The organism is Mesorhizobium sp. 1M-11 (genome assembly GCF_001303895.1).
Classification (GTDB): domain Bacteria; phylum Pseudomonadota; class Alphaproteobacteria; order Rhizobiales; family Rhizobiaceae; genus Mesorhizobium.
The window spans coordinates 1-219,359 of the sequence record NZ_LJSD01000029.1; the positions used below are offsets into that span (position 1 = coordinate 1).

The 219,359-nt window shown below is 62.4% G+C and carries 232 protein-coding genes and 2 tRNA genes (1 of these 234 running past the window's edge); 107 read left to right on the plus strand and 127 right to left on the minus strand.

Going from position 1 to position 219,359, the window contains the following annotated elements; genetic code table 11:
- On the minus strand, positions 1-815 hold an 815-nt coding region (locus AO692_RS11840; protein WP_054310261.1), incomplete at its 3' end, for a fumarylacetoacetate hydrolase family protein.
- 25 nt (positions 816-840) lie between these two features.
- Positions 841-1,572, minus strand: a complete 732-nt coding sequence (locus tag AO692_RS11845) for an SDR family oxidoreductase (RefSeq protein WP_054310488.1) — start codon at positions 1,570-1,572, stop codon at positions 841-843.
- Between the two features lie 426 nt (positions 1,573-1,998).
- On the opposite strand from AO692_RS11845, the gene AO692_RS11850 reads away from it, so the two are divergent.
- On the plus strand, positions 1,999-2,787 hold the full coding sequence (locus AO692_RS11850) for an MBL fold metallo-hydrolase (RefSeq protein ID WP_054310489.1): 789 nt from the start codon (positions 1,999-2,001) through the stop codon (positions 2,785-2,787).
- Positions 2,788-2,875: 88 nt separating this feature from the next.
- On the opposite strand, the gene AO692_RS11855 is transcribed toward AO692_RS11850, so the two are convergent.
- The 6 genes from AO692_RS11855 to AO692_RS11880 all read right to left on the minus strand — a co-directional run bounded on the left by AO692_RS11855 (position 2,876) and on the right by AO692_RS11880 (position 8,697).
- Positions 2,876-3,283 (minus strand): F0F1 ATP synthase subunit epsilon, encoded by a 408-nt coding sequence (locus tag AO692_RS11855; RefSeq protein ID WP_054310262.1) that lies wholly within the window; start codon positions 3,281-3,283, stop codon positions 2,876-2,878.
- A 66-nt stretch (positions 3,284-3,349) separates the two neighbouring features.
- Positions 3,350-4,981: a F0F1 ATP synthase subunit beta gene (atpD, locus tag AO692_RS11860; protein ID WP_054310263.1), complete on the minus strand. Its 1,632-nt coding sequence runs from the start codon at positions 4,979-4,981 to the stop codon at positions 3,350-3,352.
- A 73-nt stretch (positions 4,982-5,054) separates the two neighbouring features.
- Positions 5,055-5,936, minus strand: coding sequence for a F0F1 ATP synthase subunit gamma (locus AO692_RS11865; protein ID WP_054310264.1), 882 nt, complete (start codon positions 5,934-5,936; stop codon positions 5,055-5,057).
- Positions 5,937-5,965: 29 nt separating this feature from the next.
- The gene (gene atpA / locus AO692_RS11870; protein WP_054310265.1) at positions 5,966-7,495 is read right to left on the minus strand and encodes a F0F1 ATP synthase subunit alpha; all 1,530 of its coding nucleotides are present in this window, start codon (positions 7,493-7,495) and stop codon (positions 5,966-5,968) included.
- Positions 7,495-8,055: a F0F1 ATP synthase subunit delta gene (locus AO692_RS11875; protein ID WP_054310266.1), complete on the minus strand. Its 561-nt coding sequence runs from the start codon at positions 8,053-8,055 to the stop codon at positions 7,495-7,497. Before AO692_RS11875 ends, atpA begins: the two co-directional genes overlap by 1 nt.
- Before the next feature lie 246 nt (positions 8,056-8,301).
- Complete coding sequence (locus AO692_RS11880) at positions 8,302-8,697, minus strand: DUF4345 family protein (RefSeq protein ID WP_054310267.1); 396 nt, start codon at positions 8,695-8,697, stop codon at positions 8,302-8,304.
- Between the two features lie 153 nt (positions 8,698-8,850).
- On the opposite strand from AO692_RS11880, the gene AO692_RS11885 reads away from it, so the two are divergent.
- From AO692_RS11885 to AO692_RS11900, 4 genes are all read left to right on the plus strand, one after another.
- Positions 8,851-9,579, plus strand: coding sequence for an NAD(P)-dependent oxidoreductase (locus tag AO692_RS11885; protein WP_054310268.1), 729 nt, complete (start codon positions 8,851-8,853; stop codon positions 9,577-9,579).
- The gene (locus AO692_RS11890; RefSeq protein WP_054310269.1) at positions 9,576-10,118 is read left to right on the plus strand and encodes a cupin domain-containing protein; all 543 of its coding nucleotides are present in this window, start codon (positions 9,576-9,578) and stop codon (positions 10,116-10,118) included. Before AO692_RS11885 ends, AO692_RS11890 begins: the two co-directional genes overlap by 4 nt.
- Positions 10,102-10,608 (plus strand): MarR family transcriptional regulator, encoded by a 507-nt coding sequence (locus AO692_RS11895; protein ID WP_054310270.1) that lies wholly within the window; start codon positions 10,102-10,104, stop codon positions 10,606-10,608. Before AO692_RS11890 ends, AO692_RS11895 begins: the two co-directional genes overlap by 17 nt.
- 87 nt (positions 10,609-10,695) lie before the next feature.
- The gene (locus AO692_RS11900; protein WP_054310271.1) at positions 10,696-11,061 is read left to right on the plus strand and encodes a DoxX family protein; all 366 of its coding nucleotides are present in this window, start codon (positions 10,696-10,698) and stop codon (positions 11,059-11,061) included.
- A 98-nt stretch (positions 11,062-11,159) separates the two neighbouring features.
- Here the strand turns inward: AO692_RS11900 and AO692_RS11905 are convergent, their stop codons facing one another.
- From AO692_RS11905 to AO692_RS11915, 3 genes are read right to left on the minus strand one after another with little or no spacing between them, the layout of a single operon-like run.
- The gene (locus AO692_RS11905) at positions 11,160-11,627 is read right to left on the minus strand and encodes an SRPBCC family protein (protein ID WP_054310272.1); all 468 of its coding nucleotides are present in this window, start codon (positions 11,625-11,627) and stop codon (positions 11,160-11,162) included.
- Between the two features lie 2 nt (positions 11,628-11,629).
- Positions 11,630-11,962, minus strand: coding sequence for a metalloregulator ArsR/SmtB family transcription factor (locus AO692_RS11910; protein ID WP_054310273.1), 333 nt, complete (start codon positions 11,960-11,962; stop codon positions 11,630-11,632).
- Positions 11,963-11,972: 10 nt separating this feature from the next.
- Positions 11,973-12,665: a glutathione S-transferase family protein gene (locus AO692_RS11915; protein WP_054310274.1), complete on the minus strand. Its 693-nt coding sequence runs from the start codon at positions 12,663-12,665 to the stop codon at positions 11,973-11,975.
- Between the two features lie 205 nt (positions 12,666-12,870).
- Here AO692_RS11915 and AO692_RS11920 point away from each other — a divergent pair, with 205 nt between their 5' ends.
- Positions 12,871-13,380, plus strand: a complete 510-nt coding sequence (locus tag AO692_RS11920) for a class I SAM-dependent methyltransferase (RefSeq protein WP_054310275.1) — start codon at positions 12,871-12,873, stop codon at positions 13,378-13,380.
- A gap of 7 nt (positions 13,381-13,387) precedes the next feature.
- On the opposite strand, the gene AO692_RS11925 is transcribed toward AO692_RS11920, so the two are convergent.
- Complete coding sequence (locus AO692_RS11925; RefSeq protein ID WP_054310276.1) at positions 13,388-13,906, minus strand: GNAT family N-acetyltransferase; 519 nt, start codon at positions 13,904-13,906, stop codon at positions 13,388-13,390.
- 9 nt (positions 13,907-13,915) lie between these two features.
- Positions 13,916-16,099, minus strand: a complete 2,184-nt coding sequence (locus AO692_RS11930) for a primosomal protein N' (protein WP_054310277.1) — start codon at positions 16,097-16,099, stop codon at positions 13,916-13,918.
- Between the two features lie 90 nt (positions 16,100-16,189).
- Between AO692_RS11930 and fsa the strand changes: the two genes are divergently transcribed.
- On the plus strand, positions 16,190-16,843 hold the full coding sequence (fsa, locus tag AO692_RS11935) for a fructose-6-phosphate aldolase (RefSeq protein ID WP_054310278.1): 654 nt from the start codon (positions 16,190-16,192) through the stop codon (positions 16,841-16,843).
- Positions 16,844-16,919: 76 nt separating this feature from the next.
- Here the strand turns inward: fsa and AO692_RS11940 are convergent, their stop codons facing one another.
- Positions 16,920-17,357, minus strand: coding sequence for an Lrp/AsnC family transcriptional regulator (locus tag AO692_RS11940; protein WP_054310279.1), 438 nt, complete (start codon positions 17,355-17,357; stop codon positions 16,920-16,922).
- A 131-nt stretch (positions 17,358-17,488) separates the two neighbouring features.
- Here AO692_RS11940 and AO692_RS11945 point away from each other — a divergent pair, with 131 nt between their 5' ends.
- The gene (locus AO692_RS11945) at positions 17,489-18,388 is read left to right on the plus strand and encodes a DMT family transporter (protein WP_054310280.1); all 900 of its coding nucleotides are present in this window, start codon (positions 17,489-17,491) and stop codon (positions 18,386-18,388) included.
- Positions 18,389-18,405: 17 nt separating this feature from the next.
- Here AO692_RS11945 and AO692_RS11950 read toward each other — a convergent pair whose 3' ends face one another.
- The 3 genes from AO692_RS11950 to leuS are packed head-to-tail and all read right to left on the minus strand — an operon-like array spanning position 18,406 to position 22,770.
- On the minus strand, positions 18,406-19,533 hold the full coding sequence (locus tag AO692_RS11950; protein ID WP_054310281.1) for an AAA family ATPase: 1,128 nt from the start codon (positions 19,531-19,533) through the stop codon (positions 18,406-18,408).
- Positions 19,534-19,568: 35 nt separating this feature from the next.
- Complete coding sequence (gene lptE, locus AO692_RS11955) at positions 19,569-20,144, minus strand: LPS assembly lipoprotein LptE (RefSeq protein ID WP_054310282.1); 576 nt, start codon at positions 20,142-20,144, stop codon at positions 19,569-19,571.
- On the minus strand, positions 20,131-22,770 hold the full coding sequence (gene leuS / locus AO692_RS11960; protein WP_054310283.1) for a leucine--tRNA ligase: 2,640 nt from the start codon (positions 22,768-22,770) through the stop codon (positions 20,131-20,133). The genes lptE and leuS overlap by 14 nt, the downstream gene beginning before the upstream one ends.
- Positions 22,771-22,922: 152 nt before the next feature.
- Between leuS and AO692_RS11965 the strand changes: the two genes are divergently transcribed.
- Positions 22,923-23,585 (plus strand): YggS family pyridoxal phosphate-dependent enzyme, encoded by a 663-nt coding sequence (locus AO692_RS11965; RefSeq protein WP_054310284.1) that lies wholly within the window; start codon positions 22,923-22,925, stop codon positions 23,583-23,585.
- A 70-nt stretch (positions 23,586-23,655) separates the two neighbouring features.
- Here AO692_RS11965 and AO692_RS11970 read toward each other — a convergent pair whose 3' ends face one another.
- From AO692_RS11970 to AO692_RS11995, 6 genes are all read right to left on the minus strand, one after another.
- Positions 23,656-24,759 (minus strand): branched-chain amino acid ABC transporter substrate-binding protein, encoded by a 1,104-nt coding sequence (locus tag AO692_RS11970; RefSeq protein WP_054310285.1) that lies wholly within the window; start codon positions 24,757-24,759, stop codon positions 23,656-23,658.
- Positions 24,760-24,896: 137 nt separating this feature from the next.
- Positions 24,897-25,943 (minus strand): L-idonate 5-dehydrogenase, encoded by a 1,047-nt coding sequence (locus AO692_RS11975; RefSeq protein ID WP_054310286.1) that lies wholly within the window; start codon positions 25,941-25,943, stop codon positions 24,897-24,899.
- Positions 25,940-27,346, minus strand: a complete 1,407-nt coding sequence (locus tag AO692_RS11980; protein ID WP_054310287.1) for a TRAP transporter large permease — start codon at positions 27,344-27,346, stop codon at positions 25,940-25,942. The genes AO692_RS11975 and AO692_RS11980 overlap by 4 nt, the downstream gene beginning before the upstream one ends.
- A gap of 3 nt (positions 27,347-27,349) precedes the next feature.
- Positions 27,350-27,922: a TRAP transporter small permease gene (locus AO692_RS11985; RefSeq protein ID WP_054310288.1), complete on the minus strand. Its 573-nt coding sequence runs from the start codon at positions 27,920-27,922 to the stop codon at positions 27,350-27,352.
- Between the two features lie 170 nt (positions 27,923-28,092).
- Positions 28,093-29,067 carry a sialic acid TRAP transporter substrate-binding protein SiaP gene (locus AO692_RS11990; RefSeq protein ID WP_054310289.1) on the minus strand — a complete coding sequence of 325 codons (975 nt, stop codon included), beginning with the start codon at positions 29,065-29,067 and terminating at the stop codon, positions 28,093-28,095.
- Between the two features lie 38 nt (positions 29,068-29,105).
- Positions 29,106-29,843, minus strand: a complete 738-nt coding sequence (locus AO692_RS11995) for a FadR/GntR family transcriptional regulator (protein WP_054310490.1) — start codon at positions 29,841-29,843, stop codon at positions 29,106-29,108.
- Between the two features lie 308 nt (positions 29,844-30,151).
- Between AO692_RS11995 and AO692_RS12000 the strand changes: the two genes are divergently transcribed.
- A complete protein-coding gene (locus AO692_RS12000; RefSeq protein WP_054310290.1) occupies positions 30,152-30,544 on the plus strand; it encodes a hypothetical protein in 393 nt (130 codons plus the stop codon).
- A 16-nt stretch (positions 30,545-30,560) separates the two neighbouring features.
- Here AO692_RS12000 and AO692_RS12005 read toward each other — a convergent pair whose 3' ends face one another.
- A complete protein-coding gene (locus AO692_RS12005) occupies positions 30,561-30,833 on the minus strand; it encodes an aspartate-semialdehyde dehydrogenase (protein ID WP_054310291.1) in 273 nt (90 codons plus the stop codon).
- A 288-nt stretch (positions 30,834-31,121) separates the two neighbouring features.
- Here AO692_RS12005 and acs point away from each other — a divergent pair, with 288 nt between their 5' ends.
- Complete coding sequence (gene acs, locus AO692_RS12010; protein WP_054310292.1) at positions 31,122-33,077, plus strand: acetate--CoA ligase; 1,956 nt, start codon at positions 31,122-31,124, stop codon at positions 33,075-33,077.
- Positions 33,078-33,098: 21 nt separating this feature from the next.
- On the opposite strand, the gene AO692_RS12015 is transcribed toward acs, so the two are convergent.
- Together AO692_RS12015 and AO692_RS12020 are read right to left on the minus strand one after the other, a co-directional pair.
- Positions 33,099-33,353, minus strand: a complete 255-nt coding sequence (locus AO692_RS12015; protein WP_054310293.1) for an amphi-Trp domain-containing protein — start codon at positions 33,351-33,353, stop codon at positions 33,099-33,101.
- Positions 33,354-33,443: 90 nt separating this feature from the next.
- The gene (locus AO692_RS12020; protein ID WP_054310294.1) at positions 33,444-34,310 is read right to left on the minus strand and encodes a LysR substrate-binding domain-containing protein; all 867 of its coding nucleotides are present in this window, start codon (positions 34,308-34,310) and stop codon (positions 33,444-33,446) included.
- 86 nt (positions 34,311-34,396) lie between these two features.
- Between AO692_RS12020 and AO692_RS12025 the strand changes: the two genes are divergently transcribed.
- Entirely contained in the window at positions 34,397-34,972 is a 576-nt protein-coding gene (locus AO692_RS12025) for a DUF4865 family protein (RefSeq protein ID WP_054310295.1), read from the plus strand.
- A gap of 263 nt (positions 34,973-35,235) precedes the next feature.
- On the opposite strand, the gene AO692_RS12030 is transcribed toward AO692_RS12025, so the two are convergent.
- Together AO692_RS12030 and AO692_RS12035 are read right to left on the minus strand one after the other, a co-directional pair.
- Positions 35,236-36,591: a TadE/TadG family type IV pilus assembly protein gene (locus tag AO692_RS12030; protein WP_054310296.1), complete on the minus strand. Its 1,356-nt coding sequence runs from the start codon at positions 36,589-36,591 to the stop codon at positions 35,236-35,238.
- A gap of 200 nt (positions 36,592-36,791) precedes the next feature.
- On the minus strand, positions 36,792-37,013 hold the full coding sequence (locus tag AO692_RS12035; RefSeq protein ID WP_054310491.1) for a DUF1674 domain-containing protein: 222 nt from the start codon (positions 37,011-37,013) through the stop codon (positions 36,792-36,794).
- Between the two features lie 228 nt (positions 37,014-37,241).
- On the opposite strand from AO692_RS12035, the gene htpX reads away from it, so the two are divergent.
- From htpX to AO692_RS12050, 3 genes are all read left to right on the plus strand, one after another.
- Complete coding sequence (gene htpX, locus AO692_RS12040; protein WP_054310492.1) at positions 37,242-38,267, plus strand: zinc metalloprotease HtpX; 1,026 nt, start codon at positions 37,242-37,244, stop codon at positions 38,265-38,267.
- Positions 38,264-39,643: an RsmB/NOP family class I SAM-dependent RNA methyltransferase gene (locus AO692_RS12045; protein WP_244483340.1), complete on the plus strand. Its 1,380-nt coding sequence runs from the start codon at positions 38,264-38,266 to the stop codon at positions 39,641-39,643. Before htpX ends, AO692_RS12045 begins: the two co-directional genes overlap by 4 nt.
- 162 nt (positions 39,644-39,805) lie before the next feature.
- Complete coding sequence (locus tag AO692_RS12050; protein ID WP_054310298.1) at positions 39,806-41,530, plus strand: heparinase II/III family protein; 1,725 nt, start codon at positions 39,806-39,808, stop codon at positions 41,528-41,530.
- A 109-nt stretch (positions 41,531-41,639) separates the two neighbouring features.
- On the opposite strand, the gene AO692_RS12055 is transcribed toward AO692_RS12050, so the two are convergent.
- Entirely contained in the window at positions 41,640-42,263 is a 624-nt protein-coding gene (locus tag AO692_RS12055; protein ID WP_054310299.1) for a DUF2239 family protein, read from the minus strand.
- Positions 42,264-42,287: 24 nt separating this feature from the next.
- On the opposite strand from AO692_RS12055, the gene AO692_RS12060 reads away from it, so the two are divergent.
- Both AO692_RS12060 and purH read left to right on the plus strand, forming a co-directional pair.
- Complete coding sequence (locus tag AO692_RS12060; protein ID WP_152979819.1) at positions 42,288-42,710, plus strand: GIY-YIG nuclease family protein; 423 nt, start codon at positions 42,288-42,290, stop codon at positions 42,708-42,710.
- 103 nt (positions 42,711-42,813) lie between these two features.
- Complete coding sequence (purH, locus tag AO692_RS12065; protein ID WP_054310301.1) at positions 42,814-44,430, plus strand: bifunctional phosphoribosylaminoimidazolecarboxamide formyltransferase/IMP cyclohydrolase; 1,617 nt, start codon at positions 42,814-42,816, stop codon at positions 44,428-44,430.
- Between the two features lie 62 nt (positions 44,431-44,492).
- Here purH and AO692_RS12070 read toward each other — a convergent pair whose 3' ends face one another.
- Positions 44,493-45,869 (minus strand): MFS transporter, encoded by a 1,377-nt coding sequence (locus tag AO692_RS12070; protein WP_054310302.1) that lies wholly within the window; start codon positions 45,867-45,869, stop codon positions 44,493-44,495.
- A gap of 197 nt (positions 45,870-46,066) precedes the next feature.
- Here AO692_RS12070 and AO692_RS12075 point away from each other — a divergent pair, with 197 nt between their 5' ends.
- The gene (locus tag AO692_RS12075) at positions 46,067-46,999 is read left to right on the plus strand and encodes a transglutaminase-like domain-containing protein (protein ID WP_054310303.1); all 933 of its coding nucleotides are present in this window, start codon (positions 46,067-46,069) and stop codon (positions 46,997-46,999) included.
- Between the two features lie 16 nt (positions 47,000-47,015).
- Positions 47,016-47,852 (plus strand): helix-turn-helix domain-containing protein, encoded by an 837-nt coding sequence (locus tag AO692_RS12080; RefSeq protein WP_054310304.1) that lies wholly within the window; start codon positions 47,016-47,018, stop codon positions 47,850-47,852.
- On the opposite strand, the gene AO692_RS12085 is transcribed toward AO692_RS12080, so the two are convergent.
- Positions 47,845-48,750, minus strand: a complete 906-nt coding sequence (locus AO692_RS12085; protein ID WP_244483341.1) for an NAD(P)-dependent oxidoreductase — start codon at positions 48,748-48,750, stop codon at positions 47,845-47,847. The two genes, AO692_RS12080 and AO692_RS12085, sit on opposite strands and share 8 nt — an antisense overlap.
- The gene (locus tag AO692_RS12090) at positions 48,750-49,346 is read right to left on the minus strand and encodes a LysE family translocator (protein WP_054310305.1); all 597 of its coding nucleotides are present in this window, start codon (positions 49,344-49,346) and stop codon (positions 48,750-48,752) included. The genes AO692_RS12085 and AO692_RS12090 overlap by 1 nt, the downstream gene beginning before the upstream one ends.
- 101 nt (positions 49,347-49,447) lie before the next feature.
- Here AO692_RS12090 and AO692_RS12095 point away from each other — a divergent pair, with 101 nt between their 5' ends.
- The gene (locus AO692_RS12095; RefSeq protein ID WP_082407348.1) at positions 49,448-50,317 is read left to right on the plus strand and encodes a LysR family transcriptional regulator; all 870 of its coding nucleotides are present in this window, start codon (positions 49,448-49,450) and stop codon (positions 50,315-50,317) included.
- Positions 50,318-50,338: 21 nt separating this feature from the next.
- On the opposite strand, the gene AO692_RS12100 is transcribed toward AO692_RS12095, so the two are convergent.
- A complete protein-coding gene (locus AO692_RS12100) occupies positions 50,339-55,135 on the minus strand; it encodes an NAD-glutamate dehydrogenase (RefSeq protein ID WP_054310494.1) in 4,797 nt (1,598 codons plus the stop codon).
- A 140-nt stretch (positions 55,136-55,275) separates the two neighbouring features.
- On the opposite strand from AO692_RS12100, the gene AO692_RS12105 reads away from it, so the two are divergent.
- Together AO692_RS12105 and AO692_RS12110 are read left to right on the plus strand one after the other, a co-directional pair.
- The gene (locus AO692_RS12105) at positions 55,276-55,839 is read left to right on the plus strand and encodes a peroxidase-related enzyme (protein ID WP_054310307.1); all 564 of its coding nucleotides are present in this window, start codon (positions 55,276-55,278) and stop codon (positions 55,837-55,839) included.
- Positions 55,840-56,056: 217 nt separating this feature from the next.
- Positions 56,057-57,805, plus strand: a complete 1,749-nt coding sequence (locus AO692_RS12110) for an aromatic amino acid ammonia-lyase (protein ID WP_244483342.1) — start codon at positions 56,057-56,059, stop codon at positions 57,803-57,805.
- 52 nt (positions 57,806-57,857) lie between these two features.
- On the opposite strand, the gene AO692_RS12115 is transcribed toward AO692_RS12110, so the two are convergent.
- On the minus strand, positions 57,858-58,472 hold the full coding sequence (locus tag AO692_RS12115) for a LysE family translocator (protein ID WP_054310309.1): 615 nt from the start codon (positions 58,470-58,472) through the stop codon (positions 57,858-57,860).
- Positions 58,473-58,858: 386 nt separating this feature from the next.
- Between AO692_RS12115 and AO692_RS12120 the strand changes: the two genes are divergently transcribed.
- A complete protein-coding gene (locus AO692_RS12120) occupies positions 58,859-59,500 on the plus strand; it encodes a DUF1062 domain-containing protein (RefSeq protein ID WP_054310310.1) in 642 nt (213 codons plus the stop codon).
- Here the strand turns inward: AO692_RS12120 and AO692_RS32765 are convergent.
- Together AO692_RS32765 and typA are read right to left on the minus strand one after the other, a co-directional pair.
- Entirely contained in the window at positions 59,460-59,867 is a 408-nt protein-coding gene (locus tag AO692_RS32765) for a hypothetical protein (RefSeq protein ID WP_152979820.1), read from the minus strand. The genes AO692_RS12120 and AO692_RS32765 overlap by 41 nt on opposite strands.
- 186 nt (positions 59,868-60,053) lie before the next feature.
- Positions 60,054-61,877: a translational GTPase TypA gene (typA, locus tag AO692_RS12125; protein WP_054310311.1), complete on the minus strand. Its 1,824-nt coding sequence runs from the start codon at positions 61,875-61,877 to the stop codon at positions 60,054-60,056.
- 212 nt (positions 61,878-62,089) lie between these two features.
- On the opposite strand from typA, the gene AO692_RS12130 reads away from it, so the two are divergent.
- A complete protein-coding gene (locus AO692_RS12130; RefSeq protein WP_054310312.1) occupies positions 62,090-62,365 on the plus strand; it encodes a hypothetical protein in 276 nt (91 codons plus the stop codon).
- Between the two features lie 60 nt (positions 62,366-62,425).
- Here the strand turns inward: AO692_RS12130 and AO692_RS12135 are convergent, their stop codons facing one another.
- Together AO692_RS12135 and AO692_RS12140 are read right to left on the minus strand one after the other, a co-directional pair.
- Positions 62,426-64,003, minus strand: a complete 1,578-nt coding sequence (locus AO692_RS12135; RefSeq protein WP_054310313.1) for an alkaline phosphatase — start codon at positions 64,001-64,003, stop codon at positions 62,426-62,428.
- Positions 64,004-64,109: 106 nt separating this feature from the next.
- Entirely contained in the window at positions 64,110-65,393 is a 1,284-nt protein-coding gene (locus AO692_RS12140) for an MFS transporter (protein WP_054310314.1), read from the minus strand.
- Positions 65,394-65,464: 71 nt separating this feature from the next.
- Here AO692_RS12140 and AO692_RS12145 point away from each other — a divergent pair, with 71 nt between their 5' ends.
- Complete coding sequence (locus AO692_RS12145; RefSeq protein WP_054310315.1) at positions 65,465-66,076, plus strand: TetR/AcrR family transcriptional regulator; 612 nt, start codon at positions 65,465-65,467, stop codon at positions 66,074-66,076.
- 41 nt (positions 66,077-66,117) lie between these two features.
- Here AO692_RS12145 and AO692_RS12150 read toward each other — a convergent pair whose 3' ends face one another.
- The 6 genes from AO692_RS12150 to AO692_RS12175 all read right to left on the minus strand — a co-directional run bounded on the left by AO692_RS12150 (position 66,118) and on the right by AO692_RS12175 (position 71,470).
- On the minus strand, positions 66,118-68,163 hold the full coding sequence (locus tag AO692_RS12150; protein WP_054310316.1) for a M3 family metallopeptidase: 2,046 nt from the start codon (positions 68,161-68,163) through the stop codon (positions 66,118-66,120).
- Positions 68,164-68,297: 134 nt separating this feature from the next.
- The gene (locus AO692_RS12155) at positions 68,298-68,630 is read right to left on the minus strand and encodes a nuclear transport factor 2 family protein (RefSeq protein WP_348271456.1); all 333 of its coding nucleotides are present in this window, start codon (positions 68,628-68,630) and stop codon (positions 68,298-68,300) included.
- 145 nt (positions 68,631-68,775) lie between these two features.
- The gene (locus AO692_RS12160; protein WP_054310318.1) at positions 68,776-69,420 is read right to left on the minus strand and encodes a carbonic anhydrase; all 645 of its coding nucleotides are present in this window, start codon (positions 69,418-69,420) and stop codon (positions 68,776-68,778) included.
- A 145-nt stretch (positions 69,421-69,565) separates the two neighbouring features.
- Entirely contained in the window at positions 69,566-70,354 is a 789-nt protein-coding gene (locus tag AO692_RS12165; RefSeq protein WP_054310319.1) for a DUF429 domain-containing protein, read from the minus strand.
- Entirely contained in the window at positions 70,351-71,235 is an 885-nt protein-coding gene (gene pdxY, locus AO692_RS12170) for a pyridoxal kinase PdxY (protein WP_054310320.1), read from the minus strand. Before pdxY ends, AO692_RS12165 begins: the two co-directional genes overlap by 4 nt.
- 7 nt (positions 71,236-71,242) lie before the next feature.
- The gene (locus AO692_RS12175; protein ID WP_054310321.1) at positions 71,243-71,470 is read right to left on the minus strand and encodes a hypothetical protein; all 228 of its coding nucleotides are present in this window, start codon (positions 71,468-71,470) and stop codon (positions 71,243-71,245) included.
- A gap of 167 nt (positions 71,471-71,637) precedes the next feature.
- Here AO692_RS12175 and AO692_RS12180 point away from each other — a divergent pair, with 167 nt between their 5' ends.
- From AO692_RS12180 to ppa, 5 genes are all read left to right on the plus strand, one after another.
- The gene (locus AO692_RS12180) at positions 71,638-72,285 is read left to right on the plus strand and encodes a LemA family protein (RefSeq protein WP_054310322.1); all 648 of its coding nucleotides are present in this window, start codon (positions 71,638-71,640) and stop codon (positions 72,283-72,285) included.
- A gap of 132 nt (positions 72,286-72,417) precedes the next feature.
- Positions 72,418-73,212: a YgcG family protein gene (locus tag AO692_RS12185; RefSeq protein ID WP_082407349.1), complete on the plus strand. Its 795-nt coding sequence runs from the start codon at positions 72,418-72,420 to the stop codon at positions 73,210-73,212.
- Positions 73,213-73,214: 2 nt separating this feature from the next.
- Entirely contained in the window at positions 73,215-73,853 is a 639-nt protein-coding gene (locus AO692_RS12190; protein ID WP_054310323.1) for a TPM domain-containing protein, read from the plus strand.
- Positions 73,854-73,989: 136 nt separating this feature from the next.
- Positions 73,990-74,496, plus strand: a complete 507-nt coding sequence (locus AO692_RS12195; protein ID WP_054310324.1) for a GNAT family N-acetyltransferase — start codon at positions 73,990-73,992, stop codon at positions 74,494-74,496.
- Between the two features lie 285 nt (positions 74,497-74,781).
- Positions 74,782-75,318, plus strand: a complete 537-nt coding sequence (gene ppa, locus AO692_RS12200; protein ID WP_054310325.1) for an inorganic diphosphatase — start codon at positions 74,782-74,784, stop codon at positions 75,316-75,318.
- Positions 75,319-75,369: 51 nt separating this feature from the next.
- On the opposite strand, the gene AO692_RS12205 is transcribed toward ppa, so the two are convergent.
- From AO692_RS12205 to AO692_RS12215, 3 genes are read right to left on the minus strand one after another with little or no spacing between them, the layout of a single operon-like run.
- Positions 75,370-75,960: a hypothetical protein gene (locus AO692_RS12205; protein WP_054310326.1), complete on the minus strand. Its 591-nt coding sequence runs from the start codon at positions 75,958-75,960 to the stop codon at positions 75,370-75,372.
- 54 nt (positions 75,961-76,014) lie between these two features.
- Positions 76,015-76,329 (minus strand): DUF167 family protein, encoded by a 315-nt coding sequence (locus AO692_RS12210; RefSeq protein ID WP_054310327.1) that lies wholly within the window; start codon positions 76,327-76,329, stop codon positions 76,015-76,017.
- Positions 76,330-76,337: 8 nt separating this feature from the next.
- Entirely contained in the window at positions 76,338-76,628 is a 291-nt protein-coding gene (locus AO692_RS12215) for a YggT family protein (RefSeq protein ID WP_054310328.1), read from the minus strand.
- 237 nt (positions 76,629-76,865) lie between these two features.
- On the opposite strand from AO692_RS12215, the gene AO692_RS12220 reads away from it, so the two are divergent.
- A tRNA-Ala gene (locus AO692_RS12220) sits at positions 76,866-76,941 on the plus strand.
- 13 nt (positions 76,942-76,954) lie between these two features.
- On the opposite strand, the gene AO692_RS12225 is transcribed toward AO692_RS12220, so the two are convergent.
- Positions 76,955-79,024 carry a 3-hydroxyacyl-CoA dehydrogenase NAD-binding domain-containing protein gene (locus AO692_RS12225; RefSeq protein ID WP_054310329.1) on the minus strand — a complete coding sequence of 690 codons (2,070 nt, stop codon included), beginning with the start codon at positions 79,022-79,024 and terminating at the stop codon, positions 76,955-76,957.
- Between the two features lie 140 nt (positions 79,025-79,164).
- On the opposite strand from AO692_RS12225, the gene AO692_RS12230 reads away from it, so the two are divergent.
- Both AO692_RS12230 and AO692_RS12235 read left to right on the plus strand, forming a co-directional pair.
- Positions 79,165-79,740 carry a TetR/AcrR family transcriptional regulator gene (locus tag AO692_RS12230; RefSeq protein ID WP_082407336.1) on the plus strand — a complete coding sequence of 192 codons (576 nt, stop codon included), beginning with the start codon at positions 79,165-79,167 and terminating at the stop codon, positions 79,738-79,740.
- A 197-nt stretch (positions 79,741-79,937) separates the two neighbouring features.
- Entirely contained in the window at positions 79,938-81,179 is a 1,242-nt protein-coding gene (locus AO692_RS12235; protein WP_054310331.1) for an MFS transporter, read from the plus strand.
- Between the two features lie 12 nt (positions 81,180-81,191).
- On the opposite strand, the gene AO692_RS12240 is transcribed toward AO692_RS12235, so the two are convergent.
- The 6 genes from AO692_RS12240 to hemC form a co-directional block, all read right to left on the minus strand.
- Positions 81,192-81,905 carry a glutamine amidotransferase gene (locus AO692_RS12240; RefSeq protein WP_054310332.1) on the minus strand — a complete coding sequence of 238 codons (714 nt, stop codon included), beginning with the start codon at positions 81,903-81,905 and terminating at the stop codon, positions 81,192-81,194.
- Between the two features lie 16 nt (positions 81,906-81,921).
- A complete protein-coding gene (locus AO692_RS12245) occupies positions 81,922-82,404 on the minus strand; it encodes a TerB family tellurite resistance protein (protein ID WP_054310333.1) in 483 nt (160 codons plus the stop codon).
- A gap of 45 nt (positions 82,405-82,449) precedes the next feature.
- The gene (locus AO692_RS12250) at positions 82,450-84,000 is read right to left on the minus strand and encodes a heme biosynthesis protein HemY (RefSeq protein WP_054310334.1); all 1,551 of its coding nucleotides are present in this window, start codon (positions 83,998-84,000) and stop codon (positions 82,450-82,452) included.
- A gap of 4 nt (positions 84,001-84,004) precedes the next feature.
- Positions 84,005-85,375, minus strand: a complete 1,371-nt coding sequence (locus AO692_RS12255) for a COG4223 family protein (RefSeq protein ID WP_054310335.1) — start codon at positions 85,373-85,375, stop codon at positions 84,005-84,007.
- Between the two features lie 98 nt (positions 85,376-85,473).
- A complete protein-coding gene (locus tag AO692_RS12260) occupies positions 85,474-86,190 on the minus strand; it encodes a uroporphyrinogen-III synthase (RefSeq protein WP_054310336.1) in 717 nt (238 codons plus the stop codon).
- A gap of 25 nt (positions 86,191-86,215) precedes the next feature.
- A complete protein-coding gene (gene hemC / locus AO692_RS12265; RefSeq protein ID WP_054310337.1) occupies positions 86,216-87,142 on the minus strand; it encodes a hydroxymethylbilane synthase in 927 nt (308 codons plus the stop codon).
- Positions 87,143-87,250: 108 nt separating this feature from the next.
- Between hemC and tsaD the strand changes: the two genes are divergently transcribed.
- Genes tsaD through AO692_RS12290 form a run of 5 tightly spaced genes read left to right on the plus strand, consistent with a single transcriptional unit; the run spans position 87,251 to position 90,747 of the window.
- Positions 87,251-88,336, plus strand: a complete 1,086-nt coding sequence (tsaD, locus tag AO692_RS12270; protein ID WP_200911728.1) for a tRNA (adenosine(37)-N6)-threonylcarbamoyltransferase complex transferase subunit TsaD — start codon at positions 87,251-87,253, stop codon at positions 88,334-88,336.
- Positions 88,333-89,331, plus strand: coding sequence for an NAD(P)H-dependent glycerol-3-phosphate dehydrogenase (locus AO692_RS12275; protein ID WP_054310339.1), 999 nt, complete (start codon positions 88,333-88,335; stop codon positions 89,329-89,331). The genes tsaD and AO692_RS12275 overlap by 4 nt, the downstream gene beginning before the upstream one ends.
- Positions 89,332-89,349: 18 nt before the next feature.
- Positions 89,350-89,646, plus strand: coding sequence for a YciI-like protein (locus AO692_RS12280; protein ID WP_054310340.1), 297 nt, complete (start codon positions 89,350-89,352; stop codon positions 89,644-89,646).
- A 25-nt stretch (positions 89,647-89,671) separates the two neighbouring features.
- Entirely contained in the window at positions 89,672-90,097 is a 426-nt protein-coding gene (locus tag AO692_RS12285) for an EVE domain-containing protein (RefSeq protein WP_054310341.1), read from the plus strand.
- Between the two features lie 50 nt (positions 90,098-90,147).
- The gene (locus AO692_RS12290) at positions 90,148-90,747 is read left to right on the plus strand and encodes a methyltransferase (protein ID WP_054310496.1); all 600 of its coding nucleotides are present in this window, start codon (positions 90,148-90,150) and stop codon (positions 90,745-90,747) included.
- Here the strand turns inward: AO692_RS12290 and AO692_RS12295 are convergent.
- A complete protein-coding gene (locus AO692_RS12295; protein WP_054310342.1) occupies positions 90,744-91,694 on the minus strand; it encodes a LysR substrate-binding domain-containing protein in 951 nt (316 codons plus the stop codon). The two genes, AO692_RS12290 and AO692_RS12295, sit on opposite strands and share 4 nt — an antisense overlap.
- Before the next feature lie 136 nt (positions 91,695-91,830).
- Here AO692_RS12295 and AO692_RS12300 point away from each other — a divergent pair, with 136 nt between their 5' ends.
- Positions 91,831-92,079, plus strand: a complete 249-nt coding sequence (locus tag AO692_RS12300; RefSeq protein ID WP_054310343.1) for a hypothetical protein — start codon at positions 91,831-91,833, stop codon at positions 92,077-92,079.
- Positions 92,080-92,094: 15 nt separating this feature from the next.
- Here AO692_RS12300 and AO692_RS12305 read toward each other — a convergent pair whose 3' ends face one another.
- Positions 92,095-92,679 carry a L,D-transpeptidase gene (locus AO692_RS12305; protein ID WP_082407337.1) on the minus strand — a complete coding sequence of 195 codons (585 nt, stop codon included), beginning with the start codon at positions 92,677-92,679 and terminating at the stop codon, positions 92,095-92,097.
- Positions 92,680-92,786: 107 nt separating this feature from the next.
- Here AO692_RS12305 and AO692_RS12310 point away from each other — a divergent pair, with 107 nt between their 5' ends.
- The 3 genes from AO692_RS12310 (at position 92,787) to AO692_RS12320 (ending at position 94,670) form a co-directional block, all read left to right on the plus strand.
- The gene (locus AO692_RS12310; RefSeq protein WP_054310344.1) at positions 92,787-93,470 is read left to right on the plus strand and encodes a response regulator transcription factor; all 684 of its coding nucleotides are present in this window, start codon (positions 92,787-92,789) and stop codon (positions 93,468-93,470) included.
- A gap of 239 nt (positions 93,471-93,709) precedes the next feature.
- Positions 93,710-94,165: a cyclic nucleotide-binding domain-containing protein gene (locus AO692_RS12315; protein ID WP_054310345.1), complete on the plus strand. Its 456-nt coding sequence runs from the start codon at positions 93,710-93,712 to the stop codon at positions 94,163-94,165.
- 10 nt (positions 94,166-94,175) lie between these two features.
- Entirely contained in the window at positions 94,176-94,670 is a 495-nt protein-coding gene (locus tag AO692_RS12320) for a GNAT family N-acetyltransferase (RefSeq protein ID WP_244483343.1), read from the plus strand.
- Between the two features lie 6 nt (positions 94,671-94,676).
- On the opposite strand, the gene AO692_RS12325 is transcribed toward AO692_RS12320, so the two are convergent.
- From AO692_RS12325 to tesB, 7 genes are all read right to left on the minus strand, one after another.
- Positions 94,677-95,480, minus strand: a complete 804-nt coding sequence (locus AO692_RS12325) for an exodeoxyribonuclease III (RefSeq protein ID WP_054310346.1) — start codon at positions 95,478-95,480, stop codon at positions 94,677-94,679.
- Positions 95,481-95,673: 193 nt separating this feature from the next.
- Complete coding sequence (locus tag AO692_RS12330) at positions 95,674-96,363, minus strand: outer membrane lipoprotein carrier protein LolA (protein WP_054310347.1); 690 nt, start codon at positions 96,361-96,363, stop codon at positions 95,674-95,676.
- A gap of 74 nt (positions 96,364-96,437) precedes the next feature.
- Positions 96,438-99,155: a DNA translocase FtsK gene (locus tag AO692_RS12335; protein WP_054310348.1), complete on the minus strand. Its 2,718-nt coding sequence runs from the start codon at positions 99,153-99,155 to the stop codon at positions 96,438-96,440.
- A 419-nt stretch (positions 99,156-99,574) separates the two neighbouring features.
- Positions 99,575-99,850, minus strand: a complete 276-nt coding sequence (locus AO692_RS12340) for a hypothetical protein (RefSeq protein WP_054310349.1) — start codon at positions 99,848-99,850, stop codon at positions 99,575-99,577.
- A 244-nt stretch (positions 99,851-100,094) separates the two neighbouring features.
- Positions 100,095-101,420 (minus strand): ammonium transporter, encoded by a 1,326-nt coding sequence (locus AO692_RS12345; protein WP_054310350.1) that lies wholly within the window; start codon positions 101,418-101,420, stop codon positions 100,095-100,097.
- A 29-nt stretch (positions 101,421-101,449) separates the two neighbouring features.
- Positions 101,450-101,788: a P-II family nitrogen regulator gene (locus tag AO692_RS12350; RefSeq protein WP_054310351.1), complete on the minus strand. Its 339-nt coding sequence runs from the start codon at positions 101,786-101,788 to the stop codon at positions 101,450-101,452.
- A 220-nt stretch (positions 101,789-102,008) separates the two neighbouring features.
- Positions 102,009-102,884 (minus strand): acyl-CoA thioesterase II, encoded by an 876-nt coding sequence (tesB, locus tag AO692_RS12355; RefSeq protein ID WP_054310352.1) that lies wholly within the window; start codon positions 102,882-102,884, stop codon positions 102,009-102,011.
- Between the two features lie 117 nt (positions 102,885-103,001).
- Here tesB and AO692_RS12360 point away from each other — a divergent pair, with 117 nt between their 5' ends.
- Both AO692_RS12360 and AO692_RS12365 read left to right on the plus strand, forming a co-directional pair.
- Positions 103,002-104,267: a ubiquinone biosynthesis hydroxylase gene (locus tag AO692_RS12360; protein WP_054310353.1), complete on the plus strand. Its 1,266-nt coding sequence runs from the start codon at positions 103,002-103,004 to the stop codon at positions 104,265-104,267.
- A gap of 107 nt (positions 104,268-104,374) precedes the next feature.
- Positions 104,375-104,857, plus strand: coding sequence for a YbaK/EbsC family protein (locus AO692_RS12365; protein ID WP_054310354.1), 483 nt, complete (start codon positions 104,375-104,377; stop codon positions 104,855-104,857).
- Between the two features lie 12 nt (positions 104,858-104,869).
- Here AO692_RS12365 and AO692_RS12370 read toward each other — a convergent pair whose 3' ends face one another.
- Positions 104,870-105,226 carry a YciI family protein gene (locus AO692_RS12370; RefSeq protein ID WP_054310355.1) on the minus strand — a complete coding sequence of 119 codons (357 nt, stop codon included), beginning with the start codon at positions 105,224-105,226 and terminating at the stop codon, positions 104,870-104,872.
- A gap of 184 nt (positions 105,227-105,410) precedes the next feature.
- Between AO692_RS12370 and AO692_RS12375 the strand changes: the two genes are divergently transcribed.
- Positions 105,411-105,836, plus strand: a complete 426-nt coding sequence (locus tag AO692_RS12375) for an OsmC family protein (RefSeq protein WP_054310356.1) — start codon at positions 105,411-105,413, stop codon at positions 105,834-105,836.
- Between the two features lie 100 nt (positions 105,837-105,936).
- On the opposite strand, the gene AO692_RS12380 is transcribed toward AO692_RS12375, so the two are convergent.
- The 9 genes from AO692_RS12380 to AO692_RS12420 form a co-directional block, all read right to left on the minus strand.
- Entirely contained in the window at positions 105,937-107,496 is a 1,560-nt protein-coding gene (locus tag AO692_RS12380; protein WP_054310357.1) for an MFS transporter, read from the minus strand.
- 145 nt (positions 107,497-107,641) lie between these two features.
- Positions 107,642-108,748 (minus strand): NAD(P)-binding domain-containing protein, encoded by a 1,107-nt coding sequence (locus AO692_RS12385; RefSeq protein WP_054310358.1) that lies wholly within the window; start codon positions 108,746-108,748, stop codon positions 107,642-107,644.
- 2 nt (positions 108,749-108,750) lie between these two features.
- Positions 108,751-109,392 carry a DUF480 domain-containing protein gene (locus AO692_RS12390; protein ID WP_054310359.1) on the minus strand — a complete coding sequence of 214 codons (642 nt, stop codon included), beginning with the start codon at positions 109,390-109,392 and terminating at the stop codon, positions 108,751-108,753.
- A gap of 13 nt (positions 109,393-109,405) precedes the next feature.
- The gene (locus AO692_RS12395) at positions 109,406-110,185 is read right to left on the minus strand and encodes a succinate dehydrogenase iron-sulfur subunit (protein ID WP_054310360.1); all 780 of its coding nucleotides are present in this window, start codon (positions 110,183-110,185) and stop codon (positions 109,406-109,408) included.
- Positions 110,185-110,625 carry a DUF3052 family protein gene (locus AO692_RS12400; protein ID WP_054310361.1) on the minus strand — a complete coding sequence of 147 codons (441 nt, stop codon included), beginning with the start codon at positions 110,623-110,625 and terminating at the stop codon, positions 110,185-110,187. Before AO692_RS12400 ends, AO692_RS12395 begins: the two co-directional genes overlap by 1 nt.
- Positions 110,626-110,627: 2 nt before the next feature.
- Positions 110,628-112,466: a succinate dehydrogenase flavoprotein subunit gene (sdhA, locus tag AO692_RS12405; RefSeq protein ID WP_054310362.1), complete on the minus strand. Its 1,839-nt coding sequence runs from the start codon at positions 112,464-112,466 to the stop codon at positions 110,628-110,630.
- Between the two features lie 4 nt (positions 112,467-112,470).
- Complete coding sequence (gene sdhD, locus AO692_RS12410; protein WP_054310363.1) at positions 112,471-112,866, minus strand: succinate dehydrogenase, hydrophobic membrane anchor protein; 396 nt, start codon at positions 112,864-112,866, stop codon at positions 112,471-112,473.
- A gap of 3 nt (positions 112,867-112,869) precedes the next feature.
- Positions 112,870-113,274 (minus strand): succinate dehydrogenase, cytochrome b556 subunit, encoded by a 405-nt coding sequence (sdhC, locus tag AO692_RS12415; RefSeq protein ID WP_054310364.1) that lies wholly within the window; start codon positions 113,272-113,274, stop codon positions 112,870-112,872.
- Positions 113,275-113,509: 235 nt separating this feature from the next.
- A complete protein-coding gene (locus tag AO692_RS12420) occupies positions 113,510-113,962 on the minus strand; it encodes a hypothetical protein (protein ID WP_244483344.1) in 453 nt (150 codons plus the stop codon).
- A 174-nt stretch (positions 113,963-114,136) separates the two neighbouring features.
- On the opposite strand from AO692_RS12420, the gene AO692_RS12425 reads away from it, so the two are divergent.
- Complete coding sequence (locus tag AO692_RS12425; protein WP_054310365.1) at positions 114,137-114,499, plus strand: hypothetical protein; 363 nt, start codon at positions 114,137-114,139, stop codon at positions 114,497-114,499.
- Here the strand turns inward: AO692_RS12425 and AO692_RS12430 are convergent.
- The 3 genes from AO692_RS12430 to AO692_RS12440 all read right to left on the minus strand — a co-directional run bounded on the left by AO692_RS12430 (position 114,483) and on the right by AO692_RS12440 (position 117,492).
- Positions 114,483-115,706 (minus strand): GGDEF domain-containing protein, encoded by a 1,224-nt coding sequence (locus AO692_RS12430; RefSeq protein ID WP_054310366.1) that lies wholly within the window; start codon positions 115,704-115,706, stop codon positions 114,483-114,485. The two genes, AO692_RS12425 and AO692_RS12430, sit on opposite strands and share 17 nt — an antisense overlap.
- 112 nt (positions 115,707-115,818) lie before the next feature.
- Complete coding sequence (locus AO692_RS12435; protein ID WP_161808067.1) at positions 115,819-117,018, minus strand: GGDEF domain-containing protein; 1,200 nt, start codon at positions 117,016-117,018, stop codon at positions 115,819-115,821.
- A 66-nt stretch (positions 117,019-117,084) separates the two neighbouring features.
- Positions 117,085-117,492 carry an ACT domain-containing protein gene (locus AO692_RS12440; RefSeq protein ID WP_054310368.1) on the minus strand — a complete coding sequence of 136 codons (408 nt, stop codon included), beginning with the start codon at positions 117,490-117,492 and terminating at the stop codon, positions 117,085-117,087.
- Positions 117,493-117,625: 133 nt separating this feature from the next.
- Between AO692_RS12440 and AO692_RS12445 the strand changes: the two genes are divergently transcribed.
- From AO692_RS12445 to AO692_RS12455, 3 genes are all read left to right on the plus strand, one after another.
- On the plus strand, positions 117,626-118,054 hold the full coding sequence (locus tag AO692_RS12445; RefSeq protein ID WP_054310369.1) for a DoxX family protein: 429 nt from the start codon (positions 117,626-117,628) through the stop codon (positions 118,052-118,054).
- Positions 118,055-118,227: 173 nt separating this feature from the next.
- Entirely contained in the window at positions 118,228-118,539 is a 312-nt protein-coding gene (locus tag AO692_RS12450) for a YMGG-like glycine zipper-containing protein (RefSeq protein ID WP_152979822.1), read from the plus strand.
- Between the two features lie 137 nt (positions 118,540-118,676).
- A complete protein-coding gene (locus tag AO692_RS12455) occupies positions 118,677-119,582 on the plus strand; it encodes a bestrophin family ion channel (RefSeq protein ID WP_054310370.1) in 906 nt (301 codons plus the stop codon).
- A gap of 30 nt (positions 119,583-119,612) precedes the next feature.
- Here AO692_RS12455 and AO692_RS12460 read toward each other — a convergent pair whose 3' ends face one another.
- Positions 119,613-121,781, minus strand: a complete 2,169-nt coding sequence (locus AO692_RS12460) for an EAL domain-containing protein (RefSeq protein ID WP_161808068.1) — start codon at positions 121,779-121,781, stop codon at positions 119,613-119,615.
- A 91-nt stretch (positions 121,782-121,872) separates the two neighbouring features.
- Between AO692_RS12460 and AO692_RS33140 the strand changes: the two genes are divergently transcribed.
- On the plus strand, positions 121,873-122,088 hold the full coding sequence (locus AO692_RS33140; protein WP_054310372.1) for a hypothetical protein: 216 nt from the start codon (positions 121,873-121,875) through the stop codon (positions 122,086-122,088).
- Positions 122,089-122,359: 271 nt separating this feature from the next.
- On the opposite strand, the gene AO692_RS12470 is transcribed toward AO692_RS33140, so the two are convergent.
- Positions 122,360-123,253 (minus strand): LysR family transcriptional regulator, encoded by an 894-nt coding sequence (locus AO692_RS12470; RefSeq protein ID WP_054310373.1) that lies wholly within the window; start codon positions 123,251-123,253, stop codon positions 122,360-122,362.
- Between the two features lie 100 nt (positions 123,254-123,353).
- Between AO692_RS12470 and AO692_RS12475 the strand changes: the two genes are divergently transcribed.
- Positions 123,354-123,764, plus strand: a complete 411-nt coding sequence (locus AO692_RS12475) for a cupin domain-containing protein (protein ID WP_054310374.1) — start codon at positions 123,354-123,356, stop codon at positions 123,762-123,764.
- Between the two features lie 52 nt (positions 123,765-123,816).
- Here the strand turns inward: AO692_RS12475 and rpsP are convergent, their stop codons facing one another.
- The 5 genes from rpsP to AO692_RS12500 all read right to left on the minus strand — a co-directional run bounded on the left by rpsP (position 123,817) and on the right by AO692_RS12500 (position 128,127).
- Complete coding sequence (gene rpsP / locus AO692_RS12480; protein WP_054310375.1) at positions 123,817-124,218, minus strand: 30S ribosomal protein S16; 402 nt, start codon at positions 124,216-124,218, stop codon at positions 123,817-123,819.
- Positions 124,219-124,266: 48 nt separating this feature from the next.
- On the minus strand, positions 124,267-124,593 hold the full coding sequence (locus tag AO692_RS12485) for a chorismate mutase (protein ID WP_054310376.1): 327 nt from the start codon (positions 124,591-124,593) through the stop codon (positions 124,267-124,269).
- A 7-nt stretch (positions 124,594-124,600) separates the two neighbouring features.
- On the minus strand, positions 124,601-126,196 hold the full coding sequence (gene ffh / locus AO692_RS12490) for a signal recognition particle protein (RefSeq protein WP_054310377.1): 1,596 nt from the start codon (positions 126,194-126,196) through the stop codon (positions 124,601-124,603).
- Positions 126,197-126,462: 266 nt separating this feature from the next.
- Entirely contained in the window at positions 126,463-127,404 is a 942-nt protein-coding gene (locus AO692_RS12495) for a type II CAAX endopeptidase family protein (RefSeq protein ID WP_054310378.1), read from the minus strand.
- A gap of 126 nt (positions 127,405-127,530) precedes the next feature.
- Positions 127,531-128,127, minus strand: a complete 597-nt coding sequence (locus AO692_RS12500; RefSeq protein ID WP_054310379.1) for a DUF1236 domain-containing protein — start codon at positions 128,125-128,127, stop codon at positions 127,531-127,533.
- A gap of 294 nt (positions 128,128-128,421) precedes the next feature.
- On the opposite strand from AO692_RS12500, the gene AO692_RS12505 reads away from it, so the two are divergent.
- Positions 128,422-129,213, plus strand: coding sequence for a lytic transglycosylase domain-containing protein (locus AO692_RS12505; protein WP_054310380.1), 792 nt, complete (start codon positions 128,422-128,424; stop codon positions 129,211-129,213).
- A gap of 57 nt (positions 129,214-129,270) precedes the next feature.
- On the opposite strand, the gene AO692_RS12510 is transcribed toward AO692_RS12505, so the two are convergent.
- The 3 genes from AO692_RS12510 to AO692_RS12520 all read right to left on the minus strand — a co-directional run bounded on the left by AO692_RS12510 (position 129,271) and on the right by AO692_RS12520 (position 131,469).
- Positions 129,271-129,579 carry a hypothetical protein gene (locus tag AO692_RS12510; RefSeq protein ID WP_054310381.1) on the minus strand — a complete coding sequence of 103 codons (309 nt, stop codon included), beginning with the start codon at positions 129,577-129,579 and terminating at the stop codon, positions 129,271-129,273.
- A gap of 136 nt (positions 129,580-129,715) precedes the next feature.
- Positions 129,716-130,243 carry a hypothetical protein gene (locus AO692_RS12515; RefSeq protein ID WP_244483345.1) on the minus strand — a complete coding sequence of 176 codons (528 nt, stop codon included), beginning with the start codon at positions 130,241-130,243 and terminating at the stop codon, positions 129,716-129,718.
- A 2-nt stretch (positions 130,244-130,245) separates the two neighbouring features.
- Positions 130,246-131,469 (minus strand): argininosuccinate synthase, encoded by a 1,224-nt coding sequence (locus AO692_RS12520; protein WP_054310382.1) that lies wholly within the window; start codon positions 131,467-131,469, stop codon positions 130,246-130,248.
- A gap of 159 nt (positions 131,470-131,628) precedes the next feature.
- Here AO692_RS12520 and AO692_RS12525 point away from each other — a divergent pair, with 159 nt between their 5' ends.
- Positions 131,629-132,270, plus strand: coding sequence for a LysE family translocator (locus AO692_RS12525; RefSeq protein ID WP_054310383.1), 642 nt, complete (start codon positions 131,629-131,631; stop codon positions 132,268-132,270).
- On the opposite strand, the gene AO692_RS12530 is transcribed toward AO692_RS12525, so the two are convergent.
- From AO692_RS12530 to AO692_RS12550, 5 genes are all read right to left on the minus strand, one after another.
- Entirely contained in the window at positions 132,242-132,724 is a 483-nt protein-coding gene (locus AO692_RS12530) for a hypothetical protein (protein WP_054310384.1), read from the minus strand. The two genes, AO692_RS12525 and AO692_RS12530, sit on opposite strands and share 29 nt — an antisense overlap.
- A complete protein-coding gene (rlmN, locus tag AO692_RS12535) occupies positions 132,721-133,953 on the minus strand; it encodes a 23S rRNA (adenine(2503)-C(2))-methyltransferase RlmN (protein WP_054310385.1) in 1,233 nt (410 codons plus the stop codon). The genes AO692_RS12530 and rlmN overlap by 4 nt, the downstream gene beginning before the upstream one ends.
- 210 nt (positions 133,954-134,163) lie before the next feature.
- Positions 134,164-134,667 carry an invasion associated locus B family protein gene (locus AO692_RS12540; protein ID WP_054310386.1) on the minus strand — a complete coding sequence of 168 codons (504 nt, stop codon included), beginning with the start codon at positions 134,665-134,667 and terminating at the stop codon, positions 134,164-134,166.
- 266 nt (positions 134,668-134,933) lie between these two features.
- The gene (locus AO692_RS12545) at positions 134,934-135,296 is read right to left on the minus strand and encodes a YkvA family protein (RefSeq protein WP_054310387.1); all 363 of its coding nucleotides are present in this window, start codon (positions 135,294-135,296) and stop codon (positions 134,934-134,936) included.
- An 84-nt stretch (positions 135,297-135,380) separates the two neighbouring features.
- Positions 135,381-135,677 carry a 4a-hydroxytetrahydrobiopterin dehydratase gene (locus AO692_RS12550; RefSeq protein ID WP_054310388.1) on the minus strand — a complete coding sequence of 99 codons (297 nt, stop codon included), beginning with the start codon at positions 135,675-135,677 and terminating at the stop codon, positions 135,381-135,383.
- Positions 135,678-135,829: 152 nt separating this feature from the next.
- On the opposite strand from AO692_RS12550, the gene AO692_RS12555 reads away from it, so the two are divergent.
- Positions 135,830-136,363 (plus strand): low molecular weight protein-tyrosine-phosphatase, encoded by a 534-nt coding sequence (locus tag AO692_RS12555; RefSeq protein ID WP_054310389.1) that lies wholly within the window; start codon positions 135,830-135,832, stop codon positions 136,361-136,363.
- Here AO692_RS12555 and thpR read toward each other — a convergent pair.
- On the minus strand, positions 136,267-136,863 hold the full coding sequence (gene thpR, locus AO692_RS12560) for an RNA 2',3'-cyclic phosphodiesterase (RefSeq protein ID WP_054310390.1): 597 nt from the start codon (positions 136,861-136,863) through the stop codon (positions 136,267-136,269). The two genes, AO692_RS12555 and thpR, sit on opposite strands and share 97 nt — an antisense overlap.
- Positions 136,864-136,980: 117 nt before the next feature.
- Positions 136,981-137,619, minus strand: a complete 639-nt coding sequence (locus AO692_RS12565; RefSeq protein ID WP_054310391.1) for an arylesterase — start codon at positions 137,617-137,619, stop codon at positions 136,981-136,983.
- Positions 137,620-137,680: 61 nt separating this feature from the next.
- Here AO692_RS12565 and AO692_RS12570 point away from each other — a divergent pair, with 61 nt between their 5' ends.
- The 4 genes from AO692_RS12570 to AO692_RS12585 all read left to right on the plus strand — a co-directional run bounded on the left by AO692_RS12570 (position 137,681) and on the right by AO692_RS12585 (position 142,655).
- On the plus strand, positions 137,681-138,379 hold the full coding sequence (locus tag AO692_RS12570; RefSeq protein WP_054310392.1) for an ABC transporter ATP-binding protein: 699 nt from the start codon (positions 137,681-137,683) through the stop codon (positions 138,377-138,379).
- Between the two features lie 11 nt (positions 138,380-138,390).
- Complete coding sequence (locus tag AO692_RS12575; RefSeq protein ID WP_054310393.1) at positions 138,391-140,967, plus strand: ABC transporter permease; 2,577 nt, start codon at positions 138,391-138,393, stop codon at positions 140,965-140,967.
- 231 nt (positions 140,968-141,198) lie between these two features.
- Entirely contained in the window at positions 141,199-141,978 is a 780-nt protein-coding gene (locus AO692_RS12580) for a Bax inhibitor-1/YccA family protein (protein ID WP_054310394.1), read from the plus strand.
- Positions 141,979-142,085: 107 nt separating this feature from the next.
- Positions 142,086-142,655 carry a GNAT family N-acetyltransferase gene (locus AO692_RS12585; protein ID WP_054310395.1) on the plus strand — a complete coding sequence of 190 codons (570 nt, stop codon included), beginning with the start codon at positions 142,086-142,088 and terminating at the stop codon, positions 142,653-142,655.
- 31 nt (positions 142,656-142,686) lie between these two features.
- Here AO692_RS12585 and AO692_RS12590 read toward each other — a convergent pair whose 3' ends face one another.
- On the minus strand, positions 142,687-143,073 hold the full coding sequence (locus AO692_RS12590) for a DUF2794 domain-containing protein (RefSeq protein WP_054310396.1): 387 nt from the start codon (positions 143,071-143,073) through the stop codon (positions 142,687-142,689).
- A 543-nt stretch (positions 143,074-143,616) separates the two neighbouring features.
- Between AO692_RS12590 and AO692_RS12595 the strand changes: the two genes are divergently transcribed.
- Positions 143,617-143,910 carry a helix-turn-helix domain-containing protein gene (locus AO692_RS12595; protein ID WP_244483346.1) on the plus strand — a complete coding sequence of 98 codons (294 nt, stop codon included), beginning with the start codon at positions 143,617-143,619 and terminating at the stop codon, positions 143,908-143,910.
- Between the two features lie 58 nt (positions 143,911-143,968).
- A complete protein-coding gene (locus AO692_RS12600; RefSeq protein WP_200911727.1) occupies positions 143,969-144,787 on the plus strand; it encodes a PhzF family phenazine biosynthesis protein in 819 nt (272 codons plus the stop codon).
- Between the two features lie 28 nt (positions 144,788-144,815).
- Here the strand turns inward: AO692_RS12600 and AO692_RS12605 are convergent, their stop codons facing one another.
- Both AO692_RS12605 and acnA read right to left on the minus strand, forming a co-directional pair.
- Positions 144,816-145,583, minus strand: coding sequence for a thioredoxin family protein (locus AO692_RS12605; RefSeq protein ID WP_054310398.1), 768 nt, complete (start codon positions 145,581-145,583; stop codon positions 144,816-144,818).
- 181 nt (positions 145,584-145,764) lie between these two features.
- On the minus strand, positions 145,765-148,455 hold the full coding sequence (gene acnA, locus AO692_RS12610) for an aconitate hydratase AcnA (protein WP_054310399.1): 2,691 nt from the start codon (positions 148,453-148,455) through the stop codon (positions 145,765-145,767).
- Between the two features lie 389 nt (positions 148,456-148,844).
- Between acnA and ccmA the strand changes: the two genes are divergently transcribed.
- The 5 genes from ccmA (at position 148,845) to AO692_RS12635 (ending at position 152,067) form a co-directional block, all read left to right on the plus strand.
- Positions 148,845-149,453, plus strand: a complete 609-nt coding sequence (ccmA, locus tag AO692_RS12615) for a heme ABC exporter ATP-binding protein CcmA (protein WP_054310502.1) — start codon at positions 148,845-148,847, stop codon at positions 149,451-149,453.
- The gene (gene ccmB / locus AO692_RS12620; RefSeq protein ID WP_054310400.1) at positions 149,453-150,118 is read left to right on the plus strand and encodes a heme exporter protein CcmB; all 666 of its coding nucleotides are present in this window, start codon (positions 149,453-149,455) and stop codon (positions 150,116-150,118) included. The genes ccmA and ccmB overlap by 1 nt, the downstream gene beginning before the upstream one ends.
- 120 nt (positions 150,119-150,238) lie before the next feature.
- Positions 150,239-150,406 (plus strand): heme exporter protein CcmD, encoded by a 168-nt coding sequence (gene ccmD, locus AO692_RS12625; RefSeq protein ID WP_054310401.1) that lies wholly within the window; start codon positions 150,239-150,241, stop codon positions 150,404-150,406.
- 13 nt (positions 150,407-150,419) lie between these two features.
- Positions 150,420-150,998: a DsbE family thiol:disulfide interchange protein gene (locus AO692_RS12630; protein ID WP_054310402.1), complete on the plus strand. Its 579-nt coding sequence runs from the start codon at positions 150,420-150,422 to the stop codon at positions 150,996-150,998.
- Positions 150,999-151,176: 178 nt separating this feature from the next.
- Positions 151,177-152,067 carry a bile acid:sodium symporter family protein gene (locus AO692_RS12635; RefSeq protein WP_054310403.1) on the plus strand — a complete coding sequence of 297 codons (891 nt, stop codon included), beginning with the start codon at positions 151,177-151,179 and terminating at the stop codon, positions 152,065-152,067.
- Positions 152,068-152,165: 98 nt separating this feature from the next.
- Here the strand turns inward: AO692_RS12635 and AO692_RS33390 are convergent, their stop codons facing one another.
- From AO692_RS33390 to AO692_RS32240, 6 genes are all read right to left on the minus strand, one after another.
- Complete coding sequence (locus AO692_RS33390; protein WP_162839663.1) at positions 152,166-152,330, minus strand: hypothetical protein; 165 nt, start codon at positions 152,328-152,330, stop codon at positions 152,166-152,168.
- Between the two features lie 159 nt (positions 152,331-152,489).
- Positions 152,490-153,137 carry a septation protein A gene (locus AO692_RS12640; RefSeq protein ID WP_054310503.1) on the minus strand — a complete coding sequence of 216 codons (648 nt, stop codon included), beginning with the start codon at positions 153,135-153,137 and terminating at the stop codon, positions 152,490-152,492.
- Positions 153,138-153,140: 3 nt separating this feature from the next.
- On the minus strand, positions 153,141-155,120 hold the full coding sequence (gene ftsY, locus AO692_RS12645; protein ID WP_210168297.1) for a signal recognition particle-docking protein FtsY: 1,980 nt from the start codon (positions 155,118-155,120) through the stop codon (positions 153,141-153,143).
- 14 nt (positions 155,121-155,134) lie between these two features.
- Positions 155,135-156,436, minus strand: coding sequence for a tRNA (N(6)-L-threonylcarbamoyladenosine(37)-C(2))-methylthiotransferase MtaB (gene mtaB, locus AO692_RS12650; RefSeq protein WP_054310404.1), 1,302 nt, complete (start codon positions 156,434-156,436; stop codon positions 155,135-155,137).
- A complete protein-coding gene (gene dapF / locus AO692_RS12655) occupies positions 156,436-157,317 on the minus strand; it encodes a diaminopimelate epimerase (protein ID WP_054310405.1) in 882 nt (293 codons plus the stop codon). The genes mtaB and dapF overlap by 1 nt, the downstream gene beginning before the upstream one ends.
- An 83-nt stretch (positions 157,318-157,400) precedes the next feature.
- The gene (locus AO692_RS32240; protein WP_082407340.1) at positions 157,401-157,562 is read right to left on the minus strand and encodes a DUF1328 family protein; all 162 of its coding nucleotides are present in this window, start codon (positions 157,560-157,562) and stop codon (positions 157,401-157,403) included.
- Between the two features lie 261 nt (positions 157,563-157,823).
- Here AO692_RS32240 and AO692_RS12660 point away from each other — a divergent pair, with 261 nt between their 5' ends.
- The gene (locus AO692_RS12660; protein WP_054310406.1) at positions 157,824-158,366 is read left to right on the plus strand and encodes an AprI/Inh family metalloprotease inhibitor; all 543 of its coding nucleotides are present in this window, start codon (positions 157,824-157,826) and stop codon (positions 158,364-158,366) included.
- 45 nt (positions 158,367-158,411) lie between these two features.
- A complete protein-coding gene (gene zapE, locus AO692_RS12665) occupies positions 158,412-159,596 on the plus strand; it encodes a cell division protein ZapE (protein ID WP_054310407.1) in 1,185 nt (394 codons plus the stop codon).
- Here the strand turns inward: zapE and AO692_RS12670 are convergent.
- Entirely contained in the window at positions 159,593-160,021 is a 429-nt protein-coding gene (locus AO692_RS12670; protein WP_054310408.1) for a GNAT family N-acetyltransferase, read from the minus strand. The two genes, zapE and AO692_RS12670, sit on opposite strands and share 4 nt — an antisense overlap.
- Before the next feature lie 219 nt (positions 160,022-160,240).
- Between AO692_RS12670 and mdh the strand changes: the two genes are divergently transcribed.
- The 13 genes from mdh (at position 160,241) to lpdA (ending at position 172,926) form a co-directional block, all read left to right on the plus strand.
- The gene (gene mdh / locus AO692_RS12675; protein ID WP_054310409.1) at positions 160,241-161,209 is read left to right on the plus strand and encodes a malate dehydrogenase; all 969 of its coding nucleotides are present in this window, start codon (positions 160,241-160,243) and stop codon (positions 161,207-161,209) included.
- 15 nt (positions 161,210-161,224) lie between these two features.
- Complete coding sequence (gene sucC, locus AO692_RS12680; protein WP_054310410.1) at positions 161,225-162,418, plus strand: ADP-forming succinate--CoA ligase subunit beta; 1,194 nt, start codon at positions 161,225-161,227, stop codon at positions 162,416-162,418.
- Between the two features lie 4 nt (positions 162,419-162,422).
- The gene (locus AO692_RS12685; protein WP_054310411.1) at positions 162,423-162,794 is read left to right on the plus strand and encodes a cupin domain-containing protein; all 372 of its coding nucleotides are present in this window, start codon (positions 162,423-162,425) and stop codon (positions 162,792-162,794) included.
- Positions 162,795-162,798: 4 nt separating this feature from the next.
- Entirely contained in the window at positions 162,799-163,293 is a 495-nt protein-coding gene (locus AO692_RS12690; protein WP_054310412.1) for a DUF1579 family protein, read from the plus strand.
- An 11-nt stretch (positions 163,294-163,304) separates the two neighbouring features.
- Entirely contained in the window at positions 163,305-164,207 is a 903-nt protein-coding gene (sucD, locus tag AO692_RS12695) for a succinate--CoA ligase subunit alpha (protein ID WP_054310413.1), read from the plus strand.
- 110 nt (positions 164,208-164,317) lie between these two features.
- A complete protein-coding gene (locus AO692_RS12700) occupies positions 164,318-167,305 on the plus strand; it encodes a 2-oxoglutarate dehydrogenase E1 component (protein WP_054310414.1) in 2,988 nt (995 codons plus the stop codon).
- 41 nt (positions 167,306-167,346) lie between these two features.
- On the plus strand, positions 167,347-168,609 hold the full coding sequence (gene odhB, locus AO692_RS12705) for a 2-oxoglutarate dehydrogenase complex dihydrolipoyllysine-residue succinyltransferase (protein WP_054310415.1): 1,263 nt from the start codon (positions 167,347-167,349) through the stop codon (positions 168,607-168,609).
- Positions 168,610-168,741: 132 nt separating this feature from the next.
- Positions 168,742-169,146 (plus strand): MAPEG family protein, encoded by a 405-nt coding sequence (locus AO692_RS12710; protein WP_054310416.1) that lies wholly within the window; start codon positions 168,742-168,744, stop codon positions 169,144-169,146.
- Between the two features lie 27 nt (positions 169,147-169,173).
- The gene (locus AO692_RS12715) at positions 169,174-169,587 is read left to right on the plus strand and encodes an MAPEG family protein (RefSeq protein ID WP_054310417.1); all 414 of its coding nucleotides are present in this window, start codon (positions 169,174-169,176) and stop codon (positions 169,585-169,587) included.
- Between the two features lie 26 nt (positions 169,588-169,613).
- Complete coding sequence (locus AO692_RS12720; protein ID WP_054310418.1) at positions 169,614-170,255, plus strand: LysE family transporter; 642 nt, start codon at positions 169,614-169,616, stop codon at positions 170,253-170,255.
- 5 nt (positions 170,256-170,260) lie between these two features.
- Complete coding sequence (locus AO692_RS12725) at positions 170,261-170,743, plus strand: hypothetical protein (RefSeq protein ID WP_054310419.1); 483 nt, start codon at positions 170,261-170,263, stop codon at positions 170,741-170,743.
- Positions 170,740-171,495, plus strand: coding sequence for an SDR family oxidoreductase (locus AO692_RS12730; RefSeq protein WP_054310420.1), 756 nt, complete (start codon positions 170,740-170,742; stop codon positions 171,493-171,495). The genes AO692_RS12725 and AO692_RS12730 overlap by 4 nt, the downstream gene beginning before the upstream one ends.
- A gap of 24 nt (positions 171,496-171,519) precedes the next feature.
- On the plus strand, positions 171,520-172,926 hold the full coding sequence (lpdA, locus tag AO692_RS12735) for a dihydrolipoyl dehydrogenase (RefSeq protein WP_054310421.1): 1,407 nt from the start codon (positions 171,520-171,522) through the stop codon (positions 172,924-172,926).
- 88 nt (positions 172,927-173,014) lie between these two features.
- Here lpdA and AO692_RS33290 read toward each other — a convergent pair whose 3' ends face one another.
- Positions 173,015-173,302: a hypothetical protein gene (locus AO692_RS33290; RefSeq protein ID WP_054310422.1), complete on the minus strand. Its 288-nt coding sequence runs from the start codon at positions 173,300-173,302 to the stop codon at positions 173,015-173,017.
- A gap of 310 nt (positions 173,303-173,612) precedes the next feature.
- On the opposite strand from AO692_RS33290, the gene AO692_RS12745 reads away from it, so the two are divergent.
- Complete coding sequence (locus tag AO692_RS12745; protein WP_082407341.1) at positions 173,613-174,191, plus strand: DUF2867 domain-containing protein; 579 nt, start codon at positions 173,613-173,615, stop codon at positions 174,189-174,191.
- Here the strand turns inward: AO692_RS12745 and AO692_RS12750 are convergent.
- Positions 174,184-175,251, minus strand: a complete 1,068-nt coding sequence (locus AO692_RS12750) for a TraB/GumN family protein (protein ID WP_054310424.1) — start codon at positions 175,249-175,251, stop codon at positions 174,184-174,186. The genes AO692_RS12745 and AO692_RS12750 overlap by 8 nt on opposite strands.
- Before the next feature lie 81 nt (positions 175,252-175,332).
- The gene (locus AO692_RS12755) at positions 175,333-176,271 is read right to left on the minus strand and encodes a tyrosine recombinase XerC (protein WP_054310425.1); all 939 of its coding nucleotides are present in this window, start codon (positions 176,269-176,271) and stop codon (positions 175,333-175,335) included.
- Between the two features lie 69 nt (positions 176,272-176,340).
- On the opposite strand from AO692_RS12755, the gene rimM reads away from it, so the two are divergent.
- Entirely contained in the window at positions 176,341-176,955 is a 615-nt protein-coding gene (gene rimM / locus AO692_RS12760; protein WP_054310426.1) for a ribosome maturation factor RimM, read from the plus strand.
- The gene (gene trmD / locus AO692_RS12765) at positions 176,952-177,641 is read left to right on the plus strand and encodes a tRNA (guanosine(37)-N1)-methyltransferase TrmD (protein WP_054310427.1); all 690 of its coding nucleotides are present in this window, start codon (positions 176,952-176,954) and stop codon (positions 177,639-177,641) included. Before rimM ends, trmD begins: the two co-directional genes overlap by 4 nt.
- A 3-nt stretch (positions 177,642-177,644) precedes the next feature.
- On the opposite strand, the gene AO692_RS12770 is transcribed toward trmD, so the two are convergent.
- Positions 177,645-178,397: a sulfite exporter TauE/SafE family protein gene (locus tag AO692_RS12770; protein WP_054310428.1), complete on the minus strand. Its 753-nt coding sequence runs from the start codon at positions 178,395-178,397 to the stop codon at positions 177,645-177,647.
- Between the two features lie 164 nt (positions 178,398-178,561).
- On the minus strand, positions 178,562-179,461 hold the full coding sequence (locus AO692_RS12775) for an alpha/beta hydrolase (protein WP_054310429.1): 900 nt from the start codon (positions 179,459-179,461) through the stop codon (positions 178,562-178,564).
- Between the two features lie 287 nt (positions 179,462-179,748).
- On the opposite strand from AO692_RS12775, the gene rplS reads away from it, so the two are divergent.
- The 4 genes from rplS (at position 179,749) to AO692_RS12795 (ending at position 182,346) form a co-directional block, all read left to right on the plus strand.
- Positions 179,749-180,288, plus strand: a complete 540-nt coding sequence (gene rplS, locus AO692_RS12780) for a 50S ribosomal protein L19 (protein WP_054310430.1) — start codon at positions 179,749-179,751, stop codon at positions 180,286-180,288.
- 171 nt (positions 180,289-180,459) lie between these two features.
- Positions 180,460-180,879, plus strand: coding sequence for an organic hydroperoxide resistance protein (locus tag AO692_RS12785; RefSeq protein ID WP_054310431.1), 420 nt, complete (start codon positions 180,460-180,462; stop codon positions 180,877-180,879).
- A complete protein-coding gene (locus AO692_RS12790) occupies positions 180,876-181,388 on the plus strand; it encodes a MarR family transcriptional regulator (RefSeq protein ID WP_054310432.1) in 513 nt (170 codons plus the stop codon). The genes AO692_RS12785 and AO692_RS12790 overlap by 4 nt, the downstream gene beginning before the upstream one ends.
- Positions 181,389-181,548: 160 nt before the next feature.
- Positions 181,549-182,346: a transporter substrate-binding domain-containing protein gene (locus tag AO692_RS12795; protein WP_054310433.1), complete on the plus strand. Its 798-nt coding sequence runs from the start codon at positions 181,549-181,551 to the stop codon at positions 182,344-182,346.
- A 122-nt stretch (positions 182,347-182,468) separates the two neighbouring features.
- Here the strand turns inward: AO692_RS12795 and AO692_RS12800 are convergent, their stop codons facing one another.
- Positions 182,469-182,855, minus strand: a complete 387-nt coding sequence (locus tag AO692_RS12800) for a nuclear transport factor 2 family protein (RefSeq protein WP_054310434.1) — start codon at positions 182,853-182,855, stop codon at positions 182,469-182,471.
- 64 nt (positions 182,856-182,919) lie between these two features.
- Between AO692_RS12800 and AO692_RS12805 the strand changes: the two genes are divergently transcribed.
- From AO692_RS12805 to AO692_RS12815, 3 genes are all read left to right on the plus strand, one after another.
- Positions 182,920-183,282 (plus strand): helix-turn-helix domain-containing protein, encoded by a 363-nt coding sequence (locus AO692_RS12805; protein ID WP_054310435.1) that lies wholly within the window; start codon positions 182,920-182,922, stop codon positions 183,280-183,282.
- Complete coding sequence (locus tag AO692_RS12810; protein ID WP_054310436.1) at positions 183,279-184,097, plus strand: amino acid ABC transporter permease; 819 nt, start codon at positions 183,279-183,281, stop codon at positions 184,095-184,097. The genes AO692_RS12805 and AO692_RS12810 overlap by 4 nt, the downstream gene beginning before the upstream one ends.
- 157 nt (positions 184,098-184,254) lie before the next feature.
- On the plus strand, positions 184,255-184,890 hold the full coding sequence (locus tag AO692_RS12815; RefSeq protein ID WP_054310437.1) for a class I SAM-dependent methyltransferase: 636 nt from the start codon (positions 184,255-184,257) through the stop codon (positions 184,888-184,890).
- A 35-nt stretch (positions 184,891-184,925) separates the two neighbouring features.
- On the opposite strand, the gene AO692_RS12820 is transcribed toward AO692_RS12815, so the two are convergent.
- A complete protein-coding gene (locus AO692_RS12820) occupies positions 184,926-185,546 on the minus strand; it encodes a DUF1287 domain-containing protein (RefSeq protein ID WP_054310438.1) in 621 nt (206 codons plus the stop codon).
- A gap of 366 nt (positions 185,547-185,912) precedes the next feature.
- Here AO692_RS12820 and AO692_RS33295 point away from each other — a divergent pair, with 366 nt between their 5' ends.
- Entirely contained in the window at positions 185,913-186,179 is a 267-nt protein-coding gene (locus tag AO692_RS33295) for a hypothetical protein (protein WP_162531847.1), read from the plus strand.
- Between the two features lie 85 nt (positions 186,180-186,264).
- Complete coding sequence (gene leuC / locus AO692_RS12830) at positions 186,265-187,674, plus strand: 3-isopropylmalate dehydratase large subunit (RefSeq protein ID WP_054310440.1); 1,410 nt, start codon at positions 186,265-186,267, stop codon at positions 187,672-187,674.
- A 286-nt stretch (positions 187,675-187,960) separates the two neighbouring features.
- On the opposite strand, the gene AO692_RS12835 is transcribed toward leuC, so the two are convergent.
- From AO692_RS12835 to AO692_RS12840, 3 genes are all read right to left on the minus strand, one after another.
- Entirely contained in the window at positions 187,961-188,995 is a 1,035-nt protein-coding gene (locus AO692_RS12835) for an aspartate-semialdehyde dehydrogenase (RefSeq protein WP_054310441.1), read from the minus strand.
- Between the two features lie 114 nt (positions 188,996-189,109).
- Complete coding sequence (locus AO692_RS33870) at positions 189,110-189,244, minus strand: hypothetical protein (protein WP_280138609.1); 135 nt, start codon at positions 189,242-189,244, stop codon at positions 189,110-189,112.
- Between the two features lie 96 nt (positions 189,245-189,340).
- Entirely contained in the window at positions 189,341-190,510 is a 1,170-nt protein-coding gene (locus tag AO692_RS12840) for an FAD-binding oxidoreductase (protein WP_054310442.1), read from the minus strand.
- A gap of 178 nt (positions 190,511-190,688) precedes the next feature.
- Between AO692_RS12840 and AO692_RS12845 the strand changes: the two genes are divergently transcribed.
- Positions 190,689-191,564 carry a CoA ester lyase gene (locus tag AO692_RS12845; RefSeq protein ID WP_054310443.1) on the plus strand — a complete coding sequence of 292 codons (876 nt, stop codon included), beginning with the start codon at positions 190,689-190,691 and terminating at the stop codon, positions 191,562-191,564.
- 27 nt (positions 191,565-191,591) lie between these two features.
- A complete protein-coding gene (locus AO692_RS12850; RefSeq protein WP_054310444.1) occupies positions 191,592-191,801 on the plus strand; it encodes a DUF1737 domain-containing protein in 210 nt (69 codons plus the stop codon).
- Between the two features lie 133 nt (positions 191,802-191,934).
- Here AO692_RS12850 and AO692_RS12855 read toward each other — a convergent pair whose 3' ends face one another.
- Positions 191,935-192,357 (minus strand): metallopeptidase family protein, encoded by a 423-nt coding sequence (locus AO692_RS12855; protein WP_054310445.1) that lies wholly within the window; start codon positions 192,355-192,357, stop codon positions 191,935-191,937.
- Positions 192,358-192,539: 182 nt separating this feature from the next.
- On the opposite strand from AO692_RS12855, the gene AO692_RS33675 reads away from it, so the two are divergent.
- From AO692_RS33675 to AO692_RS12870, 3 genes are read left to right on the plus strand one after another with little or no spacing between them, the layout of a single operon-like run.
- Positions 192,540-193,556: a hypothetical protein gene (locus AO692_RS33675; RefSeq protein WP_054310446.1), complete on the plus strand. Its 1,017-nt coding sequence runs from the start codon at positions 192,540-192,542 to the stop codon at positions 193,554-193,556.
- Positions 193,510-194,979 carry a DNA polymerase Y family protein gene (locus AO692_RS12865; protein WP_054310447.1) on the plus strand — a complete coding sequence of 490 codons (1,470 nt, stop codon included), beginning with the start codon at positions 193,510-193,512 and terminating at the stop codon, positions 194,977-194,979. The genes AO692_RS33675 and AO692_RS12865 overlap by 47 nt, the downstream gene beginning before the upstream one ends.
- Positions 194,976-198,338, plus strand: a complete 3,363-nt coding sequence (locus AO692_RS12870) for an error-prone DNA polymerase (RefSeq protein ID WP_054310448.1) — start codon at positions 194,976-194,978, stop codon at positions 198,336-198,338. Before AO692_RS12865 ends, AO692_RS12870 begins: the two co-directional genes overlap by 4 nt.
- A 44-nt stretch (positions 198,339-198,382) precedes the next feature.
- On the opposite strand, the gene AO692_RS12875 is transcribed toward AO692_RS12870, so the two are convergent.
- From AO692_RS12875 to AO692_RS12890, 4 genes are all read right to left on the minus strand, one after another.
- Positions 198,383-198,589: a Trm112 family protein gene (locus tag AO692_RS12875; RefSeq protein WP_054310449.1), complete on the minus strand. Its 207-nt coding sequence runs from the start codon at positions 198,587-198,589 to the stop codon at positions 198,383-198,385.
- A gap of 18 nt (positions 198,590-198,607) precedes the next feature.
- On the minus strand, positions 198,608-199,279 hold the full coding sequence (locus AO692_RS12880; RefSeq protein WP_054310450.1) for an LON peptidase substrate-binding domain-containing protein: 672 nt from the start codon (positions 199,277-199,279) through the stop codon (positions 198,608-198,610).
- An 83-nt stretch (positions 199,280-199,362) separates the two neighbouring features.
- Positions 199,363-200,337, minus strand: coding sequence for a thioredoxin (trxA, locus tag AO692_RS12885; protein WP_054310451.1), 975 nt, complete (start codon positions 200,335-200,337; stop codon positions 199,363-199,365).
- A gap of 76 nt (positions 200,338-200,413) precedes the next feature.
- On the minus strand, positions 200,414-200,911 hold the full coding sequence (locus AO692_RS12890) for a prolyl-tRNA synthetase associated domain-containing protein (RefSeq protein WP_054310452.1): 498 nt from the start codon (positions 200,909-200,911) through the stop codon (positions 200,414-200,416).
- Positions 200,912-201,121: 210 nt separating this feature from the next.
- Between AO692_RS12890 and AO692_RS12895 the strand changes: the two genes are divergently transcribed.
- The 3 genes from AO692_RS12895 to AO692_RS12905 all read left to right on the plus strand — a co-directional run bounded on the left by AO692_RS12895 (position 201,122) and on the right by AO692_RS12905 (position 203,550).
- Positions 201,122-201,196, plus strand: a tRNA-Gly gene (locus AO692_RS12895).
- Between the two features lie 310 nt (positions 201,197-201,506).
- On the plus strand, positions 201,507-202,181 hold the full coding sequence (locus AO692_RS12900) for a response regulator transcription factor (RefSeq protein WP_054310453.1): 675 nt from the start codon (positions 201,507-201,509) through the stop codon (positions 202,179-202,181).
- A 1-nt stretch (position 202,182) separates the two neighbouring features.
- Complete coding sequence (locus AO692_RS12905; RefSeq protein ID WP_054310454.1) at positions 202,183-203,550, plus strand: HAMP domain-containing sensor histidine kinase; 1,368 nt, start codon at positions 202,183-202,185, stop codon at positions 203,548-203,550.
- An 87-nt stretch (positions 203,551-203,637) separates the two neighbouring features.
- Here the strand turns inward: AO692_RS12905 and AO692_RS12910 are convergent, their stop codons facing one another.
- On the minus strand, positions 203,638-203,910 hold the full coding sequence (locus AO692_RS12910; protein WP_054310455.1) for a YMGG-like glycine zipper-containing protein: 273 nt from the start codon (positions 203,908-203,910) through the stop codon (positions 203,638-203,640).
- 317 nt (positions 203,911-204,227) lie between these two features.
- On the opposite strand from AO692_RS12910, the gene AO692_RS12915 reads away from it, so the two are divergent.
- The 3 genes from AO692_RS12915 to AO692_RS12930 all read left to right on the plus strand — a co-directional run bounded on the left by AO692_RS12915 (position 204,228) and on the right by AO692_RS12930 (position 207,461).
- Positions 204,228-204,857 (plus strand): type II CAAX endopeptidase family protein, encoded by a 630-nt coding sequence (locus AO692_RS12915; protein WP_210168298.1) that lies wholly within the window; start codon positions 204,228-204,230, stop codon positions 204,855-204,857.
- Positions 204,858-205,069: 212 nt separating this feature from the next.
- Positions 205,070-206,530 carry a phosphatidylserine/phosphatidylglycerophosphate/cardiolipin synthase family protein gene (locus AO692_RS12925; protein WP_054310458.1) on the plus strand — a complete coding sequence of 487 codons (1,461 nt, stop codon included), beginning with the start codon at positions 205,070-205,072 and terminating at the stop codon, positions 206,528-206,530.
- Positions 206,531-206,687: 157 nt separating this feature from the next.
- Positions 206,688-207,461, plus strand: a complete 774-nt coding sequence (locus AO692_RS12930) for an endonuclease/exonuclease/phosphatase family protein (RefSeq protein WP_244483347.1) — start codon at positions 206,688-206,690, stop codon at positions 207,459-207,461.
- Between the two features lie 95 nt (positions 207,462-207,556).
- Here the strand turns inward: AO692_RS12930 and AO692_RS12935 are convergent, their stop codons facing one another.
- The 4 genes from AO692_RS12935 to AO692_RS12950 all read right to left on the minus strand — a co-directional run bounded on the left by AO692_RS12935 (position 207,557) and on the right by AO692_RS12950 (position 211,790).
- Positions 207,557-208,837: a TRAP transporter large permease gene (locus AO692_RS12935; protein ID WP_054310460.1), complete on the minus strand. Its 1,281-nt coding sequence runs from the start codon at positions 208,835-208,837 to the stop codon at positions 207,557-207,559.
- Entirely contained in the window at positions 208,834-209,361 is a 528-nt protein-coding gene (locus AO692_RS12940) for a TRAP transporter small permease (RefSeq protein WP_054310461.1), read from the minus strand. Before AO692_RS12940 ends, AO692_RS12935 begins: the two co-directional genes overlap by 4 nt.
- Positions 209,362-209,414: 53 nt before the next feature.
- Positions 209,415-210,371: a TRAP transporter substrate-binding protein gene (locus tag AO692_RS12945; protein ID WP_054310462.1), complete on the minus strand. Its 957-nt coding sequence runs from the start codon at positions 210,369-210,371 to the stop codon at positions 209,415-209,417.
- A gap of 99 nt (positions 210,372-210,470) precedes the next feature.
- Positions 210,471-211,790, minus strand: a complete 1,320-nt coding sequence (locus AO692_RS12950) for an aspartate aminotransferase family protein (RefSeq protein WP_054310463.1) — start codon at positions 211,788-211,790, stop codon at positions 210,471-210,473.
- Positions 211,791-211,969: 179 nt separating this feature from the next.
- Between AO692_RS12950 and AO692_RS12955 the strand changes: the two genes are divergently transcribed.
- Positions 211,970-212,650 carry a GntR family transcriptional regulator gene (locus AO692_RS12955; protein WP_054310464.1) on the plus strand — a complete coding sequence of 227 codons (681 nt, stop codon included), beginning with the start codon at positions 211,970-211,972 and terminating at the stop codon, positions 212,648-212,650.
- A 31-nt stretch (positions 212,651-212,681) separates the two neighbouring features.
- On the opposite strand, the gene AO692_RS12960 is transcribed toward AO692_RS12955, so the two are convergent.
- From AO692_RS12960 to AO692_RS12975, 4 genes are read right to left on the minus strand one after another with little or no spacing between them, the layout of a single operon-like run.
- Positions 212,682-213,932 (minus strand): D-amino acid dehydrogenase, encoded by a 1,251-nt coding sequence (locus tag AO692_RS12960; RefSeq protein ID WP_054310465.1) that lies wholly within the window; start codon positions 213,930-213,932, stop codon positions 212,682-212,684.
- A gap of 39 nt (positions 213,933-213,971) precedes the next feature.
- Positions 213,972-214,910: a 4-hydroxy-tetrahydrodipicolinate synthase gene (locus AO692_RS12965; RefSeq protein WP_054310466.1), complete on the minus strand. Its 939-nt coding sequence runs from the start codon at positions 214,908-214,910 to the stop codon at positions 213,972-213,974.
- 33 nt (positions 214,911-214,943) lie between these two features.
- On the minus strand, positions 214,944-216,737 hold the full coding sequence (locus AO692_RS12970; RefSeq protein ID WP_082407343.1) for a thiamine pyrophosphate-binding protein: 1,794 nt from the start codon (positions 216,735-216,737) through the stop codon (positions 214,944-214,946).
- A 42-nt stretch (positions 216,738-216,779) separates the two neighbouring features.
- Positions 216,780-217,511 carry an aspartate/glutamate racemase family protein gene (locus tag AO692_RS12975; protein WP_054310467.1) on the minus strand — a complete coding sequence of 244 codons (732 nt, stop codon included), beginning with the start codon at positions 217,509-217,511 and terminating at the stop codon, positions 216,780-216,782.
- A 321-nt stretch (positions 217,512-217,832) separates the two neighbouring features.
- On the opposite strand from AO692_RS12975, the gene AO692_RS12980 reads away from it, so the two are divergent.
- The 3 genes in view from AO692_RS12980 to AO692_RS12990 are tightly spaced (each overlapping or abutting the next) and all read left to right on the plus strand, a layout consistent with a single transcriptional unit that may run on beyond the window.
- The gene (locus AO692_RS12980) at positions 217,833-218,987 is read left to right on the plus strand and encodes an FAD-binding oxidoreductase (protein WP_054310468.1); all 1,155 of its coding nucleotides are present in this window, start codon (positions 217,833-217,835) and stop codon (positions 218,985-218,987) included.
- A complete protein-coding gene (locus AO692_RS12985) occupies positions 218,984-219,241 on the plus strand; it encodes a 2Fe-2S iron-sulfur cluster-binding protein (protein ID WP_054310469.1) in 258 nt (85 codons plus the stop codon). The genes AO692_RS12980 and AO692_RS12985 overlap by 4 nt, the downstream gene beginning before the upstream one ends.
- Positions 219,234-219,359, plus strand: partial view of an FAD-dependent oxidoreductase gene (locus AO692_RS12990; protein ID WP_054310470.1) — the 5' end (the start) only. Its footprint extends 1,197 nt past the window's final position; the window shows 126 of its 1,323 coding nt (coding positions 1-126); the start codon lies at positions 219,234-219,236; the stop codon falls past the right edge of the window. Before AO692_RS12985 ends, AO692_RS12990 begins: the two co-directional genes overlap by 8 nt.

Consider the following 219,359-nt stretch of genomic DNA (forward strand, 5'->3'; position numbering starts at 1 on the left):
CTGCCGAGCCCTTCGATGCCGAGTTCGACGACATCGCCTGATTTGAGATAGCGCGGCGGCTTCATGCCCATGCCGACGCCGGGCGGCGTGCCGGTGGAGATGATGTCGCCCGGCTGCAGGCTCATGAACTGCGACAGATACGAAACCAGGAAGGCGACGCCGTAGACCATCGTCCTGGTCGAACCGTTCTGCATCGTCTCGCCGTTCACGGTAAGCCACATCTTGAGATCCTGCGGATCCTTGACCTCGTCCTTGGTCACCAGCCACGGGCCGATGGGCCCGAAGGTGTCGCAGCTCTTGCCCTTGGTCCATTGGCCGGAGCGCTCGGTCTGGAACGCACGCTCCGAGACATCGTGGGCGACGCAGTAGCCGGCCACATAATCCAGCGCTTCGGCTTCCGAGACATATTTCGCGGTCTTGCCGATGACGACGCCGAGTTCGACCTCCCAGTCGGTCTTCTGCGAGCCGCGCGGGATCAGGACATCGTCATCCGGGCCGACGATGGCGGATGTCGCCTTCATGAAGACCACCGGTTCCGGCGGCACCTGCAGGCCGGATTCGGCGGCGTGATCGGCATAGTTGAGGCCGATGCAGATGAATTTGCCGGTACCGGCCACGCAGGCACCGAAACGCGGCTTGTCGGTGACCGCCGGCAGCGACTTCGGATCGAGCCTGGCAAGGGTCGCGAGCGACGCCGGGTCCAGTGCCTTGCCGCCGATGTCGGCAACATGGCTGCTCAAATCACGAATAACGCCGTCCGCATCGACGAGGCCAGGCTTCTCGGCGCCGGCGGCGCCATAGCGAACAAGTTTCATGCAGTCCTCCAGTTCATTCCAACAGTTAAAGCGACCAGCCGCCGTCGATGGCGTAGGCTTGTCCGGTGGTGTAGGTGGCGCCAGCCAGATGGACGGCAAGCGCCGCGATCTCTTCGGGTGTTCCGAGCCGTCCCGTGGGTTGACGCGCAAGAAAGGCTGCACGGGCAGTTTCATAGTTGCCCTGCGCACGCATCCGGCCTTCCAGGGACGGGCTCTCGACTGTGCCGGGGCAGATGGCGTTGCAGCGGATGCCCTTGGTGATGAAGTCCGCCGCAACCGACTTAGTCAGTCCGATCACGGCCGCCTTGGTCAACCCATAGGCGAAGCGGTTAGGCACCCCCTTGATGCTGGAGGCTACCGACGACATGTTGATGATCGCACCGTCACCGCGCTCCAGCATGCCCGGCAGCACGGCCTGGATGGTGCGCACCATGGCTTTGACGTTGAGGTCGAAGGCAAAATCGAGATCGCCGTCCTTCATTTCCAGCACCGATCCGGAATGAACGAAGCCGGCACAGTTGAAGAGCACGTCGACGGTGCCGATCTCGGCAAAAGCCTGCTTGACCGCCGCATCGTCAAGCACGTCCAGCTTGCGGACTTTGATGCCTTTGGTCTTGGCCAATTCCGAGAGCAACGGCTCATTGATATCGGTGGCCACGACGCTCGCGCCAGCCTCCGCAAATGCCAGTGCGCTTGCCCGCCCGATGCCTTGCGCCGCCGCAGTGACCACCACGGACTTGCCGTCGAGTGAACCCATCGTTTCGTCTTCCTCCTCCGTGCCGGCGCCTTCCACGCCCGCTGCCTCTGCGCTGGTATCCGGCAGCGGACACCCCGATCCGCAAGAGAACACAGCGGCGAGCTCCGCTGTTCAGTCCGCATCCTTCGCCCTGAGATCGCGCACGGGTCGTGCCGCCGATGGAAACCGTCTCCGGTTGACCGCACCTTAGGGAAAGGCAGTTGCCTTGACCACTGCGTCTCGCCGCCCGTGCGGCAAAAAAGCTTCCCCGAGGCGATCGTGCTGACTGATCTCGCATGCATCTTGAGGATTTACCGGCAACTCACTTCGCTTCTGCCTGTGATGATCCTAAACCTCGCCAATCTCCCTCGCGAAAACGTGATCCCTACCGACGGCGGTCGGCCAGCATACTGGCGACAGGGGCTCTTCGTACCGCTGGAGGAAGGTGTGGCTCGCGCAGTGATCTTTTTTCTGTCGTTCTTTTGCCTGCCGCTGACGGCTCTTGCGCAAGGATGCCTGGCCATAGCCGAGGCTCTGCCAAATGTCGTCTATGCCAGCATTGTGACCGCGCAGACCGGGACAACGGACGGCGATGTCACCATTACCTATGCCGGCCACTCAACCTACCTCATCGAGAGCTCGGCTGGCGTGCGCATCGCCACCGACTACAGCGGCATTTATGGCAATGATCTGCTGCCCGACGTGGTGACCATGAACAAGGCTCATCGCACCCATTTCACCGATACGCCTCCCCCCGGCATCGCTCATGTCCTGCGCGGCTGGAATCCTTTAGGCGGCCCGGCCAGCCATGCCTTGACCATCGATGACGTCTACATTCGCAACGTGCCGACCGATATCCGCAGCTGGGGCGGTGAACTCGAGCGCGACGGCAATTCGATCTTCATCTTCGAGACGGCCGGGCTGTCCATCGGCCATCTCGGCCACCTGCACACGCGTCTGAACGATGCCCAATATGGTGCAGTGGGTCGCCTCGATGTGGTGATGGTTCCAATCGACGGTGGTCTGACGCTGTCTCTGCCGGTTCTCAGCGAGATCATCACGAGACTGCGCTCTTCCATCGTCCTGCCGATGCACCGACATTCCACGCCGATCGACGAATTCACGAACAGGCTACGGGATAAATTCGCAGTCGAGGTCAGGGACGGTCCTTCGCTCGAACTGTCCCAGAAAACTCTACCCAGTCAGCCGACCATCATCGTGCTGGACGGAGTTTGACGATTTTGAGCGGCCGGTCGAAATCTGTCGTGCTCAAATAAAAAAGCGGAGCATTTGCTCCGCTTTTCGATTTGATATGCCTTCGGAACTACGCCGGCAGGATCGCGCCTTCCAGCGTGGTGAGCTGGTGCAGGAACTGCTCTGCCTTCGTGCGGGATGCATCGTCCTTCGCATCGGCGATATCCTCGCGCGCCTCCTGGATGCGGCGGGCGATCTCGGCGCGGTCGATGTCCTCGACGGCGACCGCGGATTCCGCCAACAGCGTGCAGCCCGAAGGCAGGATGTCGGCGAAACCGCCGAACACCACGAAGCGCTGGGTGTTACCGGAAGCCGGCTTCACCGTAACGACACCCGGTTTGATGGTGGTCATCACCGGAGCATGCTCCGCCATGACAGTCATCTCGCCTTCCGCGCCCGGAATGACGACGGACTCGACCTCTTCCGAGACAAGCAGGCGCTCGGGCGAGACCAGTTCGAATTTGAAAGCTTTAGCCATGTCGTCTCACAAACGCTCGGAACGAAGCGCGCGGACGACGTCGTCCGCGCGATTGCTTTTCTGCGATCAAGCCGCTTCCGCTGCCAGACGCTGGGCCTTCTCGACCGCCTCGTCGATGTTGCCGACCATGTAGAAGGCCGCTTCCGGCAGATGATCGTAGTCGCCGTCGCAAAGGCCCTTGAAGCCCTTGATGGTGTCGGCGAGGTCGACCAGCTTGCCCGGCGCACCGGTGAACACTTCCGCGACGAAGAACGGCTGCGACAGGAAGCGCTCGATCTTGCGTGCGCGGGCCACCGTCTGCTTGTCCTCTTCCGACAGTTCGTCCATGCCCAGGATGGCGATGATGTCCTGCAGCGACTTGTAGCGCTGGAGGATCGACTGCACCTGGCGGGCGACCTGGTAGTGTTCGTCACCAACGATCAGCGGATCGAGCATGCGCGAGGTCGAGTCCAGCGGATCGACCGCCGGATAGATGCCCTTTTCCGAGATGGCGCGGTTCAACACCGTCGTCGCATCCAAGTGCGCGAAGGAGGTGGCCGGCGCCGGGTCAGTCAAGTCGTCAGCAGGCACGTAGATGGCCTGCACCGAAGTGATCGAACCCTTGGTCGTGGTGGTGATGCGTTCCTGCAGCGCGCCCATGTCGGTGGCGAGCGTCGGCTGATAACCCACGGCCGAAGGAATGCGGCCGAGCAGCGCCGACACTTCCGAACCCGCCTGGGTGAAGCGGAAGATGTTGTCAACGAAGAACAGCACGTCCTGGCCCTGGTCGCGGAAATATTCGGCAACTGTCAGACCGGTCAGAGCGACGCGGGCGCGGGCTCCCGGCGGCTCATTCATCTGGCCGTACACCAGCGCAGCCTTCGAACCTTCACCGCCGCCCTTCTTGTTGACGCCGGACTCGATGAACTCGTGATAGAGGTCGTTGCCCTCGCGGGTGCGCTCGCCAACACCGGCGAACACCGAGTAACCGCCGTGCGCCTTGGCGACGTTATTGATCAGTTCCTGGATGAGAACGGTCTTGCCGACGCCGGCGCCACCGAACAGGCCGATCTTGCCGCCGCGGGCGTAAGGTGCGAGCAGGTCGAGAACCTTGATGCCGGTGACGAGGATCTGCGCTTCCGTCGACTGATCGACATAGGCCGGGGCCGGCTGGTGGATGGCGCGGATTTCGGCACCCTTGACAGGGCCGGCTTCGTCAACCGGCTCGCCGATGACGTTGATGATACGGCCGAGCATGCCAGGGCCGACCGGGACCGAGATCGGAGCGCCGGTGTCGAAGACCGACTGGCCGCGCACCAGACCCTCGGTGGAGTCCATGGCGATGCAGCGCACAGTGTTTTCGCCGAGATGCTGGGCGACTTCGAGAACCAGGCGGTTGCCGACGTTCTCGGTTTCCAGCGCGTTCAGGATCGCCGGCAGGTGATTGTCGAACTGCACGTCGACAACGGCGCCGATGACCTGGCGGACCTTGCCGGCTGCGCCTGTGGCCTTGACCGCAGCGGTCTTGGCTGGAGCCTTCGCTGCTACAGCCGCCTTGGCTGGAGCTGCCTTGGCTGGGGCCGCGGCCTTAGCCGGAGCCGCTGCCTTGGCGGGAGCAGCCGCCTTCTTTGCCGGAGCGGCCTTCGCCGCCGCCGGCGCCTTGGAAGCAGCCGCGGCCTTGGCCGGTGCTTCCTTCTTCGGGGTCGCTGCTTTCGCCATCGTGTTTACCCTTTTTCGTCCGTTTGGTTACCGCGTGCTCCGTGCGAAGGCCGCCTGCCTTCGCGGTTCACGCTTAGAGCGCCTCGGCGCCCGAAATGATTTCGATCAGTTCCTTGGTGATCTGCGCCTGGCGCTGGCGGTTGTAGGTGATCGACAGTCTGTTGATCATATCGCCGGCATTGCGCGTCGCACTGTCCATCGCGCTCATCTTGGCACCCATCTCGCCAGCTGCGTTTTCAAGCAGCGCGCGGAAGATCTGCACCGCGATGTTGCGCGGGATGAGGTCGGAGAGGATTTCGCCCGGCTCCGGCTCGTATTCGTAGACGGCGGCGCCATTGGCGGCTTCGCCCGATGCTTCGACAGCCGCGGCAGGAATGATCTGCTGCGCGGTCGGGATCTGGCTGATCACCGATTTGAAATTCGAATAGAACAGCGTGCAGACGTCGAACTGGCCGTCGTTGAACAGGCCGATCACCTTCTTGGCGATCGCGTCTGCGTTGACGAAGCTCAGCGTACGCACTTCGCGCAGGTCGACGCGGTCGAGGATCAGCGAGGCATAGTCGCGACGCAGGATGTCGTAACCCTTCTTGCCGACGCAGATGATCTTCACCTGCTTACCGGCAGAGAGGAGCTTGCGGATGTGGTCGCGGGCCAGACGTGCGATCTGCGAGTTGAAACCGCCGCACAGGCCGCGTTCGGCCGTGCAGACGACGAGCAGGTGCACATCATCCTTGCCGGTGCCGGTCATCAGCGCCGGAGCGTCTCCGCCGCCACCGACCGCCTGGGTGATGTTGGCCAGCACCGCGCCCATCCGTTCGGAATAGGGACGCGCCGCTTCCGCAGCCTCCTGGGCACGACGCAGCTTCGCCGCGGCGACCATCTGCATCGCCTTGGTGATCTTCTGCGTCGCCTTGACCGAGGCGATGCGGTTACGAAGGTCTTTTAGTGAAGGCATGCTTCAAACCCGGTCCCGTCTTCCGCCGCTTACGCGAAGGTCTTGGCGAAGTTGTCGATCTCGGCCTTGAGCTTGCCGCGCAGATCGTCGGACAGCGCCTTCTCCTTGCGGATCGCATCGAGAACCGCCTTACCGGCGTTGCGCATATGCGAGAGCAGACCCTGCTCGAACTTGCCGACCTGGTTCAGCGCCAGCTTGTCGAGGTAGCCGTTCACGCCGGCGAAGATCACCGCGACCTGCTCTTCGGTCTTGAGCGGCGAGAACTGCGGCTGCTTCAGGAGCTCGGTCAGGCGCGAACCACGGTTCAGCAGGCGCTGCGTAGCAGCGTCGAGGTCCGAGCCGAACTGCGCGAATGCCGCCATTTCGCGGTACTGCGCGAGCTCACCCTTGATCGAACCGGCGACCTGTTTCATCGCCTTGACCTGTGCCGACGAACCGACGCGCGACACCGACAGACCGACGTTCACGGCCGGGCGGATACCCTGGAAGAACAGGTTGGTTTCCAGGAAGATCTGGCCGTCGGTGATCGAGATCACGTTGGTCGGAATGTAGGCAGACACGTCGTTTGCCTGCGTCTCGATGACCGGCAGCGCGGTCAGCGAACCGTTGCCGTTGTCGTCGTTGAGCTTCGCAGCGCGCTCGAGCAGACGGGAGTGCAGGTAGAACACGTCGCCCGGATAGGCTTCACGGCCCGGCGGGCGGCGCAGCAACAGCGACATCTGACGGTAGGCGACAGCCTGCTTGGACAGATCGTCATAAGAGATCAGCGCATGCTTGCCATTGTCGCGGAAGTATTCGCCCATGGTGCAGCCGGTGAACGGCGCCAGGAACTGCATCGGCGCCGGGTCCGAAGCGGTGGCGGCGATGATGATGGAGTAGTCGAGCGCACCGCGCTCTTCCAGAACCTTCACGAACTGCGCGACGGTCGAACGCTTCTGGCCGACGGCGACGTAGACGCAGAAAAGCTTTTCCGAATCCGGGCCGGTTTCATGCACCGACTTCTGGTTCAGCATGGTGTCCAGGATGATGGCGGTCTTGCCGGTCTGACGGTCGCCGATGACCAGCTCGCGCTGGCCGCGACCAACCGGGATCAGGGCGTCGATAGCCTTGAGGCCGGTCGACATCGGCTCGTGCACCGACTTGCGGGGAATGATGCCGGGGGCCTTCACGTCGACGCGGCGACGCTCGGTGGCCTTGATCGGGCCCTTGCCGTCGATCGGGTTGCCGAGGGCGTCAACGACGCGGCCAAGCAGGCCCGGACCGACCGGAACGTCGACGATGGCGCCGGTGCGCTTGACGGTGTCGCCTTCCTTGATGTCGCGGTCGGCACCGAAGATAACGACGCCGACATTGTCGGCTTCGAGGTTCAGCGCCATGCCGCGGATGCCGCCGGGGAACTCGACCATCTCACCGGCCTGGACATTGTCGAGACCGTAGACGCGGGCGATACCGTCACCCACCGACAGAACCTGACCGACTTCGGAGACTTCAGCCTCCTTGCCGAAATTCTTGATCTGGTCTTTCAGAATTGCGGAAATTTCCGCGGCGCGGATGTCCATCAGCCGACCTCTTTCAGTGCAAGCTTGAGCGAATTGAGTTTGGTTTTGAGCGACGTGTCGATCTGGCGCGAGCCCATCTTCACGATCATGCCGCCGAGCAGCGAAGGATCAACCGTGACGGTGATCGCAACGTCCTTGCCGGCGACGGCCTTCAGAGCGGTCTTCAGTTCGGCTTCCTGGCCCGACGTCAGCGTATGTGCCGACGTCACCTCGGCGGCAGTCTCGCCGCGATGCTCGGCGGCGATACGGCGGAAAGCCTTGATCATGCCGGGCACGGCGAACAGGCGTCGATTGCCGGCCACGACGCGCAGGAAGTTCCTGGCGAGCCCGCCGATCTTGGCCTTGTCGACGATGGCGGAAATGGCGCGAACCTGATCCTCGGTGGTGAACACCGGGCTTTCGATCAGGCGCTTCAGATCGGCGCTGCCGGCGAGCAGAGTTTCGAAGCTGTTGAGGTCGGCTTCGACCTTGGCGACGGATTTCGCCTCGAGCGCCAGCTCGAAAAGCGATGACGCATAGCGCTCTGCGACAGCGGAGATTGGCGAGGACGTTTGGGCCACGGACCGTCTTTTCTCTTGTCTGAGAGGCCGCAGATCCTTGGCGCGAGCAAAAACTCTGGCTAAATCTTTGACCTTACTGCATTTTTTCAAGCCAAGGGACGCGGCTTCCGCTGTCCCCCGGTCGAAAGTCGGTTGCCGTCTAGCACAGGCTTTTCAGGACCGCAATGCGTCCACGGGCACGCTTTCAAGGCACTTTTGTCGCATCCGGCGGCCGAGTTCAATGCTTGGCGGCGGATTCAATGCGATTCAGGCCAAAAAGCCGAAGGCGAAGGCAAGCGGCAATGCAGCCAGCACGAGCTCCACCACAACCGCCCCCCAATTGTAGGGCGTGTTGGCGCCATCGGACATCATGGCAAGGATTCGGCCGAAGGCGGTGAAAAGCCAGGAGAAGCCGAGCGCCATATAGAGCAGCGGCTGTGCCAGCAGAATCGCGCAGAGCCCGACACCGAGATAGAAACCAGCCATGCGGGCTCGCCCCTCGGCAATCGCCTCCGGCTTTTCCGGCTTGGGTTGCAGGCGCAACAGCTTGAAGCAGAGACCCGGCGCGAAAAACAGCGCCAGCCCGAGCAGCAGCGTAATCGCCGCACTCGACCACGCAAGCCACTCGCCCTGGGTGGTCGGCCAAGGAAATGAAAATTCCATTTTCTGCGATCCCCTCGAAACGTGACCGCATTGAAGATCATCGTTTCGGGAAGTCAAGCGCGCGCCCACGCGCCATGGACACACCGTGCCCTCCTGCTTGACTTATTATCAGTACACTGATATCAGAGCACTGATAATAAGAAGGTGGTCGATATGAGTCGAAGGATTCTTCTTGCAGGTGCCACGGGAGCGGTTGGGCGACGCCTCGTACCGATTCTCGTGGAAGCAGGTCATCCGGTGTGGGGGACAACCCGCTCGGCGGCAAAAGCAGCAGAGCTGGAAGCGGCAGGTGCCAATGCCGTGGTCGTCGATGTGTTCGATGCCGAAGCATTGTCGACAGCCGCGCGCGAAATCAGGCCGGAGGTCGTCATCCACCAGTTGACAGATCTGCCGAAGGACCTCGATCCCGCACTGATGGGCGAAGCGATCGCGCGCAACGCACGCATCCGTAACGAAGGCACCCGCAATCTGATCGAGGCGGCAAAGCGGGCCGGCGCCACGCGACTGATCGCGCAGAGCATCGCCTGGGCCTATGCCCCTGGCCCGCTGCCACATGACGAACAGGACCCGCTGGATTCCACCGCAGAAGGCGCCCGCGCCATCAGCGTCAACGGGGTCATTGCACTCGAACGCCAGGTTCTCGAGACGCCGATGGACGCCGTCATCCTGCGCTACGGACAGTTCTATGGTCCGGGTACTGGATTTAACGCAGCGAAACTCGGCGCTTCCGTGCATGTCGATGCGGCCGCCTACGCTGCTTTGCTTGCCGTCGATCGCGGCGCCGGCATCTACAACATCGCGGAGCCGAACGACCAAGTCTCGACCGGAAGAGCCATCGCCGACCTTGGTTGGAACGCCGATTTCAGGAGATCCACGACATGAGCAGTCAAGTCTTCAACGACCAAACTCCACCCGGCCTGTCGAAGTGGCGGTCCGTCATCGCATTGGCGGCCGTTGTGGCGGCAGGCGCAATCTTCGCGGGGCTCTACATGGCGAGGGTGGACCCTCGGCCAGCCACCATGCACATGGCGGAGGGCAGCAAACCTGCTGCTGCTTCAGGCCGGCCTGTTACCGAAATCAAGCCTATTTCCTGCACACCCTTGCCCGACATTCCCGGCAAGGCCGTAACCACGGCAATCGTGAACTTTCCGCCTGACGCCTATACGCCGCGCCATCGCCACCCTGGCAATGTCACCGCCTTTGTGTTGAAGGGCACGTTGAAATCCCAGCTCGCCGGCGAGCCGCCGATGACCTACACCAAAGGCCAAAGCTGGTTCGAACCGACAGGCGCAATCCATCTGTTTGCAGAAAACGCCAGCAAGACCGAGCCGGCATCGTTGCTTGCCATGTTCGTTGCCGACGAGAATTGCGGCCCGTTGACGGTGTTTTTGCCGGACGAACACGATGGCCACGCCAATTGACAGGAGACGCGCCATAACCAGACCGGATCCCAAACAGCCGATACCGCGTGCCGGCGAAGGCAAGCGTGGCGAGGATGGCTATTTCGGGTATCTGCTGCGCCAGGCGGCAGGCGCCTATCGCTATCGCATGGAAGCGACACTTGCCGATCTCGGCATCACCCAGCCGCAATTCGCGGTGATGGCGATGCTGAGTGCCTATCCGGGCCTTTCCAACGCCGACCTGGCGCGCGCTGCGTTGCTGACGCCGCAGACGCTCAGCGTCATCGTGACCAATCTGGAGAAGGCCGGCACGATCGTGAAACGCCGACATGCCACCAACGAGCGCATTCGCCAGCTGGAGCTAAGCGAAAAGGGCAAGGCGCTTTATGCAGAGGCACGCGGACGCGTCCGCGTGCTCGAAGCCGACCTCGCCGCGGGATATTCCGAGGCCGAGCACAAGATCGTCCGCCGCTGGCTGGCTGGCATCACGACCGGCGCTCCGGAAGGCTAACCGGCCGCAGTTTGGCCGTTTCGTTCAAGATTGCGGGGCGATGCAAGGCGCATGGTGTGACAGGTTCACACGATGATGAGGTCTGCCATGTACTCCGTCATTCAACAGCTCGGCTTCCTCCTGCTCGGCGGTGTCTTTGTCTGGGCAGGGCTGGAACATTTTCTGCGCTTCCGCACCATCACCGCACAGCTCGGTGAACAAGGCTTCCCGGCGCCCATTCCGCTGCTTGCCGCCGGCTCCCTGCTTGAGGTCGCAGCCGGCCTGTGCGTGGTCCTCGGCTTTTACAGACCCTATGCCGCGGCTGCCTTGGTCGGCTTCACGATTGCCGCGAGCGCGCTGGCGCTCAATTTCTGGCGCTACTCCGGCCAGCAAAGACAGGGCCTGCGTTCCGCCTTCATCATCAACTTTGCCGTTATCGGCGGCCTCATCCTGGCGATGACCATGGCACAGTAGCGCGAAATCTCGAAACTGATTTTCAGCAGGCCGATACGCGGTCCGAAACGACCCGCATCTGATATACCAGTTGATATATCATCATAAAACCAATGGTTTTAGTGCACACCAGCGATATCCATCTCGATGATATCCGCGAGCACATCCAACCCTTCGCCCGTACCGGCAATACGCAACTGCAATGAGCCGGCATCGCCAAGCCAGGCGATTTGCTCGGTGAAGACCATGCGTGTTCGGGCCGCCACGGCAAAAAGCTCGACGGTCGCCAGCGAGGCTGAGAGCCGTTCACCGGCAAAGCCCATGTCGAAGGCATAGATGATACGCCGTGCCGGCACGATATCGAGATAGCGGGCAAAAAAGGTCTGCTCATGCCCTTCATCGGTGCGCCAGCGCTTGGCCTCGACGCCGCCGACGCGAAAATCGAACTGCTCCTCCAGCACCGTCCAGTCGGGATGACAGGAGGTCCAGCGCTCCTTCAGCGCCGGCTCCGAAAAGAAGCGAAAAGCGTGTTTCGGACTGGCGGCCAGTTCGCGCTCGACGACAAAGGTTTTGTGTTCGACGGTCATGACTATTCCTCTTCGGGCATATCGGCGACCGCCTGGGCGAGGCGATCGAACGCCGCGTCGAGCGCAGTCTCCCGTGCGCTCACCCAATCGTTCACCGGCGAAAATGCATCGCGCCGCATGGCGTAGGTGCGGGTGCGGCCGGCCTTGCGCGAAACCACGATGCCGCCTTCTTCCAGCACCCTCAGATGTTTCACCGCCGATGGCAGGCGCATATTGGCCGGACGCGCCAGTTCTTTCACCGTTGCCGGGCCGCGCGCCAGCTGTTCGATCATGCCGCGCCGGCCGGGATCGGCCAGCGCCAGGAAGATGCGGTCGAGAGGTTGGGCTTGCTGCATGGATGAAACCTCAGACAAAAGCTGCGCCGCTTGCGAACCGCTCCGGCATGGCTTCGCGATAGGGGAACATTGAGAAGAATGGCCGCGCTTCTTCAAGTGTTCTCTTGACCGCTGGCCGAGCCAGCAGGCGTTCGAGAAAGGCGCGGAGATTGTTCTGATCGGCACCGAACGGATGCACGATCGAGGAAAAGAAAAGGCAGGGCGCCGCGGCGCAGTCGGCGATGGTGAAGTCGTCGCCAATAGCCCACTCCCTGCCCGCCAGCTGACCGTCGATCATGGCATAGGCCGTATCCAGCGTTTTGCGGGCCTGGGAGACGCCGATCGGATCGTTGCCACCCTCCGGCCGCAGCCGGTCGGTAACGATCTTCTGCATCGGTTCGCTGATATAGAGATCGAAAAAGCGCTCCCACAAACGAGCATCAAGCCGGGCTTCCGGTTCCTGCGGCAGCATCGGCCGCTGGCCAGGATAGTGGCGCTGCACATATTCGATGATGATGCTGGTTTCCGGCACCACACGGTTGCGGGCCGCATCGTGCAGAACCGGAATCTTGCCCACCGGCCATCGCGCCAGATGGTCCGTCGCCGAACCGGGATCCATGAGGTCGACGGTTTCGGCGCGAAAATCCACGCCGTTCTCATAGAAGGCGATCAGCACCTTGTGACAGAAGGCGGCGAGTGGGTGCAGGTAGAGAGTCAGCGACATCAAGAGCTTTCCGATGGTTTCCGTAAATGGAAACTATTGGCGGCGAGGGCGAATGGCAATCAAAAGTTTCCTCCGAAGGAAACTTTCCCTCGCTCGTCCTGACAACCCTTGCCAGCACTCTGTCGCCATCCTCAAATGCGACCCAAACTTTGAAGTGCCCAAACTCTGAAGTGCCCAACTCTGAAGTGAAAGTGCCGCCAAAGAGATGAATATCCCTGAACGGCTTGCCTGGACGATCGACCGGCTCGGTATCGCGGGTAGCGAGACCATCCTCGAAATCGGTGGAGGGCGCGGCATCGCCGCCGCGCTCGTGCTGTCAAAACTGACAACCGGCAGGCTGGTCGGCATCGACCGCTCCGCCACGGCGATCGCGGCCGCACGCACGCTCAACGCGGTTGATGAGCGCATCGGCAAGCTGCGCCTGGTTCAGACCGCCATCGACAATTTCGATGCCGGCACCGACCGCTTCGACATCGTCTTCGCCATCAATGTGAACCTGTTCTGGATCGACGCCGACGCAGCACTTGCAACCATTCGCGCTTCACTCAAGACAGACGGCAGGCTTGTTTTGACCTATGAGCCGCCATCGGCGGACCAGATCGAATCGATAGTCGCCGAGCTCCGCATCAACCTCGAGGCGGCTGGCTGGCAGGTGACAGCAACCGACAGGGCGGAACATGCTCCGCTTGTGCTGGTATCAGCCCAGTTGCCCTGACAGCCCCTCACAACGGCCTGATCAGCCGATGCAGCACGTGGTTTTTCGAGCCGATGTCTCGCGGTTCGAAAGTTTTCTCCAGCACAAAACCCTCGCGCTCCCAGAATCTGCGTCCCCGCGCATTCTCATCAAGCACGGCAACGAGCATCCGCTCGCAATGCCGCGCTTGAGCCTCGCGGACAAGATGATCCAGGAAACGTCGGCCGACGCCTTGCCCCCGCCTGCCGGGGTCAACGAGTAGCAGCCCGATATATGCGTCAGACGTTTCGGGAAAACCGAATGCCATGTCGGCTATGCCTATGATGCTCGCAGCTCCGTCAAGGCACGCCACCTTGAGAGAACTGACCGGGTCGCAACCCGGAGGACACTCTTCGAAGAAGCCTTGAACGCTCGCCGCATCGGGAAGATGACCGCGCTCCATCAATGCGTAGTCGCCAGCCCGCTCGTAGAATGCCGCTACGGCTCCACTGTGCTGGTTTCGGTTGAGCGGAAGGAAATCGGGGGCGCTGCCGTCGGCTTCACGCATGGAAGAACCTCACAGGAAGCTCTGCGGATCGATATCGACGCTCACCCGCACCGATCCGCGCAGCTTCGGTCCATCCGCCAGCATACCCCGCACGAAGCCCTGCATGTCGGAGCGGCGCTCGCCGTGGATCAACAGGCGGAAACGGTGGCGGCCGCCAAGCAGCGCCAATGGCGCTTCCGCAGGCCCCAGCACGAAAATATCCGATGCCTCTGGCGCCGCACGACGCAAGGCCCGCGCATGCGCTTCCGCTTCCTGGCGCGTCATGGCGCTGACGATGATGCCGGCGAGCCGTCCGAACGGCGGCAGTGCCGCACGCTCGCGCTCGGCGATCTCGCGCTCGTAGAAGGCCGCCGCATCCCCCGATACGATCGCCCGCATGACCGGATGATCCGGCTGGTAGGTCTGCAGCAAACCAAGGCTTTTCTTGCCTGTGCGTCCGGCACGGCCCGTCACCTGCGACAGAAGCTGGAAGGTGCGCTCCGCTGCGCGCGGATCGCCATTGGCAAGACCGAGGTCGGCATCGACGATGCCGACCAGCGTCATGTTGGGGAAATTGTGGCCCTTGGCGACAAGCTGCGTGCCGATGACGATATCGGCCTCACCCTTGGCGATGGCCTCCAACTCCAGCCTGAGTCGCCGTACCCCGCCGACGAGGTCGGACGAAAGCACGATGGTGCGCGCATCCGGGAAAGTGGCGACCACCTCCTCTGCGATGCGCTCCACGCCCGGCCCGCACGCCACCAGGTGATCGAGCGTGCCGCATTCCGGGCAGGCGTCCGGCCGTCTCTCATTGTGGCCGCAATGGTGGCAGACGAGTTGCCCGCGAAAGCGGTGCTCGACCAGCCATGCCGAGCAGACCGGACAGCCGAAACGGTGGCCACAGGATCGACACAGCGTCAGCGGCGCGTAGCCGCGCCGGTTGAGGAACAACAGCGACTGCTCCTCCCTTGCAAGGGTCTTGGTCATCTCCTCGACAAGCAGCGGCGACAGGAAGCTGCCACGCGCTGGCGGCGCACGCCGCATGTCGATCGAGCGCAAGGTAGGCAATGCGGCTTCGGCGAAACGTGCGGGCAGATCGACGCGGGCATAGCGCCCCTGATTGGCATTGACCTGGCTTTCGACAGAGGGGGTGGCCGAAGCGAGCACAATCGGGAAGGAACCGATGTGGCCGCGCACCACCGCCATATCGCGGGCATTGTAGAAGACACGGTCCTCCTGCTTGTAGGCAGGGTCGTGCTCCTCGTCGACGACGATGAGGCCGAGCTCCTTGAATGGCAGGAACAGCGCCGATCGCGCGCCTGCCACCACCCGCACGGTGCCTTCCGCCACCTGCCGCCACACGCGCTCCCGCATCTTCGGTGCGAGGTCGGAATGCCATTCCGCCGGCTTGGCGCCGAAACGCGATTGGAACCGTTCGAGGAAAGCATGGGTGAGCGCGATTTCCGGCAACAGGATCAGCACCTGCTTGCCTCGGTCGAGCGCCGCCGCCACCGCTTCGAAATAAACTTCCGTCTTGCCCGATCCGGTGACGCCATCGAGCAGTGTGACCCCGAAAGCCCCGGCGGAGGCACCGGCACGTAAAATCTCGGCCGCCGCCGCCTGGTCCTGTGTCAATTCGGGCTGCGCATAGGTTGGATCGGGCGCGGCCACGACGGGGCGAGGCGGGATCATCACCGTCTCGAACACACCCTGTGTCTTCAATCCATCAATGACGGTCGAGGAGACGCCCGCCGCGTGCGCCAGACCCGAGCGCGTCCAGGCCAAGCCACCATCGGCGGTTTCCAGCACGCGCGACCTGGCGCCGGTCATCCGGTCGGGGATCATGGCGGTGCGCTGCAGTCCTTCGATCCACGGTTCCGGGTCGAAAGCCTCGGGCGCACGCAGCAGCATGCGCGCGACGAGGCCGGGCGGGGTCAGCGTGTATTGCGCGATCCAGTCGACGAAACGGCGCATGGCGTGATCGATCGGCGGACAATCGAAGACGTGCTCGATGGGTCTCAGCTTCCTGGCCTCGACATGTTCGACTGCACCATCCCACACGACGCCCGCCACCAACCTGGGGCCGAGGGGCACGCGCACGATGGAACCCGGCACCACACGCATGCGTTCCGGCACTGCGTAGGTGTAGGCTCGTTCGGCCGGCATTGGCACCAGAACCGGCGCGGCGTTCTTGAAGGGCGAATCTTCTTTCATGACGCGTGACCTTGCCCCGACTTTGGTCTAGAGCAAAGGGCGACGCCGAGCCCCCGGCAAACAGCCCCGTTCCCTCCCAAGGAGACCACCATGAAATTCTTCGTCGACACCGCTGATGTGAAGGAAATCCAGGAACTCAACGAACTCGGTCTGCTCGACGGAGTCACCACCAATCCGTCGCTGATCCTCAAATCCGGCGGCAAGATCGACGAAGTCACGAAGCAAATCTGCGACATCGTCGAAGGCCCGGTCTCGGCCGAGGTCACCGCCACCGATTTTGATGGCATGATGAAGGAAGCCAAGGCGCTGGCCAAGATCGCCGACAATGTCTGCATCAAGGTGCCCCTCACGCTCGACGGTCTCAAGGCCTGCCGTGCCATCCGCGCCGAAGGCCGCATGGTCAACGTCACGCTCTGCTTCTCAGCCAACCAGGCGCTGCTCGCGGCCAAGGCCGGCGCCACCTTCATCTCGCCCTTCATCGGCCGCCTCGACGACATGGGCTTCGACGGCATGGAAGTGATCGCCGAGATCCGCCAGGTCTATGACAATTACGGCTTCGACACTGAAATCCTCGCCGCTTCGATCCGCACTCCGGATCACGTCAAGCGCGCCGCGCTGATCGGCGCCGACGTCGCCACCATCCCGCCGGCCACGCTCAAGGCGCTGGTCAAGCACCCGCTCACCGACAAGGGCCTCGAGCAGTTCCTCGCCGATTGGGCCAAAACTGGCCAAAAGATCGGCTGATTTTTCGAACTGGTTTCACATTTGATGGAAAGAACCGGTGCCTTCGCAGCGCCGGTTCTTTTTTGTCCGGCACGGTTCAAGCGAATGGCGGCAGCCGGCGCTTCACCGGCTGGGCCTTGACGATGGCGCTGCTGGTCTCGGCCTTGTCGGTGATCTTGTCGAGGATGCGGTCAAGATCGCTGATCGAGCGGATATGCAGCCGCCCGATGAAACAATCGTCGCCGGTGACCTTGTCGCATTCGGTGAATTCGGGGATTTCCTCGACCAGTTTCTGCACCTGGTGCAGCCTGCCCGGCAGCGGCTTGATGCGCACGATCGCCTGCAGCGTATAGCCGAGCGCCGCAGGATCGACATCCACCGTGAACGCACGGATCACGCCGCGCTCCTCCAGCCGCCGCAATCGCTCCGACGTGCTCGGCGACGACAGGTTCACACGAGCCGCCAGCTCCTTCAGCGAGATACGCGCATCGTCGACGAGGATTTCGACGATACGCCGGTCGAGATCGTCCAACATCGTTCATCCTTAGGTTTCAAACATAAGAAACCTTACAAGATTAGGATCGATCCGGCAAACACCTTCCATGATGCATATATTCCGGACTTTTGGGAGCGTACAAACGATCGGAACAAAAGGAAGGTCGCATCATGTCGGACAACGCGCGTGGGACGGTCGAAATGACCGCAGCAATGGTGATCTCGGGAACGATCGGCGTATTTGTCGTATTGTCCGGACAGCCGGTGATGGATGTGGTCTTCTGGCGCTGCGCCTTCGGCGCTGTCACGCTGCTGATCGTCTGCGGCGCGCTCGGCCTGTTCAGGCGAGACGTGATTTCGCGCCAGCAGATCGCTTATGCGATCATCGGGGGCATCGCCATCGTCTCAAACTGGCTGTTGCTCTTCGCCGCCTTCCCGCGAGCCTCGATCTCGATCGCCACGGCCGTCTACAACACCCAGCCCTTCATGCTGGTGGCACTGGGCGCGCTGTTGTTCAGCGAACGCCTGACGCTCGCCAAACTCATGTGGCTGGCGATTGCCTTCGCCGGCATGCTGCTGATCGTGCAGGCCAAGCCGGACGCCGCGCATACCGGGTCGAACTATCTCGTCGGCATCCTGCTGGCGCTCGGCGCGGCGTTCTTCTACGCGATTGCCGCGATAGTCGCCAAGAAGCTCAAAGGCGTGCCGCCGCATCTGATTGCGCTCATCCAGGTCACGGTCGGCATCCTGATGCTGATACCCTTCGCCAACCTGACGAACTTGCCGGCGGACGCTCGCACATGGGCCTTGCTCGCCGCAGTCGGCATCGTCCACACCGGCTTGATGTACATCCTGCTCTATGGCGCGATCCAGAAACTGCCGACCAATCTCGTCGGCGCGCTGTCTTTCATTTATCCGGTCGTCGCCATCATTGCCGACTTCGTGGTCTTCGGGCAGCGCCTGCATCCGCTGCAACTGGTGGGCGCCGCTGCTATCTTGGTCGCCGCGGCCGGCATGACGCTCGGCTGGAGCCTGATCAAGCCACGCAGCAGTCTTCCGGTCACCCGGTAGGTCTTGAATCCGAGCTTTCAGTCCTGCTCCGGCATCTGGCCGGTAAGCCTGAGGCCTTTAATTGTCGTCGCTCCGTCCGGCCGCACCACGGTGAGCGCTCGCGCGCCGGTGCGGTCGGCGATCAGATCCGCCAATTCGCGTGAATGCGTGACCACCCAGAGCTGCGTTCGCTCCGCGGCCTTTGCGATCATGTCGGCCAACGCCGGCAGCATGCGCGGGTGCAGGCTGGCTTCCGGCTCGTTGAGGGCTATCAGCCCCGGCAAGCGATAGGACATCAGCCCTCCCGCCAGCGCCAGGAAGCGTATCTGCCCATCCGAGAGTTCCTGCGGCCGGAACAGCCGCTGCGGAAAATCCGGCAGCCGCAATCCGAATGTGGCGGCCTCGCCCGGCTCCGGCACTTCGAGTTTCGCTCCCAGGGCATCGGCCAGCGCGAGGTCGAGATCGACCGTATCCTGCCTGATATGGGCGAGCGTTGCGAACACGGCGGCAAGATTGCCGCCGTCCTCGTCCAGCAGCGTCGAGGTGATTGCAAGCGACGGCTTCCTGACGGGCGAATCGGCGTCGGTGCGAAAACCGTGATAGAAGCGCCAGCTCGAGACGGCGGCCCGCAGATCCCCCACCTCCGGATAGCGGCCAGAGGCACCGAGCACTGCCAGCGCCGTCTCCGAATTGAGCAGCCCTGCAGGGTGTTCGACACGCCGGCCATCGCCGTCACGGCCATGGGCCGCAGGTCCCTTGCGACTCCTCATCTCCACCGGGCGGCGTCCGGCCTCGACCGTCAGGGCCTCTTCCTTGACGTGGGGTTCGAAGGCAAATCCCGCCGAAGCGGGTGGCGGCAGGCCAATCTCCACCCGATAGGAAAATCGCGCCGCCATCTCATCATCCTCGACATCCGCCTGCAGGACGACACGCGCTGGCTGCCCCAGGCGGCGCGCGCCGGACCATAGCGCCGACTGCATGCCGCCTTCGCCGGCAATGGCGCGGGCCAGGGTCCCCTCGCCTGCTGCCTTGATCAGTTGGAGTGCTCGGTAAAGATTGGATTTTCCGACGCCATTCTCACCAACGAACAGCCCGATCTGGCCGAGTTCGAGCCGGATCGATTTGAGTGATCGGTACCCTTCAGCGACAAGCCCGGTCAGACGCATGGTTTCATTGCCTGTCAGCGCATCGCTGACGCCGGCTACCTGGCGCCGGGTTTGGCAAGATCCTGCGCCAGCGCCAGATGCAGCAGTTCAGCCAGTTCGCGCGCCGCACGATTCTCGGCATCGAGCTGCGCGCGATAAGACGCGAATTCCTGGCCTGGCTTGTCAAAGGACGAGGAGATCGAGCGTTGCCCGTTGGAGACCGCCTTGCCGGTCTTCGCGTCGGTCAGCGTGTAGGCTGCCGTCATGATTACGGTACCTGCAGTCGGCTGGTCCTGGTCCTTGGCAACCTGGATCGTTGCCGTGGAGATCACCGATTCCGTGACATTGAGCGTCAGCGAATAGACGGGCGCGGTCGGACGCTCGCCCCCTCCTGTCAGCGCAAAGATCAGGTTGTTGCGAACCTGCTGGGCATAGCGCGACGACACCGGCTTCACGGCGATCGAAGCAAGCTCCTCACGCGCAGTCGCCGTCGAACCCGTCGAGAGCGGCTGGTTCGAATAGAGTGGCCGCACCTGACATGCCGAAACCAGCGCCATGCCGGCCAATAGGCCAAGAAGCGCAGCGCGGCGCGCGAATGGAGCCGCTGTCTTACGAGTGTCAGGCAACGACATTGACGATCCTCTGGGGCACGACGATCACCTTGCGCGGCGCCTTGCCCTCGAGCGCCTTCTGTACGAAGTCCAGGGCCATGACGGCCTGTTCGACCTGAGCTTGGTCTGCGTCGCGGGCGATTGTCAAATCGCCACGCTTCTTACCGTTGATCTGTATCGGATAGACGACATCGTTGTCGACCACCAGCGCAGGATCGAAGCGCGGCCAGGGCTGATTCGCCACAAACCCCTCGCCGCCCAGTACCGACCAGCACTCTTCGGCCAGATGCGGCATCATCGGCGCGATCATCACGACAAGCGCCTCGATCGCCTCGCGTAACGCGGCGGCACCAGCCTGATCGCCCTTGCCGTCGACAAGCGCAGTTGCCGCTGGCTGGATCGTGTTGAGCAATTCGTAGAGACGGGCGACCGCCTTGTTGAAGGACAGTCGTTCGATGTCTTCACCGACGGCCTTCACCGTCTTGTGAACAGCCTTCGAAATCGCCGCGGCGGCGCCATCGCTTGCAGCCGAAGCCGCAACGCCCGTCAGAGCAGGCGCCGTCTCGGAAACCAGCCGCCAGATGCGCTGCACGAAACGGTGCGCGCCTTCTACACCAGCCTCGGTCCAGATCACGTCGCGCTCCGGCGGCGAATCCGACAGCATGAACCAGCGCGCCGTGTCGGCGCCGTAGCTCGCCAGAATGTCGTCCGGATCGACGACGTTCTTTTTCGACTTCGACATTTTTTCGATCGCGCCGATCTCGACCGGGCTGCCGTCTACAATCAGCGTAGCGCTGCGCTTGCCGTCGACATCCACGATGTTCACGTCCACCGGCTGCACCCAATACGCATTCGCGCCGGTGCCGGCACGATAGGTCTCGTGCACCACCATACCCTGGGTGAACATGCCTTCGAACGGCTCCTTCACCTCATTCAGGTGGCCGGTGACCTGCATGGCACGCGTGAAGAAACGCGAATAGAGCAGGTGCAGGATCGCATGCTCGATACCGCCGATATACTGCCTGACCGGCAGCCAGCCGTTCTTGCCGTCGGCGTACTCAAGCGTGGTCGGCGCCTTGTCGTTCCACGGATCGGTGAAGCGCGCGAAATACCAGGACGAATCGACGAAGGTATCCATCGTGTCGGTGTCACGCCGGGCCGGCTTGCCGCATTGCGGGCACCCGACATGCTTCCAGCTCGGATGATGGTCGAGCGGGTTGCCCGGCTTGTCGAACGTGACGTCGGTCGGCAGTTCGACCGGCAAGTCCTTTGCCGGCACCGGCACGGCGCCGCAGGACTCGCAATGAATGACCGGGATCGGGCAGCCCCAATAGCGTTGGCGCGAGATCAGCCAGTCACGCAGGCGGAACTGCACCTTGCGCTCGGCCTGCGGCCGGTTGCCGATCGTCACACCGGACAATCTGGTCGCCACTTCGTCGAAGGCCTCCCTGAAGCGCATGCCGTCGAGGAAGCGTGAATTGATCATCGCGCCATCGTCGACAAAAGCCTCTTCCGTAATATGGAAGCTCTTGGCATCCCCACCATCCGGCAGCACCACGGGAGTGACCGGCAGGCCGTATTTGTTGGCGAAGTCGAGGTCGCGCTGATCGTGGCCGGGGCAGCCGAAGATCGCGCCCGTGCCGTAATCCATCAGCACGAAATTGGCGACATAGACCGGCAGCGTCCAGTTTTCATCGAACGGATGAACGACGCGCAGGCCGGTATCGAAGCCCTTCTTCTCGGCCGTCTCCAGCGTCGCCGCCGACGTGCCCATATGGCGCACGTCCTCGATGAAGGCAGCCAGTTCGGGATTGTCCGCGGCGACCTTCTTGGCCAGCGGGTGATCCGCGGCGATCGCCATGAAGGAAGCGCCGAAGATCGTGTCCGGGCGCGTCGTGTAGACTTCCAGCTCGCTTTCGCCGGCGGGCGGATTGGCCAGCGCCCAGCGGACCAGCAGGCCTTCGGAGCGGCCGATCCAGTTGGCCTGCATGACGCGGACCTTTTCGGGCCACTTGTCCAGCGTGTCCAGGCTGTCCAGCAGATCCTGGCTCATCGAGGTGATCTTGAAGAACCACTGCGTCAGGTCGCGCTGCTCGACCGGTGCACCGGAGCGCCAGCCACGCCCGTCGATGACCTGTTCGTTGGCCAGCACGGTCATGTCGACCGGATCCCAGTTGACCTTGGCCGATTTGCGTTCGACCAGCCCGGACTTCCAGAAATCCAGGAAGATCTTCTGCTGGTGCTTGTAATAGCTCGGGTCGCAGGTCGCGATCTCACGTGCCCAGTCGAGCGACAGGCCCATGGTCTTCAGCTGGCCCTTCATCGTCTCGATGTTCTTGTAGGTCCAGTCGCGCGGATTGACCTTGTTGTCGCGCGCCGCGTTCTCCGCCGGCAGGCCGAAGGCGTCCCAGCCCATCGGATGCAGCACGTTGTAGCCCATGGCACGGCGCCAGCGCGCAACGACATCGCCCATCGTGTAGTTGCGCACGTGGCCCATGTGGATCCGCCCCGAAGGATAGGGGAACATCTCGAGCACGTAGTATTTCGGCCGTGGATCGTCGTTCTTCGTCTCGAAGAGCTTGGCCTCGTCCCATGCCTTCTGCCACCTGGGCTCTGCTGCGCGGGGATTGTATCGTTCGGTTGCCATGGCCGGTTTTTCACTTACAAAGCATGCGGGAAACCGCCGGTTGATTGGCGGTTCAAGGACATGGTCCGGGTCTTCACCATGCTTTCAGGGACCCGTCAACCATATGGGCAGCAAGGCCCGGCAAAAACAGCAGGATCAGGACAGGTTGGCACATGAGTGACGCGGTTCAGCAACTCGAAACGGTCAAGGCGAGAATCGCAGCCGCCGAGCGCGAAGCGGACCGGACGGCGGGAGCCGTGACCCTGGTTGCCGTTTCCAAGACCTTCGAGGCCGACGCCATCCGTCCGGTGCTTGCCGCCGGCCAGCGCGTCTTCGGCGAAAACCGCGTGCAGGAGGCGCAAGGCAAATGGCCCGCGCTGCGCCAGGAATTTCCCGGCATCGAGCTGCACCTGATCGGTCCGCTGCAGTCCAACAAGGCAAAGGAAGCCGTCGCGCTGTTCGACGTCATCGAAACGGTCGACCGCGAAAAGATCGCGTCGGAACTGGCGAAAGAAATTGCCAGGCAAGGCAAGGCGCCAAAGCTCTATGTTCAGGTGAACACCGGTTCGGAACCCCAGAAGGCGGGCATCGAACCGAAGGATGCCGTGGCCTTCGTCGCGCGCTGCCGCGACGTGCACGATCTCGCCATCGAGGGGCTGATGTGCATCCCGCCGGCGGAGGAGAACCCCGGTCCACACTTCGCGCTGCTGGAAAAACTCGCCCGCGAGGCCGGCGTCGAGAAACTGTCGATGGGCATGTCCGGCGATTACGAACTGGCGGTGGCCTTCGGCGCCAGCTCGGTGCGGGTCGGCTCGGCCATTTTCGGCCACCGATAACGCGCTCCACTCAGGTCAAAAAAAGAAAGGCCGGGAACGTCCCGGCCTTCTTTTCATCAATTCGTGGAACTTACTCAGCGGCGACGATCTTGCCGTCTTCCCACTTGAACAGCGAGAAGCTCGGGCTGGTCAGGTCGCCGGTCTCGCCATAGGTCAGTTTGCCAATGGCGGTCGGGATGGCTTCACCGCCCTTGAGCGCGGTTCCGACAGCCGCCGGATCGTCCTTGCCAGCCTTCTCGATGCCTGCCTTCAGCACCTGGACGGCGGCATAGGCGTTGAGCGTGAAGGCTTCCGCCGGGATGTTCTTGGCCTTCAGCGCCTCGACGGCCTGAGCCGAGTCCGGGTTCTTCAGCGCATCGGTTGCGTTGGTGAACAGCGTGCCGGCAGCAGCCTGGTTGCCGATTGCCCAATACTCGGTGTTGGAGAGGCCTTCGCCGCCGATGATCAGCGCCTTGACGCCTGCGTCGGCGAGCTGACGGGCCAGCAGACCGCCCTCGGGATGATAGCCGCCGAAATAGATCACTTCAGCGCCGTCCGACTTCAGGCGGGTGACTAGAGCCGAAAGGTCCTTCTCGCCTGGGGTCAGCGAGTTGTGGCTGACTTCCTTGACGCCACCGGCATTGATCGCCTTCTTGAAGGAGTCGGCCAGACCCTTGCCGTAAGTGCCCTTGTCGTCGACGATGGCAACCTTCTTGTCTTTCAGGTTCTTCACCACATAGGCAGCCGCCACTTCCGCCTGCTGGTCGTCACGGCCGCAGGTGCGCAGGATGTTGGTGAGGCCACGGTTGGTCAGGTCCGGCGCGGTCGCGGTCGGCGTCACCATCAGCACGCCGTTCTCGGCGAACACGTCCGAGGCCGCCATGGCGACGCCCGAGGTGACCGGACCGACGACGAACTTCACGCCTTCGCCGACCAGCTGGTTGGCGGCGGAAACGCCCTGTTTCGGATCGCCGGCATCGTCGGCGAGCTTCAGAACGACTTTTTCGCCCTTGATGCCACCATCCTTGTTGATGACTTCCACGGCGGCTTCGGCACCATTCTTGACCTGGTCACCATAGGCGGCGACCGGACCGGTCAGCGGTGCGACAAGCCCGATGACGATGTCGGCCCGGGCTGTCGATGCGAAAGCCATCAAGGTGGCAAGGGCAACGCCCGCTAGCATCTTGGTTTTCATAGCACTTCCTCAAAAAAGGTTGATTCGAAGCGTGCAACAAAGGCCGCCTCGACCGAAAGACCAATCGGCCAGCAAGCGGATTCGATTGGTCGTCGCAAGCTCCTACTAAGCCTGTGATAGAGCCGCCGATGCCGTTGTCAATCGCCGGTGAGGATGACCTTGATGCTGCGACCACGGTCGAGCGCGAGACGGAAAGCTTCCGGTGCTTCAGCCAGCGGGCGCGTCGCCGTGATCAGCCGTTGCACATCGACGGCACCGGAGATGATCCGTTCGACCGCCTGGCGGAACTCTTCGCCGAAGCGGAAAGTGCCTCTGACATCGAGTTCCTTGGCCATGATGGCATTGGCCGGCACGGAGATTTCGCCTCCCGGAAGATTTCCGACCAGAACCACCGTCCCGCCGCGCCGCACCGTCCGGATCGCCGATGCCAGCCCGGCGGCGGTGCCCGAAACCTCCAGCCCGACATCGATCGGATCGACAGCCGCGACGTCGGCAAGACCGGCTTGATCCGCACCGATGTCCACCACGCGATCGGCCCCCAATGTTTTGGCAAAGGCCAGGGGCTGGGCCGCGATATCGACCATGGTGATACGGTCGGCGCCGCCAAGACGGGCGGCCAGCATGGAAAGCAGCCCGATTGGCCCGGCTCCGAACAGCGCGACATGCCGGCCCTCGATGTTTCCGGCGCGCGCTACGGCGTGCAATGCAACGGCAAGCGGCTCGGCCAATGCGGCAGCGGCAAAAGGCAGGTTCTCCGGCACCTTCACGCATTGGGCGGGCGTGGCATCGAACAGGGTGGAGAAGCCGCCCTGCATATGTGGGGTCTTCGAAGCCGAGCCCATGAAATAGATGTTCTCACAGAGATTGGGCCTGCCTTCCCGGCAGCGCACACATGTTCCGCACCATCGTGACGGGTTGACGGCAACATGATCGCCGATGGCGAGACCGTCGGCCCTGCCGTTGATCTCGACCACCTCGCCAGCCACCTCGTGACCCAGGACCAGCGGCGACGTTACGATGAAATCGCCGGTGCGAGCATGGCGGAAATAGTGCATGTCCGAACCGCAGATGCCGCCGGCGCGGAGACGGACCCGCACCATCCCCGGCAACAGCGCACCGAGGTCACGCTCGACGACGCGAAGATCCTCGGGACCGAACAGCGTAGCTGCGTATGCCGAACTCACCGGATCAACTCCATCTGCGTCGGCAGCCACAGCGATATCTGGGGAACGAAGGTTATCAGGAGCAGTGCAATGACCAGCGGCACCAGCCAGGGCAGGATCGCCATGGTGGTCCGTTCCACCGACAGTTTGGCGACCCGCGACAGCACGAACAGCACCATGCCGAGCGGCGGATGCAGCAGGCCTATCATCAGGTTGAGCGTCATGATCAGGCCGAAATGCACCGGATCGATCCCGTAGACCACCGCCACGGGCAGAAGGATCGGCACCAGAATGGTGATGGCAGCGATCGTATCGAGGAAGCAGCCGACCACGAGCATCAGTATGTTGACCAGGATCAGGAACACCCACTTGTTCTCGGTCAAGCCGAAGATGAAGCCGGAGAACAGCTGCGCGGCCTGGCTGACCGTCAGCAGCCATGCAAAGATCGAAGCCGCCGTGACGATGAAGAGCACCGACGCGGTGGTCTCGATCGTGTCCAGGCTCGCTTTGGCAAGCAGGGACAATGTCATGGTGCGGTAACGGACCAGTCCGAGAAACAAGGACCAGATGACGGCCGCCATCGCCGCCTCGGTCGGCGTGAACCAACCCATGGTCATGCCCCCGATGAGGATGACCGGCGTCATCAGCGCCATCACCGCCGAGAAATCGAAATACCAGTCGACAGCGATGAGCAAGACCAGAGCAATGCCCACCGCCAGATTGACCGACAGGCCGGCGAGCACCAGAAGATAGACCATGAGCGGGAAGGCCAGCACGACAACGACCTCGACGCTCGCCTCCATGAGCTTGCGGATGGAGAATTGCGTGTCGGAACCCCAGCCGCGTTTGTAGGCGAAGATCGCGACGGTGATCATCATCAGCAGGGTCATGACGACGCCCGGCAATACGCCTGCCATGAACAGCGCGCCGATCGAGACATTCGCCATCATGCCGTAGATCACGAAGGGCAGCGACGGCGGAAAGATCGGCCCGAGCGTGGCGGACGCCGCGGTAACGCCCACGGCGGCCTCGACCGGGTAGCCATGGTCCTTCATTGCCTTGATCTCGATCGTGCCGATGCCGGCGGCGTCGGCCAAGGCTGTGCCCGACATGCCGGAGAAGATCACGGAACCAACGATGTTGACCTGCGCCAGCCCACCCTTCATCCAGCCGACGAGGGCCAGCGCGAAGGAATAGATCCGGCCGGTGACACCGGCGATGTTCATCAGATTGCCGGCGAGGATAAAGAACGGCACGGCGAGCAGCGGAAAGCTCTCCACGCCCGCGATCATGCGCTGTGCCGCGATGATATCCGGCGCGACCCCATAGAGGATGAGATAGAGTACCGACGCCACCGCCATGGAGACGGCAACGGGTACTCCGATCAGCATGAGCAGCAGGAAACCTCCGACCAACAGCAGCATGGCTCAGATCCCCGTCGTTTCGAACGCATCCGGCCGTTCGAGCACCGAATAGCCGCGGCGATAATTGCCTATGAAAACCTGGATCGAGCGCAGCAACATGAGAACGAAACCGGCCAGCACGAGGTAGAAGAACCAGCGGCGCGGCAAGTCGACCGTGACCATGCGCTCACGGGCGACGATGGCCACGTAGCGCCACATCAGCCAGGCGGCATAGGTGAAGAACGCCACGCGGATCACGTCGACGGAAATCGCCAGCATGCGTCCGATGCGTTGGGGCAGGTAATGGTACAGCACGTCGACATGGATATGGCGCGACAGGCGCACGCACATGGCTGCCCCCATGAACACCACGACCACCAGGGCGTTGATCGCGATCTCCTCGGTCCATGCCAGGCTGTTATTCAGCGCGTAGCGGGTGAAGAACTGGAGGAAGACGCAAGCCACCATTCCCCAGAACACCGCAAGGGTGACCCAGTCTTCGATACCACGATCCGACAGGTCGACCGGCGCCGCCTCCTCCTCGAAGGCCTGAGCGATCTCCTCGGTTGTAATCTGCGTGTGATGTTCCTGGGCCATCGGCGCCGCTCCGAAGCTTAGGGCAATTCCAGGAAAAGTGTGTATGGTTTCCGTCCGGAATTGCGTAAAAACAAAGAGTTAGAGCACTTCCGCGTTTCCATGAAAACGGAAACACTCTCGTGTAAGGGATCGAGCCCGCCCGGCTCACGCCGGCCGGCGGAGGATAACACCTACTTGATGGCGCGGATCGCTTCCCAGTCGGCCTTGTTGTAGCCGAACTCCTCGAAGGTGACTTTTTCCATGACGTTCTTCTCGAAGTCGGCACGGTCGACCTCCGTCACCGAGAGGCCGCGATCCTTGAACACCTGCACCAGCTCTTTCTCGCGGGCCACGATCTTAGCGGTGGCGCGCGCGGCGGCTTCCTGCATCACCTCGGTGAAGATCGCCTTGTCCTCGTCGGACAACGATGCCCAGCGAGACTGCGAAACAATCGTGTTCAGATGGTCGACGATATGTCCCGTCAGGACGATGTTCTTCTGCACCTCGAAGAATTTCTTGGCCTCGATCGTGGTGAGCGGATTTTCCTGCGCCTCGACCGTGCCGTTCTGCAGCGCAAGATAGACTTCGGCGAAGGCGATCGGTGCGGTGTTGGCGCCGCAGGCGCGCGGCATGGCGAGATAAGCCGGCACATCGGGCACACGTATCTTCAACCCCTGCATGTCGGCGCATTTGGCGATTGGACGATTGGAAGTCGTGTGCCGCGTGCCGTAGTAGGTCGTCGCGGCGATGTGGTGACCGGACTTCTCCTCATAGCCCTTGGTCAGCGCCTTGTAGGTATCGCTCTTTGTGTATTTGAGCAGGTGGTCGGCGTCGCGGAAGATGAAGGGAAAATAGGTGACGCCGATTGGAGGGTATTCACGCGCAGCGAAACTGGAACCGGATATGATGATGTCGACAGTGCCCAGCGTCAGCCCCTGGTTGATGTCGGCTTCCTTGCCGAGCTGGGAAGCGGGAAAGACATCGATCTTGTAGCGGCCGTCGGTACGCTTGGCGATTTCCTCGGCGGCCCACACGGCCTCGGTGTGGAACGGTTCGGATGTCTCGTAGACATGAGCCCATTTGAGTACTGTCTGTGCAAGGGCAGCCGATGCCGAAAGAGCAAGCACGGCCGCGGCGGCAAATAGTGTCGTCAAACGATATGGCATTCTTTCCTCCCGGGAGTTGCTGGTCTGTTGGCTGATCCTCATGCACTGTGTCTGGAGAACGTGCCTTCCGACGTCGTTCTGGATTTGGATTTGTTGAAACTTCTCGAGAAACGCTCCTGGGATTTGCCCAGATGGTTCCGCATCGCGGCTTTGGCGCGAACCATGTCGCCCGCGGCGATCGCGTCACGGATATGGCGGTGCTCCTCCACCGCCGCCTGCCAGGTCGTTGGATCCTCGAAATAGCTCGACAGTCGCTCGAAGAACGGCGTCAGGCGCTGGTCGAACAGTTCCCCAACGACCCGCGTCAGCACTGCATTTCCAGGAATTGTTGCGATGGCGGTGTGGAACGCGCGATCGAGGGCGATCGTCACATGGTCGGGATTGGCCTTGCTGGCCATCTTCTCCAGGATTTCATCGAGGACGGCGACATCGGCGGGCTTCGCCAGCCGGGCAGCCTCTTCGGCGATCGCGCTCTCGAGGAATTCCCGCGCCCGCAGCAACTCGAAAGGTCCCTCGCCGGAGGTCGGGACCGGCGGAACGGGCGGCGGCTTGACGACATATATCCCCGAGCCGACCCGAATGCGTACCCTTCCCTCGACCTCCAATGCGATCAGGGCCTCCCGGATCGTCGGGCGTGAAATACCCATCCGCTCCGCCAGTTCGCGCTCCGGCGGCAACCGATCGCCCACGACGTATTCGCCGCTGTCGAAAAGTTGCCTGAGCTGGTCGGCTACCTGACGGTAGAGCCGACGCGGCACGATTGTCTCGATGGGCACGACGCCCACCTCCTCCCTTGTGGTCGAGTCATGCGGTCAATTGGACTGACCAATTGACCGCATGACAATCAATCGCCGGCGTCTTGTCAAGCGAGGATTTCCGCTACAGCAATTCCAGGAAAAGTGCGCAGCGGTTTTCCGTCCGGAATTGCGTCAAAACTAAAACTTAGAGCGTTTCCGCGTTTCCGTGAAAAACGGAAACGCTCCAGGGAAGATCGTTGGTGGAAAGCGTGCGGATGCACCCCATATTGTGATCAGGACTGAGCGACCCAGAAGGGCCGTTCCTTTGCCAAGCGAAGGAGGCCATCATGACCAAGATCCCCGTCCGCTCGCCGGACCGTCTGCACCCAAATGTCTATTACGCACTGATCGGCCTTGCCGCGCTCTACGTGGTGTCGGCCTGGATCGGCTTTGCTGGAAGTGGCTATACCGATTATCTGTTGATGATCATGACCGGCTTCATTGCCGTCAGCGTCATCCTGCCGCTGTCCGCCTGGCACACGCGCCATGCCTATCGTCAGCGAACCGGACAAGACAAAGGTCGAAAAGTACCTCGCTTCAAGGATTGGAAAAGCGAGGAGATCGGCATCGATCGCGGGCGGATGTCAGGCGCCGACGCGACACTTGAAATCCTGCTGCCGATCGCCGCGGTCGCCTTCGGCATGCTCGCCTTCGCGATCCTGGCACGGCTGTTGGGCTAGTCGCTCGGGAGACTGGTCAGTGCAGCAGAATCTCGCCGTCGACCTTGCGCCATTCATTGGCCGCGATCAGTTTCTGATGCGTGAAGCACACGGAATGCAGCGGCCCTTCGAGCTTCTCGCGCCAGAACGTGATGAAAGCGCCCAGTATCGGGAATTTCGGAGCGATGTCGTAGTCCTGCCAGACATAAGTCTGCAGCAGATGCGGATGATCCGGATAGTGATAGAGGATGCGGGCCGTGGTCAGCCCGTACCCCTTGAGGAGCAGTTCCAGTTCGGAATGGTCGCGCATGACAGCCCTCGCAAGTTGATCTCGGGTGTGTTGGGCTTCAACACCCCCCTGCTGGTCCTCCCGTGAAAACTGTGCGCCTCGAACCTTAACCATGCCTTTAAACGCGTGAGCCGGGCTTTCGGTTCGACCTGACCGCGGACTACCGTGAGCAATTTTCTGTTACGAACGGACAAACCGAATGTCTAATATTGCCGTAACGTCCGAACTGATAATAATGCCCGCGATTTTCGCGGCCTGCAGGCCGCAACGCCGCCGTCCGGTGGCCGATCTCAGGAGGAAGACCAAGACATGACCGAGGCGAAGGTCCACCGCGTACAGCCAGCGTGGAAGAAGCATGCGCTGATCGACAATGAGACGTATGTGAAATGGTACGCGGAGAGCGTGAAAAACCCGGACAAGTTCTGGGGCAAGCACGGCAAGCGCCTCGACTGGTTCAAGCCCTATTCCAAGGTCAAGAACACCTCCTTCGACGGCAAGGTATCGATCAAATGGTTCGAGGACGGGCAGTTGAACGTCTCGGTGAACTGCATCGACCGGCATCTGAAGAAGCGCGGCGACCAGGTGGCGATCATCTGGGAAGGCGACAATCCCTACGACGACAAGAAGATCACCTATAACGAGCTTCACGAGCATGTCTGCCGGCTCGCCAATGTGATGAAGAAGCACGGCGTCAAGAAAGGCGACCGTGTCACCATCTACATGCCGATGATCCCAGAGGCGGCCTATGCGATGCTGGCCTGTACCCGTATCGGCGCCGTCCATTCCGTCGTGTTCGGCGGTTTTTCGCCGGATGCGCTGGCCGGCCGAATCGTCGATGCCGCATCGACCTTCGTCATCACCGCCGACGAGGGCCTGCGCGGCGGCAAGAGCATTCCGCTGAAGGAGAACACCGACAAGGCGATCGAGATCGCCACCAAGCAGAAGATGGCGGTGAAGTCGGTTGTCGTGGTGCGCCGCACCGGCGGCAAGATCGGCTGGGTGGAAGGCCGCGACCTCTGGTATCACGATGAGGTCAGGACGGTTAAGGCCGAATGCAAGCCCGAGAAGATGAAGGCGGAAGATCCGCTGTTCATCCTCTACACCTCGGGCTCGACCGGCAAACCGAAGGGCGTTCTGCACACCACCGCCGGCTATCTCGTCTATGCGTCGATCACCCACCAATACGTTTTCGACTACCATGACGGCGACATCTACTGGTGCACGGCCGATGTCGGCTGGGTGACAGGCCACAGCTACATCCTCTATGGCCCGCTCGCCAACGGCGCCACCACGCTGATGTTCGAGGGCGTGCCCAACTATCCGTCGGTGTCACGCTTCTGGGAAGTCGTCGACAAGCACCAGGTCAACATCTTCTACACCGCCCCCACCGCCATTCGCGCGCTGATGGGCGCCGGCGAAGCGCCGGTGAAGAAGACCTCGCGCAAGAGCCTGCGCGTGCTGGGCTCGGTCGGCGAGCCGATCAATCCGGAAGCCTGGGAATGGTACTTCAACGTCGTCGGCGAAAAGAAGGTGCCGATCGTCGACACCTGGTGGCAGACCGAGACCGGCGGCATCCTGATCACGCCGCTGCCCGGCGCCACCGACCTCAAGGCCGGCTCGGCGACGAGACCGTTCTTCGGCATCATGCCGCAACTGGTCGACAATGACGGCAAGGTGCTGGAAGGCGCTGCCGACGGCAATCTGTGCATCACCGACTCCTGGCCCGGCCAGATGCGCACCGTTTATGGCGACCACGAGCGCTTCGTGCAGACCTACTTTTCGACCTACAAGGGCAAATACTTCACCGGTGACGGCTGTCGCCGCGACGAGGACGGCTATTACTGGATCACCGGCCGCGTCGACGACGTCATCAACGTATCGGGTCACCGCATGGGGACAGCGGAGGTGGAGTCCGCGCTCGTCGCCCACGACAAGGTGTCGGAGGCCGCCGTCGTCGGCTATCCGCACGACATCAAGGGCCAGGGCATCTACTCCTATGTCACGCTGATGGCGGGCGTGGTGCCGACCGAAGACCTGCGCAAGGAACTGATCGCGCATGTGCGCAAGGAAATCGGCGCGATCGCCTCGCCCGACAAGATCCAGTTCGCGCCGGGTCTGCCCAAGACGCGCTCGGGCAAGATCATGCGCCGCATCCTGCGCAAGATCGCCGAGGATGATTTCGGTGCATTGGGCGACACCTCGACCCTCGCCGACCCTGCCGTCGTCGACGACCTCGTCAGCAACCGGCAGAACAAGAAGGCCTAGGTCCGCTTCTGCAAGGGTCGATCAGTCGCCGGAGGCGCTTTCGTCTCCGGCGATTTCACGGTTCCACCTGAGCTGGAATTCGATCTCTTCCACGCCCTCGCCGCGTTCGTGCTCGATGCTTGCCACCGCGCCGGCCGGAACGCGGATTTTTTCGCCATCGATGCTGATCTCGAACCTTTTTCCGGTTTCTAGCGCGTCGGCCAGCCGGCGCAGCTTGGCGACGAATTCTTGCCTCGGATAGATCTTGTCGATATCGCGGGCGGCAGGGTGGCTCATTTCCGTTTCTCCGTCGGCACCACGTGGTACTCGATCAACATGGCGGCCGGATGAACGCTGCTGGCTGGCGTTAATTTCGTAAGGAACTCATCACCGCCCGGCTGCGCTCCTGAAGGCGGCGGCGAGAACCTTCACCACCTCGCGCACGTCACGCCGCCCCGGTCGCGCCATCAGGACGATATCCTGCGCCGCCAACGAGGGCAGGCCGAAGCGCTCGCCGACATCGACGGCGCCAGCCGGCGCAACCCTTTGCGCGAGCGCCGCCACAGCCAGGCCGGCGCTGACCGCCGCGCCGAGCGCCAGAACGCCCCCGCCGACGAAAGCTTCCCTCCAAGGCAGGCCCGCTTCGTCCAGCGCGTCGATGGCGAGCGCCCGGATGCCGCACGGCGCGGCCAATGCGGCCAGCCGGAGCGGCTCGCCCGATCGGTACTGGAATGACGGCGACGCGAACCAGCGAAACGGTTCGCGAAACAGGATCTCGCCATCGGCATTGTCGTCGCCGCGGCGCGCGATCACCGCGTCCAATTCGCCATGGGCGTAACGGGCAACCACGTCACGCGAAGAGGCGATACGCACCTCGACCACCAGCGACGGGTCATAGGCATTCAGCCTTGCAAGCAGCAGCGGCAACTCCGGTCCCGCGACATGATCGCTGATGCCGAGCGTCAGCCGGCTGGGTGCCACGGCTTGAACACCCGACAGCGCGCGCTCATGCGCATCGAGCAGATTGCGTGCCGCCGGCAGGAAACGCTCCCCCTGAGCAGTCAGGCTGACATGGCGCGGTGTCCGCTCCAGAAGACGATGACCGAGCCGGGTTTCCAGCCGCTTGAGTTTCAGGCTGATGGTCGCCTGCGATGTATCCAGCACCTCGGCGGCACGGGTGAAGCCGCCAAGATCCGCCACCAGCCTGAAAGCCTGAACGGTATCGATATCGAGCACCCGCGCTTGATCACTCATGTTCAAATCTTATGATAGATATATCCAGCAATATGTTTTCATAATCATTCTCTCATGACAAGCTCCATGCAAACAGGAGCAAAGCCATGTTCATGATGCAGTACATCCATCGTCTTCCCGCCGACTACGAGATGGACAAGCTCGCCAGGCGGGCTGCCAGCCTGGGTCCGGATTGGGATGACACCCCCGGCCTCGGCTTCAAGGCCTTCATCGCGCAGCGACGCGGCGAGAACGGCGCGATCAACAACGCCTATTCCTCGCTTTATCTGTGGCTGGACGACGAGGCAGCCAGCGACTTCATCACAGGCGAGCGCTTCCAGAAGGTGATCGACGGCTTCGGCCGCCCGGCCATCGAGACATGGCTGCCGCTCGATATCCATCTCGGATCGGCCACCGGCGCACGTGCCGTCTATCGCGAAGACGTCCTGATCGATCCGGTGACCGATTTTTCGACGCTCAAACGCAGCGAAAGCGAACGTAACACCTCGATCGTCAGCCAGGCCGGCACCTATGCGGCGGTGACGGCGATCGACCTGGCCAACTGGCGCCTGTCGCGTTTCCGGCTTTCTGCCGAGGCGGCAAGCACGCCCGAGCGAGGCTCCGCCTACGACATTCTGTATCTGGCGAACCCCGGAATTCCGGCGCTTGTCGCAGCGGCGTGAAACTGTTGCGGTCTTGCACTTGCGCTTGGCGCCAAAACACCCCACCTTGTGCGCGTGTTCAACGAACTGAAAGGAGGTGATCCAATGTCGAGTGATTTCGTTTTCCAGAGCGTGATCCCGGCGGATCGCCTTCACGGGGAGCAGCCTCTCCGCTGAAGCGCGTGACGCGCGGCGCACGATCCGAAGGGATCGTGGCCACGGGCCGCGCCTGGACGAAAGCCACGGAAGGCCGCCCATCGCAAGATGTGGCGGCCTTTTCCGTTTTACTTTGTAAGCGCCAGGCCTTCGATATTTCTGGCGATTTCTTCGAAGGCCTTCTCCAGTTCCGGACCTGTGGACGTTTCGTAGTAGTGCTTTGTCTTGCCACTATCAGGGCTGGCACAGTCTTTCATTGTTGCCTTTGCATTTGTCTCGGTGAGATGGAAGCCAACTGAGAAAATCTCAATTCCGCTCTCACGCATAGCTTTGCACAATGTCTTCGCCGCTTCGCGAGTAGCAAGTTTGCCGTTGTTATTATAAGCGTTCAAATAATTATTGATGTCGAAATAGGACAGATTGAATTCGCCATCCGTCATCAAAATCGCGAATTTTCCAATTTTCTCTGGATTTTTTGCTGCCGGACGCTGGGAAGCACTCATTATGCTACCCCATTTCTCTGAAAGCATGTACCAGGTCCACTGAATACCAATATGTCCTGCTGTCCCACCAACCGCGACAAGTCCCTTTATCCTTGCCTGCGCAGCCGAGAGATCTGCGGTTAGCGGCAGTATTTCAGAGCTAGGACATGGATCCGTATCATAATGTTCAGCATATTTGTCTAAATAATAGTCACGGTGAACCATAGAGACTTCTGGTCCATCTTCCTTGTATTGATACGGCCCTGGACGTTCCGTAGCACAATTGCCGACCGATTGGTTTTTCAACATTGCAGCATCTGTATTACCGCCTGTTTTTAACCGGTCGCTGGCATATTTTTCTGCAAACACACTCTTGGCCGCGAGTGGTCCAACATTGACGGAATCGGAGTAAGGGATAATCGCTAGTCGCTTGCGCGGATTGGCGGCATCCTGACCGTCCAGGAATATCTTGGCCGCGCTGTTTGCCGCTTTCTTCAAATCGGCAAGTTTCTGCCCGTACATGGAGAAAGTGACATCCAACATCATTGCCACTTCCAGCTTTCGATCAGAATAGACCGCGGCGCCTGTTTGCGAAACACGGCGCGTTTTTTCAGAACCAAATAGGGGGAAGTAGAGTGGCACGTCGACGTGAGCTGTCACCTCAAGGGTGCGCACTGTCCGGTCCAGTTCCACTTTGTCGAGCACAATCTGATCCGACGCCAAGATGCCGCCGGCACTGTTGGCACTCAAGAATGCCTTTATTGCCTTGGTTGCTTCCTGCTCGGTCGCAGTCCCCGTAGTCAGATCCCGCGCCGTCGAGGTCACCGCGGCATCGATGGCATTGCTCAGCGCCGAGCGGGCATTCATCATTTGCCCCACATCGACAGCGAAGCCCACGGCCAACGCCAGCAACCCCATGATGACGCCGGCCATGACCATGAAGTTGCCATGACGGTCACGGCCGAAACGGCAGGCCAGCCCCAAGAATTTATCCAATGCCATCGCCCTTCTCCGTCCTGCCGGACCGATGTCCGCGATGCAGGATTCCCGCCGGATGGCGTGGCATCTGTGCCAATAATGGTGATTGCTTGGTAAAAGCCGGGCTTTCCAGCACGCCTAATCGTAACGAAGGTAAATGCTGAGTAAATTTCGAGCTAGCGCAGTTCCAAGGTCGGGTCACGAGACGCGACTGGAACGGGCTGTCAGAAGTCGCTGGTCAAACCCTTCACCTCCCAATCGCCATAACGATTGGGATCGTTGCCGCCACGACCGCCGATCTCCTTGGGCAATGCGGCCTCGGCGCGTTTATAGCCTTCACGCCGCGCTTCCGCCTCCGCCAGCGCGCGCTTGGCCTCCGGCGACAGCGCCTTATCCTTGCCTGCTTCGCCCGGCATCTGATGCGGCTTGCGGTTTTCGTCCGGCATCTGATGCGGCTTGCGGTTTTCGTCCGGCATGCTTTTCTTCCAATGGATTGAAACGGCTTGGGCTTCTAACCATCATATAGAGCAATTCCAGCAAAAGTGCGTTGCGGTTTTGCGTCCGGAATTGCGGCGAATTAAGAAGATGGAGCATTGGAGGCGGCTTTTCTCGCCGGAAATGCTCCAACGAAACCAAGGCGAGGGATCGACCCTTGCCCGACGATGGAGAAACATTTGAACACGATGCGCACAGCCATGCTTCTGGCCGCCATGACGGCGCTGTTCATGGGTGTCGGCTACCTGATCGGTGGCTCCGGCGGCATGATGATCGCGCTGGTCATCGCAGCCGGCACCAATCTGTTCAGCTACTGGAATGCCGACAAGATGGTGCTGTCGATGAACCACGCCGTGGAGGTCGATGAGCGCAGCGCGCCGGAATTCTACGCCATCGTGAAAAGCCTGGCTGCCAATGCCGGCCTGCCGATGCCGCGCGTCTATCTGATCGACACCGACCAGCCCAATGCCTTTGCCACCGGCCGCAACCCCGAAAACGCCGCCGTTGCGGCCTCCACAGGCTTACTGCAGCGTCTTTCGCATGAAGAGGTCGCCGCCGTGATGGCGCACGAGCTCGCCCATGTGCAGCACCGCGACACCCTCATCATGACCATCGTGGCGACCTTTGCCGGCGCCATCTCCATGCTTGGCAACTTTGCCTTCTTCTTCGGCGGCAACCGCGAGAACAACAATCCGCTCGGCTTCATCGGCGTGCTGGTGGCGATGATCGTCGCGCCTTTCGCGGCAATGATCGTGCAGATGGCGGTGAGCCGGACGCGCGAATACGAAGCTGACCGGCGCGGCGCCGAGATCTGCGGCCATCCGCTGTGGCTGGCATCGGCCCTTGACAAGATCGCGCGCGGCGCCGAACGCATCCGCAACGACGATGCGGAGCGCAACCCTGCCACCGCGCATCTTTTCATCATCAACCCGCTTTCCGGCGAGCGCATGGACAATCTCTTCTCCACCCACCCCAATACGGAAAACCGTATCGCCGCTCTGCAGGCCCTCGCCACGCAAATGGGCCAGGCGCGTGACGCTGGCGAAACCGCATATCCCGAGGCCGCACCGTCGCCACGCCATGGCCAGACCGATCCAGCCGGCCCGTGGGGTGGTTCCGAACCGGATGGACAGTCGCAGCCGGAAGCGCCGAAATCCAATCCTTGGGGCCGCAAACCGTCTGGGCAAAAAGGCCCCTGGTCGTGAGACAGGGCGGCAGGGTTGCCGGCAAGCCAAGCTCTCATCGTTCCGACAGCGCGCCGCCAGCGCCCGGCCTTGCCGCGCGCCAGGCGGCGGCGCGACTGCTGGCAGCGGTGGTTGACGCGCATACGCCGCTGGACGGACTGACCGACAACGAACATGGCCACCCGCAATACCGGGCACTCGACGGTCGCGACCGTGCGCTCGTTCGTGCCATTCTAGTGACGGCACTGCGCCACCGCATGACCATCGCCGGCCTGCTCTCACGCCGGTTGGAAAAGCCGTTGCCGGCCAACGCCACCACGCTTTCGCACATCCTGCATGTCGCTGCAGCGCAAGTGCTTTTCCTGGATGTTCCCGACAGCGCCGCCGTCGACCTAGCCGTCACCCATGCCAAGGCCGATCCACGCACCGCGCGTTTTTCCGGTCTCGTCAACGGCGTGCTGCGTGCGCTGGCTCGGGCCAAGGATGTGGAGCTGCCGCAGGCACTCGCGACGACCGATGATGCACCGGAGTGGTTCGGCGACCGATTGCGCAAAGCCTACGGCTCCGAGACAGCCCATGCGATCCTCGCCGCGCATCGGATCGAGGCGCCGGTCGATTTCACGGTGAAGGCCGATCCAGCGCTCTGGGCAGAGCGATTCGGCGGCATCGTCCTGCCGACAGGCACGGTGCGCGTGGAGAGACTGCCCGCTGCTGTTATCGAATTGCCGGGGTTTGCCGAGGGCGCCTGGTGGGTGCAGGATGCCGCTGCCGCCCTGCCGGCCGGGCTTTTCGGCGATATCACCGGCAAACGTGTCGCCGATCTTTGCGCCGCCCCTGGCGGCAAGACCGCGCAGCTGGTCCTGGCCGGTGCGAAAGTAACGGCGGTAGACACCTCGAAAAGCCGGCTGACGCGGCTCCGGCAAAATCTGGACCGGCTCGGCATGAACGCCGAGGTCGTCCAGTCCGACCTGTTCGACTACACCCCGGCTGAGCTTTTCGACGCCGTGTTGCTGGACGCGCCCTGCTCCTCCACCGGCACGGTGCGACGCCACCCCGACGTGCCGTGGACCAAGACACCGGCCGACATCGGTAAGCTCGCCGATTTGCAGCGCCGACTGCTCCAGCGTGCCGTCACGCTGGTGAAGCCGGGCGGCCGAATTATCTTTTCCAACTGCTCGCTCGATCCGCTCGAGGGTGAGGATCTGCACCGCACGTTCCTGACCGAAGCGAAGGACATCATCGACGATCCGATTCGGCTGGACGAAATCCCCGGCATCGCATCCTTTGTGACGCCACAGGGCACATTGCGCACCACACCCGCCGGCTTCGATCTCGGCAATCCGGCGTTATCCGGCCTCGACGGCTTTTTTGCCGCACGACTGCGCAGAACAAGCTGAAATCCACCATTCCGGCCTTTCCTGTCGCGGCAAAATACCCGAAACCCTCCAAAAAAGGTCTGGCGCGGCCCTGATCTGTGGGCTTTCGGCGGAATTCGCTTTCAAGGATATTGTTGAACCCTATAATTCAGCCTGGCGGACGGGACAAATCGAGGAGGTTTTTTGGCACTCGCTGCCGACGAAACGACGCGTCTGTGGGCGCTCGTCGCGAAAGAGTTTTGGCGTAAGGCACGCCGGCGCCTGCGCGCCGGGCCCATTTATCGTTGGCGCTATTCGGGCCGAACGCCCGAACGCGTGCTGATCGCGCCGCCTGATCTCAGGCTGGCCGATCCGCAGATAGCGCACGAGATCTATTATGGGCGCTTCCCGCTGTCCGGCCACCTGATCGAGACCGGTGGCCTGTCGCCATTCCAGCTCGATGTCGCCCATGATGGCTGGGTACGCTCGCTGCACGGCTTCCGCTGGCTGCGCCACATGCGCGCCGCTGGAACCGATCTGGCCGCCGCCAACGCACGCGCGCTGGTTTCCGACTGGATCGTCCAGCACGGCAATCGCATTGCCGGCCCGGCCTGGGAGCCGGGCACCACCGCCAAGCGCATCATCGCCTGGCAGCAGCATTCCTCCGTCGTGTTGCAAGGTGCGGAATTCCCGTTCTACCGCGCCTTTCTCAAATCGCTTGCGGTTCAGATCCGCTATCTGCGATCGCTGACGCGCGAGATGCCGGACGGCAAGGACAGGCTGCGCGCCCGCGTCGCTCTTGCCTTTGCCGCACTGTCCCTGCCCGCGCCGGCATCGGCATTGCGTTCGGCAACACGCAATCTCGGCGAAGAACTCGACCGCCAGATCCTTCCCGATGGCGGCCATATCTCACGCAATCCGCTGACGGTGCTGGAAATCCTGGCCGATCTTTTGCCGCTGCGCCAGACCTACGCCAATCAGGCCGAGACGCCGCCGGCAGGATTGATCGGCGCCATCGACCGCATGCTGCCGGCGCTGCGCTTCTTCCGCCACCAGGACGGCAGCCTTGCCCGCTTCAACGGCATGGGGGCCACCATTCAGGACCGCATCGCAGCGATCCTGCGCCACGACGACACCGCCGGCGCCCCGCTGCTGCATGCGCCCTATTCCGGCTATGAGCGATTGGCCATGGGCGACGTGACGGTGATTGCCGACACCGGTGCACCGCCGCCGATCGATGTTTCCAATTCGGCCCATGCCGGTTGCCTGTCGTTCGAACTGTCATCCGGCCGCCAGCACTACATCGTCAATGCCGGCGTCGACACTTACGGCGCCGCTGAATTTCGCCCGCTGGCACGCGCCACTGCCGCGCATTCCACCGCGACGGTCAACGATACGTCATCCGCGCGTTTCGCCTTGTCGATGCGCGTTGGGGGTTTGCCGGGTTCGCCGCTGCTCGGCGGTCCGCGTAAGGTGTCGAGCGAGCGTCTCGACGACGGCAGTCGCCAGGGTTTCCTCGCACGTCATGACGGTTACGCCCAACGCTTCGGAATCCTGCACGAACGCGAGTTGGTGCTGTCGGCGAATGGCAATGTTCTGACTGGCCGTGACCGTTTCCTGCAAGCTGGCAACGGTGCGGTCCGCAGCGATGGACAGCACGTCGTCGCGATCCGCTTCCACATCCATCCTGACGCCAGCCTGTTCCGCGACGAGCAGGACCGACTGGTCCTGGCCACCGAAGGCGGCGACATCTGGGTATTCACCTCTCCGCAAATGCAGCCGGAGGTCGAGGAATCGATCTTCTTCGCCGGCATAGTGGGGCCGCGCCGCAGCCGGCAGATCGTGCTGCATTTCCAGGCATCGGCCCTGCCGGAAGTACATTGGCAGTTGGTGCGCACCGGTCAGGCCGGGTTTGCGCCGAAGGCTTGATCCTAGAGCGTTTCCGTTTTTTACGGAAACGTGGAGACGCTCTAACTCTTTGTTTTTACACAATTCCGGACGGAAAACCGTTACACACTTTTCCTGGAATTGCTCTAGCTCATTCGTCGGTCGCGAATCCCGCAAGCTTCTGAGCGTGAGTTCGGACATCCGCCGGCCATTTCGCCATTTCCCGCGTGAACCTCTCCAGGTCGCCGGCAAACAAGGCGCGCGACGCTTCCTCGAAACCAGGCAGGTTTCCGGCCATGGCTGAAAGGAAGCGATAGGCTGCCTCTCGTCGCATACGCCGGGCACTCTCGTCGCCATCGGAGCGACGTGCCGTATCGACCAGCCGGCGTAGCGCTTGCGAGGCACCGCCCGGCTGAGAAGCCAGCCATTCCCATTGCCGCGGCAGCAGCGTGACTTCACGCGCGACCACTCCGAGTTTTGGCCGGCCGCGGCCGCGGGTTCCAGCGTCCGAGCCTTCCGCCGCAGATCGGTCCGCAGCGACGGGTTCGGTAGACGGGACCGGTGGAAACCGCGCGGCAAGCCGCGAAATGATCTCTGCATCCGAACCGCGCAGATCGAGATCGACGACGGCCCCCGTGGCATCGTCGAAGACCAGGGCAGCGGTGTCCGCACCACCCTGCGCCTTCACGGCGAGCGCCACTTCAACCAGCGGTCCACTGGTTATGCGGCGGTCACCCTGGAACGCGGTGCAGGCTGCAATCAAAGACAAAGGCATCAAAACTCTCCTTGGCTCGGCCTTATGCACCTGTTCGAGCCCTCTCGTCAATATTACCCGGGTATAATTGACAAGGCCGGACATTGCTCCTACATCCAGCCCGGAAAGGTTTTGATCATGAGCAACATCGACAAAAGGGCCGCCATCGCAGCCTACAAGAAACGCGAAGCCCCGGCAGGCATTTACGCGCTGACCTGCGCTGAAGCAGGCCAGCGCTGGATCGGCCATTCGCCGGATCTGGACGCGATGCCGAACCGGCTCTGGTTCACGCTCAGTCTGGGCAACCACCGTTCGACCGAATTGCAGGCCGCTTTTAACCGGCACGGCCGGGACGCTATCGCCATCGAGGTGGTCGAGCGCTTCGAAGAAGACATCCAGCCAGAAGGCGCCGCGTTGAAGGAACGCTTATCCTTCTGGCGTGACAAGACGGACGCACTGCCAGCCTGAGTTTGCGGCCCAACGCATCTTCCAGCCCCGACTGCGCTTGATTTTGAGCGTCCTTGTGCTACGGGCCGGGCCATCTTCCTCAGCCCGCAGAAAGGCCGCCGCCATGGCCGTCGCCGCCAAGAACATTCCCGCGCCGGATCTCGTTCCCGTCCGCCGCGCGCTGCTCTCCGTTTCCGACAAGACCGGACTGATCGATTTCGCGGCGGCGCTTGCCAAGGCTGGCGTCGAACTGGTTTCGACCGGCGGCACCGCCAAGTCGATCGCTGCCGCCGGCATCGCGGTGCGCGACGTTTCCGAACTGACCGGCTTTCCCGAGATCATGGACGGCCGCGTCAAGACGCTGCATCCCTCGGTGCACGGCGCATTGCTCGGCGTCCGCGACGATCCCGAACATGCCGCCGCCATGCGCGATCATGCTATCCAGCCGATCGATCTCGTCGTCGTCAATCTCTACCCGTTCGAAGAAGTACGCGCCTCCGGCGCCGGCTATGCGGCGATCGTGGAAAACATCGATATCGGTGGTCCGGCCATGGTGCGCGCCTCGGCCAAGAACCATGCCTATGTCGCCATCGTCACCGAGCCGCAAGATTATGCCTCCGTGCTGGAAACGCTCGGCGCCAATGGCGGTGCGCTGCCGCTCGAGTTCCGCAAGCAACTGGCCGCCAAGGCCTTTGCTCGCACCGCTGCCTATGATGCGGCCATCTCGGGCTGGTTCGCCGAGGAACTGAAAATCGAGCAGCCGACCTGGCGCGCCTTCGGCGGACACCTGCAAAGCGTGATGCGCTACGGCGAAAACCCGCACCAGTCGGCCGGCTTCTACGTCAACGGCGACAGCCGTCCCGGCGTTGCCACCGCGCGCCAGTTGCAGGGCAAACAGCTTTCCTACAACAACATCAACGACACGGACGCCGCCTTCGAACTGGCCGGCGAATTCGATCCCGTCCGCACGGCAGCGGTCGCCATCATCAAGCATGCCAATCCCTGCGGCGTCGCCGAAGCTGCCTCGCTGAGGGAAGCCTACCTCAAGGCGCTGGCCTGCGACCCCGTCTCCGCCTTCGGCGGTATCGTCGCGCTGAACCGCCTGCTTGATGCCGAAGCGGCGGAAGAAATCGTCAAGACCTTCACCGAGGTGATCATCGCGCCCGAGGCTTCCGAAGAGGCAGCAGCAATTGTCGCCGCCAAGAAGAACCTGCGTTTGCTGGTGACGAATGGCCTGCCCGATCCCCGTCAGGCAGGCACGGCCCTGAAATCGGTGGCTGGTGGGTTGCTGGTGCAGAACCGCGACAATGCCGTGGTCGACGATCTCGATCTCAAGGTCGTCACCAGGCGCGCGCCGAGCGAGGCCGAAATGGCCGACCTGAAGTTCGCGTTCCGCGTCGCCAAGCATGTGAAGTCCAACGCCATCGTCTATGCCAGGGACCGCGCCACGGTTGGCATCGGCGCCGGCCAGATGAGCCGTGTCGACTCCTCGCGCATCGCCGCACGCAAGGCACTCGATGCTGCTGAAGCCGCCGGCCACGCCGAGCCGCTGACCAGGGGCTCGGTGGTCGCTTCGGATGCTTTCTTTCCCTTCGCCGACGGCCTGCTTGCCGCCGTCGAAGCGGGCGCCACGGCGGTCATCCAGCCCGGCGGCTCGATGCGTGACGATGACGTCATCAAGGCAGCCGACGAGCACGGCATCGCGATGGTGTTCACCGGAACAAGGCATTTCAGGCACTAGGCACCTTCCTTCTCCCGCGAAGGGGAGAAGGTGTCGCGAAGCGACGCGAGAAAGCTGTTGCCTTATCGCTTCGCCTTGTCCGCCGGATAGGGCGTTCCGGCGAGGATCGCCATGCCGCCAAGCAGGAACAGGATGATCATCGCCATGCCGAGGCGCGGCGATCCGGTTGTCGCTGTGACGGTGGCGATCAGGAACGGTGCCAGGAAGCTGGTCGCCCGCCCGGCCAGCGCATAGATGCCGAAATAGCGGCCGGATTCCTCCGCAGTGACGCTGCGCGCCATATAGGAGCGCGACGACGCCTGCACCGGTCCAAACGCCAGGCCGATCAGCAGGCCGTAGACGATATAGGCCTTCTCGGCCGGCGTGCCGAACAAGCCGCCCGCATCGACGCCGGGAAGCTGCAGCCAGCCGAACAGCGTGTAGCCCGGCCCGGTCGAAATGATGCCGACAGTGGCGATGGTCAGCAGCACCAGCGAAATCATCACGACGACCTTCGACCCAAGCCCGGTGTCGAGCCTTGCCGCGACCCAGCAGCCAAGAATGGCGACGACGTTGAGAATGATACCGAACACGCCGATCTCGGTGATCGACCAGCCGAACATCGCCGCGGCAAAGGCACCGCCGAGGGAAAGCAGCGCATTGACGCCGTCCTGGTAGATCATGCGCGCAACGAGGAAGCGGAATATGCCGACACGCTTGCGCACCTCGGCAAGCGTCGATTTCAGCTCGGCCAGCCCCTGCCTGACCGCCGGTCCGACCGGGATGCCCTTCACCGCGTCCGGCGTGAAGAAGAACATCGGCAGGATGAAGACGAGGTACCACAGCGCCGAGAGCGGCCCGGTTGCGCGCGCATCCTCGCCGAGCTTGGGATCGAGACCGAAGATCGGGTCGAGGCCGGCGATCGTCTTGCCGGTCTCCGGCGAGCCCGCCATCAACGCCACGACAAAGATCAGCGCCACCATGCCGCCGAGATAGCCGAGCCCCCAGGCGATATTGGAGACCTTGCCGATCTCGGCCTTGGGCACCAGGCGCGGCATCATCGAATCGTTGAAGACCGTCGAGAATTCCGCCGCCACCGAAGCCAGCGAGAAGAACAGCACCACCATGAAAAGGTTCGATCCCGGCGCGGCGAACCACAGAAGCGACAGGCTGATGATCTTGATTGTCGCGAAGAAGGCGATCCACGGCTTGCGCGGTCCGGTCTGGTCGGCGATCGAACCGAGGATCGGAGAGAGCACCGCGATCACAAGTCCCGCCGCGGCCAGTCCATAGCCCCATACGGCCTGGCCCATGGCTGGGTCCGCCGAGAGGCGCGAGACGAAATAGGGACCGAAGATGAAGGTGGTGACGACTGTGAAGAAGGGCTGGGCTGCCCAGTCGAAGAACATCCAGCCCCAGATGCCGCGCCTGGAAGCGCGCTGCATGGTCACGTCGGTCATTTGTCCTCCACCGCTTTTGTCCCGTTCGCGGCGGCCCATGTCTGCACGTTTTTCGCGACACTGCAAAGACCCGATACTGGTCCGATGTCGTGAGCCAGCGCGAGGAATATTGACGGCACTGCTGCAAACACGATCAAGCGGAGTGTGAAATCCTGCGGCAGAACGTCGAGATGACCACTCGATCCCGGGAGACGATCATGACCGCCCCAGTCCTGGCCCCTCGTTCATCCAATTCGACCTCTGAATCCATCCTCGACTTTTATATCCGGCAGTCCGCCTTCAGCACGCCAGGCCGTCATGCAGCCCTGTTCGATGCCTTGCCGTCGGATCCGGCTGGCATCGCTCGCGCTATCCAGGGCCTGCTGATCTACGAGCATGTCGCCGAGTCATTCTACGGTTGTCCCATTGGCGAAGAACGCCGCGCCGAAAGCCATATCCGTCCCGTCGAGAAGATCATCGACACGGTGCTGGCACTCGACAGCCGGCCGCTCTCCGTGGCGCGGCCGCCAGAGCACCGTCTTGTCGGCATCTGCCGGCACTTCATGCTGCTTGCCGTCGCCATTTTCCGTCACCATGGCATCCCGGCCCGAGGCCGAGGCGGCTTCGGCGCCTATTTCAATCCAGGCAAGTATGAGGACCACTGGGTCTGCGAATACTGGAAGGCGGATGAACATCGCTGGATCCTGCTCGACAGCCAGATCGACGCTGTCTTTACCCGCAATCTGTCGATCCGCCTCGATCCTCTCGATGTCCCGCGCGATCAATTCCTCACTTCGCCCCACGCATGGCGCCGGTGTCGCAGCGGAGACCTGGATTCCGAACTCTTCGGCATCGAGTTTTCGCAGATGCGCGGCTTGTGGTTCGTCGCCGGCAGCCTTGCCCGCGATCTCGCTACCCTGAACGGATGCGAGATCCTGCCTTGGGATGTCTGGGGCGCGCAGCCGGCTGTCGATGCCAGGCTTTCAACCGGCGAGATTGCCTTCTTCGACGAAGTCGCCGCGCTGACTGCCGATCCGGACGCGAATTTTGATGCAATGCAGCGCCGTTTTGCCAATGATGCTAGGCTCGCCCTGCCGTATTCGGTCTTCAACGCTTTGCGCCAGCGTCAGGAAGACGTCTTCGCAGTCTGAAACGCGGGTCGTCGTCATGCCGACACCGGTCGAAAAGGCCATCTGGTTTATCGAGAGCCACTTCGCCGGCAACATCACGCTCGATGATGTCGCGAAGGTCTGCGACCTCTCGCGGTTCCAGATGTCGCGTTTGTTTTCCTATGCGACCGGCAATTCCGTGACCGGTTATCTGCGTGGACGGCGGCTGACCGAGGCTGCGCGCGCATTGGCATCCGACGCGCCGGACATCCTCGCCGTCGCCATCGACGCGGGTTATGGATCGCACGAAGCCTTCTCGCGTGCCTTTCGTGATCAGTTCGGTCAGACCCCGGCCGAAATCCGGGGGCGCGGCCATCTCGACGGCCTCGCTTTGGTCGAACCGCTGCGCGAAGATCCGAAAGTCTCCGTGCGGCTGCCACCACCTCGCGTCGAGGCCTCCGGTCCGCTGCTGATCGCAGGCATCGGCCGCCGCTTTGCCTGCGACGACTTTGCCGGCATCCCCGCGGTCTGGCAGGAATTCACGCCATATCTCGGCGCGATCCCTGGCCGGAAAAGCACCGCCACCTACGGTCTGGTAACCGGAGCAGGCGCCGGCGATACCTATTTTTATTTAGCCGGCGTTGAAGTTCACGATTTTGCCGAACTGGATGGCGTCTTGACTGGAATTAGGTTACCCGCGCAGCGTTGGGCGATCTTCCGCCAGGACGATCACATCACCACCATTTCGGCCACCATCCACGCCATCTTCTCCACGGCCTTGCCGGAAGCAGGGTTGACGCCGGGCGACATGCCCGACCTGATCGAGCGCTACGGCGAGGATTTCGATCCGGTCACCGGTGCGGGCGGGTTCGAAATCCGGGTGCCGGTCATATAGCCCGCACCGCCGCAGTGCGTGCCTCGATCGCGCGGATGACGGCAGCCATGTCGGATTGACCGAGCCCAAGCGCCTCGGTCTCGCCGTACAGCGCATGGCAGATATCGAGCAGAGGCAAGGCAACCTTCGCTGCCCGCGCCGCGTCGGCAATCAGCCGGTTGTTCTTGAAGACGTCGGTGATTGCTGCCTGTACGGAGAACTCGCCGGCGACAAGCTTCGCCGCCTTGATGCGCGAGACATCGCTTGCCATCGGCCCTGCATCCAGCACGGCAGTCAGCCGGGCAAGGTCCAGCCCATGCCGTTGCGCGAAATGCACCGACTCGGCCAGGCCCGTCACCATGGTGATCAGGAAGATGTTGACGGCGAGTTTCATCAGAAGAGCGTTGGGCACCGCGCCGCACGGAACCATATCGCGGCACATCGGCAGGAGCAGCGGTTGCACCGCCTCCACCGCCTCGGTCTCGCCGGCAAGCATCACGACCAGCTGCCCTGCTTCCGCCGGCTTGCGCGAACCCGAAACCGGTGCCTCGACATAGCGGCCGCCGGCGGCGTGGATATCGGCCTCCAGGCCGCGCGAATAGACCGCGGAGGTCGTGCCCATGTGCACGATGACATGGCCCGCCACACGAGTGGTGAAATCGGCCGTATCACGCGCGAGCACCGCATCGATCGCCTGCTCGGTGGCCAGCATCAGAATGACGATGCGTGTCTTGGCGAAGACCTCGCCGGAGCTTGCAGCCACCCTTGCACCAGCATCGCGCAACGGTTCGCTTCGCTCGAATGACCGATTCCACACCAGCAGAGGCGTTCCCGCCCGCGCCATGTTGAGCGCCATGGGTTGTCCCATCACGCCAAGGCCGATGAAGCCGATTTCGTTGTCCGTCCGCACCATCGGCATCACAACCACATCGGCACGATCGAGAGCGTGAGCGACGCGCCGAGTATCATGTTGACGGCACGCCATTGCGCTTCGGTCCGCATAAGCCGCGCCATCAGCGTCCCGGCGGTGCACCAGAGCGACACCGAGACGGTGGCAGCAAAGCCAAAGGCAAATGCCAGCAGGACACTGAGCTGTGCCGGACCACTGGCCAGTGCAGCGAAGGAGGCAGCCGCCCCCAATGTCATCGCCCAGGCCTTGGGGTTGACCCACAACAGCCAGACCCCACCCACGAAACTTGTAGGCTGCGCCAATTCGGCATCGAGGCGCGGCGGGCCGGCGCGACCGACCTTCCAGGCAAGCCACAACAGATAGGCCGAGCCGGCCCCCTTCATGACGAGCTGCAGCGACGGCATCGCCTCCAGGACACCGGCGAGCCCGGCAGCGGCGGCGGCGGCCATGCTGGCCAGCCCCGCGGCGATGCCACCCATCAACGGGATCGAGCGACGAAAGCCGAAATGAGCACCCGAAGCGGTGGCCAATGTCGTTGCTCCACCCGGCGTAATGGACGAAACCAGTGCAAAGAGGACCAGCGGCAAAACGGTTTCTGGCGACATGCCCTTCTCCGGACGACAACAGCGGCTTCATGCTACCCGTTGCCTGAACATTAGGGAAACGCATGTTGATTATGATTGGCATTAGCAATCATAATGCAAATATGACCCGTAACCTCGATATTGCCTTGATCAGGACTTTTCTGGCCGTCGCCGAGCGCCGCAACATGACTGCCGCTGGCAACGCGCTGCACCTCACGCAAAGCGCCATCAGCCAGCAGGTTGCCAGGCTGGAACAGGCTTTCGGCCGAGAGCTCTTTTCGCGCGACCGGCGCGGCCTCAAACTGACGCCCGCCGGCGAACGCCTGCAGGGAAAGGCGCGCCATCTGCTTGGGCTCAACGATGAGATCTGGGCCGATATGACAACACGTCGGGTCGAAGGACCGGTTCGGCTCGGCGTTCCCTTCGACCTTGCGGGCCCTTTAATCGCACCCATCCTGAAAGGCTTTGCAGGCGCCTTTCCGCAGGTCGAGATTTCCCTGCTGTGCGCCGCCTCACCTGATCTGGTGCATGCGCTGGCGAAGGGCGAGATCGATCTGGCTCTGGTCGAAACGCAGCTCGGTGCCTCCGAAGGCGAATGCCTCGCCATCGACCGGCTGGTCTGGGTCGGCGCCAGGGGCGGTGTCGCACATTTGAAAACACCGCTTCCGGTTTCGATGGTGGCCGAAACCTGCGCGTTCAGACCCGCTGTCCTAGCAGCCCTGCAAGGTCAGAGCCGCGACTGGCGCACTGTATTCGAGAACGGCAGCATCGATGCCACCACCGCCACCGTGGCAACGGACCTTGCCGTGACGGCCTGGCTTGCCTTCACAGTGCCGCCACATCTGGACATCCTGCCCGCCGAGGCTGGCCTGCCGCCGCTGCCGTCTTTCGCGATCAACCTGCATTTGCCGGCAGGCGATCCGGCACCCGCGACGCTCGAGCTGGCACGCCATATCCGTGAGGGCCTCTCGCGGACGCGGCTGGTGGCTTAGGACCTACCCTAAGTCGGGACCTTACGCCCCGATCAGATCGCTCATCAAGCCGGACGCCACCGAAAGCCGCGAGACGGTGATCTCGCCGCCTTCCGTCAGCGCCTGCAGCCGTTCGCGCACGCGGGCTATGCGTTCGCCACCGGCTTCCAGCCAGGCTGCGACCGGATCGGCCGCCTTGCCGTGCTGGGTGAGGGCCGCCACCGCGATGCCCCGCCGTGCCGCACCGATCGTGTCGGTGGCGCGGGACAGGGCCAACTGGTCGTAATAGTCGGGTGGCGTCACCGACCGCGCGGCTTCCTCGATGCGCGGAATGCGGAAGGCCTCGCTGACCGCGAAGAAGGCCTTCGCAGCCGCGACGATGTCCGAACCAGCCAGGCGGGATGCAAGCGCGATGTCCGGGATCAGTTCCGCGACATCGGCCAGCGCCAGTCGTTCCGCCAGTTTGTCCGGAGCCCCGGCCTTGAACAAGCCATGTCGCTTTTCCTCCAGCCGCTCGCGAGAGAAATCCGACAGCAGCGATCCCAGTTTCGGCTCGAGCGCCTTGCGGGCCTCCTGCAGTTCGGCGATGCGTTGGCCGAGCGGCGCAGTACCTGCATCGTTCTTCAAATACCAGCCCGCGGTCACGAAGATAAGCCGGCTGACGATCTGGTAGAGTTCAATCTGCACCTGGCCGTCGATCTTGGTATCGAGCGCGTTGATCTCGTTGTAGAGCCCCGGCAGCCCGAAGCCGTCGCGGATCACCGCGAAGGTGCGCACCACATCAGCGGCACTGCGGCCGGTAGCCTCCATCAGACGGTTGGTGAAGGACGGTCCGCCACGATTGACCAGATCGTTGGCGACGACACGGGCAATGATCTCGCGCCGCAGCCGGTGACCGTGGATCTCTTCATTGAATTTCTTGACCATCCGTTCCGGGAAGTAACCAATCAGATCGGTGTTGAAATGCGCGTCGTCCGGCACATCCGAGGCGACGATATCGGAGAACAGCACGATCTTGGCATAGGCGAGCAGAACGCCGAGCTCCGCCCGGGTCAACGGCTCGCCGCGCGCTTCCCGCTCGGCCAGCGCCGCCGGCGACGGCAGTGTCTCCACCACGCGATCAAGCAGGCCGCGCGCCTCGAGCGCCGCCATGAAACGACCCTGATGCGCGATGTCGGCCAGCCCGCGCTTGCGGGCGAGCGACAGCGCCAGCGTCTGCTCGTAATTGTTGGAGAGCACCAGATTGCCGACCTCGTCGGTCATCTCGGCCAGCAGCTTGTTGCGCGCCGGCCTAGCCAGCGAGCCTTTGCGCATGGCCGATGCCAATGCGATCTTGATGTTGACCTCGACGTCGGAGCAGTTGACGCCGCCGGAATTGTCGATGGCGTCCGAATTGTTACGCCCGCCGGCAAGGCCGAACTCGATGCGGCCACGCTGGGTGACGCCGAGATTGGCGCCCTCGCCGATCACCTTGGCGCGTACGTCCATGGCGTTGACGCGGATCGGATCGTTGGCGCGGTCGCCGGCATCCTGGTTGGTCTCCGAGACCGCCTTCACATAGGTGCCGATGCCGCCAAACCACAGGAGATCCACCGGAGCCTTGAGAATGGCCGTCATAATCTCGGCCGGCGTCGCGGTCGTCTTTGCAAGACCGATCGCAGATGCAGCTTCCGCCGGCAATGTGATCGACTTCTGGCTGCGCGATACGATGACGCCGTTCTTCGACAGTTTCGATTTGTCGTAGTCCTGCCAGCTCGAACGCGGCAGGTTGAACATACGCTTGCGCTCGGCGAAGGAAGCCGCCACGTCCGGCTCGGGATCGATGAAGATATCGCGATGGTCAAAGGCCGCGATCAGCTTCGTATGTTCCGACAGGAGCATGCCGTTGCCGAACACGTCGCCGGACATGTCCCCTACACCGACCACGGTGAAGGGCGTCGACTGGATGTCGCGGTTCATCTCGCGGAAATGCCGCTTCACTGCTTCCCAGGCACCCTTGGCGGTGATGCCCATCTTCTTGTGGTCGTATCCGGCCGAACCACCCGAGGCGAAGGCGTCGTCCAGCCAGAAGCCGTGTTTTTCCGAGATCGTGTTGGCGGTGTCGGAGAAGGTCGCCGTGCCCTTGTCGGCTGCGACGACGAAATAGGGATCGTCGGCGTCGTGGCGCACCACGCCGGTCGGCGGCACGACATGGTCGATGCCGATATTGTCGGTGATCGACAGCAGGCTGGAAACGAAGTTGATGTAAGCTTGCCGGCCTGCCTCGAACCACAGGTCGCGTTGGCTGGCCGGCGGCAAACGCTTCGGATAGAAGCCGCCTTTGGCGCCCACCGGCACGATGACGGCATTCTTCACCTGCTGCGCCTTGACCAGGCCCAGCACTTCGGTGCGGTAGTCCTGGGCGCGATCCGACCAGCGCAAGCCGCCGCGCGCCACCGCGCCAAAACGCAGATGCACGCCTTCCACCTCGGACCCGTAGACGAAGATCTCACGCCATGGCCGAGGCTCCGGCAGCCCGTCGACGGCACGCGAATCGAGCTTGAGCGCCAGCGACTGGCCGCGCTCCTTCTTGCCGTCCACGAAATGATTGGTCCTGAGCGTCGCTTCGATCAGGTTGAGGTAACGACGGATGATGGTGTCGTCGTCGATGCTGGGAACATCTTCCAGCGCATCCTTGATCTTCGCCTTGAGATGCCTGGCTGTGGTCACACCCTCCCCCGCCGCATCCGTTCCATGTCGCGCGACGAAAAGCGCATAGAGGCCGCGCGCGATATCAGGATAGCGATTGAGCGTCGCCGCTATGAAGTCCTGGCTCTGCGGAATGCCGGCCTGCTGCAGGTAGCGGCCATAGGCGCGCAGCACCAGGATCTCGGTTGCTTTCAGGCCCGCGGTCTGGGCAAGGCTGTTGTAGCCGTCATTGTCGACATCGCCGCGCCACACTGCCAGGAACACATCCTCGAACAGCGTGCCTTCATCGGCAAGGTCGATGGGCTGGCCGTAGGCGTTCTCCAGTTCCATATCGTGGATGAAGACGCGATTGCCGTCCTCCTTGTCTATCTCGAAGGTGCGCTCGCTGATCACCCGGAAACCGGTGTTTTCCAGGAGCGGCACGCGCCGCGACAGTGCCACCGGGCTGCCGTGATGATAAATCTTCAGCGAAGCCTGCTCCGGCGTCTGGCCCGCGTCGCGATAGTAGTCAATATCGATCGGGTTCCCGGCCGAAATCCTTGCGATACGCTCGGCATCGACCAGCGCCACTGCCGGCGAGAACGAGTCGCGATAACTTTCGGGGAAACGCGCGGCGATCGCTTTCAGCGCAGGGTCGTTGCCGCCGGCTTCGGCGGCCTCGGCCAACACGTCTTCCCAGGTGCGCACGATATCGCGGATTGCCGCCTCGATGGTTTCCTGCTCCACCTTGGGCGTCTTGCCGCCGGAGCGGCCGATGATGAAGTGCACGCGGGCCAGGCCACCTTCCGGAAAGGCCGGATAGTAAGCCGACAAACGACCGTCAAAGACGGTCTTCAGATAGACGCCCATCTTCTCGCGCACGACGCTGTCGTAGCGATCGCGCGGCACGAAGACGAGGATGGAGACGAAGCGGTCGAACTGGTCGGCGCGCACCAGCGCGCGCACACGCGGCCGCTCGATCAGGCCGAGGATAGCCTCGGCGTGCTTGCGCAGGGTCGGCACCGGAACCTGAAACAGTTCGTCGCGTGGATAACTCTCGAGAACGTTGATCAACGCCTTGCCGGAATGGTCGTCCGGATTGAAGCCTGATTTGGCGATCACCGTTTCCGCCTTGGATCGCAGATAAGGGATCTTCATCACCGAACGCGTGTAGGCGGTCGAGGTGAACAGGCCGACGATGCGCAGTTCGCCTGCCAGCTTGCCGTTCTTGTCGTAGGTCTTGATGCCGACATAATCGAGATAGATGCGCCGGTGCACCACCGACTTGGCGTTGGCCTTGGTGACGATCAGCGGTTCCGGCCCATGCAGGAAGGCGCGAATTTCAGGCGTCGTCGTTACCGCCTCGGTGCCACGCCGAAGCACCAGCACATCCGGATCGGCGAGGATGCCCAGCCCCGGCTTGTCGTCGCGTTCCAGGCTGCCGCTCTTCTCGCCGCCGGAATATTTGAACTCGCGCATGCCGAGGAAAGTGAAATTGTCGTCGCGCAGCCATTCGAGGAAAGCGATGCCCTCGGCCACATGTTTCTTGTCCAGAGGCACCGGCGCGTAGCGGAATTCCGAGATCGCCTGGTCGAGCCGCGCCAGCATCGGCTTCCAGTCGGTAACCGCGGCGCGCACCTGCGCCAGCGTCTTGGTCAGCCGCGCACTCAGCGCCGCCCCGGTTTCCTCCGAAAGCCGGCCGATATGGACATGGACGACGCTGACCTTGTCGAGGCCGCCATCTTCCTTGACCAGGCCGCCGTCGCCGACGATTTCGGCAACCCCGGTCTTCGAATGCCTGACCGCGATGACAGGATGGGTGACCAGGGTCGGCTCGCCCGCAACCTCGGTGATCTCGCCGAGGATCGAATCGAACAGGAAAGGCATGTTGTCGTTGACGACGGTGATCACCGTCACCGGCCGCCCCTGGCGCGATATGCCGGGTGCCGTTTCGATGGCAACGATGCTTTCGCCCTTCTTGTGCCGGGAAACCGCATTCTCAGCCAGTTCGGCAGCCCGCGCGAGATCGGCCACGTCATAGGCGGCGACGTCTTCGGACGGAGCCCTCGCCAGCAGATAATCCGCAAGCCGCCCTGGCTTTTGACCTTCCTTTCCACCGCCTCCCTTCACCACCGGTTTCTTGGGCTTGGTTGCGGACTTCAGGCTGGCCATGATGCGATTTTCCTCCGCCATAGGCTGCATTGCGACTATCGTAGCAGATGATCGCCTTTTGGCGACAAAGGTTTGACGGCTGCCTAAGAAAAATGCTGCCTGCATAAGAAATTTGCAGAGGCTGGCGAAAGGACACCGCAATGAGCGAGAAAATCACCGCACTGGACTTGCCCCAGGCGGAACTGAGCGACGCCACCAAGGCCTATTTCGCCAAATGCGAGGAAAAGCTCGGTCTCGTGCCGAACGTGCTCAAGGCCTACGCTTTCGATGAAAAGAAGCTGCGTGCCTTCACCGACACATACAATGATTTGATGCTTGGCGATTCCGGGCTTTCCAAGCTCGAACGCGAGATGATCGCTGTCGCGGTCTCCTCCATCAACCATTGCTATTATTGCCTGACCGCGCACGGCGCAGCCGTACGCCAATTGTCCGGCGATCCGGCACTCGGCGAGATGATGGTGATGAACTTCCGCGCCGCCGACCTTTCACAAAAACAGCACGCCATGCTGGAATTCGCGGTGAAGCTGACCGAGCAGCCGGCAAAGATCGTCGAAGCCGATCGCGAGGCCCTGCGCAAAGCAGGTTTCACCGATCGCGACATCTGGGACATCGCCTCGACCGCCGCCTTCTTCAACATGTCGAACCGCGTCGCCGCCGCCATCGACATGCGTCCGAACGCCGAATACCACGCAATGGCAAGGTAGGACCACAGAGGTTTCGCTATCGGTCCTGACGCCGACAATCGTTGACAGGGGGCGTCATCCCATTACCGTTTCAGGAAACAAAATTTCGGCGGGGTAAAAAGTTCCTGAACCTGAATAAATGGGAGTTTCCATGCTGGACCGGAGAACCGTTCAAAGACCAAGATCATATGTCCTCCATGCGCTTGCGATAAGTCTCGCGCTCCTGGCGACACCTTCTGTGTCGTACGCTTTCGAAGCGCCGCAGACCTACCAACCCATCACCGAGACCGAAGCCGGCAGGACGGTGACGCTCACCGGACGGGATCTCACCGTTGAACAGGTCATCGACATCGCCCGCAACGGCGCCAAGGTCGAGCTCAGTCCCGAAGCATTGCAGCGCTCGGCCGACGCCTATGGCCTGCTTTTGGAAGGCGCCGCCGAGGGCGTGACGATCTACTGGTTCAACCGTGGTGCCGGCGACCAGCGCGAAACGGTGATCTTTTCCGGCGACCCGACCTCGCCGGAAAACACCAAACTTCTGAAGGATCAGCAACTCGCCCGCTTCAAGGGCGGCGTCACACGCGGCTATGGGCCCGAGATCGCTGAGGAGGCGCTGGTTCGCGCCATCATGGCGATCCGCGCCAACACTATGTCTTATGAAGCGGCGAGCCCGCAACTCACCCATATGCTGATCGACATGCTGAACACGCGCATTACCCCGGCCGTGCAGTCACGCGGCACGCTGGGTGAAGGCGATTTGTCGACGCTGGGCAATATCGCCGCCGCGATGGTCGGCGAAGGCGACGCCTATTACCGTGGCGTTCGCATGCCGGCCGCGCAGGCGCTGGACGAAGCGGGGCTGAAGCCGCTCGAACCGTTCGGCGCCGATCAGGCGGCCCTGGTCAGCACCAATGCCTATGCCCAGGCACAGGCCGTGCTGCTGGTCGAGGACGGCCGCCGGCTGCTCGACTGGACCGATCTGAGCTACGCCATGGGGCTCAACGGCATGAACTCCAGCGTCACGCCGATTTCAGCGCCGGTACAATCGATGCGGCCCTATCCCTGGCTGACCTGGGATGCCGCGCGTGTCATGGACATGATCAAGGGCAGCTACCTCTTCGACGACGATCCGGCTCGCATCATCCAGGATCCCGAAAGCATGCGCGCCTCGAGCCAGCGGCAAGGCTCCGCCTGGCAGGCCTGGGCGGAGCTGCGCGACAGCGTGCTGCTTTCGATCAATTCCTCGGACCACAACCCCGCGGTGTTGCCCGGGTTGACACCGGAAAGCTCGTGGGAACTCGCCACGCCGCAATTCATGAAGTACTACGTCAAGGGCGGGAAACTGAGCAATGGCAAGTCCGGCTACATCTTCTCCAATGCCAACTGGGATCCCTACCCTATGGCGAACCAGGTCGAGGCCTTCACCAACGCCCTGACCAATCTGGGTGTGGCGGTCGCCCAGCGCATCGAGCGGTTCCGCAATCCGTTCTTCACCGTGATCAAGCCGGCGGACGTGCTCAGCGCCGAGGAACGCAAGGAAATCCCGACCTTCGATGGTTATCTGCCGACCGATCTATGGCAGGAGCTTGCCGGCCTCGGCACGCCGGTCTCGCCGGCCGGCCAGGCGATCGTCGCCACGGTCGAGGACCTGGAGGCTGCGACACGCATCAAAACGCAGCGCGCGCGTCAGGCCGTCGACCTTTCCTTTCATCTACTTGCGCAGGATCTTCTGACGGCAAGCTACTGGATGGACGTGCGCAAGGCGCAGAAACCGGACCGTAAATTCGGCGAAGCGCCGACGGCGGCCCTTGCAGCGCTGCGCAAGGTGGTGCCATGGCGCCAATCGCCGGCCGAGAGGCCGAAACGGCCGCTCGGCATCGTGCTTTACGAATTCATGCAGGAAACCCCTGCCTCGAACTTCTATCCGGGAGGGCCGAGGGCGCCCGAAAGCGCAGCCGCTCCGACTGCCGGCGTAATGCCCAAATAGGTGGCAGCCAAGGCATCAACCGCGGCCGGCTGAAGTGCCGGCCGGCGAAATCTCACGAACGCGCCGCGATCGCAGCCGCGGCGCCCGCCATGGTGGTTGCACTGACACGATTGGCGATGCGCATGGCCCTTGGACTTTTCAGCAGCTTGCGCGCCTGCGCCGCCGCCAGGATCCAGGCGAAGTCGATGACGATCAGAACCACGGCCATCGTCGCCGTCAGCTCCATCCAGCCGAGCATGGTGACCGAGGCGAGATCGATGATGGTCGGCAGAAGCGCCAGATAGAACATCATGATCTTGGGATTGCCGAGTGTCACCGCCATGCCGGCAAGGAAGAGCTTCACTGGCGAATCCTCCTTCGGCAACGAGCCCTTCGCGGCTTCAACCGGCGCCGTCCACATCTTCCAGGCGAGGTAAGCGAGATAGGCGACGCCCAGCCATTTGATGACGACAAAGGCGAGATGGAAGGTCTGCGCCACCACTGCCAGCCCGAATACCGCGAAGGACAGCCAGATCGCTTCGCCGATCCACATGGCGAGCAGGAAGGGCAACACGTCGCGGAATCCCTTCGAAATCACCCGCGCCACCAGCGCGGCGATCGAAGGACCGGGTGAACCGGCGGCAACGAACAGCGCACCGGCAAAAATGAGAAGGGACGTGAACGTCACGGACGCGCTCCTTGAGGCGGGCGCCGAAGCATAGGCCGAATGCCATCCGATGCAATCCGGGGCTGATTTCTCATCACCCCGCTTTCAAAAAGTGCGGGAGGCACAGCTTGATCTCATCAATGCCGCCCGCTAGAACGCCGCATCCTCATCAGCCCCAGGCTCCCGACTTTGCCATCGTAACCGCCGGTCTCGTCAGCACTCCCAGAACTCGCATGGCAGCGTGAAAGCGTTGCCGCTTTCATGATTGCGTTCGTTCCTGTGGCGGTTCGAGACCGGTTTGGCCAGCGCCTGCCTGATCCCCACACGAACGCCAATCCGCGCCTCCCAAAAAGGCATCTCGTTTATCGCCGCTTGGACGGACTTCCCGACGGGAAGGACCAACCGGCATGCCGTGCACACTCCGCGTCCGATGGACTCTCATTGCAAACCGTTTTCCCCGCCCCTGGCGCGCCTGTCCGCGTTGCGGCACGCAGCGCGCCTTCGAATGCAGCGACAAGGTCCGCCTCAACGCCAATGGCCGGCGACTCGATGCCTGGCTCGTCTACAAATGCGTTTCTTGCGACGACACCTGGAACCACACACTGTTCGAGCGCCGCAACGCCCGCGACCTCGATCCGGACATGCTTTCGGGCCTGGAAGCCAACGATCCGGTGCTGGTCAGCCGTTTCGCCTTCGATGTCGCAGCCTTGCGCCGGGTCGCGCATCGCGTTGAGGAATTCGCAGGAAGCGTCGCGCGCAAAGAAGTATTGGGAGACAGGCCAGACAGGCCGAAACGACTGGAAATCTTTCTCAGTCTGCCAAGCCCGGTTTCCATCCGACTTGATCGTCTCCTGTCGATGGAGCTCGGCCTGTCGCGAGCCCGGATCGCGACGATAGTCAGGCACGATCATCCTAAAACGAATATCAAGCTCAACAGGTTGGCGATCGATGGCAGCAGAATCGGCATCGATCTGTCACAGGAATGCAGCGAAACGATCCTGTTGAACGCTATACGAGACCGAGCTGGCTTGCGTGGAGAAAGGCTATGAGAGCCAGCACAACGACCATCGTTCCGGAAAACCAAAGCTGGCTGCGTGCGAATGCGGGAGACGGTCCTGGCGGCACTCCGAAAAAGAAGATCAGAAGCATCCCACTTATGCCTTCAAGAATCCGACGGCGTGGCGCTCTCGGCGTGCCCTCTTCTTCCACCGCTGCAAGCAATGCCCGGGCCGCTTCGAGATCTTGCTCAAAAACCCAGACAGGTACCCCACCATGCATCGTCATCCAGTGAGGCGCCACCGACACGACCTCAAGCGGCGAAAGCGCATAGACACCGTAGGCATCAAGCTTGGATAAGCAAATCCGTGCCTCGATGATGCTGAAATATGTCGTCAGCAAACTAAGTCTGGCGCTCATAACAGTCCCCCCAGCAAGTATCTACTACTGTGGGATGGACAAAGCCCGAATTCAACGCCTCGGACACACAGCTTCCGAAGCACCAACAATTCAGGACTTCGTGCGGCAGGAGATAGCTTCAGCCAAGACATTCCGCAGCGGCTGAATTTGCAAGAAAGGGCGGGGAAATCCCCGCCCTTTAAATCATCAGGCCGCGCTGACCTTCGACTTCTCGAAGCGCTTGCGCTCGTTCGGGTCGAGATAGAGCTTGCGCAGGCGGATCGTCTTCGGCGTCACCTCGACCAGTTCGTCGTCCTGGATCCAGGCCAGAGCGCGTTCCAGCGTCATGCGGATCGGCGGGGTGAGCTTGACCGCCTCATCCTTGCCGGCGGCGCGGATGTTGGTGAGCTTCTTGCCCTTCAGCACGTTCACTTCGAGGTCGTTGTCGCGGCTATGGATACCGATGATCATGCCCTGGTAGACCTTGACGCCGGCGTCGATGACCATCGGACCGCGGTCTTCGAGGTTCCACATTGCATAGGCAACGGATTCGCCCTGCTCGTTGGAGATGAGCACGCCGTTGGTGCGGCCGGGCAGCTCGCCCTTGTAGCCCTGGTAGGAGTGGAACAGGCGGTTCATGACCGCGGTGCCGCGCGTGTCGGTCAACAGTTCCGACTGGTAGCCGATCAGGCCGCGCGTCGGCGCGTGGAACACCAGGCGCTGGCGGTTGCCACCCGAGGGACGCAGCTCGACCATCTCGGCCTTGCGCTCCGACATCTTCTGCACGACGACGCCGGCGTGCTCTTCATCGACGTCGATCACGACTTCTTCGATCGGCTCGAGCAGCTGGCCGCTCTCGTCCTTCTGCATGACGACGCGCGGACGCGAGACGGCGAGCTCGAAACCTTCGCGACGCATCGTCTCGATCAGCACGGCGAGCTGAAGTTCGCCGCGGCCCGATACGAAGAACGAATCCTTGTCGGCCGATTCTTCGATCCTGAGCGCGACGTTGCCTTCGGCCTCCTTCATCAGGCGGTCGCGGATGACGCGGCTGGTGACCTTGTCGCCTTCGGTGCCGGCCAGCGGCGAATCGTTGACGATGAAGGACATGGTGACGGTCGGCGGATCGATCGGCTGCGCATGCAGCGGCTCGGTGACGGCCGGGTCGCAGAACGTGTCGGCGACAGTACCCTTCGAGAGACCCGCGATGGCGACGATGTCGCCAGCCTGGGCTTCTTCGATCGGCTGGCGTTCGAGACCACGAAACGCCAGGATCTTCGACACGCGGCCGTTCTCCAGCAGCGAGCCGTCATGGTGCAGAACCTTGACTGCCTGGTTCGGCTTCAACGTGCCGGAATGGATACGGCCGGTGATGATGCGCCCAAGAAAAGGATTGGCTTCCAGGATGGTGCCGATCATGCGGAACGGGCCCGGGTGAACCGTCGGCTCCGGAACATGCTTCAGCACCAGATCGAACAGCGGCGCCAGGCCCTGGTCCTTCGGACCTTCCGGATTCTCGGAAACCCAGCCGTCGCGGCCCGAACCGTACAGGATCGGGAAATCGAGCTGTTCGTCGGTGGCATCGAGTGCAGCGAACAGATCGAACACTTCGTTGATGACTTCCTGGTGGCGGCCGTCGGGACGGTCGATCTTGTTGATCACCACGATCGGCTTCAAGCCGACCTTCAGTGCCTTGCCGACCACGAACTTGGTCTGCGGCATCGGGCCTTCGGCGGCATCGACCAGAACGATCGCGCTGTCGACCATCGAAAGGATGCGCTCGACTTCACCGCCGAAGTCGGCGTGGCCGGGGGTGTCGACGATGTTGATGCGGGTATCCTTCCAGTCGACCGAAGTCGCCTTGGCCAGGATAGTGATGCCACGTTCCTTTTCGAGGTCGTTCGAATCCATCGCGCGTTCGGCGACGCGCTGGTTCTCGCGGAACGAGCCGGACTGCTTGAGGAGTTGGTCGACCAGCGTGGTCTTGCCATGGTCGACGTGCGCGATGATCGCGATATTGCGGATGTTCATGCTGGGTCTCGGAGGTTGTTCAGGCAGCACGCCCGGATAGTCAAATCGAGACGCCGCCTTTTTCAGTTGCGCGGCTCATACAGGGTTTTTCGCATTTGCGAAAGGGGGCGGCGTTGCGGCAGTTGGCTGGTCACCTTTTGTTAAGTGGCAGGAGCGTAGAATTTCATTAACCAAGCGCGGAACCTTTTCCGCTGTGGAGCATTCGGGCGTCCATGATACGCAGTCTGAACCGGTTCGTGATGATCTTCCTGTCGGCGACGCTGGCCGCCTTGCTTGCGCTGGGCGGTGCCTGGTCGGCCGCAACGCCCGCCGACAAGCCGATGGCCGTGGTTTCCACGCAGGCGGAGAAGCTGTTTCCCGATGCTCCGGACGGCGTCGACCCGATCGTTACCGGTCCTGTGAGCGCCGCCTTCAAGCAGCGCCAGGCGGATGCCGGCTGCGACAAGGCAGCCTGGCCGAACGTGCCCGCCGCCTGCTTCGAGCATTAAGCCCCTCACCTAACGCGTGTCGTTATCGCAAAACCGTCGCGCACTTTTGCGCGACATGCGTTACGCCGCCCGCACCGGATCGAGCGTCGTCTTGTAGAGCTCATTGTCGTCGCGATCCATCAGCCGGACCGTCAATTGCCCGGTGTTGCCGTCGATATCGACGAGACCGAAGAATTGCAGGCCAACCGAAGGCGCCAGGTTCTGGCCTTGCTCGGCGCTGGGCGCCTTGATGAACTTCACTTCAGGGCCAAAGGTCATGTCGAGGTCGTTCGGGCCGAAGGTGCCGGAATGGATCGGTCCGGAAATGAACTCCCAGAACGGCTCGAAATCCTGGAACTGGGCGCGATCCGGGCTGTAGTGGTGGGCGGCGGTATAATGCACATCCGCCGTCAACCACACCGTATTGGTGATTCCGGCATTCTTGATGAAGCGCAGCAGATCGGCGAATTCCAGTTCGCGCCCCTTGGCTGGGCCGTTGTCGCCATTGGCGACCGCCTCCGAGCCTCGTCTGTTGGCGCCATCGTCCCATACCACCAGCCCGATCGGCATGTCCGCGGCGATCACCTTCCAGGTCGCCTTTGAATTGGCGAGCTCGCGCTTCAGCCAGCGGGTCTGCTGTTCGCCCAGCATGCGGGAGTCCGCATTGAGCTCGGACTGCAGGTTCGGGCCATTGGCGCCGCGATAGGAACGCATGTCCAGGAAGAAGACATCGACCAGCGGACCATAGGCGATCTTGCGATAGACCCGGCCGGGTTCGGCCGGCGTGAAGCGGATCGGCGTCATCTCATGGAAAGCACGGCCGGCCCGTGCCGCCAGCACGGCGATCGATTTTTCCTTGTAACGGTCGTCGGAGGTCAGGTCCTTCGAACTCGACCAGTTGTTGACCACCTCATGATCATCCCACTGGAAGAAGGTCGGCAGGGCCGCGTTCATCGCCAGCAGGTTCTTGTCGAGCAGATTGTATTTCCACTGGCCGCGATATTCGTCGAGCGTCTCGGCAACCTTGCGCTTCTCGTCGATGAGCACGACGTTCTTCCACTTGCTGCCGTCCTTGAGATCGACCTCATCCTTCATGGCGCCGTCTGCGTAGATCGTGTCGCCCGAATGCAGGAAGAAGTCGGGAGTGTGCCTGGCGATGGTCGCGTAAGTCTTCATGCCGACCTCGTCGATGCCCCAGCCCTGGCCGGCGGTATCGCCCGACCATGCGAAGCGTACGGAACGGCGCGAGGTCGGCGCGGTGCGGAAACGGCCGACGATCGGCTCGGACACGGCATTGACGTCGTTCAGGTCGGCGAGCGTCATGCGGTAGAAGATGTCCTGATCGGACGCCAGATCGGTGAGCAGGCGCTTCGCCGCGTAGTCGCTGTCGGGCAGCGCGTTCAGCGGCGCCAGACGTTCGGCATTGGCGAAATTTTCCGTGGTCGCCACCTCGAACTGCACGCGCGACGGCCTGTCGGCACGTGTCCAGATCATGCCCGACACCGCGTCGATGTCCCCCGACTGGACGCCATGCGTGAACACCGGGCGCGTGTTCGCACGCGAATAGTAGGGCATGGCCAGACCGGACAGCCCGACCAGGCTAGCCGCCCCTGTCGAAGCGAGGAAGACACGGCGGCTGATGCTGACTGGCTTGCTCATGGCTGGCTCCTTGGCAACGGATGGAGTCGCCAAGGTCTTCGGCCATTGTTTCAGCCACATTTCGGAGACGTGAAACTTTCTTGACTGTCCACAGGTCCCCAGCGGATCAGGCGGGCTGGCCTTTCGGTTCCAGCATCGGGCGGTTTGTGTTGATGAGCAGCGACAGACAGGCGGCGATGATGCCGGTCATGCCCGCGATGACGAAGGCAAGCTCATAGCTGCCCTGGAATTCGCGCATGACACCACCGAAGAAGGCAGCCGCGGCAGCGCCGACCTGATGCCCGGCAACGATCCAGCCGAACACCAGCGGTCCCCTGGCGTCGCCGAAGGCTTCGTTGGACAGACGCAGCGTCGGCGGCACGGTAGCAATCCAGTCCAGGCCGTAGAAGATCGCAAAGACGATCAGCGCGGTCGCCGAGAAGCCAGAATAGGGCAGGTAGATCAGCGACAGGCCCCGGATGGCGTAGTAGACGCCGAGCAGCTTGCGCGGGTCGAAGCGGTCGGTCAGCCAGCCTGACAGGGTCGTGCCGATAAGGTCGAAGATACCCATTAGAGAAAGCAGGCCGGCAGCCTGGATCTCGTTGATGCCCATATCGGCGCAGAAGGCGATCAGATGCGTTCCGACGAGGCCGTTGGTGGTGAAGCCGCAGATGAAGAAGGTGGCGAAGAGGTACCAGAACACGCGCGTCCTGGCGGCGTCACGCAGTGTACCCAGCGTATGGGAGATGAAGTTGCCGGCTGCCGCCGGTGGCGTCGGCGGCACATCGTCCGGCTCGGCACCGAAACGCACCTGGCCGATCGACGACGGCCGCTCCGGCACCAAAAGCCAGACCAGCGGCACGAGTGCCGCCGTGGCGATGGCGATGATAAGCGCGACCGGTTTCCAGCCGCCCGACTGCGCGAGCCATGCCAGGAACGGCAGGAAGATCAGGAGCCCGGTGGCGCTGGATGCCGACATCAGACCCATGATCAGGCCACGATTGGTCTTGAACCAGCGGTTGACGATGGTGGCGCCGAGCACGGTGGCCACCGCACCTGAACCGACGCCCGAGAAAACGCCCCAGGTGGCGACCAGCTGCCAGGATTGCGTCATGAACAACGACAGGCCTGTGGACGCCGACATCACCACCAGCGAGCCGATCACCGTCTTGCGCAGCCCGATACGTTCCATCAGCGCCGCGGCGAAAGGTCCGGTCAAGCCATAGAGGAAGATGCCGATGGCGGCCGCCAGCGACACCACGTCGCGGCGCCAGCCGAAGTCATTTTCCAACGGCAGCATCATCACCGAGGGCGCCGAACGCAAGCCGGCAGCGATGAGCAGGGAAAGAAAGATGACCGCAACGACCACGAAGGCGTAGCGCTGGCCAAACGGACGGGACTGGACTATCATGTTACTGACCGGTACGTTACAGTTGCCGAATGTGTACGTACCGGTTAGTAACATGTCAATTGGAATGCATCATGCCTGCTGACAAAAATATTGAAGCCAGCGTTTCGCGAGAAACCACCCTGCCCCCGGCGGCCGAGAAGATCCTCGGCGTCGCGCATGAGCTTTTCTATCGCGAAGGCATCCGGGCGATCGGTGTCGACGAAATCGTAAAAAAGGCAGGCGTCACCAAGCCGAGCCTCTACCGCTCTTTCTCGTCAAAGGACGAGCTGGCTGCATCCTATCTGCGCAAATACGACATCGACTTCTGGGCGCGGTTCGACGAGGCGGTGGCGGCGCATCCTGGTGATGCGCGCGCGCAGATCATCGCTTTCTTCACCCGTGTCGGCAAACGCTCGCAGAAGCCGGGTTACCGCGGGTGCGGCATGACCAATGCGGCCGTCGAATATCCCGAACCCGGCCATCCAGCACGCGTGGTGAGCGAGGAGAACAAGCGCGAGCTGCGCCGCCGCCTGCGCGCCATGGCGAAGGAGATGGGCGCAGCCGATCCCGGCACGCTGGGCGACGGCCTGCTGCTCCTCATGGAGGGCGCCTATATCTCGAGCCAGATCTTCGGCCCGGGCGGTCCCTCGCAGTCGGTTGCCAAACAGGCCGACCTGCTGATCGGCGCCAGTTTGAAAAGTTAGGAATTTACCCTCCCTTCGGCGGAGAGAGTAAGAACCACGTTTTAGACCAGCCCGCGCTTCGCCATCATGGCGTCCGCCGTCGGCATCTTGCCACGGAAAGCGGTGTAGAGCTCTTCTGGATCCTTCGAGCCGCCGGCTGCGTAGATGTTTTCGCGCAGCTTCTTCGCCAGCGCCGGATTGAACGGATCGCCGGTTTCCTCGAAGGCGGAGAAGGCATCGGCGTCGAGTACCTCCGACCACATGTAGGAATAATAGCCGGCGGAATAACCGTCGCCGGCGAAGACATGGCTGAAATGCGGGGTGCGATGGCGCATGGCGATCGTATCCGGCATCGCGAGTTTCTCGAGCGTCTCCGTCTCGAAGGCAAGCGGTTCCGCAGGCGCATCCGGGCGTGCGTGATAGGCCATGTCGACCAGTGCCGAAGCGGTGAATTCGACCGTGGCGAAGCCTGCGCCGAAGGTGCGCGCCGCCAGCATCTTGTCGAGCAGTTCCTTCGGCATCGGCTTGCCCGTCTTCACATGCAGCGCGTGTTTCTCCAGCACGGCCGGCACTGTCAGCCAATGTTCGTAGAGCTGCGAGGGCAGTTCGACGAAGTCGCGGCTGACCGAGGTGCCCGAGACCGACGGCCAGGTGACATCGGTCAGCGTACCGTGCAGGGCGTGACCGAATTCGTGGAACAGCGTCTTGGCCTCGTCCACCGAGAGCAGCGCCGCCTCGCCGACCGGCGGCTTGGCGAAATTCATGATGTTGTAGATGATCGGCTTCGAGCCCTTGCCCAGGCTATAGCCCGATTGCAGCGCACTCATCCAGGCACCGGAACGTTTGGACGATCTGGCAAAATAGTCGGCCAGGAACAGCGCGCGATCCGATCCGTCGGCATTCTTCACCGCAAACACCCGCGTATCCGGGTGCCAGCCGGCGATGCCTTTCTTCTCCTCGAAGGTGAGACCGAACAGCCTCATTGCCACGTCGAAACAGGCAGCGATGACGTGGTCGAGCTGCAGATAGGGTTTCAGCTCGGCCTCGTCGAAAGCGAATTTTTCAGCCCGCAGCTTCTCCTGGTAGAAACGCCAGTCCCATGCCGCGAATTGCTCGTTGCTGCCGGCGGCGGTCGCCAGCCGTTCCAGCTCCTTCTGGTCCGCGGCTGCCTTCTCGAGTGCTTTTTCCCAGACCGGGTCGAGCAGGTCGTGCACGGCCTTCGGCGTCTTGGCCATGGTGTCGTCGAGCTTCAGCGCGGCAAAGGAAGCATAACCCAGGAGCTTTGCCTTCTCGGCACGCAGCTTCAGCATGTCGCGCACCACGGCGGTGTTGTCGCTGGCGCCGCCGTTCTGGCCGCGTTGAGTGAAGGCACGCCATGCCGCTTCGCGCAGGTCGCGACGCTCGGAGAAGGTGGTGAAGGGCTCGTAGATCGACCGCGACAGCGTCACCGCGTATCGGCCCTTCTGGCCGCGCGTCTCGGCGGCTTCCGCCATCGCGCTTTTCAGGAAATCAGGAAGGCCGGCAAGGTCGCCCCCGTCGAGGAACAATGCCCATTCGCGCTCGTCGGCCAGCACGTTCTGGCCAAAGGTGGTGCCGAGCGAGGACAATTGTTCGTTGATCGAGGCAAGCCGCTTCTTGCCGTCGGCATCGAGCCTGGCGCCGGACCGGACGAAACCTTTCCAGGTCCGCTCCAGCACGCGCAACGTCTCTGAATCGAGCTTCAGGCTGTCGCGCTTCTGGTAGAGATCGTCGATCCGGGCAAACAGCTTTTCGTTCATCGATATCGCGGAGAAATGCCGCGACATTTTCGGTGCGACTTCGCGCTCCAGGGCCTGGATCGCATCATTGGTATGGGCGCCGGCCCGGCACCAGAAGATCGAAGAGACCCGATCCAGTGCTTCACCGGCAAGCTCCAGCGCTTGCAGCGTGTTTTCGATGGAAGCCTGTTCCGCACTGGCGGTTATGGCCTCGATTTCCGCCTCGTGCGCCTTGAGCGCAGCATCGAACACCGATCCGAAATCCCCATCCCCGATCTTCGTGAAATCAGGAAGACCGAGTGGACCTTGCCAGTTGGTCAAAGGATGGGTGGCGAGATCGGATACGGACATGGCGGGACTTTCGCTGAGCTTGAAGACGGAACGGCAATGCTTCCCCGATGTAGGCCGATGGGGCCGCCGGTGCAACGGCGGGTACCGCCGGCCGGTCATCGGCAGCCAGCGGGCAAACGCCAGGCGCAGCTTTTCTAGTAGCTGTCGCAATTTTCCGCGATGGTCGCTTGCGAGGATGCAGTGATATGTTCGTCCGTCAGTGCGAAAACCTCTCGTGTCAGAAGATCGTTACCAGGAAAGTCGTAGCAGACGACCACGGTGACCAGCCCGTTCTCAGTGCTCTCGATCCGGTGCCGGATGGTCGCGCCCGACACCGCGCCCTGCCATTCATCCATCGAAGCGAGGAACTGCTGCTTGTTCTGCTCGGTATCGACATCCTGCAGCCGGATGCGGGCATCATCGGCAAGCATATCGGCAAGGCTGCCGCGGTCCGCACCCAGCAGTGCGGAATACCAGCGGCCGATCACGGCGCTATCGTCTGCGCGCGCTGAAAGCGGAATCAGAGCGAATAGAACGACCGCACAGAGTTTCGACCAGCCGACAACGGGCACAACGCGACACCTCCTCCATACAACCTAGGCCTGTACGGACGAGAAGTGAAGGTTGTTGTCTTCAGCTGATATCCGGCCGCTCGAAATCGCCGGTTTCGGTGTTCATCGCCCACAACTCGCCTGTCGAGATGTCGAACCAGGCGCCATGCAAGGCAAGCTTGCCCTTGCCTTCAAGGATCTTGACGCAAGGAAAGGTGCGCAGATTGGCGATCGAGTAGCGGATCGAGATACGCTCCAGCGCCGTCTGCCGTTCGCCGGCCGTCATCATGGTCGAGGCCGAAACGGTTTCTGCTGCGGGCGCGATCAGGCTCATCCACTTGCCGATGAAATCGCCCGGCGACAGCGGCGCCGAGGTTGTGTCGAGCGCGGCCCGGATGCCGCCACAACGGCCGTGGCCCATGACGACGATGTTCTTGACCTTCAGGCTCTGCACCGCGAATTCGAGCGCGGCCGAGGTCGAATGATATTCTCCATCCGGCGCATAGGGCGGCACCAGATTGGCGACATTGCGCAGCACGAACAGCTCACCGGGGCCGGCGTTGAAGATCACTTCGGGTGCCGCCCGCGAATCGCTACAGGCCACGATCATGGTCTCTGGCGCCTGACCTTCACGCGCCAGCGATTTGTAGTGATCAGCCTCGGCCACGTAGCGGCCGTTGATGAAATTGCGATAACCGGCAATGAGATGATCGGGGAGATGCGGCATCTGGCGGTGAGGACCTTTCCAGCCTGGACGGCAGTTTTCCACTGCGCATGGCACTAACGGCAAATCGGCGCTGCAATCAATGCGAAATCGTCATGGCTTGGTCGCGCGTGCCATGCATTGCGCATAGCCCACCGCGCGATGCCGTTCAAACATGGATTGCGACAGAGAGCCCCCTGCCATCGACGAATGGCGGATTGGGATAGGATACAGCCTCGCCCCGCGCGATGCGGCCAGCGATCAGAAGCATGACGGCCGCGTCGAGGAAATCGTCTGCGGCAGCGCCCTTCGGCGGCATCTGATCGAGAAACGTGTGCTCATAGCCATGGCGGGCGAGCAAGGCACGCCGCTCTTCCATGCCGGCCGGATTGACCGCGCCCTTGATCTTCTTGGGCAAGCTCATCGCGCGGCCGTCATTGAGCCGCCAGAACGCCACTTCCGGATGCGATTCGAACACACGTGTTCGCAGTTCCGGGCGCGCTGTCAGGAGCCCGTCGATCTCGCGGATCTTGGCAAAAATGCCGAAGGCCTGGATGGAAACGCTGCGTGGCGGGTCGGATGTGGTTGCTGCCACTGCGCTCGCGCGCCGATGTGCCTCATACCAGGCCTCAATCGTGCTGAACGGCGCCGTGTCGGCATAGACGGCCGCACGGGAAGGAATCGCGAAAACACTGGATTGCCGCTCGCCAAGCAGGGGGCGCACCAATGCCTCGGGTCCACGCCCGCCTTTGCCCGAAACCTCGGGCAAGCCGATCGGCATGTCGACCGCCACGATCGCATCCGGCGGCAAGGCCGCAAGGAGATCTCCAAAACCTGGATAGATGCCGACAGTCGGAAACCCGCCTGGATCCTGTCGTACCGCGATCCAGCCAGCCTTGCAGCCATCGACCCCGGCCAGGGATTTTCTGGCCGATGCGCTGGCCGCGTTGCCCGTCACGCGGTGCGACCTCGGCCCGGATGGGTGAGATGGCGCATCTGCACCATGGCCATCGGCTGCGACAGGCTCTGCGCGTCGGTTTCCAGTTGCAGTTCGTCGCCGCCACGCTTGGCGGTGCGTGCGAGGATTTCATAGACCGCTGCTGTCGTCGACTGTAGCGCCTTGGCCGGCGGTTGGCCGGAAAGCGTACGAGCCAGATAGACGGCTCCCGTGAGGTCGCCGAGACCATTCGGCGGCCGATCGATCAGGCGGTGCTCGGCCAACAGCACCTGGCTGGCGTCGAGCAGGAGATTGCCGGTACTGCCAGACATCATCGCGGGCGCGGACGTTACCAGCATGGTTGCCGGACCGGCATCCAGCGCGGCGGCGGTGGTCGATTTCAGATCCGGCAGATCGGCCCCTGCCATCCAGGCCAGTTCATAGCGGTTCGGCGTGGCGATGTCGGCCAATGGCATCAGCCGGTCGCGCAAGGCCTTGGCTGTAGCCTCAGGCACGTAGAGTCCGCCGGAATCGCCCATCACCGGATCGCAAACATAAAGCGCGCCCGGGTTCCTGGCCTTCACCGCATTGACCAGATCGGCAAGCGCGTCGGCCTGGCTTGCCTCGCCGAGATATCCCGAAAGGACAGCGCCGACTTCGCCGAGCCATGGTGCGCTCGCCAGGTCCGCCATCAATGCCGCGAACTGTTCCGCAGGCGGAACGATCCTCGTCGCCCGGCCGTGGCCGGGATGCCAGGGCAGGATGACGGTGGGCACTGCCCACACGGGGAAGCCCAGGGTCTCCAGCGCAAAAACGGCGGCGCGGTTACCCACGGAACCGCGCGCGACGTGACTGGACACGACGATGACGGCGCGGGGCGCCTCGGCCTGGCTGGTATTCATGATGGTCCTATAGATGGCGGGCGATGTAATAACCGACGGCGATCATCATCGCGATCGCCAGGATGAGGCCTAGCACGCGGCCGATGCGCGTGCCCCAATATTCGATCGGATCGAAATCATTGCGGTCATCTCCGTGCCTGTCGGACGGCAGGCCGCCCGGCTCGGTCTCGCGCGCGATCCGGTCGAGGATACGGCGCGATTCGTGCTCGCTGTCCCTGTCGGCATGACCTGCCATGAACGATCCCTCTTTTCGTTGATCCTAGACCGATCCTCCTCGTGGTTACAGGGCCTTGTGGATCGCGAAGCTGCGCCAAGGCAGACATTCACCACTTCACCAACAGACGTTTTCTCCTGCGATCTTTATGGTATTGCTTGACTATTCGAGCAAACGAGGGACCGCTCATGTACGCCCAGCGCCTGTCTTCCCTTCCCCGCAGCCTGCCAGCTTTCCTCTTGATGGCTCTTTTGCTGCCGCTCCTGTCCGCCTGCGGTTACAACACCATTCCAACGGCGGAAGAAAACGCCAAGGCCGCCTGGAGCGAAGTGCTGAACCAGTATCAGCGCCGTGCCGACCTGATTCCGAACCTCGTTGAGACGGTAAAAGGCTACGCCGCGCACGAGAAGGACACCTTGGATGCCGTTGTCGAGGCGCGCGCCAAAGCCACACAGGTGACGGTGACGCCCGAAACCCTCCAGGATCCAGAGGCCTTCAAGAAGTTCCAGGACAGCCAGTCGGGTCTGACCAGCGCGCTGTCGCGGCTGCTCGCCATCACCGAAAACTATCCTGACCTGAAGGCCAACCAGAATTTCATCGCCTTGCAGGCTCAGCTTGAAGGCACCGAAAACCGCATTGCCGTTGCCCGCCGCGACTACATCCAGGCGGTCAAGGACTACAATCTGACGCTCAGGACCTTCCCGTCGGTGCTGTGGGCGACCCTCTGGTTCCGCTCCAACGAGCCTTTCCAGAACTTCACCATCGCCGAAGACAAGATGCAGACGCCGAAAGTCGATTTCGGCACCAACAAGACCACCACGGGGCAGGGTGGCTGAACGCCACCCTTCCTCATTTGGACCGACTGAACCTTGCGCTCCTTCCCGCCGTCCCGCCGCTTGCCTGTGCATGATATCCAGGCAGCGCCGCGGGCTATCGCGTTGAAGGCCCTGCTGGCAGCCATCTTTGCCATGCTGCTTGCCGGCATGGCGCTGGCCGACGATTTGCCGACACTGACCGGACGCGTCGTCGACAATGCCGGCATGATCGACCCGGCTGCGAAGGCAGCGCTGGAACAGAAGCTGGCCGACTTCGAAAAGAAGGGCTCCGACCAGATCGTCGTCGCCACCGTCGATAGCCTCGGTGGCGAGGAGATCGAACCTTATGCCAACCGGCTGTTCCGCGCCTGGAGGCTCGGCCAGGCCAGCGACAACAACGGCGTCCTGCTGCTCGTCGCCAAGAACGACCGCAAGATGCGCATCGAGGTCGGTTACGGGCTGGAAGGCACGCTGACCGACCTGCACACCAAGCTCATCATCGAAAACGACATGGTTCCGGCTTTTCGCGGCGGCGATTTCGCCGGCGGCATCACCAAGGCCGTCGATGACATGATCATGGTTCTGGAAGGCAATCCGGAAGAACTCGAGGCGCGCGGCAAGCGCCACCAGCAGGACAGTTTCAGCGAATACGACGCCGAACAGGTCATGTTCGCGCTGTTCATCACCATCTGGGCGGTGCTGTTCTTCGGCGGCCTCGCCATGGCGATCCTGCCGCCGATCTTCGGCACCAAGATCGGCCCCGGCCGCTACCGCTGGCTGGGCATGACCTTCGACACCAACAGGCGTTCGTCCGGCAACAGCGGCGGCGGTTGGTCATCGGGCGGCGGAGGCTGGTCCGGCGGTGGTGGCGGGTGGTCCTCGGGCGGTGGCGGCTTTTCCGGCGGCGGCGGGTCGTCCGGCGGCGGCGGATCTTCGGGGAGCTGGTGACGATGGCAACAAGTTCGCTCACCCATGCCGACCATGAGCGCATCGCGGAGGCGATCCGCACGGCAGAGCAGAAGACCGGCGGCGAAATCTACTGCGTGGTGGCGCGCTCAAGCGACGGCTATTTCTTCCAGGCCGCCTTCACGGCAACGCTTGCCCTGTTCGCTGTCAGCATCGCCTTCGCCTATGTGCTGGAGGCGCTATGGGTGACGGTACGCCTGCCGCATTTTCTCATCGTGCAGGCGGTGGCCGCCGTCAGCCTGTACATCCTCCTGTGGCTGATACCGCGCCTGCGCATCCATTTCGTGCCGCGCAGGCAGCGCTACAAGGCTGCGCACGCCAATGCCGTGAAGCAGTTCCTTGCCCGCAACGTGCATCGCACCGCCGAGCGGACCGGCGTGCTGATCTTCGTCTCGATCGCCGAACGCTATGCCGAAGTGGTTGCCGATAGCGGCATCGATGCCAAAGTCGGCCAGCATGTCTGGGACGGCGTGGTGCGCGATCTGACCGCTCACGCCGGTGACGACCGCCTGGCTGACGGTTTCGTCAACGCCATCGGCACAGTCGGCGCGGTACTGGCTGAACATTTCCCGATCGCACCAGGCGATATCAACGAACTCGACGATCATCTGGTCGAGATCTAGGACGCTCCCCGGCCTTGAGAGTGCCATGCGTCTATTCAGACGCGCAAAGCACGATGCGGTAGCCCGGTATTTCGTTTGTGCGAAAGCAAGTCGGACTCTTTGCAAGCCTGCCGACCGGGTCTATGGTTAATAAACCATGAACACCTTGACCATCGACATCCGCAAAGCAGAACCGCGCGACGCGGTCGCGATTGCCGACGTGCATCTGGAAGCATGGCGCGGCGCCTATAGCGGTATCATCCCGCACAAGACGCTCACGGCGATGATCAACCGTCGTGGGTCCGACTGGTGGGCGAACGCCATTCGCCGAGCCGCCACCGTGCTGGTGGTGGAGATCGGCGGAACGATAGCGGGCTATGCAACGGTCGGCCGCAACCGTGCCCGCGAGCTGCGCCAGCAGGGCGAAATCTACGAGCTATACCTGCGCCCGGAATATCAGGGCATCGGCCTTGGTCGCAGGCTGTTTTCAGCCGCCCGCCGCAAACTTGCCGATCATGGCCTCAATGGCCTCGTGGTGTGGGCGCTGGAAGAGAACCAGAACGCGCTTGCCTTCTACTCCGGCGAGGGTGGTCGTGATGTCGCCGAAGGCGTCGAGATCTTCGAGCAGAAGGCGCTGAAGAAGGTCGCTTTCGTCTGGGATTGAGCCCGAGCAACTCCAGGAAAAGCGTGTAACGGTTTCCGTCCGGGGTTGCGTAGAAACAAAGAGTTGGAGCGTTTCCGCGTTTCCGTGAAAAACGGGAACGCTCTCCCGCTTATCGCCGCCCGCACGCATTGCCGCATTGCACAAAGCCGTTTCGCCCGTTATTCGGTGCGCGATTGCGAGGCCAGGCGCCACCTTGGAGGCTCATGGTTGTCGGCAAGCCATTCCATCCAGCGCAGACCTGACGACAGATCCCCAATCAGGACAGCGCCAAAGAGAGGGTAATCCATGCGTATCGAGGCGATATCCATCGGCAAGAATCCGCCGGAAGACGTCAACGTCATCATCGAAGTGGCCGTCGGCGGCGAACCGATCAAATACGAGATGGACAAGGAAGCCGGCACGCTGTTCGTCGACCGTTTCCTCTACACGCCGATGCGCTACCCGGGCAATTACGGCTTCGTCCCGCACACCCTGTCCGGTGACGGCGACCCGATCGACGTGCTGGTCTGCAACACGCGCGAACTGGTGCCGGGCTGCGTCATCAACGTGCGCCCGATCGGCGTTCTGATCATGGAAGACAATGCCGGCCAGGACGAGAAGGTGATCGCGGTGCCGTCGTCACACATCACCAAGCGCTATGAGAAGGTGTTCGACTACACCGATATGCCGGAGATCACCCTCAAGCAGATCGAGCATTTCTTCGAGCACTACAAAGATCTCGAACCCGGCAAGTGGGTGAAGATCGGCGGCTGGCACGATGCTGCCTACGCCAAGAAGATGATCGTCGAAGCGATCGAACGCGCCAAAGCCGCCAAGAAATAGGCAGCGCTTTGAACTTTCAGGTGCCGGCGGCTTCCAGGCCAGCCGGCACTTTCAATTGTCGACCCGGCCGAAGGCCGGGACGTCCCCCACGGTGATGCGTTTGTCCTTGCCGCAGGCAAAGGAACGCGCCTTTTCATCGGCAATTTTGCGGGCTTCCTCATTGGCGTTGGGGCTGGTGCCGGCAACGAGTGCGACCGTGCAGCCTTGGCGGCCCTCCATCTGGGCAACCTTCGCCACCACGAGAACATCTGCCTGCTTTTCGGCATCTTCGCCACTGATGCTGACCGAGCGCCGGTGGATAGCCGCAAAGGGAGTGGAGACGTTGCCAGTCTTCTCGACCCGCCATTCCACCTTCGCGCCTGAACTGTTGAAGCCGGAGAAGCTTTCCCACGTCGTGGTCATGTCTTCCGGCGGAAAGCCGAAGAAGACGGATTCTCGCGCATCGCCATAGGAAAGCAGCACCGGATAACCAAGGTAACCCGCGCAGGCGAGCTCAGCCCAGTCGCCATCATCTTTGCCAGCCTCGGCATAGGTCAGGCAATCCTTTTCCGTGACAAGGTCGGTATAGACGCTCGCGACCTCGCCCGCTGACGCGCACTGGCAGAAACCGGCAAGAACGAGGACGGTGAGAATGCTGCGCATGGTGGCCTCCGGCTGACGGACGTCTTGCACCTTATCGCCAAATGCCGACTGCGCCTATGCCGCACCGAGGCTGGACACACGCCGCGCGAGCTCGGCAGGGTCGCCGCTGACGCGCAGCGTCTTCAACCGCGCCGTGCCACCGGCCACCACCGCCACGGATGATGCCGGAGCTCCGAGAGCCTTGGCGACAAGCTTTTCCAGCGCAACATTGGCAGCGCCCTTTTCCGGAACGGCGCGCACGCGTGCCTTCAGATGGCTGCGGCCATCGGCGGTCGTTTCGACACCATCCAGCGCATCGGACGCCGCCTTTGGCGTCAGCCGTACGAACAGATCGATGCCGTCGGCGCGCAGGCGAAAGATTTCGCCCATGCCGGCACTCAGACGAGCGCCGGATAGATGGTCGTGAGGATGAACTGGCGCAGGAAGAACAGGATCAGCAGCAGAATGATCGGCGAAATGTCGATGCCGCCAAGGTCCGGCAGGATGCGACGGATGGGCCGCAGCGCCGGCTCGGTCAACCGGTAGAGCGCGTTGCCGATCGTGCCGACGACCTGGTTGCGCGGGTTGACGACGTTGAAGGCATAGAGCCAGGAGAAGATTGCCGAGGCGATGATGATCCACCAGTAGAGATCCAGCGCCAGAATGACGGTTTGAATGAGGGCGGTCATGCAGGTCTCCGAGTGTTGCCGACATTTAGCGATTGCGCACGGATGCGGCAAGGGCCGGGCAGGCTTGCAGCGGTTTCACGGAATTTTTGAGCCTGTGGAAGAGCCGCCACCACCTCGAGACCGCGGCAATGGCATTGACGATCGAGCGTCGCCAAACTCGAGGCAACGACGGGTTGGCGACCAAAACCTCGCTTGACAGCCGAGCGCCTCGCCCCATAAATGCGCCATCCGCTGGACGGGGCTGTAGCTCAGCTGGGAGAGCGCGTCGTTCGCAATGACGAGGTCAGGGGTTCGATCCCCCTCAGCTCCACCAACGGAATTCCCTCTTAAGCTTCCGCAGCCATCGCCTTCAGCCGTTCCGACGGCTTGAACACGTCCTTGCCCGTCTTCTGGTGCCAATGAGCCAGGCGATCGACGATCCCTGCCAGCCCCTTCTGGCGCGCCCAGAACATCGGCCCGCCCTTGCCGAGCGGGAAGCCATAGCCGTTGACCCAGACCAGATCGACATCGGATTCGCGCGCGGCAATGCCTTCCTCCAGGATGCGCGATCCTTCATTGATCAGGGGGTAGAGCGTGCGTTCGATGATCTCCTCGGCTGAGATGACGCGCGGCGCGATGCCGAGCCGCTTTGCTTCACCGGCAATATGGCTGGCCAGTTCCGGGTCGGGCTCAGCGGTGCGGCCGTCGGCATAGAGATAGAAGCCGCGACCGGTCTTCTGGCCGAAGCGGCCCTGTTCGCACAGCCAGTCCGCGATCAGCGCGGTCTTGCCCAGCGCCTTGCGGTTGCGCCAGCTGATGTCCAGCCCGGCGAGATCCCACATCTGGAAAGGACCCATCGGCCAGCCGAAATCGGTGAACGCCTTATCGACGTCCGCAGGGCTGGCGCCTTCCAGAAGCAGAGCTTCGACATCGGCGCCACGCGCCGTCAGCATGCGGTTGCCGACGAAACCATGACAGACACCCACCACCACGGGTACCTTGCCGATCGAGCGGGCGAGCGACAGCAGGCTCATCAGTACATCCGGCGCCGTTTCCTTGCCGCGCACGACCTCCAGCAGCTTCATGATGTTGGCCGGCGAAAAGAAGTGCATGCCGGCGAAATCCTGCGGCCGGCTGACGGAAGCGGCCAGCGCGTTGACATCGAGATAGGAAGTGTTGGTGGCGATGATGGTGCCCGGCTTGGCCACCTCGTCGATGGCGGCAAGCACCTCTTTCTTGACCGCCATATCCTCGAACACGGCCTCGATGACGAGGTCGCAATCGGCCAGCGCCGCATAGTCCGTGGTGCCCGAAAGCAGCGCCATGCGCGCTGTCTTGGCGGTGTCGCTCAACGAGCCGCGTGAAACCGAGATCGCATAGTTCTTTTCGATGCGATCGAGCCCGCGCTGCAGCGCTTCTTCAGCCGCCTCGACCAGCGTGACCGCAATGCCGCCATTGGCGAAGGCCATGGCTATGCCGCCGCCCATGGTGCCGGCGCCGATGATGCCGACCCGGCGGATAGGCCGCGGCTTCACCGACTTGTCGACCCCTTCGACCTTGGCGGCTTCGCGCTCGGCAAAGAACAGATGCCGCTGCGCCTTGGACTGGTCCGACGCCATCAGTTCGACGAACAGGGCACGTTCGGCGGCCAGGGCTTCCTCGAAGGGCAGAAGCACGGCATTGCGCACCGCCTCCGTGCAGGCGACCGGGGCCCGCAAACCCTTGGCCTTGGCGACAACGGCCTTGATCCGGGCTTCCAGCTGGTCGCGATCGGCGGCTTCAATCTGGTCGCGCCGGCTCCGCACGGAAGCGAATGGCCCACCTTCTGCGGCTTTGACCGCAGCAAAGGCGGCGGCATCGGCAACCAGCCCATCGATGGCGAGCGTGTCGACGAGGCCTGCTTCCAGCGCCTCGGTAGCTGCAATCGGCGTGCCGGATGTGATCATATCCAGCGCCTTCAGCGGACCGACCAGAGCCGGCAGGCGCACCGTGCCGCCGGCGCCCGGCAGCAGGCCGAGCTTCACTTCGGGCAGACCGAGCTTCGCCGCCTTGTCGGCGACCCGGAAATGACATCCGAGCGCCAGTTCCAATCCGCCGCCCAGAGCGGTGCCATGGATGGCGGCGACCGTTGGCTTTTCGATCGATTCCAGAAGCGCGATCAGCGCGCGCAGGTCTGGATCCTGCATCGGCTTGCCGAATTCGGTGATGTCGGCACCGGCGATGAAGGTGCGCCCGGCGCAGGTCACGACGATGGCGGCCGTGGCTGCATCGTCGCGCAGCCGGACGAGCGCGTCATGCAGCGGCTTGCGCACCGAAAAAGACAGCGCGTTCACCGGCGGATTGTCGATCGTGACGATCGCGACGCCGCCGCGATGTTCGACACTCACCTTGTTTTCGGATGATGCTGCTTCAGCCATGATCGCACCTCTTCCCAATTGCGCAGGCAGTACCGTTGATATTTACAAACCGGCTGGCCGGTAATAAAACTTGGACCATGCCTCGTCAACGGTCCGATCAGATCAAGACAGCGAAAGCTCCGGTCGGCCGGCCACCGAGCATGCCGGCACCGCGTGCCACCATTCTGGATGCCGCGGCAAAGTTGTTTGCCGCGCATGGCTTCGAAGGCGCTTCGCTGAACGATGTCGCGCAGGCGGTGGGCGTCACCAAGGCAGCCGTCTATCACTACTTCCCGACCAAGAAAGACATCTTCGACGAGATGATGGTCGACCTTCTGGAACGGCAATATGCCGCCGTCAGCGGTGAGGTGAACGCGGCGGAAGATGCTCCGGAAAAGCTGAAGGCCTTCATGCGTGCGCAGGCTGAGTTCCTGGAGGCCAATCACGCTGCTTTCGTCGTCATGCTGCATGGCTTCGGCGGCATCGAAAAGAACCACTGGACGGAACAACAGCTGGCGTTGCGCGATCGCTACGAGAAGCTGCTGCGCACGCTGCTCGCCGATGGCAAAGCCAGCGGTGCTTTTGCCGTCGACGATGTCGCCACCGCTGCCCGTGCGGTGCTGTCGCTGATGAACTGGATGGTGCGCTGGTTCCGGCCCGAGGGCAAAACCCGCGCCGCGGATTTCGCCCTGCAATATTACGCCCTGATCGTCTCGGGCCTGCAGCCGAGAATCTAGCCCGAAACAAGACGGTCGGGATTGTTGCAGCTCGGCAGCGCTGCGCGACTGAAGGACGAACTTTTCACAGCTGCCGGACACGCAGCGAAATTTATGCGCGCGTAACATGGCAAACTGGGTTATAGCTCACCCTCCGGAACAGCGCCCATGGTGGAAGAGCCCGGCCGGCCTGTATAAACCGCCAAGGGCTGAATTCCATGCCTGTCGAACCTCGACCGTCTCCGGATCAGCGTTATGCTGCGTTCCGCCACACGGCCTTCCGCAATTATTGGGCCTCACGTTTCCTCATGACTTTCGCCACGCAGGTCGTGTCCGTGGCGGTCGGCTGGCAGATCTACGACCTCACCCGCAATCCGTTCGACCTTGGTCTGGTCGGCATCGTGCAGTTCCTGCCGTCGCTCGTTCTGGTGCTGGTTACCGGCGTCGTTGCCGACCGCTTCGGCCGCCGCAGGATCATGGCCCTGGCAACGCTGATGGAAGCTGGCTGCGCCTTGGCACTCCTGCTTCTGACCTGGCACGGGCTTTATTCGCCATTGCCGGTCTTTGCCGTGCTCCTCCTGTTCGGCATTGCCCGCGCCTTCTTCGGCCCCGCCTCGGCTTCGCTGGTCGCCAACCTCGTGCCGCCCCACGATTTCGCCAACGCGATTGCCTGGAACTCGTCGGCTTGGCAGACCGCCACCATCATCGGTCCGGTTGCCGGTGGCCTGCTCTATGGTCTTTCGTCCGAAGCTGCCTATGGCACGGCCGCCGTGCTGATGCTGTTCGCGCTTCTGCTGATCCTCGGCATCCCGAAGCCCGCACAGCGCAGTGAAACCGACAAACCCAGCCTGGCGAGCCTGTTTGCGGGCTTTCACTACATCTGGCGCGAGAAGGTGGTGCTGGGTGCGATTTCGCTCGACCTGGTGGCAGTGCTGCTCTCCGGCGCAACGGCGCTGCTGCCCGTCTATGCCCGCGACATCCTCGACCTCGGCCCATGGGGTCTCGGAATGCTGCGCTCGGCTCCCGGTATCGGCGCCTTGTGCGTTGCGGTCTGGCTGGCCGGCCATCCGCTGCGCGACCAAGCCGGCGCGATCATGCTGTTCTTCGTTGCCGTCTTCGGCGCCGTCACCGCGCTGTTTGGCCTGTCCACCATCACCTGGCTTTCGATCGTCGCGCTGGCGCTGCTCGGTGCCACCGACATGGTCAGCGTCTATATCCGTGAGACGCTGATCCAGCTGTGGACGCCCGACGAGGTTCGCGGCCGCGTCAATGCCGTCAACCAGGTCTTCGTCGGCGCTTCGAACGAGGTCGGCGAATTTCGCGCCGGCACCATGGCGGCATTGATCGGCACCGTGCCGGCGGTGGTCGTCGGTGGTCTCGGCGCCATCGTGGTGGCTGGCATCTGGGCAGCGATCTTCCCGGAGCTGCGCAAGGTGCGTCGTCTCGATAAGCGGGAATGATTGACCGCAGCCCTATCGGTGCGCCGCAGGACGGCCGAAGATCGTTTCCAGGAATTCGCCCAGCCAGCGCTTGAGATGCATGTCCCAGATCAGCCGGCCACCGAGATGATCGCGGCCGGGTTGGGCACCGGGCAATTCGAAGCGATGCGCGCCATGCACCACCCAGCGCTGCATCATCATGCGGGTGAGTTCGCCATGAAACTGGATGCCCCAGGCCGTGTCGCCATATCGAAAGGCCTGGTTGGGATAGGTGTCGGAAGTGGCAAGCAGCGTTGCATCCCTCGGCAGGGAAAAGCCTTCGCGGTGGAAATGATAGACCATTTCCGGCCAGTGCATCAGCTTCTTGCCTTCCTCGGTGGCGCGCAGCGGATACCAGCCGATCTCGACCAGCCCATCGTGATGGCCGTCGACCTTGCCGCCGAGATGATTGACCAGCATCTGCGCGCCCAGGCAGATGCCGAGCAGGGGCTTCTTTTCCTTCAGTGGAACAGCCAGCCAGTCCGTCTCGCGGCGGACGAATTCCTCATGGTCGTTGGCGCTCATCGGACCGCCGAACACAACCGCGCCGGCATGATGGCGAAGCGTTTCAGGCAACGCGTCGCCAAGCGGCGGCCGGCGTATATCCAGCTCGTAGCCCGCCTCGATCAGCATGTGGCCGACCCGGCCGGGGCTGGAGCTTTCCTGATGCAGGACGATCAGGATCCGGGGCCGCGGGTCGGCTTTCACGAACGTCCGGCCCTGCTCATTCGTCGTTCGCGCTGCCCTTGGCTCCGGGTACCTCGGCTGCCGCCTTGCGCCGCGCCGCCACCCGATCGACACGCTCGACGTCGAGCAGCTCCGCCACGCGCCAGACCGTGTTGTCCTCGAGCTCGTGCAGCTCGCCATCCGCGTAGACGATTTCCCACATCAGTCCGATAAAGGCCTTGCGCGCATCGGGATCGAGATGGCGCTTGAGAACGCTGGTGAAGGCATAAAGATCGATGGCTTCACCATCGGCCCTCTCGCCGGCTTGCGCCAGCGCTTCCAGTTCCTGGCCCTGAATGGAATAGCTTTCGGCCAGGATAGCCTTGAAGCGCTCCCATTCGACATCCTGGTGAACGCCATCGGCGCTCATGACATGATAAAGCAGTGCCGCTGCCGCAACGCGTGGGTCATCCGCCTTGGCATGGGTGCGCGCACCATTGGCGGGCAATTCTTTCAGAAAAGACAGAACACGGTCAAACATAAGGCTAATCTGGTCCTTTCCGGATCGCGATCAAGTCACAGCTGTTCAAAACAAACGGAAACGGCGTGGTTTCTCCGCCTCGTCTTCGGGTGTCACTCCCGGATCGTCGGGCTGATGCGACACCGGCTCTTCGCCTGTCGCCGCATCGGGCACGGGGCCGCGATTTGGCGTGGCGGTTGTCGTTGCTCCGTTGGGGGCCGGCACCGTTTCTGCGTCCACGACAACGACGTCATCATCGCGCTCGGGCCCGGCCAAGGATGGTGGCACCACATCCGGAACCGGTCGGCTCGCCTCGATCAGCCTGCCCGTACGCTCCACCGGTTCGCGCCACTCGAACGCGTCGAGCCGCCCACTCACCGGCGAGATCGGCGCCCAACGCTCGGCGGTGACGCCATCGGCCACCCAGGCAGCATCGTGAGGAGCACGCACTGCCTGCGAAAGCAGCTGCCGCACCTTGCCCTGATTGCCGCCATCGGCTTCCTCGATATCGGCAAGCAGGAGATAGGCGCCTTCGCTGGGCTGCATGCGGATGGCTGCTTCGGCCTCCTGTCGGGCGAGCGCAAAATCCTGCGCGTCGAGTGCCGTACGCGCCACTGCAAGCGAGGATTCGGCGTGGTTCTTCTTCATCTCCTGCAGCTTGCGGGCACGGCCAAGGCGGTCGAGCACGGCATCGGCCGGCCTGGCATGGATGTAGAGATCAGCGAGATCGGGATGCGGTTCCGCCCGCCATGCCGCTTCGAGGATTTTTGAGCCCTTGCGCAGATCGTTCTGCTTGAACAGCACCTTGGCCGCAACGATCGCCGCCGGCGTGAATTCCGGCAGCAGCTTGTTCGCCTCCAACGCGGCCGCTTTGGCAGCAGCCTGGTCGTTGTCCATCAAGGCCTCGGCCTTGGCGGTCAAAAGCACGCCCCGGCGCCGGTTTGCTGCATCACGCTCGATCTGCCGGCCTGACTTTTGCGCATCGGCCAGCCTCAGCGCACCGTCCCAGTCCCCGCGCGCCGCCAGTTCCTCCATTGTCGCTTCGGCAGCCCAGGCCAGTTGCGGTGCCACCGAAGCGGCGCGGCCGGCATAATGCCGGGCCGCGTTGCGGTCGCCCAGCCGCTCGGCTTCGAGATAAAGCCCGCGCAAGCCAAGCAGTCGCATTTCGGGATCATCGAGCATCGCCTCGAACTTCTGGCGGGCACTGTCGTGGTCGCCTTCCAGCAAAGAGGCCTGCGCATCGAGAAGATTGATCAGCGGCTCCTGATCGGAGCGGATCAGCTTGACGGCTTCCTTGGTCTTGCGACGCGCCAGGGCACCGTCACCGGCACCGGCCGCGATCATGCCGGTCGACAGCGCTTGATAGCCGCGGTCGCGGCGGCGCACCCGGAAGTGCCGGGCGATCGCATAGGGACTGTTCCATATCGATTTGAGCAGCCACCAGATTATCATCACGGCGGCGATCACCGCCACGACGGCCACCGCCGCCACCATCAGGCTGACCTGGTACTGGTAGCCGGAAAAGGTGACCACCATTTCGCCGGGCCGGTCGGCGAGCCAGGCAAAACCCAATCCGAGCGCGAAGATGATGGCGAGATAGAAGAGGATGCGAATCATCTCATCACCCCTTCATTGCGCCCGACACCAGCTCGTTCACAGCCGCTTCCGCCTCTTGCCGGGCCTTGAGCTTGCCGGCGAAGTCAGCACCGGCTGCCTTTGCCGTTTCCGGCAGCGTGTCGTATTCGGACAGCGCCTTGGCATAGTCGCCCTGGTTCACCGCAACCTCCATCCGTGCCACGGTTTCCGGCGCCCCCTTGCCTTCGACGGCACCGATCGGTCGCACCTTTACAAGTGATTCCGCGCTGGTCAGCAGGCGCTGGAATACGCCCTGGTCGGGATCGACCGGCGTTGCCGCCGAAATCATCGCATTGGCGGCATCGCCAACACCGGCGGTGATGTCGATACGGGTCGGGATGCCCTTTTCAGCATAGGTGCGCAAGGTCGCGATCTGCGGCGCATCCGGCCGGACTGCCGCGAAAGTCTCGAGCTCCGCAGTGAAGGGGCCCCCGCGATCGAGCGCGGCCTTGAGCGCCGAAGCGGCAATGGCCAGCGCGATCTTGGGTTGCGAGGCCTGCGCATCCACTTTGCCGGAAAGTTGCGAGGTCTGTTGCTCGACCGCGCCAAGGCGACCGTCCAGGGTGGCTGCGGCCTGTTCCGCAGACTGCATCTGCGCCTCCAGCGTCGTCACTTTGCTGTTCAGCGGTCCCAGGTCGATGGCTGTAGCGCCATTTTCGCTGCGCAAGGCGGCGAGCGCGGTGTCGAATTCAGCGACCTTGTCGGAAAGCGCCTTCATCTGCCCCTCGTCGACACCCGTGGCTGGCGGTGTCGCTTTCAGCGCGGCGACTTCAGCCTTCACCTGGTCAAGGGCAGCCGCAAGCTGCGCCGAGGCATCTGGATTGGAGCCCGACCTGAGTGCCGCGACCTCGCTTTTGAGCGCCGCGATTTCGCTGTTTGACGCCGTATCGGAGGAACCCAGCAGACCGGCGGTTTGCAGAACGCCCATTCCGGCGAGGGCTACGACGCCGCCTATCACGCCCGCAGCAAGAGCGCCAAAGCTGCCGCGTTTCGGTTCGACAGGTTGATCGTTCACAAATCCCCCGTTTGCCTTGCCCTCGTCAGCTGCCTTCGCCATTTCCGGTGCGGTTTTGTCTGTTGCTTCCGCTTCCGAGCGGGCATGGCTTTCGCCGAAATCGTAATCGAAACCACGGGATTGAGAAGCAGTATCGTTTGATACCGCTGCCTCGGAGGCAGCCGCTTCTGTTTGCTCCTCGGATTCCGGCATTTCCGCCGGCGCGCCCAAAACCTCTTCCGGCTGCTTGCCGTTGTCGGCCTGGTCCTTACCACTCACCCGCGAAACGTCGGTGGGATCGAGATCGATCGTCACCGGTTCGCGACGGCTCCTGGAATGGCGCGTCTTGGGCGTCTTGACCATGCTTCGGCTCCCCAAATGGTTCGGACCGTCAGGCGGCAGGCTAAAAACGGTCTACCACACCTCCAAGCTGTGAAAAGGGGCGGTATGATGAAGCACCTTCATTCCAGCGCGTTGAGCAACGCCAGCAACGCATCTTCGTCCAGCCGCCCCGCGACCGCCAGCCGTCCGGGAAAAACAGCGCTTGCTGCCTTGGCAACCCGCACCGAGAGCGTCAGAATGCGTGTCTCTTCAAAATAGCGCGCCAATTCGGGCCGCTGCGCCAGTGCGGAATAGGCCTGCGCCGCCTTGGCGGAGTAAAGCAGCACCGCATCCACCGGCCGGCCGGCAAGACGTGTCGCCGCCACGTTGCCGGGATGATCGACCGGCAGCGTGTCATAGGTCTCGACGGGCAGGACCTTGACCCCTTGTCCGGCAAGAAATGCCTCGAAATCGGGAGAGCGGACGCGGCCGCAGAGGTAGACAACCGTCCTGCCAATGAGCGAAGGCGCGATCAGCCCCGCCAGCTGCCCGGCATCGCCCGACCCCACTTCGGCGACGGAAAGCCCGGCTGCGCGTGCCGTCGCGGCCGTCTTCGGTCCAACGGCATGGCAAGGCAGATCTTTGAGCCGCTGCAGAACATCGGCTGACGCATGACGGATCGCGTTGGCGCTCGTCACGACAAGCGCTGCCGCATCCTCGGGCCAGATGTCGGCGGTGACAGGCAATGCGCGCGTTTCGGAAAGCGGCAGAACCACCGGTTCGAAGCCAAGCTCCCGGAGCCGCGCCGCCGTGCGGCTGGCAGCCGGCTCCGGCCGCGTCACCAGCACGCGCATCATTCAGCGCCGTCTCGCCGGGGAGACATCAATTCCAGCCTTCGAAGAAGTGAGCGCCGGCACGCGCCCGAACATCCGCCCCGGCCTCGGCGCCGATCGCCGCCGCATCCTTGCCGAGCCCCTTTCGCGCCACCTCGCGAACATCGCTGCCGTCGGGTGTCAGGATCATGCCGGAGAAAGACAGCTCCTCGCCTGCGACCGTCGCGTAGCCTGCGATCGGCGTGCGGCAGGAGCCGTCGAGCGCAGCGAGGAAAGCACGCTCACAGGCCAGTGCCTGCCCTGTCGGGACATCGTGGATGGCGGCGAGCAAGACACCTGTCTCCGCATCGCCGATGCGGCTTTCGATGCAGATCGCACCTTGCCCCGGCGCCGGCGGAAACGCCTCCAGCGACATCACATCAGTGGCGATATGCTCCAGATCGAGCCGTTTCAGCCCGGCCAGCGCGAGGATCGTGGCGTCGGCGATCCCTTCGTCCAGCTTGCGCAGACGTGTCTGCACGTTGCCGCGAAACAGCACCACTTCGAGATCGGGCCGCATACGCCGGATCAGGGCCTGGCGCCTGAGGGAAGAGGAACCGACCTTTGTCCCTGCCGGCAGGTCGGCGATGCGCGCTGCCTTGCGGCTGATGAAAGCTTCGCGAGCGTCCTCGCGTGGCAGGAAAGCGGATAATTCCAACCCTTCCGGCAACATCGTCGGCATGTCCTTCGAGGAGTGCACGGCGATATCGATGCGCCCGTCAAGCAGTGCTTCTTCGATCTCCTTGGTGAAAAGTCCCTTGCCGCCGGCTTCGGATAGCGGCCGATCCTGGATGCGATCGCCGCTGGTCGAAATGACGACCACGTCGAACGCTTCTTCCGGCAGGCCATGTGCCGCCATCAGCCTGTCGCGCGTCTCATGTGCCTGCGCCAGCGCCAGAAGGCTGCCTCGGGTTCCAATCTTCAAGGTTGTTTGCATCAAGCGCGGTCCGTGATAACCCCGGCTCGGAGCCTGAGCTCCGGATATCCAGCCCTCTCCTAACGGGGAAGTGGCGCATGGGCAATCATCGAGGTTTGCGGCGAATTGATCCGCGTTCTGGGCATAGAGACGAGCTGTGACGAAACGGCGGCCAGCATCGTGGCGCTGGACGGCGCTTCCGCGCCGAAAATCCTGTCCAATGTCGTGCTCAGCCAGATCGCCGAACATGCGGCATTTGGTGGCGTCGTGCCCGAGATCGCCGCGCGCGCCCATGTCGAGGCGCTGGACGGCATTGTCGAGGCAGCACTCACCGACTCGGACATGAGCCTGGATGACATCGACGCAATTGCCGCAACCGCCGGCCCGGGCCTTGTCGGCGGCCTGATCGTCGGCCTGATGACGGCCAAGGCCATCGCCGCTGCCGCCGGCAAGCCCCTGCTCGCCATCAACCACCTCGAAGGCCATGCTTTAACCGCCCGGCTGACCGATGGCCTGACCTTTCCTTACCTGCTGCTTCTGGTTTCGGGCGGACACACCCAGATCGTGCGTGTCGCCGGCGTCGGCGACTACCAGCGCTGGGCCACCACCATCGATGATGCGCTGGGCGAAGCATTCGACAAGACCGCCAAGATGCTCGGCCTGCCTTATCCAGGCGGCCCCAATGTCGAGAAGGCTGCCGCGAAGGGTGACCCGGCCCGCTTTGCCTTCCCGCGGCCGATGAAGGGCTCGCCCCAGCCCGACTTCTCTTTTTCCGGGCTGAAGACCGCCGTGCGCCAGACCGCTCAAGCGATCGCGCCGTTGACCGAACAGGATGTCGCCGACATCTGTGCTTCGTTTCAGACAGCTGTCGCCGATGCGCTCGCGGACCGTGTTTCACGCGCATTGAGCCGCTTCAGGGCAGAATTTCCGCATGAAGAACGGCCTGCGCTTGTCGTCGCCGGGGGTGTTGCGGCCAATCGGATGATCAAGACAACGCTGGAAGGGCTCTGCGACAAGGCAGGCTTCCGTTTCGTCGCGCCGCCGCTGAAACTGTGCACCGACAATGCGGCGATGATCGCCTGGGCAGGCATCGAACGCTTGCAGGCAGGCCTGAAGGACGAGAACGCCTTCGATTTCGTGCCCCGTTCGCGCTGGCCGCTCGATATTGTCTCCACGCCGGTGGTGGGCGCGGGAAGACGAGGAGCCAAGGCATGAGCAAAGTGCAGGCAAGTGGCCGCCGCATTGCCGTCCTGGGGGGCGGAGCCTGGGGTACTGCGCTGGCCCAGGCCATGCTGCGAGCCGGCCACAAAGTATCGTTGTGGGCACGCGACGCGGAAATGGTTGCAGCAATCCGGCGGGGCGAAAACCCGCGTTATCTGCCCGGTATCGCGATAGACCGAGGCATTGCGGTGAGTTCATCCCTGGCTGAGGCCCTGGAGGACGCCGATTGCATCCTCGTCGTCACGCCCGCGCAGTCGCTGCGTCAGGTTCTCACCGAAACGAAACCGCACCTCGCCACCACCATTCCGGTGGTCTTGTGCGCCAAGGGGATCGAGCGCGACACGGGCGCGCTGCTTTCGACCATTGCTGGCGAGATCCTGCCGAACAATCCGATTGCCGCCCTGTCGGGGCCAAGCTTTGCCACGGATGTCGCCAAGGGCCTGCCGACCGCCGTTGTCGTCGCAGCGCGCGAGGAAACCCTGGCCGTTGAACTCGCGGCGCTGTTTTCCGCCCGCAATCTGCGCTGCTACTCCAGCGACGACCTCGTTGGCGTCGAGATTGGCGGCGCACTGAAGAATGTATTCGCCCTGGCCGCAGGCGCTGTGACCGGCGCAGGCCTCGGCGCCAGCGCGCAAGCCGCGATGGTGACGCGCGGCTTCGTCGAATTGCGCCGCATTGGTGCTGCCTTCGGGGCCAAGCCGGAGACGCTGATGGGCCTTTCCGGCCTGGGCGACCTGATGTTGACCTGTTCCTCGGCGCAATCGCGTAATTTCGCTTACGGATTGGCGCTGGGACGGGGCGAGCCACTCGCCGGCCGGCCGCTGGCTGAAGGCGTGCCGACGGCTGCGATTGCCGCCCGCCTCGCCGCCGAACAGGGCATCGACGCGCCAATCATATCCGCCGTCGCCGCCATACTCGAAGGCGCCATCACCATCGGCGAAGCCGTCTCCATGCTGATGACGCGGCCCCTGAAAACGGAAAACGACTAAACCGACTGAGGAAGCACGATGCTGTTTGCACTGATCTGCAAGGATAAACCCGGCCACCTCCAGGTGCGCCTCGACACACGCCCGGATCACGTCAACTTCCTCAACGGGTTGAATGCCGACAAGAGGCTGGCCTTTGGCGGCCCCTTCCTCGATGCCGACGGCAAGCCGAATGGTAGCCTTGTCGTCATCGAGGCCGCCGATCTCGCCGCCGCAGAGGCGCTGGCTGCGGCAGATCCCTACGCCAAGGCTGGCCTTTTCGAGAGCGTCGAAGTCAGACCGTGGAATTGGGTGTTCAACAAACCAGCCGAAGCTTGAGTCCGCGGGCAGCAGAGGGACCACGATGAATTATTGGCTCTTCAAATCCGAACCGTTCAAATTCTCCTTCGACATGCTGAAGGAGAAGGGCAAAGCCGGCACGCAATGGGACGGCGTGCGCAACTATGCCGCGCGCAACAACATGAAGGCGATGCAGATCGGCGACCTTGGCTTCTTCTATCATTCCAACGAAGGGCTCAACATCGTCGGCATCGCCGAGGTCTGCGCGCTGGCGCATCATGACACCACGACGGACGATCCGCGCTGGGAATGCGTCGACATCCGCGCCGTTCGCGATGTGCCCAATCCGCCGACGCTCGGCGACATCAAGGCCAACCCGAAGCTGTCGGAAATGGCGCTGGTCAGGCTCGGACGCCTGTCGGTGCAGCCGGTGACCCCTGAAGAGTGGAAGGAAGTCTGTCGCATGGGCGGTCTCAACCCCGCACCGTGACGCTGACGCCGCAAACCGCGGAGCGTTTCATTCTCAACAACACGGCGCCGATGACGCCGCCGCATGTACCCGAAATCACCCTGCGCCTAGCCGATGAGGCGCATGATCTGTGGCGGCGCACCGAGGAGGAATTGGCTGAAATCGGCCTGCCGCCGCCCTTCTGGGCCTTTGCCTGGGCCGGTGGACAGGGATTGGCCCGCTACCTGCTCGACCATCCGGAAATCGTGCGCAACCGCCGTGTCCTGGATTTCGCCTCAGGCTCCGGCCTGGTCGCCATTGCCGCGATGAAGGCCGGCGCGGCGTCTGTCGAGGGAGCCGATATCGATCCCTTCTGCGAGACGGCGATCCGGCTCAACGCCGAAGCAAACAGAGTCGCGGTCACCTTCAATGGGCAGGATCTGGTCGAAACCGACACAGGATGGGATCTCGTCCTTGCGGGCGATGTCTTTTACGAAAAGCCATTTGCCGAGCGGCTGCTGCCGTGGTTCTCCGCTTTGAGGGCCCGTGGCGCCGATATTCTGATCGGCGATCCCGGCCGCGCCTACCTGCCGAAAACCGGCCTGGAGCGACTGGCGACCTATGAAGTGCCGGTGACGCGCGCGCTGGAGGACGCCGAAGTCAAGCGGACGACCGTCTGGCGTTTCGCTTAGAAGTCATCCCATGGTCGTCGCGCCGTATCGATCGGCGGCGCATGCGCCTCCGCCAGGATCCAGTCCTTGAAGGCGATAATGCGCGCATCCTGCGCCGACGCTTCCGGATAGACCAGGAAATAGGCGAATTCCGGCGGCACCTTGATGCCGAGTTCGAAGGGTCGCACCAACCGGCCTTCGGACAGATCGTTGGCGACCATCGCGAAGTCCGCCAGCGCCACGACATTGCCACCCGCAGCGGCGGCAATAGCATCGGTGGAGGTCGTCATCACCACGGTGCGGCTGTCATCGAAATCCTCCACGCCTGCCGCCGCCATCCACATGCGCCAGTTCGGCCAGACGATACCCTGGCGCACCCATTCGATGTGAACGAGCGTATGTTTGAGCAGGTCGCGCGGCTCGGTGAGTGGCGGCCCTTGCCGCAGCAGTTCCGGGCTGCAAACCGGAATGATGACATTCTCGAACAGCCGCGCCGAGCAAAGCCCCGGATATTTTCCGGTGCCGAAGCGGATACCGATATCGACGTCGTCCCGATCGAAATCCCGCACGTCATAGGTGATGTCGAAGCGCAGATCGATGTCGGGATACAGCTTGCGGAAACCGTCCACACGCCGCAACAGCCAGCGTGTGGCGAATTCCGCGCTGGCTGTCACCTTCAACTGTTCCGTTCCACGGGAAAGCTTTTTTGCCTTGGCCACCGCCCGGTTGAGCGTTTCCAGTGCATCCGTCGAGGCATCCACGAGCGCCAGTCCGGCCTCCGTCAGCCGGATGCTGCGGCTGGTTCGCGTAAACAGGATCAGGCCGAGCTGATCCTCGATTTCCTTGATCTGATAGCTGACGGCAGCCGGTGTCAGCCCGAGTTCATCGGCCGCGCGAGTGAAATTGAGATGGCGTCCTGCCGCTTCCAGCGTCCGCAAGGCACGGGTTCCAGGCAGCAGGCGGGACATGGCTATCTTCAAGCGCCCCTTGATGATCTGCCAAGAACTACTCGTTTCCCCCTTTCGTTTCAATGAGAGATACTGGGATCAGTCGAAAATTGCCAAGCGAAGCTTAAAGTTTCGCTCCTGATGAAAGACCTGCGTTATGTCCGCGATCGTTCTGAAATGCCCCCCGGAGCGGCCAAGCCGCATCCAGCCCGTGTTGGACTGGCTAAGGCAGGCGCGCATCGCTGCATCACTTCCGCTGCAGAACGCCGAAGCCCTCTCCGACTCCTACCTGCGTGACGTCGGCCTGCGTCGGGAAGACGTTGCCCGCACGGTCACCGAGGCCCCGCAGCGCCTTGGCCTGCTCGACCTCGGCTGGCAGGCACCGCGGCCGCCAAAGCGTCGCTGACGCTGCGCCGACCTCTCAGCGGATCACCTTCACCACCGTACGGTCCGACAGCAGCGGCAACAGCCGCGCCATGGTTTGCGCGGTGACTGCCACGCAGCCTTGCGTCGGCGTGAAGCCCGGCCGCGCCAGATGGAAGAAGATCGCGCTGCCGCGCCCGCGGCGGCGCGGCGCGATATTCCAGTCAAGCACCAGGCAGGCATCATAGAGCCGGTCGTCCCGCTTCATGCGCTCGTGACTGGCGCCATAGGGAATCCTGACCGGCCGGTTGTAGTTGCGGTCGTCAGGAACCTCGCACCAACCAAGATCCGGACCGATGGGTGCCATCGCAAGCCGCGTACGCCGCGCGCCGGCAAACTGATCATTTCGGAAATAGCCGGACAGGATGCGCATCGCCGCGAGTGGCGTCGCACCGTCGCCTTCGCGTTTGTTCGCCGAAATACCGCCTCGTCCCAATGCGCAGGAAAACACCAGTTTTCCTGCCTGCAACAGCCCCTTGGTTCCATCGCCGGGGCGAGCCCGCACGACGAGTGTGCGAAGACCTGTGCGCAATGGCCGGTCCGCCCCATTGCGCACACGGTTTTTCGGATATGATGTTACCATGGAACAAATTACCGTGATCGGCTGTTTAAGGCGACAGCATCCGCATAAACGGATTCCGGTCAACGACACATCTATCTTTTTGTGATTTTGAAACAACGGATTGATCCATGACTTCACGCACCATCCTGGTTGTCGATGACGACGAAGACCTCCGCACCACGCTGGCAGAGCAATTGTCACTCTATGAGGAATTCGACGTCCTGCAGGAGACCAGTGCGGCGAAAGGCGTCGCGACGGCACGCGGCGGCATGATCGATCTGCTCATCATGGATGTCGGCCTGCCGGACATGGACGGCCGGGAAGCCGTGAAGATCCTGCGCAAGGGCGGCTACAAGGCTCCGATCATCATGCTGACCGGACATGACACCGATTCCGACACGATCCTGGGATTGGAAGCCGGCGCCAACGACTATGTGACCAAGCCGTTTCGTTTCGCCGTGCTGCTTGCGCGCATCCGCGCGCAGTTGCGCCAGCACGAGCAGAGCGAGGATGCGACTTTCACGGTCGGACCCTACACCTTCAAACCAAGCCAGAAGCTGCTCATCGACCAGCGCGGCGGCAAGGTGAGGCTGACCGAAAAGGAAGCCTCCATCATCAAATATCTCTACCGCGCCGAGCAGAAAGTGGTGACCCGCGATGTGCTCCTCGAGGAGGTGTGGGGCTACAACTCCGGTGTCACCACCCACACGCTGGAAACCCACGTCTACCGCCTGCGCCAGAAGATCGAACACGATCCATCCAACGCAGCGATCCTCGTCACCGAAAGCGGCGGCTACAAGCTGGTTCCCTGAACCGCGCCACCGCCTGCCCAAGGCTCACGCACCTGTTTAGCCAACGGCCGGGATTTCCCGGCCGTTTCATTATGGGGCGGCACGCGGCGAAGCTGCCTTTTCTTGACCCGCTCCCCTGTCCGAACAGATTCTGTTAAAGGCTCTATATTATTGGTCAATTAAGTGTAGTTGACCGGATGGCGATTTTGGGTGGGGTCGCGCAACGGAGGGAATGACCTGTCGGTCCGGGGACATAACTGATGGCGCTGGATGACGACATCCGTGTCCTGTCCGCCGTGGGGCTCTTCGAGGGCTTCACGCCGGAACAGTTGCGTCTGCTCGCCTTCGGTGCCGAGACCACCTCGCTCCCGGCGGACAGGAAGCTCTATCGCGAGGACGACGAAGCCGATTCCGCTTATGTCGTGATCAGCGGCCGCATCGCCCTTTATCGCGAGGCCGACAGCAACCATGTCGTGATCAGCACCGCGGGACCCGGCGCGATTTTGGGCGAGCTGGCATTGATCGCCGACACAAAACGCCTGACCAGCGCTTCCGCGGCGATCGATTCGCAGGTTCTGCGCCTCAACCGCAAGATGTTCCGGCGTATTCTCGAGGAATATCCCGACCTCGCGGTGCAACTGCACCAGCGAATCGTCGAAGAGTTGCAGGCGCTGATCGAGCGGATCGAACAGCTGGCGCCGCGCTTCGGCGGCTAACGGAACACCGGTGGGAACGACTTTTCATCTCGTTCGCGGCGGCCTGGCCGATCTGCCTTTCATCATGGCCACCGAACGGCTGGAGGGGTACGACCGGCTCGTTGGACGCTGGGACGAGCAGCGGCACCGCGATGCTTTTGTCGACGGCAGCCATGCCTATTTCATCGGCCATGACGGTCCGGCACCGGTCGGGTTCGCCATGCTGCGTTTCTGGAACGCGGTCGAGCGCACGACGCTGGTGCGCCGCGTCGCCGTCGTCAGCCCCGGTCAGGGCCAGGGACGGCGCCTGCTTGCTGCGGTCGTCGCGCGCACGTTCCAGGAGACGGATGTCCATCGCCTCGTCATCGGCCTGTTTCCCGACAATCTGCGCGCCCAGCGCATGTACGAGGCGATCGGCTTCCAGGCCGAGGGTATTTCACGCGGCAGTGCCTATTTCGGCGGCGAATATCGTGACGAACTGGTGATGTCGCTGCTGCGGCCGGAATGGGAAGCCGCCAACGCCTAGCATTTCTCAGAGATCGAACCGGGCAATCACCGGTACATGGTCGGACGGGCGCTCCCATCCGCGGGCGACGCGCAAGATCTCATATCCCGTGAAAGCCGGCACGAGGTTGTTCGAGGACCAGACATGGTCGAGCCGGCGGCCGCGATCCGACGCCTGCCAATCGGCGGCGCGATAGCTCCACCAGGTGTAGATCTTCTGTTCGATGGGCACATTCAAACGCATCAGGTCGGCCCAGGAGCCCTGCTTGCGCATTGCCTCGAAACTCTCCGTCTCGACCGGCGTATGGCTGACGACGTTGAGCAGTTGCTTGTGCGACCAGACGTCGTGTTCGAGCGGGGCGATGTTGAGATCTCCGACCAGGATCGATCCCGCGCCGTCATTTTCGTCGGCGCGAACACTGTTCATCTCCTGCACGAAATCGAGCTTGTGCCGGAACTTCGGGTTGATCTGGGGGTTGGGTTCGTCGCCGCCCGCCGGCACATAGAAATTGTGAAGCACGATCTTCCTACCGCCAGCCTCGAAGCGTACTGAAATATGCCGGCTGTCTTCGATTTCGCAGAAGCGGCGCTTTTCCACGATTTCGATCGGCCGCCGCGCGACGGTGGCGACACCGTGATAACCCTTCTGGCCGTGGATGGCGATGTGCTCGTAGCCCAGCTTGCGGAAAGCGTTCGCCGGAAACAGATCATCCGGGCATTTGGTTTCCTGCAGGCAGATGATGTCGGGATTGCGCTCCGCGATCAGCTGTTCGACCAGCGGCATGCGCAGCCTGACCGAGTTGATGTTCCAGGTTGCCAGAGTAAAAGCCATGCGTGTTCCGAACCCGTGCCCGTCAAGCCGGCGGGCTCAAGCGAAGGCATCAATGCGATGAAATTTGCGCGGAACCTGCCAGCCTGGGTTCGGAAAAACAAGACGGCGCACCGGACAAGGATCCAGTGTGCCGAATTTCCACAAAGAGTTTAGGAAATGACGGCAGTCGGACCAGGGCGCGCTGCGGCAAACCTCAACGCAAACCCTTCTTGGCATTGAGCTCGCGATTGGCCGTATAGTCGATCTTGAACGTATCGGGCGCGAAGGAAACGCCTTCCCTGGTGTTGAAGATCATCACCGTCGTGTCCTTGCCCTGCGCATCGGTGATCGTCCACTGGCGCAGGTCGTAGGTCTTCGGATCGAACATCATGGTGATGGTCGAATTGCCGAACACCTGCTTGTCCGACAGCTTGATGGTGATGAGGTCTTCCTCTTCCTTCACATTCTTCACACGGTCGCCGGACAGGTCGATCCTGTCTTCGAGCAGGAGCTTCAGCGGCGTCTTCGAAAGCGGGTAGAGGTCGGATGTCTGCAACTTCTTGTTGAGGAGGACGACCGATTCGCCGTCCGAGATCACCTTGAAGTTGGCCGCGCCTTCATAGTTGAATCGGATCTTGCCCGGACGTTCCAGGAAGAACTTGCCGCCGGTCTGTTCGCCTTTCGGACCGAACTGCACGAATTCACCCGTCATCGACTTCACCGCCGAGAAATGATCGGCGATCTTCTGGGCGGCAGGCGGGACAGCGGCCTGGGCGGCGGCCACGGGCATGAAGACCGGCACGGTGTTGGCGGCAGCGGCACCCACCACCATCAAGCCAAGCCCGAGCAACCGCCGCCGCGTCAAGGCAAGGCCGGTTGCTGCTGCGAAAAGGTTGTCTTCCATGCCGCTTACTCTCGTATCGTTGTTCCGGACAGGTGGTGGACCCTCAGTTGGGCTTTAGTTTGACCGTCCTCTTGTCAGAACTTGTCTTCTTCCGTCGGCACCAGGATTTCGCGCTTGCCGGCATGGTTGGCTGCACCGACGATGCCCTCCTGCTCCATCCGTTCGATGATCGAGGCGGCACGGTTGTAACCGATGCCGAGACGGCGCTGGATGTAGCTGGTCGATGCCTTGCCGTCGCGCAGCACCACCGCCACCGCCTGATCGTACGGATCGTCGGAATCGTCGAGATTGCCGCCACCGGAACCTCCGCGGCCCGACGGTTCGTCGTCGCCTTCCTCATCATCCTCGGTGATCGCATCGAGATATTCAGGCACGCCTTGCAGCTTCAGGTGCTGGACCACCTTCTCGACCTCGTCGTCGGCGACGAACGGGCCGTGTACGCGCTGGATACGGCCACCACCTGCCATATAGAGCATGTCGCCCATGCCGAGCAGCTGCTCCGCGCCCTGTTCGCCAAGGATGGTGCGCGAGTCGATCTTCGACGTCACCTGGAAGGAGATGCGGGTCGGGAAATTGGCCTTGATCGTGCCGGTGATGACGTCGACCGATGGACGCTGTGTCGCCATGATGACGTGGATGCCGGCGGCGCGCGCCATCTGCGCGAGACGCTGGACGGCGCCTTCGATATCCTTGCCGGCGACCATCATCAGGTCGGCCATCTCGTCGATGATGACGACGATATAGGGCATCGGCTCGAGATCGAGATCCTCGGTCTCGTAGATCGCCTCGCCGGTCTGGCGGTCGAAACCGGTCTGCACCGTGCGTGAGATCTTCTCGCCCTTCTTGTCGGCCTGCACGATGCGCTGGTTGAAACCGTCGATGTTGCGCACGCCGACCTTGGACATCTTGCGGTAGCGGTCCTCCATCTCGCGCACCGTCCACTTCAGCGCGACCACGGCTTTCTTCGGATCGGTGACGACAGGGGTGAGCAGATGCGGGATGCCGTCATAGACGGAAAGTTCCAGCATCTTCGGATCGATCATGATGAGGCGGCACTCCTCCGGTTTCAGCCGGTAGAGAAGCGACAGGATCATGGTGTTGATGGCGACCGATTTGCCTGAGCCGGTGGTACCGGCCACCAGCACGTGCGGCATCTTGGCGATATCGACGATGACCGGCTCGCCATTGATGGTCTTGCCGAGCGCAAGCGCGAGCTTGGCCTTGCTTTCCTCGAAATCGCGACTGGCCAGGATCTCGCGCAGATAGACCATTTCGCGCTTGGCGTTGGGCAGTTCGATACCGATGGCGTTGCGGCCAGGCACCACCGCGACACGCGCGGCGATCGCGCTCATCGAGCGGGCGATGTCGTCGGCAAGGCCGATGACGCGGCTCGACTTGATGCCGGGCGCCGGCTCGAGCTCGTAGAGCGTGACCACCGGACCAGGCCGGACATGGATGATCTCGCCTTTGACGCCAAAGTCCTCCAGCACGCCTTCCAGCAGACGCGCGTTCTGTTCCAGCGCATCCTTGGACAGGCTCGGATCACGCGCCACACTCTTCGGTTCAGACAGGAAATGCAGCGACGGCATCTCGAAACTGCTGGAAGCGATGAGCGAGGTCTGCGCCTCGCGCTGAACGCGCGCACCCTGCGTGGGCCGGGGTGCCGGTGCTTCGACGCGCGTGGCGGCATCGGAGCGGAAATTGCGTACCTGGGTGTTGGAGCCGGCCTGCGTGCGCGGCGCGCCAACAGGCTGGTCATACGGATAATCGTCCTCGTCGCGCTCGAAATCGGCTTCGCCGAAATCGCCGCTGTCGAAATCATCCGTCTCGAAAGGGGCTACGGCGGGATCAACCGTTGGATGACGATCCTTGACCATCGCCGCGAAGAACTCGGGTTCGACACGGGCACGGCCGCTCGAGCTCATGCGAGCCTCGGCGAGCTCGGCCGATTCCACGCGTTCGGCGGCGCGGCGCCAGGCGCTTTCGCGCGACGGCATTTCGGCGAAATCGAACTCGCCCTCTTCTTCGCGCCGACGGGCGGCGGCGCGGCGATGCCGCCACGCACGGAACGACAGCCACCAGTGGGTGACGGCGCCGAGCGCCAGCAACCCGCCATTGTCGCCATCGTCCTCTTCGTTCTCGAACAGGATGGCGTCGCGATCTTCTTCCTTTTCACGACGCTTCGGCTCTGGTTCGTCCATCACGGCAAAGCCGTTGGTGCGAGAAATCAGGGCGGAGCCGTGGGCGAACAGCCAAAGTGCGGGAGCTGCCAGCAGGACGGCGATGATGCTGGCGGCAAGCCCGGTCGGATAGCCACCCAGGAACAGGCCCGGCACCTTCAGCACCATATCGCCGAAGACACCGCCAAGACCGCTTGGCAGCGGCCAGGTCTTGGGCGGCACGACGCAGCCGGCCATCGCCGCCGCAAGCAGGGCGAAACCAGCCCACGAGACACCACGGCGCGGCATCTTGTCGACACCGCGGGCGGAAAACAGCAGGAAGCCCCAGATCACTGCAGGCACCAGAGCGGCGACGGCGGAGAGACCCAGGAACTGGGTGGCGAGGTCGGAGAACACCGCGCCCGGGTATCCCATCGCGTTGGTCACGGGATTGTCGGTGGCATGCGAGAAGGACGGATCGGCGACGTTCCATGTCGCCAGGGCAGCCACGCCGAAAGCGACGAAAACGAACAGCGCGCCGCCGACAAGCCGGCCGGCCTGGCGTCGCAGGAACGCCTGGAACCCGTGCCCGGTGCCGGTCAGCGCGAGCGGTGCCGATGCCCCTGAACGCATGCATTTCCCCGTCTGTCATTGCCTGAGCCGGATGCGGGACGCAGTCCGGCAGATTCGAAGCCCAGACTATCGAGACGATGGTTAAGGCGGCATTAACTATGCGGGACAGCATGCGAGGTTTGGCCAGCGCGCCCGCATCCATGATCGGAAAAAGGGTCCGGATCGCTCCGGGCCCAGGTCGCATGAGTGCGTTCGCAACAGCTCACGACAGGATCTTCGTTCCCCTGCGGGAACCCCGCTGACGAATGCTGCTTACTGCACCACCTCGCCGTGGCGGGTCACGTCCAGCCCTTCGATTTCTTCCTGCTCGTTTGGGTGTGGGCCGACCGGCATTTTGACCACATAGGATGGCAGATAATCAGCCCCGCTCCCTACAAAATGCCAAGGTTATCGTGGTGTGAGCTACCCCTATGCAGCCTCTAGTTGGCGCCGCCCAGCGCCTGAAGATTAGCACAGAATTCCGCATATGGCTTACTCATCGCAGCGTCCTGACACTCCTTCTTCATCGCCATCTGCTTTTCCTTCGCCATGGAATCCCACGCCGCCTTGAATTCACCCTTGGGCTTCATGGTCTTCATGCTGGAATCGGTGAAAAAAGGCGCCATGTTGGCCGGCTCGTCTAGGGCTCCTGCGAAGGCAGCACCGCCAACCAAGGACAAAGCAACTGCACAAAGCGCTATGTTTCTAATGCTCATCGGATAACTCCCTTTTCATTGTTGTCGACCGCCAGATCACGGTCACCGCAATAGTTCGGAACAGGCGCTTCGATGTTTCATCGGCGGGCGTCGATTGGTCGCTGGATCAAGCAAATGTGATCACTATCGGTCGGTCATAAAAAAGGGGCCCGGATCGCTCCGGGCCCAGGTGGCGTGACCGCGTTCGCAGCGGCTCACGACGGGATCTTCCTTCGAAACGGGTAATCCCGCAGGCAAATGAGAGCTACTGGATCACCTCGCCGTGCAAGGTGACGTCGAGTCCCTCGATTTCCTCCTGCTTGCTCGGGCGCAGGCCGACCAGCGCCTTGACCACATAGAGGATCACGAAGCTGGCGACTGCGGTCCAGATAATGGTGAAGACGATACCGTAGAGCTGCTTGAGCACCGTGGCGTCCTTGCCGAGCGCGTTGATGGCGGGATCGGCGAAGACACCGGTGAGCAGCGCACCGACGATGCCACCGACGCCATGCACGCCAAAGGCATCGAGCGAATCGTCGTAACCGAAGGCATGCTTGAGCTTGACGGCGGCGAAATAGCAGATGATGCCGGAGGCGATACCGATGACGAAGGCGCCCGTCGGATTGACGAAACCGGAGGCCGGCGTCACGGCGACAAGGCCGGCGACGGCGCCCGAGATGATGCCAAGCACCGACGGCTTCTTGGCGATCAGCCATTCGGTGAACATCCAGGCGAGACCGGCAGCGGCGGCTGCGACCTGCGTGTTCATCATGGCGGCACCGGCAAGACCGTCGGCGGCGAGCTCGGAGCCGGCGTTGAAGCCGAACCAGCCGACCCACAGCAGCGAAGCACCGATCACCGCGTAGACGAGGTTATAGGGCGCCATGTTGACGGTGCCGTAGCCTTCGCGCTTGCCGAGCACCAGTGCGCAGACCAGGCCGGCGACACCGGCATTGATATGCACCACCGTGCCGCCCGCGAAGTCGAGCACGCCGGCCGAGCCGAGGAAGCCACCGCCCCAGACCCAGTGCGCGATCGGTGCGTAGACGATCAGCAGCCACAGCCCGCTGAACAGCAGCAGTGCCGAGAATTTCATGCGTTCGGCGAAGGCGCCGGCAATCAGCGCCGGCGTGATGATGGCAAAGGTCATCTGGAACATCGAGAAAACGAATTCCGGAATGTTCGCCACGCCCGGCGCCCACAGGGACGAGACCGTGATGCCCTGGTGCAGCGCCTTGGACAAGCCGCCGACATAGGCATTGAGAGAACCGCCGTCCGAGAATGCCAGCGAATAGCCGGCTACGAACCACAGCACCGTGACCAGACAGCAGACGGCAAAGCTCTGCATGACGGTTGCGAGCAGGTTCTTCTTGCGCACCATGCCGGCATAGAACAGGGCGAGCCCTGGAATGGTCATCATCAGCACCAATGCCGTCGAGGTCAGCATCCAGGCGGTGTTGCCAGTATCGAGCACGGGGGCTGGGGCTGCAGCCGGTGTCGCTTCTTGCGCGTAGGCCACGGTCGTTGCGAGCAGGCCAGCCAGGGCCGCCAGCGGCGCGACCGCCCTTTTCAAGGCAGGAAGATTGTTCATCGATCTCTCCATAACGATGCGTGACCCGCTCACAGCGCGTCGGTGTCTGTTTCGCCGGTGCGGATGCGCACGGCCTGGTCGATGCCGAAGACGAAGACCTTGCCGTCACCGATCTGGCCGGTCTTGGCCGCGTTGGCGATCGCCTCGACGGCCTTGTCGACGAGGTCGGCTGCGACAGCGACTTCGATCTTGATCTTGGGAAGGAAGGAAACGGCGTACTCCGCTCCACGATAGATTTCGGTATGCCCCTTCTGACGCCCGTAGCCTTTGACTTCGGTGACGGTCAGACCCTGGATGCCGACGGCGGTGAGCGCTTCGCGCACCTCGTCGAGTTTGAACGGCTTGATGATGGCCATCACGATCTTCATCAGGATTCGCCCTTTGTTCGTTACGGTCCCCGCGTTCCACGCGACATCACCGGCCTCAACACGGGCCGGCGAGTGCCCATGCCAATTCAAGCTCCGTGCCAAATGCCGAGACGAAGTTCTAAGCGTCTGAAAATAAATGGATAAGAGAGGTGTTGGCCAAATCGGCCACGCAAAGCGCGTTCACAAAATGCCTATTGAATAGGCAAAATTAAAGGATTGCCTATTTCGCAGGCGATCGTTTGAGGCGGATCAGTCCTTCCTGCGCCACGGAAGCGATGAGCGTGCCGTCGCGGGCAAACAGCGAGCCGCGTGTGAAACCGCGCGCGCCTTGCGTGGAGGGACTGTCCTGCGTGTAGAGCATCCAGTCGTCGAACGGATGGCTGCGATGGAACCACATCGAGTGATCCAGGCTGGCCGCCTGGATATCGCGGTCGAAGATCGCGCGCCCATGCGCGAAGGTCGAGGTGTCGAGCAGCGTCATGTCCGACAGATAAGCCAGAACGGCGGCCTGTAGCGCGCGGTCGTTCGGCACCGGCCCCGTGGTGCGGATCCAGATGTTCTGGTTCGGCTCCAGCCGCTCCCGGCTCGTATAATGTTTAAGCATGATCGGCCGCATCTCGATCGGCCTCTCGCGCTGCCAGTAGAGTTTGATGCCTTCCGGCACGGCTTCGCCGAATTTTTCCAACAGGTCGCGCTGCGTCAGCAGCGTGTCGGGTTCGGGAACGTCGAGCGGCATGGGAATTTGGTGCTCGAGCCCGATCTCATCGAGATGGAATGAAGCTTCGAGAGAAAAAATGGCGTGGCCATGCTGGACCGCCATCACGCGACGCGTGGTGAAGGAAGAACCGTCGCGGATACGATCGACCTCGTAGATGATCGGCAACTTGGTGTCGCCTGGCCGCATGAAATAGCCATGCAGCGAATGCACATGCCGGTCCGGCTCCACGGTGCGTTGTGCGGCCACCAGTGCCTGCGCGATCGTCTGGCCGCCGAAAACGCGCTGCCAGTCGGTTTGGGGGCTGCGACCTCGGAACAGGTTGTCTTCCAGCTTCTCCAGGTCGAGAATGCCAAGAAGCTCGTTCATGGCTTGCGTCATGCGTCCGTTCCTCGCAATTGTCGGTGCGGTTTCGGACAGCAGTGACGGGCAGTCAAGGCATAAAGCGGGCATGGTCTGGAACATGATCCCGAAGACCGGGCGGGAAAGGTGGCTGGAATGGCGACGAAACAAGAGCGGGAAACGCTGGAAAGCACACGGCTCGACGTGCTGATTGCCGGCGCCGGCTATGTCGGTCTCGCGACCGCTGTCTCGCTCAAGCAGGCGCGCCCCAGCCTGCGTATCGCCGTTGTCGATGCCGCTCCCGCCGGTGTATGGCAGAAGGATGGCCGCGCCTCGGCTATCGCGGCAGCGGCCTGCCGCATGCTCGACCAGCTTGGTGTCTGGGCGGAGATCGCCTCGCAGGCGCAGGCGATCACCGAGATGATCATCACCGATTCGCGCACCGCCGATCCGGTGCGCCCCACCTTCCTGACCTTCGATGGCGAAGTCGCTCCCGGCGAACCCTTCGCGCACATGGTTGCCAACCGTGACCTCAACGGTGCGCTGCGCCGCCAGGCCGAGCGCCTGGACGTCGATCTGATCGAAGGCGTGGCCGTCCAGTCCTTCGACACCAACACCACCGGCATGACCATTCATCTGGCGGACGGCGCGACCTTGCGCGCCCGCCTGCTGGTCGCATGCGACGGGGTCAATTCCAGACTGCGCGACATGGCCGGCATCAAGACCGTGCGATGGGAATACGGCCAGTCCGGCATCGTCTGCACCGTGGCGCATGAACGGCCGCATAATGGCCGTGCCGAAGAGCATTTCCTGCCCGCTGGACCTTTCGCCACCTTACCGCTGAAGCCCGACAAGGATGGCACCAATCGCTCCTCGATCGTTTGGGTGGAACGCACCGAAGATGCCAACAAGCTCGTCGAAGGCGACGACCTCGTCTTCGAAATGGAGCTGGAGCAGCGCTTCGGCCTGAAACTCGGCGAGATCCGCGCGATGGACAAGCCGCGCGCATGGCCGCTGGGGCTGACGCTTGCCCGCGCCTTCGTGGCGCCGCGCCTTGCGCTGGCGGGCGATGCAGCCCATGGCATCCACCCGATCGCCGGGCAAGGTCTCAATCTCGGCTTCAAGGACGTTGCCGCCCTGGCCGAGGTGATCGTCGAGGCAGATCGGCTCGGCCAGGACATCGGCGCGCTCGATGTGCTTGAGCGCTACCAGCAATGGCGCCGTTTCGACACGATGCAGATGGGCGTCACCACCGATGTGTTGAACCGGCTGTTCTCCAACGATATCGCGCCGCTGCGCGCCGTTCGCGATATCGGTCTCGGCCTGGTTGAACGCATGCCCCGTCTGAAGGATTTCTTCATCCGCCAGGCATCTGGCCTGGCGGAGGGAACGCCGCGCCTGCTGAAGGGCGAGGCGATCTAGCCCACGGGTCATCCGGGCCAATCAGGACCAATCGATATCGCGGCTGGCATCCGGTACCCGAGTCCTGGCTGATTGCCGGCCCGGCATGGTGTCCCTATGGTTCGGATATGAGCCTCGAATCCGTCCGCGCCTTCTTCGCCGCCAAAGCCCCAGACATCGAAGTCATCGTCACCGAAGCCAGTTCGGCAACGGTAGCGCTTGCCGCCGAGGCGCATGGCGTGGCGCCCGACCAGATCGCCAAGACGATCTGCCTGAGGGTCGGCGATACGGCGATGCTGGTGGTCGCCGCCGGTACGACGCGGCTCGACAATCGCAAGTTCAAGGATCATTTCGGCGGCAAGGCGCGCATGCTGGAGGCCGAAGAGGTCGTTGCCTTGACCAGCCATCCGATCGGCGGTGTGTGTCCCTTCGGCCTGCCCGCTCCATTGCCGGTCTATTGCGATGTTTCGCTGAAAGCCTTCGACGAAGTGGTCCCTGCGGCCGGCGCCACCAACGCCGCCGTGCGGCTTGCGCCCGAACGCATGGCAACGCTTGTCTCCGCCGAATGGGTCGATGTCTGCCAGGCCCCGGCGCCTGCAGTTCAGGACTGACCGGCTGCCGCGCTACGGTTGCGGAATGTCGTAGATCGCTCGCACCTCGATCATGCCCATCTCTGCCAGCGGGATGTCGGCAGCAAGCGCCAGCGCCTTTTCGAGATCCTCCGCCTCGATAAGGATGAAACCGAGCAGTTGCTCCTTGGTTTCGGCAAACGGGCCGTCGGTGACCAATATCCTGCCCTTGCGCTTGCGCACCACTTTCGCCGTCTTCACCGGCTGCAAAGCCTCGGCCGCAATCAGATGGCCGCTGTTTTCCAGGACCTTGTCGTAGGCAAGCGAGTCGGCGTCGAGCTTCCTGGCATCCGCGGCAGACAAAGCCCGCAGTGCTGTTTCCTCATGGTAGACCAGACAGAGATACTTCATCGTTCATCTCCTGTTGTGGTGTTCATGCGCGCCGATATGGCGTCGACCGCAGGACGGCTCAGCTTCAACGAAGCCGACATTTCCACGCAGCGATTTTCAGCTCCGCTCAACATCGTCGATGATGTTGTGGTCTTGTCAGGTGACGGCGCTATAGTTGTCTCTCAATCCCAGCAGGAGAAAGACCATGGATCGCACCGCAACAGCCGTTTGGAAAGGCAACCTGAAGGAAGGTGGCGGCACGATCGACACCCAGAGCGGCGCGCTCAAGGGCACGCCCTATTCTTTCAAGATGCGTTTCGAGGACGAAAGCGGCAAATCCGGCACCAACCCGGAAGAACTGATCGCGGCCGCCCATGCCGGCTGCTACGCCATGCAGCTTTCGCATTTCCTCGCTGAAAACGGCACGCCGGCAGCAAAGCTGGAGGCGACGGCGGCGGTAAAGCTCATTCCCGGTACCGGCATCACCGAGAGCAACATCACGCTGGTTGCTGATGTTCCCGGCATCGACGACGCCAAATTCCAGGAACTGGCTGCCAAGGCCAAGGCCGAGTGCCCGGTTTCGCGTGCGCTCGGTGCCATCAAGGTTGGCCTGGACGCCAAACTCGCTTGATCAGGACAGGGCATTTGACCGCGTTGCCACTTTAGAGCGCCGCGCGTCCATTCGGACGCGCAAAAGGACGCCCTAACACTTTGAAGCACGATGCGCTGGGCTATGCGGCCTTTTGCAAGGCGGCCGACTGCGGCTCGTCGGATGGCTTGGTCGGCCCGTCCTTGCGGAACATAAGCAGCATCACGATTGCGGCGACGACGGTCAGCACCGTCGAGATCGTAGCGATCAGTTCAAAACCGCTGGTGAAGGCATCGCGCGCCACCACCAGCAGCGCGTCGGCAAGCCCGTTTGGCAGTTGCGGTGCAATCGCGACAGCTCCGCCCAGCGTATCGCGTGCCGTCTGAGCCGCTTCCTCCGGCACGCCGGCTGGCACACCGCCCGCCATCGCGCCGCGATAGATCGCCATGCCGATGCTGCCCAGGACAGCGATGCCCAGCACACCGCCGAACTCGGCGCCCGTTTCCGAAAGCGCACCGGCGGCGCCGGCACGTTCTGGCGGCGCCGCACCCACGATCAGATCGGTGGTCAGCGTGAAGACGAGACCGAGCCCCAGCGACATGACGATCGTTGCCGCAACGATCATTCCCAGCGGATGACCATTGCCGACCTGGGTGAGCAACAGGAAGGCAAGCGCTGCCAATGCCAACCCGCCAGCAATGACTCGCGGCGCCGGAATGTGCGCGACGACCCAGGACGTCATCATCGAGGAAACCACGAAGCCGACCGACGAGGGCAGCGTCCAGAGACCCGCCTTCAAGGGCGTCAGGCCGATGACCAGCTGCAGGTATTGCGCGATGAAGACGAAAGGCCCGAAGGCGACGAAACAGGCGATGACGTTGACGATAAGAGCCGCACTGAACGGACGTGACCGGAACAGGGTGAGATCGAGCAGGGGATCGGCCAGGCGCCGCTGCCGCACCATGAAAGCCGCACCGACGGCGAGACCGGCGAGGATCGCCGCGACGGGGAGCCAGGCGACACCATCCGAAGCGATCTGTTTCAGGCCGTAGACCATGGCCAGCACCGCTACCAGCGAAAGAGCGGCGCTGGTGACATCGAGCCGCCCGGCGCCGGGGTCGCGATATTCGGGCAGAAGGATCGGCCCGACGATGAGAAGCAGCACCATCACCGGGACGGCCAGCAGGAACACCGAGCCCCACCAGAAATATTCGAGCAGCACGCCGCCGAGCAGCGGGCCGATGGCGGCGCCCACCGAATAGCTGGTTGCCCAGATCGAGATGGCAAAGGTGCGCTCGCCTGCGTCATGGAACATGTTGCGGATCAGCGAAAGCGTCGACGGCGCCAGTGTGGCACCGGCAACGCCGAGAAGCGCTCGCGCAGCGATCAGCATTTCGGCCGAGGTGGAAAATGCGGCGATCACCGAAGCGATGCCGAACAGAACGGCACCGGCCAGCAGCACCTTGCGGCGGCCGATACGGTCGCCGAGCGTGCCCATGGTGATAAGCGAACCGGCGATCAGAAAGCCGTAGATATCGACGATCCAGAGCAATTGCACGGCACTGGGCTTCAGATCGGCGACCAGATGCGGCACCGCCAGATTGAGTACCGTCAGGTCCATCGTGTAGAGCAGGCAAGGCAGCGCAAGTGCCACCAGCCCGATCCATTCGCGGCGTGTCGCCTTCTCCGTGTGGCTCGGCACTTACCCCTCCATCGCCAGCCGTGCCGGCGTATATTTGCCAAGCCTCATATAGAGGAAACGCCGACGGCCGGTTCAAGGGCACGGCACCGTCGTTGCTGACACATCTCGCCAGCGCCCCGGCATCGCGGGAACGGCGAGGACGCCGTCAGATCAAACCAAGGTAGGTCGCCAGCTCGCGGGCCGCGGCACCTCCGGCGCGATTGGCGCCGATGGTGGAGGCTGAAGGGCCGTAGCCGACCAGATGGACACGCGGATCCTTCTCGACCTGCGTCGCCAGCCGTCCGCCCATGACGATGCCGCCATTGTCTTCGCGCAACTGCAGCGGCGCGAGGTGATCGAGCGAGCTGCGGAAACCGGTTGCCCACAAGATGACGTCCGCCCTTTGCTCGGAACCATCCGGCCAGCGAACACCATCTTTCGTGATCTCGCTGAACATCGGCAGGCGCCTCAGCACGCCACGATCCCGGGCGGCTCGCAAGGCCGGTGTCAGCGAGATGCCGGTGACGGAGACCACCGATCCGGGAACCAGCCCGCGCCGGACCCTGTCTTCGACCGCAGCGACAGCGGCGCGGCCATCCTCCACCGTGAAGGGCTCTTCCCGGAATTGTGGTTCGCGGCGGGTGACCCAGCTCGTGCTGGTCACCTGCGAAATTTCGTCGAGATGCTGTAACGCTGAAATACCGCCGCCAACCACGACGACATGCTTCCCAACGAAGGCGTCGGCGCCGCGATAGTCGTGCGTGTGCAGTTGCTGCCCTTCGAACAATTCTGAACCGGGATAGACGGGAATGACCGGATTTTCCCATGTTCCCGTTGCGTTGATGATGCCTCGCGCCGAAAACGTCTCCCGGCTCGTCTCGATCCGCAACCGTCCGGACCGGTCGCAGACGACCTTGGCCGTGACAGGCCGGTAGACCGGCAGGTTGAACTTGCGCTCGTAGCTGGCGAAATATTCGGGCACCGCGACAGAGGCCTTGACCGCTCCGTCACCGGTGTCGACGGCTTCGGAAAACTGCATGCCCGGCAGATCGTGCACCCGGTTGACGGTGCTGAGCGTCAGCGAGGGCCAGCGATGCTGCCAGGCGCCGCCAGGCGTCGAATTGCTGTCCAGCACGAGGAATTGCCGCCCGACAGACAGGCCCAGCCTGCCGAGATGATAGGCCGAAGACAGCCCGGCCTGCCCCGCACCGATGACGACGATGTCGACCTTGAAGAGTAGGTTTGTCGAAGCGTCGGCCTGCGGCTCGGCCACGCTTATGCGCCTACGGCATCGAGCCGCGCCTTGAGGGCCGCCACTTCCTCTTCCAGAAGCCGAACGCGTTCCTCGAGCTCCGAGACGGCGGGCGACGCAACGCCGGGCGCGCGGCTGGTCGCGACCACCGCGCTGACCTCGACATCGCCTGAAAGCAGATGTGCGAAACGGTCCTCACGCTGGCCGGGCGCACGGCCGATTTCCTTGACCAAAGGCGGCCTGCGGCCGATCAACATGTCGAGCTCGCCGCGCACGGCATCGGCATCGGCGAAATTGGCCATGCGCTCCGCGCGGGCCTGCAATTCATAGACCGTCTGCGGACCACGCAGCAGAAGCAGGCCGATCAGCGCGGTCTGATTGCGGGTCAGCGAGAATTTCTGCGCCATCAGATGTTCGTAGCGCTCGACGCGCGACGCGAATTGCTGGCGCACCAGGCCCTTGGCTTGCAAGGTGCTGAGGGTGCGCATGATCTCGACCATCTCCAACGCCATCACCGGATCGCGCGAGGTCTTCTGGTTGGCGGCAGCCACCAGCGCGTTCGACGTCATCGGATAGACGTCGGGCGTGAGCTCCTTCTTCTCGATCAGGCAGCCGAGGACACGAGCCTCGGCTGGGGTGAGATGGGGAAGATCTTCTGCTGTCATATGCGCTGTCGCCTCAGACGCGGCGCTCCACCATCATCTTCTTGATCTCGGCGATCGCCTTGGCAGGGTTGAGACCCTTCGGGCAGGTCTGCGCGCAGTTCATGATGGTGTGGCAGCGATAGAGCCGGAACGGATCTTCGAGGTTGTCCAGGCGCTCGCCTGTCGCTTCGTCTCTGGAGTCGATCAGCCAGCGGTAGGCCTGAAGCAGCGTGGCCGGGCCGAGGTAGCGATCGCCGTTCCACCAGTAGCTCGGGCATGAGGTCGAGCAGCAGGCGCACAGGATGCACTCGTAGAGGCCGTCAAGCTTCTGGCGGTCCTCATGGCTCTGCAGCCATTCCTTGGCCGGCTCCGGAGAGACCGTCTTCAGCCAGGGCTCGATCGAACGATGCTGGGCATAGAAATTGGTGAGATCCGGAACCAGGTCCTTCACCACCGGCATATGCGGCAGCGGATAGACCTTCACGGCGCCGGAAATGTCGTCGCAACCCTTGGTGCAGGCCAAGGTGTTGGAGCCGTCGATGTTCATGGCGCAGGAACCGCAGATGCCTTCGCGGCAGGAACGGCGCAGCGTCAGCGTCGGATCGATCTTGTTCTTGATGTAGAGCAGCGCATCCAGAACCATCGGCCCGCAATCGTCCATGTCGACGAAATAGGTGTCGATGCGCGGATTTTCATCGTCATCCGGCGACCACCGGTAGATGCGAAACTCGCGCAGGTTCGTGGCGCCTTCCGGCTTCGGCCAGGTCTTGCCCGGCTTGACCTGCGAATTCTTGGGCAGTGCGAGTTCGACCATTACCTGCGGTCCTTTCGGATGACGAGCTTCAGCCCGGACCAGATTTCATCGATTGCCGCGACCTTGACGTCAACCAGGTCGAGCTTGAGCGCTTCGGCGCGTATCACGTCCTCGGTCACATCGGTCGGCACTTTGGATGCCTTTTTCGGCCACGACACCCAGATCATACCGTCCCGTTTGATCGCCGCCTGCAGCTGGCCGAGCGAACCCTCGACCTCGTTGCGTCGGTCGGTGAAAGCGTGCACCACATCGCAGCTTGCATCGGCGTCGACGTCTGCCCAGGCGGTGAAATGCTCCACCGTGGCAAAGCGGACTGCTTCGCTGAGCCCCGCCAACTGTTCCGGCAAGGCCAGGAAGGCGGCATGCATGCCGTCCTTCAACCCCAGCTTCGCCGCAAGCGGCGTACCGGAATAGCCAGCCGTGGCCAGCGCCGCACCCATCGTCAGTACACCCGCGCCTTGGGCGCGATCTTGGCCGGATCGATTCCGCCCTTGTCCATCGGCAGCGTGGTCTCGGTGTGCACGCCGCGATAGGTCAGCGTCACCTTGCCGTCCTCGCTGACCTTCGCCAGCGTATGCTTGCGCCAGTTGGCATCGTCACGCGCCGAGAAGTCCTCGCGCGCGTGGGCACCACGGCTCTCCTTGCGCGCCTCGGCGCCATAGACTGTGGCGATGGCGTTCGCCATCAGGTTTTCCAGCTCCAACGTCTCGACCAGGTCCGAGTTCCAGATCATCGAACGGTCGAAGACCTTGACGTCCTTCTTCTCTTTCCAGATCTCGGAGACGCGCCTGCAGCCCTGCTCCAGCGACTCCTGCGTACGGAACACGGCGGCATCTTCCTGCATGGCGCGCTGCATCTTGTCGCGCAGCACCGCCGTCGGCGTGCCACCATTGGCGTGGCGCAGCCGATCGAAGCGATCCATGATCTTTTCCAGCGAACGCGGATTGGCCGCAGGCACCGAGGAGGTACGGTCCACCACCTGACCGGCGCGGATTGCCGCAGCGCGGCCGAACACCACCAGGTCGATCAAGGAGTTGGAACCGAGGCGATTGGCGCCGTGCACCGAGGCGCAGCCGGCCTCGCCCACCGCCATCAGGCCGGGCGATACGCGATCCGGGCTCTTCGCGGTCGGGTTCAGCACCTCGCCCCAATAGTTGGTCGGCACGCCGCCCATATTGTAGTGCACCGTCGGCAGCACCGGGATCGGCTCGCGCGTCACGTCGACGCCGGCGAAGATCTTCGCCGATTCCGAAATGCCGGGCAGACGTTCGTGAAGAACGGCCGGATCGAGATGGTCGAGATGCAGGAAGATGTGGTCCTTCTGCTTGCCGACGCCGCGACCCTCGCGGATTTCCAGCGTCATGCAACGCGAGACGACGTCGCGCGAAGCAAGGTCCTTGGCCGATGGCGCGTAACGCTCCATGAAGCGCTCGCCTTCCGAATTGACCAGATAGCCACCTTCGCCGCGTGCGCCTTCGGTGATCAGGCAGCCGGCGCCGTAGATGCCGGTCGGATGGAACTGCACGAACTCCATGTCCTGCAACGGCAGGCCGGCGCGTACCGCCATGCCGCCGCCGTCGCCGGTACAGGTATGTGCCGAGGTTGCCGAGAGGTAGGCGCGGCCGTAACCACCGGTCGCCAGCACGACCATCTTTGCCGAGAAGCGATGGATGGTGCCGTCGTCGAGATTCCAGGCTACGACACCGGTGCAGGTGCCGTCATCGTCCATGATCAGGTCGAGCGCGAAATATTCAATGAAGAACTGCGCGTTGTTCTTCAGCGACTGGCCGTAGAGCGTATGCAGGATGGCGTGGCCGGTGCGATCGGCCGCAGCGCAGGTGCGCTGCACGGGCGGACCGTCGCCGTAATTCATCATGTGGCCGCCGAACGGGCGCTGATAGATCTTGCCCTCTTCAGTGCGCGAGAACGGCACGCCGTAGTGCTCGAGTTCGTAGACCGCGGCAGGGGCCTCGCGCACCATGTATTCCATGGCATCGACGTCGCCGAGCCAGTCGGAACCCTTGACGGTGTCGTAGAGGTGCCACTGCCAGCTGTCGGGACCCATGTTCTGCAGCGAAGCGGCGATGCCGCCCTGCGCTGCCACGGTATGCGAGCGGGTTGGGAAGACCTTGGTGATGCATGCCGTGCGCAGGCCCTGCTCGGCCATGCCGAGCGTTGCGCGCAGGCCGGCGCCGCCGGCACCGACGATCACCACGTCGAACTTGTGGTCTACGTAAGTATAGGCGGAAGCCGTGCTGCCGCTTTTCGCGTCCTTGGCCAAAGCGTCAGCCTCCGAATGCCAGCTTGAGCAGGGCGAAGATCGAAACCACGCCAACCGCTATCGTGAAAAAGGTGTTGAGGATCAGAAGCGCGAGCTTGCTGCCCTCGCCGTGGACATAGTCCTCGATGATGACCTGCATGCCCAGCCGCATATGATAGAGCCCTGAAATCAACACCAGGACCATCACCAGCGCCACCAACGGATTGGCCAGCGCGGCACGAACATCTTCGTAAGGCGCGCCGTTGTTCGCGATGAGGAAGCCAACGAAAAAGAGCAGCAGCGGGATGTTGGCGATTGCCGTCAACCGCTGACGCCAGAAATGCATGGTGCCTTCACGGGCGGAACCCAGGCCGCGGACCTTGCCGAGCGGCGTGCGCATGTCGGATTTGTTTGCACTCATCGCTCAGCCTCCCCGGACCATATAGCCGACAACCCAGATCAGGATCGTCAGGACGACCGAGCCGACCAGTGTCGCCCAGGCAATCTTCGAGGCGGTGTGCTTTTCCAGACCAGTGCCAGTGTCCCATACGAAATGACGAATACCGCCAAGCATGTGGTGCATCAACGCCCAGGTGTAGCCGAACAGCACCAGCCGGCCGAACCATGAGCCGAAGATACCGTTGACGAAATCGAAATAGGACTGCGGACCGGCCGCCGCCGTCAGCCACCAGGCGACCAGCAGCGTGCCGAAATAGAGCGCGCCGCCGGTGACGCGGTGAAGGATCGACATCGTCATGGTCACCGGCCATCGATATGCGGTCAGATGGGGCGAAAGCGGTCTGTCGCGGGTGGCTGGTGAGTGGCTCATGGCTTCCCCGTTCGGCACCCGTCACGGCGATGCAAACGCGGCACCGACGCTTCGGAATGCGACTATGGACAGCGGCGTTCTAAAACGCTTTTTGCACCGCGTCAAAGCCAGAAAATCGTTTCGGAAAAGTCATTTAGTCTGACGAATAGCGGTGCTGCCGCCTTTAACCGATTGAACGTCCTCGCGACCGCGAATGACACTACCCGACCGGCCTATCGGATGCTGCCCGAAAGGATTAGCGCCTGCAGGCGACTGGAGTGGTGTTGGCTTTCATGACCAGCGCCTCTCGGCCGTCGATCACGATTGCGTCATGGTCAATGCCGAATCGGCTGTTCTGGCCGGCCGGCGCGGCGGGCATTTCCTCGTTGACGCCATCCGAACCGACAACGCGGATCGCGTTGCCGATGTTCTCGACGGTTATGCGGCCGCCGTCGGCACAATTGTAAGTTGCCGTGCGCGGTTGAGGCGTGTCCTTTTCGATCAACGTGGCCGCGGTTTGCGAATCTGGTGCGCCAGCAGCAGCGGTGTTCTGGCCAGGCTTGCCCTGTGAAACACAGGCTGAAAGCGCCAAAAGCACTACGGGAGCAATTCCAGCAAAAGTGCGCAGCGTTTCAGTGTCTCCGCGTTTCCGCGAAAAGCGGAAACGCTTCGAGGTGGGCGTCGCCCGGGACATTCGGCGTAGCGCCATGCGAATCCTCCAGTGCGCCAACCTAGTCGCGATCGTCCCGGCCGATCAAGCCGCGATGTTAACCATGTTAAGCAAAGTCGCCCTCTGCCACCGCCCCACCCCCTTAACAAAGGTTAAGAAAAGGTTAATTCTGCGATTCGAGGAGGCAGCCCTCATTTTGGATGGAGGAGCGCCATGTTTTGGAATTCTGCCCGCAATGCCGTCAGCGGCGTCGCCCTTGCCGTCCTGGCGTTCGGCCACGCGGCTCCTGCCTTGGCATGGTCAGGCGAGCAAGACCATGCTTACGCCGATTCCTTTGGCAACCTCGTGATCGACAGCGCCTCCGGCTATAAGCGCATTTTGGTCGGCGAAGGTGCCATGGCCAGGAAGATGGCGGACTACACAAGTGCCGGCCAACCCAGGGTTCTCCATCTGGAGCGAAGCGGCGACTATGCCGACGAGCGCGACTGCTATCGCCCGCCGGCTTTCGTGAAAGGCCGCTCCTATATGTATGGCCTTGCCGACGGCGAAATGCCGGAGATCAGTCCCTGCCGTTGAAGCCATTGCCCAACGGCTTGCCGTTGGGTTTCGCAACGATGGCGATCGGCCCTGAAGCGACACGCACCTGGTCGCGGCCGCCCTTCTTCGCACCATAGAGCGCCTCGTCTGCCCTGCGCATCAATTCGGAAAGGGTTTCCCCGGATCGCAGCTCTGCGACACCAAAACTCGCCGTGCAGCGATAGGACAGCGGCAATCCCTTGATCGGCAGCGCGCCGAAGGCGCTGCGCGCGCCTTCCGCGAACAGCCGCGCCGCAGCAAGATTGGTGCCTGGCAGCATCACGGCGAATTCCTCGCCGCCGAGGCGGGCGGCAAGGTGGCTCGGGCCCGCCGCATCGCGCAGGAAGCCGGAGAAGGTTTCGATGACACGGTCGCCGCAGGCATGGCCGAAATTGTCGTTGACCCGTTTGAAGTGATCGAGATCGGCAATGACGAGCGACACCGGCAAGCCCTGACGGCCGACTTCGCGCAACGCAATTTCGGCATGCCGCTTGAAGCCGCCACGATTGAGCAGACCCGAAAGGGTATCGGTTTCCGATTTCGAGGTGGCTTCGGCGAGCACGTCGCGCACCAGGATGACCAGAAGCAGCAATGCGATGGCAATTGCAAATACGGTCCCCAATGACTGGGAGACCATCGCATAGTTCGTCTGCAGATAGGCCTGCGGATCGGCGCCCCAGCCGCCCAGCGCGTGGGCGATCAGCGGCTTCGATGCAAATTGCAGCGCACTCGCCGCGAGAACCACCATCAAGATGACATCAAGATTCTCGCGCCGCTGCCGGGACGACCAGACGATCCAGAGGCCGATGAGCTGTGCTGCCGCATAGGGAAGCTGGTACGCCATCATGCGGGGAAAGGAGTGCCTGGGCAGGTCCTGCACGAAATAGACGATCACCGAAGTGGCCACCAGAAACGCGGCCATGAACCGCCAGGGCGGCGTTAGACCGTATTTATGGGCCAGCCCGACGTTGAAGATGAGTGTCGCCGCAAGAAACACCGCAAAGGCCGCCACCACCGGCGGCGTCGCATAGTTGAAGGCGGGGATGGAGAATTCGACGACAAAATAGGCCATGCCGACGGCATAACCCAGAGCCAGCCAGCGTGCCGCGACACGGCGCGTGTCATAGGCGGCAACGGTCATGAAGGCCGCTGCCAGCAGGCCAGCGACGAAAAGGTTGATCGCCAGGATGAAGTTCGCACCGCTCATCGCGACAAATCTATCCGTAGCCTCGGTCGCACCGACTTAATGATCTTAGCAAGAGACGATCGTATCGCTTCGAAACGAAGAACAGGTTAACCGACCGGCAGCTGTCCCGATCTCAGCTTGCAGCAGGGATTTCCACGAATGCAGCCATCGGCTGCCTCTGGAACGATATGCGGACGCTGTCACGTCCGTTCTGCTTGGCCTTGTAAAGTGCCTCGTCGGCACGCAGCATCAGGGGTGCGAGCGCCTCGCCCCCGAAGCGGCCGGCGACGCCGAAACTGGCGGTCAGCTTGACGCCAGGCGGCACACCTTCGATCGTTTCGGAACAAAAGGCCTCGCGCACCGCTTCGGCGAAGAGACGCCCGGCAACAAGATCGGTCGACGGCATCAACACCGCGAATTCCTCGCCACCGATACGGCCGACAACCGCGCGCGAACCTGCCGCCTGGAGTCGTGCGGCGAAATCGACGATGACCTGGTCCCCGACGGCATGCCCGAAACGGTCGTTGACCGACTTGAAATGATCCAGATCAGCCATCACCAATGTCACGGGTGCACCCGTTTGCGCGCTGCGCTCCAGCACTGAAGCGGCTTTTTGTTCGAAGCCGCGACGGTTGAGCAATTTCGATAGTGCGTCGGTCTCGGACTCGGCCTGCAGTTCCTTGATGGTATCGAGCGCGACGGCAGTCAGCAAAGTGAGCGCGATCAGCAATGAGAAGACCATGACCGAAAGGCTGGTGGTCAGCCAATAAGGCGAGGTTATGTATGGCGGGCGGGCGGCATCCGCCCCGCTCAGCAGCGCAACCAGCAGCGGACGAATGAAAAAGTCCGCAGCCCTGAGGCCGGCGACCAGGATGATCATGCGGTCGATCACCGAGCGGCGGCTGGATTGGCGCAGCCGCATCATGGCGACGATGCAGAGAGCGCCCAATCCGTAATTCACGGAAAACACCCGCCCCGGAAAGTACGGATGCACGAAGAAGAACCAGAGAAAGCCGCCCATGCCCGCAACTACGCAGACAAGCGACGCCGCCCAGGGAATGCGCACGCCCTGACGGGTCGTGACAGCCGCCACGAGCAGCAGAAGAGCTCCGAAGAACAAAAGATTGGACATCACTTTCGATACGGCCAGACCGGCGCCGAGATCGAAGGATTGCAACGTGAAGCCAATCGCCACCGCGAGGTAGCAGACGCACAGCTGCAGCACGTAGCGGTTCTCGCGTCGAAAGGACCACAACACGAAAAATGCCGTCGACAGGACCATCGACAGCACCGGGTTGAGAAGAGAAATGAAAAGGTGCTGACTCACCGCCACGCCCGAATGTCCCTCTTGCATGATAGCGCGAAGGGACAAACAACGCGTTAAGTGGCAACCCCGCTGTTAGCTCCTGTGCGCCGAGGCCACTTCCTCAAGGATCCGCATTGCGTCCTCGGCACGATCGGCCGGCACGAACAGATGGTCGTGGTAGAAGCCTGACACCGGATTGACGCCCATGCCGGCCGCAGCAAGACGCGGCAGCACCGCGGCAAGAAAGCCCACGGCTTCCAGGGACGAGTGGATTGAAAGCGTGATCATGCGGCAGGGGAAAGTACCCGAAAGCCCGGCTCGGCCAGCGGCCTCTTCGCCCACGATGCAGGTCCAGCCCTCTTTCTCACCGAACACCATCAGCGGCGGGACGCCGTCCGGCAAGCTCTGATCGAGAGGAAGCGTGACGAACACATAGGTGTCCGGCTGCAGGTCTGGCCGCATCGAACCGAGCAGCATCTTCAAGTCGGTCTCACCACTCATGGTTCCTCACAAGGCGGTTCGTCGGCAAAATTTGCGGCCCGATGTCGGGCGGATGCCTTTCCATTCGTCTTGAAGACAACTTCGCAGCCAGTCGCTGACAAATCCAGGCTGCGAACAACCGGAGGGAACAACCATGTCTGATATTTCGCAGATCAACACGCCCGGCGCCGAAACCATCTCAGCTCGCGCCTTGTGGACTGGCCGCATCATGAGCGGCGTGATCATCCTGTTCATGATCTTCGACGGCGTCATCAAATTGCCGCCGCTAGACATCGTCACTCAGACGATGGCCGAGCTTGGTTGGCCGGCTGATGTCGGCACGGCGCGCCTGCTCGGCATTATCGGCCTGATCTCCACCGCGCTCTACGCTCTGCCACGCACGTCTTTTCTGGGCGCTATCCTGCTCACGGCCTATTTCGGCGGCGCAATCGCCACCCAGGTCAGGATCGGCAATCCGCTTTTCTCGCATACATTTTTCGGCATCTATCTCGGCCTGCTTCTGTGGGGCGGGCTGTGGCTGCGCAATCCACGGCTGCGCGCACTGTTGCCGTTCTCCGGCTAAAGCAATTTCAGCAAAAGTGTGCAGCGGTTTTGCGTCCGGAATTGCGCAACACAAAGAGTTGGAGCGTTTCCGTCGAAGGCGGAAACGCTCCAAGGGTACCATCCTTTGGATCGAATCGAGTGCTGAAGCGTTGGGGCCAGGCGGGCGGCATATCGCTCTCGAAAGGAACGATCATGAAGAACGTCTTGATCCTGGCAGCGGTATTGCTGCCCCTCGCCGCCTGCTCGCAGACGGAAAAGGGCGCTGCGATCGGCGGACTGGGTGGTGCGGCAGTGGGTGCTGCCGTTGCGGGCAATCCGGTCGAGGGCGCCGTTATCGGCGGCGCTGTCGGCACCGTGGCCGGCGCCTTGATCGGCAATGCCAGCGAACGTGGCAAATGCCGCTACCGTGACCGTTATGGACGCGTCTTCGTTGACCGTTGTCCGGATCGCGGCGGCCGCTACTACAACGGCGATCCCGACTATCGCGACCGCCCCGGCTACTGACGCGGCGATTGCAAAAACAGCACCTGAAGCGGCGGTCGCGACGGATCGTGTCGCGGCCGTCTGTTGCCAGTTGTCGCTTCTCATTCTATGCCCAGCCAGTCCGCTGAGACGGACGCTTTCCAAGGGTGGGCCTTCTCATGATCGTGCGGCCGAAACCGGGGCTCTGGCAGCTCTTCTTCATCATGCGCGGTTCGATCGTGCCGCGGATTCTGCCGCAGATCATCGGCTTTGCCGCCTATGCGGCTGCCATGGTGGCGCTGGTGCAATATTTCGACATTGAACTCAGCGGCTTCACCATCGCCCCTTTCGGCCTGCTTGGGGTGACGCTGTCGATCTATCTCGGCTTCCGCAACAACGCCGCCTATGATCGCTGGTGGGAAGCGCGCAAGCTGTGGGGACAGCTGGTTTATGATGTCCGCAATCTCGCCCGTGCCACCACCGGCCTGATTTCACCGCGGGAAGAACAACGTTCACTGCTGATGGACGTGCTGGCCTTCTGCCACCTGTTGCGCGGGCAGGTGCGCCGGATCGATAGCGCCGCCGACGCCCGTCCTTTCATCGGCGAGGCTGCCGACAGCCTCACCGCCGTCGCCAATCGGCCGGACGAATTGGTGCGGCGCATGGGCAGGCGGGTGGCGGCCTTGCGTGAAAGCGGCGCGATCGACAGCATCGGCTACCGTATTCTCGACGAGCGTCTGTCGGCGATTGCCGCCATGCAGGCCGGTTGCGAACGCATAGCCGGCACGCCGCTGCCCTTCGCCTATACCTTGCTCCTGCACAGGACAGCCTACATCGTCTGCCTGCTCTTGCCGTTCGGCCTGGCCACCACCGCCGGCTGGGTGACGCCGCTGTTCACAGCGCTGATCGCCTATACTTTTTTCGGGCTCGACGCGTTGTCGGAAGAATTGGAAGACCCGTTCGGCACGGAGGCCAACGACCTTGCGCTGGACGCGCTTTGCCGGGTCTGCGAAGTGTCGGTGTTCGAAGCGCTCGGCGAACCGGCTCCGCCGATGCTGGAGGCCGAGAACTTCTTCTACTCGTAGGGGTCCGCGCGGGATCGCCTCTTTCAGGTGCTAGGCGACCTTGCTCTCGCCGCCGCGATAGCTGTCGATGATGCGCAGGGCGCCAACGCTGTCGACCGGCGGACTGAACAGGAAACCCTGGATCTCGCCGCAGCGCTCTTGCTTGAGCAATTCAAGCTGCGCGCCTGTCTCGACCCCCTCGGCTGTGGTGTCGATGCCAAGATTGGCGCCCAGCCCGATGATGGCCCGCACGATCGCCATGGACTCGCGACTGGAGCCAATGTCGCGGATGAAGGAGCGGTCGATCTTCAGCCGGCTGAACGGGAAGCGCCTGAGATAGCTCATGCTGGAATACCCGGTGCCGAAATCGTCCAGCGCGACACGCACGCCGACATCTTTCAGCCGTTGCAGCAAGGCGAGATTGGCGCCGGTATCGGCCAGCAGCACGGATTCAGTGATTTCGATCTCCAGGCGCGAAGGGTCGAGACCGGATGCAGCGATCGCCTTGCCGACCGTCTCGGCGAAGCGGCCCTGGCGAAATTGAACCGCGGACGCATTCACCGCGATGATGAGATCCTGCGGCCAACAAGCCGCACGCCGGCAGGCTTCCTCGAGCACCCAGCGGCCGATGGCATCGATCATGCCGGTCTCTTCGGCCAATGGGATGAATTCCGCTGGAGATACCATTCCCCGCCGTGGATTTCGCCAGCGCACCAGCGCCTCGAAACCCCGCAAGCCGCCGCTGCGCAGGGAAATGATCGGCTGGTAGTGCAATTCCAGTTCGCGGTCGAAGTCGGCAGAACGGAGTTCCAGCTCCAGTTCCCTGCGCTCCCGCATTTCGGCATCCATCTCCGGTTCGAAGAAATGGAACGTTCCTTTGCCTTCACGCTTCGAGCGATAGAGCGCCAGGTCAGCACATTTCAGCAGCGTGCCGGCATCGCGCGCATCGACCGGCGCAATGGCGGCTCCGAGGCTGGCACCGATGGAAAGCTTGTGTCCTTCATAGCCATGCGGCTGGGAAATGGCCTGGATGATCCGCCCGGCCAGCAGTTGTACGTCGTCCCGGCTCAGCGCGCCGCGCAGCAGCACGGCGAATTCATCGCCACCGAGACGCGCGACGAGATCCGTACGACGCAGCAGCCGGCGGATCCGGTCGGCGGTTTCGATCAGCAGCGAATCCCCGGCAGCATGCCCCAGAGTGTCGTTGACGGCCTTGAAGTCATCGAGGTCGATCAGGACGAGCGCGAATGGCTGGTGGCCGGCAACCGCCGTGGCTACGGCTTCCTCGATTTCCTGCGAAAAGGTCGTGCGGTTGCCGACACCCGTCAGCGGGTCGTGATGAGCGAGGAAAGAAATCCGCTCTTCCGCCCGCTTGCGCTCCGTCACGTCAACGATGGTCGACAGCGTGGCCGCCTGTCCGCCGACCGTTATCGCACGCGTGTACTCGATGACATCCAGCTCGGCTCCGGATGCCGTTCGATGATGCGCAAAACGCTCGCCGGAGGAACCGACACGCGCAGCGGAATTCGGCTCGAGATTGCGAATGTCCAAAGCGAGGAACGCGGGGCGATCATATCCGTAAAGGTGAAGTGCCGCGGCATTCACGTTGAGGAAGGCACCGGTTGCGATATGGCGCACATACATCGGCACCGGATTGTCGTCGAAAAGCGAGCGGAACAGCACCTCGCGGTTGCGGATTTCGCGCACATCGGTCAGCGTCACGGCAAGAAGACCGTCGGTTTCGACGACACCGACCTGCAAGGAAATGACTTCGCCAGCGAGATCGTATTCGAGTTCGAGCGAAGGCGCGGCAGCACCTTGCGCGCGGTCGCGGTTACGCCGGTCGAGCAAGCGCGCCAGGCATTCCGCCGCACTTACCTCCGACAACAGGCGGAACCGCATGTCTTCGGCAGGCGCGCCGAGCATCCGCGCGGCGGCATTGTTTATGCTGAGCACCTGGTAGTCGCGCGGCGATGCGCCGACACCTTCCAGCGGGCTCAGCGCAAGGATACCTTCGTCGGTCGAATTGATAAGCAGACGGGCAAGATCGACCTGGCTTTTGCGCGGCCTTGCGAAGACCAGGAAGTACTCGCCCGGCCAGCGGCAGGACAGCGGCAGCGCCAGAACCTCCATGGTCGACACCATGCCGTCGATGATCGATCGGCAAAGCGTCAGATACGGGCGCGCGGCCAGGCGCGCGAGATCGATGGCGTCGTTCACCGCACGCCGAACGGCAAACGGCAAAGCGGAAAGGGAGACCGGGGCCTCCGCAATATCGGCCAGGCCACGGAAGCGCGATCCCGCGCGCAGGATGAACCCCCTCGCGGCCTTCCGCCACCCGCACCACTGCCAGTTCATCGGCAAAACGACCGACGCTGCCCAGCGCAAGTTCCTCGTAAGGCGGCAAAACGCCGTCGATGCAAGCCGCCTGCCAGCGGCGCAGCATCAGTCGTACATCTTCGAATTCCGTGTCGATCCGGAAGGCGCGATCCGTCGGGCCTGCTGGACTGTGCTCGATCGGCTTTAGCTGCCTTGCAAGCTCATCCGGTTCCTTGATCCGCACCGCAATCGACATCATTCAGCCCCATTGCCGCAACACCCCACGGCCCGGCATGCGCCGGGCTTCAAGGCGGAGTCGCATCGATTTTCAGCACATGCCGGACAAGTTCCGGCTCGGCGTGACGGCATCATGCCCGCACAACATCCTTGAAGCGCGCGCCATAGCAGGCACGTTAGCGGGCGCTTACTTACTTCTTGCTTAAGCCGGATGTCATATACCCGTCATACTTCGGAGAGGCTCAACCCATCAGGATCGGCCGAATGAGATTCAGATGACGGAAGGTGAAATCGAAGAAACTGCTGATGCGCGGCGTCTGGCGCAGATCGGCCCGGGTGAGGAGATACCAGCCGCGCGCAAGGTCTTGCACCGGCGGGAGAACCTGGACCAGATCATCCTCCATGTCCGCGATGGTGGTCGGCAGCGGCGCGATACCGACACCCGATTTCACGGCATGCAGCACGCCGAGCACGCTGTTGTTGCGCGCCGTGATCCTGGCACCGGGTGCAACGGCGGACAGCCATTTCGCCGCCCGGTGATTGATGAGCATTCCATCGAAGCCAACGAGCGCGTGATCGCCGAGATCGTCGATCCGTTCCGGCCGGCCGTGATGCTGAAGATAGCTTTTGCTCGCGTAAACCGCCCATATCGAATCGGCGATCTTTCGGCCGATCAGCGTTTCGTCATCCGGTTCCCCGGAACGCAGCGCCACATCCGCTTCGCCTTTTGCAAGGTCGAGATAGCGGTCGCTCATCACGAATTCGATCTTCAGACCCGGGTATTCCTCGTGGAAGAGATCGAGGTAGGACGATCCGACGAGGCGCGATACCAGCGGCTCGGGACAAGTCAAGCGAATGATCCCGACAAGTTCATCGCCATGGGCGCGGATCTGGTTCTGGAGAAACGAGATGTCCGTCTCCACGCGCTCAGCGGCCGGAAGCAGCGCCTCGCCAAGGCTGGTAAGCCTGTAACCTGTCGCATGGCGGACCACGAGCGCAAAACCGACGCGTCGCTCCAGTTCGACAAGCCGCCGATGAACGGTGGACTGGTTGACGCCCAGCACTCGCGCGGCCGCCAGCGTGCTGCCCTCGCGTGCGACAGCAAGCAGATAGCGCAAGTCGTTCCAGTCGAACATCCTGATGTTATGCGCTTCTGCCCGACGGCTCTGCAAGCTTGCGGCTGCCGCAAAGGCCGGCCCTGCATTAGCCTGCATCCAGGAACGATGGAGGGAAGCGATGCACAAGACCATGGCGACCAGTGACGCCATCGCCGGCATGACCGTCGGCGTCACCACCTCGGCACAACCCTCGGGCGCCGCCAAGCTCTCAGTCTTGTGCCGCGAGGCGGCGACCGGCATGCCGACGGAGGAGACGCAGGAGATCCGGGTCCTGCTGGCCAGGCTCGATCCAGGCGATCGCACGCCTCATCATAGGCACCGCCATCCCGTGACGGTCTACATGCTGGAAGGAACGTTCACGCTTGAACTCGAGGGCCGGGCACCGGTGGACCTGAAGGCAGGCGACGTCTTCGTCGAACCGCCGCACATCGCCATGATCGGCCGCAATCTCAGCGCCGATACCCCTGCGCGGATGGTGATCTTCTATGCCAGCACACCGGATACACCGTTCGCCGACCCTGTCCCTTGAACGCAAAACGGCGGGCCTTTCGGCCCGCCGTCTCTTCGCCGTAGCGGAGATCTTACTCGGCGCTGGCTTCGGCCGGTGCTTCGGTCGGCGCGGCAGCGGCAGCCACAGCGGCGGCTGCATCTTCCTGGGCCTTCTTCAGCAGGGCGGCGCGTTCCTGTGCCTTCTTGCCCGGCTCGGCCTTGGTCGGGTTGTTGCGGGCTTCGCGCTTGGCAATGCCGGCTTCGTCGAAGAAGCGCAGCACGCGGTCGGTCGGCTGTGCGCCATTGCCCAGCCAATGCTTGGCGCGGTCGGCATCGATCTTGATGCGCTCGCCATCCTTGGGCAGCAGCGGGTTCCAGGCGCCGATAGCCTCAATGAAGCGGCCGTCGCGCGGCGAGCGCGCGTCGGCAACGACGATGTGGTAGTAAGGACGCTTCTTCGAGCCCGCGCGGGCCAGTCTGATCTTCAGTGCCATTTTTTTCTCCTAAAGCTCTGATTCTCGTTGATCGGGTTACGGCCGGGTTCAGCCGGTTTTGCTTGCGCCGTTTTCCGCGGCGATCTGTTCGTGATGGCGGATAACTTCGCGGATGACGAAGTTCAGAAATTTTTCCGCGAAATCGGGATCGAGTTGCGCTTCTTTGGCAAGCCGGCGCAGCCGCTCGATCTGCTCTGTCTCACGCTTCGGGTCGGCAGGCGGCAAGCCGTGCGTGGCTTTCAGCACACCGACCGCCTTGGTGCAGCGAAAGCGCTCCGCCAGCATGTGAACGAGCGCGGCATCGATGTTGTCGATCGAAGCGCGATAGCCGGCGAGTTGGCCTCGGGCGGTTTCCATTGCTTTTTCGTCGCTCATCGCCGCCTCACTTCTTCTTGCCGAGACCCGGCAAGCCACCCGGGCCGCCGAGACCAGGGAGCTTCAGGCCGCCTGGCAGACCAGGCAGACCGCCGCCACCCAAGCCGGGAAGCCCTCCGGGCATTCCGCCCGGCAGCCCCTTGCCGAGCCCTGCAGCCTCAGCCTGCTTCTGCAGGGCTTCGAGCTGCTTGGGATCCATCTTGGAAAGATCGGGCATGCCGCCCATGCCGGGCATCATGCCGCCAAGGCCCATCTTGTTAGCCAGCCCGCCCATCAGGCCGCGCATCATGCCACCGCCTTTGCCCTTGCCGCCCATCGCCTTCATCATGTCGGCCATGCCGCGATGCATCTTCAAGAGCTTGTTGATCTCGGCGGCGTCGGTGCCGGAACCCGCTGCGATACGCTTCTTGCGGCTGTGCTTCAGAAGGTCCGGATTTGCACGCTCGGCCTTGGTCATGGAGGAGATGATCGCGAGCTGACGGCCAAACATCTTGTCGTCGAGGCCGGCAGCAGCCATCTGGTCCTTCATCTTGCCCATGCCGGGCATCAGACCCATGATGCCGCCCATGCCGCCCATTTTCTGCATCTGGCCAAGCTGGTCGGCGAGGTCGTTCAGGTCGAACTTGCCGGACTGCATCTTCTTGGCCATCGCCGCGGCCTTTTCCGCGTCGATGGTTTCGGCAGCCTTCTCGACCAGCGAAACGATATCGCCCATGCCGAGGATGCGGTCGGCGATACGCTTGGGGTGGAACTCTTCCAGCCCGTCCATCTTCTCGCCGGTGCCGATGAGCTTGATCGGCTTGCCGGTGACGGCGCGCATCGACAGCGCCGCGCCACCGCGGCCATCGCCATCCATGCGGGTGAGGACAAGACCGGTGATGCCGACGCGGTCGTCGAAATTCTTGGCGAGGTTGACGGCATCCTGACCGGTCAGCGAGTCGGCCACCAGCAGGATTTCGTGAGGGGTCGATGCCTTCTTGATATCGGCCATCTCGACCATCAGCGGCTCGTCGATATGCGTGCGGCCGGCGGTGTCGAGAATGAGGATATCATGGCCGCCAAGCTTGGCCGCCTGCACGGCGCGCTTGGCGATGTCGACCGGCGTCTGCCCGGCAATGATGGGCAGCGTCGCCACCTTGGTCTGCTCGCCGAGCTGGCGCAGCTGTTCCTGCGCGGCTGGACGGCGCGTATCGAGCGAAGCCATGAGCACTTTCTTGCCCTGGCGCTCGGTCATCCGCTTGGCGATCTTGGCACTGGTCGTCGTCTTACCCGAGCCCTGCAGACCGACCATCATGATCACGACCGGTGCCGGCGCGTTGAGATCGATGGCAACGCCCTCGGCACCAAGCATCTCGACCAGTTCGTCATGCACGATCTTGACGACCATCTGGCCAGGTTTGATCGCCTTCAGAACCGCAGCACCGACCGCCTTCTCGCGCACCTTGTCGGTGAACGAGCGCACGACCTCCAGTGCGACGTCGGCCTCGAGCAGCGCGCGACGCACTTCGCGCAGCGCGGCCGAAACATCGGCTTCCGACAGCGCGCCGCGGCCGGTAAGGCCATTCAGAATTGAGCCAAGTCGCTCTTGTAGCGATTCGAACATGCTTCTTCCTTCGATCCCGGATGGTCAGACCCGAGAGGTAATACGCCCGTATCGATCATCCAAGCAAAGCCCAAAACCAAAAAGCACCCGGGGGCGCACAGCGCTGCCGGATGTTGGCCTCCGGGATCGATGTGACGCGCATCTTGCAGCGCTCGCCACGTCCCGGTCGGCTTTCGCGAGAATGATCGTCGCGGAAGTTGGCGGCCTTTGACAGGAAAAATGGGCGAGAGTCAAGAGAAACGGCGGAAATCGGCCGTTTCGACTGCTCAACCGAGATCCGGCGACACCCTGAGCAACGAACGCGGATGCAACAGGAGCAATGCGGTCAGCAGGCTGGACACGACGCCGATGCCCGCGATCAGGATCGCGTCGATGCCCGCCCAGCCAGCACCTTCCAACGACCGCGCCTCGAACAGCGCGAAGCCGGAAAGATTGGCCTGGTGCGATATCAGCAGGAAACCGAACAGGTTGTTGCCGAGATGCGCGCCGAAGGCGGCGCCGAGATTCCCGGTCGAATAGACGAGCGCCATCAGGACCGCCGCGAAGACGCCGACAGAAACAAGTGCGGCTGCGTTCATCGCCGGTGTGGAACTTCCATTCCAGTGCAGCATGGCGAAGACCAGTGTCGGCAGCAGCGCCCACACCAACGGGCTGCGGAAACGACTGGCCAGGCCGCGCGGTAGGTAACCGCGAAACAGAAGTTCTTCCGAGGATGTCTGGACGAAGCCCAGCAGCGCCACCGGCGCCAAAGCCAGCAGCCAGGCGGTGAAGTCAATCGTCCCGCGCTGGACCACGGGATCGATGAGATACAGCAGCACCTCCGAAAAAATCGAGGTGAGGATAACGGCAATAAAACCCTTGAGAAAATCGGATCGGGAAATCCGATGGCTGTTGCCGAAAAGGGACGAAAGCGGCTCGCCATGAATCCATCGCATCACCAGCCAGGCGCCGGCCCATATGCCGCAGAATGTGACGAGCGCCGTCAGCACGCCTATGGGCGAGGCGAGGAAAGGCTCCATCCCATAGCCACTTGGCCGCAGCGACACGGGCACGAGCCCAACCAGTCCCCAACCCAGCCGAACCACCGCAAAGGTCGACAGCGTCCAGATAAGCACGATGACCACGGTGCCGAGGATAAGACGCAACAGCGTCGTCTTGCCATTTGGGCTCGAACGGTAGCGCTGGAAGGCTGTCGGTTCGGTGATCATGCGGGCTCTTTCGATTACCCGCAAATTGTATCGGGCATCGCCATGACTAGGCGATGCCCGGGCCCCTCGCAATCAGGTTGCAAAGGCTAGGTTAAAAGTTCGCAGGCGTGGCTACCGAAGCCGGTCTCAATCGCCCACATAGACGATATGCCGGGACGACGGGCTGACGATCACCGGCTCGCCATTCACATAGGCATAGCGATAGTCGTAACCGGGAACCTCACGCAGCACGACCGTATCGGGCAGCGTGGCACCTATTCGAACCTCATCCTCGATATCGATCGGATCGATCGCGTTTGTCCTGACATAGCTGCGCACTTCCATCGGCGGTACTGGCGCGTCCACTTCATCGTCCTGGACAATCGAACCGGTGGACAACTCGTCGTCGCTGAGAGCACCGGGTGTTTCGATGACGGTCACACCGGAATCCACCGGTCGTTCGGTCAGCACCACGCGTTGGCCTGCGAATTCGGAGGTGACATAGTCCGAGTTGACCCAGGCGCGGTTGCCGGAACTGCCGACGGCGCACCATTTCGACCCTTGCAGGCATCCATCCAGCACAGCGGTCTGGCCTGCCGCCAAAACACCCACGACTGGGTACCGCGCGCCAGGACCGGCGCGCATGTTGAGGTCCCTATCGGCCGATACGAGCGTATCCGCCCATGCCGAGCCTGACATGGCAACCAGTGTTCCCGCGACCGCGGACAACAGCAATGTTCTCATTGTCTTGCTCCTTCGTTGTGTCCCTCGGGGACCCAAACGCCTCCCTCTCCCATGCGTTCCCGCTAAAGTTTTGACCAATGCTCACGCTTTGTTCCGCATTGTCGTTGCAGGTGAGCCGCAGGTTCTCGCACATCGACCGGCCGACCGGCCGATATTTGCAAAAAACGCTTGATTGGCGCCGGGTTCTGCCCTTTAGCCGGAGCATGGCGGGCGGCCAGGCAAACGTCGGTGACAAGCACGGGTTTCGCTGGCAAATTCGCCTCGCGAGGTGATTCAGGCAACCAGGAGATGAGAATGGCATTGCGTGCCAAGGGAAAGGTTTTCGCAGCCGCGGCGGCGCTTTGGCTGCTGACGGGCGCCAGCCAGGCGGCCGAATGCGGCAAGACTTCCGCCGGATTCGAGGAATGGAAGGCGGAGTTCGCGCAGGAGGCCCAGGCTGCCGGCGTCAAGGGTCGCGGGCTTGCAGCGCTGAATGGCGCAACATACGCCGCAGCAACCATCAGGGCCGACCGGGCCGTCAAGAAGGCTTTCAGCGGGTCGGTGGAAGATTTCATGAGGCGCCGGGGCGCTTCGACGATCATTTCGCGTGGCAAGTCGATGAAGAAGGCGAACGCGGCGCTCTTCAACAGGATCGAGAGCACCTATGGCGTGTCGCCCGGCGTGCTGCTTGCGATCTGGGGCATGGAAACCGGCTTCGGCGCCGCCATGGGCAAGCAGAATACGGTCTCGGCCATCGTGACGCTCGCCTATGACTGCCGCCGTCCGCAGTTCTTCTACCCCCATGCCATTGCGGCGCTCAAGCTTGTCGATCGCGGCGCGCTGAGCGCCAGCTCGGTGGGCGCGATGCATGGCGAGATCGGCCACACCCAGTTCCTGCCCGGCAACGTCCTGAAATATGGCGTCGGCGGCGCAAATCTGCGTGACAAGGAAACCGCGCTTGCTTCAACCGCCAACTTTCTCAAGGGACATGGCTGGCAGGCCGGCGTAGGCGCGGAAGGAAACATGGGCGCGATCGCCGGTTGGAATTCCGCCAGCGTCTATCAGCAGGCAATCGCCCGCATCGCTTCTGCTATCGACAACAATTGACGGGACCGGCCGAGCAGAAGCTCGGCCATCGAGGATCGCTCATCGGGCGGTCCTCGCCTATTTCCCTTTTATGACCTTCCAGATCTCAGTGGACCGGCTCTCCTGGAGACGGTTGATGTCGGAATAGGTAATTCGTCCGCTTGCGAAAGCTTTGACCAGGCGCTGGCAGAAAATCGCTGGCACGCGCTCTTTCGACACACCCATGAAGGTCCTGAACTCTTCCTTCAGGGAAAGAGGGATCGTGGCATAGTGCTCTATGCACCTGTCGATGCCGGCCTTGATATCCGGCTTGTTCCCGGCTTGGGCGGTTTGACCGCTGGTCAGCACCACGACCGCCGCAAGCGATGCGTAGAATTCTTTCTTCATGGAAGGCCCCCCAGCCGAACAAGGCCAGAGCGTATCGAAGGCGACCGAAAGTTCAAGCCAGCACGACACTCGCGAGGCGGCTGCCCCATGAAATTGTCTGCTTGTCCGCCGACGATAGCCGCCTTCGTCCCGTTCGCTACTTGACCTCGATCTTGTAGGAGCATCCCGCAAGCACTTTGCCCGGATGCGACTCGACCGTGGAAACGTTGAGACTGACGCGCGTGGCAAGCGTCAAGCCTTCGGACGTCTCGGTCTTCTCCAGGATGACCTTCTCGCCGAGGAATTTCTGCTCGGTGGAAATCATCGGCTCGATGCCGAGCTTCTTTGCCAGATCGGTGGCGGTGACGCCCTCGAGCACCGCCATCGGACCGCTTGAAGTGAAGACCAGGGCCTTCGTTTCCGTGCCGAAGACAGCCAGCGGCTTTTCCAGTTCATACTGAGACAGGAAGGGATTGCCGCTATCGACCTTGCGCCAGCCGAGCTCTCCAGCCGCCTCAGGTTCGCCCGTCAGCCAGAAGGCAAGACCATTGTAAGTCGGTACGTCGGCTCTGCATTCGACCAGCGCAGGCAGATCCAGTGCAGCCGGATCGAACTCCTGCGCGGCGGCGGGCAATACCGTCGTCGGAACCATGAGACCGACGACGGTGAAGGCGACCGCGCGCACGGTCAGCCGCGCTTGTTGCGAGCGGCGAGTGTGCGCAGGCGCAGCGCATTCAGCTTGATGAAGCCGGCGGCGTCCTTCTGGTCATAGGCGCCCTGGTCGTCCTCGAAGGTCACCAGCTTGTCGGAATAGAGCGACCTAGGGCTCTCGCGGCCGATGACCATGACATTGCCCTTGTAGAGCTTCAGCGTCACTTCACCTTCGACGTCCTTCTGGCTGAGGTCGATCGCCGCCTGCAGCATCTGCCGCTCGGGTGAGAACCAGAAGCCGTAGTAGATCAGTTCGGCATAACGCGGCATCAGCTCGTCCTTGAGGTGCGCAGCGCCACGATCGAGCGTGATCGATTCGATGGCACGGTGCGCAGCGAGCAGGATTGTGCCGCCCGGCGTTTCGTAGACGCCGCGGCTCTTCATGCCGACGAAGCGATTCTCGACGAGGTCGAGACGGCCGATACCGTTGTCGCGGCCGTAATTGTTGAGTTTGGCAAGCAGCGTCGCCGGCGACAGACGTTCGCCATCGATCGAGACCGCGTCGCCCTTCTCGAAGCCGATCTTGATGACGGTCGCCTTGTCCGGCGCAGCTTCCGGCGAAATCGTGCGCATGTGAACGTATTCGGGCGCCTCGACCGCCGGGTCTTCCAGCACCTTGCCCTCGGAAGACGAGTGCAGCAGGTTCGCGTCGACCGAGAACGGCGCTTCGCCCTTCTTGTCCTTGGCGACCGGGATCTGGTGCTGTTCGGCGAATTCGAGCAGGTGCGTGCGGCTCTTGAAGGACCAGTCGCGCCACGGCGCGATGATCTTGATGTCCGGGTTCAGCGCATAGGCCGAAAGCTCGAAACGCACCTGGTCGTTGCCCTTGCCGGTCGCGCCGTGGGCAATCGCGTCAGCGCCGGTCTTTTCGGCGATCTCGATCAGATGCTTGGAGATCAGCGGACGAGCGATCGAAGTGCCGAGCAGATAGACGCCTTCATAGACCGCGTTGGCGCGGAACATCGGGAAGACGAAGTCGCGCACGAATTCCTCGCGCACGTCCTCGACGAAGATTTCCTTGATGCCGAGCATCTCGGCCTTGCGGCGCGCCGGCTCCAGTTCTTCGCCCTGGCCGAGATCGGCTGTGAAGGTGACGACCTCCGCACCGAGCTCGGTTTGCAGCCACTTGAGGATGATCGAGGTATCGAGACCGCCCGAATAGGCGAGCACAACCTTCTTGACGTCTTTGAGCTTGGACATGTCGCTCCGGTCCTGCGCGTGGATTTTCCGGGTGGCGAGGTATCACGCACCTTCTGGCCAGCGCAAGGGACCAGCAGTCCGCCAAAGGTGGGACATGGGTCCGCTAGCGCGCGAGCGCGTGCCGCGTTATAGCGATGGCATCCTTGCTTGGGGCCACCGATGTCCTTCATTCCCGATACGACGACACTGATCCAGTTCGCCATCGCCACCTTCATCCTGGCGATCACGCCTGGGCCTGACATGACGCTGTTCGTCAGCCGCACCCTGAGCCAGGGGCGCGCAGCCGGCTTCGCCTCCATGGCGGGAGCGCTCTCCGGCACGCTGATCCACACCTCGCTGGTGGTGGTCGGCATTTCGGCGCTCATCGTTGCCTCGCCGATGGCGTTCTTCGTGCTGAAGATCTTCGGCGCAGGCTACCTCGTCTTCCTCGCCTGGCAGGCCATCACCAAGGGCTCGGCTTTCTCGCCGGAGAAGAAGATCGGCCCAAAGGTCTCGCTCACCCGGGCCTGGGCAGCCGGATTGGGCGTCAATCTGCTCAATCCCAAGATCATCCTGTTCTTCATGACCTTCCTGCCGCAATTCGTTTCCGCGCATGACCCTCACGCACCGGGCAAGCTGTTCTTCCTGGGCGCGATGTTCGTGGTGCTGTCCATTCCGGTCACCGCGCCGATGGTGTTCGCGGCGGAAAAATTCTCGGTGGCGATGAAGGCAAGCCCACGCGTGACGCGAGCCGTGGACTATCTGTTCGCCGGCGTGTTCTCGGCCTTCGCGCTCAAGATCCTGACGGCCCAGGCGAAGTAGGCGGATTGCCTTCCGACCACCAGCTGGCCGCCCAGCGGCCAGCACAGAGCCAATAGAAGATACCGCCGACCATTCCGGCGCCGACGATGCCCAGGATGACACGCGTGTCGGTGACCGCGAAATCGGGATCGCCGGATTGCCAGGCGACGCCGAGGACGATGCCCGCGATCACGCCGCCGCCCAGCGCATAGAACAGCCAGTCGCGCCGGGCCATCACCTCGGCCACCAGGATGAGCAGCGCAGAAGGTGCAAAAGCGAAATAGGCGACGAAGATCGCCAGAAGCGGGATCGTGACGACAAGCGGGCCGCCCGCCATCCAGCGGGTTTCTTCCGCGCTGAACCCGATCGCGCCAAGGAACAGAACATTGATGAAAGCACTCGCCGCCAGCACCGCGATTGCATAACCGAACAGAATGACGAGGCAGCGGACGAAATAGGCCGCGAAGCGGTTCACTCGCCGTGTCCCGCGATCATCATCGCCTCGAGCGCCAGACGCTCGGATTTCTTCAGCCGCTCCGATTCCGACTTCAATTGGCCGCAGGCTGCGAGGATATCGCGGCCGCGCGGCGTGCGGATCGGCGAGGCATAGCCGGCATTGTTGATGAAATCGGCAAACTTCTCGATCGTCTCCCAGTCCGAACACTGGTAGTTGGTGCCGGGCCAGGGATTGAACGGGATCAGATTGATCTTGGCCGGGATGCCCTTGAGCAGCTGCACCAGCGCCTTGGCGTCTTCCAGGCTGTCGTTGACGTCCTTGAGCATCACATATTCGAAGGTGATGCGGCGCGCATTGGAAAGGCCGGGATATTTGCGGCAGGCGTCGATCAGGTCCTTCAACGGATACTTCTTGTTGATCGGCACCAGAAGGTCGCGCAGATCGTCATTCGACGCATGCAGCGAAATCGCCAGCATCACGCCGATCTCTTCGCCGGTGCGGAAGATTTCCGGCACCACGCCTGAGGTGGAAAGCGTGATGCGCCGCTTGGACAAGGCCAGTCCATCACCATCCGAAGCGATCAGCAGCGCCTGCTTCACCGCCTCGAAATTATAGAGCGGCTCGCCCATGCCCATCATGACGATGTTGGAGACCTTGCGGCCTTCGGCCGGCACGATGGCGCCGGCCGGCGTATCGCGGTCCGGGAAATCGCCCAGCCGGTCGCGCGCGGTCAGCAGCTGCGCCAGGATCTCTTCCGCCGTCAGATTGCGCACCAGCTTCTGCGTGCCGGTGTGGCAGAAGGAGCATGTCAGAGTGCAGCCAACCTGGGAGGAGATGCAAAGCGTGCCGCGCCCCTCTTCAGGGATATAGACCGTCTCGATCTCCACCGGCCTGCCGGCGCCGCGTGGCGGAAAGCGGAACAGCCACTTGCGCGTGCCGTCCGACGAGATCTGCTCCTCGACGATTTCGGGACGGGCAATCGTAAAATGCTGCTCCAGTGCGGTGCGCAGGTCCTTCGAGATGTTGAACATCTGCGAGAACTCGGAAACGCCGCGCACATAGAGCCAGTGCCAGAGCTGCTGCACGCGCATCTTGGCCTGCTTTTCCGGCACGATGCCGGAGGCGACCAGCGCCTCGGCCATTTCAGCGCGGCTGAGACCGATCAGCGAGCCTTTTTGCGGCATGGCTGTACGTGCGGCCAGCGCGGCGCGCGTGTTGCCATCAGTGATATCGAGCGAAAGCGTCATGGCGATCTGGCTTGAACAGAAACAATCCTGGCTAGATAGGGTTCAGGGGCCACATATCACAGCTGCGGCATGGCGTCACGATGGCGTGATTAGCGACCGCTGGGCAGCCGCATCGAGATCGCTGTCGGCTCCATCGACAACCGTCGTCAAAAAGAAGGGCGGCCGGGTTTTTGACCCGGCCGGTTTCCGACATGTGGGAGATGTCTTGTTCTATTTGCAGCTGGCGATCGACTGCAGCGCCGCCGAAATGCCCTTCAGCGAGAAGGTGTAGGACGTGGGATTGCCGCGGCCGGATTTGGCGGTGACCTTCATCTCCTTGCCTGTCTTCATCGCGGAAATCAGCACCGGTTCCTCGGCGGCGTTTTCGACCCAGGCCGACTTGCCGCGCGTGAACATCGAGAAGGACTTGTTGTCGATGGTGACGACGGCCTTCGAATTCTGCTGGAAATTGTAGCCGGCAATGAACTGCGGCTCATACGAAACCTGCTGGCCCGGGCGCTGGCTGACGAAGAAGAACATGTCGCCATGGTCGAGCGTCGGCGGCTGCTTGTCGGTCGGGACGGTCAACACGTAGCACACCTTGCCGGTCTGCGCCTTGTAACTGTAGGTGCCCCAGGCATTGTGCTGGCCGATCTTGGTCGCTTGCTGCGCCAATGCCGGCGAGGCAACGGCAAGCAGGACCAGGCTGGTGGCTGTGAGGATCAATCCGCGCATCTTATTCCCTGTATTCCATACGGTGCGGGGCCAGGCGGACCCCCGCCCGCCGGTTCGCTTCAGTTTGATTTAATCTGGGTTACCAAAGGGTGAACTTTCGCGTGAAAAGAACACAGCCCTTGGAAACCGCCGCCAATTCCGTGCCTTGGCCGTCTTTTGGACAGGGTACGGTGTCCCGGCGCCGACTTGGAGAGCAGGAAAGCGGCAAGAGTTTGACTGGAATGCCGGACCGGAGCCGCAACAGCCGGGAGATGCGCGAAGCGGCGTCAGCCCTGCTCGGCGATCGCCTTGCGGGCCGCAAGCTTGTGAGCGGGCGTGATATGGGCGCGCACGGCACTGATCGCTGCGGTCAGAACCGCCACGTCATCGGTAAAGCCGATGCCGGCGACGATGTCGGGAATGGCATCCACCGGCAGCACGAAATAGGCGAGCGCGCCGAGCAGGATCGCCTTCACCTTGAAAGGCGTGTCCTTGTCCAGGGCGCAATAATAAGCCGCGACGAGATCTTCCATGAACGGAACCTGCCGCGCCGCTTTCTTGGCGGTCCGCCAGAATTTCGCACGCACATTGTCCTCGCCGATGACCTTGCCGTCGGGCCCGAAGAACTCGTAGTTGCTGCCTTGCACCATCAGTGGTTCCCTCGCATCGCTGCGAAATGTGGGGACCGGCGCGATCCTTCACAAGATGCAACCGTTTCAGTCGATTCAATCGACTCAGTTACCCGCGAAGCGGTCCATCTTCTTGGCCAGTTCGAAATCGAGCGCCGTCAGCCCCCCGACATCATGGGTGTTCAGCGTGACATCGACCGTCTTGTAGACATTCGACCAGTCGGGATGATGATCCATTTTTTCGGCTGCCAGCGCTGAACGCGTCATGAAGGCGAAGGCCTCCGAAAAATTCTTGAATTCGAATCTGCGGCGGATCGACTTCCCGTCGGCGGCGAGCGTCCAGTTCTCGAGTCCGGCCAGAAGCGCGGCAATGGCCTGTCCGTCCAATTTTTCTCTCGTCATGGCTTGCTTCCGTGCTATCGCGGTTAGGCATGTCGCGCAAAAGTGCTTAGCGGTTTTGCGATGACGACATGCGCAAAAACAAAACCTGACGCGCAAGAAGCGAAGCTGAAATCGCGATGTGCATCAGAACTGGCAGGATAACGTAGCGTCGGATGCGCGTGGAACCCCAAAAATCGACCCTCCCAAGATCGGTCCTTTTTGTCTGTCTCGGCAACATCTGCCGCTCGCCGCTGGCCGAAGGTGTCTTCAGGGAGGTCTTGGTCACGCGCGGGATGGAGCGGAATTTCCTGCTCGATTCGGCTGGCACCGGCGGCTGGCACGCCGGCTCGGCGCCGGATCCGCGTTCCATCGAAATCGCCGCGCGCCATGGCATCGACATTTCCGGGCAGAAGGCGCGCAAGGTTTCTCGGGAAGATTTCGCCCGCTTCGATCTGATCTTCGGCATGGACCGGTCGAACGTCGCCGATCTCAAGGCCATTGCACCTGAGGCGGCGCAGGGTCGTATCCAGCTCTTCCTGGAATTCGCCGGCGACCCCAGCCGTGAGGTGCCGGATCCTTATTATGGCGGGCCGGAAGGCTTCGCTTCGGTCTACCGCATGATCCGCGAGGCGTCGGAGGCCATCGCCACCCGATTGGATGGGCGCGTCGCGGCATCCGAAAGCGGCCACGCTTCCTCGACGATGTAAGGTCCGCCGCCAACCGAATCGCGCGACGACATCAGCACAAAACGACCGACCCTGAAGGGCATGGCGGCGAAATTGCCGCGCGCGGACAGATAGCCGGCAACCTCCTGCGGGCTGGAATTGCGCAGTCTCGCCAATGTGACATGTGGCGTGAACTTGCGTGGATCGGTCGGCACGCCAAGCCGTTTGCAAATGCGGTCGATGTCGGCCTGCAGCAGATTGAGGTCTGGCGATGGGATGACGCCGGCCCATACCGCATGTGGCTTCTTCTGCCCGAAGGCGCCAACACCGCAGAGGGTCAACGAAAACGCGGAGCGGTCGATGCGGTCCAGCGCATTGGCAACCTCGTCGGCGACGTGACCTTCGACATCGCCGATGAAGCGCAACGTCAGATGGTAGTTTTCGACATCGATCCAGCGGGCGCCGGGCAGGCCGCCCCTGAGCAGGGAGAGCGAAAGCGCCGCATCGCGCGGAATTTCGAGGGCCGTGAAAAGACGTGGCATAGGGAGCCTCCTGTCCTCGAATCGAACTCTCGATTCACAGCGAATCACTGAAAAGCGGCGGGAGCAAGGGGTTTATTTCACGATACCCAGGCGCCAGCCGCCGATCCCGCAGCCGGCTCAGGACTTTGCCGGCAGTGCCTTGATCGCTTTTTCGACCGCGGGAAGGATACGCTCGACGATCACGTCGATACCCTTTGCATTGGGATGCATCTTGTCCTCCAACTGCAAGGCAGGGTTGCCGGCGACGCCGTCCAGAAAGAACGGATAGAAAGCCACGCCGTATTTTTCGGCCAGCCGCGGATAGAGTGTGCCAAACGCTTCACCATAGGCATGACCGAGATTGGGAGCGGCCAGCATGCCGGCCAGCAGGACAGGAATCTTACGCTCCTTCAATCGTGCCAGCATCTTGTCCAGGTTGTCCTCGATCATTTGCGGATCGATGCCGCGCAGCATGTCGTTACCGCCGATCTCGAGGACGACCAGCCTGGTGCCATCGGGAACCGACCAATCGAGCCGAGCGCGGCCACCACTGGAGGTATCGCCTGAAACCCCCGCATTGGCGACGACGACGTCATAACCCTTGGCCCGCAACGCTGCCTGCAGCCGCTCGGTGAAGGCTTCGCCGGGGGCAAGGCCGAAGCCCGCCATCAGGCTGTCGCCGAACCCGACGATCTGGACTTGTTCGGCCCGAACGGGTGAAGTCAGCACGAACGCAAGGAAAAGCGCGACAAAAGCAGTCAGATGTTTGAAAGCCATGCGACAGAACCCATATCACCGGGGCAGTCCTGCCCACATTCCTCCCATATAGGACAATTTCGTGACTGATGCCGCCATCCAGCTGAGGGACGTGTCGCTAACGCTGGGCGAGGGCGCTTCGTCGGTGCATGTGCTCAAGGGAATCAGCCTCGATGTCGCCCCTGGCGAAGCCACAGGCATCGTCGGGCCGTCCGGTTCGGGCAAGTCTACTCTCCTGATGGTGTTGGCCGGGCTGGAACGTGTGGATGCGGGAACGGTGCGCATCGCGGGCGAATTGCTGAACGGCAAGAACGAGGACCAGATCGCGGCCTTCCGTGGCCGCAATGTCGGCATCGTCTTCCAGTCCTTTCATCTCATCCCCAACATGACGGCGCTTGAAAATGTCGCCGTGCCGCTCGAACTGGCTGGCGCCGCCGATCCGTTCGGCGTTGCCGCTCGTGAACTGGCGGCCGTTGGCCTTGCCGATCGCGTCACCCATTATCCGGGCGAGCTTTCGGGTGGCGAGCAGCAACGCGTGGCGATCGCGAGAGCACTCGCCCCCTCGCCGCGCATCCTGATTGCCGACGAGCCCACCGGCAATCTCGACCAGGCCACCGGCAAGCAGGTAGCCGATCTGCTTTTCGCAAAAGCAGCCGAGCGCGCCATGACGCTGGTTCTGGTCACCCATGATCCTTCCCTGGCGGCTCGCTGCACGCGGCAGGTGGCAATGCGCTCCGGCCGCATCGAAGCCGATGCCGCTCCAGTGAAGATCCCGGCCTAAAGGACCGGCGAATGACGGATAGCGGCCCCGCCCGACCGGTTTCACCAGCCAGAACCCTGGCTCTGGCGATTCGTTTTTCAGTGCGCGAGATGCGTGGCGGCCTTTCCGGGTTCCTGATTTTCCTCGCCTGCATTGCGCTCGGTGTCGCGGCCATCGGCGGCGTCAATTCGGTGGCGCGCTCGATTTCGGACGGTGTCGCTGCCCAGGGTCAAACGCTGCTTGGTGGTGACATCCGCTTCCAACTCAACCAGCGCGAGGCAAATTCGGCGGAGCGGGCTTTTCTCGATGGATTGGGCGCGGTCTCGGAAAGCTCCGGCATGCGTTCGATGGCGCGTCTGCCGGACGGCTCCGACCAGGCGCTGGTCGAGGCCAAGGCGGTTGACGGCGCCTATCCGCTCTACGGTGATTTGCAGACCGAGCCCAGTCTTGCGCGCGGAGACTTGTTTGGGGAAGTGGCCGGCGTTTTCGGAGCGGCGGCACCTGACCTGTTGTTCGAACGTCTGCATCTGCAGCTCGGCGACTCCATCAAGCTCGGCAACGCGACATTCGAGCTGCGCGCCAGGCTGACCGGTGAACCGGACGCGGTATCGGACGGCTTCGGTTTCGCACCCCGCCTGCTCATCTCGCGAGAAGGGCTCGCCGCTTCCGGGCTCGTTCAGCCCGGCAGTCTGGTGGAGAACGCCTACAAAGTGCGTCTGCCTCGGAATGCCCGCGAAGCCGATATCGAAACCATCCGCCGGCAGGCAACGGAGAAATTCCCGGAAGCGGGCTGGTCCATCCGCAATCGCACCAATGCGGCACCGGCCCTGGCATCGAATATCGAACGCTTTTCGCAGTTCCTGACGCTGGTGGGGCTGACGGCGCTGGTGGTCGGCGGCGTCGGCGTCGCCAATGCCGTGCGTGCCTATCTGGACGGCAAGCGTTCGGTGATCGCCACCTTCAAGAGCCTCGGCGCTTCCGGCGGTTTCGTTTTCACCGTCTACCTGGTGCAGATTCTGATAATCTCAGGGCTCGGCATCACAGTCGGTCTCGTGCTCGGCGCGGCGATGCCCTTCGCGGCGAGTGCGGCATTGCAATCGGTCATTCCGATACCGGCGGAAGGCGGCTTCTATCCCGCTTCACTGGCGCTTGCGGCGCTTTTCGGCGTGATGGTGACGCTTGTCTTCGCGCTCCTTCCGCTCGGGCGTGCCCGCAACGTGCCAGCCACTGCCCTGTTTCGCGAAATGGGCTTCGAAAGTACCGGATTGCCACGTTTGCCCTATGTGGCAACCGCATCTGTCATTGCAGTCGCACTGGCAGCGCTCGCGGTGTTCATGGCGAACGATCGTCGCATAGCAGCAATCTTCGTCGGCGCGACGGTGTTTTCGTTCCTTGTGCTGCGGGTCGTCAGCGCGCTCGTCCAATTCCTCGCCAGGAAGAGCCCGCGGGTGCGTTCCACGGCGTTGCGGCTCGCCGTCGGCAACATCCATAGACCAGGTGCGCTCACGCCTTCGGTCGTGCTGTCATTAGGGCTGGGGCTGACACTGCTGGTTACGCTGGCACTGATCGACGGCAACCTCCGGCGCCAGATCGGCGGCAGCCTGCCCGAACGCGCGCCCAATTTCTTCTTCGTCGATATCCAGGCGGCCGACGTCGATGCCTTCGCCGCCCTGGTCGGCAAGGAGGCCCCGGCAGGCGCGCTGGCCAAGGTACCGATGCTGCGCGGCCGGCTCATGGCCCTGAATGGCGTTCCCGTGGACAAGGTCAAGGTACAGCCGGAAGGCGCCTGGGTTCTGAGAGGCGACCGCGGCGTCACCTATGCCGCCGTCAAACCGGAAAACGCCACGCTGATCGAAGGCACATGGTGGCCGGCCGACTATCAGGACGAACCGCTGGTTTCCTTCTCCGCCGACGAGGCGAAGGCGCTTGGCTTGAAACTCAATGACACCGTGACGGTCAACGTGCTCGGCCGCAACATTACGGCCAGGATCGCCAGCTTCCGCCGCGTGCAATGGGAAAGCATGGGTATCAATTTCGTCATGGTGTTCTCGCCCAACACCTTCGCCGGCGCGCCGCATTCCTGGCTGGCCACGCTGTCGGACAAATCGGCGACCGTTGCGGATGATGCCCGCCTGCTCAATGCGGTGACGCGCGCCTATCCGACGGTGACCACCGTTCGGGTCAAGGACGCGCTCGACGTCGTCAACCAGCTCGTCGGCCAGATCGGCACGGCTATCCGTGCCGCCGCCGGCGTGGCGCTGGTCGCCTCGGTGCTGGTGCTGGCAGGGGCGCTGGCCGCCGGCAACCGGGCCCGTGTACACGACGCTGTGGTGCTGAAGACGCTGGGCGCCACGCGGCGCACGCTGATCGCCGCCTTTTCGCTGGAATACATGCTGATCGGCCTGGCCACCGCCATCTTCGCCCTTTTTGCCGGCGGCATGGCGGCATGGTTCGTGATCTCGAATGTCATGACGCTGCCTTGGATGTTCCTGCCCGAAGTGGCCATCGGTACGATCTTGCTTTCCCTGATCGTCACCGTCGGCATCGGTCTCGCCGGCACATGGCGAATCCTCGGACAGAAGGCAGCGCCGGTGCTGCGCAGCCTTTGACGGCTGAGCGCCCTGCCGAAGATTTTGATTAATTTTCGGTAAGAAAAGGCCTGTTTTAGCGAAAAACGATGGCCTTTTGGCCATTCACAAAGCGTTGCAGGCCGTTACGGTCTTGTTCTTGTCGACAATAACCCTCATATTTCGGGCAGGCATGCTGGAGCCCCGCCAGCGGCGCCTGGGTTTCGTTGGAGGAACCTGACACCCGACGGGGCAGAGCTACAGAGGAATCCCATGTCTGACTTCCGCAACTATCAAACGCGTAGCGTGCCGGTTGGAAGCCGTGCCGACGCCGGCATCGACGAAGGCCTGCGCGCTTATATGCTCAAGGTCTACAACCTTATGGGCCTTGGTCTGCTGATCACGGGCCTTGCCGCTGTCGGTACCGTCATGCTGGCCACCACGACCGACCCTGCCTCGGCCGTCGCCACGCTGCCGAACGGCGATATGCTGACGTCGTTCGGTTACGCCATCTTCGCCTCGCCGCTGCGCTGGGTCGTCATGCTTGCCCCGCTTGCCGCGGTGTTCTTCCTGTCGTTCCGCGTGCAGTCGATGAGCGTTTCGGCCGCGCAGACCACCTTCTGGGTCTACGCCGGCCTGGTTGGCCTGTCGCTGTCGTCGATCTTCCTCGTCTACACGACGGCATCGATCTCGCAGACTTTCTTCGCCACCGCGGCCGCCTTCGGCGCGCTGTCGCTCTATGGCTACACCACCAAGCGTGACCTGACCGCGATGGGCTCGTTCCTGATCATGGGCGTGTTCGGTCTGATCATCGCCTCGGTCATCAACATCTTCCTGCAGTCGTCCGCGCTGTCCTTCGCCGTCTCGGCGATCGGCGTTCTGGTGTTCGCCGGCCTCACCGCCTACGACACCCAGAAGATCAAGGAGATGTATTACGAGAACGACGACACGCTCGTCGCCGGCCGCAAGGCCATCATGGGCGCGCTGTCGCTCTATCTCGACTTCATCAACATGTTCATGTTCCTGCTGCAGTTCATGGGCGACCGTCGCTAAGACGGGTCCTGGACCAGCGAAATCGAAGGGGCGGCCCAACGGCCGCCCCTTTTCTTTTGTGCCCAGTTTTGCTGTTGTTAAAGGCATAAAGGATGAGTGCACAAAAAATGAGCAATCTGACGATTCGCGATGCGGAACCCGCCGACCTTGACCGGATAACCGAAATCTATGCGGATGCCGTTACCAACGGCACGGCCTCCTATGAACTTGAACCGCCGAGCCGAAAGGAGATGGGCGCGCGCTACGAATCATTGCGGGCTGGCGGTTTCCCCTATCTGGTCGCCGCTGATTCGGACGGAGCCATTCTCGGCTACGCCTATGCAGGTGCTTTTCGGCCACGCCAAGCCTACCGTTTCATCGTTGAGGATTCGGTCTATGTCGCGCCTGAATCGAAAGGTCGGGGCGTCGGCCGGCAATTGATGGAACGCCTGATCGAGGCAACGCGGGCGCTGGGCTTCCGGCAGATCGTCGCGGTGATCGGCGACGGCCACCCTGACAGCGCCTCCGTGAAACTGCACGAGAGGCTTGGCTTCAGCCATTCGGGCCGCCTTGTCGGCTCAGGCTATAAGCATGAACGCTGGCTGGACACGGTGTTCATGCAGCTCGAGCTGAACGGCGGTGCATCGCTTCCGCCCGATCCGGTATCTTGGCCCGAACGGAAATTCCGGCAAGGCTAGATGCCATCAACAAATTGAAAACTATGGACTTTTAAGCCTTCACCAGTTTCAGCCTGGTATCGAAGATCCCAAGCACGCGGGCAAGTTCATGGCCGCGCTTCAGGATGCGGCCGCCGGCGGCGATGACGGCGAATGCGCCTTGCCGCCGCGCCAGTTTCGGGTCCTTGACGATCTGGAACAGCGGCACTTCGGAAGCGCGTCGATAGACAGAAAACACGGCCCGGTCGGTAAGGTGATCGATGGCATAGTCGCGCCATTCGTTGGCGGCAACCATGCGTCCATAGAGGCGAAGAATGAGATCGAGTTCCCGCCGCTCAAAGGCAACGGGCAGATCGAGACGCTCGCGTCGCGCCTCATGTAGCGGGATCAGTATTGCGGATGCGTCCCCATCCTCCGTCCCGCCACCACGGTCCATCATGCCTTTGTCCTCAGGCTGAATCGTTTGCTGGCAACAGGGTCGCGCTTTCGGATCGCAATTGCAAGGGCGCTTGCGAATCTGTCGTCGCGTCAGCAGCCGTCATCAATGGAGGGCGCGTCTACTCACGTTTGCGAACGATGTGTTGGAATTGGTGATTCCCTGCCACATTCTCGCCGTCTTTTATCCGCGTTGTCGCCCCAATATCCGACGAACTTGCGGGTGTTGCCTGAGACGGTTCGGTCCGGCACTGACTCGTAAACCCCAAGCCCCCCGCCCACGGGTCTGAGTCGGATCGAACCAACCTCGGCGACAATCTGAGCATTTTAGACCGGCGTCGGACCTGAGCTGACGTCGGTTTTTATGTTTTTGGACCACGCGTGGCTGCCTGACTGCGGGGCAGTCACACGGTCAACCAAGCCGATTGCTGCCTTTATGGGCTTCCAGCATCGGGCGACACCATCGCACCGTCTTGACCACGGCAGTCCATCATACTATTTCGTATTTATGCGAAATAGCGAAACGTATATTGACCCGAAGTGCCGTTTGGCCACGTTGAAAGCGCTTGCAAGTCCTGTGCGGCTGGCTGTGCTGAACTATCTCAGGGATCCCATTGCGAACTTCCCCCCGCAGGAGGACGGCGACCTCGTGGCCGACGGCGTCTGCGGCGACTTTCTGCGCGACAAGCTCGGCATCGCGGCCGCAACCGCCTCGCGCCATCTGACACTTCTCACCGAATGCGACCTGCTGATTGCCACACGCAGGAAGGGCTGGACCTTCTATCGGCGCAACGAAGAGGCGATCGCCCGCTTCACGGCCCATCTCGCCCGCGATCTCTGAACGAGGTACCGCTTCATGCCGTCCTATCTGCATGTCGACGTGTTCGCGCCGCGCGCCTATGCCGGCAACAGCCTGCCTGTATTCCTCGACAGCGCCGGTCTGGACGCCACCCAGATGCTGGCAATCACCCGCGAGCTCCGGCGAGGCCATCTTCCTGGAAGCCGAGCCGGACGCCCGGACGTATCGCGCGCGCGTCTTCGATCTGTTCGAGGAACTGCCCTTTGCCGGCCACCCCATCATCGGCGCGGCGGCCGCCCTGCACGAAACGGCGGATTGCGACGAAGACCAGCAGTGGAGATTCAACCTCGCTGGCAAGAGCGTTACGGTTGTCACGCGTCGCACCGACTCGGGTTATTTCGGTATGCTTGATCAGGGACATGCTCAATTCCTCGGCGAGGTGCCGGTGGATGACGACATAGCCGCCGTCTTCGATCTGACCCGTGCCGATCTCGATCCGACATTGCCTCTGGCGGTGATGAGCACCGGTCTGCGCTATCTGATCCTGCCAGTGCGTTCGCAAGTCCTGCCGCGCGCCAGAATCAAGGCTGACATCACCGGACTTCTCGAAGCCTTGGGAGCCCAGTTCGCCGTGCTCTTCGACGAAACATCACGCGAAATACGGCATTGGAACAATGACGGCATCATCGAGGATATCGCCACCGGAAGCGCGGCCGGAACCATCGGCGCCTACCGTCTTCGTTACTGTGGCGCGCAATCAGGAGAGGCCTTCACGCTGAACCAGGGGCGCTTTACCGGACGGCCCAGCGAGCTCGTTGTCGAGCCGCATGGGGTGCCGGACAATATCACCTCGGTAAAGGTCGGCGGTGGCGTGGCGATCGTCGGTCACGGTGCGGTGGTGACGCCGCGATCCTCGTGACGCGGCAGCAGCTACCCGCCGAACACGATCAGACGGACGGCCTGCGGATGAAGGACGCGCCGATGATCGGGCCGAGCTCGCCATCACGGCCGACAGACTGCAGCAGAACCGCGGAGCCCGCCGCCTTGGCGACCTCACTGGCCGGCAGGTCGTATCGTTGCGCCTTGCCGTACCACATGCCGGCAGTCTGGACGTTGGAAACGGCGTTCCAATAGGTCATCTTGCGGCCATTGTTTTCGCCGTTACCCACATTCACCACCTGCGGTGGATTGAAATAGACGATGACGACATGCGCCTTTACCGGAATGCCTGCAGAACCGCTCGGAACATTGCCGGCTTCGATCGAGACCCCATCGCCGGTATCGGTCACCGTGATGTCGATGCGCATGCCTTCGCCGGTCTTGTTCAACCGAGTCAGCGCGCCGCTGATGGCCTCGCGGCTGGCTCCGTTGACGTCGGCACGGCCATTGATGACAGCCTGCGGCGTATAAACCGAGCGACCCTTGAAGGCACGCATGTAGCCGTATTGGCGCTCGGTGTTTTCCTTGCGCGCAAGCGAGTCCTGCCAGCCCAGATAGTCCCAATAGTCGACATGATAGGCGAGCGCGATCACATCGCCCTTGGCAGCGATCTCCGCCAGGTAACGATCGGCAGGCGGGCAGGATTTGTTGCCCTGGCTGGTGAACAGTTCGACGACCCCCAGCGGTCGCGCCGTCTCAGCCGCCTGGGCTGCGGTTGCAAGCGTCGAAACCGCCAGCCCGGCAGCAGCCAGCAGCAGTGATTTCCGAGAGGGCATACTTTTGGTCCCGCCGGCTAAGCCGGCTCGTTCGTGTTTGTTAAAATATCTGCCAGAAGCCGCGGTCAACGGGAAGTCACGTTGCGGTGAAATTCTCAGCTTAACAAAACAGTCTTTTCCTCAAAACAAAACCGCCGGAACTTTCGTTCCGGCGGCCTATTCTTGGATCTTTCAACCACTATCAGGCAGCAAGATCCCTCAAGACATACTGCAGGATGCCGCCATTCTTGTAGTAGTCGAGCTCGTCGAGCGTATCGATGCGGCACAGGATCGGAACGTTCTTGACCGTGCCGTCGGCGAAAGTGACCTTGGCGACCATCTTCTGACGCGGCTTGATGGTTTCGAGCCCGTCGATCTCGACCAGCTCGTCACCCTTCAGGTTGAGCGAAGCCCAGGACGTGCCGTCCTCGAAGGTGAAGGGGATGACGCCCATACCGACCAGGTTCGAGCGATGGATACGCTCGAAGGACTGAGCGATCACCGCACGCACGCCGAGCAGGTTGGTGCCCTTGGCCGCCCAGTCGCGCGACGAGCCGTTGCCGTATTCGACACCGGCGAAGATCACCAGCGGCACGCCTTCCTTGCGGTATTCCATGGCCGCGTCGTAGATCGACATCTCTTCCTTGGACGGATAGTGGATGGTGTAGCCGCCCTCGCGCCCGTTCTCGCCCAGCATGTGGTTGCGGATGCGGATGTTGGCGAAGGTGCCGCGCATCATCACCTCATGATTGCCGCGGCGCGTGCCATACTGGTTGAAGTCAGCGACGCCGACGCCATTGTCGGTGAGGTACTTGCCAGCGGGCGAAGCCGCCTTGATCGAGCCCGCCGGCGAGATGTGGTCGGTGGTGATCTTGTCGCCGAACAGACCGAGCACCCGCGCGCCCTTGATGTCGCTGATATGGCCCGGCTTGCTGCCCATGCCCGCGAAGTAAGGCGGGTTCTGCACATAGGTCGACTTGTCGTCCCAGGCATAGGTCTGGCCGCTTGGGGCCTGCACCTTCTGCCAGTTCTCGTCACCCTTGAAGACGTCGGCATATTTGCGGGCAAACAGCTCGCGCGTGACGTTCTTCTCGATGAATTCCTGGATCTCGGCCGAGGTCGGCCAGATGTCCTTGAGGTAGACCGGCTTGCCGTTCTTGTCTTCGCCGATCGGCTCCTTGGTGAGGTCCTTGGTGACGGTGCCGGCGAGCGCATGGGCGACCACCAGAGGCGGCGAGGCGAGATAGTTCGCCTGCACATCCGGTGACACGCGACCCTCGAAGTTGCGGTTGCCGGACAAGACCGCGGCTGCGATCAGGCCCTTGTCGTTGATGGTCTTGGAGATCGGGCCCGGCAGCGGGCCGGAGTTGCCGATGCAGGTGGTGCAGCCAAAGCCGACCAGGTTGAAGCCGATCTGGTCGAGTTCCTTCTGCAGGCCGGACTTCTCCAGATATTCCGCGACAACCTGCGAACCTGGCGCCAGCGAGGTCTTCACCCACGGCTTCTGCTTGAGGCCCAGGCGATTGGCGTTGCGGGCAAGCAGGCCGGCGCCGATCAGCACCGACGGGTTGGACGTGTTGGTGCAGGAGGTGATGGCGGCAATGACGACATCGCCGTGGCCGAGATCGTGATCGGTACCCTCGACCGCGTAGCGCTTGTGGATTTCGGCGGCCTTCTTGTACTCGGTCTCCATCGCCTTGGCGAAGCCGGCCGGGATGTCTTCCAGTGCGACACGGCCTTCAGGCCGCTTCGGGCCAGCCATCGACGGCACCACGGAACCGAGATCGAGTTCGAGCATGTCGGTGAAGACCGGGTCGGCCGAACCATCGTGACGCCACATGCCTTGCGCCTTCGAATAGGCCTCGACCAGCGCGATGCGGTCTTCCGAACGGCCGGACATGGTAAGATACCGCACGGTCTCGCCATCGACGGGGAAGAAGCCGCAGGTCGCGCCATATTCGGGCGCCATGTTGCCGATGGTGGCGCGGTCGGCCAGCGTCATGTTGGAAAGGCCGGGGCCGAAGAACTCGACGAACTTGCCGACAACGCCCTTCTTGCGCAGCATCTGGGTGACGGTGAGCACCAGGTCGGTGGCGGTCACGCCTTCCTTCAGCTTGCCGGTGAGTTTGAAGCCGATAACCTCGGGCAGAAGCATGGAGACCGGCTGGCCAAGCATGGCGGCCTCGGCCTCGATGCCGCCGACGCCCCAGCCCAGCACGCCCAGACCATTGATCATGGTGGTGTGTGAATCGGTGCCGACGCAAGTGTCCGGATAGGCGACCGTTTCGCCATCTTCATCGCTGGTCCACACGACCTGGCCGAGATATTCGAGATTGACCTGGTGGCAGATGCCGGTGCCGGGCGGCACGACGCGGAAGTTGCGGAACGCCTGCTGGCCCCATTTCAGGAACTTGTAGCGCTCTTCGTTGCGCTCATATTCCAATTCGACATTGCGGGCGAACGCCATCGGCGTTCCGAACTCGTCAACGATGACCGAGTGATCGATGACCAGGTCCACAGGCACGAGTGGATTGATCTTCTGCGGATCGCCGCCGAGAGCCGCGATGCCGTCGCGCATGGCGGCCAGATCGACCACCGCCGGAACTCCGGTGAAATCCTGCATCAGCACACGCGCCGGACGATAGGCAATCTCTACGCCGGCGGTTCCCTTGTCCGTCAGCCAGGCAGCAACCGCCTGAATTGCTTCCTTGGTGACGGAGCGGCCGTCTTCGTTGCGAAGCAGGTTCTCCAGCAGAACCTTCATCGAATAGGGAAGCTTTGAGACCCCGGCCAGGCCGTTCTTCTCGGCTTCGGTGAGGTCGAAATACACATATTCTCCGCCACCTGCGGTCAGGGTCCGGCGGCAATTGAAACTGTCGATTGATTTGGACACGAGCGATCCATCCTTGTCTGTTCAGCCTGAAAGGGAACGGACTCCGATGGGCATGCTCATCACGCGCAAAGGTGCGGGTACGGCCATTTCCGCTGTCCGCTCCCAAGCAACCCGAGCCGTTCAAGGCGGCGCGTGCGCTGGTTCGGCGCAAATGTGTTTGCCTTCCCCGACCGCTGGGGTTGGTAAGGGTGCATATAGAGAAAATCGTTGAATAGTCTAGAGCAATTCCAGCAAAAGTGCGTAGCAGTTTTGCGTCCGGAATTGCGTAAAAATAATGAGTTAGAGCGTTTCAGCGTTTCCGCTAAGAGCGGAAACGCTCTAGACACGGAATTGGCATTTTTGTTGCGACGCAACGCGCTGCCGTTCAGGCTTTCGACGAAGGGGAAATGATGCGGCTGATCGCCGAAAATCTGAGCGGAGAGCGCGGCGGCGAGCCAGTTTTCGAAGATATCGACTTTTCCGTCGAAGACGGCGAGAGCCTTGTGATCACCGGCCCCAACGGTTCGGGCAAGTCGACACTGCTGCGCGTCGTTGCCGGCTTCCTGCCAGCCGCCCGCGGCAGCGTGCGGATCGCCGAGGTAGACGAGACATTTCCAAGCATCGCTTCCGCCTGCCACTATCTCGGTCACCAGAACGCGATGAAAACGGCGCTGACGGTGACGGAGAATCTCGTCTTCTGGCAGCAATTCTGCGGGAAGGGCCGGCTCGACATCGGCGAAGCCCTCGACGCGGTCGGGTTGGACGGTATCGGCCATTTGCCTTTCGGTTATCTCTCCACCGGCCAGCGCCGGCGTGCCGCCATCGCCAAGCTGCTCGTCTCGCATCGACCGCTCTGGCTTCTGGACGAACCGACCGCGGGTCTGGACAAGGCATCGGAACAACGGTTCACCGGCCTGATGGGCACGCATTGTGCGGCCGGCGGTATCGTCATGGCCGCGACCCACCTGCCTCTGGGACTTGAAAGGGCAAAGACCTTGGAGATGGGGAGGCAATCCTGATGCTCGCCCTTTATCTCCGCGACCTCAGATTGGGCATTCGCGCCGGCGGCGGTGCGCTGACCGGTGTCATCTTCTTTCTCGCCGTCATCGCCACCATTCCCTTCGGCGTCGGCCCAGACCTCAACCTGCTCGCCCGCATCGGTCCGGCCATCCTTTGGATCGGCGCTCTGCTCGCCTCCTTGCTTGGCCTTGATCGCTTGTTCCAGGCCGAACGCGAGGACGGCTCGCTCGACCTGCTCGTGCTCAACCGCGATCGCCACATGCTGGCCTTCACCGTCTTCGTCAAATGCCTGGCGCACTGGACAGTCAGCGTGCTGCCGCTGGTCGTGGCCTCGCCCCTGCTCGGCCTGTTCATGAACATGAACCCGACCGGCATCGGCGCCACCGCATTGACCCTGCTGGTCGGCACCCCTGCCATCACCTTCATTGGCGCGGCTGGGGCGGCGGTGGCAGTGGCACTGCCGCGCGGCGGCCTGCTGATTTCGGTACTGGTTCTGCCGATCACCATTCCGGTGCTGATCTTTGGCGTCTCGGCCAGCTACGGCGCCGTCAACGACCCCGATCCTTTTTTTCAGCCTTTCCTCATTCTTGCCGCGCTGACGTTGTTTCTGGCGGTGGTTGGACCGGTCGCGGCCGCCCTGGCATTGCGCCACAGCGGCGATTGACGACCCTTTAGGGTGCGGCGCGGCGGCAGATTGCGCTGTCCGGGAGCGGGGGCTAAGGGTAGGCATGATTGCCAAAGGCAAAGAAAGCTGGCGCGCCAGCCGTTGCGCACGAGGCCTCGTATGAGTGCACACGCTCTTTATGTAACCGCCGCCTACGGCATCACCGTCATTGCTTTGGCCGGACTGATCGGCTGGATCCTGCTCGACCAGCGGGCCCGCAATCGGGAACTCGCTGAACTGGAAGCAGCCGGCGTTCGCCGCCGTTCGGACAAGACGGGCAGATCATGAAAGCGGTGCTGTTGTGAGCGACCAGACAGAGGCGCCCGCGCGCCGTCGTTTCAAACCGATTCTGCTGTTGCCGCTGGCGATCTTCCTCGGACTCGCTGGCCTGTTCCTGTCCCAGTTGCTGTCCGGGCGGGATATCTCCGCCATCCCTTCGGCGCTCATCGGTCAGGACGCGCCGGAGACGAACCTGCCGCCGCTGGAGGGAAGCAGCCTGCCAGGCCTGGATTCGTCCGAGTTCGAAGGCCAGGTCACGCTGCTCAACGTGTTCGCCTCGTGGTGTGTGCCCTGCCGCGAGGAGCATCCGGTGCTGATGGGCCTCGCCCAGGACAAGCGCTTCGTGATGGCGGCGCTGAATTACAAGGACAAGCCGGAAAATGCGCGCCGCTTCTTCGGCGAACTCGGCAATCCGTTCAATGTCATCGGCGTCGATGAAAACGGCCGCGCCGCGATCAACTGGGGTGTCTATGGCGTGCCTGAAACCTTCCTGATCGACAAGGATGGCAAGGTCGCCTTCAAATATGTCGGGCCGCTGACCCCTCAGACCGCCAAGGCACTGCTTCTGCCCGAAATCGAAAAGGCGCTGGCGGCCGACTAAGCCTCGGCGCGAAGGCGCTTTACACCCGCATCTGCCCATCCACCAACTTGACGTATGGTAAGCCTGCTTGGCTGCCTGCCTGATAGGCCGCGACCAGCTTTTCGATTACCTTTCCCGCAATGGCTGCAAGGGAGGGCGCCACAACGGCGCGCGCAGCTTAAAAGGGGAGGGGACTTCGATGCAGGATAGTTCCGCGCTGACGATCTTTCTGCCGCTTGCGCTCGGCGTCATCATGCTGGGCCTCGGCCTGTCGCTGACGCTCCAGGATTTCCGCAACGTTCTCCAGAAACCAAAGGCTGTGATCGTAGCCCTGCTCTGCCAGACGCTGATCCTTCCGCTGGCCTGCCTTGCTCTGGTTTATCTGTTCAAGCTGGAACCCGCCTTGGCTGTCGGCATGATGCTGCTGGCGGCCAGCCCCGGCGGTACATCGGCCAATCTCTACAGCCATCTCGCCGGTGGCGACGTAGCACTCAACATCACGCTGACGGCGATCAACTCGGCGCTGTCGATCGTCACGCTGCCCTTGATCGTCAATTGGTCGCTCGCGCATTTCATGACGGGCGACCAGGCTATCCCGCTGCAGTTCGCAAAGGTCGTGCAGGTGTTCGTCATCGTGCTCGGACCGGTTCTGATCGGCATGTGGCTGCGCAGCCGCTTCCCGGAATTCGCCGCACGCATGGCGCAGCCGGTGAAGATCCTGTCGATGCTGTTCCTGTTCGCGGTGGTTCTGGTGGCGCTTGTCCAGGAATGGGAAACAGCCGTTACCTGGGGTCCGGTGGTCGGTCTCGCCGCGCTCGCCTTCAACCTCGTCAGCCTGGCGGTCGGCTATTGCGTGCCGCGTGCCACCGGCATTGACCGGCGGCAAGCGACCGCCATCGGCATGGAGATCGGCATCCACAACGGCACGCTGGCGATCGCCATCGCGCTCAGCCCGCTTCTGCTTAACAATGCGACGATGGCCGTGCCGGCGGCGATCTACGGGGTCATCGCCTTCGTTACCGCTGCGATCTTCGGCTATTGGCTGAAGCGGGCGCAGACCGACCCGGCCGCCGCACGACACTTGTCCTGATATGCAAAGAACCCGAAAGCCGGCCGGCTTTCGGGTTCCAGACATTTCCGCTGCTGGTCGGTCGAGAACTTTCTCAGCCGGACCGGGGATGAACGGGCTCAGCCGTAGATCTGCCTGCGGACATTGTAGAGCATCTCGGCGCGATTGCCGTTGAAGTCGGCAAGGTCGCGGTCGGTGAGGCCCTGGATTTCGTTGACGAGCTGGTTGTAGCGCTTGCGCTTGGCCATGCTGTCACGGGCACGGGAAACGAGGTCGAGGATCATGGCGAAATTCCTTCGCTGGTGGCCACTGTTACGCGGCGGTTAGTCCTCCCTTTTCAATTCCACCATGACATAGTTCGTGTGCATTGCAAAACAAGATGCTGCAATGCAGCATTGCGCCTCGCGCATGGCCGGTTAATGCCGAATTAATCGATTGAAGGGCTATTTTTCGGGCTGTTCTTCGACGGAATGCCGCATGATCAACGGCATCTGACTGAAGGTGAAAACCAGCGTGATCGGCATGATGCCCCACACCTTGAAGTACAGCCAGGTGTTCTCGGAGAAGTTGCGCCACACCACTTCGTTGACCACGGCGAGGAAGAAGAAGAACAGGCCCCATCGGAAAGTGAGCTTGCGCCACCCCTCGGCATCGAGCTTGAAGGCGGTATCGAAGACATAGGCGAGCAGCGACTTGCCGAACAACAGCCCGCCCAGCAGGACGGCCCCGAACAGCGAATTGATGATGGTCGGTTTCATGAAGGCGAAGGTCTTGTCCTGCAGCCAGATCGCCAGCGCGCCGAACACGAAAACAACGACCGCCGATACCAGCGGCATGATCGGCAAGCTGCGTGTCAAAAGCCAGGAAACGGTCAGCGAAATCGCGGTCGCTGCCATGAAGAAGGCGGTAGCGATCAGGATCGGCTCGCCGAGCTCTGCCAGCACCGGGAACTTCTGCGCCAGCCACTCACCGCGCAACGTCACAAAGAAGAAGACGAGGCCCGGGCCGAGTTCCAGCAGGAACTTCAGGCCGGGATTCAAGGCCTTCTTGCGCGGGTCGGATGGGTCTTGTTCGAGAATGGGTTCGTTCATCATCTATCCAACGCCGGCGATCGCCCTGGCGAAATCGCTGGCGGAAAAAGGTTCAAGGTCATCGACCTGCTCGCCGACACCGATAAAGTAGACCGGCAGTTTATGTTTAGCGGCAATTGCGACCAGAATACCGCCGCGCGCCGTGCCGTCCAGCTTCGTCATCACCAGTCCGTTCACACCGGCGATGTTGCGGAAGATCTCGACCTGGTTGAGTGCGTTCTGGCCGGTGGTCGCATCCACCGTCTGCAGCACCGTGTGCGGCGCTTCCGGATCGAGCTTGCCCAGAACGCGCACGATCTTTTCCAGTTCCGCCATCAGCTCGGCCTTGTTCTGCAGGCGGCCGGCCGTGTCGATGATCAGGACGTCGGAGCCGGCCTCCTTGGCCTTCTCGAAGGCATCATAGGCAAGACCGGCGGCGTCGGCGCCGAGCTTGGTGGCGATGACGGGCGATTTGGTGCGTTCGCCCCAGATCTTGAGCTGTTCGATTGCCGCGGCCCGGAACGTATCGCCGGCGGCCAGCATCACCGAAAGCCCGCCGTCGGTGAGCTTGGCGGCCAGCTTGCCGATGGTGGTGGTTTTGCCGGTGCCGTTGACGCCGACCACGAGGATGACATGCGGCTTGTGCGACAGGTCGAGCTCCAGCGGCTTGGCCACCGGCCCCAGCACCTTTTCCACCTCGGCGGCCATCACCGCACGCACTTCCGTGTCGGAAACGTCCTTGCCGTAGCGGCTGGAGGCCAGCGAGTCGGTGACCCGCAGCGCTGTTTCCACACCAAGGTCAGCGCGGATCAGCACGTCTTCCAGATCCTGCAGCGTCTCCTCATCCAGCTTCCGCTTGGTGAAGACGCCGGCAATGTTGCCGCTCAGCTCACGCGAAGAACGGGCCAGTCCCTCGCGCATGCGCTGGAACCACGAGCGCTTCGCCACCGGTTCCGGGGCCTTCGTGGGCTCGGCCTTCTGCTCGACCTTCTTGCTGACGGTAACCTTGCCGGCGGTTGAACGGGCTGCGGCCTGCTCCGCAACGGAGATCGGCGGCTCGGGCGCTTCAACCTTGGGTGTTTCCGCCGCTTCGGGCGCAACTGCTTCAGATGCCGGCTCGACCTCGGCCGTTTCCACCGCCGCCTCGGTTTCCGCCTGCGGCACCTCCTCGACGACACTCTCAGGCTCGACCGCCGTCGCAGGTTCTTCCTCAGCCTGTTGTGTCTCGGGCTGCTTTTCCGGCTCGGCCCGTTCGACCTCCAGCTCGCTTTCCGGCGCTACGGAAATTGGCTCGACTGCGGTATCCGCTTCCGGTTCGGGCTTTGCCTCGATTTCGGCGACAGGTTCCGGTTCCCCAACAGGCGCTGCGGGCTCGGACTCGGCAGCCACCTCTGCCTGCACAGCCTCGGTCTGTGCTGCCGACACCTCTTCGGGCTCTTCCGTCGCCGGCTCCGGCACTTCCGGTTCGGCTTCCCGCTCAAGCTCTGCCGCGGGTTCCGCCGGCGCCTCTTCTTCCTCCGGCTCGGGCGCAACCTCGACAATTGTCGGTTGTTCGACCTGAGCTGTCGACGCCTCCGGTTCAGCAGCAGCCTCGATCGATTCTTCGACAGGCGCCTTGGCTGCAGGCGCCGCTGGTTCGATCTTTTCAAGCGCAGGCGCGACCGGTTCCGGAGCCGGTATGGCCTCGGCCTGCTCTTCACGCTTCAGGAAATCAGGGGCTTTCTGCTCGGCGGCAGTCTCGATCGGTTCTTCGTCAGGCGCCTTGGCTTCAGGCGCCGCTGGTTTGATTTTTTCTGGCTCAGGCGCGGCCGGTTCCGGAGCCGGTATGGCTTCGGCTTGCTCTTCGCGTTTCAGGAAATCGGGGACTTCCTGTTCGGCGGCGGGCTTGAGTGCTTCCAGCGCATCCAGATTGAGCGGCGGCAGTGGGGCGGTCTCGTCGACCTTTTCCTCCACCACTTCCTTCCTGCCGAAGGAAAAGACTTTCTTGATGAACCCGAATGCCATGCGTTCCGCTCGTTTCAGGCTGCGCGCGCAGTCAACGGCGCGGCGTCGAGCCGGGCGCCGTCATGGCCAGTCACCACCGCCTCGATGATTTCGCCGGGCTGACCGGCCGCAATCGCCGCCAGCGTAAAGCCCTCGGTGCGGCCGAGACCTTCGCGTTCGATGAGGATCGACTGCGTGGTACCGCCCAGGGATGCCAGGTGCCTGGCGTAAGCCGCATCACCCACTGCGCGCAGCCGGGCCGCACGGCTCTTCACCACCTCGCGCCGCACCTGGGGCATGCGGGCCGCTGGCGTGCCTTCGCGCGGGCTGAACGGGAAAACGTGCAGATGGGTCAGGCCGCATTCCTCGACGATTGCAATCGAGTTTTCGAACATCTCGTCCGTTTCGGTCGGGAAGCCGGCAATGATGTCGGCACCGAAGACGATACCGGGCCGCAGCTTTCGCACATCCTCGCAGAACTGGATCGATTGGTCGCGCAGGTGGCGCCGCTTCATGCGCTTGAGGATCATGTCGTCGCCCGACTGCAACGACAGGTGCAGATGCGGCATCAGCCGGTTTTCTGTGGCGATCGTTTCCAGCAGATCGGCGTCCGCCTCGATCGAATCGATGGACGACAGGCGCAGCCGCTTCACTTCCGGCACCTGGCGCAGGATGGTTTTCACGAGCTTGCCCAACCTTGGCGCGCCCGGCAGATCAGCGCCGTAGCTGGTCATGTCGACGCCGGAAAGCACGATTTCAGCATAACCGTTGCCGGCCAGCCGCTTGATCTGTTCCACCACGGCACCCATCGGCACCGAGCGCGAATTGCCGCGTCCGTAAGGGATGATGCAGAAGGTGCAGCGATGGTCGCAGCCATTCTGTACCTGCACGAAGGCGCGCGCGCGGCCCTCGATGGCATCGACCATATGCGAGGCCGTCTCCTTCACCGACATGATGTCGTTGACGCGGGCCTTTTCGAAATCATTGACGCCAAAGTCGGGCAAGGCGCGGTAGTTATGCGCCTTGAGCTTCTCCTCGTTGCCGAGCACAAGATCCACCTCGCCCATGGCCGAAAAATCCTGCGGCTTGGTCTGGGCGGCGCAGCCGGTAACGATGATGCGGGCCTCGGGGTTCTCGCGCCGTGCCTTGCGGATCGACTGCTTGGCCTGGCGCACCGCTTCGCCGGTGACGGCACATGTGTTGAAGATGATGGCGCCGCCCTTCAGGGCGCCAAGGCCGGCGCTCTCCGCTTCGCGGCGCATCACTTCGGATTCATAGGTGTTGAGTCGGCAACCGAAGGTGACGACTTCGATCCCCTTGGCGGGTGTTGCAGGCATCAGGCGGCGCTCTCGGTGTCGCGCGTCCAGGCGCCGTTGGCCGGATCAAAGGTACCGGAGAATTCCCATTCGGCCGGCCCAGTCAGGACGACATTGTCATCGTCGCGCCATTCGACATGCAATTGGCCGCCCGGCGCGGTGAGATTGATGCTGCGCCCGGTGCGCTTGGTGCGCGCCCCGGCAACCGCGGCGGCGCAGGCGGCGGAGCCGCAGGCCTTGGTCAGACCCGCGCCGCGCTCCCAGGTGCGGATGATCATGCTGTCGGGAGACGTCACCTGAGCAATGCTGATGTTGGCACGCTCCGGGAACATCGGATGGTTTTCCAGCATCGGGCCGAAACGCTCGAGCTCATAGCTCCAGACGTCGTTATCAACCCAGAAGATCGCATGCGGGTTGCCCATCGAAACGGCCGAGGGTGAATGCAGCACCGGCGCGTCGATCGGCCCGATCTGCAGTTCGATCATGCGGGTATCGCGAAATTCCTCCGCCAGCGGAATTTCCTGCCAGCCGAAACGCGGCTTGCCCATGTCGACCGAGATCAGCCCGTCGGCATGTTGCTTGGCATTGAGTATGCCTGCGACGGTCTCGAAGGTGAACATCGTCTCGCCGGTTTCGGCAGCCAGCGCCTGCACCACGCAGCGCATGCCGTTGCCGCAGGCCTGCGCCAACGATCCATCCGAATTCAGGATTTCGACGAAATAGGCCGTGCCGGGAGTCTTGGCATCGTAAATCGCCATGATCTGGTCGAAACGCGTCGCGGGGTCGGCATTCAGGACAAGCGCCGCTACAGCCGTCACGCGATCGGCGCGACCACGCATGTCGGCAACGATGATCTCGTTGCCGATGCCGTTCATCTTGGCGAAGGGAGCCGCGCCAGCCATAGTGGTCCTGAAATTACACGTCTGTTCGGCGCTATATGGCGGAAACAGCCGGAAATTACCAGTCCGCCTGCGGAACGGCTGCGTCAAGTGACGGCAAAGACGCCGAGAAGGATGAGCAGGAACAGGACCAGCACGATGGCGATCAGGATGCGCGCGCCTGTTGCCGCGGCACCAGCCAATGCCGGCATGCCGAGCAAGCTCGCCGCAGCGGCGATGATGAGCAGGATGAGAATCCATTTGATCATTTCGTTACCCTTGCAATCGATGAACCGACCTTGGTCAAACGCCGCTTCGAATGCCGGGTTCCCAGAAATGGCGGGCGCGTGAGGGGTTGGAAGCGCTGCAATCCGTGGTTTCGTCACGGCTTCCGGTTGCGATAAAAATGCAACAGATGGCAACACAAACCCTATTTTAACCATATCGGGTTGAAATTCTGCCGCCTTCGCCGTTTTGGTTGAAGGCGCATTTTCTTTGGACGGCGCCCGTTTCGGGCCGCGGAGGTTGCCATGATCCTGTCGAGATCCGGTCTTGTTGCCGTATCGCTTGCCGCACTTTTTGCCAGCGGCTGTACCAGCACGCGCTTTGGCTCGGAGGAGCCTCAGCCCGCTCCGCTCGAGCCGCAGCCTTCCGGTACCGTTTCTTCCAGCCAGCTGCCTCCCCCGGCCACTCCGGCTCCGACCGACGCCTCCAAATTCCCGACGGCACCGGGCAATAGCCAGGTCGCCTCGCTGCCGCCGGGCGGCGGCACCACCCCGCCAGCCAACGCACCCGATCTCACCGCTTCGGCCATTGCCGGCGTGTGGAGCGCCTCGGTCGCCGGCCAGGGCTGCAAGGTGGCGACGCCACAGACCAAGTTCGGCCAGGGCTACCGTGCCGGTCCGCTGCGCTGCCCGCCACCGATCGACAACGTCAAGTCGTGGAACGTCGCAGGCAAGCAGCTGACCCTTTACGATCAGGACGGCGGCACGCTGGCCAGGCTCTATTCTTCGAGCCCGACCAAATTCGACGGCCAGACCTCGAACGGCCAGCCGATCTCGCTTTCCAGATAAGACCGGGGATAGGCATCTCCTATCCCTATCCGGTGACCAGACATCATGCATGTGCGTGACGGCCTCCAGACCCACGTAACCGTCAGGCAGCGCTACGATCATCTGGTCGAGACCGGTGCTATTACGCGCGATCCCATACAGGAACGTATCGTGGGGCGGTTCGACCGCCTCATCGACGAGATCGCCGACAAGCGGCTGGCACAGAAATCCAGCGCCCTGGGCTGGTTGTTTGCAAAGCGACCCCGCACCCCTGCCGTCGTGAAGGGTCTCTATGTCTATGGCGGCGTCGGCCGCGGCAAGACCATGCTGATGGACCTCTTCTTCGAACTCGTGCCGGTCAGGCGCAAGCGACGTGTCCATTTCAACGACTTCATGACCGACGTGCAGGACCGCATCCAGAAGCACCGGCAGGCCCGCAAGGAAGGCACAGTCAAGGAAGACGATCCGATCCCGCCGGTCGCCAAGGCTCTGGCCGAAGAATCATGGGTGCTGTGTTTCGACGAATTCACGGTCACCGATATTGCCGACGCCATGATTCTCTCGCGGCTGTTTTCCGCGCTGTTCGCCAATGGTGTGGTGCTGGTGGCCACCTCCAATGTGGCGCCCCGCGATCTCTACCGCGACGGCCTCAACCGCCAGCTTTTCCTGCCCTTCATTGCGATCCTGGAACGCCATGCCGATGTGGTGACCCTGGATTCCGACACCGACTACCGGCTGGAAAAACTCAACCGGCTGCCGGTCTACATGTCCCCGCTGGACGAGGACGCCGACCGCAGGATGGACGAAGCCTGGCATGCCGTCACCCGCGGCCATTTCGCCTCTTCTCTGGAGATTCCGCTCAAGGGCCGACATGTGACGGTTCCCCTTGCGGTCGGCTCCTGCGCGCGCTTCTCCTTCGCGGACCTGTGCGACGCACCGCTTGGTGCACGCGATTATCTGGCGATTGCCGGGCGCTTCGACACGATCTTCATCGATCACGTGCCGGTGCTCGACCAGACGCGCCGCAACCCCGCGAAACGTTTCATCCTGCTGGTGGACACGCTGTACGATACGAAGAAGCGCGTGGTGGTGAGTGCCGAAACGACGGCGGACAAACTTTACGCCGGCCGTGCCGGTACAACCGAAGCGTTCGAATTCGACCGCACCGTTTCCCGCCTCATCGAGATGCAGAGCAAGGACTGGCTGGAGGCTTGGTCCGAAAGGCAGGCGAAGCAGGTCGTGGCCGGCTAGAGTTTGTAGACATACATCACGAAGCTCTCCGCCGGTTCGCCGCTTTCCGGCAGGTTCTCATAGAGCGCGCGTGCAGCGATATTGTCCGGCTCGGTGCCGACCCAGGCTTCTTCGCACCCGAGTTCGCGGCCAAGCGCGAACATTGCGGCAAGCATGCTGCGGGCGACGCCCTGGCGCTGAAACGCGGGCGAAACGCCGACTTCGTCGACGTAAAGTTCGGTCGGCTTGTCGGGATGCCGATGGATCACCGCTGCGCATTGCCCGACGACCAATCCATCCGCCAGGGCCACGATCATCAGATGGCCCGGTGCCGCCAGATGGGCTGCCAGCCTGGCTGGTTCGATCGGTTCGTCGAAGACCTCTTCGGCAACCCGTTCGAGGAAGGCGTCATCACCCGGCAACAATCTTCTGATCTCTATGGGCATGATGCGGACGTTTCCTTCATAAGCAGGTTCGAATTTTGACGTTTACGTAAATCCAAAACAATCTAACCGATTGAAATATTTAGCCTCAAAATAATCGTTTGAATTTTTTCGACAACGGGACTATTGGGTGCGGCGAAATCTCGCGGGTTTCCCGATCCTACCGGCCTCTCCTCCGACGCCGCAATGGCGCCGTCTTTAGACAAGGGAATTGATCCTCACATGGCACGCAACAAGATAGCGCTCATCGGCTCCGGCATGATTGGCGGCACGCTCGCTCACATGATCGGCCTGAAGGAACTTGGCGACGTCGTCCTGTTCGACATCGCAGAAGGCATTCCTCAGGGCAAGGGACTGGATATTGCAGAATCCTCGCCGGTCGACGGCTTCGATGCCCGCTATGTCGGCGTCAACGACTATGCCGGCATCGAAGGCGCTGACGTGTGCATCGTTACGGCCGGCGTGCCGCGCAAGCCCGGCATGAGCCGCGACGATCTGCTCGGCATCAACCTCAAGGTGATGGAGCAGGTCGGCGCCGGCATCAAGAAATATGCCCCGAACGCTTTTGTCATCTGCATCACCAACCCGCTCGACGCGATGGTCTGGGCACTGCAGAAGTTCTCCGGCATGCCGAAGAGCCATGTGGTCGGCATGGCCGGCGTGCTGGACTCCGCCCGCTTCCGTTATTTCCTTGCCGAGGAATTCAAGGTTTCGGTCGAAGACGTCAGCGCCATGACGCTCGGCGGCCATGGCGACGACATGGTGCCGATGACCCGCTACTCCACCGTCGCCGGCATTCCGCTGCCGGACCTCGTCAAGATGGGCTGGACCAGCCAGGAGAAGCTTGACGCCATCGTCGAGCGCACCCGCAAGGGCGGCGGCGAGATCGTCGGCCTGCTCAAGACCGGCTCGGCCTACTACGCCCCGGCCGCCTCGGCGGTTGCCATGGCCGAGAGCTACCTGAAGGACAAGAAGCGCGTGTTGCCTTGCGCCGCCCACCTCAACGGCCAGTACGGGCTCAAGGACACCTATGTCGGCGTGCCGGTGGTGATCGGTGCCGGCGGTGTGGAGCGCATCATCGAGCTCGACTTCAACAAGACCGAAGAGAAGATGTTCGAGAAGTCGGTCGAAGCCGTGAAGGGCCTGTGCGAGGCCTGCGTGGCGATCGCGCCGCAGCTCGGTCAGAAGTAAGCGGGGACAGTTCCAATGAACATCCACGAATATCAGGCAAAGCAGGTTCTCAAGGGTTTCGGCGCTCCGGTCGCCGAAGGCGTACCGGTGTTCCAGGCAGGCGACGCGGAAGCGGCCGCCAAGCGCCTGCCCGGACCGCTCTATGTCGTGAAGAGCCAGATCCATGCCGGCGGCCGCGGCAAGGGCAAGTTCAAGGAACTGTCCGCCGATGCCAAGGGCGGCGTGCGGCTTGCCAAGTCGATCGCCGAAGTGGTCTCGAACGTCAACGAAATGCTCGGCCACACGCTGGTGACCAAGCAGACGGGGCCCGCCGGCAAGCAGGTCAACCGCCTCTACATCGAGGACGGCGCTGATATCGACCGCGAGCTTTACCTGTCGATCCTGGTCGACCGCTCGGTTGGGCGCGTCGCCTTCGTCGTTTCGACGGAGGGCGGCATGGACATCGAGACCGTCGCGCACGACACGCCGGAAAAGATCGTCACCCTGGCGATCGACCCCGCCAAGGGCGTCACCGGCGATGACGTCGCCAAGCTCAATGAAGCGTTGAAGCTCTCGGGCGATGCGGCCAAGGATGGCGAAACGCTGTTCCCGCTGCTCTACAAGGCTTTCACCGAGAAGGACATGAGCCTGCTCGAGGTCAACCCGCTCATCGTCATGAAGGACGGCCGCCTGCGCGTGCTCGACGCCAAGGTCTCCTTCGACAACAATGCGCTGTTTCGCCATGCCGACATGATGGAGCTGCGGGACGAGACCGAAGAGGACGAGAAGGAAATCGAGGCGTCGAAATACGATCTCGCCTATGTCGCGCTCGACGGCAATATCGGCTGCATGGTCAACGGCGCCGGCCTTGCCATGGCGACGATGGACATCATCAAGCTCTATGGCGCCGAGCCCGCCAACTTCCTTGACGTCGGCGGCGGCGCCTCGAAGGAGAAGGTGACAGCCGCCTTCAAGATCATCACCAAGGACCCGGCGGTCGAAGGCATCCTCGTCAACATCTTCGGCGGCATCATGAAATGCGATGTCATCGCCGAGGGTGTCGTCGCAGCCGTCAAGGAAGTGGGCCTGAAAGTGCCGTTGGTCGTGCGCCTCGAAGGCACCAATGTCGAGCTCGGAAAGAAGATCATCCGCGAGAGCGGCCTCAACGTCACCCCGGCCGACGATCTCGACGACGCTGCCAAGAAGATCGTGGCGGCGGTAAAGGGCTGAAATCGTGCCTCCCCGCAAGATAAACCTCGTTTCCGCGGCGGACGAGAAGATCGAAAAGGTCTTCGATCCGCATGTCGCGGGTGATGTGAATGACAGTCAGGCCAAGGTCGCCAAGTTCGGCGCCGAGTTCGACTGGCACGCGCATGAAAAAGAGGACGAAGCCTTTCTTGTCCTGCGCGGCAAGATCGCGCTCGATTTCCGTGATGGCGCCGTCGAGCTCGACGAGGGCGATTTTCTGGTCGTGCCGCGCGGCGTGGAACATCGCCCACGCTCGCTCACGCACGAGCCGGTGGTGCTGATGTTCGAACCTGCAGCCACGCTGAACACCGGCAACGCAGTGAGCGACCTCACAGTTACCGATCTGAAGCGGCTGTAAGGCAATGAGCAGTACCTCTTCGACGCTTTCGCCCGACCACCAGCGCCTGCAGGCGCTGGTTGGCGCGTGGCGCGGCGAGGAAGAGGTCTCGGCCACCCAATGGGCACCGGCCGGCAAGGCTACCGCGGAGATCGTTGCCGAGCCCGAATTCGGCGGTCTGTTCGTGGTGCAGCGCTATCGGCAGAACCGTGACGGCAAGTCGTCTTTTGCTTCGCACAACGTCTTTGGTTTCGATCAGCCGAACGGTACCTGCACCATGCATCAGTTCGACACCATGGGCTTCGTGCCGGCGGCTCCAGCCTCCGGCGCCTGGAGCGGCAACGAACTGGCGCTGGTGAAGACCTCGCCGCGCGGAACGGCGCGCGCGACCTACAATTTCGATACCGCCGACAGCTACCGTATGCGCCTGGAATTCAAGGCGGCCGGCAGTGACGTCTGGCAAGACATGGTGAATGGCGTCTACCGGCGCGTTTCACCTTCCTCCATCACCCTCTCGTAAAAAGGTTGGGCATGTCCATTCTCGTCGACAAGAACACCAAAATCCTGGTTCAGGGCCTGACCGGCAAGACCGGCACCTTCCACACCGAGCAGGCGCTGGCCTATTACGGCACGCAGATGGTCGGCGGCATCCACCCGAAGAAGGGCGGAGAGACCTGGACCGGCGCCAAGGGTGAAAACCTGCCGATCTTCGCTTCGGTAGCCGAAGGCAAGGAAAGAACCGGCGCTACTGCTTCCGTTGTCTATGTGCCGCCGGCAGGCGCGGCCGAGGCGATCATCGAGGCGATCGACGCCGAGATCCCCCTCATCGTCTGCATCACCGAAGGTATCCCGGTGCTGGACATGGTGCGGGTCAAGGCCCGGCTGGAAAACTCCAGGTCGCGGCTGCTCGGCCCGAACTGCCCCGGCGTCCTGACGCCGGAACAATGCAAGATCGGCATCATGCCCGGCAACATCTTCAAGAAGGGATCTGTGGGCGTTGTTTCGCGCTCGGGAACGCTTACGTATGAAGCTGTGTTCCAGACTTCCAATGTTGGCCTCGGCCAGACCACTGCCGTCGGCATCGGCGGCGATCCCGTGAAGGGCACCGAATTCATCGACGTGCTGGAGATGTTCCTGGCCGACGACGAAACCAAGTCGATCATCATGATCGGCGAGATCGGCGGTTCGGCCGAGGAAGACGCCGCGCAGTTCCTCAAGGACGAAGCCAAGCGTGGCCGCAAGAAGCCGATGGCCGGTTTCATCGCCGGCCGCACGGCTCCCGCCGGACGCACCATGGGTCACGCCGGCGCGGTGATCTCGGGCGGCAAGGGCGGCGCGGAAGACAAGATCGCAGCGATGGAATCGGCAGGTATTCGCGTGTCGCCGTCGCCGGCGCGCCTCGGCACGACGCTGGCCGAAGCGATCAAGGGTTAAGGAGTAAGGGAGTGGGGCAGTAAGGCATTCGGGAAAAACCACATTCCCCTACTGCCTTACTACCCTACTCCCCTTCACAAAGGAGACGGAGCTGAGCTCCGATAAGGCAGATGGCACGACAAGATCAGGCCAACGACCAATTTTCCCTCACCTCGTTCCTCTATGGCGGCAACGCCGACTACATCGACGCGCTTTATGCCGCCTATGAGGACAATCCGGCATCGGTCGATCCGGAATGGCAGGATTTCTTCGCGGCGTTGAAGGATGATGCTGCCGACGTGCAGAAGAACGCCAAGGGCGCATCCTGGGCGCGTCCTTCCTGGCCGCTGATCGCCAACGGCGAACTGGTTTCCGCGCTCGACGGCAATTGGGGTCTTGTCGAAAAGACCATCGAGAAGAAGGTCAAGGAGAAGGCCGCGACCAATGGCGTCGCCATCTCCGAGGCCGATGTCCATCAGCAGACCCGCGATTCCGTACGCGCCATCATGATGATCCGCGCCTTCCGCATGCGCGGCCACCTGCACGCGAATCTCGACCCGCTCGGCATCGCCAACCCGCTCGAGGACTACAACGAGCTGTCGCCTGAGAACTACGGCTTCACTGAAGCCGACTACGATCGGCCGATCTTCCTCGACAATGTGCTGGGCCTCGAGTTCGGCACCATCCGGCAGATGCTGGAGATCCTGACGCGCACCTATTGCTCGACGCTGGGTGTCGAGTTCATGCACATCTCCGACCCCGAGGAAAAGGCCTGGATCCAGGCCCGCATCGAAGGTGCCGACAAGGAGATCTCCTTCACTGCCGAGGGCAAGAAGGCCATCCTGCAGAAGCTGGTCGAGGCCGAAGGCTTCGAGCAGTTCCTCGACGTGAAGTACAAGGGCACCAAGCGTTTCGGCCTCGACGGCGGCGAGTCACTGATCCCGGCGCTGGAACAGATCCTCAAGCGCGGCGGTTCGCTCGGCCTCAAGGAGGTCGTGCTCGGCATGGCCCACCGCGGTCGCCTCAACGTGCTGTCGCAGGTGATGGCGAAGCCGCACCGCGCCATCTTCCACGAGTTCAAGGGCGGTTCCTACGCACCCGACGACGTCGAGGGCTCGGGCGACGTGAAGTATCACCTCGGTGCTTCTTCGGACCGCGAGTTCGACGGCAACAAGGTGCACCTGTCGCTGACGGCCAACCCTTCGCATCTGGAAATCGTTGACCCGGTGGTTATGGGCAAGGCTCGCGCCAAACAGGACCAGTTTGCCGGCCGCGAGCGCGGCGAGATCGTGCCCCTGGCGGAGCGCGCCAAGGTCATGCCGCTCTTGCTGCATGGCGATGCCGCCTTTGCCGGCCAGGGCGTGATTGCCGAGATCCTCGGCCTGTCGGGTCTGCGCGGTCACCGCGTTGCCGGCACGCTGCATTTCATCATCAACAACCAGATCGGTTTCACCACGAACCCGCGTTTCTCGCGCTCGTCGCCCTATCCATCCGATGTGGCGAAGATGATCGAGGCGCCGATCTTCCACGTCAACGGCGACGATCCGGAAGCGGTGGTGTTCGCCGCGAAGGTGGCGACCGAGTTCCGCATGAAGTTCCACAAGCCGGTGGTTGTGGACATGTTCTGCTACCGCCGATTCGGCCACAATGAAGGTGACGAGCCGGCCTTCACGCAGCCTCTCATGTACCGCAAGATCCGCACGCAGAAGACTGCCGTGCAGCTCTATGCCGACCGCCTGATCACCGAAGGCCATATGGCCCAGGCCGACTTCGACAAGATGAAGGCCGACTGGCGAGCGCATCTGGAAACCGAATGGGAAGTCGGCCAGGCCTACAAGCCGAACAAGGCCGACTGGCTCGACGGCGCCTGGTCGGGCCTGCGTTCGGCGGACCAGCAGGACGAACTGCGTCGCGGCAAGACCGCCGTACCGGTCAAGACGCTGAAGGAAATCGGCAAGAAGCTGACCGAGGTGCCGAAGGACTTCGAAGCGCACAAGACCATCGCGCGCTTCCTCGAAAACCGTCGGCAGGCCATCGAGACTGGCGAAGGCATCGACTGGTCGACTGCAGAGGCACTGGCCTTCGGCGCGATCCTGCTGGACGGCAACCCAATCCGTCTTTCCGGCCAGGATTCGGAGCGCGGCACCTTCTCGCAGCGGCACTCGGTGCTCTACGATCAGCGCGACGAGACCCGCTATATTCCGCTGAACAACCTGTCGCCGGCACAGGCAGGCTACGAGGTCATCAATTCGATGCTCTCGGAAGAAGCCGTGCTTGGTTTCGAATACGGCTATTCGCTGGCCGAGCCGAAGGCACTGACCTTGTGGGAAGCCCAGTTCGGCGACTTTGCCAACGGCGCCCAGGTCGTGTTCGACCAGTTCATCTCGTCGGGCGAACGCAAGTGGCTGCGCATGTCCGGTCTCGTCTGCCTGCTGCCGCACGGCTATGAGGGACAGGGTCCGGAACACTCTTCGGCGCGCCTCGAGCGCTTCCTGCAGCTCTGCGCCGAAGACAATATGCAAGTCGCCAATTGCACGACGCCGGCCAACTATTTCCACATCCTGCGCCGGCAGCTCAAGCGTGACTTCCGCAAGCCGCTGATCCTGATGACGCCGAAGTCGCTGCTGCGCCACAAGCGCGCGGTCTCGACCATCGCCGAGCTGTCGGGCGAAAGTTCGTTCCACCGTCTCCTGTGGGACGATGCCCAGCTGTTGCAGAACCAGGCGATCAAGCTGGTCAAGGATTCGAAGATCCGCCGCGTCGTTCTGTGCACCGGCAAGGTCTATTACGACCTCTATGAAGAACGCGAAAAGCGCGGCATCGACGACATCTACCTGCTGCGCGTCGAACAGCTCTATCCGTTCCCGGCCAAGGCGCTGATCACCGAACTGTCCCGCTTCCGCAACGCGGAGATGGTGTGGTGCCAGGAGGAGCCCAAGAACATGGGCGCATGGTCGTTCATCGACCCCTATCTGGAATGGGTACTCGCCCATATCGACGCCAAGCACCAGCGCGTGCGCTACACCGGTCGCCCGGCTGCTGCTTCGCCAGCCACCGGCCTGATGTCGAAGCATCTGGCGCAATTGGCTGCCCTTCTTGAAGACGCGCTCGGCGGTTAAGCCGGGCATACCGAACCCAACCGACAACAACGGACAGGCACATGGCTACCGAAATCAAAGTCCCGACACTCGGCGAGTCGGTCACCGAAGCGACCATCGGCAAGTGGTTCAAGAAGGTCGGCGATGCCATTGCCGTCGACGAGCCGCTGGTTGAACTGGAAACCGACAAGGTGACGGTGGAAGTGCCCGCTCCCGCGGCCGGCACGCTGGCAGAGATCACGGTGAAGGAAGGCGAGACGGTCGGCGTCGGCGCTCTGCTTGGCACGATCGGCGCCGGCGCGGGCGCCCCTGCCACCAAGCCGGAGGCGGTCGCTCAGGCTTCCGCGCCAACCGCCGCCTCGACCGTCAAGGAAGCCGCCGCGCAGAGCGACAAGATTGCCGGCGAAGGCCCGATCGAAGCGCGCACCATGCCGCCGGCGCCGAGCGCTGCCAAGATGCTTGCCGAAAGCAACATCGCCGTCGATCAGGTGTCGGGTTCAGGCAAGCGCGGCCAGGTGCTGAAGGGCGACGTGCTCGACGCCATCGCCAAGGGCGCGCCGTCCCAGCCGGTTGAAACGCCAAAGGTGCCTGCCGCAGCGCGCGCGCCATCGGCCGAGGGCGATGCGGTGCGCGAGGAACGCGTGCGCATGACCAAGCTGCGTCAGACCATCGCACGCCGCCTGAAGGATGCGCAGTCGACCGCCGCCATGCTCACCACCTTCAACGAGGTGGACATGAAGGCGGTGATGGACCTGCGCGCCAGGTACAAGGACATCTTCGAGAAGAAGCACGGCGTGAAGCTCGGCTTCATGGGATTCTTCACCAAGGCCGTGACGCATGCGCTGAAGGAGATCCCGGCGGTCAACGCCGAGATCGACGGCACCGACATCATCTACAAGAACTACGCCCATATCGGCGTGGCCGTGGGCACCGACAAGGGCCTTGTCGTGCCGGTGGTCCGCGATGCGGATGCCATGTCGATCGCCGAGATCGAGAAGGAAATCGGCCGCCTTGGCATCGCCGCGCGCGACGGCAAGCTTTCAGTTGCGGACATGCAGGGTGGCACCTTCACGATTTCCAACGGTGGCGTTTACGGATCGCTGATGTCGACGCCGATCCTGAACGCACCGCAGTCGGGCATCCTCGGCATGCACAAGATCCAGGAGCGCCCCATGGTGGTCGGCGGTCAGATCGTCATCCGCCCGATGATGTATCTGGCGCTTTCCTACGATCACCGCATCGTCGACGGCAAGGAAGCCGTGACCTTCCTGGTGCGCGTCAAGGAAAGCTTGGAGGATCCGGAACGCCTGGTGCTGGATCTGTAAGGTCGTTTTCTATTTGCTGCTCGAAGAAGATTGTTCTTCATGGCCGGTCGAAATGACCGGCCAGCAAACGACTTTCGCTTGTAACTGATCGTGGCGAGGCGCGATGCGCCTCCCAACAAGGGGACAAGGAATATGGAAGCGATAGCAGCATCGACTGAAGTTCAGGTTCTTGGCTGGAGCGCGGCGCTCCTGCTCATCCAGGTCATAGCCCAGGCTTCGGCCATTGGAGATCTGGGCCCGAAATATCTGTTCAGCGCGCGCGACGAAATCCGCGTTTCGAAAAGCGTACTGGCCGGGCGTCTGCTACGTGCCCTGCACAACCTGCTTGAAACCTATCCGGCCTTCATAGCATTGGTGCTGGCGCTCGCACTCACCGGCAAGAGCGGCGGCATCGCCGCGACCGGCGCGGTGCTTTGGATCGTTGCGCGGGTGCTTTATGTCGTTTTCTATGCAGCCGGTGTACCGGTCGTGCGCACCATCATCTGGACCGCCTCCATCGTCGGCCTGGGGATGATGCTGATCAGACTAATAACCTGAGATGACAGACTACCGGCAGGAGGCATGATGGAAGCTGCGGCAGCGTCGACCGAGATGTGGGTGCTCGGCCTGAGCGTTATCTTCCTGCTGGTCCATATTCTGGTTCAGGCCCTGTCGCTCGACCTGTCGAGCGATCTCGGCATGAAATATCTGCTTGGTCCGCGCGATCAGCCGAAGGAACCGCACAATGTTCTGCCCGGCCGGCTGAAGCGTGCGCTGAGCAACCTGCTGGAGACCTACCCGGCCTTTGTCGCCCTTGCCCTTGCCCTTGCCGTCACCGGCAAGACCGGCGGCCTTGGCGCTACCGGCGCGTGGCTCTGGTTTGCAGCGCGCATCGTGTATGTATTCCTTTACGCGGCCGGTGTTCCGGTGCTGCGTACACTCGTCTGGTTTGTCTCCATCCTCGGCCTTGCGCTGATGGTGGTCAGGCTGATGGCCTAGGCCGATCGCAACAAGGGCACCGACCGATGCACTACGTCTATGAATTTCTCGGCCTGATGGCGGTCTTTTCGGTGCTGGTGGTTTCGCCCGGCGCCGACTTCCTGCTGGTCGTCCGGCAAAGTTTGGTTCATGGCCGGCGCGCGGCCATCGTCACCAGCTTCGGCATCGGTGCCTCGCTGCTGTTCCACATCGGCTACACGATCCTTGGCATCGGCATCATTGTCGCCCAGTCGCTGTTCCTGTTCGGCCTGTTGAAATGGGCGGGTGCCGCCTACCTGGTCTATCTCGGCTGGAAGTCGCTGCGTGCCGACGCTTTCGAGATGCCGGATCAAAAGGCGACTGCGCAAACCGCGCCGGCCGTGCCGCCTTCGGCCCTGCGCTGCTTCCTGATCGGCTTCGCCACCAATGCCTTGAACCCCAAGCCCGTGCTGTTCTTCCTGTCGCTGTTTACGGCCCTGGTAAGCCATGACACGCCAGCCACGATCCAGGCCGCCTACGGCCTGCTGATGGCGGCAACGCTGATCCTGTGGTTCGTCGGCGTTTCAACCTTCTTCACGGTTGCCTCGGTCAGGCAGCGCTTTGTCGCCTGGGGCCGCTGGTTCAACCGCGTCACCGGCGTGATCTTCATCGGCCTCGGCGTGCGTCTGGCAACACAGCAGGCGAACTGAGCATCATGCGACTGCCGGCCTTGATCCCTTCTCTGGCTCTGCTTGGCGCCTCTCCGGCGCTGGCAGCGTGTCCGATCGAGCTTGCCGTCTATGGCGAGCGCGAGCAGGTGGCCGAGATCGATTTCCGGCCATCCATGGGCTCAGCCACGACCACCAACAGTTTCAAGATGGTGCTGGGCAACAATATCGTGCTGGACGGCGTGGTGTTGTGGAGCAGCGATGCCGCCCGCCCGCATGGCACACTCATGCATCAGTGCCCGGAAGGCGATGTCACCGGCGAGGAACTTGCGGCCTGCACCGTCTGGGAAGGCGTGATCTACACGGCGGACACCACCGGCGCTGTCGATCTCCTGCCCAACGAGCACAAGGACGCGCCGAGCGCGTTGATCTTCCCCGATCTCGCGGGACACCTCTCCCGTTCGGCGATTCACGACAAGCTGCCCAAACTGCCCTGGGATGTCTTTGCCATGAAAGGATGCCAGGAATGACCGCTTCCGAAAGGACCCTGCTCGTCACCGGCGGCAGTCGCGGCATCGGCGCTGCGGTGTGCCGGCAGGCGGCCGGAGCCGGTTATCGCGTGGCGGTCAACTACGCTTCCAATGAAGCCGCAGCCAAGGCGCTGGTCGCCGAAATCGAGGCCGGTGGCGGCGAGGCTTTTGCCGTGAGGGGCGATGTCGGCAACGAAGCCGACGTCATCGCGATGTTCGAAGCCGTCGACAAGACCTTCGGCAGGCTCGACGCCTTCGTAAACAATGCCGGCGTGGTCGACCGCAAGGCGCGTGTCGACGAAATGAGCGTCGAACGCCTTGAGCGCATGATGCGCATCAACGTCATCGGCTCGATCCTCTGCGCCCGCGAGGCGGTCAGGCGCATGTCGACGCTGCGCGGCGGCAAAGGCGGTTCGATCGTCAACCTCTCCTCGGCCGCGGCGACGCTCGGCTCACCTGGCGAATATGTCGACTATGCCGCTTCCAAGGGCGCCATCGACACCTTCACCATCGGCCTCGCCCGCGAAGTTGCCAACGAAGGCGTACGCGTCAACGCCGTGCGGCCGGGCATCATCGATACTGAAATCCATGCCTCCGGCGGTCAGCCGGGACGGGTCGCGGCGATCCGCGACACCGTGCCGATGAAGCGCGAAGGCAAGGCTGAAGAAGTCGCCCATGCCGTGCTCTGGCTTTTGTCGGACGCGGCATCATATACGACGGGCTCCATTGTGAACGTAAGCGGCGGCCGCTGACCGCCAGGCAGGAAGGACAAGATCATGGCTTATGACGTCGTCGTTATCGGATCTGGCCCTGGAGGCTATGTGTGCGCCATCAAGGCCGCGCAGCTTGGCCTGAAGACGGCCGTGGTCGAGAAGCGCGAGACCTATGGCGGCACCTGCCTCAACATCGGCTGCATCCCATCCAAGGCGCTGCTGCATGCTTCCGAAATGCTGGCAGAAGCGCAGCATTCCTTCGATACGCTCGGCGTCGAGGTCGGCACCCCGAAGCTCAATCTGAAGAAGATGCTGGCGCACAAGGACGCGACCGTCGCCTCCAACGTCAACGGCGTCGCCTTCCTGTTCAAGAAGAACAAGATCGATGCCTTCCGCGGCACCGGCAAGGTGGTGTCGGCCGGCAAGGTCTCCGTCACCGGCGAGGACGGCAAGGTGCAGGAAATCGAGGCGAAGAACATCGTCATCGCCACCGGCTCCGATGTCGCCGGCATTCCGGGCGTGAAGGTCGATATCGACGAGAAGGTCATCGTCTCCTCCACCGGCGCGCTGTCGCTGGAGAAGGTGCCTGGTCATCTCGTCGTGGTCGGCGGCGGTGTCATCGGCCTGGAACTCGGTTCGGTCTGGGGACGCCTGGGCGCCAAGGTCACCGTGGTCGAATATCTCGACACCATCCTCGGCGGCATGGATGGCGAAGTGTCCAAGCAGTTCCAGCGCATGCTGGCCAAGCAGGGTTTCGACTTCAAGCTCGGTGCCAAGGTGACGGCCGTCGCCAAGGCCAAGAAGGGCGCGACGGTGACTTTCGAGCCGGTCAAGGGTGGCGCTGCCGAAACCATCGAGGCCGATGCAGTGCTGATAGCCACGGGACGCCGTCCCTACACCGATGCGCTCGGCCTCAAGGAGGCCGGCGTGGAAGTGGACGAGCGCGGCCGCGTCAAGACGGATGGTCATCTGCGCACCAATGTGCCGGGCATCTATGCGATCGGCGACGTGGTGGCCGGTCCGATGCTGGCGCACAAGGCCGAGGACGAGGGTGTCGCCGTGGCCGAGACCATTGCCGGCCAGGCCGGGCATGTGAACTACGACGTCATTCCGAGCGTTGTCTACACCAGCCCCGAAGTGGCCTCCGTCGGCAAGACCGAGGAAGAGCTGAAGAAGGCCGGTATCGACTACAAGATCGGCAAGTTCCCGTTCACGGCCAATGGCCGCGCGCGTGCCATGCTGCACACCGACGGTTTCGTGAAGATCCTGGCGGACAAGACGAGTGACCGCGTGCTCGGCGTGCATATTCTGGGCTTCGGTGCCGGCGAGATGATCCACGAGGCGACCGTCCTGATGGAATTCGGCGGCTCGTCGGAAGATCTCGCCCGGACCTGCCATGCGCATCCGACCATGTCGGAGGCGGTCAAGGAAGCAGCACTCGCCACCTTCTTCAAGCCGATCCATCTCTAGAGCGTTTCCGTTTTTCACGTAAACGCGTCCGATCAAACGAAAACGGCCCGCCGGAAGGCGGGCCGTTTTCGTTTCATGACATCCCCGGTTATTGGGCCGGAGCGGCCGGAGCCGGATTTGCTGGAGCCGGAGCAGGTTCTGCAGGCTTCGCGGGCTCGGCAGGCGCTGGTTCTGCTGGCTTGGCCGGTTCAGCGGAAGGCGCAGGCGCTGGAGCCGGCGTGCTGGCCGCCGGAGCTTCGGCAGGTGCCGGAGCCTCCCCACCGCTACGGCCGAAGACGAAATACGCGACGACGGCCAGAACGACGATAACGAGAGCGATCAGCCAGCCGCTGCCGCCACCACCAGAGCTTGGAGAGCTGTTGGATGAATCCGCCATGGAAGTCCTCCTGGGAGAAAGTTATCAATCAACGCCAATCGACGCGCAACGCGTGATTGTGCTTCGAATCTAGAAGCCGCAAGGCGTCAAAACAACGACACTGACGTTAAAATCGGCAAATCACCCAGCTTTTTTGCCTCAAAACAGGGCAAAATCCATATATTCGAATCTATAGCCGGCTTTTTACTATCCAAAATTGTGCAATCGATACCGTTCACGAGATCGCCGCAGCGACATTTGGTCAGCTGATTCTGTGATTGGAACAGCACTAGAATTGAAATTGCTCCGCATCTTGGCTGGAGCATAGGAGATGGCTGATATGCACGATCTCTCCAAACATCATGATATCCTGCCCGCAGCCCAATTCTTCGACCGCTATTCGATCGAGGTCGATGGCCAGAATCTCGATGCGCGCTGCGCTGCGGAACGCGTGATGCTGCGCAGGCCGGCCTGGATCGGCTGGCTGATGGCATTGCGCAATCTCATGGTTCGTCCATTCGGCCTGAAGACGGGGCCTGCCGACATGCCGGCAGGTCTAGAACGGATCGGACTGTTTCCCTTGATCGATGAAAGCCCGTCCAGAGCAATTCCAGGAGAAGTGTGTAGCGGTTTTCCGTCCGGAATTGCGCAAAAGCAAAAAGCTGGAGCGTTTCCGCGTTTCCGTGAAGAACGGAAACGCTCCAGCGTGGTTCTCGGGCTCGATGACCGGCATCTCGATTTCAGGCTGCTGGTCGAAGTGAATGAACTCGGCAATGGCCGGCAGTCGGTCAGCGCTTCGACATTCGTTGCCACGCACAACCTGCTCGGCCGCGCCTATCTGGCAATCGTCATGCCATTCCACCGCATCATCGTGCCGGCGATGCTGTCGCGGGTGGGAGCGGTCAGTTGACGGCAGTAACGGTGTAGCCCGCTCTGCGGAAATCCTCGACCAGCCCATCTGCACCGGGCAGGTGCAACGCGCCGACCGCCATGAAGGCGTTTCCCTTGGCCAGGATCGGCAAGGCGCGTTCAGCCATGGTCTTGTTGCGCTTGGTGATCATGGCCTCCTCGAAGGCCGCGTAGCCTGCCTCGTCCTTCGCCGCATCCGGCAGCGTCACCCGAAACAGCGGCCAGATCATGCCGATATCGCCACGCCTGTAGAGCACGATCATCGTTTCCGACACATCGTTGATCCTGTCGCCCAGCTTCAGCGTCTCGATCAGCCCCTTGATGTGCTGTTCCATCGGCAGCGAGGCCATGGCCCGCAACTGCTCCGCGGCGGTCTCCAACCCCTGCAGGTCCTTTCCCGCCGCCTTTGCCTGTTCGGCCAGGTTGACGTCGAGCACCGGCTTTCCCTCGCTCTTGCGAGCCATCTCGCAGGCCGGCAGTGAAACCATGGCCGACAGCATCCACGGTTTCATCTTGGCGACCGAGGCAGAGGGAATGCCGCGCGCATCCAGGCCCTTGTCCAATGCCTTGACGTCATCCGGCGACAGGAACGCGCTCAGCGTCTTGCCGTCGGTGAACATCATCAGCTCCGGCTCCTTGGCCAGCGCCGCCATCATCTTGCTTTGGTCGAGCACGTCGGTGGTTTCGATGATCACGGTATCCGCACCGTCGAGGGCCTTCTGCGCGGCTTGCGGCAAGGTCACCACCCGCGGGTCCGTCATATGCATGGTGCCGAACAACCAGGACGGATTTTCGCCAGGCTTTTCCAGCTTCCACAGCAGGCCCTTGCCGTTGGGTACGGCCGCCGCTTCCTTCTCGATCGCGGCATAGGCAGCCGGGTCGCTCTTCTGCAGCCCGGCAACCATATCGGCCCCGCTGCAGGCCACCGTCGCGGCGTGCGCACGGCTTGAGGCCAGCAGCGCCATCGCCACGAACGACAGGAACAGAACCACATTGACCGCTGCAAGCAGCTTCAGCGACAGGAGCGCGATGCGGTCGGCCTTGGTCGGGGCAAGATTCATGGCGACTGTTCTAGGCGCCAAAGGCGGCGAAACGGTTAATCGGGCGATGAAAATTGTCACCGCCCCGATCGTGGACAGAGCTCATGCCCGGGGGTGCGCCGCCTCGTAGATGTCGAGCAGGCGAGCGGTGTCGACACCGGTATAGATCTGGGTCGTCGACAGGCTGGCATGGCCGAGCAATTCCTGGATGGTGCGCAAGTCGCCACCGCGTCCCAGCAGATGTGTGGCGAAGGAGTGGCGCAGCGCATGCGGCGTCGCTGTCTCGGGCAAGTTCAGCGCCGAACGCAATTTCACCATCTCCCGCTGCACGATCGCCGCGTTGAGCGGGCCTCCACGGGCACCGCGAAACAGCAGCCCATCCTCGCTGAGATGATACGGGCAGAGCCGGCGATATTCGGCGATCGCCCGGAAGGCGACTGGCAGCACCGGCACCAGCCTCACCTTGCCGCCCTTGCCGGTCACACGCAGGACCGTTTCGGACGCATGCGCAAGGTCAGCACCAGTCAACCCGAGCGCTTCGGAAATACGCAGGCCCGAACCATACAGCAAGGTGAGGACGGCGGCGTTGCGTGCCGCGATCCAGGGTTCCTCCGCGAGTTGCTCGCTTGTCGAAACGACACGCCTCGCATCCGCGGCCGTCAGCGGTTTTGGCAGCGATTTCGGCTGTTTCGGCGCTCGCAGTGCCGCCGCACCGGCAGCATTCGCCAATCCTCGCTTTTCCAGGAAACGCAGCAGCGAGCGCACGCCGGCAAGCCCGCGCCCCAGCGTACGGGCACCGGCACCCTCGTTGCGGCGTTGGGCGAGAAAGCCGCGCAGGTCGGCAGGGCGCAAGGCTGCGATATCGGCGATGCCTGCCGGACCACCGACATGGCCGGTCAGGAACTGCAGGAACTGGCGCGTGTCACGCTCGTAGGCCTCCACCGTCAATGCCGACAGCCTGCGCTCACCGGCCAGCGCCTTCAGCCAGCTTTCACGGGCGACCTGGAGGTCCGGCTTGGCGGCGATGAGGAATTCCTGCATTGGCAGAGCGGGTCCCGTTGAATAAGTAAGCATTTACTTTTCAGGTTACCAAGCGATGAAGCGCGCCCGATGAGCAAACTGAAAAACCCCGTCCAGATGGCCGTGATCGGCGCCGCCCATGGCATCAAGGGCGAGCTGCGCGTGAAAACCTTCACCGGCGATCCGCTGGCGCTTGCCGATTACGGCCCGCTTTATGGCAAGGACGGTCGTGCCTTCGAGATCATCGACATCCGGCCGGCCGGCAACGTCGTCGTGGTGCGTTTCAAAGGCGTCAATGACCGCAACGCCGCCGAAGCGCTGACCAATGTCGAGCTCTTCGTCGACCGCTCGGCTCTGCCCGACGATGGCGACGAGGACGAATTCTACCATACCGACCTGATGGGCCTCGCGGTGAAGGACGATGCCGGCGCGACCATCGGCAAGATCGTGTCAGTGCAGAATTTCGGCGGCGGCGATATCCTCGACATCACGCTTGGCTCGCGCAAGGGCGTGCTTATCCCCTTTACTCAGGCCGCCGTACCCGAAGTTTCGATCGCCGGCGGCTTTGTGCGCATCGACCCGGTGGCGGCCGGCCTGGTTGACGATGAAGACGGGGAACCCGACGGCGAAACAGCTCCCGACAATGACGGCTTCGATGCAAAGCGCCGGCCCCGTGGTCCGAAGGACGCCGGGGGCAACCGGTGAGCTTTTCGGCTTCCGTTCTCACGCTCTATCCGGAGATGTTTCCGGGCGCGCTCGGCGTTTCGCTCGCCGGCCGCGCGATGGAGCGCGGCGACTGGTCCTTGCAGGCGATCCAGATCCGTGACTTCGCTTTTGACAAGCACCGCACCGTCGATGACACGCCGGCCGGTGGCGGTGCCGGCATGGTGATGCGCGCCGACGTGCTGGCGCGCGCCATCGATCATGCCGCGCCCGAAGGCGATCCGCGCCCGAAACTTCTGATGAGCCCGCGTGGAAAACCGCTGACGCAGGCGCGCGTGCGTGAACTGGCGGCAGGACCAGGTGTCGTCATCCTGTGCGGCCGCTTCGAGGGCGTCGACCAGCGTTTGATCGAGGCGCGCGACCTGGAAGAGGTCTCCATCGGCGATTTCATCCTGTCCGGCGGCGAGCCGGCGGCGCTGGTCCTGCTCGACGCGGTTGTCCGGCTTCTGCCCGGCGTCATGGGCAATGAGCGTTCCGGCGAGGAGGAGAGTTTCGAAAACGGCCTGCTCGAGCATCCGCATTACACGCGGCCACAGGACTTCGAGGGACGACCTATCCCCGAGGTACTGATTTCAGGAAACCATGCCAGGATCGCAGCATGGCGGCACGAACAGGCGGAAGAACTGACTGCGCAACGACGACCGGACCTGCTTGCGGGTAAGTCCTAGCGGCTAGGCTTTCAGGAAATAATACGCCGCCAGGAACAGTCCCACGGCGATGACGAAGCCGCGCACCGCGTTCTGTGGCACGCGCTTGGCGATCCACACGCCGACATAACCGCCGACCGCGACCGCCGGGATCATCACGATCGCCTGCGGCCAGGACACCACGCCGCCGGACACGAAGATCAGGATGGCAACGGCGGCAATGACGATGGAGAACATGTTCTTCAGCGCATTGAGGCGATGGTAGTCGCCGCTCTGGGTCAGCCCCAGCGTCGCCAGCATCATCACCCCCATGCCGGCACCGAAGAATCCGCCATAAATGGCGGTTGCGAACTGCATCGCGGCACCTGGCACGGTGCCGACGGCTGCTGGCTGGCCGGGTTTCGGTTTCGGCTTCAGCCACGGGCCGGCGGCGAACAGCGCGGTTGCTGCGATCAGCAGCCAGGGCACCATGGCACGAAAAGACGGGTTGTCGAGCGCCAGCAGCAGGAGCGCACCGCCCAGCGCGCCTATGGCCGACACGATGCAAAGCAGCAGGGCACTGCGCCAGATGGCGCGGATGTCGCTCCAATAGGCCAGCGTCGACGTGATATAGCCCGGAAATTGTGTGATCGAGGATGTGGCATTGGCCGAGATCGGCGGAATGCCCAGCACGCTCATCGCCCCGAAAGTGAGGAAGGTGCCGCCACCGGCGACGGCGTTGACAATGCCGGAGAGCAGGCCGGCGACAAAGAGGATGGCGGCGTCGATGAACGTCAAGGCGTCGGCAGGCTCCAGCTTCTAGAGCGCTTCCCCTTTCTTGGAAACGCGGAAACGCTCTAACTTTTTGTTTTTACGCAATTCCGGACGCAAAACCGTTGCACACTTTTGCTGGAATTGCTCTAGCGAGGTTTAGGGCGCGCACTGCCTTCGCGCAAGCGATCTCAGCCCTTGCCGATCAGTTCCAGCAGGGCTTTCGCCGTCGCCTTTGGCGCTTCTTGCGGAATGTTGTGCCCGACGCCGGGCAGGATCCGGCGCTCGAACGGCCCGGAAAACTGGTGGCCATCCTCCTTGTCCGGCGGGCCTACGCCATCGTCGGCGCCGCACAGGGAAATCGTCGGCACGGAAATCAGCGGCTGCTTGGCAAGCTGGTCTTCGACTGCCTGTAGCACAGGATCGCCCGGCACATAACCATAGCGGTGGCGATAGGAATGGATAACGATCTCGACGAAATCCGGATTATGGAAGGATACCGCGCTGCGAGCGAAATCGTCGTCGCTGAAACCCCAGGTCGGCGACCACAGCTTCCACAACAACCGGCCGAGTTCCTCGCGGTTTTCCGTCAGCCCGCGCACGCCGCGGGCGGAATGGAAATAATATTGGTACCAGTAGCGGTATTCGGCCTCGGGGGAAGCTGGATTCACCGAAGCCGGGATGTTCTGGATGTTGTAGCCGTCGCCGCTCACCAGGCAGCGCGCCCGTTCCGGCCAGAGTGCCGCAACGATGCAGGCAGCGCGGCCACCCCAGTCATAGCCAGCAAGTGCCGCCTTTTCGATCGACAACGCGTCCATCAGATCGACAAGGTCCTGCGCGATCGCCGCCTGCTGGCCCGAGCGCATCGTTGCTTCGGAGCGGAACCGCGTTGGGCCGTACCCACGCAGATAAGGCACGATCACGCGTTGGCCCCGTGCTGTCAGCAGCGGCCAGACCTCGTCATAGCCGCGCGGATCGTAAGGAAAGCCATGCAGGAGGATGATCGGATCGCCATTTGGATCGCCATGGTCCTCATAGGCGATGTCGAGCAGGGCTGTGCGGGCGAAGCGAATGGGATAAGGTCCAGTCATGGGCAACTCCCCTTGGAGCGCCAATCTGGCATCTGGAGACGGCCCGACCAACCGGCCACGGTAAAAAATACCGTTGGACAGGTGACAAATGCGCGAAATAGCGCTATGTGCCGCGCCGAACCGGACAAGATCGTCCGGACCCGTCAACAATGGCGGTGTAGTCGCCCCTGCCGGACATCCTCGGATGGAAGGCATAGCCGAGCGGTCCCCGAGTGTGATTTTTGGGAGACTGCAAGGCAAGTGCAGGGCGCTCTGGCTGTCGGAAGAACAAGAAGTGGATTTTTGAGATGGATCTGATCCGTCAGCTCGAGGCCGAACAGGCCGCCAAGATCGAAGCCAAGCGCAAGCTGCCTGAATTCCAGCCTGGCGACACCGTGCGCGTCCAGGTGCGCGTCACGGAAGGCACCCGCACCCGCGTGCAGGCCTATGAGGGCGTCGTGATCGCCCGTTCCGGCTCCGGCTTCCAGGAAAATTTCACCGTCCGCAAGATCTCGTACGGCGAAGGCGTGGAGCGTGTGTTCCCGGTCTACTCGCCGATGCTCGAAGCGGTCGAGATCGTCCGCCGCGGTAAGGTCCGTCGCGCCAAGCTGTATTACCTGCGCGATCGTCGCGGCAAGTCGGCTCGTATCTCCGAGAACACCGGCGTGCGCGCCCGCAAGCTGAACGACGAGGAGCGCGAAGCGCTCGCCGCCGAGAAGGCCAGGATCGAAGCCGAGAAGATCGCTGCCGCCGAGGCGCTGGCTGCCGAGAAGGCTGCTCAGGAAGCCGCCGAGAAGAAGGCTGCCGCTGAGGCCGCCGCTGCTGCGGAAACCGCAGCTGCCGAATAAGATTTTCGGATAATACCGATTTGGAAAAGGCGGCTTCGGCCGCCTTTTTTGTTTTCCACCGTCAGCCCACAATCGAAGGTTTCACCGAGACGACGGCAAGGCTGGGCAGAGGGTGTTGACTCCTTTTAATTTGTACACTAATGATTTGTGTACAAATTAATGGAGAAAACGATGTCTGCTCTGTATTCCACCGAAGCCCGTGCAGTTGGCGGCCGTGCCGGCCATGTGAAGTCCAGCGACGGCCTGCTCAGCCTCGACCTCGCCATGCCGAAGGAACTGGGCGGCAAGGGTGGCGCCACCAACCCCGAACAGCTCTTCGCGGCCGGCTATTCCGCGTGTTTCGAAAGCGCCATGCGCTTCATTGCAGGCAAGCAGAAGCTGCCGCTGGCGGACGCAGCCGTGACGGCGAAGATCGATCTTCTTCCGAACGGCGAGGGCGGTTTCCGGTTGGGTGCTGCACTCACCGCCGAAACCAAGGGCCTGGATCAGGCTGCAGCCGAGGCGCTGGTTGCCGCTGCGCACAAGGTATGTCCTTATTCCAACGCACTCAGGGGCAATGTCGACGTCGCTCTTTCGGTGAAGGCGGGATGACTCTTTCAGACACTGACATTGAAAAGACCACCGAGAGCCGGGTGCAAACGCCCCGGCTCGACCGGCAGCTTTGCTTTGCGCTCTATTCTGCCAGCGGCCTGATGACGAAGCTCTATCGTCCGCTGCTGGCGCCGCTCGGGCTGACCTATCCCCAATATCTCACCATGCTGGCGTTGTGGGAAAGGGCGCCGCGCACCGTTGGCGAGCTGGGTGACACGCTCGGCCTCGACCCGGCCACGCTGACGCCGCTGCTGAAGCGTATGGAGGCGGGCGGGCTGATCAGCCGTCGTCGCGACCCTGCCGACGAGCGCCGCGTGCTGGTGCAGCCGACCGCCGAGGGTGAGGCGCTGCGCGCTGCAGCCGGCGGTATCCAGGAGGCCCTTGGCTGCCAGTTGCCGCTCGAACCGGTCGAGTTGGCCAAGCTGCGCGACACGCTGAACGGGCTCGTTGGTCAGTTGCGCGCCTTGGAAACCGAGGCAACTGCGGTCGAACAAGGCAACGAAAGATAATTCGTTCCGAATCCGGCCTCTTCCCGGTATCGAATTCCAGTTTCTTCGTTCCAGCTGCAGCGTGGCGGCTTGCAAGGCCGTGCTGGAAGGCTAATGTCGGCGATCTTTTTCGACCGTCGACGGAATTCCCGCGCGGTCCTTGTTCTTCGGGGGAAGTCTCATGATCAGATCGAAACTCGTGCTGGCCGCGATTGCCGCCTGCCTTCTCGCGCCGATTGCGGCCGCAGCCCAGACCTTGCCGGACCTTGCCGGCAAGAAAGTCGTGGTGGTGACGGAAAACGCCTACCCGCCGCTGCAGTTCGTCGACCCTAAGTCGGGCAAGCAGATCGGCTGGGAATATGATTTCATGAACGAGATCGCCAAGCGGCTGAACTTCAAGGTCGAATACCAGAACACTTCCTGGGATGCGATGATCCAGGCTGTGGCCGACAAGCAATACGACATCGGCATGACCGGCATCACCATCAATGACGAGCGCAAGGCCAAGGTCGATTTCTCCGAGCCATACATGCGCAACGAGCAGTTCATGCTGGTGCGCGGCGATGAAAGCCGCTTCAACGACGCCAAGAGCTTCGCGGCCCTCAAGGACGGTCTGATCGGCGCGCAGCCGGGCACTTCGCCTTTCTACACCGCCGTTTATTCCGTGCTGGACGGCAATGAGCAGAACCCGCGCATCAAACTGTTCGAGACCTTCGGCGCCACCGTGCAGGCACTCAAATCAGGCGACATCGATGTTGTGCTCACCGATTCGACTGCCGGCAAGGGCTACGTCGACGCCTCCGAAGGCAAGCTGAAGCTTGTCGGCGGTCCCCTCGGCACCGAGGATTTCGGCTTCATCTTCGCCAAGGGCTCGGACATCGTGAAGCCGGTCAACGAGGCCATCGCGGCCCTCAAGGCCGACGGCACAATCGAGACGCTGAACAAGAAGTGGTTCCTCGACTACAAGATTGGCCAGTAATCAGCCACTTAGAGCGCCGCGCGTCCATTCGGACGCGCAAAGGACGCTCTAAAACTTTGAAGCTGCGCATCGTGCTTTCCGAAAATCGATTCCGATTTTCGGGCCGATGCGCTAGGTTGAAATCAGCCGGCGCCATAACAGCTGGCGCCGGCATGATCGATCACATAGAGCCATGTGCCATCCTTCTGCCTGCGGACGATTTCGGCGGTAAAGCCGGAATAGACGACGGCGCCTTTTTCGTCAGTGAGCGTGAAATCGGCGCGCAGCAGCGCCAGATCGCCATGTTCGACGCAGAACGTGTCGTTCGACACCATGGTGCCGGGCAATTCGATGAGCCTCTTCAGTTCTGTCGCGATCGCGGCCTTGCCAGTGAGGCTCGCCCCGCTCGCATCCACCAGCAGCTGGGCGTCCTCTTCATAGAGCGAAAGCAACTCATCGAGATTTCCGGCGTTGCGGGCGGCCGCGAAGGCTCCATTCAACTCGGCTGGTCGATAGACTTTTCTTGACATTGGCTTTCTCCTGTTTGGAGAACAGAACCATGTCGTTTCAAAACTATCCAAACGGGAACCCAACATGACCGAACCGGCGATGGCCGAAGCCAGCTTGCAAACGCCGGCGCCGCGCCGGCCGGACCTGTGCCCGGTCGAGGACTGGCTGGCCTTCCTCGGTCACCGCTGGAACGCGCTGGTGCTGTGGCATTTGTCCGTGGGCGCCAGGCGGCACGGCGAATTGATAGCCCTTCTGCCCGGCATCACTGCAAAGGTGCTGTCGGAGCGGCTCGATGGCCTGATGCAGCGTGGATTGATTAACCGCCATGCGGTCTCCACCTTCCCGCGCGGCGTCGTCTATGCGCTGTCCGACGGCGGCCGCCAGGTCGTCGCTATTCTCGATCGCTTCGAGACGCTTCCTTCCTCCTTTCGCGAGCCGCGACATTGACCCCGATCGCGTCCGGCAAGCAGGCCAAGGAATTTCCCTGGTGGTTGGCGGTAGCTGCCACCATGGCGATGGTTGCAGCGATTGCGATCGCCACGAGCGACATCTACGCTCAGGTTTTCGCCACGGTCGCGCAAGGGATCGGTATCACCATATTCGTTGCGCTGGTCGCGTTTCTGCTGGCGGCGACGATCGGCCTTGGTATCGCGCTGATGGGGCTGTCTGGCTCGATCTGGCTGCGGCAGGCTGCGCGCTTTTACGTCGAGATCATGCGCGGCATTCCGGTGCTGGTGCTTTTGTTCTGGATCGCCTTTGCCGGCGTACCCGCCTTTGTCGCGGGCTGGAATTTCATTACCCTGCCTCTGCAACAAGCCGGCTACATGGATGCGCTGCTGGTGCGCGAGGTATCGCTGCTGTGGCGCGCCATCATCGCACTCGCCTTCGGCTACTCGCCCTTCATCGCCGAGATTTTCCGCGCCGGCATCCAGTCGGTCGACATCGGCCAGATCGAGGCTGCCAAGGCACTCGGCCTGAATCGTGGACAGCGCTTCCGGCTGATCGTCATGCCGCAGGCGATCAGGGTCATCCTGCCGCCGCTCGGCAACGACTTCATCGCGATCACCAAGGATTCCTCGTTGGTCTCGGTGCTCGGAGTCGCCGACATCACCCAGATGGGCAAGATCTATGCCTCCGGCTCGTTTCGCTTCTTCGAAACCTATTCCATTGTCGCCTACATCTACCTGACCCTCACCGTCAGCCTGTCCTTGGCGCTCAGGGCCCTGGAGCAGCGTATGCGGCGCAGCCAGCGCCTGGGTTGACGTCCTTGGCGCAATTCCAGCAAAAGCGCGTAGCGGTTTGCGTAGGACAGCCTGCAGGGCGTTTCCGCGTTTCCGTGAAAACGGAAACGCTCTTAGGTTGACGCCGATGCCGTTCGCTTCCACGCTGGCCAGAAGGATGGCCGCAGGGAGAGAGACGATGGACACCGACAAGGCACACGCGGCGCTGGATTCCGTCTATGGCGCCGGTTCGCCCGATGCCCTGGATGCGGCCTATGCCGCCTGGGCGGCAAGCTATGACAGTGAAACTGCCTCGCTCGGCTACCTGCTGCCCTTCCTGATTACGGCCTGGGTGACGCGCTATGTTGCGGCTGGCGAGGGTCCATTGCTCGATGCCGGCTGCGGCACCGGCCTAACCGGTCCGCAGATCAAGGCGCTTGGCTATTCCGACCTTGCCGGGCTCGACCTGTCCGACGAAATGCTGCAGGTCGCCGCAGGCAGACAGACCTATGGCGACCTGAAAAAGGCAATGCTCGGTGGTCCACTGCCATGGCCGGACGGGCATTTCCGCGCTTTTTTCTCTACGGGTGTCTTCACCATCGGTCACGCGCCGGCTTCCGGCCTGCACGAACTGGTGCGCATTACGAAAAGCGGCGGCCATGCCATCTTCACCGTGCGCGACCAGGTGTTCGAAGCCGGTGGCTTCCGGGACGTCTTCACCGAGTTGGAGCAGGCCGGCAAATGGCGGCCGCTCGAAGAAAGCCCTTGGTTCCGCTGCTATGCCGTCGCCGAGCCGGACGCGCAGGTGAAGACTTTCGTGTTCGAGGTCCTGTAACGGCAGCGCTCACCACACGGGCCAGCCAGAATGAATTAGGCGTCGGGCGAGAAACGGAAGTGGCCGACCACGCGGAAGGCGAACAGCGTGTCCTCGACCTTGGCGCCGGCACCGATGTTATGGACCACAAGCGGACGCTGGCCGTCAGGCGTCATCCGGCCGGTGACGATGGCAATGTGCGGCAGGTTGCCGGGCAGCCGCTGGGTCACCAGATCACCCGGCCGATAGGCTGCCGGATCGTCGACGACATCGAGCGCCGCGCCCTTTCGCCTGAAGAAGGTTTCCAGATTGGGAACACGTCGGTGATCGATGTTCCGGTCCGGCCGCTTCCGGCCCCATATCGTTGGATAGGCGGAGAACGCCGCACGCATGTCCTCGTTGACCAGCCGCTGCAGGTCGACGTCGAACGCCTTCCGATAAGCGCGCACCACCACATCGGTGCACACGCCACGTTCTGAGGGAACATCACCGCCGGGATAGGCGAGCCGTACATAGGCCGGGTCGTAGATGACGGTCACGCCAACCTGGTCGAGCGCCGCATCGACCAGCCGCGTGGTCCACGGTTGCGATTGAGCTGCGGCCAACGCCGGACGCGGCAGCAACACCGGACAGGCTGCCAGCGCCAGGGATGTCAGGACGGTACGGCGGTTGACCATGGCGGCTCCTCATTGGCCGCTCAAGGCAATCGAGATTTCAGGCTTAATTGCGGCCCTGCGCATCGGCCCGAAAATCGGAATCGATTTTCGGAAAGCACGATGCGCAACTTAAAATTGTTAGAGCGTCCTTTGCGCGTCCGAATGGACGCGCGGCGCTCTAATGCATCGGCCCGAAAATCGGAATCGATTTTCGGAAAGCACGATGCGCAGCTTAAAACTGTTAGAGCGTCCTTTGCGCGTCCGAACGGACGCGCGGCGCTCTAATGCATCGGCCCGAAAATCGGAATCGATTTTCGGAAAGCACGATGCGCAGCTTAAAACTGTTAGAGCGTCCTTTGCGCGTCCGAACGGACGCGCGGCGCTCTAATGCATCGGCCCGAAAATCGGAATCGATTTTCGGAAAGCACGATGCGCAGCTCAAAACTGTTAGAGCGTCCTTTGCGCGTCCGAATGGACGCGCGGCGCTCCAACCGGCGCCAATTGCCGATCCCGCAAAAGATTGGTATGAGCGAGGCGATGGAAGAGCTTTTCGGCGATCCGGCCTACAAGGGCTTCGTGCTGCAGGACAAGAAACGCCTGCCCGCGCGCTTTTTCGCCCGCATTTCCGGCGCGCTGACCAGCCGACTAAGGTGATTTCATCGCCTTAGCTGACGGCCGACTGCGCCTATATTCAGCCGGCGCGTCATCTTCCCTGCTTCATATCGACGGATTTACGCACATGAGCGCACCGCGCACCCTCTACGACAAGATTTTCGACGAACACGTGGTCGATCGCCAGGACGATGGCACCTGCCTGCTGTGGATCGACCGCCACCTCGTGCATGAAGTGACCAGCCCGCAGGCTTTCGAAGGCCTGCGTATGGCCGGCCGCAAGGTTCGCCATCCGGAAAAGACGCTCGCCGTTGTCGACCATAACGTGCCGACCTCGCCGGACCGCGTGAACGGCATCAAGAACGAGGAAAGCCGCATCCAGGTCGAGGCGCTGGCCAAGAACGCTGCCGATTTTGGTGTCGAGTATTATTCCGAGAAGGATCGCCGCCAGGGCATCGTCCACATCATCGGCCCCGAGCAGGGCTTCACCCTGCCGGGCATGACCATCGTCTGCGGCGACAGCCACACCTCCACCCATGGCGCTTTCGGTGCTTTGGCGCATGGCATCGGCACCTCGGAAGTCGAGCACGTGCTCGCCACCCAGACGCTGATCCAGAAGAAGGCCAAGAACATGCTGGTGCGTGTCGACGGCCAGCTGCCGGAAGGCGTCACCGCCAAGGACATCATCCTCGCCATCATCGGCGAGATCGGCACCGCCGGCGGCACCGGCTATGTCATCGAATATGCGGGCGAGGCGATCCGCGCGCTGTCGATGGAAGGCCGTATGACCATCTGCAACATGTCGATCGAGGGCGGTGCCCGTGCCGGCCTGATCGCGCCGGACGAGACCACCTTCGCCTATGTAAAGGACAAGCCGCGCGCGCCGCAGGGCGAAGCCTGGGACATGGCGCTGGACTACTGGAAGACGCTGCACTCGGACGAGGGCGCCCACTACGACAAGGTCGTGGTGCTGGATGCCGGCAAGCTGCCGCCCATCGTCACCTGGGGTTCCTCGCCCGAGGACGTGACCTCGGTGCTCGGCGTCGTGCCAAACCCCGACGAGATCGATGACGAGAACAAGCGCAACTCCAAGAAGCGTGCGCTCGAATATATGGGTCTCGAACCAGGCACCAAGATCACCGACATCAAGCTCGATCGTGTCTTCATCGGCTCCTGCACCAATGGCCGCATCGAGGATCTGCGCGCGGTCGCAGCCGTCGCCAAGGGCAAGAAAGTCGCAGCGACCGTCAACGCCATGATCGTGCCGGGTTCCGGCCTTGTGAAGGAGCAGGCCGAGGCCGAAGGGCTGGACAAGATCTTCATCGAGGCCGGTTTCGACTGGCGCGAGCCGGGCTGCTCGATGTGCCTGGCCATGAACGATGACCGCCTCAAGCCGCATGAGCGCTGCGCCTCGACTTCGAACCGCAATTTCGAGGGTCGTCAGGGCTTCAAGGGCCGCACGCACCTGGTGTCGCCGGCCATGGCCGCCGCCGCCGCGATCGCCGGCCACTTCGTCGACATCCGCGACTGGAACTAATCGCGCTCGACAAGAGTATCTAGAACGCAAAGGCCCCCGGCATAAATATGCCGGGGGCCTTTGTTTTTAAAGGATGTTCTTTGAGAGGGCGAAACGCCGATTTAAGCCCGCGACCACGGGCCGCCGGTCGTCCGGCGCCCTCGCGGAGGGCCAGCCGCCCAGCGGGCGGCGATACGGCCCGTGAGCGCAACCAACGGTCAAAGACCGCAAGCACGACCGTGCGTCGCGCCTCGTGGCGCGCCCCGTCCGGAGCGAGCCGCGAAGCGGCGACAGCGTGAGGACGAAACTAAGCCGCCTTCTTCTTCGGCTGGATCAGGCCGCGCTCGATGAGCAACTCGGCGATCTGCACGGCGTTGAGAGCAGCGCCCTTGCGCAGATTGTCGGAGACGATCCACATATTGAGGGCATTGTCGAGGGTGGAGTCCTCGCGGATGCGGGAGATGTAGGTGGCGTCCTCGCCGGCGGACTCGATCGGCGTGATGTAGCCGCCGTCCTCGCGCTTGTCGATGACCAGGCAACCGGGCGCTTCGCGCAGGATGTCGCGCGCTTCGTCGGCCGTGATCGGCTTCTCGAACTCGACATTGACCGCTTCCGAATGGCCGATGAACACCGGCACGCGCACGCAGGTGGCCGTCAGCTTGATCTTGGGGTCGAGCATCTTCTTGGTCTCGGCCACCATCTTCCACTCTTCCTTGGTGGAGCCGTCTTCCATGAACACGTCGATATGCGGGATGACATTGAAGGCGATGCGCTTGGTGAACTTCTTGGCCTCGACCGGGTCGGCCACGAAGACGGCGCGGGTCTGCGTGAACAGCTCGTCCATGCCTTCCTTGCCGGCACCCGACACCGACTGGTAGGTCGCCACCACGATGCGCTTGATGGTCGCCGCCTCATGCAGCGGCTTCAGCGCAACGACCAGCTGTGCGGTCGAGCAGTTCGGGTTGGCGATGATGTTCTTCTTGGAGAAGCCTTCGATCGCGTCCGGGTTCACTTCCGGGACGATCAGCGGCACGTCCGGATCGTAGCGGAACGCCGACGAATTATCGATGACGACGCAGCCCTGCTTGCCGATCTTGGGCGACCATTCCTTCGAGACGTTGCCGCCGGCCGACATGACGGCGATGTCGGTGTCGGAGAAGTCGTAGCCCTCCAGAGCCTTCACCTTCAGCGTCTTGTCGCCGAAAGACACCTCGGTGCCCTGGCTGCGCCGCGAGGCGAGTGCCACCACTTCGCTGACCGGAAAGCCGCGCTCTTCCAGGATGTTCAGCATTTCGCGGCCCACATTGCCCGTGGCGCCGACTACCGCAACCTTGAAACCCATCGAAAAATTCTCCTGTCGCTCTCCGCTCGCTTTGCTTGGAGAAACCCGCCGGCCACTGCGGGTCTCGCCTCCCTCGGGCCGGACCCGGGGAGAGGGCGAGCAGGCCAAGGGAGATCAGACCGTGGTGACGGTGGTTTTTTTGGCCGTAGTTTTGGTCGAGGACAGGAGCGCACGCTGCCGCCCGCCCGCAACCATGTTGCCATGGCCGGGGAAGTCGAATGCGAAAAGAGCCATGATGAGGCCGCGCATGGAGACGTTCCTGTTCGGAGCGGGCTTTTACGCCGATTGCGTCAAGAGTCAATCGCAGCCAGGGACTGGCGATGAAGTTCGGCCCGCCTGTGGCGGTCAGATCACGTTGAGCTCGCGGAACGGCCTGCCTTCCGCCACGCGGGCATAACCGAGGGCTGAGCAGTCGATGCTGCGGTAGCTGCCATGCATGATCAGCTCGGCCAGCGCCTTGCCGACCGCCGGCGCCTGCTGCAGGCCGTGGCCGGAGAAGCCGTTGGCGAAGATGAAATTCTTCACCTGCGGATGCGGGCCGATCACCGCGTTCTGGTCGAGCGTGTTGTAGTCATAGTGGCCGGCCCAGGCGCGTGTCATCTTGATCGCCTCGAAGGCGGGAATGCGGGTGGCGAGCACCGGCCAGATCGTTTCTTCGAACAACGACCAGTTCGGCTCGAAATCGGCCGGATCGGCGGCAAGCTCACCTTCCTCCGGCTCGGCACCGCCAGTGATGTAGACCGAGCCTTCCGGGCGCACATAAATGCCGCTCGGATCGACCAGAAGCGGTAGGTCTTCGTAGCGCTCGCGCGCCTCGAACACGAACACCGAGCGCTTGCGCGGCTCGACCGGCAGTTCGAGCCCGGCCATGGCCGAAACCTTGCCGGCATTGGGGCCGGCGGCGTTGACGACGATGCCCGCCTGCAGCGTCTCGCCATTGTCGAGCGTCACCGACTGGATCTGATCGCCCTGGCGGGCAATGGCGGTGACGGAAGCGGTGATCAGGTCGACCGACTTGGTGCGCAACGCCTTGCGGAACAGCTGCAGATAGGCATGCGCATCGAACCAGCCCTCGCCGGAACGGCCATAGGCACCGGCGGTGATGCCTTCCGCCGACAACCAGGCGAAACGGCGGGTCAGCGCCTCGGCGTCCTCCAGCACAATATCGGCGCCCTCGGCCACCTGCACGTCGTGGTTGGCCTTCAGGATCGGCAGGCCGTTCTCGCCGGCCAGGATCAGATAGCCGCCTTCGCGGAAGCCGATATCGGCATCCTCGCCGAATTCTTCCTTGAGACGCCGGAACAATTTCAGCGTGAACTGCGACAGGCGGATGTTTTCCGGGATGGAGAACTGCTGGCGGATGGAGGCACAGGACAGCGTCGTTGCGGCGTGGGCGAATTGCGGATCGCGCTCGACCAGCGCGATGGAGCCAGTGAAGCCTTCCTCGCGCAGATAATAGGCAACCGAGGCGCCGACAATGGCCCCGCCGATGATCACGATGTCGTATTGCGCCATAAAGCCTGTTCCGGATTGGATGAGCAAGTAGTGAATAGTGAGTAGTGGGTAGAGGGCCAAACGGTGCCCCAACCGGCACTATTCGCTATTCACTATTTCACTATTCACTCTCTAACCAGCTTCAGCCACCCCACTGCAAGCCCTTGCAAGGGCCAGCTTCGGCAGGCAAGAAGACCAGATGGCTGAAAATCCCTATCGCCCGCGCCGTTCCGTCCTCTACATTCCTGCCGCCAACGAGCGGGCGCTGGCCAAGATCGCGACACTTGCCTGCGATACTGTCATCATCGACCTGGAAGATGCCGTCGCCTCCGGCGAAAAAGCCTCGGCGCGCGACAGGCTCGGCGCGATCTTCGCCAATCGCCCGCACTGCGAAATGGTGGTGCGCATCAACCGCTTCGGAGGCGAAGGCGGCCCGGAGGATCTTACCGCGGCGCTCGCTTGCCAGCCGGACGGCATCCTGCTGCCCAAGATCGACACGCCGCGCGACATCCTGGAGGCCGGCGACGCGCTCGATGAGGCCGACTCATCCGACGAAGTGAAGCTGTGGGCGATGATCGAGACGCCCAAGGCGCTGATCAACATCGCCGCCATCGCCGAGCTCGGCCGCGACCCCGCTTCGCGGCTCGCTTGCCTGGTTGCCGGCACCAACGACCTGATCAAGGAGACCGGCGTTCAGGCCACTGCGGACCGGCGCTATCTGGTGCCGTGGCTGATGCAGATGGTGTTGGCCGCGCGTGCCGGCGGCATCGCCCTGCTCGACGGTGTCTTCAACGATTTCCGCAACTTGGACGGTTTCGCCCGCGAATGCGCCGATTCCGCCGGCATGGGTTTCGACGGCAAGACGCTGATCCATCCGTCGCAGGTCGAGGCTGCCAATGCTGCTTTCACCCCTTCGGATCAGGCTTTGGCGGAGGCCAAGGCCATTGTCACCGCCTTTGCCAAGCCGGAAAACGCCGGCAAGGGTGTCATTGCGCTGGAAGGCAGGATGGTGGAGCGTCTCCACTTGGTCCAGGCTGAGAAATTGCTGGCGAAAGCCGCCAGCATCGGCGCATGATCGAGCAACAGCTTTAAGGACAGGACCATGCGCCTCTTTCGCTTCCTCACCGCCGTCGATGACGCCACCTTCTGCCACAAGGTGACAGCGGCGCTGAACAAGGGCTGGCACCTCTATGGCTCGCCGACCTATGCCTATGACAAAAAGGAAAAGGTCATGCGCTGCGGCCAGGCCGTGGTGAAGGATGTCGACGGCCAGGAATACGTGCCCGGCGAAACCAAATTGAGCGACTGGTAGTAGCCGTCGCCCAGAGCATTTCCGCTTTTCTCCGGATCGCGGAAACGCTCTAACTCTTTGTTTTACGCAATTCCGGACGCAAAACCGCTGCACACTTTTGCTGGAATTGCTCTCAATTCCTATTTGCAAGAGCCTATTCCGCCGACGCCTCGATACGCTCCATATCATCGTCGGAGAGGCCGAAATGATGGCCGATCTCGTGGATGAGCACATGGGTGACGATGTCGCCCAGTGTCTCTTCGTTCTCGGCCCAGTAGTCGAGGATGGCGCGGCGGTAGAGCGTGATGCGGTTCGGCCCTTCGCCGGTCGCTGGATTCCAACGTTCGGCGATGCCGCGCCCCTCGAACAGGCCGAGCAGGTCGAAGGGCGTTTCCAGCGACAGATCGTCCATGATCTCATCGGTCGGAAACTCGGCTACCTGGACGACGATCTCGCCCGTCAGCTTGCGGAACTCCTCCGACAGATGGGCGTAGGCTTCCAGCGCCAGCAACTCAAGCTCATCAAGGGAGGGAGAAAGCTCGTTGTGCCAGGTGCGGGTCTTGTAGATGCGGGCCATTCTTTGTCCTTTGACCCCGGCATATAGGCTGTTGCGGCAAGATCGGCAAATAACGATCCGATCGACGGCATTTTGCCCTGACGGGAGAGGAATAAATTCTCCATGAGTCCGCTTGACTCTCATCTCACCCTCTGGAATCTATAAGAACATAACAGGAACAAATTGACTGGACGCTGACCGACATGGCGATGAACGCCGTGGCGCGAGACACTGTTTTTGCCTTGCGCCGCCAGATCGCGAAGATTGAAGGAACGCTGTCGGAACGCCTCGATGCGCCGGCTGGCAGCGGCCCCGACGCGGACCGCATGCTGGTGCGCCGCAGCGGCGTGGCTGAAAGCCATGGCTTGCTCGTCACCGGCGCGGATCATTTCGACGCTGCCTTGAATGGCGGACTGCCCAAGGCTGCCCTGACCGAACTCCACGGTGCCGAGACCCGCGATGCCGGCACCGTCGCTGGCTTTGCACTGGCTCTCGCCTGTCTGCTGCTGAAAAAAACGGAAACGCCGGCGCCCATTCTGTGGGTCGGCACCACCGAGATCTTTCGGGAAGCTGGTTTTCCTTACGCGCGCGGGCTCGAGGCCGGTTTCGGTATCGCACCCGAAAGCCTGCTTTACGCCGAAGCGCCGAAAACCACCGATGCCCTGTGGATCGCTGAGGAGGGAGCAGGCTTGACCGCGCTTTCCGCCGTCGTGCTGGAACTGCGCGGCAATCCCGAACGGCTCGACCTGACCGCCACGCGCCGACTGCATCGTCGCGCGCAGATGGCGGGGCGGCCGGTCTTCCTGCTGCGGCAGGCAGCGCTTGCCGAGCCGACCGCGGCACCTGTCCGCCTCGTCGTCGCACCGGCACCGGCAACGCCGCGCAACACCATGGCTGGCCCCCTGGACGGCACGATCGGCCGCCCGGGCATCGCCGTCACCATCGGCAAAAGCCGCGCGGCACAGCCTGGACAATTCACACTGGAGTGGAACCCCGATGAACGCACATTCCTGGATCGAAGGCACGCGGGCGCAATCCACCAGCGGCCATGGGACATTCAGAAGCGAGCAAAGGATCATGTCGCTGTGGTTCCCCTATCTTCCAGCGGAACGGATCCTGCGGCAGCGTCACGGCCGGTCCTGGCGTTCCCGTCCCCCCGGCCATCGCCCGCTGGTGATCAACCATCGCGACCGCAACGCCCAGCGCATCGCCGCGCTTGACGAACGGGCAGAGGCGCTGCGCCTGAAACCCGGCATGGGCATTGCCGATGCGCGCGCCATGCATCCGTCGATCGATATTGTCGAAGCCGACCCGCTGGCCGATTTGCGTCTGCTCGACAGCCTCGCCGACTGGTGTGATCGCTACACGCCGCTGGTTGCGCTCGATGGCATCGACGGTCTGTTCCTCGACATCACCGGCTGCACGCATCTGTTCGGCGGTGAACACGCCATGCTGGACGAAATTCTGGCCCGTTTCTTCCACCAGGGATTCGACGTTCGTGCCGGAATCGCCTCGACCGCGGGGGCAGCCTGGGCTGCCGCCAGGTTTCGCGACCGCTGCATTGTCGAATTAGGGGAGGAAGAAGCCCTTCTCGCCCCGCTGCCGCTTGCGGCACTGCGCCTTGAACCGGAAATACGCAGCAGTCTGGAGAGCGTCGGCTTGCGCACGGTTGGCGCTGTTCTGGCAGCACCGCGCGCGCCATTGGTGCGCCGCTTCGGCGTTGCCTTGCTGCTGCGCATCGACCAGGCGCTTGGACGGCAGGATGAAGCCGTCTCGCCGCGATTGCCTGTTGCCCCGCTTTCGGTCGAGCGCCACCTCGCTGAACCCGTCATCCTGATCGATGACATCGAACGTTTGGTGTTTCTGCTTGCAACGGCATTGAAGACCGATCTCGAGCGGCGAGGCGAAGGGGCAAGGGCGGTTGCCCTCCTGCTCTTCCGGGTCGATGGCGTGGTCAGTCGCCTTGTCGTCGGCACGTCGCGGTCTATGCGCGAGCCTCGACTCATCTTGAGATTGTTCCAGGAGAAGCTGACGGCGATCGCCGAGGATTTCGACGCCGGCTACGGCTTCGATCTGGTTCGCCTCGCCATACTGGCGACCGCTCCTTTCGACATGCACCAGGCCGACCTTGCCGATGCGACCGAAGACGGCGAGGAGGACCTTGCACTGTTTGCAGACCGCATTCGTGCGCGCCTCGGCGAAGCTTCCGTACTGAAACCCGTTAACGTTGAAAGCCATCTGCCGGAACGTGCCGTTGCGGTCATTCCCTATTGGCAGGACGCGCCGCAGCGAATTTCGCCGCCGAAGAAGCCGGCCGGGCCCAGGGGACTGCCTTCCGCCGTGCCCTTCCAGCCGGAACGTCCGATCCGGCTGTTTCAGGTGCCTGAACCCGTCGAAGTTCCTGCTTCGGAAATTCCGGATGGCCCTCCGCTGCAATTCCGTTGGCGGCGAGCGCTCCACCGTGTCGCCAAGGTGGAAGGGCCGGAACGCATCGCAGCGGAATGGTGGCGCCAGGAAGAACCGACACGCGACTATTTTCGCATCGAAGACACCGACGGCCGTCGCTACTGGCTTTATCGCCAGGGCTTTTACGACGCTTCGAAACCGCCCCCGCGCTGGTTCATGCATGGAGTGTTTGCATGAGCCTGATTGCCCACCTGCCCTATGCCGAATTCGGGGTGCAGTCGAACTTTTCCTTCCTGCGCGGCGCCTCCCGCCCCGAGGAATTGATGGTTGCCGCGAAGCTCTATGGTTTTTCGGCAATCGGCCTGGCCGACCGCAACACGGTCGCCGGTGTCGTGCGCGCCTGGCAGCAATCGAAGGTCGAAGGCATAGACTATCATCCCGGCTGCCGGCTGGTTTTCGGTGATGGTACTCCCGACATCCTTGCCTATCCGCAGGATCGCGAGGGCTGGGGACATCTGTGCCGCATGCTCACCCAGGCCAATCTGCGCCCCGAAACGGAAAAAGGCGCAACGCTGCTTGAGCGAGCCGATCTGCTCGAATGGGGTGACCGCCTGTCGCTTGCCGTCCTGCCGGATCTCCAAGGTGATGGTGAAGCGCAACTGGCCCTGCTACGGCAGCTGAAAGATCGCTTCGACGGCAATCTATGGCTGGCGGCCGCTCCCGATTATCAGGGCAGCGACCGCTTCCGGCTGGAGCAGGCCGCCGCTCTGGCCGCAGCGGCCAACCTGCCTCTGATGGCGACCAACGATGTTCTCTACCACACACCTGCACGCCGGCCGCTCCAGGATGTGGTCACCGCGATCCGCCTCAATGTACCGGTTGCCGACGCCGGTTTCGAACTGGCGGCAAATGCCGAGCGTCATATGAAACCAGCGGTCGAGATGGCCCGGCTTTTCCGCAGCTATCCGGAAGCGCTGGAGCAGACGCGGCGTTTCGCTAAGACGCTGCGGTTTTCGCTGAACGAGTTGAAACACAACTATCCTGACGAAACCACCGAAGAAGGTGTGGACCCTCAGACGGAGCTGGAACGGCTGACCTGGCGAGGGGCGCATGACCGATACCCAGAAGGCATTCCGGAGAAAGTCGATGAACTGATCCGCCATGAGCTGGCAATCGTCGGGCAGAAGAATTACGCGCGTTATTTCCTCACCGTTCACGACATCATCCGCTACGCCCGTTCGGAAGATGTGGACGTTTTGTGCCAGGGACGCGGCTCGGCCGCCAATTCGGTGATCTGCTATTGCCTCAACATCACCGAGGTGAACCCCGGCCTGATGGATGTGCTTTTCGAACGTTTCATCTCGACCGAACGCGACGAACCACCCGACATCGATGTCGATTTCGAACACGAAAAGCGGGAGAAGATCATTGCTTACATTTACAAGAAATACAGTGAAAAACACACCGCGCTTGCCGCAGCCGTAATCAGCTATCGCGGACGTTCGGCCCTGCGCGAGGTCGCCAAGGCGATGGGACTGTCCGAAGACGTCCGAAGCGCTTTGTCGAGCTCGATCTGGGGCTGGTATTCTTCTGAGCTCGGCGAACGGGAAACTCAAGCTGGCGGCCTCGATCGAACAGAGCCGTTGACCAGGCATGTCCTCGACTTCGCCAATGACATCATGGGTTTCCCGCGCCATCTTACCCAGCATGTCGGCGGCTTCGTCATCACCAAGGACCGACTCGATGAGATCGTCCCCATCGTCAAGACGGCGATGGAAGAGCGCAAGATGGTCGAATGGGACAAGGACGACCTCGATGCGGTCGGCCTGCTGAAGGTCGATGTGTTGGCGCTTGGCATGTTGTCGTGCCTGAAGCGGGCTTTCGACTTGGTTGAAAATCACTATGGCGTTCGAGATCGATATGATCGCAAGCTCGCCTTGGCCACGATCCCTGAAGAAGACCCCCGCGTTTATGATATGATCTGCCGGGCTGATACACTCGGTGTTTTTCAGATCGAATCCCGCGCGCAGATGTCGATGCTACCGCGTCTGCGGCCCAGAAAATTCTACGACCTCGTCATCGAGGTCGCCATTGTGCGCCCTGGTCCGATCCAGGGTGACATGGTTCATCCCTACCTCCGACGCCGACAGGGAAAGGAAAAGATCGAATATCCGAGTGTCGAACTTGAGAAGATTCTGGAACGAACACTCGGTGTACCCCTCTTTCAAGAGCAGGCCATGAAGATCGCTATCGACGCAGGAGGCTTCACGCCGGGCGAGGCCGACCAATTGCGTCGTGCCATGGCGACATTCAAGCGCACCGGAACCATTGGCAATTACCGCGACCGCATGATCAACGGCATGGTCGAGCGCGGCTACCCCAAGGAATTTGCCGAGCGCTGCTTCAAGCAGATCGAAGGCTTCGGCGAATATGGCTTTCCGGAAAGCCATGCCGCATCCTTCGCCTTGCTCGTCTATGCGTCCTGCTGGTTCAAGACCTTCTATCCCGACGTTTTCTGCGCCGCGATCCTCAATTCGCAGCCGATGGGTTTCTACCAGCCTGCCCAGCTGGTGCGGGATGCCCGCGACCACGGCGTCGAGGTCCGCGATGTCGACATCAATGCCTCCGTTTGGGATTGCACGCTCGAAAAGGCCTCTTTCGACCCCGGGCGCATCGTTGCACGCCATGCCGACATGAGGGGTGTCATTCTGACCGATCATGCGGTCCGGCTAGGTTTTCGTCAGATCAAGGGGATATCCGAAGACAGAATGGGCACCTTCGTCGCCCGACGCGGCGACGGTTACGAATCCGTGCGCGATGTCTGGCTGCGCTCCGGCCTCGACGCCGACGAGATCGAGAAGCTGGCCGAAGCCGATGCCTTTCGCTCGCTCGGTATCAGCCGGCGCGATGCCCTGTGGGCGGTGCGCGCGCTCGACGGTCGCAAGGCCGCGGAGCGACTGCCCTTGTTCGATCAGCCAGACATCAGACTTCCCGATCTGGAGCCGGCGACGAAACTGCCGATGATGCGTCCGGGCGAGCACGTCATTCATGATTACCGCTCGCTCGGCCTGTCGCTCAAGTCGCATCCGGTCTCGTTCCTGCGCGAACGGCTGGCCCGCAATGGCGTAACGCCGAATACTCTCTTGCCTTCCGTGCCGGACGGCAGGCGCGTCACTGTTGCCGGCCTTGTTCTGGTGCGCCAGCGGCCCGGCAACGGCAAAGCTATTTTTCTCACTCTGGAAGATGAGAAGACCGTGGCCAATGTCATTTTCTGGGAACGGGTCTTCCAGCGTTTTCGTCCGGTGATCATGGGGGCCCGTTTCGTCCAGGTCACCGGCAAGCTGCAGTGCGAGTCAGGTGTCATCCACATCGTCGCCGACAAGATCGAAGATTTGACACCCTGGCTGTCGTCGCTGCTGGAAGAAGCGCCTCCTGGCTTTGCGAAATCGGCAGATGAGAGGAAACCTCTGACCGGACCCGCTGGCCAAAATCATACCGGCAGGCCCGAGAAGCGGCAGGAACCATCGGAACAGGATTTCCGCGCCCTTGCCGATGATGCGCAACGCGTCATGCCAAAAGGCCGCAACTTCCACTGATCATCAAGGCTTGCCGACACCCTGCCAGCGGGCGTCGGCTATGCTCAACTTTTACCCGGCGCAATCGATCGCGCTTCGGAAGGCAGCATGATCGGGATTCCATCCCGTACCGGATAGGCTAGTTTGGCAAGGCGCGAGACCAGTTCGCCGCGCTCGGCGTCCCAGGTCAGCGGTCCCTTGGTCAGCGGGCACGCCAGAAGCTCCAAAAGCTTCGGATCGACACCGACCTTGTTGCCTTCCCGCTCACCCATTGTCTGCCTTCCAAAACCCTATTGCAGGCCCGAGCCAAAATCCTCGTTCTCACGCGCCAGCGTCATCTCGGTGATCGCGATCAGCGTCTCGGCCCGGCTCTTCAGATCCTGCGCCTCCAGCAGCGCTTGTTTCTCTGCCGGCCCATAGGGCGCCATCATCGACAACGCATTGACCAGTATGGCATTGTCGGCGCGGCTGACGCTTTCCCAATCCGCTTCCAGGTCGTTGGCTTGAAGATAGGCACGAAATGCCTTCAGCAACGCGGTACGGTCGACGGCGGATGCCGATGGATCTTCTTGAAGATCCGCCAGAAAGGGCGCCACGCGGCATTGACGAAACGGCGTGCGCACAGCGAGCTCCTGCGTCACCCTGAAACGGCAGATCCCCTGCAGCGAGACGACATAGCGCCCATCACCCGTCTCCATGAACGAGGTCAGGCGCCCGATACAGCCTATGCCGCTCAACTCCGGCTCGCCATCGTCGCGAAGTGCGCCATCCAGACTTGGCTGGATCATGCCGATCAACCGTGAATCGCCCAGCGCCTCATCTACCATCTGCAGATAGCGTGGCTCGAAGACATTCAAGGGCAGGCGTCCGCCGGGCAGCAGCAGAGCTCCACCCAACGGAAAAACCGCGATCGTGTTGGGCAGATCGGTCTCGAGCCGATATCGGGCGTTTCCCGCTCGCATCCTTTTCTCGTCCCATAAATTTCTTCCGCGAGAAGGACGAACCGGTATCCTCCCCGCGCCGGTCGATCTGGACCTCGGAGCCCTTAAGAAAACAGCAGCGACGACAGCTTGCGACGCGCCGACAAGGTTACCTCATCGGTCAGCCCCCAGGCTTCGAACAACTGCAACAGCTGCGCGCGCGCGCCATCGTCGTTCCAGGCACGATCGGCCTTGACGATCGCCAGCAGGTTGTCGGCGGCCTTCTCACGCTCACCCATGGCGTTCTGGATCATGGCAAGGTCGAAACGAGCCTGATGATCCTTCGGGTTCTCGGCAAGACGCTTCTCAAGTTCCGCGGGATTGCCAAGGTCGGACGCCTGTGCGGCAAGTGCTATCCGCGCCCGCACGGCGCTGACGGCGGGCGCATCGGCCTTGCCTTCAGGCACTTGTGCCAGCACGGCTTCCGCGCCGGCGGTATCGCCGCCATCGAACAGGATTTCGGCAAGACCAGCGATGGCCTCAACCGTATCCGGCGCCTGCTCCAGGATTGACTGATAGATATCGGCAGCGGTTTGGACATCGCCTGCCTCGCGAGCCTCGTTGGCGGCAGCCAGAGCCTCGGCGAGCTGCGGCTTGCCTCCACCCTTGCCGCCCACACGTTCGATGAACTCGCGGATCTGGCTTTCGGGAACGGCGCCCATGAAACCGTCGACCGGTTGCCCGTCCTTGAAGGCGATCACGGCCGGAATGGACTGGATGCCGAGCTGCCCTGCGATCGAGGGATGTTCATCGATGTTCATCTTGACGAGCTTCACCGTGCCGCCGGCGGCATTGACTGCCTTTTCCAGCAGCGGCGTCAGCTGTTTGCACGGTCCGCACCATGGCGCCCAGAAATCCACCAATACCGGCTGGCGTCGCGATTCCTGGATGACGTCGGCGGTGAACGTCGCCGTGGTCGCGTCTTTGATCAAGCCGGCCGCCGTGCCATTTGCCGGTGCAGCTCCACCATTTTGCCCGCCATACTGCACGGTTGTCGTATACGCGTTGCCCGTGCCGCCGAACGGATTTTGGTCACTCATCGTCTTGTCCTTTCGGGTCGCCACGCAAAAACGGCGACCCTGTTCTGCAGGGGCTGGTTTGCCACAAATGTGGCGATCATGCCGAGACTTTCAAGATAACAGGCTCATGGCCGGTTGCCTCGATGAATCTGATCAGGTCGCGGGAAGCGATCGACGTGGTCGCTTCATTGGTCAAGGGATGGGCGTTGATGACCGCATTTTCCATCAACGGCGCGTCCAGCACGATCTTGACCCGGTTGTCGCTATCGTTGATCAGCCCGAAAACGGTCACGGCACCCGGAACGACGCCGAGCAGTTCCAACAATTTCTCAGGCTTGCCAAATGAAACCCGGCTGGTGGCGCCGATCAGATGATGAATTTGTTTGAGATCGACTTCCGCTTCTTCATCCACGGTCACCAGGAAGAAATTGTCCTTCTTGTCCTTGAGGAACAAGTTCTTCGTGTGCCCGCCGTCGATTTCGCCGCGCAGCGCCTGCGAGTCGGCGACGGTGAAGAGCGGCGCATGTCGACGCGTCGAAATCTCGATGCCCAGTCCAGCCAGGAAAGCGAAAAGCTCGTCTTCTGTCTTGGCCATGAAGCTCCATCCTGTTGCCGCGCTTGCGTCCGACGTGACCTCTCATGGGCCACATGAATGCGTGTCCTCTTGACCCATAGAGCAGAGAGAGCCTGCAAGCCAAGGCGTTTTGGTCACTTTTGCCAACGATGAAAAAAGCGCATTTTTCCCTGTTGCATTCGGCGCGGTCTTCGGCCATATAGGCCCGGCTTGCGGCCCAAGGCCGTGTGAGCGGGTGTAGCTCAGGGGTAGAGCACAACCTTGCCAAGGTTGGGGTCGAGCGTTCGAATCGCTTCACCCGCTCCAGTTTTCCTCAGGAAAACCAAGCACGTGAAAAAGGCGCCCTAGGGCGCCTTTTTGCTTCCCCGACCTCCTTTTCCCCTACAGGGAAGCACGGGAGGGTCTGTTGCAGCGCAACATGCCGTAGTTCCTGCCCCATCAACTCTCCAGCAAGGCCAAACCCTTTGACCTCGCCGGAGACAAATTCATCATGGGCAGGCGAGATATCTGGCGTGTCTCTGAACGGAACCTCTTCTTGGTGCAAACAACACGAGGCCGTAACGTTGGCGTAATTCCGCCCGTGCAAACAACCCGCAGAACTCTCAGCCCCAACACCATGAAACTCCTGCTCATCGAAGACGATCCGGAAATGGCCGACGCTCTCAGGGCAGCACTCTCGCAACACGGCATCGTCCTCGACATTGTCGCCGATCTGGCGACGGCTCGCGAGGCGATCGCCTTGGCAGACTACGACATTCTGCTGATGGATCGGCAGCTGCCGGACGGGGACGGCAGCGCCCTTCTCGCCGATATGCGGGCATCAGGCAAACCCACGCGCTCGATCATCGTCTCGGCCTTGGGGTCGACCGCCGACCGGATTTTGGGGCTCAACCTGGGTGCGGACGACTATCTTCCCAAGCCGTTCGAGATCGATGAATTGCTTGCTAGAATGAGCGCAGTTCTCAGGCGTTCTCCAATATCCGGCGCGCCGACGCTCGTGGCGGGGAATGTCGCCTATGACCGGACCTCGCGCGACGTCCATGTAAACGGTGTCAGGCTCGTTCTGGCTAGGCGCGAGCTTCTGATCCTCGAAACGCTTTTGCGCAATCGCGGGCACACCGTCCTGCGGTCCTTGCTCGAAGACAATGTTTATTCGTTCGACGACGAGATCCAGTCGAATTCCCTGGAAGCCAACGTGTCGCGGCTGCGCCGCAAACTTGGGGAGGCGGGGGCCAACATCGTCATCAAGAACATTCGCGGCATTGGCTATTTCCTTCGTGAACCGGAATAAAATGAAGAGCACGTCCCTTCGCTGGCGTTTCACGCTCGGCTTCATCACCCTTCAGCTATGTGCCGTCGTTGCCTCCCTGGCGCTCGTCTTGTACATCGCATCCAGCATCAAGACCGACGGTGCGATCACATCGATCTGGCTGTCTCAGGAAGTCGCCGATTCCGTTCATCTCGGCGCGGATGGGAAACCAGGCCTTTCTCCGACGCCCAGCCTAACAAAGATGATGAGAGAATCGCCGAGCCTGTGGTTCGTCGTGACTCTGCCCAACGGCGATACTTTGTCTCACGGCGACATGCCCACAGACATGGCCGCAAGCGCGGACGCGCTGCGTACCTTCCGCAGCACCGAACTGCATGGCTACGTCAACGATCCGACAAGCGTGGCGCGACTTGAACGCCTGGACACTGAAGCTGGTGAGGCCACCATTTTCGCAGGCGGGGTTTCCATGTCTCAGTATGGAGTGACGGTTATGCTCGGGAACATCGCAATCGGTGTGCCTGCGCTTATCCTCGCCGCGATCACCCTGATTGGTGTTCCTTTGGTCACCCGGTGGGCGCTTCGTTCCTTCAACGATCTCACCGCGCGGCTCGACAAGATCGATTTCAACGCTCGTGGTGGTATCGTTGAGGAGAAGGGGTTGCCCGGCGAGGTGCTGCGCGTCGTCGACGGCATCAACATGGCGCTGCAGCGTCTCGACAGCGGATTCGAAAAGACGGAACGCTTCTTCGTCAACGCGGCGCACGAGCTGCGCACGCCGATCGCGATCCTTCAGGTGCGCATCGATACGATTCCGCCGGGCGCGGAAAAATCCTCTCTGCAGAGTGGCATCAAGCGGCTGACGGCGATTGCCAATCAATTGCTCGACATCGAGGCGTATCGGCAGAAACCGTCCCGTAAAATCCAGGTGGACCTAAATGGTGCGGCGTCCAAAGTGGTAGCCGATCTCGCGCCCTTCGCCATCGCAGATGGTTACGAGATCTCGTTCGACAGCAAGGCGGATCAGGCTTTCGTCATTGGCGATCCCGAAGCTCTCGAGCGCGCCTTCGCCAATCTGGTGCGCAATGCCGTCCAGTATGGCGGAAAGGCAGGTGAAATCTGCGTGGAGGTCGAGGACGACGGAAGCGTTCTGGTGTCGGATCAGGGCTCTGGCATTCCCGGCGACAAACACGCACGCATCTTCGAACCGTTTTACCGGGTGAGCCCGCATGGCGCCGGTGCCGGCCTCGGTCTGAGCATGGTGGACGAAATCGTGACCCGTCATGGGGGTTACGTCGAACTCGTATCGTCGCCAGGCGCAGGCAGCACTTTCGCCGTTCGGTGGCGCGAGGGGCGCGTATCCCTCACAGGACAAAAAGCTTCACCGTCCTGAGGGTGCAGCCGGAGCGCGAAATTCACTGAAAACGAAAGGGCCAGACGAGTTCCAGCACGTCTGGCCCTTATGCTCTGCAGCGCTGCGTCAGCGACAGCGCCCGTACCGGTCACGATAATAGCAGCGATCGCCGCGATCCCATCGGTCGCGCCGGTTCCGCTCGTTGCGTTCGCTGATATTGCCGACCACCGCGCCACCCACACCGCCGGCAGCCGCACCCACTGCCGCACCTTCCCATGACCCACTCGCCAGCCCGCCGATGATTGCGCCGCTCGCCGCGCCGATGCCGGCCCCTTTTTCGGTCTGGCTGCACGCAGTCAACGTGAGGCAAACCAGCACACCTACGATTGCTTTCTTCATTGTCGTGTCCTTCGTCCATTGACCTTCCGGCACGCGTTCACCCGTCGGAACACTGGTCCGTCAGAAGGCCTATGGCCGGCCACAGTTACGCAGAGATTACGGCAAGCTGTGCGGTCACGCAGGCAGATTCCGCAAAGATCAGCCATAAGTGCATGACTGCCGGGACCTGTAATGTTCCGGTAATTCAACCCGTCTACGGCCGGTGAAAGCAGTTTTGGGGCGCCACCTACTATTGAAACGATGATCGACATCACGGAATGACCAGAATCAAAACCCGTATCAACTGGTCGCTCTTTAGGCGGCCTGGATGGCCGGAAGTGGCGGTCGCGCTGATCACCTATGTGCTGTTTCTGGGGATAGTCTCTGTCGTGATACTGAGGATGCCCGACGAGCAGGCCGTCCTACGTGGCAACTTCGGCATGGCCGGCAACGGTATCGCAGGCGTTGCCGCTCTTGCCGCTGCGTGCTCCCTGCGCATCCGCGATCTTGGCGTCTTCGGCTTCCGCGCTATTCCATGGCGATGGTGGCTGGCCGGGGCCGCTATCGGGATAGCCGCTTATGGTGTCAGTCGCGTCATGGAGAGCGTCTATTTCCTGTTCGTCACCGAAGCGAACACCCAGGCCGACTTCCAGGCTGGCGCCACGGGCGGAGCTTGGTCCCTGCTCATCTTGCTGTTTACCGGTGCTGTTCTTACACCACTCGGCGAGGAAGCAGTGTTCCGCGGCGTCATTGCCAATTCATTGAATCGCTATGGAGCGTGGGTTGGTGTCGTCGGCAGCGCCCTGATTTTTGCCGCTATGCATGGACCGAGCGTCATTTTTCTCAACGCGCTCCTGGTCGGCATCCTGGCTGCTATCCTGTTCCGCAAGACGGCGTCGATCTGGCCCGGTCTTCTTGTGCACGTAGTATTCAATGGATTGTGGCTCGTTACCTACGCGCTGGCCTGACGGTCTGGCCCGTGATGCATCGCGGGACGCGCGATGTGATCAGCTCGCAGGCCCACGTAGCAGCAACGGCCGCGCCGTCAGCGAAAAAGGCGCCCTCAGGGGCGCTTTTTTTGCTCTTCCGACCACCTTTGCCTGAGAGATGTGCGAAAAAGCTTATCGCACCGTACCCCTGCCAATCGACGGCGTACAGGATAACTGCATAGATATTCCCCATGTGGACGCTGATCGCCACCTACTGGCCTCATATGCTCGCGGTCGTCTCGACGGTGATCGCGGCGGTGGCGGCAGCGCATGCGGCGATGACGAAGGATGAGGTGCGGGCGGCGATCGGCTGGGTTGGCGTCATTATTCTGTCGCCTTTCGTCGGCGCAGCACTTTATGCCATTGCCGGGATAAACCGTATCAGGAGTGTCTCGCTCGCGGCGGAGCGGGCCGTGGCCGGGCGCGCGGTGCTGGAGCATCCCCGCTTCGATGCAACCGACAGCTCCATCGACGCCCGGTTCGGCCCGCGGTTCGTTGCCCTCAAGACCGCCGGCGACAGGATAACGCACCACGTTCTGACGACGGCGAATGCCGTCACCATGATCGAGACTGGTGATGAGGCCTATGCTGCGATGATCGCGGCAATCGGCGGCGCGCAACGCAGTGTCATCCTGGAAACCTATATCTTCGATCGCGATCCGATCGGGCTGCGCATCGCAAACGCCTTGATAGAAGCCGCACGACGCGGTGTTGCCGTGCGGGTGTTGATCGACGCCGTCGGTGCCCGCTACTCGGTTCCCAGCATCGTCGGTTATCTGCAAAAAAGCGGTGTCCCGACCGATGTGTTCAACGGCAGCATCATCATGGGGCTTCGCCTGCCCTATGCCAACCTGAGAACGCACCGGAAGATCCTGGTTGCGGATGGCGCCGTGGCCTTCATGGGTGGAATGAACATAAGGCAGGGTTTCACTGCCGAATTCGCCGGCGCTGCCATGGCGCACGACACGCATTTCCGCATTGATGGCCCCGTGGTCGCCGACATCTTCTCGGTTGCCGCGGAGGACTGGTATTTCGCCAGCGGCGAGCGGCTCCAGGGCGAGGCCTGGGATATCGCGTTTGACGCAGCCGGAGAGCCCGGCTCGCCGATGCTGATGCGCGCGCTTCCTTCGGGGCCCGATGCCAGCCTGGAAGCCAATCACAAGATGCTGATGGCTGCCTTTTCGGTCGCTCGCCATTCCATCCGCATCATGTCACCCTATTTCCTCCCCGATCGCGAATTGATCAGCGCACTGACCACTGCAGCGCGGCGAGGGGTCGATATCGATATCGTGGTGCCGTCGGCCAACAATCTTGTTCTCGTCGATCGGGCGATGACCGCCCAATTCGACCAGGTTCTCAGAAGCTACTGCAAGATCTGGCGCGCTCAAGGCTCTTTCGATCATTCGAAACTGCTAGTCGTCGATTCCACCTGGGCCTTCGTCGGCTCCTCCAATCTCGATCCGCGGTCCCTTCGGCTGAATTTCGAGATCGACCTCGAAGTTCTGGATCCCGGCTTTGCGGGAAAGATCGAAGCGCGTATCGAGGCCGCGATCGACTCGGCGGTGGAAGTGACCCTGCCGGAGTTGCGCAAACGTCCATTCCTTGTACGCTTGATCGACCGTGTCCTTTGGCTTGGATCGCCCTATCTTTGACAAGGTCCCCTGCAGGTGTTTTCGTCGGTTGCAGGGATATTCGCCCCTACCCAGTTAGAGGAGGTGACTCTGGCCTGGACTGACGAGCACGGAAACGAGAAGCATCATGCATAGGCTGGGTGGCGGTCTTCCCGCAAACATCCTGGAGCGCATTCGAATGCGTCGGGATCACGCGGAGCCGGTGACGGGGGGCATCGAACAACCGGGTGTGCTCGTAGCCTCGTACAATGTCCATAAATGCGTAGGCACCGACGGAAGGTTCGACCCGGAACGTACCGGACGCGTCATCCGCGAGATCGATGCCGATGTCATCGCCCTCCAGGAGGCGGACAAGCGCTTCGGCGACCGGAACGGCTTGCTGGACCTCGCTCGCCTGGAGCGCGAGGCCGGGCTCACGGCTGTACCGGTTTCGGGACAGGCGAAGGCGCATGGCTGGCACGGGAATGTCGTGCTTTTCAGGCGCGGCAGCGTCCGCGACGTGCATCAGATCAAGCTTCCGGGACTAGAACCGCGTGGGGCGGTGATCGCAGAGATCGAATTGGAGGCGGGCGGCGCGATCCGGATCGTTGCAGCGCATTTCGGCCTTCTTCGCCACTCGCGGACCCGGCAGGTTCGTGCGATCCTGGATATCATGAATGACCGCGGAGAGACGCCGACACTGCTCATGGGTGATCTCAATGAGTGGCGTCTCAACGGCCGCTCCGCCCTCACCATCTTCGAAACCGCCTTCGGGGAATTGCCGCCTGCGGTTCCCAGTTTCCCGTCGCGGCTTCCACTGTTGGCCCTCGATCGCTTGATTTCCAATCGCAAGGAAATCCTGTCGCCCATCATCGCCCACGACACGCCTTTGGCGCGTCTGGCCTCCGATCATCTGCCGATCAAGGCTTGGGTCAGCCTGGCACCCGCCGGAGATAGGCTCAAGGCAGCCTAGCGATCAGCAGTTGCGACCCTTCAAGCTCTTGATCGCGTCTGATATATCAGAATGATATATCATGGACGCTGGTCGAAATGCGCTGCTGTCTGCTGCTACAGCCCCATGACGGTTGGCAACCAGAGTACAGTCTGCGGCACAAAGGTGATGACGAGCAGGACCGCCAGCACGATGCCCACGATCGGCAAGCTGGCCCAGATGACATCCCGCATGGGCACTTTCGAGATGGACTGGGTGATCAGGAGATTCAAACCCAGTGGCGGGTGGATCAGGCCGATCATCAGGTTCAGGACGATCACCAGCCCAAAATGCGTCGGATCGATGCCGAAGCTCTTGGCTGCGGGCAGGAAGATCGGCACGAGGATGATGGTCGCAGGCGTGGAATCGAGGAACATTCCGGCGACGAGGAAGACCACATTGACCAGAAGCATGAACTCGACCGGCGAAAGGTTCGCCTGATGTAGGATGGTCTGGATGTCGCGCGGAATGCCGTGAACCACGACCAGGTAGGCGATGAAGGATGATACCGCCACCACCAGCATGATGTTTGCTGTCTGAAGGCCGGCATCCGTCAACATGGCCGGGAACATCCTCCAGCGGAATTCATGGTGGATGATCCACCCGATGAAGATCGCATAGAGCACCAGCACCGCGCCCAGTTCCGTGACGGTGAAGAGGCCGCCCTTGGCGCCGACCACCAATAGCAGCGGCATGGAGAGCGCCCATGCGCTGCCGCGAAATTGGCGGCCGATCACGCCCCAGGAGGGTCGGCCACGAGCCGGAAGCTCATGCCTGCGAGCATAATTCGTCACATACACGATCAGCGCCACCGCAATCAGCACGCCGGGGATATAGGCGCCGACAAAGAGGCGCGTGATCGAGACCTGTGCGATGACGCCATAGATGACCAGGGGAATGCTGGGCGGGATGATGGGCCCGATCACGGCGGCTCCGGCCGTCAGGGCAGCCGCAAATGCGCCGGAATAGCCTTCCTTGCGCATTTCCGGGATGAGCAGGGCACCGCTGGCGGAAGCATCGGCCACCGATGAGCCCGAAATGCCGGCGAGGAAAACATTGGTCCCGACATTGACGACACCCGAACTGCCACGGACCCTGCCGAGCAGGGAAGTGAACAGATCCACCACGCGCGTGGTGATGCCGCCGCTGTTCATGACCGATGCAGCGAGGATGAAGAACGGCACTGCAAGCAGCGGGAATGAATCGATGCCATTGACCATCTTCTGCGCCAGGATGAAACCGGGCATGCCCCAGATCATGACGACCAGAAGTGCGGAAAGGCCAAGTGCGATTGCGACCGGAACCGCCAACAGAGCGAGGGCGAGAAAGGTGGCCGATAGGACGAGCAGCATGGTCATGAGGCCGACTCCTCACGGCGTGCGCCGTTGCGAGCTTCCGGCGCAGAGCCAAAAGCAGCAGCCGTTCGCACAAGGCGTTCGAGGATGAAAAGCAGGCCGAGAAAGCAGAAGGCCAGCAAGGCACCGTAGAACCAGTCGAAGCTGATGCCCGTTGCAGGCGCGATCTTCTGACCGACGATGATCATCAACTGGCGCGCGTAGATGGCAAGGACAACCAGGAACACGGCCGTGGCGATATCGACCACGACGTTGAGGCGGCCCATGCTGCGCTTCCCCAGCCGGTCGTGAAGAAGGTCGATGACGATCAGCTCACGGCGGCTGATCAGGACTGCCGATCCGGTGAAAGTCAGCCAGATGAAGAGGATGCGGGAAACTTCCGCCAGCCCCGGAGTAGGCGCCCCGAGGAAGTAGCGGCTGAACACCTGCACGCAGACAAGCAGGACGATCGCAAACAGCGCGGCCCCAACCGCCAGGTCCAGCAAGCGGCGCAAGAGGTTGCCGAAGCGTTCAAACAACTGGATCATCCGTTTGCCTCTGGAAATCGGCCTGCCGCGGAGTCGATCGGCAGGCCCGCCTTTCACTTAACGGCCCGAATTTTTTCGATATAGGGCTGCAGAGCGGCGTCGTATTTCGCACCGGCAACCTTGGTCATGAAGTCCTGGAGATCGGGTTTGTGCACGACCACGCCCTGGGCAACAAGATCCTCCAGCACCTTGGCTTGCGATTCATCGGTATACTGACGATACCAGTCTGCGCTGGCGTCCGCGCTCTTGGCGAAAGCGTCCTGCGTGCGCTTGTCCAATCCCTGGTACCACGGCTCGCCGCACATGAACCCCATCGTCTCGGCCATGTGATTGGTCATCAGCAGATGCTTGGCCACCTCGTAGAAACGCTGGTCCTTGATGGCGACCAGCGGCTGTTCGACGCCGTCGACGACACCCTGCTGGATGGCGGTATAGACTTCCTCGAACGGTATCGTCGCAGGATTCGTGCCGAGTGCCTGGATCGATTCGATATAGGCGGGGATGCCGGGAGCCCGGAGCTTTCGACCCTGTATGTCGGCCAGGCTTTCCGCCGGCTTGGTCAGAAGAAACTGGCGGAAGCCGTGGAAGGCGGGCCCGAGCACCCGGAAGCCGGCATCCTTGGCGATCGCATCGAGGATTTCCTTGCCGACCGGCCCACGCCAGATGCGAAAGAAATGGTCCTCGTCGTGATAGAGATAGGCGACACCTTCGACATTCGCCGCGGGATGGAACGAGCCGAGGTCACCCACGCTTTCATACATGCATTCGAGCACGCCGCCCTTGATCTGCTCGACCATCTCGTCGACCGTTCCGAGCTGCGAGGACGGGAAGAGCTGGATGGAAACGTCGCCGCCAAGCTCGGCCTCCATTTTCTCCTTGAACACTTCCATGGCCTTGGTGTCGGGGCTGTCAGGCGAGCCGGCCCCTCCGATGCGGATCGTGACGCCGGCTTGCGCCGTCGCGGTCGTAAGCGCTGCCGCAAACACAGCCGCAAGGACGGATTTCAACATGTCAGGTTCCCCTTTCTTATGGTTCTTTTGCTTCTTGCGTTCCGATCCCGGCCGGTGCTCGCGCCGAGACAGGTTTCTTTTTGTCGTGCGGACTGACCGTCAGGTCAGCTCCGTGATCACCTCGTCCAATGTGTCGACGATGATGTCGATCTCTTCTTCACTGACGACGTAGGGCGGGGTGATCTGGATGTGATCGCCCCCCTTGCCGAAATTGGCGCCCGGAACGCCACCGCCGACGATGACGCCGCGCTCGCGCATGAGCGCGACAAGGCGCGAGGTGAATGCTTTTTCGACCGGGAACGGTTGCCTCGTCGAACGGTCGGCAACGAATTCGACACCGGCGTACAGACCCTTGCCCCGCACGTCTCCGATACAGCTATGCCGCTGCTGCAGTTCCTGCAGCCGGCTCGAAAGATATTTGCCGATCTCGCCCGGCCGGGCGAACAGCCCCTCACGGGTCATGATGTCGAAGACCTGCTGTCCAATGAAGCACGACGCCGGATGCCCGCTGTAGGTGAAGCCATGAACGAAGCGCTTGCGATTGCTGCGGAAGAAATCGGTGATCCGCTCGTTGACCAGGACCGCACCGAGCGGCGCGTAGCCGCTGCCGATGGCCTTCCCGCAGGTGATCATGTCCGGGGTCACGTCCCAATCGCTTATGGCGAAGGGCTTGCCGGTGCGGCCATAGCCCGCGAGCACCTCGTCGGCAATGAAGAGCACGCCATAGCGATCGCAGATTTCACGCACCCGCTTGTAGTAGTCTTTGTGCGGCACCAGCCCGGCTGCCGTCGTGCCGACGATCGTTTCGGCAAAGAAGGCGGCGACCGTTTCCGGCCCTTCCAGATTGATCGCCTTTTCCAGCTCGTCGGCACAGTCGAGGGTGCAGCCGCCATTGTCCCGGCAATAGGCGCAGCGATACTCATAGGGCGGCGCGATGTGGATCACCGGAAGCAGATAAGGCGTGTAGGGAGTGCGCCAGCTGGTGCGGCCGGACAGTGACAGCGTTGCAATGGTGACCCCATGATAGCTCTGCCAGCGCGAGATGATCTTGTGGCGCTGCGCGTCACCGCGGTCGAGATGATACTGGCGTGCCAGCTTCAACGCCGTCTCGTTGGCCTCCGAGCCGCCGGAGACGAAATAGACGGAGTCGATGCCTTCGGGCGCGACCGACAGGATGGAGGCGGCGAGTTTTTCCTGCCACGGATGCGAGAAGGTGGCTGTATAAGCGAATGTCACGGTGTCGCCGGCCTTCGCCAGCGCGTCGTAGATCTCGGTCCGGCCATGGCCGATGCCGACCACTCCGGCGCTGCCCATGCCGTCCAGATAGGCCTTACCGGTATCGTCATAGACATAGACGCCGCTGCCGCGCGCCATCATGGGAAGCTCGGAGGCGTAATCCCTCGAAAAGACCGATGACATTGACAATTCCAAGCCTCCCAACGGCGAAAGCATCTTGGAATGCACTCACCGTGTCAATATCGATTATTGATAAATGATATTTTTGCGTGATGAGCTTGATCTGCGGACGATAGCCGCTACCGTGCCGATTTGATGGCTACGGGCAATCGCCCTTGGCGCGGGACCATGGAATTTGATCGATGATCAAGCGCGAAGGCGCAATATCTGGCGATACCCATTCCAGCCTCGAGCGGGAAATCGGGGACGCATTGCGTTCGGCTGTCGTCGAGGGAGAGTTCGCGCCTGGCACGCGCCTCATAGAACTCGACCTTGCTGCGCGCTTCAATGTCAGCCAGGGCACCATTCGCGCCGCATTGAAGGACCTCCAGGCTCAGGGATTGATCGAATATCGCCCGAGGCGAGGCAACTTCGTCATCACCGTGGAGAAGGCCGACATCTACGAAATCTCGATGCTGCGCGATTCGTTGGAGGCACTCGGTGCACGGCTCGCCGCCAAGAGGATCAATGACGACGGCCGCAAGGCGCTACAAAAGTTGCTCCAGGCCATGCAGGCCGCTGCGGATGCCGGAAATCGCAAGAAGCTTGTGGAACTCGATTTCGAATTCCATCGCACCGTCATCGATATCTCGGGGCATCGTCGGCTGATGGACATCTACAACAAGCTGGAAGGACAGACGCGCATGTTCCTCCAGCTGACCGACCAGTTCTACCACGATCCGCGCGAGATACCCGGCCTGCACGAACCTCTGATCGCGGCGATCGTCAGCGGAGACGCGGACACGGCATTCCAACTGGCCATACGCCATGCAGACGCCGACGCAGAGGAGCTGGTGGCGAGCATGTCGCAGGCGGATCGATAGGTCCTGCGGACCTGTCGGAACAGCGGATCGCTCATCTGGTCTCCAGTGTCAGCCCCGAGATATCGATCTCCGGAGAGCGCCGACCGATGATATCGGCGACGATGCGCCCACAACCGCAGGCCTGCGTCCAGCCGTTCGAGCCCTGACCCGCATTGAGGAAGAGGTTGGCGATCGGCGTGCTGCCAAGAAAAGGCGGACCGTCGGGTGTCATCGGGCGCAGGCCGGACCAGAAGGTCGCCGCTTCATAGTCGGCGGCGAACGGGAACAGTGTCTCGCTGATCTCCCGGATGACCTGCGCCATGCCGGCCGGCACGCTCCTGTCGTAGCCGCCCAGTTCGGCCATGCCTGCCACGCGCAGCCGGTTGCCGAGCCGGCTTGCCATGATCTTGGTGTGTTCGTCCATGATCGCACAGCCGGGCGCCATTTCGTCCCGGACGATGGGCGCGGTCAGGGAATAGCCTTTCAGGGGGTACACCGGCAGACTGACCCCGATCGGCGAAAGCAGCAATGGCGCCTCTGCGCCCAGCGCCACGACATAGGCATCGGCCGTGAAACTGCCGGATGAAGTGTCGATGCTCTCGACCTTGCCGCCGAAGATGCTGATGTTGCGGATGGTCGTGCCGTAGCGGAACAACACGCCGCGTCCAGCCAATCGCCCAGCCAGCGTGCTGGTGAAGCGGTGGCAGTCGCCGACCTCGTCGTCAGGAAGATAAAGTCCGCCGGCAAAAGGCTTTCTCGCGTGCAGGAGGCACGGCTCGATCCATGCGGCCTCCCGGGCGTCGACGAGGCGGTGGTCGATGCCCAGTTCACTCAGCACAGCACTCGACCGCACTCCACCCTCCAATTCCTGCTGGGTGACGAAAGTCTGCAGCACGCCGCCTGTCCGTTCGTCATAGGAGATGCCCGTGTCCTGTCGAAGTTTGACAAGCCGGGCTTTGCTGTAATGGGCGATGCGCTGCATGCGCTGCTTGTTGACTGCGAAGCGCTGTGGCGAACAGTTCAGCACGAATTGCAGCAGCCAGCGCCATTGCCGGCTGCTGAACCGTGGGCGGAAGACCAACGGTCCACTGCTCGTCAGCATCCATTTCAGCACTTTGAACGGCATGCCCGGGGCCGCCCAGGGACCCGCGAAACTCGGGCAGACACCGCCGGCGTTGCCGAAACTCGCCTCGAGCGCCGGGCCAGGCTGCCGATCGATGACCTCGACCTCGTGCCCGTCCTCGCTGAGGAAGTGCGCGAGCGTGACCCCAACCACACCGGCACCAAGCACGATTATCTTCATGAGCCCGCCGCCTGAAAATCGGAGACAATCGGATGTCGCTCAGGCGGCAAGCGCCGCGCGGTCGATCGAAAAACCGTATTTCCTGTCGAGCCCGAGCGCCTCGATGACGCGAACGCCCTTGGCCAGCGCTTCCCCTTGCAGGGACGTCAGCGGCTTGCGCAGGGCACCGACCGGCATGCCCAGCGCCTTCATCAGCGATTTCACCGCCACCGGATTGATTGCCGAATAGGTGTAGTGCAACAGGGGCAGGAGGTTCAGATACGCTTCCTTGAAGTCGCCGGCCTCGGCGTGGCCGGTCCATGGCCTGGAGATCACGGCTAGCTCCGCCGGCGCGATATTGCCGGTCATGTTGGCCGTGCCGTGTCCGCCAAGGCTCATCGTGGGCACGACCAAGCCGAGATTGGGGCTGTCGCAGCACATCACCGAAACGTCCGGCCGACCGGCGAGCACCTGCGCCACCTGGCCGACGCGAGCAGTCGATTCTTTGTGAATGACATAGTTCGGATGCTTGAAGATGCGCAACAACTGCTCCCAATGCAGGTCGGTCTTCACGCGCGGCGGATTGTTGTAGACTCCCAGCGGCAGGTCGGTTGCGTCCGCGACTTCGAGGAAGAAGCTTTCGATGTCGGATTCCGGCGCGCAGATATAGGACGGCGCGGCAAGGATCGCGCCGTCGGCCCCATTGTCCCTCGCGAAGCGCACATTGGCGATGGTTGTGTCGGTGTTGTTGCCAGTGCAGCCGTAGAAGATCGCCATATCGGTCGTCTTCATCTTCGAGCACTCGACAATGATGGCCCGCTTTTCCTCCGGCGAAAGCATCGATGTTTCGCCGGTCGAACCCATGATCAGCACAGCGGCCGTGCCATGCCTGCGCTGGAAGTCGAGCAATGAACGGAAGGCGCCGAGATCGACAGCGCCATTCTCGTTGAAGGGCGTGACCAGGGCGACGAACGAGCCGGAAATCTTGAGCTTCGACATGCGAGATCCTCCAAGTTGATTTCTCTATGACGGTCAGGGTCTGGAAGCCTGTTCGCTTGTCTCGACGGAGTGCGACAGGCTTGAGCGATGTCTTGCTCCGGTCCCGACATCTTCCGGATCGACGCCGCTCTTCTCCAGCCAGGAAAAGACAGGCGGCAGCCGGTCAGCGATCGATTCCACCACGATGTCGACGAAAACCGGCTCGTCCGAGGCGAAGGCAGCGGCAAGCGCCTGCTCCAGCTCCGTCGAGGTCTGTACCCGGAAGCTGCGTATGCCATAGACCTGGGCAAGCTTGCTCATGTCGAGATTGCTGAAGTCGACGCCGAAAGTCCCTTCATTGTCATGGCCGGCGCTCTGCACTCTTTGCAGCGCCTTGATCCAGCCGAAGCAGGCGTTGTTGAAATGGATCAGCACCACCGGAACCTTCAGGCGAGCAATCGTCTCCAGTTCGCCTGCCGACATGCCGAGCGAACCATCGCCGAACAGCGCCACCGAGCGCATTTCCGGACAGGCAAAATGCGCGCCGACGACCGCCGGGATGGCGTAGCCCAGCCCTCCGAAGAAGCGTGGAATCACCAGTTTTGAGCGCGGGTGATCGAGACGCAGGAAACGTGTCGAATAGGGCGTCGGCGTGCCTGCGTCGGAAATGACGTTGCATGGCCCACTGAGATGTCCAGCCAGAGCGTCGATCACCCGCTCCGGCAGGAGCGGCGCTTGCACGCTTTTCAGCCGGGGCTCGGTCCCGCGCCAGAATTCCTTGCGGCGACCATTGATCTCGGCGATCCATTCCTCGCGTGCGTCGGGTACAGCCACAGGTGCCCGCGCGTAAAGGTCGGACAGGACCGCCTGAGCGTCGCCGACCATTGCTAGGTCAACGTCGTAGGTGTTGGCGATGATGCCGGGATCGATGTCGATCTGAATGATCCTGGTCGCTGAATTGTCTGTCGGCAACTTCCAGTTCATGGTCGCGACCGAGCCCATGCGGCAGCCGACATAGATGGCAAGATCGGCCTGCCGCAGCGCCCACAGCGCATGGGGATGAAAGCCGTTGTCGCCGATGATGCCGATAGCCAGCCGATGGTCGTCGGGGATGACGCCTTGACCGGTGATGGTGGTCACCACCGGGATCATCAGTTTTTCGGCCAGCCGGGTCAGCATGTCGCCCGCTTGCGATCGGTTGACGCCACCACCGGCGACGATCAGCGGGCGCTTCGATCCATGCAGTGTCTCGAGTGCCATCTCGACGTCACTCGCAGCCGCATGTACCCGGCTGGAAGGGGCGCTCCGGCAGCGCTGCTCGACATGCAGGGAGGCGCTGTCCGGCAGGGTCTCGTAGAGTATGTCTTCCGGCAGCGAGAGGACGACCGCACCAGGCCTGCCTCCCGTCGCCAACCGGAAGGCGCGCCGCACCACTTCCGGCAGTTTCTGAATGCTGCCCAACGCCTCCGCCCTCTTGGCGATAGGGTTGAACAGCTCCGTTACCGGCAATTCGGTCAGCGTTCCGCGCCCCATGCCTGGCTGGGGTATGTCGTTGACGAGCAGGATCAGCGGCACCGACGACTGCGTCGCCTCAGCGACGCCGGGCAGGCCGTACATGGCGCCCGCACCGCTCGGCACTTCGGCCACGCCGGGCTTTCCGGTAAGACGGGCATAGCAGTCCGCCATGAAGACAGCCGAGCGCTCGTCGCGGCAGGTTACGTGACGCAGCCGTCCACCGTTTGCCTTCAGCGCCTGATAAAGCGCGACATTGGTGTCGCCGGGCACGCCGAAGATCACCTCCACACCATAGCCGACGAGCATTTCGACAAGCGCGGCTGCACCGTTCATGATCGTTCCTGCTCCTGCTTTCCGCTAAGCCTGCCCGCTCGTTCAGGCCTGTTCGAACACGCGCGGCCGCGACGCATTCATGAAGAGATTGATCATCGTGTTGATGTCGAACACCGGCAGCCCGGATATGTTTGCGATGAAAGTGCTGAAGGGGCACATATTGGTGCATTCCAGCACGATGGCACCGGCATCGGGGCAGTCGCGCAGGAAGTCGCGCGTCATGTCTTCCATCTCCGCTCGCAGCACATCGAAATCGAGCTCCGTCTGATTGCCGATATAGACCTGCGGGAACTTCGCATCGGGCTTCATGCCCTGGACATGGATGCGGAGGTCCTTCTGCGACCAGCCGACACCCTGGAAGTGGCGATCGTTCATATGCTGCCTGCGCTCGGTGAACACACCGACTGTCCGGTTCTTGCCGATGAGCGCGCTGGCAACAGGAACCTGTAGAAGGGCGGAAGCAAAGACCGGTATGTTGACCGCCTCGGCCAGTTTCCTCTGGAATGGCGCCAGGAAACCGCAGCTCGTCGTGATCCCCTTGACGCCCTCGCGCTCGAGTTCCCGTGCGGCGGCTATAAACGGTTCCAGCAATTCGGGATCGGGATCATCACCCATGATCCTGACCGGCAGCGCACCCTGTACTGTCTTGTAGCGGACTGGAAAATCGTAGGATCGGGCGTTGCCGATATCGCCAGCGGGACGCGGAAAACGCGTGTCCAGCATGATGACACCGATGACTTCCCCGTAGTTGGTGAACCCGCCCTTCAGCTTCATATCCGCTCCGTCGGCAAGACAACTCGATCCAGACCGGGAAATCTTTCAGGACCTCAATCGCTGCAGAGTATCCTTGAGGGATTGGCCGGCTCACGTCGAAACGGGGCAGAATATTTCAGCATCGCGAAGGCGCTGAAATACAATAATCCGGCCTCTTCAATGTTTCTTTTTTGTAGCGGCACGTCTTGCCCACCGGTTTTCCACGGAGTCCGAGCCAACCTAAAAAAAATCGAACAAGAACGACCCTTTCATTAGGATCGACTTGCCGTTCTATTTCAAAAAAACTGCGGCCACTTCAATGGATCGGCCCGGAAATCGGAAATGGCGCAAGCGCCCAAGGTGGTGGTCATCGGCGCGGGAATTGTCGGCGTATCGGTCGCCTATTTCCTGGCCCGCGCGGGCATCCGCGCCGTCCTGATCGATTCTTCGTCGCCATCGGCTGGCGCCACCGGTTCGTCCGACGGAGCCATCTCTGTCGCCAGCAAGCAACCCGGCATGTTGATGGCCTTTGCCCAGCAGGCGCGCGGCCTCTATGCGCGTCTTTCCGACGAGGGCGTTCTGGCCGGTCTCTATCAGCGCCGCCCGACCTACCTCATTGCCAGGTCCACCGAAGAGATGGCGTTGCTCGAGCTCCATGCTTCCGATTTGAGATCGGCGGGGGAAGCGATCGAAGTCGCCGACCGTGCCGGGCTTGTCGGGCAGATTCCCGATCTCGGAGAATGCGTCCATGGCGGTGTCATCGTGCAGAATGACGGTCATGCGCTCGGCTACCAGATAACCGAACGCCTGCTGCGCCTGGCCGAGCTCGATGTGCTGCGCAACTGCGCGTGTCAGCGCCTGATACAAGTCGAGAACAAGGTAACCGGCATCGTCACGTCTCAAGGCGAGATCGCCGCCGACTTCGTTGTGGTGGCCGCGGGCCTGGAGTCCGGGCGTCTATGCGGCTTCACCAAGGCGATTTTTCCGCGCAAGGGGCAGATCATCATCACCGACAGCGCTCGACCAGGAGAAGTGGCCTTCAATGGCCAGGTCATGGCCGCCACCTACATCGCCGCCAAGCGACGTGGCGCCAAGGCACCGCCGTCGCCCATTGGCCTTGTCATCGACCCTCTGCTGACCGGTCAGTTCCTGATCGGAGGCACACGTGAGGACAATCGCGTCGATACCGGCACCGATGTCGGCGCCATCTCGGCAATCCTGCGGGAAGCGATCGAGCTCTATCCGCCGCTGATGACACGACGGGTTATCCGTACCTTCTCCGGCGTACGCAGCGCCTCACACGACGGAATTCCGATCGTCGGCTTTCACCCGGAGGTCGACAATCTTTTGATCGCCACGGGTTTCGAGGGCGACGGCATCTGCCTCGGCCCCCTGACGGGCAGCATCGTCGCCGACCTGCTTCTTGGCAGGGACCATGAGGTGGACATTGCCGCATTCGACCCCACGAGGCTGGCGCCGAGCGGAGTGGCGGCGTGAACGGAGTGCTGTATTGGCGCGGCCGCGCAATCCCGTTCTCCAGCGGCCAGACCGTTGCTTCGGCCCTGATGCTCGCCGGCGTCACCGACTTCGGCGCGTATTCGAGCCACACACGGGCCCGCTATTTCTGCGGCATCGGCGCTTGTCAATCCTGCCTCGTCTCGGATCAGGATGGCCCCCCTTTCGAAGCCTGTATCACGATCGCCTGCGCCGGCATGCGCCTGAGACCCTTCAGGGAAACGGAAGATGCCTGAGATGTCTGTCCTCATCGTCGGCGGTGGACCGGCAGGCATCTCCGCGGCGGCGGCTCTGGCCGAGCGCGGTCATACCGTTACCCTTGTCGAACAACGGGACCGGCTGGGCGGTGCAATT

What these genes read in the sequence shown, in the direction of transcription:
- AO692_RS11845 (WP_054310488.1), bottom strand. Translation starts at nt 1,572, where the DNA reads ATGGGTTCACTCGACGGCAAGTCCGTGGTGGTCACTGCGGCGGCGCAA.
- AO692_RS11855 (WP_054310262.1), bottom strand. Translation starts at nt 3,283, where the DNA reads ATGGCTAAAGCTTTCAAATTCGAACTGGTCTCGCCCGAGCGCCTGCTT.
- atpD (WP_054310263.1), bottom strand. Translation starts at nt 4,981, where the DNA reads ATGGCGAAAGCAGCGACCCCGAAGAAGGAAGCACCGGCCAAGGCCGCG.
- AO692_RS11865 (WP_054310264.1), bottom strand. Translation starts at nt 5,936, where the DNA reads ATGCCTTCACTAAAAGACCTTCGTAACCGCATCGCCTCGGTCAAGGCG.
- atpA (WP_054310265.1), bottom strand. Translation starts at nt 7,495, where the DNA reads ATGGACATCCGCGCCGCGGAAATTTCCGCAATTCTGAAAGACCAGATC.
- AO692_RS11880 (WP_054310267.1), bottom strand. Translation starts at nt 8,697, where the DNA reads ATGGAATTTTCATTTCCTTGGCCGACCACCCAGGGCGAGTGGCTTGCG.
- AO692_RS11885 (WP_054310268.1), top strand. Translation starts at nt 8,851, where the DNA reads ATGAGTCGAAGGATTCTTCTTGCAGGTGCCACGGGAGCGGTTGGGCGA.
- AO692_RS11890 (WP_054310269.1), top strand. Translation starts at nt 9,576, where the DNA reads ATGAGCAGTCAAGTCTTCAACGACCAAACTCCACCCGGCCTGTCGAAG.
- AO692_RS11895 (WP_054310270.1), top strand. Translation starts at nt 10,102, where the DNA reads ATGGCCACGCCAATTGACAGGAGACGCGCCATAACCAGACCGGATCCC.
- AO692_RS11900 (WP_054310271.1), top strand. Translation starts at nt 10,696, where the DNA reads ATGTACTCCGTCATTCAACAGCTCGGCTTCCTCCTGCTCGGCGGTGTC.
- AO692_RS11905 (WP_054310272.1), bottom strand. Translation starts at nt 11,627, where the DNA reads ATGACCGTCGAACACAAAACCTTTGTCGTCGAGCGCGAACTGGCCGCC.
- AO692_RS11910 (WP_054310273.1), bottom strand. Translation starts at nt 11,962, where the DNA reads ATGCAGCAAGCCCAACCTCTCGACCGCATCTTCCTGGCGCTGGCCGAT.
- AO692_RS11915 (WP_054310274.1), bottom strand. Translation starts at nt 12,665, where the DNA reads ATGTCGCTGACTCTCTACCTGCACCCACTCGCCGCCTTCTGTCACAAG.
- AO692_RS11920 (WP_054310275.1), top strand. Translation starts at nt 12,871, where the DNA reads ATGAATATCCCTGAACGGCTTGCCTGGACGATCGACCGGCTCGGTATC.
- AO692_RS11925 (WP_054310276.1), bottom strand. Translation starts at nt 13,906, where the DNA reads ATGCGTGAAGCCGACGGCAGCGCCCCCGATTTCCTTCCGCTCAACCGA.
- AO692_RS11930 (WP_054310277.1), bottom strand. Translation starts at nt 16,099, where the DNA reads ATGAAAGAAGATTCGCCCTTCAAGAACGCCGCGCCGGTTCTGGTGCCA.
- fsa (WP_054310278.1), top strand. Translation starts at nt 16,190, where the DNA reads ATGAAATTCTTCGTCGACACCGCTGATGTGAAGGAAATCCAGGAACTC.
- AO692_RS11940 (WP_054310279.1), bottom strand. Translation starts at nt 17,357, where the DNA reads ATGTTGGACGATCTCGACCGGCGTATCGTCGAAATCCTCGTCGACGAT.
- AO692_RS11945 (WP_054310280.1), top strand. Translation starts at nt 17,489, where the DNA reads ATGTCGGACAACGCGCGTGGGACGGTCGAAATGACCGCAGCAATGGTG.
- AO692_RS11950 (WP_054310281.1), bottom strand. Translation starts at nt 19,533, where the DNA reads ATGCGTCTGACCGGGCTTGTCGCTGAAGGGTACCGATCACTCAAATCG.
- lptE (WP_054310282.1), bottom strand. Translation starts at nt 20,144, where the DNA reads ATGTCGTTGCCTGACACTCGTAAGACAGCGGCTCCATTCGCGCGCCGC.
- leuS (WP_054310283.1), bottom strand. Translation starts at nt 22,770, where the DNA reads ATGGCAACCGAACGATACAATCCCCGCGCAGCAGAGCCCAGGTGGCAG.
- AO692_RS11965 (WP_054310284.1), top strand. Translation starts at nt 22,923, where the DNA reads ATGAGTGACGCGGTTCAGCAACTCGAAACGGTCAAGGCGAGAATCGCA.
- AO692_RS11970 (WP_054310285.1), bottom strand. Translation starts at nt 24,759, where the DNA reads ATGAAAACCAAGATGCTAGCGGGCGTTGCCCTTGCCACCTTGATGGCT.
- AO692_RS11980 (WP_054310287.1), bottom strand. Translation starts at nt 27,346, where the DNA reads ATGCTGCTGTTGGTCGGAGGTTTCCTGCTGCTCATGCTGATCGGAGTA.
- AO692_RS11985 (WP_054310288.1), bottom strand. Translation starts at nt 27,922, where the DNA reads ATGGCCCAGGAACATCACACGCAGATTACAACCGAGGAGATCGCTCAG.
- AO692_RS11990 (WP_054310289.1), bottom strand. Translation starts at nt 29,067, where the DNA reads ATGCCATATCGTTTGACGACACTATTTGCCGCCGCGGCCGTGCTTGCT.
- AO692_RS12000 (WP_054310290.1), top strand. Translation starts at nt 30,152, where the DNA reads ATGACCAAGATCCCCGTCCGCTCGCCGGACCGTCTGCACCCAAATGTC.
- AO692_RS12005 (WP_054310291.1), bottom strand. Translation starts at nt 30,833, where the DNA reads ATGCGCGACCATTCCGAACTGGAACTGCTCCTCAAGGGGTACGGGCTG.
- acs (WP_054310292.1), top strand. Translation starts at nt 31,122, where the DNA reads ATGACCGAGGCGAAGGTCCACCGCGTACAGCCAGCGTGGAAGAAGCAT.
- AO692_RS12015 (WP_054310293.1), bottom strand. Translation starts at nt 33,353, where the DNA reads ATGAGCCACCCTGCCGCCCGCGATATCGACAAGATCTATCCGAGGCAA.
- AO692_RS12020 (WP_054310294.1), bottom strand. Translation starts at nt 34,310, where the DNA reads ATGAGTGATCAAGCGCGGGTGCTCGATATCGATACCGTTCAGGCTTTC.
- AO692_RS12025 (WP_054310295.1), top strand. Translation starts at nt 34,397, where the DNA reads ATGTTCATGATGCAGTACATCCATCGTCTTCCCGCCGACTACGAGATG.
- AO692_RS12030 (WP_054310296.1), bottom strand. Translation starts at nt 36,591, where the DNA reads ATGGCATTGGATAAATTCTTGGGGCTGGCCTGCCGTTTCGGCCGTGAC.
- AO692_RS12035 (WP_054310491.1), bottom strand. Translation starts at nt 37,013, where the DNA reads ATGCCGGACGAAAACCGCAAGCCGCATCAGATGCCGGGCGAAGCAGGC.
- AO692_RS12055 (WP_054310299.1), bottom strand. Translation starts at nt 42,263, where the DNA reads ATGCCTTTGTCTTTGATTGCAGCCTGCACCGCGTTCCAGGGTGACCGC.
- AO692_RS12060 (WP_152979819.1), top strand. Translation starts at nt 42,288, where the DNA reads ATGCACCTGTTCGAGCCCTCTCGTCAATATTACCCGGGTATAATTGAC.
- purH (WP_054310301.1), top strand. Translation starts at nt 42,814, where the DNA reads ATGGCCGTCGCCGCCAAGAACATTCCCGCGCCGGATCTCGTTCCCGTC.
- AO692_RS12070 (WP_054310302.1), bottom strand. Translation starts at nt 45,869, where the DNA reads ATGACCGACGTGACCATGCAGCGCGCTTCCAGGCGCGGCATCTGGGGC.
- AO692_RS12075 (WP_054310303.1), top strand. Translation starts at nt 46,067, where the DNA reads ATGACCGCCCCAGTCCTGGCCCCTCGTTCATCCAATTCGACCTCTGAA.
- AO692_RS12080 (WP_054310304.1), top strand. Translation starts at nt 47,016, where the DNA reads ATGCCGACACCGGTCGAAAAGGCCATCTGGTTTATCGAGAGCCACTTC.
- AO692_RS12085 (WP_244483341.1), bottom strand. Translation starts at nt 48,750, where the DNA reads ATGCCGATGGTGCGGACGGACAACGAAATCGGCTTCATCGGCCTTGGC.
- AO692_RS12090 (WP_054310305.1), bottom strand. Translation starts at nt 49,346, where the DNA reads ATGTCGCCAGAAACCGTTTTGCCGCTGGTCCTCTTTGCACTGGTTTCG.
- AO692_RS12095 (WP_082407348.1), top strand. Translation starts at nt 49,448, where the DNA reads ATGACCCGTAACCTCGATATTGCCTTGATCAGGACTTTTCTGGCCGTC.
- AO692_RS12100 (WP_054310494.1), bottom strand. Translation starts at nt 55,135, where the DNA reads ATGGCCAGCCTGAAGTCCGCAACCAAGCCCAAGAAACCGGTGGTGAAG.
- AO692_RS12105 (WP_054310307.1), top strand. Translation starts at nt 55,276, where the DNA reads ATGAGCGAGAAAATCACCGCACTGGACTTGCCCCAGGCGGAACTGAGC.
- AO692_RS12120 (WP_054310310.1), top strand. Translation starts at nt 58,859, where the DNA reads ATGCCGTGCACACTCCGCGTCCGATGGACTCTCATTGCAAACCGTTTT.
- AO692_RS32765 (WP_152979820.1), bottom strand. Translation starts at nt 59,867, where the DNA reads ATGAGCGCCAGACTTAGTTTGCTGACGACATATTTCAGCATCATCGAG.
- typA (WP_054310311.1), bottom strand. Translation starts at nt 61,877, where the DNA reads ATGAACATCCGCAATATCGCGATCATCGCGCACGTCGACCATGGCAAG.
- AO692_RS12130 (WP_054310312.1), top strand. Translation starts at nt 62,090, where the DNA reads ATGATACGCAGTCTGAACCGGTTCGTGATGATCTTCCTGTCGGCGACG.
- AO692_RS12135 (WP_054310313.1), bottom strand. Translation starts at nt 64,003, where the DNA reads ATGAGCAAGCCAGTCAGCATCAGCCGCCGTGTCTTCCTCGCTTCGACA.
- AO692_RS12140 (WP_054310314.1), bottom strand. Translation starts at nt 65,393, where the DNA reads ATGATAGTCCAGTCCCGTCCGTTTGGCCAGCGCTACGCCTTCGTGGTC.
- AO692_RS12145 (WP_054310315.1), top strand. Translation starts at nt 65,465, where the DNA reads ATGCCTGCTGACAAAAATATTGAAGCCAGCGTTTCGCGAGAAACCACC.
- AO692_RS12150 (WP_054310316.1), bottom strand. Translation starts at nt 68,163, where the DNA reads ATGTCCGTATCCGATCTCGCCACCCATCCTTTGACCAACTGGCAAGGT.
- AO692_RS12160 (WP_054310318.1), bottom strand. Translation starts at nt 69,420, where the DNA reads ATGCCGCATCTCCCCGATCATCTCATTGCCGGTTATCGCAATTTCATC.
- pdxY (WP_054310320.1), bottom strand. Translation starts at nt 71,235, where the DNA reads ATGAATACCAGCCAGGCCGAGGCGCCCCGCGCCGTCATCGTCGTGTCC.
- AO692_RS12175 (WP_054310321.1), bottom strand. Translation starts at nt 71,470, where the DNA reads ATGGCAGGTCATGCCGACAGGGACAGCGAGCACGAATCGCGCCGTATC.
- AO692_RS12180 (WP_054310322.1), top strand. Translation starts at nt 71,638, where the DNA reads ATGTACGCCCAGCGCCTGTCTTCCCTTCCCCGCAGCCTGCCAGCTTTC.
- AO692_RS12185 (WP_082407349.1), top strand. Translation starts at nt 72,418, where the DNA reads ATGCTGCTTGCCGGCATGGCGCTGGCCGACGATTTGCCGACACTGACC.
- AO692_RS12190 (WP_054310323.1), top strand. Translation starts at nt 73,215, where the DNA reads ATGGCAACAAGTTCGCTCACCCATGCCGACCATGAGCGCATCGCGGAG.
- AO692_RS12195 (WP_054310324.1), top strand. Translation starts at nt 73,990, where the DNA reads ATGAACACCTTGACCATCGACATCCGCAAAGCAGAACCGCGCGACGCG.
- ppa (WP_054310325.1), top strand. Translation starts at nt 74,782, where the DNA reads ATGCGTATCGAGGCGATATCCATCGGCAAGAATCCGCCGGAAGACGTC.
- AO692_RS12205 (WP_054310326.1), bottom strand. Translation starts at nt 75,960, where the DNA reads ATGCGCAGCATTCTCACCGTCCTCGTTCTTGCCGGTTTCTGCCAGTGC.
- AO692_RS12210 (WP_054310327.1), bottom strand. Translation starts at nt 76,329, where the DNA reads ATGGGCGAAATCTTTCGCCTGCGCGCCGACGGCATCGATCTGTTCGTA.
- AO692_RS12215 (WP_054310328.1), bottom strand. Translation starts at nt 76,628, where the DNA reads ATGACCGCCCTCATTCAAACCGTCATTCTGGCGCTGGATCTCTACTGG.
- AO692_RS12225 (WP_054310329.1), bottom strand. Translation starts at nt 79,024, where the DNA reads ATGGCTGAAGCAGCATCATCCGAAAACAAGGTGAGTGTCGAACATCGC.
- AO692_RS12230 (WP_082407336.1), top strand. Translation starts at nt 79,165, where the DNA reads ATGCCGGCACCGCGTGCCACCATTCTGGATGCCGCGGCAAAGTTGTTT.
- AO692_RS12235 (WP_054310331.1), top strand. Translation starts at nt 79,938, where the DNA reads ATGCCTGTCGAACCTCGACCGTCTCCGGATCAGCGTTATGCTGCGTTC.
- AO692_RS12245 (WP_054310333.1), bottom strand. Translation starts at nt 82,404, where the DNA reads ATGTTTGACCGTGTTCTGTCTTTTCTGAAAGAATTGCCCGCCAATGGT.
- AO692_RS12250 (WP_054310334.1), bottom strand. Translation starts at nt 84,000, where the DNA reads ATGATTCGCATCCTCTTCTATCTCGCCATCATCTTCGCGCTCGGATTG.
- AO692_RS12255 (WP_054310335.1), bottom strand. Translation starts at nt 85,375, where the DNA reads ATGGTCAAGACGCCCAAGACGCGCCATTCCAGGAGCCGTCGCGAACCG.
- AO692_RS12260 (WP_054310336.1), bottom strand. Translation starts at nt 86,190, where the DNA reads ATGATGCGCGTGCTGGTGACGCGGCCGGAGCCGGCTGCCAGCCGCACG.
- hemC (WP_054310337.1), bottom strand. Translation starts at nt 87,142, where the DNA reads ATGCAAACAACCTTGAAGATTGGAACCCGAGGCAGCCTTCTGGCGCTG.
- AO692_RS12275 (WP_054310339.1), top strand. Translation starts at nt 88,333, where the DNA reads ATGAGCAAAGTGCAGGCAAGTGGCCGCCGCATTGCCGTCCTGGGGGGC.
- AO692_RS12280 (WP_054310340.1), top strand. Translation starts at nt 89,350, where the DNA reads ATGCTGTTTGCACTGATCTGCAAGGATAAACCCGGCCACCTCCAGGTG.
- AO692_RS12285 (WP_054310341.1), top strand. Translation starts at nt 89,672, where the DNA reads ATGAATTATTGGCTCTTCAAATCCGAACCGTTCAAATTCTCCTTCGAC.
- AO692_RS12290 (WP_054310496.1), top strand. Translation starts at nt 90,148, where the DNA reads ATGACGCCGCCGCATGTACCCGAAATCACCCTGCGCCTAGCCGATGAG.
- AO692_RS12295 (WP_054310342.1), bottom strand. Translation starts at nt 91,694, where the DNA reads ATGTCCCGCCTGCTGCCTGGAACCCGTGCCTTGCGGACGCTGGAAGCG.
- AO692_RS12300 (WP_054310343.1), top strand. Translation starts at nt 91,831, where the DNA reads ATGTCCGCGATCGTTCTGAAATGCCCCCCGGAGCGGCCAAGCCGCATC.
- AO692_RS12305 (WP_082407337.1), bottom strand. Translation starts at nt 92,679, where the DNA reads ATGGTAACATCATATCCGAAAAACCGTGTGCGCAATGGGGCGGACCGG.
- AO692_RS12310 (WP_054310344.1), top strand. Translation starts at nt 92,787, where the DNA reads ATGACTTCACGCACCATCCTGGTTGTCGATGACGACGAAGACCTCCGC.
- AO692_RS12315 (WP_054310345.1), top strand. Translation starts at nt 93,710, where the DNA reads ATGGCGCTGGATGACGACATCCGTGTCCTGTCCGCCGTGGGGCTCTTC.
- AO692_RS12325 (WP_054310346.1), bottom strand. Translation starts at nt 95,480, where the DNA reads ATGGCTTTTACTCTGGCAACCTGGAACATCAACTCGGTCAGGCTGCGC.
- AO692_RS12330 (WP_054310347.1), bottom strand. Translation starts at nt 96,363, where the DNA reads ATGGAAGACAACCTTTTCGCAGCAGCAACCGGCCTTGCCTTGACGCGG.
- AO692_RS12335 (WP_054310348.1), bottom strand. Translation starts at nt 99,155, where the DNA reads ATGCGTTCAGGGGCATCGGCACCGCTCGCGCTGACCGGCACCGGGCAC.
- AO692_RS12340 (WP_054310349.1), bottom strand. Translation starts at nt 99,850, where the DNA reads ATGAGCATTAGAAACATAGCGCTTTGTGCAGTTGCTTTGTCCTTGGTT.
- AO692_RS12345 (WP_054310350.1), bottom strand. Translation starts at nt 101,420, where the DNA reads ATGAACAATCTTCCTGCCTTGAAAAGGGCGGTCGCGCCGCTGGCGGCC.
- AO692_RS12350 (WP_054310351.1), bottom strand. Translation starts at nt 101,788, where the DNA reads ATGAAGATCGTGATGGCCATCATCAAGCCGTTCAAACTCGACGAGGTG.
- tesB (WP_054310352.1), bottom strand. Translation starts at nt 102,884, where the DNA reads ATGACGCAAGCCATGAACGAGCTTCTTGGCATTCTCGACCTGGAGAAG.
- AO692_RS12360 (WP_054310353.1), top strand. Translation starts at nt 103,002, where the DNA reads ATGGCGACGAAACAAGAGCGGGAAACGCTGGAAAGCACACGGCTCGAC.
- AO692_RS12365 (WP_054310354.1), top strand. Translation starts at nt 104,375, where the DNA reads ATGAGCCTCGAATCCGTCCGCGCCTTCTTCGCCGCCAAAGCCCCAGAC.
- AO692_RS12370 (WP_054310355.1), bottom strand. Translation starts at nt 105,226, where the DNA reads ATGAAGTATCTCTGTCTGGTCTACCATGAGGAAACAGCACTGCGGGCT.
- AO692_RS12375 (WP_054310356.1), top strand. Translation starts at nt 105,411, where the DNA reads ATGGATCGCACCGCAACAGCCGTTTGGAAAGGCAACCTGAAGGAAGGT.
- AO692_RS12390 (WP_054310359.1), bottom strand. Translation starts at nt 109,392, where the DNA reads ATGACAGCAGAAGATCTTCCCCATCTCACCCCAGCCGAGGCTCGTGTC.
- AO692_RS12395 (WP_054310360.1), bottom strand. Translation starts at nt 110,185, where the DNA reads ATGGTCGAACTCGCACTGCCCAAGAATTCGCAGGTCAAGCCGGGCAAG.
- AO692_RS12400 (WP_054310361.1), bottom strand. Translation starts at nt 110,625, where the DNA reads ATGGGTGCGGCGCTGGCCACGGCTGGCTATTCCGGTACGCCGCTTGCG.
- sdhD (WP_054310363.1), bottom strand. Translation starts at nt 112,866, where the DNA reads ATGAGTGCAAACAAATCCGACATGCGCACGCCGCTCGGCAAGGTCCGC.
- sdhC (WP_054310364.1), bottom strand. Translation starts at nt 113,274, where the DNA reads ATGAGCCACTCACCAGCCACCCGCGACAGACCGCTTTCGCCCCATCTG.
- AO692_RS12420 (WP_244483344.1), bottom strand. Translation starts at nt 113,962, where the DNA reads ATGGCGCTACGCCGAATGTCCCGGGCGACGCCCACCTCGAAGCGTTTC.
- AO692_RS12425 (WP_054310365.1), top strand. Translation starts at nt 114,137, where the DNA reads ATGTTTTGGAATTCTGCCCGCAATGCCGTCAGCGGCGTCGCCCTTGCC.
- AO692_RS12430 (WP_054310366.1), bottom strand. Translation starts at nt 115,706, where the DNA reads ATGAGCGGTGCGAACTTCATCCTGGCGATCAACCTTTTCGTCGCTGGC.
- AO692_RS12440 (WP_054310368.1), bottom strand. Translation starts at nt 117,492, where the DNA reads ATGAGTGGTGAGACCGACTTGAAGATGCTGCTCGGTTCGATGCGGCCA.
- AO692_RS12445 (WP_054310369.1), top strand. Translation starts at nt 117,626, where the DNA reads ATGTCTGATATTTCGCAGATCAACACGCCCGGCGCCGAAACCATCTCA.
- AO692_RS12450 (WP_152979822.1), top strand. Translation starts at nt 118,228, where the DNA reads ATGAAGAACGTCTTGATCCTGGCAGCGGTATTGCTGCCCCTCGCCGCC.
- AO692_RS12455 (WP_054310370.1), top strand. Translation starts at nt 118,677, where the DNA reads ATGATCGTGCGGCCGAAACCGGGGCTCTGGCAGCTCTTCTTCATCATG.
- AO692_RS33140 (WP_054310372.1), top strand. Translation starts at nt 121,873, where the DNA reads ATGAACCCCCTCGCGGCCTTCCGCCACCCGCACCACTGCCAGTTCATC.
- AO692_RS12470 (WP_054310373.1), bottom strand. Translation starts at nt 123,253, where the DNA reads ATGTTCGACTGGAACGACTTGCGCTATCTGCTTGCTGTCGCACGCGAG.
- AO692_RS12475 (WP_054310374.1), top strand. Translation starts at nt 123,354, where the DNA reads ATGCACAAGACCATGGCGACCAGTGACGCCATCGCCGGCATGACCGTC.
- rpsP (WP_054310375.1), bottom strand. Translation starts at nt 124,218, where the DNA reads ATGGCACTGAAGATCAGACTGGCCCGCGCGGGCTCGAAGAAGCGTCCT.
- AO692_RS12485 (WP_054310376.1), bottom strand. Translation starts at nt 124,593, where the DNA reads ATGAGCGACGAAAAAGCAATGGAAACCGCCCGAGGCCAACTCGCCGGC.
- ffh (WP_054310377.1), bottom strand. Translation starts at nt 126,196, where the DNA reads ATGTTCGAATCGCTACAAGAGCGACTTGGCTCAATTCTGAATGGCCTT.
- AO692_RS12495 (WP_054310378.1), bottom strand. Translation starts at nt 127,404, where the DNA reads ATGATCACCGAACCGACAGCCTTCCAGCGCTACCGTTCGAGCCCAAAT.
- AO692_RS12500 (WP_054310379.1), bottom strand. Translation starts at nt 128,127, where the DNA reads ATGAGAACATTGCTGTTGTCCGCGGTCGCGGGAACACTGGTTGCCATG.
- AO692_RS12505 (WP_054310380.1), top strand. Translation starts at nt 128,422, where the DNA reads ATGGCATTGCGTGCCAAGGGAAAGGTTTTCGCAGCCGCGGCGGCGCTT.
- AO692_RS12510 (WP_054310381.1), bottom strand. Translation starts at nt 129,579, where the DNA reads ATGAAGAAAGAATTCTACGCATCGCTTGCGGCGGTCGTGGTGCTGACC.
- AO692_RS12520 (WP_054310382.1), bottom strand. Translation starts at nt 131,469, where the DNA reads ATGTCCAAGCTCAAAGACGTCAAGAAGGTTGTGCTCGCCTATTCGGGC.
- AO692_RS12525 (WP_054310383.1), top strand. Translation starts at nt 131,629, where the DNA reads ATGTCCTTCATTCCCGATACGACGACACTGATCCAGTTCGCCATCGCC.
- rlmN (WP_054310385.1), bottom strand. Translation starts at nt 133,953, where the DNA reads ATGACGCTTTCGCTCGATATCACTGATGGCAACACGCGCGCCGCGCTG.
- AO692_RS12540 (WP_054310386.1), bottom strand. Translation starts at nt 134,667, where the DNA reads ATGCGCGGATTGATCCTCACAGCCACCAGCCTGGTCCTGCTTGCCGTT.
- AO692_RS12545 (WP_054310387.1), bottom strand. Translation starts at nt 135,296, where the DNA reads ATGGTGCAAGGCAGCAACTACGAGTTCTTCGGGCCCGACGGCAAGGTC.
- AO692_RS12550 (WP_054310388.1), bottom strand. Translation starts at nt 135,677, where the DNA reads ATGACGAGAGAAAAATTGGACGGACAGGCCATTGCCGCGCTTCTGGCC.
- AO692_RS12555 (WP_054310389.1), top strand. Translation starts at nt 135,830, where the DNA reads ATGCGCGTGGAACCCCAAAAATCGACCCTCCCAAGATCGGTCCTTTTT.
- thpR (WP_054310390.1), bottom strand. Translation starts at nt 136,863, where the DNA reads ATGCCACGTCTTTTCACGGCCCTCGAAATTCCGCGCGATGCGGCGCTT.
- AO692_RS12565 (WP_054310391.1), bottom strand. Translation starts at nt 137,619, where the DNA reads ATGGCTTTCAAACATCTGACTGCTTTTGTCGCGCTTTTCCTTGCGTTC.
- AO692_RS12575 (WP_054310393.1), top strand. Translation starts at nt 138,391, where the DNA reads ATGACGGATAGCGGCCCCGCCCGACCGGTTTCACCAGCCAGAACCCTG.
- AO692_RS12580 (WP_054310394.1), top strand. Translation starts at nt 141,199, where the DNA reads ATGTCTGACTTCCGCAACTATCAAACGCGTAGCGTGCCGGTTGGAAGC.
- AO692_RS12585 (WP_054310395.1), top strand. Translation starts at nt 142,086, where the DNA reads ATGAGCAATCTGACGATTCGCGATGCGGAACCCGCCGACCTTGACCGG.
- AO692_RS12590 (WP_054310396.1), bottom strand. Translation starts at nt 143,073, where the DNA reads ATGATGGACCGTGGTGGCGGGACGGAGGATGGGGACGCATCCGCAATA.
- AO692_RS12600 (WP_200911727.1), top strand. Translation starts at nt 143,969, where the DNA reads ATGCCGGCAACAGCCTGCCTGTATTCCTCGACAGCGCCGGTCTGGACG.
- AO692_RS12605 (WP_054310398.1), bottom strand. Translation starts at nt 145,583, where the DNA reads ATGCCCTCTCGGAAATCACTGCTGCTGGCTGCTGCCGGGCTGGCGGTT.
- ccmA (WP_054310502.1), top strand. Translation starts at nt 148,845, where the DNA reads ATGCGGCTGATCGCCGAAAATCTGAGCGGAGAGCGCGGCGGCGAGCCA.
- ccmB (WP_054310400.1), top strand. Translation starts at nt 149,453, where the DNA reads ATGCTCGCCCTTTATCTCCGCGACCTCAGATTGGGCATTCGCGCCGGC.
- ccmD (WP_054310401.1), top strand. Translation starts at nt 150,239, where the DNA reads ATGAGTGCACACGCTCTTTATGTAACCGCCGCCTACGGCATCACCGTC.
- AO692_RS12635 (WP_054310403.1), top strand. Translation starts at nt 151,177, where the DNA reads ATGCAGGATAGTTCCGCGCTGACGATCTTTCTGCCGCTTGCGCTCGGC.
- AO692_RS33390 (WP_162839663.1), bottom strand. Translation starts at nt 152,330, where the DNA reads ATGATCCTCGACCTCGTTTCCCGTGCCCGTGACAGCATGGCCAAGCGC.
- AO692_RS12640 (WP_054310503.1), bottom strand. Translation starts at nt 153,137, where the DNA reads ATGAACGAACCCATTCTCGAACAAGACCCATCCGACCCGCGCAAGAAG.
- ftsY (WP_210168297.1), bottom strand. Translation starts at nt 155,120, where the DNA reads ATGGCATTCGGGTTCATCAAGAAAGTCTTTTCCTTCGGCAGGAAGGAA.
- mtaB (WP_054310404.1), bottom strand. Translation starts at nt 156,436, where the DNA reads ATGCCTGCAACACCCGCCAAGGGGATCGAAGTCGTCACCTTCGGTTGC.
- dapF (WP_054310405.1), bottom strand. Translation starts at nt 157,317, where the DNA reads ATGGCTGGCGCGGCTCCCTTCGCCAAGATGAACGGCATCGGCAACGAG.
- AO692_RS32240 (WP_082407340.1), bottom strand. Translation starts at nt 157,562, where the DNA reads ATGATCAAATGGATTCTCATCCTGCTCATCATCGCCGCTGCGGCGAGC.
- AO692_RS12660 (WP_054310406.1), top strand. Translation starts at nt 157,824, where the DNA reads ATGATCCTGTCGAGATCCGGTCTTGTTGCCGTATCGCTTGCCGCACTT.
- zapE (WP_054310407.1), top strand. Translation starts at nt 158,412, where the DNA reads ATGCATGTGCGTGACGGCCTCCAGACCCACGTAACCGTCAGGCAGCGC.
- AO692_RS12670 (WP_054310408.1), bottom strand. Translation starts at nt 160,021, where the DNA reads ATGCCCATAGAGATCAGAAGATTGTTGCCGGGTGATGACGCCTTCCTC.
- mdh (WP_054310409.1), top strand. Translation starts at nt 160,241, where the DNA reads ATGGCACGCAACAAGATAGCGCTCATCGGCTCCGGCATGATTGGCGGC.
- sucC (WP_054310410.1), top strand. Translation starts at nt 161,225, where the DNA reads ATGAACATCCACGAATATCAGGCAAAGCAGGTTCTCAAGGGTTTCGGC.
- AO692_RS12690 (WP_054310412.1), top strand. Translation starts at nt 162,799, where the DNA reads ATGAGCAGTACCTCTTCGACGCTTTCGCCCGACCACCAGCGCCTGCAG.
- sucD (WP_054310413.1), top strand. Translation starts at nt 163,305, where the DNA reads ATGTCCATTCTCGTCGACAAGAACACCAAAATCCTGGTTCAGGGCCTG.
- AO692_RS12700 (WP_054310414.1), top strand. Translation starts at nt 164,318, where the DNA reads ATGGCACGACAAGATCAGGCCAACGACCAATTTTCCCTCACCTCGTTC.
- odhB (WP_054310415.1), top strand. Translation starts at nt 167,347, where the DNA reads ATGGCTACCGAAATCAAAGTCCCGACACTCGGCGAGTCGGTCACCGAA.
- AO692_RS12710 (WP_054310416.1), top strand. Translation starts at nt 168,742, where the DNA reads ATGGAAGCGATAGCAGCATCGACTGAAGTTCAGGTTCTTGGCTGGAGC.
- AO692_RS12715 (WP_054310417.1), top strand. Translation starts at nt 169,174, where the DNA reads ATGGAAGCTGCGGCAGCGTCGACCGAGATGTGGGTGCTCGGCCTGAGC.
- AO692_RS12720 (WP_054310418.1), top strand. Translation starts at nt 169,614, where the DNA reads ATGCACTACGTCTATGAATTTCTCGGCCTGATGGCGGTCTTTTCGGTG.
- AO692_RS12725 (WP_054310419.1), top strand. Translation starts at nt 170,261, where the DNA reads ATGCGACTGCCGGCCTTGATCCCTTCTCTGGCTCTGCTTGGCGCCTCT.
- AO692_RS12730 (WP_054310420.1), top strand. Translation starts at nt 170,740, where the DNA reads ATGACCGCTTCCGAAAGGACCCTGCTCGTCACCGGCGGCAGTCGCGGC.
- lpdA (WP_054310421.1), top strand. Translation starts at nt 171,520, where the DNA reads ATGGCTTATGACGTCGTCGTTATCGGATCTGGCCCTGGAGGCTATGTG.
- AO692_RS33290 (WP_054310422.1), bottom strand. Translation starts at nt 173,302, where the DNA reads ATGGCGGATTCATCCAACAGCTCTCCAAGCTCTGGTGGTGGCGGCAGC.
- AO692_RS12745 (WP_082407341.1), top strand. Translation starts at nt 173,613, where the DNA reads ATGGCTGATATGCACGATCTCTCCAAACATCATGATATCCTGCCCGCA.
- AO692_RS12750 (WP_054310424.1), bottom strand. Translation starts at nt 175,251, where the DNA reads ATGAATCTTGCCCCGACCAAGGCCGACCGCATCGCGCTCCTGTCGCTG.
- AO692_RS12755 (WP_054310425.1), bottom strand. Translation starts at nt 176,271, where the DNA reads ATGCAGGAATTCCTCATCGCCGCCAAGCCGGACCTCCAGGTCGCCCGT.
- rimM (WP_054310426.1), top strand. Translation starts at nt 176,341, where the DNA reads ATGAGCAAACTGAAAAACCCCGTCCAGATGGCCGTGATCGGCGCCGCC.
- AO692_RS12775 (WP_054310429.1), bottom strand. Translation starts at nt 179,461, where the DNA reads ATGACTGGACCTTATCCCATTCGCTTCGCCCGCACAGCCCTGCTCGAC.
- rplS (WP_054310430.1), top strand. Translation starts at nt 179,749, where the DNA reads ATGGATCTGATCCGTCAGCTCGAGGCCGAACAGGCCGCCAAGATCGAA.
- AO692_RS12785 (WP_054310431.1), top strand. Translation starts at nt 180,460, where the DNA reads ATGTCTGCTCTGTATTCCACCGAAGCCCGTGCAGTTGGCGGCCGTGCC.
- AO692_RS12790 (WP_054310432.1), top strand. Translation starts at nt 180,876, where the DNA reads ATGACTCTTTCAGACACTGACATTGAAAAGACCACCGAGAGCCGGGTG.
- AO692_RS12795 (WP_054310433.1), top strand. Translation starts at nt 181,549, where the DNA reads ATGATCAGATCGAAACTCGTGCTGGCCGCGATTGCCGCCTGCCTTCTC.
- AO692_RS12800 (WP_054310434.1), bottom strand. Translation starts at nt 182,855, where the DNA reads ATGTCAAGAAAAGTCTATCGACCAGCCGAGTTGAATGGAGCCTTCGCG.
- AO692_RS12805 (WP_054310435.1), top strand. Translation starts at nt 182,920, where the DNA reads ATGACCGAACCGGCGATGGCCGAAGCCAGCTTGCAAACGCCGGCGCCG.
- AO692_RS12815 (WP_054310437.1), top strand. Translation starts at nt 184,255, where the DNA reads ATGGACACCGACAAGGCACACGCGGCGCTGGATTCCGTCTATGGCGCC.
- AO692_RS12820 (WP_054310438.1), bottom strand. Translation starts at nt 185,546, where the DNA reads ATGGTCAACCGCCGTACCGTCCTGACATCCCTGGCGCTGGCAGCCTGT.
- AO692_RS33295 (WP_162531847.1), top strand. Translation starts at nt 185,913, where the DNA reads ATGCATCGGCCCGAAAATCGGAATCGATTTTCGGAAAGCACGATGCGC.
- leuC (WP_054310440.1), top strand. Translation starts at nt 186,265, where the DNA reads ATGAGCGCACCGCGCACCCTCTACGACAAGATTTTCGACGAACACGTG.
- AO692_RS12835 (WP_054310441.1), bottom strand. Translation starts at nt 188,995, where the DNA reads ATGGGTTTCAAGGTTGCGGTAGTCGGCGCCACGGGCAATGTGGGCCGC.
- AO692_RS33870 (WP_280138609.1), bottom strand. Translation starts at nt 189,244, where the DNA reads ATGCGCGGCCTCATCATGGCTCTTTTCGCATTCGACTTCCCCGGCCAT.
- AO692_RS12840 (WP_054310442.1), bottom strand. Translation starts at nt 190,510, where the DNA reads ATGGCGCAATACGACATCGTGATCATCGGCGGGGCCATTGTCGGCGCC.
- AO692_RS12845 (WP_054310443.1), top strand. Translation starts at nt 190,689, where the DNA reads ATGGCTGAAAATCCCTATCGCCCGCGCCGTTCCGTCCTCTACATTCCT.
- AO692_RS12850 (WP_054310444.1), top strand. Translation starts at nt 191,592, where the DNA reads ATGCGCCTCTTTCGCTTCCTCACCGCCGTCGATGACGCCACCTTCTGC.
- AO692_RS12855 (WP_054310445.1), bottom strand. Translation starts at nt 192,357, where the DNA reads ATGGCCCGCATCTACAAGACCCGCACCTGGCACAACGAGCTTTCTCCC.
- AO692_RS33675 (WP_054310446.1), top strand. Translation starts at nt 192,540, where the DNA reads ATGGCGATGAACGCCGTGGCGCGAGACACTGTTTTTGCCTTGCGCCGC.
- AO692_RS12870 (WP_054310448.1), top strand. Translation starts at nt 194,976, where the DNA reads ATGAGCCTGATTGCCCACCTGCCCTATGCCGAATTCGGGGTGCAGTCG.
- AO692_RS12875 (WP_054310449.1), bottom strand. Translation starts at nt 198,589, where the DNA reads ATGGGTGAGCGGGAAGGCAACAAGGTCGGTGTCGATCCGAAGCTTTTG.
- AO692_RS12880 (WP_054310450.1), bottom strand. Translation starts at nt 199,279, where the DNA reads ATGCGAGCGGGAAACGCCCGATATCGGCTCGAGACCGATCTGCCCAAC.
- trxA (WP_054310451.1), bottom strand. Translation starts at nt 200,337, where the DNA reads ATGAGTGACCAAAATCCGTTCGGCGGCACGGGCAACGCGTATACGACA.
- AO692_RS12890 (WP_054310452.1), bottom strand. Translation starts at nt 200,911, where the DNA reads ATGGCCAAGACAGAAGACGAGCTTTTCGCTTTCCTGGCTGGACTGGGC.
- AO692_RS12900 (WP_054310453.1), top strand. Translation starts at nt 201,507, where the DNA reads ATGAAACTCCTGCTCATCGAAGACGATCCGGAAATGGCCGACGCTCTC.
- AO692_RS12905 (WP_054310454.1), top strand. Translation starts at nt 202,183, where the DNA reads ATGAAGAGCACGTCCCTTCGCTGGCGTTTCACGCTCGGCTTCATCACC.
- AO692_RS12910 (WP_054310455.1), bottom strand. Translation starts at nt 203,910, where the DNA reads ATGAAGAAAGCAATCGTAGGTGTGCTGGTTTGCCTCACGTTGACTGCG.
- AO692_RS12925 (WP_054310458.1), top strand. Translation starts at nt 205,070, where the DNA reads ATGTGGACGCTGATCGCCACCTACTGGCCTCATATGCTCGCGGTCGTC.
- AO692_RS12930 (WP_244483347.1), top strand. Translation starts at nt 206,688, where the DNA reads ATGCGTCGGGATCACGCGGAGCCGGTGACGGGGGGCATCGAACAACCG.
- AO692_RS12935 (WP_054310460.1), bottom strand. Translation starts at nt 208,837, where the DNA reads ATGACCATGCTGCTCGTCCTATCGGCCACCTTTCTCGCCCTCGCTCTG.
- AO692_RS12940 (WP_054310461.1), bottom strand. Translation starts at nt 209,361, where the DNA reads ATGATCCAGTTGTTTGAACGCTTCGGCAACCTCTTGCGCCGCTTGCTG.
- AO692_RS12945 (WP_054310462.1), bottom strand. Translation starts at nt 210,371, where the DNA reads ATGTTGAAATCCGTCCTTGCGGCTGTGTTTGCGGCAGCGCTTACGACC.
- AO692_RS12950 (WP_054310463.1), bottom strand. Translation starts at nt 211,790, where the DNA reads ATGTCATCGGTCTTTTCGAGGGATTACGCCTCCGAGCTTCCCATGATG.
- AO692_RS12955 (WP_054310464.1), top strand. Translation starts at nt 211,970, where the DNA reads ATGATCAAGCGCGAAGGCGCAATATCTGGCGATACCCATTCCAGCCTC.
- AO692_RS12960 (WP_054310465.1), bottom strand. Translation starts at nt 213,932, where the DNA reads ATGAAGATAATCGTGCTTGGTGCCGGTGTGGTTGGGGTCACGCTCGCG.
- AO692_RS12965 (WP_054310466.1), bottom strand. Translation starts at nt 214,910, where the DNA reads ATGTCGAAGCTCAAGATTTCCGGCTCGTTCGTCGCCCTGGTCACGCCC.
- AO692_RS12970 (WP_082407343.1), bottom strand. Translation starts at nt 216,737, where the DNA reads ATGAACGGTGCAGCCGCGCTTGTCGAAATGCTCGTCGGCTATGGTGTG.
- AO692_RS12975 (WP_054310467.1), bottom strand. Translation starts at nt 217,511, where the DNA reads ATGAAGCTGAAGGGCGGGTTCACCAACTACGGGGAAGTCATCGGTGTC.
- AO692_RS12980 (WP_054310468.1), top strand. Translation starts at nt 217,833, where the DNA reads ATGGCGCAAGCGCCCAAGGTGGTGGTCATCGGCGCGGGAATTGTCGGC.